The sequence below is a fragment of the Clostridium sp. BNL1100 genome, assembly GCF_000244875.1.
Classification (GTDB): Bacteria; Bacillota; Clostridia; order Acetivibrionales; family DSM-1351; genus Ruminiclostridium.
Map to the genome: position 1 here is coordinate 927501 of NC_016791.1, position 230686 is coordinate 1158186.

Sequence of the window (230686 nt, forward strand, 5' to 3'; positions counted from 1 at the left end):
CCTTATGTCTTGGGCTACACACGTACTACAATGGCTATAACAGAGGGAAGCTAAGCTGCAAAGTGGAGCAAATCCCCAAAAATAGTCCCAGTTCAGATTGTGGGCTGCAACCCGCCCACATGAAGTCGGAATTGCTAGTAATGGCAGGTCAGCATACTGCCGTGAATACGTTCCCGGGCCTTGTACACACCGCCCGTCACACCATGAGAGTCTGCAACACCCGAAGTCGATAGTCTAACCGCAAGGAGGACGTCGCCGAAGGTGGGGCCGATGATTGGGGTGAAGTCGTAACAAGGTAGCCGTATCGGAAGGTGCGGCTGGATCACCTCCTTTCTAAGGAGACATGATTCATGCAGAACTAGTTTCTAAGATGAATCAAATCTTTAGGTCGAAGATAAATGACAGGAAGGCTTGAGCTAAGCTCGCCGGATTGAAAATCATTATCTTAGAGTTTCTTTACAATCACTGTTTAGTTTTCAAAGCCCATGAAAATGGACTTTGAAAGAAGAAAATACCAGTTGACATAACAATGAAAGCTGGTATAATAGGAACTCCGCAGTCAGTGTGGCAACACAAACAACTGCGAGGTTTGTACCTTGAGAACTGAATAATGTTATTCAAAGAATGCGTTTCAAACGAAAGTTTGAAATACGTTTTAAGAAGATGAGAAGACATAGAAATATATATGAAAGTATGTATTTCCGTAAAAGTAATAAGGGTAACATGTGAAAAGGAGAAATCCTTTGAAACACGTAAAGCAGTTTACGTTGGAAACATGCAACTCTTAGGAAACTAACTCATTGATAGGTTAAGACAATCACTTTAAATCAATTACTATGTAATTGACATTGAGAATCTGATCAATCGAAGATATTCGATAAAAATTGATAGAAGCAAGCAGTACAAGGAAGGCGACCGACGAGAAGCGGAGTTTACGGTGGTAAATGAGCATCGCAGGAGGGAAGCCTGACACAGTAATGCGAAGCTTATAGCAATTTTAGAGGTCAAGCTACTAAGAGCATAGGGTGAATGCCTTGGCACCAGAAGGCGATGAAGGACGTGACAAGCTGCGAAAAGCTACGGAGAGGCGCAAATAGCCATCGACCCGTAGATATCCGAATGGGGAAACCCGGCCGAGTTAAACACTCGGTCATCGTAACATGAATACATAGTGTTACGAAGGCAGACGTTGGGAACTGAAACATCTAAGTACCAACAGGAGTAGAAATCAAAAAGAGATTCCGTAAGTAGTGGCGAGCGAAAGCGGAAGAGCCCAAACCAAAAGATAGCAATATCTTTCGGGGTTGTGGACTAGCATAATGATCCTCAAGACATAGCAGAATGAGCAGCTGGAAAGCTGAGACCATAGAGGGTAAAAGTCCCGTAAGCGAAATGTTAAGAGGCAGGCTAGTATCCAGAGTACCACGAGGCACGTGAAACCTCGTGGGAAGCAGGGTGGACCACCATCCAAGGCTAAATACTAACTGGTGACCGATAGTGAAGCAGTACCGTGAGGGAAAGGTGAAAAGAACCCCGGGAGGGGAGTGAAAGAGAACCTGAAACCCTATGTTTACAAGCAGTTGAAGAGCGTTAAAGCTCGACAGCGTACTTTTTGTAGAACGGTCCGGCGAGTTATTGTATGCAGCAAGGTTAAGTACTAAAGGTACGGAGCCGAAGGGAAACCGAGTGTTAAAAGCGCGTCAAGTTGCATGCTATAGACCCGAAACCGGGTGACCTACCCATGGACAGGTTGAAGCGGGAGTAAAATCTCGTGGAGGACCGAACCACATGACCGTTGAAAAGGTCTGGGATGAGCTGTGGGTGGCGGAGAAATTCCAATCGAACTCGGAGATAGCTGGTTCTCCCCGAAATAGCTTTAGGGCTAGCCTCAAGGGAAAATCAAACGGAGGTAGAGCACTGAATGGGCTAGGGGCCTTACCGGGTTACCGAACCCTATCAAACTCCGAATGCCGTAATGATGTTACTTGGGAGTCAGACTATGAGAGATAAGTCCCATGGTCAAAAGGGAAACAGCCCAGACCATCAGCTAAGGTCCCAAAATCACAGTTAAGTGGAAAAGGATGTGGGCTTGCTAAGACAACTAGGATGTTGGCTTAGAAGCAGCCACTCATTCAAAGAGTGCGTAATAGCTCACTAGTCGAGTGAGCCTGCGCCGAAAATTACCGGGGCTAAACTGTGTACCGAAGCTATGGATCAGCGTACATCCAATAGTATTGCTAAATAAATTAAGAAGCGATGAGGTAATTTCACGAAATGTAACATATCAAAAATGATTCAAAACATTTCGTCAAATTCCCACAGCTAAACTTGTGCCGTTAGCAGTAGTATTGGATGTACGAGGGTGGTAGGGGAGCTTACTGTTGTAGGTTGAAGCAAGATCGAAAGGACTTGTGGACGAAGCAGTAGTGAGAATGCCGGAATAAGTAGCGAGAGTAAAGTGAGAATCTTTACCGTCGAAAACCTAAGGTTTCCTGGGGAAGGTTCGTCCGCCCAGGGTAAGTCTGGACCTAAGCTGAGGCCGAAAGGCGTAAGTGATGGACAACAGGTTGAAATTCCTGTACTACCGTTAATCGATATGAGAGAGGTGGGGACGCAGGAGGATAAGTCAAGCGATCAGCTGGAAAAGATCGTGCAAGCGAGGTAGATAGTCCGGTAGGCAAATCCGCCGGATGTTTCGAAGACGTGATGCGGAGGGAAAACAAGTACCGAAGTGACAGATTCCACACTGACGAGAAAAACCACTATCCAGATTAAAGGTACCAGTACCGCAAACCGACACAGGTAGGTGAGGAGAGAATCCTAAGACGAGCGGGAGAAGCGTTGTTAAGGAACTCGGCAAATTGACCCCGTAAGTTAGCGAAAAGGGGTGCCTCAAGAGATTGAGGCCGCAGAGAATAGGCCCAAGCAACTGTTTATCAAAAACACAGGTCTCTGCTAAATCGAAAGATGAAGTATAGGGGCTGACGCCTGCCCGGTGCTGGAAGGTTACGGGAATTGCTTAGCGCAAGCGAAGGCATGAACTTAAGCCCCAGTAAACGGCGGCCGTAACTATAACGGTCCTAAGGTAGCGAAATTCCTTGTCAGGTAAGTTCTGACCCGCACGAATGGCGTAATGACTTGGGCACTGTCTCAACAACGTACCCGGCGAAATTGTAGTACTTGTGAAGATGCAAGTTACCCGCGACTAGACGGAAAGACCCCATGGAGCTTCACTGTAGCTTGATATTGGGTTTCGGTATTTTTTGTACAGGATAGGTGGGAGACTGAGAAGTGGTGGCGCCAGCCATCATGGAGTCGACGTTGGGATACCACTCTAAAAGTACTGGAACTCTAACCTGAGACCATAAGCTGGTCTAGGGACACTGTCAGGTGGGCAGTTTGACTGGGGCGGTCGCCTCCCAAAGAGTAACGGAGGCGTCCAAAGGTTACCTCAGCGCGGTTGGAAATCGCGCAACGAGTGCAAAGGCATAAGGTAGCCTGACTGCGAGAGAGACACCTCGAGCAGGTACGAAAGTAGGGCTTAGTGATCCGGTGGTATGAAAGTGGAATTGCCATCGCTCAACGGATAAAAGCTACCCTGGGGATAACAGGCTTATCTCCCCCAAGAGTCCACATCGACGGGGAGGTTTGGCACCTCGATGTCGGCTCATCGCATCCTGGAGCTGTAGCAGGTTCCAAGGGTTTGGCTGTTCGCCAATTAAAGCGGTACGCGAGCTGGGTTCAGAACGTCGTGAGACAGTTCGGTCCCTATCTGTCGCGGGCGCAGGATATTTGAGAGGATCTGTCCTTAGTACGAGAGGACCGGGATGGACGAACCTCTAGTGCACCAGTTGTCATACCAATGGCACAGCTGGGTAGCCAAGTTCGGCAGGGATAAACGCTGAAGGCATCTAAGCGTGAAACCCACCTCAAGATGAGATATCCCACTAGCAATAGGTAAGACCCCATGTAGACTACATGGTTGATAGGTCAGGAGTGTAAGCATAGTAATGTGTTAAGCTGACTGATACTAATAGGTCGAGGGTTTGACCCAAAGAAAACAGGTATTCAAAAGTAGAAGGTCTTAAAACTAGACAATGAGAGAGCTTCACATCTTCTTAAAAGGATAACATTAGTCAGTTCTGAAGGTACAAAAGTACCTAATAAATCTTCTGGTGGAAATGACGAGATGGCCACACCCGTTCCCATACCGAACACGGCAGTTAAGCATCTCAGTGCCGATAATACTTGGCTGGAAACGGCCCGGGAAAGTAGGTCTCTGCCAGATTTATATTCCTCAATAGCTCAGTCGGTAGAGCATGCGGCTGTTAACCGCAGGGTCGTAGGTTCAAGTCCTACTTGAGGAGCCAAAAATAGATCCTTTAGGGTCTATTTTTTTTTATGTTTTTTGGAATTTGGTTGTTAATCGTCGGTTAATTTTTATTATTATAGTGTAGCTAATAACTATAAACATGTTTACTATATCTAGTAAAATTGTCTGGGAAATGTATAATTTTTGACAAAATAAAAGGATTTTAAGTAACAATATGGAATATATACATTAAACCAGAAAAATATACATAAATAGATATAAGATTTTAAACTTTTGTTTGGATGTGATTGCTAATGCTCAACAAGACACGTAAGCGGCTTGGTGATTTGTTGCTGGAAGTCGAAATGATAACCCCAAATCAGCTTGAATCCGCTATTGAAGTGCAGAAAAAAACCGGTGAAAAACTTGGTTCTATACTAACAAAGTTAGGCTATGTTACTGAAGATGATATAATTCAAGTCCTTGAATTTCAGCTTGGTATTCCACATGTTAAACTTGAAAAATATAATATTGACAAGTCAGCTTATCTAGCAATACCTGAGAGTATTGCTAAGAGGTATGGGCTGATTCCTATTAAAAAGGAAAAAGGAACTTTGACTGTTGCAATGAGTGATCCGCTCAATGTGTTTGCAATAGATGACTTAAACATTTATTCAGGTATGGAGATACAGCCTGTTATTGCAAGCTTTGATGATATTTCCAAAGCAATAGACAAATATTACAGTGCTCAAAAAGCTATGAAGGCTGTTGAGGAATTTAAAAAAGAACAAGTCTCTACTATAAAGATAAATTCAGATACTTCAGAAGAACAGAATATTGAAGAAATTAATAATGCTCCTGCTGTAAAGGTTATTAATTCTATTATAGAACAAGCTGTAAGAAACAGAGCCAGCGATATACATATCGAGCCTTTTGAAGAATATATAAAAATAAGATTCAGAACAGACGGTCAGCTTTGTGAAATAATGAGGCCTGAAATTGACATAATGCCTGCAATTTCTGCACGTATAAAGATTATTGGTGGTATGAACATTGCGGAGAAAAGACTGCCACAGGACGGTAGGATAAGTATTGAGGTTGATGGCAGAGAATATGACCTAAGAGTTTCGATTTTACCAACAATTTTTGGAGAGAAGATTGTTATAAGGATTGCAGATAAAAAAGCTTTTGTTTTGAGTAGGAGTCAATTAGGATTTAATGAATATGAGGAACAGCAGTTTCACAAGATGCTGCTTAATCCCCACGGTATTATTCTGGTAACCGGGCCGACTGGAAGCGGAAAGACTACTACTCTGTACAGTGCAATTAGTGAAATTAACAGTCCGGATATGAATATTATAACGGTTGAGGACCCCGTTGAGTGCGTTATTGAAGGGGTTAATCATGTTCAGGTTAATACAAAAACAGGCATGACTTTTGCGGCGGGACTCAGGTCCATTCTCAGACAGGACCCTGATGTAATTATGATTGGAGAAATTCGTGACAGAGAAACTGCTGAAATAGCCGTAAGAGCTGCAATAACCGGACATCTGGTTCTTAGTACACTTCATACAAATGATGCGCCAAGCTCGGTTTTAAGGCTTATAGACATGGGAATTGAACCCTATATGGTTTCATCGTCTATTGTAGGTGTTATTGCTCAGCGATTATACAAAAAAATTTGTAATAATTGTAAAATGGAATATTCAGCAAATGATGATGAGAAGAGAATATTGGGCATTACCGATAAAGAGCCTGTTTTATACAAGGGTAGAGGTTGTCCCATGTGTAGCAATACCGGGTACAGAGGACGGCATGGAGTTTATGAGTTGATATCAATTACAAAAAAGCATAAGGAAATGATTAATAATAAATGTTCGGAAGAAGAATTCAGGAATTATTCCATACAAAACGGAATGGTTTCTTTAAGAGATAATTTAGTGAAAAAAGTGCTGGCAGGAGATACAACTATTGATGAATTAGTACGAATTGCATATTCAAATGATTAAATTCATAGATAATTAGAAAACTGATATCGGTTAGATTAGAAAGGCTTTGGAGATTATTATGCTTTCATTAGAGGATTTGCTAAAAAAAACTTTGGAATTTGGTGCTTCTGATTTACATTTAACAGTAGGGATTCCTCCAACTATCAGAAAAAACGGCAGACTTTCTACCATAGGTGAAGAAAAACTCATGCCTTCTGATACTGAAGCTTTTGTCAGAAGTATGCTCAATGAAGAACAGTGGAGAAAATATCAGGGGACCGGTGAACTTGATCTTTCATTTTCACTAAAAGGTATGGGAAGATTCAGAGTCAATGTCTACAAGCAAAGAGGCACCTGCTGTGCTGCTATCAGAATGGTAAACCTTGTTATTCCATCTGTTGAGGAACTTGGACTACCTAATATCGTTACGGACATGAGCAAGAAAACTAAGGGAATGATTTTAGTTACCGGCCCTACCGGAAGCGGAAAATCAACTACTTTGGCTTTAATTATTGATTTGATAAATAAAAACAGGGATTGCCATATACTTACATTGGAAGATCCAATTGAGTATCTTCACAAACACAATAAATCCATTGTAAATCAGAGGGAAATAGGAAATGATTCGCAATCCTATTCTGCTGCACTTAGAGCGGCTTTAAGAGAAGACCCCGATGTAATTCTGGTAGGAGAGATGCGAGATACCGAAACTATAGCCATAGCTGTTACTGCGGCGGAAACTGGACACTTGGTTTTGTCTACATTACATACTATCGGAGCTGCTAATACAATTGACAGAATAATAGATGTTTTCCCTCCATATCAGCAGCAGCAGATAAAAGTTCAGCTTTCAACGGTTATTCAGTCAGTTATTTCGCAGCAGCTTCTTCCAAGAAAAGATAAGCCAGGGAGAGTACCGGCTATTGAAATTATGGTAGCTACTCCTGCGGTAAGGAATTTAATCCGTGAGGGTAAAACATATCAGATTAATTCCCAGATTCAGACCGGTGCAAAATTCGGAATGCAAGCAATGGACTTGAGCCTGGCAAGCTTGTATAAAAAAGGTATCATAAGTCAGGAAGATGCAATGACTTATGCCATGGATCCAGACAATATTATCAGATACATGGGGTAAAGCTGGCAATATTTGTTGACTATTAACTACGATGTGATAATATTAAATGTATAAACATTTCCATAACAATACATTTGTGGTTTATACTTTAATAATTTAAAATTATATACTTTTCAGGTGATTTTTATTGGCTAACTATATTTATAATGCTAAAACCAAGTCAGGTGAAACAGTATCCGGCAATGTGGAGGCCTCCGATGTCAATATGGCAATAGCTTTTGTCAAAGACAGAGGATATTTTCCTATGGCAGTGTATGAAAATACCGGACCGGGTAAGGAAATTGAGTTTAAGGTACATAAAAAAGTAAAGGTTAAAGACCTGTCTATTTTGTGCCGTCAATTTCATACTATGCTTAATGCGGGAGTTTCTGTTATCGGATGTCTTGATTTACTGCGTAGCCAAACACAGAATCCCACCTTACGTGATGCAATGTCACAACTTTATGATGATGTACAGAAGGGAAAAACACTTTCTGAATCAATGAAATTACTTTCAAAGGTTTTTCCGGTACTTATGGTCAGTATGGTAGAAGTGGGTGAGGTAAGCGGAACTCTTGAACAAGTTCTGGAAAGACTATCTGTTCAGTTTGAAAAAGACACCAAAGTTAAGTCAAAGGTTTCAACTGCTATGATGTATCCTGCGGTTATAGGGTGTATTGCCTTGGTAATGGTTACGTTTATGATTGTCTTCATAGTACCTAAGTTTGTTAGTATGGTTAACAGTGTTGGAGGAACGCTTCCAATGCCTACCAGAATAATATTATTTATAAGCGGACTTTTTACCAACCCTTTATTTTTGCTGGGGTTTGCTCTGGTTATCGTAGCTGGGGTTTGGGGATTCAGAAGATTTAAAAGTACGGAACACGGTAAATTTTTGATTGACAGTCTTATTTTTAAAATGCCAATGGTTGGTGCAAATGTGCAGAAGATTTTGGCTTCACGTTTTACAAGAACCTTGAGTACGTTGTTGAGATCAGGTGTTTCCCTAATTCATGCACTTGAGGTTGTAGACGGTGTAGTAAACAACCAGATTGTTTCCAGAGGACTTTTAAAAGTTAAGGAAAGTGTTAAAATGGGTTCAAATTTGGCAGCACCACTTGAGAAAATGGGGATTTTCCCGCTGATGGTAACTCACATGATCAGCGTTGGAGAAGAAGCAGGTTCTCTTGATTCCATCATGGAAAAGGTGGCGGATTTCTATGATGAGGAAGTGGAAACATCTGTAAGCAAACTGGTTGCTATGATGGAACCGCTTCTGATGATGGTACTTGCGATTATAGTAGGCTTTATTGTTGTTGCAATGATATTGCCCATATTCAGCATGTATCAGGGTGTGGGCCAATAAAATAAATATATATATATAACTAATAAGGGGGAGTTCTAATGTTTAAATTCTTTAAGAAGGTAAAGAAAAATAAGAAGGGTTATACCCTGACAGAGTTGATTGTGGTTGTAGCAATTCTGGGTATACTGGCTGCGGTAGCAACACCTATGGTATTAAATCAGGTATCAAAGGCAAAAACAAGTGCGGATGCAGCTAACGAAAAAGCTATTGAAAATGCATATTTAGTCGGTATGGCTGATGCTTCTGATACAACCGTTCCGGCTGATTTTACAGGAGTAAAGAAAAAAATAGGGGATGCACTGGCATCCATTCCAAAGCCTCACGACAAATCAAAAGATTTTTATCTTAACCCGACTACAGGTGAAGCCACTGCTGCAAGTGCAACTCCAAGTCCAGTGGCAAGTTGGATAAAGTTAAAATAAATAAAATGCAAACATTACTCATAATTTACATATTAATATTCGGGCTTGTAATAGGCTGTTTTCTTAATGTATGTATTTCTCGCATACCTCAAAAACAGTCTATTATAAGACCTCCATCCCGTTGTACCAGTTGTGGGACAACACTCAGGCCCCTTGATCTTGTGCCTGTATTCAGTTTTGTATTTTTGAGAGGCAAATGCCGCTACTGTGGGGAAGAAGTATCCGCCGTGAATCCTATAGTAGAAATTATTACAACAACTGTTTTTGTTGCACTTTATTTAAAGTACTCTTTAACGGTTGAATTTGCAGCCATGGCATTGCTATCATGTATACTGATTTGCATAGCTTTTATAGATGCGGAGTACAGGATAATTCCAAACGGGTTTATCATTACAGGATTAATAAGTGGGTCGGCTTTATTTTTATATAATTTATTTTATCCGGTGGACATGTTCGGTGACAGAGTATGGTTTAACCCAATACTGGGTTTTACTGTGGGCACTAGTTTTCTTTTGATGGTTTCTCTTGTGGGGATGCTTGTTTACAAGAGTGATGATGCCATGGGAATTGGTGATATAAAGCTTTATGCGGTTATAGGACTTTTCCTTGGCTGGCGTATGACAATTATCAGCCTTATGCTTTCTGTTTTTTCAGCAGCTATCGGATGTGTTTTACTTATTATCTTAAAAAAGAATAACAGAAAGTCCACCATTGCATTTGGGCCATATATAGCAATCGGGACTTTTATAACAATTATATATGGCTGGAATTTACTTGAACAATATATGAACTTGCTTAAATAACTATATCAATGGAACTATAGAGGCGAAAGATATGATTGGGAAAAATCTTTTAGCGATGGATATCGGGAATGACACTATTAAAATTGTCAGCGGTTCGGCAAGTAAGAAAAATATATTTATCAATGAGTACGGTATTATTAATACACCCGTTGAGTGTATTAATGACGGTATGATAATTGATACCGCTACGGTATCTAAGGTTATTTGTGAAGCTATAAGAACTCATAAAATAGGTGGTGGAGCTCTTGTAATGACTGTTACAGGAACGGGAGTCATCACAAGAGATATAGTGCTGCCAAAATCAACGGAACAGGAAATTGAAAAGATGCTTGAATTTGAGGCTCAGCAGTACTTTCCCGTTGATTTAAAGGATTATACCGTTGATTTTAAGGTTATGGAGAACATAGGCGATCAGATTCGTGTGCTGGTTGTGGCTGCTCCCAATAAGCAAATTGAGACTTATATTACTCTGGCAAAGCTTTTGAAACAGCAATTAGCAGCTATTGATATTCCATCTAATTGTGTTCTGAAGCTTTTATCTTTTTCACCTCTGTATAGTGATGAAACCGTAGAAGAATACGCCGTTGTTGATATAGGAAGGGATACTTCCGGAGTGTGTTTTTTCAGAAATAACATTTTAAAATTCAGCAGGATTTTATTAAATGGTGTTTCAGAGGTTGATAGTATTATTGCCAATAAGTATAATCTGGAATTTAAAGTTGCTGAAGAACTCAAACGTTCTTTTAAAGGGCTTAATAGTCAGTCTGATTCAGAAGATAAATTTAGTGATTTAGGCGAGGTTATTAAAGGAGCACTTGACAGCATAGTATCCGATTTAAACAGGTTTATAGAATTCTATAATTCCAGAGATAATTCAAATAATGTTGAAAAGATTTATATTTATGGCGGTGGCAGCAAGCTAAAAGGCATTACAGAGTACTTTTCAAGTACTTTCAATATGCCGGTTTTACCCTTTCCTTTGTTAAAGGAAATTGTTTATAAGGGACATAAGGAGAGAGAAGCTTTTGAACATGACTACCCATTTTTGATTAATGCCATAGGCTGTTTGACAAGAGCATTTAAATAAGCCTTCTCGAATTAAGGTACATGGTGGGGAGGGTAATTATTGAATATTAAAAGTGAAAAGGGCGTTACCTTAACGGAGGTAATCGGGGCAGTAACGATCTTGCTTATGCTGATGGTACCACTAACATTTATTTTTACTACTACTTACGCTAAATGCGTGGCGGAGGCTGACAAAGCAGCTGCCCAGCAAGTTGCAAGAGAGGTTCTATATGGTGACGGAATTAATTTCAATGGTATTATTGGTGATTTGGCGAAGTCAAACGCCAAAATAGGCGCCAAAAGCAGTGAAGTAAATATACCCCTGAATGGATTTAGTATAAGTATTCCTGCTAACAATGGAATCAGGGAGTACCTGTATGATTCAAATGTCGGGGGAGGTGTGGTTTTATATAACGGTAAGAGGATTAATGAAAAATCTTCTTCCGGAAAAGATATTGAAATAGTAGGTTTTCATCTTCAAACAATATTGAAAAACGATTTTAATGACCATGACCAATTAAGGGTTCAAGTCAGGGTATCTTGCGGTAGAAGTGGAATTGTAGAGGTTGAAAGCAGCTACAGATTTCCCAATATAGAAGAGTAGCTAAAATATACATGCAAGGGTGGGATAGTATTTGAAAGACTTAAATCTTATTCCTAAAAGTTTGATTGTTGATAAAAAAAATAAGGCTAAAAAGACGTATCTCTCTATCCTTATAATTTGCATAGGCTTAATAGCTGTCACTGCGTATACGGCTCCTGCAATTTATGAAATTAATCTGCGTAACGATAAACAAGAACTTGAAAAGAAGGTAAATAGTACAACTAGTTATGTTGAAACCGTGAATGAGTTCAATTCTCTTAAAAAGGCAGTAGAAGTAAGGGAAGCTGAAGGTAAGAAACTATCCCTTAATCGGATTGTTGTTTTGGGTATTGTTAATGCAATTGAAAATGCATGTCCTGAAAAGCTGTTGATACAAAATTTTGTATCAACCGGGAATAATGAATCAGATACAAAAGTCGTTTTAAAGGGTGTTTCAACTGATGAGAATACTTTGGCATCTTTTTTAAGAAATTTAATGGAAGATGATTATTTTAACAATGTAGTTTTATCAAATATTTCAAATAAACAGGGAAATAACGGTACTACTTTTGAAGTTACCCTGAGTGGTATAAAGAAGAGTGACCTTATTATATATAACAACTGGAATAACGGGTTCAGGATTTGTTATGAGCCTGACTGGAGTAAAAAAGTAGATAAGGATGATAGTGTTTTGTTTACCGCAAATAAGAGATTGACCTCTACAGATGCTGATTCTCTTGAAATAAATGTCACATCTACTGAACTTACATCAAAGGAATTTACAGATAAAAGGATAAATACACTGAAAAATGAGTTGGAAGGATTTAAAGAAATATATACTACCAAGACTAAAAGCTCAGGGGAAGAAGCTTACAAGTTAATGTATCTGGGAGATGAAAAGGGAACCAGATATAAATATTTGGAGCTTTACACAGTCAAGGACAGCAAGGGTTATATAGTTAAATACAAAAGCGACCCCAATAGTTTTGAAGTTAAGGCAAGAACAATTGACCATATACTTAAATCTTTTACTGCTATAAAAAGTCCGTAAATAGTTTAATCAGCTGGAGTATTATTTTACATATATAGAAATGGAGATACATATGAAATTAACTCAGCGTGATAAAAAACTACTGATTGTTCTGGGAGTTGTGATATTTACTGTTGTTTTTCTGAAATTCTTACTGTTGCCAAAGTTAGGTTCTATCAGCCAACTTAAAACGGATATTGCAACATTAAGTGACTCCTATGCAGTGAATATGGCTTACAAGGCAAAGGTAAACAGAATTGACGGAGATATCAAGATTTTGTCTAAAAAACTTGGAGACTTGAGAGAAATTTACCCTCCAAGTATTGACAGTGATGAGCTTCTGGTGCTTATGAAGAATTTAACAAGTGAAGCCGGATTGGAAGTAAAGTCAATTTCTTTCGGTGCTATAGGTGGGATGGATGGAAATAAGGCGGATTATAAGGCAGAAAGTAAGAATACTGACACAAAAGAGGCCGGTACTCCTGATGCAAAGACTGATAATATTCCGGAAAATGGCGATGGAAGTAAATTGGGAAATGGAATATTATCTGATATCAGAAATTACTTTTACCTTTGGGGACTGAAAAGCAAAAAAAGCAGTGTGGTTGATGAAGCTGTCCCAGATGGCAAAAGTTATGGTGTATCTGTAAAACTTGAGGCTACCGGGAGCAACGAGGAAATAAAAGCCTACTTTGATAAGCTTTCAAAGCTTAAAAACAAGGCAATTTGTAAAGCAGTCAGTATTTCACCCGGCCAGAATAGTGTCCAGAATGATAAAGATAAGAAAAATTTGAAGCTGAGTGCGGAGATAGTATTTTATGGAATTATGGATAAAGGAGCAGGAGATTATTATATGCTGGAGGACGGCAAATGGGCTCCGATTCCTGCTAACGGAAAGAAAGACATTTTTAAGTACTATAATGGATTTAATCCTCTAGGGCAATCCGGGTATACACAAAATACGGATATTAGTAATAATGAAAACAGCGTTGAAAATAAAGATAAAAGCCAGTTGGATGAAGTTATTCCGAGTACATATGACTTTTCTGTAGTAGCATCACATTTCGGAGGCGGGCTGGCTCCAAGTGTATCAATTAACTGTAAAAACCCGGCGTTACCGGAAAATTCATATTCGGTAGTATATGGTGACAACAAGGGTACAGAAAATGCTGAAATATATATTGAGCAGAAGAACGGTAAATATTACTGCAAATTTAAAACAGAGCATGAGAGCTATCCTGATATGCAATACAGTAAGACTATGGAGTTTGTACCTGTTGGAGAGGATTTAAAGCTTGTTATTATTTCTTCCGAGAGACAAGATGAGAACGACAACGCAGGGGTAAAACTAAATATAATTAATAATTCGGATAAGCAGCTTGTTTATAAGATTTATATGGATGATCCAAGTCTGCCCAGAGTTGAAATAGGTAAAACAGTTGGAAAAGTAACTAAGCAATAGTAGCAGGTGATTTATATGACTAAGCTCAAAAAGCTACTTAAAAACGAAAACGGCGAAACTTTTATAGAAGTATTGGCTGCTGTAATATTGTTGGCGGTGATTGCAGGACCTTTGTTAAGCATGGCCATGTCTTCCTATTACTATAATAGGGATTCGGAGCAAAAGACTAAAGCGGCTGCCATTGCACAAATGGTGATGGATGAAGTAAAGTCTAAAAAGAACCTTGAAAGTACCGGGGACAGTTACTTACCGTTTAATATTGAACCCTTTAAAGAGGCAGTTAACACAAAGCTGCAACCCTACTACAAGATTGAAAACGTAGAGAAGGGTAAGTTAACACCTCCTACAAATGAATATATATATGATAACTCGGAAGCAGATAATCCTGACTTGGAGCTTATTATCGAACAGGGTACCAGCGGAGATAACAACATACCTATGATTGAGTTGAAAGTATTCAATCCAGTTACAGAACCAAGCCCAAGCAGTATAAAAATTGATTCAGAATTTGATTGCCGTAAAGATAAATTAATTATGGAGTTTGATAAAAACGGATATAATTTTAAGTGCGGTATAGGTAAAAGTTCACCAGTTAGTTTAAAAGAATTTGCACCTGTCAGTCAAAATTGTATAAAGCTTAAGATAAGCTGTAAAAATGACGATGGTAAGCCCAATTCCAATGAACAGCTGAAAGTATTTACTTATAGCAATCAAGAGGTTAATCTGAAGGCATATGTAACTGATGGTAAAGAGTTGGAGCCCGGAGTGTGCTTTGTTAATAAAAGCAGCAATATGGAATACGAAATAAACTACATGGAAACAAAGGCTTTTAATTATGGTCCGATAAATGAGCTTCTTAAAATAGTTGTTGAAGTCAGAAAAAAAGATGGCACGGTTATATATACTGCCTCATCCTATGTAAAGAAGTAGTAGGTGGTTATAATGAGTAAAATAAGGGATTTATTAAAAAAAAGAAATGGGTCTACTTTGGCTATGGTCCTTTTCTTAGTGTTTGTTTTATCTGCTACTGCTTTGGCTGTCATGGCACTTGCCGGCTCAGAACTTGTAATGAGTACTGTAACCTCTGACCGGAGCAAAGCTTTGTTTGCAGCACAGGCAGGTGCGGAAAAAGTTGCACAAAGGCTGGATACCGAGGTGGGAAGAATACAGGACAGTGCAAGGGTAACTTCCAGTGAAGTGATTAAAAAGGCTATAGATGACAAATTGCCTGTGTTCAACGAAATAATTGATACTACTGACCCCAATAATATAAAGGTATTGAAAGAGAAAGAACTGAACGACATTTATGAATCTGAGTACAAATATCAATTCTTTAAAATACTGTCTGAATGGCTTGGACAACAGACAGCAACCGGGGGAGAATGGGACAGTGCTGTACCCCACGGTGTCCAACATGTTGTTACTAAAGAAGGAAAAGATATTTCTATAAATGATGGCAGTTTTACCTATAGTGTTATACATCCAAACCGAACTGGGAAAACCTATTCGTCAATAGATGCTTCCTCCACACTTCAGGCTAATGAAATATCATCAATAACTGTAAAGGCAACGGGAGAATACAAGTCAGGTAAGCATAATTATAAAAGAAGTATTTCAGCAGAGTTCAGCTTTTTGACTGAATCTGTAAATAACAATGATGAAATACCCATTATTTACAGTAAACTTACGAAGGTTAAGGTAAATAAGGACAACAAACCTGAAATACTTAGGGATAAGGCAGTTGTAGCACGTAAAAACATTATTTCGGTTAATGGAAACGTAAACATTGGGAAGGGGAATGCCATTTGCTTCGGAACCATCCCAACCGTAAATGGTACTGATATAAATTATAATGCTGATGGCTATAAATATGGCGGTTTTATGGCCGGGATGACAAGGGATACTTGGAATGACATCAACTTAGGGCATAACAACAAGAGCCTTAAAGATAACATTATTGAGACTATACCGGGTATGTTTGCCGATTTCACGAATTTTCCGGGATCTTTTAATATTCAAGAAGGTAATGCAATTACTGCTGCATATATTCATACTCTTTATAGTAATAAAAACTCGCCATCAAAAATAAATGTTCAAAAAGGTGATGTTTATGCCAGAAGTGTAAAAGTAGAGAATAAGGCTCATTCAAGTGAGATTAACTTGAAAAACGTTTTCTTGACTGATGATTTAAGGATTGATTCAAATAATTCCACGGTTAACATTGGAGAGTGGGAAGGAGATAAAGCCGGGGAGGGTATGCTTGTGGGGCTAAATCCGGGTGATCCGGCTTCAGGGTATGATACTTCCAGTGCAGTTATAGTTTCGGGGGATTCAAACCTTAATATTAATGGGAGCATTTATATCGGAGGAACAACATATTTTAATGAATATAAAAATATAACCGATAATAAAATGTATTTTTCGGGAATATCTGTACTTAAATCAGGCAGCTTACCGGCAGAAGCATTCCGTATGTGGGATGACATTGAAATTCCGTCAAAGGAGGTATACCCCGGAAATGTTTTTTATCTTTATGATAAATACCGGGATACTAACGGGGTTCCTGATGCCGATGACTATATAAATGTCAATGACCCTATGGAACAACAAAAGCTCATTAGTGCCGGGTTTAACTATAAGTCCAAGAATGAAAGTCAGCCTGATGATTCGCCTCCGGTACAAATGATGATGGGCAGCCAGACAAAGCCACTGTTCGATATTCTGGATAGGGCTATGCACTTCAAATGGATATGGGATACCTTCTGGAAGGATGATGTAGGGTATTATTCCTACCTGAATTCAGGTGATATCAGAATAGAACATTATGAAAAAGCTGATGACGGTAATTATGTTAAAAATACCAATAAAGTCAAAGGCTGGTGTTTCGGGGCTGTTGCTGCCAACGATACGGTTTACGGGCCTTATGGTGGGTTTACGGAGGACAATGGGCAGTACTATATCGAAAAAGGTATGAGGTCTGTTTTATATAGAAATAACATGAGTTTATTCGTACAGGAGTTTGGTCAGGTAATGGATGCAAAGCCTGCTAAGAACCTTACGGATGACGGAAATACTAAGACAGCCGGTCTTATTAATAAATCGGTAAGGCGGAATGAAACTGTAGTATCCAAATCAGGGGTATTTTTTCTGAACAGCAGCGGTAATGTTGTTCTATCAAGCAGTCAGGTAAACAGTGTAGATATTCCAAAAGAGGATGGATATTTGCAAGGGATTATCTATTCTGCAGGAGATATATATGTTGAGGCAGGAACTAAATTTAAAGGGATACTTATTGCGGAGGGCAATATAGTATTTCTTGGGGGAGCAGACATATCTTACGATGAAAATACCGTAGATATACTTTTGAGTGAGGAACCCGATGCAGGGAGACTATTTAATTACAGTGCGTCGGAGATTGTTCTAAGTAATTCATCCATAAAAACAATAAAAAAACCAAATGTTAAAAATATAAAGATAACTTCATGGAAGGAAGAAAAATAAATTAGTTGCATGGAGGTTGATGCTAATGTTCAAGAAGGCACTTTGTGTCTTAATGGCTCTGATCATTATGATTGGGCTAATGATTCCTCAGACTGTTCAGGCTGAAAGTAATGCAGATATGGGAGAATCAAGTATACAGTCTGACAATCAAAGGCTGACTGTACAGCTTCAAAGGGTGGATTCAATACTTGTCTGGTTTGCAAATGTTATATTGAACCACGGATACGAAGACTGGTTTCCTGATAATAATTCCTGCAGTGATTACAACTATGATAATGGTATGTTCCAGTTTATCAAGGTAAAAATCACTAATACCAGCGATTCTGCTATTACACTTAACAGCAATAACCAACTGGTGCTAAGGTTTACAAACAAGTCGGGAAAAGAACTGGGTCTGAAAATCTATGAGTTTTCTGCCTACAAGAACATTGATAAGTCAAACAGGGAGTATACTTTCGGGTCCAGCTTACTATCCAACAGAACTATAAAAAGTCATGGGACGTGGGAAATCTACGGTTATGTAAAATGGATGAACTTTTCTGATTTGGGCTGTACTATAGTGAGACAGCCTGATGAGAATAAAATTCAGGTTAGACTTACTGAAAAAAGTTATCCAACTAATCCTTCCGAGTTTGCGTCGAAGGATAGGATTCATTCAGTGCTGAAGCTGTATAATGAGGGTAACAAGGACATAGATTTGGATAAAATAAGAATCCATTACTACTTTAATATGGATGGAGACTTAAACAAGGTTGCCCCAAAGACTGAAAAGGTAGAGGGAAAGATTTATAACTATCAGTCAGGCCGTTCAAATCCACAAGAAGATGTCATACAAACCCTTCCGTCAGTATTTATTAATATGGGTGAGTATTCCACACCTAAAGCTAACAGTTTTATTGAAATCGGGTTTCCGTCAAAAAGCAACGGTTCAGGTTACATGAATTGTTTGTATAAGTTTTTACGTTATTTCAGCAGTTTATGGAATGATAAATTTATTAAGCGTGATCTTAACTGGTTGGATGATATTCTTGAAAGGAGTACCAATTGTTCTTCAGATAAGGATAAACACAGATGGTGGTGGAACTGGAGTCAGGACTATACTATCAGTTCAAAGAATTATGAGCTTAGTGCGAAATCCGGTAACAATACTTCACACGCAGATATTGAACTTGAAATAGTCAAGGAATTTATTGCTCAAATGACAGGGGATACATCTAATCTGAGAAAATTTAACCAAGCTAATCACTACTCTTTTAATCCCGGAGAAGAAATGGATTGGGAAAGAGTAACAGTATATTATAATGGTGAACTTATATGGGGAAAAGAACCGGGACAAGAGCTTGCAGCACCTGAAACCCTTCAGGCAATTTCTAAAAGAGATGGCATACTGTTAAGATGGGATGAAGTAAACGGTGCGGAAGGTTATAAACTGTGGCGAAAAGGTCCGGGTGATTCTGATTTCGTCCAGCTTCCTCAGATATTATCTGACAGTTCGTTTACTGACAACAACGTAACACCGGGGGGAACCTATACATACAAGGTGCAGGCTGTTTCAGACAGTGGTGAGCAGTCGGGGCCATTTTCAAATGAGGCTTCTGCTACTGCATTGATTATGACTGGCAACGGACTGTACGCCGAATACTATAATTGGAAGCCTGTTGCCGGCAGTAGTTTGACAAACTACGGTTATGATTTAGGAAACAATTTTACAACTAATTATGTAATGGAAAATACGGAACTTGCCATGTCCAGAATTGACCCTAAAATTGATTTTACCAAAGATAATGCAGACACCTACTACAGATGGGGAGATAAAGCCCCTGATCCTAAGGTTAATGCAGATCACTATTCAGTGGTTTGGTCAGGGTATATTATGCCGGAATTTAATGAGGACTACACATTCTACACCAGAACGGATGACGGAGTGAAACTATGGATTGATTTAAACAGAAATGGAAGCTTTGATACAAATGAACTTTTGATTTCAAACTGGCAGAAGCATTCTGAGACAGAGAATAGTTCAAAGTCAGTGCAAATGGAAAAGGGTAAAAAATACAGAATAAGAATAGAATACTATGAAAACGAATACGATGCCGTTGCAAAGCTTTTATGGAGTAATCCGAAAAAAGCAAAGGAAGTAGTCCCAAACTCGCAGCTGTTTGTTGACGGAACCATTAATATCCCCAAGACTCCAACAAATCTTAAGGCAGATTTAAAAAATGACAGTAGTGTAGTCCTGACATGGGACAGTGTTCTTGAAGCACAGGGATATAAGATTTACCAAACAGACTGGGAGGGTATGACTACAATAATTAATGTAAAAGATAATTCATACACGGTGCCCAACCTGGCATCCGGGGAATACAAATTCAGTGTTAGTGCATGGAATGAGGCAGGCGAGAGTGCAAAATCTCAGTGGGTGAAGGTTGTAGTGGGGTTAGGTGCACCTCAGAATCTAGGGGGTACTGTAAATAAAAAGACAATTTACCTTTCATGGGATCCGGTGGATACTGCTTCGGGATACAGGCTGTACAGAGTATGCGATGGAATACAAACCACAGTTCTTTCGGTAGATAATACTTATACCGATAGTAAGGTTGAATACGGAAAGGTATACAAGTATTTTGTTTCGGCTATAAAAGAGGGATATGAGGGCGCAAAATCAAGAGAAATAACTATTGCCGTACCCCCGGACGCTCCGGCAAATCTAAAGGCAGCTCGTGAGGGAGCATCTGTTCAGCTGCGGTGGAGTCCTGCTCAGGGAGCCCAAACCTATAGTGTGTTAAGGTCTGATAGCTCCGATGGGACATACGAAATTATTAAAGAAGGAATAACCGGAACCTCCTTTAAGGACGGTTCCATTCCTGAAATAACAAACAACAGAGGAGTAAAGTACTATTATAAGGTAGTTGGCGTGGCGAACGGTGCAGTAGGCCCTTACTCAAACATTGCAGATGCAATAATGTATCCTTTTGTTGAAACCGAACTGGGTTTTGTAACGTATAATATAATAAATAATTCTAGAAACCCAAATCTTGAGTTTGTTCTGGGGTCATATGTACCTGTTTCTTTTGAACTACAACTTAAGAACAGAACTTCAAATCCGGGAATTGTAATGGATAAAGACATGGTAAATAAAATGAATATCAATGAAAACCCATTTTTCTTGGAGCTAGTCAGCAAAAACATAAAGGCTACTGTAAAGAAAAAAGATTCTACTGAGATTTTAAAGGTTAGTGATAGTAATATTACTAAAAAAGTGATTAAAGTAAATGATAAATATGTGATTAACATAGAAGTAAACGGAACTTATGATGCAGGAGATGTGGTGAAAATTGAGTTTGGCCCTAAAGTATCCACCTATAAGGATGATGATGTAGAGAATTACTACGGAAATATGTATCAGCTTAAATTAGGATTATACGTTGATGGTCATGGAAGCTATGAAAAGCCAATAGCAACAGATATTAATAAAAATATGCTTGCACCCCTTGAGGTAAAGATTGCCAATCCAAATAAACTCAATTAAAATCACATAACTTAAATAGTAACTTTTTTTAAAGACTTGATTTCCTTGATGGAGATTAAGTCTTTTTTATATATGGGCAATACAAGAAGTTATTGGGAAATATTACTAGTATATATATTCCAAATATGCTTTAAATAGGTTTGATTTTATTACCCGGATTTTGTATAATCTCAGTGTATCTGATTGAAAATTTCAATTCATGATTATACTACATAATGCCACGAAAAAATATCGGGAATGGGGTACTTCTAAATGAAAAACAGGAAAAATATTACGGTTTTATTCACATCTCTTTTTCTAAGTTTGACAGTTGCAGCAGGATCATTTTTCCTTACGGGATGTAATGAAAACGGGACAAAAGACCCTCAAAGCACAAGCACAAGTACAAGTGCAACTTCTTCATCTGCCGTAAGTACTGAAACAAAACCTTCAGATACTACAGCTGCAAATTCAACAGCGGCGGCTTCAGATTCCACAAAACAAGAGCAGGTACCTCAATCCGAAGGGTTGCAATTATCGCCAAGTATTGAAAAAGTAAAGGTTAAGGCTATATACCTTACAGGGCCTTCCGCAGGTTCGTCAGCAAGAGTTGACAAAATTATTAATATGGCCAAAAATACTGAATTGAATACTGTAGTTATTGATGTCAAGGAAGATGGTGCTGTAAACTATAGCACAAACCTTGACTTGGTTAAAAAATATGGTAAGCAGGTAAAATACTATAATCCTAAAGATGTTATAAAAAAATTCCATGACAATGGAATATATGTAATAGGTAGAATAGTTGTTTTCAAAGACCCTGTTCTGGCTAAGAACAGAGCAGACCTTGGTGTAAAGTCACCGAGCGGAAAGCTATGGCTGGAAAACGGTTCAACGCCTTGGACAAGCCCTTATATGGAAGAGGTTTGGGACTACAATATAGCAATAGCAAAGGAAGCTATTTCCTACGGCTTTGATGAAATCCAGTTTGATTATGTCAGATTCCCCACAGGAAGTAAAAAATCCTTTAATTTTGGTACAAATGTTCCCGAAAAGGCCGAAGCAATAAACGGGTTCCTTTCAAAATCAGAAAAAGAACTTCATCAGGAATTGGGAGTACCTGTTTCAGCAGACGTATTTGCAATAATTATTGAAAGCAAATTGGATGGAGAAAGTATTGGACAAAGGTTCCAAGAAGTAGGAAAAGATATATACTGCATAAGTCCAATGATTTACCCGTCACACTATGCAAACAACTCCCCAAAAGGAATAATGGGTAATGGTGTAGGTCAGAAGATTAATGGTGTTACTTATACAAAGCCGGATATGGATCCTTATGGCGTAGTCTACAATTCTTTGTTATCTGCAAAGAAAAAAATATCTGAAACTACGGGTTACAAGGCAAAATTAAGACCATATATACAGGCATTTACTGCCAGATATCTGCCAACGGGCTATTTCCAGACTTATGGCGCAGAGCAGGTCAAACAGCAAATCAAGGCTATTTATGATGCCGGATATGAAGAATGGATTCTTTGGGATCCAAGCAATAAATATCAGGAATCATATTTTGAAAAAGAAAAATAATTATTTCCGTAAAAAATGCCTTGCTTCATGTGAAATATGGGGCTGGGCGTTTTTTTTGAAAAAATCCGGCAATATTTAACTATATTGAACATATATAATTAAAGTGATACAATATGTAGTGTCTTTGAAATAATACAAATACAAAATATAGACTAATGAGAGGGGATTTATTCATGAAGTTATCGGAAAATGCCGTCAAAGTATTGGAGAAGAGATATCTGGAGAAGGACGAAAACGGAAATCTGCTTGAGGATTGCGAAGGAATGTTTCGTCGTGTTGCAAAGGCAATAGCATCTGCGGATGCCGCATATACTGATGAAAAAGGGTTGGCGGTAATTGAACAGGAATTTTATGATATGATGGCTAATCTTGAATTTTTACCTAATTCACCTACTTTGATGAATGCCGGAAGACCTTTGGGGCAGTTAAGTGCTTGTTTTGTTCTTCCTGTAGAAGATACGATGGAAGGCATTTTTGAATCCATAAAAAATGCTGCATTAATACATAAAAGCGGTGGGGGAACAGGTTTCAGCTTTTCCAGACTCCGTGCAAAAGGATCAACTGTAAATTCAACCGGTGGCGTTGCAAGCGGCCCTATAAGTTTTATGAAGGTTTTTAATGCCGCAACAGAAGCGGTAAAACAGGGGGGAACCAGACGTGGTGCCAACATGGGGATTCTCAGAATTGATCACCCTGATATTATGGAGTTCATTTCCTGCAAAAGTGATAATTCAGAAATAACTAATTTTAATCTAAGTGTTGGAATTACTGAAGATTTCATGAAAGCCGTTGAACACAATTTGGAATATGAACTTTTGGATCCTAAAACAAAGAAGCCTGTTGCTAAACTTAACGCTAAAGAGGTATTTGATATAATCGTGGAAATGGCTTGGAAAAACGGGGAGCCGGGTATAATTTTCCTGGACAGGCTTAACCGGGATAATGTAACTCCTAAGCTTGGTGAAATAGAAAGTACCAATCCCTGCGGTGAGCAGCCATTGTTGCCTTATGAGGCTTGTAATCTTGGTTCAATAAATTTATATAATATGATGGATGATTCACATAAAGGCCTTGATTTTGAGAAATTGGGAAACACAGTACGAAAAGCAGTACGTTTTCTGGATAATGTAATAGAGGTCAACAAATATCCTCTGCCAGAAATAGATAAAATGACAAGAGGTACCAGAAAAATAGGCCTTGGAGTTATGGGATGGGCAGACACACTCTGTGCTTTGGGTGTAGCATATAATTCTCAAGCTGCAATTGATTTAGCGGACAAGGTTATGTCCTTTATCAGTGATACTGCACTGAAAGCTTCACAGGATTTGGCCGAATTAAAGGGTGCTTTTCCATTTTATGAGGACAGCATATATGCTCAAAAAGGTATAAAGATGAGAAATGCTACTACTACCACCATTGCACCTACAGGTACATTGAGCTTGATAGCTGGTGTTTCAAGCGGAATTGAGCCGATTTTTGCAATTTCATATATTAGAAATGTTATGGACAACAGTGAACTGGTGGAGGTTAACCCTGTATTTAAAGGGGCCGCGCTTTCAGGGAACTTTTATTCAGACGAGCTTATGAAAAAAATCGCTCGGGTTGGAACTGTTAAAAATATGAATGAGGTACCAAAGAATGTTCAAGACATTTTTGTTACTGCACATGATGTCCTTCCAGAGTGGCATGTAAAAATGCAGGCGGCCTTCCAGCGGCATACAGACAATGCGGTTTCCAAGACAGTTAACCTGAGTCATGATGCGACTACGGATGATGTAAGAGAGGTATTCACTCTGGCCTATAAGACCCAGTGTAAGGGGGTTACAATTTACAGAGACGGAAGCCGTGACTTACAGGTTCTAAATATTGGAAAAGTTAAAGGTAAGGAAGGCAACGCTGACAAGGAGTTGCCAGCCGGAGAGAATATTTACTGCGATTCCTGTGCGATCAATAATATGCCCGGGAAAATAGAACCAAGGCCAAGACCCGACATTACAACAGGTTTTACGGAAAAAGTGGGAATAGGCTGCGGAAATCTTTATATTACTGTAAACTATGACGAAAACGGTATTTGCGAGGTCTTCACAAATACAGGACGTGCAGGAGGCTGTCCTTCTCAATCAGAAGCAACAAGCCGTCTTGTGTCGGTAGCATTACGTTCAGGTATGGATGTGAAGTCAATTGTTGAACAGCTAAAAGGCATAAGATGCCCGTCTACAATACGTCAGAAGGGCTTGAAGGTTTTGTCCTGCCCGGATGCAATAGGCAGGCTCATAGAAAAGGTTGCGAAAATCCAGAGCAGCAAAGACGAGGATGTGTCAGGAGAAATATGTGCAACAACTGAATACAGTCTCTTACAAAAGCCTTCTGCAAGAACTGCTGACGCTGAACAAAGTGAGTGCGACTCACAATGCGGCAGCTGTACAATGAAGGAAGTATGCTCAAATCCCGGTATTGAAGAGGACTTTGTAAGTGCGGAATGCCCGGAGTGTGGTAAAGCACTTGAGCATGAAGGCGGTTGTGTTATTTGCAGGAGTTGCGGGTATAGTAAGTGTGGGTGATTCCTTCCGATATTATAAATTCGGTAAGTGCTGATATAAGCGGGGTTTTAGTAGATGTATTCGGGAAATAAATTTTGTGATCTAGAAATAAAATGGACAATACTTAAAATTCTTGATAAAAAAGGCTTCCAAAGGGAGCCTTTTTTATATTTAAAATATATGTTACCTAATAAGTTTTTAATCGCCCATTAGATTATAGTTTCCTTAAAAATCAAATAATCTATCTGTAATTGCTAGGAAATCGTATATGTCAAATTAACTCTATATGTTGAAGGAATTTCAATATTTATGTCGAAAATACTATTACAGGTATAATTCAGGAAATATGGATATGGTATTATAATTGCTGTTCAGCATAGGTTACTACATTGAAGCTATTATTAAAGATTTATCTGAACGAGGCGAAGCGAATGAAATATTAAAGTATTGTTCTGACTTGGAACATAAATACAATGTCTGTAAAAAGTGTATTGAAGACCTCAATGTTTTGTAAAGTAAAAGTATACCCACCAATATCTATTATCAAGGTATTATAAATAGAGGAATAAGACATATTTTATGCAAAATCTCTGACAGGTGTCACAACATATCTACTATGGCTGGGGCTTTCAGTATTGGAAAAATGAAAAGCTATGTTGAAGAAACCGAGGATTATGTTCTTCCTCTTTGTAAATTTGCTAAAAATCATTATCCTCAATTTTCTGACCAGATATTCGCAATGAGGTATTTTGTAGAAAGCATAAATAAAGCTGTTAAAACCTTCGTCGGTATGATTGAGAATAAAAAAGAAACATCCAAGAATTTGGAGGTAACTTTATCGATAATAGTGGGGGTTCAAACCACCAACGAAGAACTATTGAAAAAACAGATAAGAGCAATGATGTAGAATTTGCAAAAGCTCAAGTCCAACATACAAAAAGATGTCGTGACTGCTTTAAGTGAATTAATCAACAAAGAGAAGAGATTTATATTAACATAATGAAATAACAGTATATTAAAGGAACAAGTGGAGCTAAAAATGACCGAACTTAGAAATTGTAGACAATGTGGAAAGCTTTATGGCAATGTAGGTGGTTCAAGTATCTGTCCTAAATGCCATGAGGCTGAAGAAGAAGTGTTCAGGACTGTAAAAGAATATGTGTATGATAACCCAAAAGCAACGATATCCCAGGTATCAACTGAATTGGACGTAAGTGTAGCAAAAATCAAGCGTTACCTTAGAGAGGGCAGACTTGAAATTGTAGGTGATTCCAACATGTTCTTAGAATGTTTAAGTTGCGGAAAAGCAATAAAAACAGGTAAGGTATGCAGTGAATGTGCACACGATATTGCAAATAGTTTTGAAGATACAGCTATTGAAATAGATAAGGCAATAGCAAAACAAAATGCGGAAAAAAAGATTGATATGAGATATCTCAAAGATAAGAAGCAGGGTGAATCCAAAGGAGGAGATTAGTATAAACCTTGTTAAGATAAGAAATTCCACATAAAACGATCAGTATTTTTAGCCAAAACTTAATCAATAGTGTTAATAATTACAAACCTGTACTTTTTCACTGAATACTGAGCAGTAACTTGTAAAAGGTATTGTTACAAATCCATAATATTCTCAACACATGGAGAAACATTACTTTGGTTAAGTAGATTTTATTGTTAGGATGTCCATAAATAAAATAAATATGATTATTATTACTATACAATGATGTCTAGGATTCTCTACTTTAGCAAATAGGAATGGTCTACATACCCACTTCAATTTCCAATATCGGAATTTTTGAGGGTAATATGGTCGTTTCCCAGTAGAATTTCTGATATTCGATTTTAGTAAGTGCAATATAAGAGAAAATTATGCATGAATGAGAGCTATTTATAACTTGATATAATTGTATTATGTGGAGAGCAAAGCCGATTAACCTGAGAGAAAGGTTAATCGGCTTCGCTTTAATGTAAAGTAAGCAGAGTAATACATAAATATAGAAATAAATGTTATGATTATACTTAATTATTACATAAAATGTTGGAATGTGGTAGAATGAACTAAATAATGAAATGGCTTTATTATATAAAAAAGCTAATTTAATAATGACAATAATATGACTAGATGTGAGGCTGAAAAGTTAATAAAAAAATAAGGGGCCGAAGGTTACCAAGTAAAATCCAATATTATACTAATATTTGCTCAAACTAAACTTTCGCATTGATATCAAATTCTAATATTACACGGGTAAATGGAATATATTAAATGGAGGTTGGAATAATGCAATCATATTATAAAGATGTTAAAAATATAAATGATAAAGTTTATAGAGATTTAGATAAAATTTTAAAGAACCTCAATAAGAAATTTCATTTGAAGTTATATGCAGTAGTCTCAAATAGTAAGGGAAAATATCAAACCTGTTTTAGAGTAAAAAAAACATTGATGATGAATTCCAAAGATGATTTTCAAATTAATCAAGATGAGCTACTTGAAATCGATAATATATTTACAGAATTGAGTATTCCTAACCGGTTTTTAGATAATGAAAGCGATTTTATAAAAAAAATCAAAGAATATTTAGATAAAAGGGAGTATCTCCAAACTGATAAGTTTGCTTTGGAAGAGATAGCTATAACAAGGGAAAATGGAACTGTTGGAATAGACGAAAATGAAAATGTATTGTCAAGAATTGACAACTCGACGTCACTTTACTCAAATAGATTTAAAATAGATGTTGATTCGGGTACACAAAAGGTTACATATATACTTACATATATTCTTGAAATACGAAATGTAGATGCTCAAACAATAAATGTGTTTTATAATAGGCCAGTATGTTCTTTTATTAGAATTATTTTAGATTATTTTTTCATAGAGCATTATTTATCTATTAATGATAAGTTGAGTTTAAATGAGGATGGAGAACTTCAAAAGAAAAATAATGAAAACAGCTTAAGTTTTACTAGAAGGATGTCACGAATATTCTATGGGAAAATTAGAAGTATATTGATGCAGAATCATTTAAAGAATGAGTCGTTAAAAGAATATGATAATATTGTTTGCAACGACTACTATATTAATAATATGATTGAGGAATTAGACGATATCTCCTCAAAAACTTATGAAGGTGCAAGTCCGTTTGGCAGTATATTGTTTTTGACTAAAGATTGTATTGATGAAAGCATTTCTAAAATAAAATATGCTATAAAATTTAGAGATAAGGATAAAATCCCATTAAATGACTCAAAGATGATACGTAAATTATTAGAAATGGCAAATGAAAGTGCTGGATTATATTTAATTGCGGATTATCAGCAAATTCTAGGATTAGGTGAAGTAAAGTGGAATCAACTTGGAAATTCTGTACTATTCAGAGTTGATTTTAAAGGACTTTCTAAATATAACCTTGTTTGTGTATTTACTGAAGAAAAACAGTATACGGAAGGTAAGGTTATTGTAGAAGATGATAAAAAAACTTATAAGTGTGCTAAAAACTTAGAAATAGTTGAAGATAATCTGGTAAGTATATTATTTAGAAATCCAAAAATAAAAGAAGAGGAGTATACTCCAGAAAAATTTAAGAAATTAGTAAAAACTATATTTTTTGGAGAGAACTCTCATATTGTTGTTGATGGGGCCATTGATGTAAATATAGAAAAATTGGAAAAGATAGTAAGGAAGGCAAAAGAACAGAAACATGGGACTATGGTAGTTATCACTGATACTGATACTGCAAGTAATGAGATGGAGGCCTTAAGAAAACAGTCTACACTTATAGAAAGAATGGATATTGATCCAAATCATATAAAATATTTAACTTCAATTGACGGTGCTATTTATTTTGATATTTATGGCAAATGTCATGCTTTAGGTGTAATTCTAGATGGTATAGCACATGAAGATACTGGAGATGCAAGTAGAGGAGCAAGGTATAATTCAGCACATAGGTATTTGAAGAAGCTTAACGTTCATGGAAAAAAGTGCGTTATTGTAATAATATCTGAAGATGGTATGATCGATATGCTACCAGAATTAGACAATCAAGAAAATATTTATAATCTAGCTCAAGAAATCGTTGATTTGATAAGCGAAAAGGAAATTGAAGAAAATATTAAATTAATGGAAAAGGAAGCTGAGTTGGGGCGTTTTCAAAGTGTTGACTGTGATATATATTTTTTGATAGCGGAAGGATTCTTTAAAAAAAGAGATTATGTAAAAGCAATAGAGTATTATAATAAGGGAATTGATTCAGCAGGTAATAATTTTGTTTCTCCTAACTATTTCAATAACAAAGGTAAATGCCACGACTATATAAAGGATGAAAACAATTATACGGAAGCAATTAAATGTTATGAATGTGCTATCAAAAATTGTAATGATCAAAATTCTATTTTGAAATATAATGAGAATATTGGAAGTTCTAGTATATCATTGGGCATGAAATTATTTAATAATAATAAGAGTAAAGAGGCAAGAGAGTATATTGAAAAAACAATTGAGTATATTGAAAGATGTTTTCGGATAGCGAGAGATAATAAAATTGAAATAGAGGCAGAAATTTTTAATTTAAGAGGATTAGGACATAATTATTTGGCAAAAATAGAGAAAAATAATGAATTGAAATTAGAATTACAAAAAAAAGCAATTGAAGACTATACTAATGCCCTAAAAATTAGTAAAAGCTACGCTTACTATTGGAATAGAGCATTTCCATATATGGGATTAATGATGTACGAAGAAGCAATAGATAATTATTTGAACGCAATTATTTTAAAGCCAGATGATAACGACTCTGTAAAGCAAATTCAAAATATATTAAAAAATAACGCTAGTCTAGGTATTAAAGCTCTAGATTCCTATAAGAAGAAATGTTTGGAATCTAGGGTTAAAGAAAATGAAGAATTACTAAAACTACTGAATGATAATATCGCAAAGATAAGCAAAGATAGCAATATATCACAATCAAACAAGTAACTCACATTATCTATAAAACTCTTTAGAATTCTGGTCTGCATACCCCTTCCATTTCCAATATCAGAACTTTTAAAGGGTAATATAGTCGTTTCCCAGTAGAACTTTGCAAATTACTTTCTCTGAAAGGTGCATGGTAGGAGGATTTTAATAATATTGCGTTAACCGCATAGAAATTGCAGCTGGTGCAAATAAACTAACATAAATGGCTTCAACGCACGATTTAGTGGCATTTTAATATTTTAAAATATACGAAGCAGGATAGTTTGAAAACACTATCCTGCTTTTTAAAATATCAGAAGTTGAAACTCTTCACATGATACAAAAAGGACAAGTTGGCAAATCAAATATAATTTAAGAAGTTATTTTGATAAACCACTTTTCTGTGTTGCAAAAAAAAATAGTTATTCAGAAAAACTCTATACTTTTATTGTTTTTACGCAGACTCAGAAAGTATAAAATTTGTATATATGGTATAATTTAGTTGAACTTCAATTTGTCCGGCGGGACGCTTTTATTAAGTTATAAAATTTGCAAGGAGGTTTTTATGAAAGAGCCAAAGATATTTAAAATGCACTTTTTTGTTAGTAAAACACTGTTTTTTGCGGTAATGATGTTTATAATAACTTTGCTTAGTATACCGGTATTTGCTGCAAGCTCGGAAATAGTACCAGTTAAACCGAGAGTTGATCTGACTCCTATTAGCATAAAATACGCAGATACTCTGACAACCGGAAAACTAATCGGATTTGACTGCTTGGTCAGAAATTTAGGCACTGCAAATTCCTCGGGTTTTACTGTTAAATGGTTTGTTGACGGCAAAGAAATATGCACAGGTCATCATATTGGAATTCCGGCAGGCAAGTCGATAATTGATCCAAGCGATGGAGGCACACTTTTTTACACATTTAGTTCAGCAGGAACATATACAATCACTATTCAGGTAGACAGTAATAATGAAGTGTCTGAACTTAATGAAAAAAATAACAGTTTATCTCTCACTGTTACAGTTGTATCACCTCAGGCAGATCTTGTTCCAACAACTATAACTGCTTCTGCCACAACAAATATAAAGCTTGGTCAGCACATAACATTTGACAGCGGTGTAAAGAATACGGGAGGTGCTGATGCTTCCGGCTTTGCGGTTAAGTGGCTGGTTAATAACATCCAATTTGGCTACGGCGGCCATGAGCCTGTTCCTGCAAATACTACAGTAATGAATGGGAACAGTCAGTTTGAATACACTTTTAATTCTCCGGGAACCTATACCATAACCTTTCAGGTTGATTCCGACAAAGATATAAATGAAGCAAATGAAAATAATAATGAAACATCGATTATCATCACGGTACCCAAAACAGATCTTGTTCCAACCGGTATTTCAGTTTCTGCTACCACAAATATCAAGGTTGGGCAGCTTATTACGTTTGAAAGCGGCATAATAAATAACGGAGGTGTCAATGCCTCGGGCTTTTACGTAAAATGGTTTATCAACGGTATTGAGGTTGCCTGCAATGGTTATGGGGAAGTCCCTGCCTACAGTACCGTATACCATCAAAACGGTAAGTTAAGCTATTCTTTCAATGCTCCCGGGACATATACAATAACCTTCCTGATTGACCCTGACAATAAGCTCAACGAATCATATACAGGGAACAATACAGCGTCTACCACCATTACAATACTTCCGGCAGACCTTGTTCCAACAATGATTACAACTACTCAGGTTACTTATGTTAATGTTGGAAAACCTGTAACCTTCACATGCGGGATCAGAAATGACGGAGGTGTGGGTACAAGTGCATTTAATGTCAAATGGTTTGTAGACGGTGTTGAAGTTGGAGCTCAAAGCTACTCTGGAGTTCCTGCACGCACTACTATAGCTGAAATTAGCCGCCTTGATTACACTTTTAACTCACCGGGAAATCATACGGTCTTATTTCGGGTAGATTCCAGTGATTTAATATATGAATACAATGAAATTGACAATGAAACGACTGCAATAATCACTGTTACAAATTAATCACGATAGTATCGGCAAGTTTTGACTTTATATATTTAATTTTCAAAATTTATATACCAATCAAAAAGATTATATTGAAATGTAAAACATTTACAGTTTATAATTAAATTAACGTTGACAAAAACGTCTCATTAAAGTTCTTAATCTTTACTGTAAGATAAGAACTGATCATAGGAGGAAAAACAATGTATAGTTTAAGAAAAAGACTGTTATCATTAATAATGGTGTTAAGCATTTGTCTGTGCGTAAGTTCAGTTTGTAATGCTAACCAGGCCACTTCACAAGACGTAACTGCGGCGGTATCAGGACTTATCGGAGATCTGAACGGAGATAGTGCCATCGATGCACTGGATTATTCGTTAATGAAGCAATTCCTACTTGGTACCGTTACAAATCTACCTGTTCAGGATGATCTATATGCTGCTGACCTTGACGGTGATGCAAAAATAACAGCATTGGATTTATCCTTATCAAAGCAATATCTTTTAGGACTCATTACAAAGTTTCCTAAAACTCCGCCTCAAAACGTTACTACTGTTGTAATGCCTTTGGGTGATTCAATAACTGACGGTTTAACTGTACCGGGAGGTTACCGAATCAAGCTATGGAATAATATAACAAATGCAGGGCTAAAAGTTGATTTTGTGGGCTCTATGTCAAACGGACCTACGGAACTTGGTGATAAGAATCATGAAGGCCACTCTGGCTGGCGTATTGATCAGATTGATGCTAATATTAATGCCTGGATGACCACATATAAACCCAAAATCGTTTTATTACATATCGGTACGAATGATATCTCACAAAAATATGATTTGGCTAATGCACCTACCAGATTAAGTGCATTAATTGACAAGATTTGTGCTAAATTACCGAGCGATGGCAAACTCTATGTTGCTAAAGTTATTCCTTTGAGCTATGCAGATGTCAGCAACTATAACACTCAAGTTGCTCAAGTAGTTCAAAACAAGGTTAATCAAGGTAAGCCCGTGTTTATTGTTGATATGTATACTGCAATTACTACTGCCGATTTAGCAGATGGAGTTCATTGTAATAGAACAGGTTATGATAAGATGGCGGATGTTTGGTATAATGCTATCAAAAATGATTTAGGTAAATAATTTACCTTGATGGGATGTAAATAAAGAAAAATCAATTGGATAAAGTGATTTTTGTATTTTCCATAAAAAGATTTTACTAAGTCACTTTATTTATTTTAAAGCAAACAATATAAAAGTATGTAATAAGAAAATCTTAAGAAGTTCATAAGATGGAATTCCAACTTAGCCCCTTATTCTGTGTTTAAATAATATCAACACAGAATAAGGGGTTGTTTATTTATGGTACGAAACCTGACCAAATTCTACGTTCCGGGGTCTGTACGAAGCAAATGCATCAATGGCAGGTTTCCAACCCGGCGAGCAGGTCAGAGCAATCGATCTGTTATACGGAGTAATACTGCCCAGTGGTGCGGAGTGCTGTATTGGACTTGCTAATAAGATTGCTGGATTTTTACTTCATCTCACCATTCCACACCACCTACGAATAAGCATACTGATGGGATAACCTTTAACAGTACCATGTTTGAAAAACTCAACAATAAAAACATTATTGGTGGTGAAATTCTAGGAGGAAAAACTGGATATACTGGTGCGGCTGGTCTATGTCTCGCAAGTCTCACCAAAGTGGATAATAAAGAATATGTTTTGTTTACAGCCGGTGCAAAAGGAGACAGCCACTCGGAGCAGTTTAATATTACCGATGCAATAGCTGTATACAGCAGCATAGGAAAATAAATAAAAAATGGAGGTATTATGAATAAACGAGAGAAAATCAAAACAGTCTTCTTATGTGGTGTTTTCATTTGTTACATACTTTTGTTAATTAAAATATTGTTCTTATCAAGAATTTCAATTTTGGAGCTATTTAATAGTCCAAGGACTTTATTTAGGTCAATTAATATCATTCCTTTTTATAGCATAACGGAATATATAACTGCCAGCTCTATAAATATTAAACAATTTGCTTTTAGTAATGTGGTTGGCAATATAGTTATTTTTATTCCTCTTGGTGTATATTTGCCGTTATTCAAAAAATCTAAAAAAGCAATACCCAACCTGTTGTTTATATTTATAGTAAGTTTATTTGTTGAAATCATTCAAGGGCTTTTAGGTATTGGAATATCAGACATTGATGATGTAATTCTAAATTGTCTGGGTGGATGGATTGGTATTTTAGGGTATAAATTTTCATTATTTATATTAGAAGACGAGAAAACAGTATATACTGCAATCACAATACTGTCTGCTGTCATAGGATTACCGGTTATATTATATTTATTATTCATGGTTAAAATGAGATTCTGAATACCCTACTCAAAAGGAACTCTACGATAGGAATATCTTTCTATATGTTTCTCTACATACTGTATAGAGCAATTACTCTTGGTGAATTGACATAATACTAATATGCAACATTTATGTGTATGGTTCATATAATGCTATTAAAGATAAAAAGGCCATGACTACAAGAAATTATGTTTTCTTGACTCCTTAATTTCTAGTAGAAATACGAGTGCAAGGGGCGAACAATTATGACATCAGAATTTGAATCTTGTGACAAAACGATTAAAGATCCATATGAAAGAATATTAAAAAGCTATAACAGGATGATATTTCCTGATGGTATACTTTCTAAATATAATTTAGATATTATTAACAAATTTTACAGAAATATACCCAGAAACAGGATGAATTATTATAAACATCATTCTAGAGAATTGAAGAAAACCATTAATACAAATAAATCTTACAGTGAAGGTAAGCAGGCTAGCATGGATATTATACCTGCCAGTGAGCGTGATATACATAACTATCTATCATGTTGTAGAATGGCAACTTTCCAGATTCAAGCCATAATGAAGCTCGACGGAAGGTTGGACTTTGACAGATTGAAGCGAGCGGTAAGACTGTCTGTTGACGCAGAACCCGTTTTGGCATCCCGGTTTGTTGAAGATGAAAAGCATTATTGGAAACGTTTGGATAACATTGATGGAATCAGTTTTTGTTCTTTGGAAGAGACAGATAATGCTGATGAAACTATTAAGCAGTTTTTACAGAGTCCTTTAGACATGGATAATGATCCACAGGTAAAAGTTAAAATAATGCGTTTGGAGCAATATGACATATTAGGGGTGAAGCTCAATTATGTATGTTGTGATGGAACAGCTGCAAAGGAATATATCCAACTATTATCACACATATACTCCCACATTGATCAAGGTAATAGCACCTACATACCTGAATCCCAAACAGGCAGCAGAAAGGATCAGGATGGATTATTTAAAGAATTAGGTATAAAATACCCGGAATTAAGCTGGAATCCACCCCGGGACACCCCCAAGACTAAGTGGGGATTCCCATGGATACAAAGGCGAGAGGATTCAATTCATTTTGAAGTATGTAGGATTCCAAAGGGTGATTTTGAGAAAGTATACCAATATGGAAAATCGACAGAAGCGACGATTAATGATTTAATTCTTACGGCATTTTATAGAACTATGTTTAAAATATCTAAGCCAAAACAAGGTGCTCCTATGGATATTACTTCAACTATCGATCTGCGACATTATCTTCCAGATCATAAGTCTCAGGTTATAAAAAATTTATTCGGAGGGCTTATAACAAGAATATCCAGAAAAATGAATGAAACCTTTGATGGCACTTTATCAAGGGTCATGAGTGCCACGACAAAAGTTAAAGAATTACATTCGGATGTAAATAACAATATGGATGAAGAAAATAATGAAAAAAATAATCTCGCATATTTTCGAGATTATTTTGACCACATGTCTCAGACTTTAGAGACTTCAACAAAAAGTCCTTCTTATATTGGTAATGAATGTTTCCCTGGACTTTGCAATTTAGGAAGTATCTCAAGATCCTTAATAGGCTTCGGACAAAATGTTGTTACAGATGCATACTTTATACCGCCTGTTATACGTGCACCCGGACTCCTACTGCTTGTAAGCTCCTATAATGATATATTAACTATGTCATTAGGCTATTGCAAAGCCTCAATTAACCAGAGGGATATGAAAGCACTTCTAAATTCAATTAAAGATGAACTTATCAAAGGATGCAAAGTGAAAACTGACTCTAATAATAATTAAGTATCACTTTTGTAGTAGATTTGAAGGGTTCTACTAAGGTACAGGCGGTAAGAATTACTTTTACTTTCACTAAGCTCTTCACACCTGAGAAAAGCCACAAGTGTCTTTTCATTAATATTTGTGTCGCCATAATAGTGGCGGAATGGAGATTATAATGATAACCAGAACTTCGTTTCCTGTCAGGTATTCTGAAATAGATAAAATGGGTATAGTACATCATTCTAATTACCCAAAGTGGTTTGAAATCGGCAGGAGAGATTATATGAACAAAGCAGGAATTCCTAATTTAAGTGTATATAGTCAGGGATTTTATCTTCCTCTTTGTGAGTTGGAATGTAAATTTAAAAGTCCTGCAAAATATGGTGATGAAATAGTAGTTATTACAGCTTTAACATTTGTATCCTGCGTAAGGGTAAGGTTTGAATACAAATTACTAAATAATAGGACAGAAAAGCTTATAGCGGTAGGAAATACTGTTCATGCATGGACAGATAAAAATATCAAACCACTCAATATAGAAAAGGCAGCACCACGTATATATACATCATTTAAGGCGCTAGTGGAAACAGGCGGAATTAACGAAGACAAGGACACTATGTATATCCATAAGCAATAAATCGAGGTTTTTACAGCCTGACAAAGAAGGAGTCATTTATGGAAAAAGGAAAATTGCTGGGCAAGGGTTTAACTGCCGAGGTATATGAATGGGGAAAGGATAAGGTTTTAAAGCTATATTTCAATAAGTTTAGTAACGATGACTGGGTAGATCATGAGGCGAAAGTTGGATATTTAGTTCATGAATCAGGTATAATATCGCCAGCTGTATTTGATAAGGTTGAAATTAATGGACGTAGAGGAATAATCTTTGAAAGAATATTTGGTAAATCAATTCTGGAGCATCTCGTAACAGAACCTTGGGAATTATATAATTATATGCGGCAGTTGGCACTCTTGCAACATAATATTCATAAATTTTCGACAAATGGGTTACCAACCCAGAAGGAAAAATTCACATATAAAATAAGGGCCTCATCTAGTATACTCCGAGGAAGGCTAAAAAAAATATTAGACTATATGGAAAGTTTACCGGATGGTGAAAGTATTTGCCATGGCGACCTCCATTTTAATAATATCATAGTTTCAGGTAACAAATTGGTGCCGATTGACTGGAATGGCGCCTATATGGGGAACCCGTTAGGGGACGTTGCACGGACATGCATGATTATCCGTCCACCGACTCTTTCCAGAGTACCTGATGCAGTGAATATGCTGACCTATTACCCTCGATTGCTGGCATACCAGGTTTATATAAATGAGTATATGAAGCTTGCCAAGGCAAAGTATGAGGATATTGATGTATGGATGCTTCCAGTAGCTGCTTCAAGGCTCAAAGACCGTATACCTGGAGAGAAAAAGTGGCTATTGGACATGATCGATAAACGCTTGGAACAATTAAGATAAGAGCTACACAATTACTTAGAAAGTATTGACTTAAATATAAAGTAAGATTAAGCAGAAATTCTGATTTATTGGAGTGAATTTAATATGAGGGATATATATAAATATAATAAGAATAATATCAGCAAAATGATGCAAAGTGCAACACGCTATTATAAAGACTATGCTAAAATATTAGAAAAAAGTATGGTGGGTCTGCAAAATCAATATAATATGGAAGATAGAACAGGCACTTTTCCGGTTAACGGGCATGATATTTACAATTATGTAGCACGATACAATATGGCAAATCTCCAGATTCAAGCCATAATGAAGCTGGATGGAAGATTGGACTTCGATAAATTAAAACGGGCCGTAAGATTGTCAATTGATGAAGAGCCTGTTCTGGGATGCCGGTTCATTGAGGATAGGAAGCCTTATTGGAAACCATTGGATAACATTGAAATAATCAATTTCTGCGCTTTAGAAGAGACTGAAGATATTGATCAAGCTATTCATAATTTTATACGAGGTACTATAGACCTTGATAATGACCCAATGGTGAATGTAAGGCTCATACGCTCAAGCCGAAGTGATGTTTTAGCTATAAAAATGAATCATGCTTGTTGTGATGGAATAGGAACACAGGAATATGTACAGCTTCTGGCAGACATATATACCAAGCTTGATCAGAAGAGTGATACCTTTATACCTGAACCCAGAATAGCTGGGAGAAGGGATCAGGATAGGTTGTTTGCAGAATTGGGAATAACAAACCAAGATGCAATATTTGTACCCGGGTCGGATATTTTTATGCCTACATGGCCATTTCCCTGGGAGCAAAGCGGGTCTAATACAGCCCTTATGTCAGTTTCCAGAATTCCTTCCGGGCATTTGGAGGAAATAAGTAAATATGCCAAAAGCCTGGGCGCTACAGTTAATGATTATATCCTTACTGCTTTTTATAGAGCAATGATCCAAATGGGGCAGCCTATATATGGTGTGCCTATGGAAATTCCAGTTACAGTTGATTTACGTCGTTATCTTCCTGATCATAAAACCCTGGCAATAAGAAACTTTTCAGGTTCGGTAAACACCAGGCTTATAATGCTCATAAATGAACCCTTTAATAGAACTTTGAGAAGAGTTTCAAATATGATGAAAAAAATAAAAAAGGGGTATCCTGGTTTACAAAGTGCTATTGGACTGGAACGTTTAGAAAAAATAAGCTTTATAGAAACACTTGCCTATTATCAGGCTGATGCTAAGAAGACACAATTGACTTGTCCCTTATATTTCGGTGATAAGTGCGTACCTACTTTATCCAATTTAGGCATTTTGTCAAAATCTTTAATAAAGTTTGGTAATAACACTGTTATTGACGCTTTTATTTTACCTCCCGTTGTGCGTGCACCAGGCCTTTTACTAATGACAAGCACCTACAACTCCGTTTTAACACTTGCAGCCGGTTATTACAAGAGTACAGTCAGCAAGGAGAATATAGATAGGCTTCTTAGTATAATTAAAAATGAGCTTATTCAAGGATATAAAAATTAAGATAAGAATTTTTAGAACAAAATGCTTCGCAAAATGTTCTACTTGGGAACCCTAGGCTCACTTTGACGAAACACAAAGTGTTTTAAGTGCACCTTCCTAAAACCGGCGAGGGGAACTCCACCTCTGCACACCCCTATATTAAAAACTATTTTGAAGCTTGCATTTAGCATATTTCTACTAAACAATAAATACCATAATTTCCCTAATATTAAGAAAAGCGCCCCGTGTCGGGCGCTTTTTAAATTGAGTCTAGTGAGCCAAATAGCCACCATCAACTATAATAGATGTGCCGGTAATAAACTTAGATGCATCGCTTAATAGGAATGCGGCTGCGGAAGCGACATCCTCAGGTTTTCCAAGCCCCATGATTTGCCGCTTTTTTAGATCGGTTTCAAAATCCTTATTATTGACAAGCTCAATCAAACCATCATATATTTGGGATTTAATCATTCCTGGTGCAATAGAGTTTATTCTAATGTTTTTTGCTGCCAGCTCCAATGCCATTGGTCTAATTGCACTGTCAAGGGCTCCTTTGCTTGCACAGTATGCAGCTAAGCCTCTGGCACCCAATTTACTAGAAATAGACGATATTGCTACGATACTACCTCCATTGTCATTGTACTTCCTTTTGGAAAAATGTTTTACAAGTTCCATAAAGGAATAAAAATTTATAGACATAATACTTTTTAAATTATCCATTTTTAAGTATTGTATAGGAATTGTACGAGATATACCGGCTGAATGTACAATACCGTTAAGCTTTCTATCATCACTACATATATCATCTATCATACCTTCTATTTCATCCAGATTGTTTAAATCAATCAGGTAATAGGAGTGGTTGCCGGGTTCCAACTCATTGTATGTTTCTTTCAGCTTTTCTTCATTTCTGGCAGCCATAATGATGTTTGCACCAATTTTACTTAGATATATGGCAATGCCTTTTCCAATTCCTGAGGAAGCTCCGGTAACCAATATATTTTTTCCACTCAAATCCATCGGATGTATCACTTTTTATCAACCCCATCAAAATAATAATCAGTATATATCATAGGAATACAAGCGGACTTTTTCATTTCCAGGTAAATTGCTCCATATGATAAGCCCACACCAAACCCGCACATTAGCAGTTTTATTGTATCATCCGATTGTTCTGAACCCAATGTATCAACCAAAGTCAGAGGAATAGATTCACCGCTTGTGTTTCCATATTTCTCAATTGATAAAGGAACCTTTTCCATGGGGATACCCAGTCTCATCGCCAAATGCTTGAGAATAAATAGATTCGCTTGATGAAACACATACATATCTACATCATTTTTATCAATAGAGAAATCTGATATAAAGTCGGCCAAAGACTTCCGTACATCAGTGATAGTAAAATTAAAAACATCAGCTCCATTCATGGACAATTCACACTCAGATTTATCCATTATGGTTTGGCTTCTATTTCTTGCATGGCCTGCAGGTACCATAATGCACTTATAGCCGCTGCCTTTGGTTTTCAAAAAGTATGTAATATCTTTACCTTCTGTTTTTTCCAAAGCAGTTGCTGTTCCACCATCACCAAATATCATTGCGGTTGCACTGTCATTTGGATTTATTCCGAAATTACTGGTATCTCCAACAAGCAGAAGAACCCTGTTTATATTCTGTGTAGAGATCATTGTAGCGGCTTGCCACAGCCCATAGACATAAGCAGAACATCCGAGGTTTATGTCAAAGGCTATACAGTCTTGACTTAGCCCAAGTCTATATTGAAGAACACATGCGGTTGCTGGTACTGCATAATCAGGTGTCTGGGAAATGAAAATCAAAGCATCAATAGTAGAAGCCTCCCAGTTCAACTTCTCCATGAGGGTTTTTGCAGCAACATAGCATAAATCAGAAGCACATTGCTCGTCAATAGCTACATGCCTCGTTTTAACACCTGTCATATTTATAAACTTTTGTACGCTTTCCTCTCCGAATACCCCAAAAAATTCTTTGTTATCCACTATACGCTCAGGTACTGCACACGCTATACCTTTAATCTCTACATTTTTCAATATACCTTTAGCCAATTAACCGCACCTCACTCCATTTTATCAATAATATCTTTTACGGTTTTAAATTTCTTTATTTCATCTGATTTGATGTCCATGTTATAAACGCTATCAAACATAGCGATTGTCGATATTACAGCCATGGAATCCCATTCACTGATACTATCCAGTTCTGTAGCTTCATCCAGAGTATCTTTCTCCAGTAGCAGCAATTCTTCCAGAAGATTAAGCTTTTCTTTATGAGTCATAACAAATTATCCTTTCCGCTAGATGCAAAGTAATGTTTACCGTAATAAGATATGCAGCTTCAAGGCGATGTGTGAAATGTTTTTTAAACGCCTATTCTTACGGTACTACTTGCACCCTTCCACCAGTTCATCTTTGATTTTATTAAGAAGCCTTTCCATAGCAGTCTTCCGTACCGAAGGTTTGTAATAACCTACTGCCAACGTAATTATACCGTTATATGAACTGGCTACAAGGAGTATTCCAGGAGCACGTACAACGGGTGGGATGATATATGCGTCAGTTACAACATTCTTACCGAATCTAATTAAAGACTTTGATATTAAGCCCATATTCGATAATACAGGAGAGCATACATCGACAATAGAAAAAGGACTTAGTGACTCTAATTCATTAACTTGAGATAAAGACTTGAAGTATGAGCAAATTTGACGGAAACTCATCTTTTCAATATAGTCTGCCATTCTAGTGCTTTCTACGCTTGGATGTTTGTTTTTAAAGTATTTCGTCAAGGACATTATTCTTGATAAGGTTCCTTCAAAGGGTTCATGTGGTTTCCTGCCTATTTTTATTACAACTCCGCCTGAGAGATTTCTTATTGCTTGAGCTTTATGATCCGGGAGGTACTTTCGTAAATCAATAGTAATAGGTATATCCATTGGTACACCGTATGGGGGTTTGGAAATTTGAAACATAGCCCTAAAAATTGCGGTTAAAATCAAATCATTTATTGTTGCATTTCTGGTTTTAGCATAATTTTTTAGTATATCCAAATGTCCGTAAGGGAGTTTGCATACCACAAAACGAGTAGCACCCATTCGTCTATTCTTCCAGTGAAACCTCCATGTAGGTAGTGCTACTTGCTCCTTGAGCTTCCAAGATGTATCCAGACTTTCCTTGCCAAGTGCATATAATAGGTTCTCATGATCCTCCCTGTTGCGTACACTCGGGTTTGGAGTATATCCCATATCTCCATCATCAATACGTGAATAAATATCCGAAAGAAGTTGTATATATTCTTTTGCACCAGCACCATCGCTGCATACATGGTTGATTTTCACACCCAAAGTATCATGTGTCCCGGAACGTATGAGTTTTACCATAAACATGGGGGAATTATCCATATACAGAGGACTTTCCAGGAAGTGTTGAACAGCTTCGTCCGTATTATCTGTCTCAACCATGGAGCAAAAATTTATATTATCAATATCATCAAAACGTTTCCAATAGGGTGAACATTTCTTAATAAATCCACATCCCAGGACTGGTTCTGCATCAACCGATAATCTTACTGCTCTTACAAGCTTGTCAAAGTCTAATCTTCCATCTAGTTTCATAATAGCCTGGATTTGGAAATTTGCTGCTCTATACTTTGCAACATAATTACATATATCATATGCGTTGACCGGTATAATTTCCGAACTGTCTACTTTATTTCTGCAGTTTTTTCTATTAATACCGGAGTATTTGGCTAATGCCTTATTAAGTTTTCTAAGATAACTTCCTGCCGTTGGAGGCAATTTGGACATGTTAATTTTATTGTTACCAGGCTTCAATTTAAATTTCATATTTTACTCTCTCCATATAAATCGGATTTTTAAATGCAATATTACCTTAGTTCAACGATATTTACATAACTCAGTAATTTGTTTAATATAATCCCGCAATGTTATATTATGTATTGCTTTATACAACTGTTACATTATATGGGTACGTTAATTACCAAAAATAAACAGTTATTATTTATTTTAAACAAGTTGGTACATTTAGCTGGTTATGTAAATATATTAAAATTAAGAATATTAATATCGATATACCTATTAAAAAATAAAGTCATAAAGTAACTGACGGCTGATTTGTGGAACGGTTAATATATAAATCTTAAAAGCTATTTCAGTAGATGTAGTGGGCTTGTCGAAATAATTTTGGAGGTAAAAGAATGCAATACTGGAACTCAACATACGAGTGCATGTCACGGGATAAAATGACCGAAGTTCAAACAAAAAGACTTATAGACACGGTTAAGAAGGTTTACCACAATGTACCCTTTTACCGCAGCAAAATGCAAAAAGCCGGTATTGAACCCGGAGACATAAAATCATTAGAGGACTTGAAAAAACTGCCGTTTACAAAAAAGCAGGATTTAAGGGATACTTATCCGTACGGGATGTTTGCCGTACCGATGAGTGAGATTGTAAGAATACATGCATCCTCCGGAACAACAGGGAAGCAGACGGTTGTGGGTTATACACGGGGGGATTTGGATACCTGGGCTGAGGTGGTTGCGAGGTCACTGTATAGTGCAGGCGCCAATAAGGAATCTATAGTTCAAGTAGCATATGGTTACGGTTTGTTTACCGGAGGGCTTGGAATCCATTACGGTGTTGAGAAAATAGGTGCCTCGGTTATACCTGCCTCAGGAGGCAATACTAAACGCCAGTTACAAATAATGAAGGACTTCGGAACTACTATTCTGGCATGTACTCCATCATATGCACTTTATCTGGCAGAAGAAATGGAGGAAATGGGAATAGACCGCAGTGAATTAAGACTCAAGGCCGGTATTTTCGGAGCGGAGCCCTGGTCAAGTAACATGAGAAAGAAAATAGAGGCGAACTTGGGAATCACGGCAATGGACATATATGGGCTTAGTGAAATAATAGGGCCTGGCGTGTCGATTGACTGCCCCTGTAAGTGCGGTTTACATGTACAGGAAGACCATTTCATACCCGAAATTATAAATCCGGATACAGAGGAAATTCTTCCACCGGGAACAAATGGAGAGCTTGTTTTCACAACCATTACAAAAGAAGGACTCCCATTGGTCAGATACAGGACACATGATATATCCTCATTGAATTATGAAAAATGCCAGTGTGGGAGAACACTTGTCAGAATGAGCAAGGTTACAGGAAGAAGCGACGACATGCTTATAATAAGGGGTGTAAATGTGTTCCCGTCGCAGATAGAGCACGTACTTTTAGAGGTAGGCGAAACGGCACCATATTATATATTGATAGTGGATAGGGTTGATAATCTGGATATACTTGAGATATGTGTTGAAATGTCACAGAATATGTTTTCGCATGAAATTAAGAAAGTTGAGGACCTTGAAAAGAAAATAAAAAAAGAAGTAGAAAGTACATTGGGAATCAATGCAAATGTCAGGCTGGTAGAGCCTAAGACAATAGAAAGAAGCGAAGGTAAGGCAAATAGGGTGATAGATAAGCGGAAAATTCAGTAAATATTCAAAAAAGGGGAGAGGAGCCTATGTATAGGCTTTTCTTATTTAGTGATGGAAAAAGAAAATATTTACAAGAAATGTTGAGCTGTCACACATTCCATTTGCAGGTAGGCCATTGGCACTTTTAAATGATAGCACTACCAATGAATTACATCAGAAAAACGGTGTTAAGAAAAACATTCTTCATATTGCTGATATAAGTCGCACCATTGCTTTTTACCGGTACACCGGCTGTCTGCCAGGCAGTAATGATGGCAGAAGAACAATCATAATCACCATACTCTCCCCACCTATATCTTTGATCGTAACGGTGGGCGTTATCATTTACCAAGTCAATCATCCATTGTGTTGCAATTTCCTATAGTAACCCTCCTTAAATGAATAATAATGAAAAAATAATTTAATGGGATAGCAGCAGTATGCAAGATTTTATCCCTTAATCCTCTGCGATTAAATTCAATTAATTTCTCACTATATTAAGTGTATAAAATAGTTGTTTGAATTTTATTACATTTATAGTATAATATACAATAAATTACAGCTTTCGTGATTTATAGCAAAAAGGAGGGCAAAATGAGCTTAAAGGAAAAAATTTCTGAAATTAATTTTTCAAATGAAGTCGGAAATACTCAAATGGTTAAAATATCTAATCTCTTAAAAAACTCTAGTAGTAATATTTATGCAAAATGCGAATATCTAAATCCATCCGGAAGTCATAAAGATAGAACCTTTAACTATATTATAGAACAACTTGAAAAAAGAGGAGAAATATCCCCGGGTATGACATTGGTTGATTGCTCCACAGGCAATGGAGGCGGTGCTTTAGCTCGATGCGGTAAATTAAAGGGTTATAAGATTATTGTATTTATGCCTGAGGGAATGACAGAAGAACGTATTAGTCAGATTAAAAGTTTTGGTGCTGAAATTATTGAAACCCCCAGAGAAAAGTTTTTAAACGGTTCGGTTGAAGCTGCTGAAGAATATGCGAGAAAACACGAAAATTGTTATTTTCTCGATCAAGCATCTAACCCGCTTAATCGTGAGGCGTGGGATAATTGTGGTAAAGAGATAAATAAATTCTTTGGTTCTTTAGGACAAAAAGTTGATTATTTTATTTGTGCTATTGGAACGGGAGGAACATTCTCAGGTATAGCCAAACAATTAAAAATTAACTATCCGGATATTATTACTGTTGGGATTGAAGTTGACAAATCAGCCCCACTTTTCTCCAAGCGACATAATAAAGAATTTATACATAAACATCATAACATGATGGGCTTGGGAGCCGGAGTGCTTTCTTCGAATACTGATGAAAATTTAGTTGATATCATTGAGACAGTATCTGGTGAAGATTCTTGGACAATGATGAAAAAAGTAATTCAAGATGAGAATTTACAAGTAGGCCCTACTTCTGGTGCTAATATTCTTATGAGCTTAAAATATGCAAAGGAATATGATAATAAAAATATAGTAACAGTATTGTTTGACTCTGCTTGGAAGTATTTTAGCCGTTGGGATGGGGTCTATCCTGAATATCAAAATTTAAATTTATAAAGGAGATAAGACTATGCTACTAAAAGAAATATATGAAAATGCCAAAGTTGTTTCTTCAGGAAAACATTTTACTACTGTAAATGAATTTACAGATCAAATACCTGCCTTGAGGCCTCGGGTATTATGGGAAGCAGCACTTAAAATTTCTCAGGTTTGTGATTTTAATGCCGATAAAATAGTGACTGAAGAAGATAAGGGTACACCGCTCGCAACTGTTGTATCATTAATATCCGGATTACCGATGGCAATAGCTCGTTGGTATAATTATTCCTTGGAAGAAGATTCTCAAATCGCTGTGAATATTGATTCTGAATATTATAACGGAAAATTATTTTTAAATGGGGTAAATAAAAAAGACAAAGTAATAATTATTGATGATACGCTTAGTACCGGAGGTACGATAGTATCTTTAGTAAATGCTATTAGAGAATCCGGCGCTGAAGTTGTGGATGTAGTTTGTGTTATTGAAAAAGAAGGATATGGAGGAAGGGAACGAGTTCTAAAAAGTACAGGGATTGAGGTAAAGACAATACATAAGATTCTTGTGAATCAAAACGGAGTTAAAGTGATTACTTAAAAATAACGTCCCTTACTATAAAAATTTATCATACTTTTACATCTGGGAGTGATAACTTGGATCAGGAATTAATTCTAAATCAATATAAACTAATTGTACAAAATATTCAGAAAACTGCGGAAAAGGCAAAAAGAGATGCTAAAAACATTAATTTACTGGCAGTTTCTAAATTTCAGGAAGTTAATAAGATTATACCATTATTAGAGAATGGTCATTGTCATTTTGGAGAGAGCAGAGTCCAAGAAGCAAAAAGTAAATGGATAGATTTGAAAAAAATATATCCACAGGCAGTATTGCATTTAATCGGGCCATTACAAACAAATAAAGTTAAGGATGCTATTCAGTTATTTGATATCATAGAGACTTTAGATCGCGAAAAACTTGCTGAAAAAATAGCAGACGAACTAAGAAAAACAGGAAAAAATCCAACAATATTTATCCAAGTAAATATTGGTAAGGAAATACAAAAATCAGGTATAGCCCCTGAGGATCTGGAAATGTTCTTAAACAAATGCCGTAATGACTATGCCTTAGATATAAAAGGCTTAATGTGTATACCGCCCGCTGGAGAAGATTCAGTAAAATATTTTTTGGATTTATATAATTTAGCCCAAAAAAATGGGTTAGAGGAAATTAGTATGGGTATGAGTAACGATTATCAGGAGGCTATCCTTTCAGGAGCTACACAAGTTCGTGTAGGAAGCTTACTTTTTGGTAAAAGGAATTATACCTAAATTAGCTTTTTGGTAAATTGATTCAAAGTACGGAATTATATTTGTGAGTAATTACTATATTAGTGGGGTTTTTGTAATGAATAATAAACACTTTACCGGAGTATTTTACATTTTACTTTTCTGCATTTTAAGTGCTTTTCTCGATGTTTATGTGGGTAATATCAGTCAAAACATTGATCCGATTTTACTTTTGTTTTGTAACTTCCTTATTTTAACTACTTTTTTTGCAATTACTCATAAAAGAACTGAAATACCATTAATAAAAGAAACAATCAATAGTTGGAAACTTATTTTAATGTTAAATATAGCAGCAGCGGCATCTTGGATTGGGTTGTTTTATTCTCTCAAATATTTAGAGCCGGCTGTTGTTGGAATTGTTTCAGCAGCGGTAGGTCCGGTAATAACTATTGTTTTAAACCCTTTTTTAGGTTCGGGGAACAGGATAACAAAATTAGAGAAGACTATTGCTACATGTATTATAATTGTCATTTCGGTGCTGCTTTATTTTACTTATGGAGGAATTAGTGGAATAGGTGAAGTATCAAGTTTTAATTTTATTTTTGGGTCTATTTGTGTAATAATGTGTGGAATAGGGATGGCTGCTACTACTCTCGTTACTAAAAAGCTAATGGATGAGAAGTGGCATCCGTCACGTATTTTAGCATCAAGAAGTTATATCATGTTAATCATTTCACTATTTATTATTTTAACAAAAATAAATCAATTGCAATTTTCTGTTTCTCTGGTACCGGCTGTTTTGTTGATTGCTTTTATCGGTAATATTATTCCTTTGTATATCTATCAATTGGGGGTTCAACGGGTAGAACCTTTTAAGACATCTATCATGCTTCTGTTTCTACCGATTTTTACTTTTATTCTTCAATTATTTGATCAACGTTTAGGATTTTCGTTTCCCACATTGGTTTGTATTATTATAACAATTGGGTTTATTTTGCTTGAATTATTTATTAAACCAAAAAGAACGGAGTTGAAGACAGTGCCTTCTAGAAATTGTGCTATTGTTGACGCATATTCATCAGGAAGATATTTAGCTGCTGAATTTAGAAAACTAGGTTATAAAGTGTTTCATATACAAAGCGTTAAAAATACACCAGCATTTTTTAAATCAAGTTTTATAGAAGAAGATTTTTTTGACAACATAATTATTGATAATGATCTTGACAAAAAAATAGAACAAATTAAACAATTAAATCCCGAATTTATTTTGGCCGGTTGTGAATCAGGAGTTTTGACATCCGATATGATTAATAACAAATTAAACTTGGCGATGTGTAATGATTACAGGCTAAGTAAACATAGAAGAAATAAGTTTATGATGATTGACATGTTACACAGAAATGGGATTTCAGCTCCAAAACAGCTAAAATCCTCTGATTTGAACAAGATTAAAGAATGGATTAATGAACATAATGTATGGCCGGTTGTATTGAAACCTTTAGAAAGTGCCGGTTCAGATAATATCTGGTTTTGCTATGATTTTGATATGGTCGACAAAGCATTTGAAAAGATTATTAATAATTTAAACAAAATGGGTATAAAAAATGAAGCAGTTTTAGTTCAGGAGTTTTTAGATGGAACGGAATATGTTGTAAACACTGTTAGTTCAAATGGGGAGCATGTTATTTCAGAGATTGTTAAATACAAAAAAGTGAAGACGGAAGATAATGGTATATTATATGATATTGATGAGTTACAGTCATCTGATTCTGAAATATATTCAATTATGTCCAATTACATTACTGGCGTTTTGAATGTATTAGGAGTAAAATATGGTCCTTGTCATGCAGAAGTTATGCTAACAGAAGATAAAATTCCCAAATTAGTTGAAATTGGTTCTAGAACAGATGGTATCTTACGTCCGGATGTCTCAAGCGAAACTACCGGGTTGGGACAAATAAAATTAACGGCATTGGCATATGGTGATACCGAAGAATTTAAAAAATATCTAAAATGTCCTTATTTGATTAAAAATAACACTATTAATGTTGCGCTTATATCTCATGTGGAGGGTACTTTACAGTCATTGCCGCATATTGAGTTTATTAAGAGTTTACCTTCTTTTTTTCTTATAAATTTAAGTGTAGCTGTAGGTGAAAAAATCGATAAGACTAAAGATGTCTTTTCTCAGCCGGGAACAATATATTTGGTTCATGAAAGTATGGATGTTATTATGCAAGATTATTATAAAATCAGATATTACGAAAAAAATGGTCTTTATGAAGTTTTATCAGCTTAAGTATTATAAAAAAGTCTTATTTACCGAGGAACGGTAAATAAGACTTTTTTGCCTATAACAATGCTTTTGTAAAAATTAGTATTTCAGTAATGCCGATTTTAGAAGGGTATTGTCACCTCAGTGAACACTTACTTTTTTTACTTTCAAGAGTAAAATAAGCAATATTCCCACGCCTGCGCAGATAGCCGCGATTATAAATGCCGGAAACATCAAGGATATATCAGTAGCGGCAATATTTTTATAATATCCGGCCACATATGAGGATACGACCGCTCCAATACCAAATCCCAGCAACACCATACCATAATTTGTTGCCATGTGACGAGCTCCGAACAAATCAGCGGTAAGAGCTGGGAAATTACTTAAGAAACCGCCATAGAAAAAGCCTATAAAGGCGATAACGACATAAATCCAGTAACCGTTTGCGGCATTGACAAATAAGGACATAACTCCCGAGCCTGCAAGAAGGATAATAAGAGTAGACTTGCGTCCTATCTTATCCGAAATTATACCCCACAGGAGTCGACCAAACGAGTTGCATATAGATATTATCAGAACTCCCACTACCGCAGTTGACTCAAGTCCTTTAGCAACTGCAATAGGTTTGGCAAATCCAATCATCATAAGGCCACCCATGCAGGCGAGAGCCATTGCAAGTGTAACAAAATAGTAAGAAGGCGTTGCAAGGACTTGCTTTGGTGAAAGATCAGCACCTATAGGTGCTGGGGATTCGTGTACTGCCGCTCCACTCGGCTCTTGTTTCTTATTTTCGAAGTCATCGGGTGGGTTTTTGATCATAAGTCCACCAATTGTACAAATGACAAGAAAAAGTCCGCTGAGAACCATAAAGGTTTTCTGTTCGCCCACCTGCTGCCCACCGAATTGTTTGATGAGAGCTTCTATAATCGGCGTAAATACAACTCCACCGAAGCCGAGCGCAGAAACGATAACCCCAGTGACAAGCCCTTTTTTGTGAGGAAACCACTTTTGTGCAGAAGATATAGTCGTCGAATAAGTGAATCCCATACCGACGCCACCCATGACTCCGTAAGTCAGCCAAAGCAGCCACGGTACAGAAGCGGTGACAAATGAAGCAAAGAAAAATCCGAGAGATAGAATTACTCCACCGATGATGACTACAGTGCGGATTGAGTATTTTGCAGCAAGCTTTCCGCCTAAAATGCTTCCGAATGTGAGGGTAGCAAGAAGTAGCGAGAATGTAAGGCTTGCAGCTGCGTTGTCACCATCAAAGATGCTTTTTGCGATACCTGTCTGAAAAAGGCTCCAGAGATATGCAACACCGAGGCAGAGTTGAATCGCAATTGAAGCGATAATTGAATATACAGGTTTGTAATTTTTCATTTCAAACCTCCCTTATATAATAATTGTTAAACATTATATGTTATCGTAAATAAATATGCTACTCAATTTCTGCTCACTTTTCCTTAAAAATACAATGAATCTTGCTGCTTTTTAAAGAAGAAAGTCATTTTAAGTAAATAATTGTTAGGTAAATATATCACTGGATTAATCTCCTACTGGTGGATAAAGCCATCCTTTTAAGTCCAATCATCAACCTTTACATGGGTTTTATTACATTCCAACTAAAATTTATAACAAGAAGTCAGCTTTCATATATAATAGACAAGCAAGCATATTATGGTAAAATTAGTATTGAAATTCAATTTGTGCGTTGATTTTCAAAATTCATAATAATTTGTGGGAGGTCTTAATGAAGAAATTTATGAAAAAGTTTGCGGTATTATTAATAGCTGCAGCACTCATTTTATCGGTCATAAATACTCAATATGTGTCTGCAGCAGGTTTTAAAGATGTAAAGTCTACTGATTGGTATTATTCGTCAGTTAACCGGCTTGTAGATTCGGGGATAACATCAGGAGTCGGAAATAATAGGTTTGGGCCTGAGAATATAGTAACACGTTCAGAAATGGTAACATTCCTGTGTAAGGCTATAGGTTTATCACCATCTGATGGAGATACATTTATGGATATAACAAAACATTGGGCAAAGAAATGGATTGCAGCAGCGGTTTCAGCAAATATAATAGACGAGGGAGTAATATTTCACCCGGACGAGGCTATTACAAGACAGGAAGCTACAGAGATGCTGTGCAGGTCACTGGATTTATCAGCCGAAACTTTAAATGAAAATCCTTTTTGTGACATAACCACAGATATAGGATATTCTACGAGAGCCTTTGAAGAATACCTTATGCTTGGCTCGGTTAAGGATAATGAAAGATATTTCTATCCCTTTAGTTTGCTCAAAAGAAGTGAAGTAGCTGCTATAATAGTAAATCTTCTAGATTATAAGTTAGATAAAGACAGCTTTAAAGCACAAAAGAAGGCTGTATTGGATAAGCAGGAAAAAGAAACGCCTACTACTAAAAAAATACAGCAGATAGAAGTTACTGTTAGTACGGCGGACGAATTGATTAAGCAAATAGGGTCTAACAAGAGAATTTTGTTAAAACCCGGTATATATAATTTGTCTTCAATTAAGCAACTTGACAGTAAGGATAAAACAGTTACCTGGAGACAGGTTGATGATGGTAAAGAATTAAACCTTAGTGGCATACATAATTTGACAATTGAAGGTATAAATAATCAAACAGCTGAAATAAAAGTAAATCCCAGATATGCTGAAATTATTTATTTTAATAACTGTAAAAATATTAATTTGAAGAACTTAAAGGTGGGGCATACACCCAGCGAATATACCTGTAATGCAGGAGTGTTGTCTTTTTTGAATTGTAGTGATATTGAAATAAATAACTCAGAACTTTATGGCTGTGGAAGTGTAGGTATTTCGGCTTATAGTACAAAACGCTTAAATTGTGTAGACACGATAATTGACCATTGCTCACTAAGGGCAATTGAATTACAAAAATCAGAAAAAATTAATTTTATTGGGTGCAAGCTATTAAATCATGAGGCATATAGCAATATTGTAGATGCTTTTAATTCAAAGGAAGTTACGTTTGAAAAGTGTGAATTCACTGACAATAACAATTTTGAATGGAGCTTCTTTGAAGTGTGGGGGAATACAGAGCTATTAATAGATAAGTGCAAGATAATGAATAATTCACAACCTAGAGATGGTACATGGGATGCCAGTGCATATTTCTTTAAAACGCAGGAATATGACGGAGGCAGTACAAGCAAAATTATAGTTAAAGATACTGAAATCACAAATAACAGATGTGATTATTTTTGTGATGATAAATATTCAGTTACCTTTGAAAACTGTAAAATAAGTGATAATGAATGGGAAGAATGATTCCGCTTATTTAGTAGAATTATATAATGGGGGAAAATATGGCACAATTAGGGAGCATACTTTTTTACTTAGTTCTTGCAATGGTTTTGTTTTTAGCTGTATTTGCAATAATTCGAGGATATAAAGGTCTTAAGACAGGAAAAAACTTTGAAACATCAGACAAAAAAATAAGATTCGTTTATGCGCTGCTTTCGGTTATACATATGTCGACGGGCATTTTAATAACTTTGTGTTATTTGATTGCAGGAGTATTGATTATAATAAGTTTGTAAAGGTGTGGTTTAATGGGTTTCCTTATTTTTATGCCGTTTATTGCAGCTATAATTGGAATTATAATTATTTTCTTCTTTTTCATAGGAATATGCTTAATAATTATGGGCAGTACAGGCGTAGCAATGAATAAAATATACTTAAAGCAGACAAAAGTTAAATATAGTGCAATAAATTCTTCATATAATATAATATCAATAATTTTAGGGATAATAATTTTACTGTTCCCTCTGGGATGTGTTCTGTTTGGAATTATATCCAGTTAAAAGTAATTTGGTATTAGCCAAGTGATTTAAACAATAAAGTGTCTAATACCCGGAGTATAAATAAATGGTTATAAAAGATATTATTAAAAAATTATTAATTAATCTAGTTATATTTACATTGTTTTTCGTAGTTTATAACATGTTTATTCGTAGAAGAATATATACAGAGATTGATTGGTTGGACTATGTAGTATACTTATTTATCATTACCATACCTGTTGTTTTGGGGCAGTTAGCTAAAGAAAAATTGAAAAAACAAAGGAAATAATAAGTGTCCATAACAGTGGCGCTGTAAATACAAAAGGCTTCCCTTAAAAAGGAAGTCTTTTTGTTTACTGCTTAACAACATTACAATTTATGGTAAATTACATTCAGGAGTCTTTCTGTTAACTCAGTCTCTTTCTGCTCAATTTCGGAAAGGCAATCTACCAATTGAGACAGACAACTTTTTTTACCTCCTATAATGTATTTAAGATGTTGGTTTCTCATTTTAAACATTTCTTGTTCAATGTATTTATAGCCATCATATATGTATGAGTTGTCGCTTATATAATTATTTTTGTACATGTATTCCAATCTCATAAGCATACATTTCTTGTGTTCATACAGGATGTGCAAAAAGCGTATATCAGAATCAAAATTTTCACACATCAGTAACTTAAAATATTCTTTAAAATATTTATAAACATCTAAGCCAAAAACCCTGTTCTCTAATAAACATCCATTCATTCTCACTCTTTCGGAACTGTTTCTGCTGTTATAATAGTCATCAAGCATTTCATACACCAGTCTCAAATCAAAATCATATTTAACGTTATCCCGCTTTGAGAGAAGATGAATAAATCCTGTTTTGGCGCTTTCTGAAAAAAAGGCTTTTTCAAATTGTAAAAAGCTTATTTTAGAAGAAACATAGTTCCGATTTTCATCAAAACCCATTAAGTAGTACTCCATTTTGCGGGAGTCATAGCCATAAATCATAAAATCGTGATTAAAATGAGCTTTATTGAAGAAAAATCTGTTAGGAACATAGAATTCATCAAACGTTGAGTAGAAATAATCATTATTATTTATACGATCCATTATAAAATTATGGATGTTTATGTGATTGTTTTGGATAATTTCCTTAACAATTACGTGGCATCCCAGCAAAGGGTTTGTAGAAAACGAATTGGGGTAAAAAGTCATGGGAATATTGAAATCTTTGCTTAGTACAAGTTGTATATAATTACTGTAAAACCAAGGCATACAATCTTCATAATTTAAAAGAATATTGAGAGGGTATGCTAAATAATGTAGACCTATTATAGGTGATTCAGCTATTGGTAATTGAACAACACTCATAGCATTGTGCCTTTCATAACAAAATTTTAAAGTTCTCATGAGAAGGTATTTCTGAAATCCTTTAGTGTAATTGTAGGAAAACGTTAATGTAATGTCAATAGTTAACAAAATTAATTCTAATCTATAAATAATAGGATTATAAGAGTTTACTATAATTTTAAGGGTATTTACATTATGTAAATGACAAAAAATAATAATATATTACAAAAAGCGACAAAATAATATATAAGTACATAAAATAGCATAAAAAAGCACACTTGGGTAGCATTGACAATAAAAAAGTGATGGTTTAATATATATTACATAGATTGCTAAATAAGTACATTTAAAGTATTATTTAGCGAATATTGACAAGAATACTTGAAAAACAGACATAACAAATTCTGAAATATGCTAATCGTCGCACAGTCGCGTTAACTTATGATGATGAAATAATTAGCTTCGCCTTGTAGCACTGAATTAGGTGTGATTGGGCGAAGCTATGTTTTAATATAAGAAAAAATATTAATAGAATAATCATAGAAGGCTTGAAAGGAAAATATATGGATATACGTTTAAATTTTAAACCATTTAATTTGTTTTGGATGGACTGTCAGTTTAATACACTTTTTTCAATATTGACTTCTATGGATAAGAGCTATAGAGTAGCTGCTTTACTAAACGATTATTCTTATGTTATTGAACAAGAATATACACCCAATAATACCTGGTATAATGAGGTGTTTGTGGTGAACACAGTTAATAATGGGGACGTTTTTAGGAATAAGTTCTTTCCTCAACAAACTTCTCTGAATTTTAAACATGATGAAAATTATATAGAGTTAATCAAGAATTATATAAAAAATAATGACGTTGTTATGGTTGGAGTAGATTTATTTTATTGGATTCCCAATAGTGTTTGCTGGAATAAGTATCACTGGGAACATTATGCATATATTAATGGGTTCAATGATGAAAAAGGAGTCTTTTACGTTTTTGATGAGAACTTTTATGGATTTGGAGAGTTCGAAGTTCCTCAGGACAGAATGATGAAGGCAATTGAAAGTTCTCCTCTTGAACCACATGCAATTGTATACAAATTATGTAATGCTATAGACAAATATGAGCTATCAGTTTCTGAAGTTAAATCTAATGCCAAAAGGATAATAGAAGAGATTACTAATATCATATCTATAGACTTTTGGATTCTAAGTGAAAAAGATTTCACCGAAGGCCATATGTGTGACCTTATTTCTACGCAAATTTTTCAAATCATAAACAGGCATATTGCAAACCAATTGCTGATCAATGAATTAGAAGCTGAAATAGGCAATTTACAATTCAAGAATGAACTTGAGAAATACTGTATTGAGTTACAGGATGGATGGAATCAGGTTAAGACTAAATTAGTAAAAATCTATTATTCAAATAATAGAGAAGTACTGATTCATAACCTAAATAAAAAATGTAAAGATCTATTTTTAAAAGAAATTGAAATGTGGGATGCGTTCCTTAGATACACTAATTGAAATTAGGGCTTATACCCGAAAATGTATAGAGCCTTTTCAGATTACTAATGTATGAGAGGATTTTTTAGTTATGAGTAATGTTGATTATAGTAGTGATAGCATTTTATACCCATTAACTCATCCCCAAAAGAGGATTTGGTATACGGAAAAGATATATCCCGGAACATCTTTGCATAATATCGGTGGCCCGGTAAGAATAAAAGGCAATATCGATTTCAACTTACTTGAAGAGTCAATAAACATATTTATTAAGAATAATGATGGAGCAAGACTAAGGTTTGTTGAAGAAAGTGGAGAAGTAAGGCAGTATGTGAGTTGTCATAAAAAACTTAAATTTGACTTTGTTGATTTCTCAATATATAAAAATCCTGAGGAAGAATTCAATAAGTGGGTTCGAAAACAAGCAGGAAAGCCGTTTGTTATAGAAAACGAAAGGCTTTTTTATTTTGCATTATTTAGAATATCGGATAATGATAACGGTTATTTTGTGAAATTTCATCATCTTGTTTCTGACGGTTGGTCAATTAACATAATGACCGAGCATATATGTGATTCATACATGAAACTATTAAACGGAGAAGAAGTCCAAGATAATTCAGGTTTTTCATATATAGAATATATAGACAATGAAAAAAAGTATCTTTCCTCAGACAGATTTTTAAAAAACAAGCATTTCTGGAATGATAAATTTAAAGATTTTCACGATATATTTTTAAGTAAAAGTTCAGATGTAATTGATGGAAAAAGAAAATCATTTACCCTTGGGGCGGAGCTATCATCTGCAATAAAGCAGTTTGCAGCAGATAACAGAGTTTCATTGAATACATTTTTTGTAACCCTATATCTAATATATCTTTATAAAACTACTCTTTACGAGGATATTATTATAGGAACTCCTGTGCTTAACAGGTCAGGTAAAAAGGAAAAAAACATATTTGGCATGTTTACAAGTACAATGCCATTTAGGTTTGTCATAGATGATAATTTAAAGGCAATTGATTGTATGGGAAAAGTCAATGAACAGATGATGGAGTGCTACTTTAATCAGAAATATCCTTACGATCTTCTGGTAAATGACTTAGAACTTAAGAAAAAAGAATATGAAGGCTTATTTAATACATGTGTCAACTATTATAATACCAGACTGAACTCGGAGCTTAATGGCTTCCCTATTGAAAATGTTGAATTTTATAATGGTAGCCAGATATATTCATTACAAATAATTGTTAAAGACTGGTGTGACTCTGGAAGCTTAATACTGGATTTTGACTATAAGGTTAATGATTATACTGATGAACAAATTGAAGATACATACGTCCGGCTTTTGAGCTTAGCAAACCAAATGATAAAAGACTCAACTGAAAAAGTAAGAAATTTAAGTATAATGACTAATACTGAGATAAAACGTCTGTTATATGATTTTAACGCTACTGAGACAGAATACCCCAGAGAAAGAACAATTTATCAATTGTTTGAAGAACAAGTAGTAAGGACTCCAGATAAGGTAGCCGTACGATTCAATAGTAGTGTACTTACTTATAGACAATTAAACGAAAAAGCCAACCAACTTGCCCGATATCTAACTCAAAAAGGCATTCAGAAAGAAGATATTGTTGGGTTACTAACTACTCATTCCATAGAGACTATTATTGGAATAATTGGGGTTTTAAAAGCGGGTGGTGCATATTTGCCAATAGACTCCGGTTATCCGGAGGATAGAATATGCTATATGCTTGAAAATTCAAATGCCGGAACATTGCTTATAAATGTAGAATTATCTAAAAGTATCAGCTTTAAGGGAGAGATTATCAATCTAAATAATCTGAACCTATATTGTGGCGATTCTTCAAATCTGGAGTGTGCCAGTAATCCAAGTAATCTGGCCTATGTTATTTACACCTCAGGTTCTACCGGGAAACCAAAAGGCACTATGATAGAGCATCGGGGCCTAACAAATTACATCTGGTGGGCAAAAAAGATGTATGTAAAAAACGATAATGAGGTGTTTCCTTTATACTCTTCTTTAGCGTTTGATTTAACTGTTACATCAATTTTTACTCCTTTAATCTGCGGATGTGAAATTATAGTATATGATGAAAAAAGTGAAGATATATATGTACTTTACAGGATATTGAAAGATAATAAGTCAACGGTTATTAAGCTTACTCCAGCTCAGCTTTCCCTGATAAAGGACATGGATAATAAAAATTCTTCTATAAAAAGATTCATTGTAGGTGGGGAAGATTTAAAGGTGAGCCTCGCCAAAGATATTCATAACAGTTTTAACGGGAATATTGAGATATTTAATGAATATGGCCCAACAGAAACAGTAGTAGGTTGCATGATCCATCAGTATGATTACGAAAGAGATAACAGAATATCAGTCCCAATAGGAATTCCTGCTGATAATGTACAGGTTTATATTCTGGATAAGAACCTTAACTCTGTAAGCACAAACACAGTGGGGGAAATGTACATATCCGGTGACGGAGTAGCAAGGGGCTACTTAAACAGACCGGATCTGACAGAAGAAAGATTTATTGCTAACCCTTTTATCAGTAAAAAAATAATGTATAAAACTGGTGATTTGGCACGGTTCTTAAGTAATGGCAAAATCGAGTACGTAGGAAGAACTGATCATCAGGTTAAAATACGCGGGTATCGTGTTGAACTGGGTGAGATTGAAAAACATATATTAAGCCATAAAGCTGTTAAGGACGCAATTGTTATAGATTTGAAGATTAAGAATAACGATAAATATCTTTGTGCATATTTTGTCAGTAAAGGCAATGTTGCCGTTGATGAATTAAAACGTTATCTACAAAAACACATACCCGATTATATGATTCCGGTGTTTTTTATAGAGCTTGAAAAAATTCCTTTGACCATAAATGGCAAGGTTGATATGAAGATGTTGCCTGAACCGGAATTTGAGACAATTAAGAATGAAGGGTTCATTTCATACCGAAATGAAAAAGAAAAAAAGCTTGTAAATGCTATATGCGAAGTTTTGAATCTTGAGGCAGTAAGTCTCAGACAGAATTTTATCTATCTCGGGGGAGATTCAATCAAAGCAATACAGGTTGCTTCAAAACTAAATAGTAACGGCTTGATTATAAAGGTCAAGGACATACTGTCACACCCGATAATTGAAGAAATGGTGACATATATTGAGGAAAACAAAGAATTACCTGATAACAATGGTACTTGTGAAGGAACAATTCAATTAACTCCTATTGTAGCTTGGTTTCTTGAACAGAATTTTTCCAATCCGGATTACTATAATCAAAGTGTACTTTTAGATATAAGGCAGGACATTGAGATTAACCTACTTGAAATAATTTTTAATGAACTTATAAGGCAGCATGACTCCTTTAGAATTAACTTTAATTCGGTGTCTGGCGAGCTGTACTATAACAATAAACTTTTGGAAGAATTTTATTATATCAAGGAGTACGACTTGAGTGGTTTATCAGCAGCGAAGCAAGTTAATAAAATGACACTGATAGCAGAGGATTTAAAATCAAGCTTCAATATTGAAAATGGTATTTTGATTAAGGCATGTGTTTTTAATTTAGGTGAAGATGTAAAAAGAATGCTTATAGCTGCCCACCATTTAGGAGTTGACGGTGTTTCGTGGAGAATAATATTGGAAGACATTAATACAATGGCGAAGCAAATAAGTAATGGGCAGAGAATTATATTGGGGTCAAAAACAAATTCATATCAGGGATGGGCCAAGGCGTTGACAGCCTATTCGAATAATGAAGTAGAAAAAGAAAAGAATTATTGGAAACAGATATTAACTAAGAATTTTGCTTTTCCTGAAGAATTTAATCTGGGAGAAGAAACCGTTGAAAGTAGTGCTTGCATACAATTGCAGTTGAATCAGTGGTTGACTGAGAGCCTGCTTACAAAAACTAATATTGCATACAATACTGAGCCAAAAGATTTGATGATTTTATCTCTATTAAGAACAATAAAAGAGTTTACCGGAATTCAAGACATAATCATTGAGCTGGAAGGACATGGCAGAGAGGATATTTTTAAAGGTACCGATATTTCTAGGACAACCGGGTGGTTTACAAGTTTATATCCTTTTTACATACATATGTCAGAAGATAATTTATCAGATCAGATAAAAAAGATAAAAGAAGAAATACGGATGATTCCTAACAAGGGGATTGGATTCGGTATACTAAAGTACATTTCAAAGGATTTAAATGAAAGTTTTAAAGGAAGTGTAAGGTTCAACTTCCTGGGAGATTTTAATTCAGGAGATAGGAATAATCATTTTGAATTGTTAAAGGACCAACTGGGGAATGATTTTGATAAAGAGAATAAACTATCCTCTAGCATCGAAATGAATTGTTTCGTAGTAGATGGGAAATTGAATGTCCTTTTGACATATAGTAAAAATAAGTTTTCTGAAAACACCATGGAGAAATTTTTAAAAAATTATATGGGAGATTTGGAAACCATAATTAACTACTGCTGTGACAAAGAATCAGTAATCTTTACGCCTTCCGATTTTGATACGGTAGATATATCTCAGGATGAGCTGGATAAACTGTTTAGTTAATAAAAGTTGAATAACACGTGTGAGGTTTAATAATGAAAAAATCATTTATTGTATTTGTAGTATTACTTATTTCTATTTTTTCATTCTCAAATTCAGTAATTGGTGAAACAGGCAGCTTAACAGCTCAGGATTCCAACCCAAATAGCCTGTCTCAAGACAAAATAAGTCAAATTGAATCATGGGTAAGAAAAAATATGAAGGACGGAAAGATTCCAGGTGCATCAATTGTAATAGTTGAGGGAGATAAAACTGTTTACAGTAAAGGCTTTGGGTATTCAGATATTAGGACAAAAAAATCCGTAACACAGGATACTCTATTTGAACTTGGGTCTACAAGTAAAGCATATACCGCACTTGGAATACTTAAATTGGAAAAAGAGGGCCTGATTAATTTAAATGATCCGGTAAATAAATATATTCCATGGTTAAAAATGAAGTATTCAGGTAACTATCGAGGTAAAAAAATTGATAGTTATGTAAATATTACTTTAAGCCAGTTATTGCATCATACAAGCGGAATCCCATTCAAATCAATAGGTGATATTCCTGTTTCAGAAGCGGATGATGCATTGGAGAAGACCGTTAGGACACAAGTCGGTATAAAATTGGATTTTTATCCTGGCGAGAAATTTCTTTATTCAACTATAAACTACGATATCCTTGGACTTGTTATCAAAAATGTGTCAGGTGAAAGCTATGAACAATATGTGAAAAGTAATGTTTTACAGCCGCTAGGTCTTAATAATACTTACCTTTTTAGAAATGAAGTTCCCCAAGAGAATATGTCTTCGGGTTATAAGGTTAAATTTTTAAGGCCTGTAAAATATATTGCACCTATGTACAGAGGAAATACTCCGGCAGGGTATTACATTTCAAATGCAGTGGATATTGCAAAGTGGCTTAAAATTCAAATGAATACCATAGAACCGGGAACCTTTGATAAAAGCCTTATTGATATATCTCATATACCTGACAGAACGGTAGCACCAAACAGTGACGGATCTTCTTATGCTTATGGGTGGTCCGTGTTCCAGAGCGGTGGAGGTGTGATATCACATGGAGGAAGTAATCCCAATTACTCATCATTTTTCTTATTCAGGCCTCAGGAACAGGTCGGTGTAGGTATTCTTGCTAATTTAAACTCCTCATTTACAGAAGTAACTGCCTATGGCATCGATAATATAATTCGAGGGGAAAAGCCGGTCAATTATTTATCAGACCAGTATCTTGCAATTGATAATGCTTCAACAACCATTACACTGATAGCTTTACCGGTAGCACTCGTAACTATTTTTTTGATATTGATTCTGATAATTCAGATTATAAAAAGAAAAAGAATATATGTCGGCAAAGTGAAAAGGGTTCTCCTTAGCACCCTTTTCCTATCAATTTTCATATCTGGTCTGGGATACTGTATGTACAAAATTCCTGATGCACTCTATGAGGGACTTCCATGGAGTTTTATTAAAGTCTGGGCACCACAGAGTCTTATGGTTGGAATTTCATTACTGATAGCATGTGTAACAATATTTTGTATTTATTTTTTACTGACATCATTATTTATAAAAAAAAAGGATAAATCCTGGTTTGTAATTGCTGTTTTAAGTATTGTAAGCGGGTTTGGAAATGCAATAGTTATTTTTATTATAAATGAGGCATTAAACAGAACTAATGGTTTTCAAACCGGATTATTACTGTTTTTTGTATTGGGAATTGCTTTATATGTATACGGTCAACGTTTAGTAAGGGTCAGACTTTTAAAGCTTACAAATGAATTAGTATATAATACTCGGATGAATCTGATTGATGGAATTTTAAGAGCGTCTTATGAAAAAATAGAACAATTGGAAAATGGAAAGATTCATGCAGGGCTTAATAATGATTCAGAAACATTAAGCAATTTTGCAAACGTACTTATTTCGGCTATAACCAGCCTTGTAACACTTTTTTGCTGTTTTATTTATTTAGGAATAATAAATATTTACGGTTTACTTGTTTCAATTTTTGTTATATTCATAGCGGCAGGTTTATATTTTGTCGTAGGCAGACACGCCAACAAGCTGTGGGAAGAGACAAGGGATATTCAGAACATCTTTTTTAAATTTATCAATAGTCTGGTAAATGGTTTCAAAGAGCTTAAATTGCATAATAAAAGACAGATTGAATTTAGAGATGATATGAAGGAGAGTTGTAAAGAATACAAGGATAAGCGTATCAGGGGAGATTTGGGTTTTGCTAATGCATTTGTTATAGGAGAACTTCTTTTCACATTAGTAATCGGAGTTGTGGCCTTTGCTTTTCCTGTTCTTTTTAAAGATATACAAACCAGTTCTTTAAGAAACTACATATTTGTATTTTTATATATGACCGGGCCGGTAAATGGGGCTCTAAATTCAATACCACAAATTATAGGCGTTAGAATCAGCTATAAAAGATTGAATGATTTAAAGAAAGAGTTGGAATGTGAAGATAAAAAAACAAATAAAACTGAATCTGATAACAAACTGCTGAGTAATAAATTTGAGTTAGAACTGAAAAACGTTGAATACAGCTATAAAAACAGCCACGGTGAGCTTTTTAAAGTAGGACCAATCAATTGTTCTTTCAAATCAGGCGAGGTTACATTTATTACAGGAGGTAACGGTAGCGGGAAGTCAACTCTTGCAAAACTTGTGACGGGGCTTTACAAGCCTGACAGCGGGGAAGCACTTGTAAATAATAATGTGACCGAGTTTGAAGATTTGAGTCAGAATTATTCAACGGTTTTTAGTGATTACTTTCTCTTTGACAAATTATACGGCATTGACTATAAGGATAAATCAGAAAGAATGCTGGAATTGTTAAAAATATTGCATATTGATGATAAGTTGAGTATAGACAATGGAGTGTTTAGTACGACTAAATTGTCAAGTGGGCAAAGAAAGAGATTGGCACTGCTGGTTAGTTATCTGGAAGACAGAGAAATATACATATTTGATGAGTGGGCTGCAGATCAGGATCCTGAATTCAGAAAGTACTTTTATGAATACTTGCTGTCAGATTTAAAAGCCAGAGGGAAATGTGTTATTGCTGTGACCCATGATGATAGGTATTTTAATAAAGCAGATAAAATAATAAAAATGGAAATGGGTAAGATTGGGCAATAAACAAGTCAATTGAAAAAATAAACATATAACAAATAAATAGGGGGTGATGAAATGGGGGAGTTTGTTAAAGAAATAAAGTGTGTTGTCTGGGATTTGGATAATACACTTTGGGATGGAATACTTCTTGAAGATAAAGATGTTATTTTAAAGCCTGGTATATGTGACATTATAAAAGAGCTTGATTCAAGAGGAGTGCTTAATTCAATAGCGAGCAAGAATAACTATGAAGATGCTGTGAAAAAGCTTGAGAAAGCAGGTATCAGGGAGTATTTTCTATACCCGGAAATAACTTGGGATGCAAAGTCCAAATCGATAGATAGGATTATAAAAAATCTGAATATCGGGCAGGACACAATTCTTTTTATTGATGACCAGCAGTTTGAACTAGATGAGGTTAAATATGAACTTCCGCAAGTAACGTGTATTAATTCCTGTGAATACATGAACCTGCTGGAATATCCGAGATTAAGGCAAAGATTTAACACAGAAGATTCAAAAAGAAGACGGTTAATGTACCTTGAAGATATTGAAAGAAAAAAAGATGAAGATAGCTATAACGGACCCACGGAGAAATTTCTTATGTCTCTGAATATGAGGGTTACAATTACAGAGGCGGAGGAAAGTGATCTGCAAAGAGCTGAAGAGTTGACAGTAAGAACCAATCAGTTAAATGCCACAGGGATAACCTACAGTTACAGCGAACTTGACGAATACCGTAAAAGTGCTAATTACAAATTGTTTATCTGTGAGCTGGTTGATAAATATGGTTCTTACGGAAAGATTGGACTGGCTTTAGTGGAAATTAAGGAGTATTGGCATTTGAAGATGCTCTTAATGTCTTGCAGAGTTATGTCTAGAGGTATAGGAACTGTATTGCTGAGTTTTATTATGAGACAAGCAAAGGATAAAGGCGGGAAACTCTATGGGGACTTTAAAATGACGGATAGAAACCGCCAAATGTATATCACATACAAGTTTGCTAATTTTAAGGAAGTACATATTGCTGATACTGATGGAGTAATTCTTATGCAGAATGATCTTTCAATGATACAAGAGTATCCGCCTTTTGTTGAAGTAAGTATTATGTAACGAAGAGAGGAAAAGTTTATGGATAGTGTTAAGATAATCAGAAATTTTATTAATGAAAACCTTATAACCTTTAATGAGGATGCAGCTTTTACCGATGAAGACGACATATTTAAATTGGGCTTTGTAAATTCCCTTTTTGCTATGAAGCTTCTTACATTTATCGAAAATGAGTTCAACATAAAAGTTGAAAATGAAGAAATGGAATTATCAAATTTTAATTCGGTATCAAACATTGTAGGTTTTATTGACCGGAAAATAAAAAATAATTGAATTATATATAAGTCGGATATAGCAAGATAAATTAATATTGGAGGGCTTAATATGCAATTTAGTAATATCGGTATAATAGGTGCAGGTACAATGGGAATTGGGATGTGTATAGACCTTGCATTCCATGGTAAGAGTAGTGTACTTGTGGATATTTCTGATGATACTCTGGAAAGTGCAAAAGCAGAGATTACAAAAATAGTCAGGTTTGCACCCTTACTGGATAAAACTCTCCCGAAGATGGACGCGGACGTCGTCTTGAGCAAAATTAAATTTACAACAGACATTGAAGACGTAGCAGAATGTGAATTTATTGTAGAGAATGTAACGGAAAATTGGGAAATCAAGGAGACAGTCTATAAGCAATTGAGCAAGATTTGCAATGCCGATGCCTGCTTTGCCGTGAATACGTCATGTATATCTATTACAAAAGTCGGAAGTGTAACTGACAGACCTGATAAGGTTATAGGAATCCATTTTATGAATCCGGTGTATTTGAAAAAAAGTGTGGAAGTAATAAAAGGTTTTCATACATCTGAGGAAACCATAGATACAACACAGAGTTTTTTAAAACAGCTGAATAAGGAAGCTATTATTGTTAATGATCTGCCCGGTTTCGTTTCAAACAGAATATCACATTTGCTTATGAATGAAGCTGCTTTTGTTGTTCAAGACGGAGTGGCAAAACCTTCACAGGTGGATGAGATTTTCAAAAAATGCTTTAATCATAAAATGGGTCCTCTTGAAACTGCAGATTTGATTGGATTGGATACTGTAGTTAATTCGCTGGACATCCTTTATGAAAGTTATCAGGACCCAAAATTTCGTTGTTGTCCCTTACTGAGAAAAATGGTGGATGCGAAATTATTGGGTAAAAAATCCGGCAAGGGATTTTATACATATTAATTAATGTAATGTTCATAAAAAAAGCAGCGATTTAGTGTCGCTGCTATACTTAAGCAAAATGAAGGGAGGGTAATACTAATGGAGAGTAATGTGTATGCTGAAAAAATAAGTGAGTATATAATGATGAATACTAACTTAAATAGTATTGACTACAATTTGGACATATTTGAGGAAGGACTAGTAAGTTCTTTATTTGCTATAGAGCTGATGACTTTTTTAGAAAAAAACTTTGAAGTAAAAGTAACAATGGATGATTTAGATATGGAGAATTTTAAATGTGTAAATAACATAGTTAAGTTTGTTGAAAACAAACGAAATGGAGGCAATGTATGATTGAATTACTTTTAGATGAACAGAAGGATAAATATAATGAGTTTTGTAGTTTTGTGGAAAGTAATGTTCAACCATATGCAAGTGATTGGGAAAGAGAAGAGCGAATTTCCAAGGACATAGTTAATAAATGTATAGAACAAGGATATTTGGGATGTACCATACCTGAAGAATTCAATGGTAACGGATGGGATAGTATTACATATGGTATTTTTACAGAAGCAATAGCTCGTTCAAGTACTTCATTGGCCGGATTATTCAATGTACATACTATGGTAATGCAAACTCTCTTGAAGTGGGGAACTGAGGAACAAAAAAACAAATGGTTATACAGGATGTGTAAAGGTGAAATACTGGGTGCTTTTGCATTAACAGAGCCAGATGCCGGAAGTGATATCAGAGGGATTAAAACCAGATTTACTCCCAAAGGTGATAAAATTATACTAAACGGAAAGAAGAGATGGATTACCTTTGGCGGTTTAGCAGATATATTTGTTGTCTTTGGAATGATGGATGATGAAAGCGGAAAACCTGTGGCATGTATTGTTGAGAAGAATACACCGGGGTTTGAAATAATACCAATTACAAATATGCTGGGATTCAAGGCAAGCTATTTGGCAGTACTTGAGTTTAATGATTGTGAGGTCGATAAGGAGAATATTATAGCAAAACCGGGTTTTGCATTTTCTCACATTGCTCCTTATGCCTTGGATTACGGGAGGGTCAGTGTGTCTTTCACAGCCCTTGGTATTATAGGCGGGTGTCTGAATTACTGTTGTAATCATGTTTTACGGAGAAAAACTTTTAATTCAAGACTTATTGACCAAAGTACTATTAAAGAAATGATAACCAAAATGGGTGTGGATTACGAAGCTGCGGGTCATTTATGCGTTAATTCCTGCAGGGCAAAAGATTTGAATAACCCTAACTATGCAGAAAAAGTCATGATTGCAAAATATTTTACAACAAGAGCTGCACACAGACATGCTGATAACGCCGTTCAAATCATGGGTGCCACCGGTTGTAATGAAAATCATGCGACAGCAAGATACTATAGGGATTCTAAAGTATTGGAAATAATTGAAGGAAGTAATCAAATACATGAAATGATATTAGGTAACAGCTTCACTAAGAAATATAGAAAAATAGAAAAAAAATAAGCGAAAAAAGTACCAGACCCTTAAAGGTTCAAGGAGATTATTCATATGACAGATATGGGTAACACATGTGATATCGAGATTTTATACCAGCATATTAATGATACAAAAGCAGTTTATCCAAAGGATAAAACGGTTATAAAACTGTTTCAGGAGCAGGTAAAAAAGAATCCGGAAGCTAAAGCAGTAATTTTCGGTGAGAAAAGTCTTACGTATGGAGAACTGGATAAGAAATCAAGTCAGGTCGCCTATTTATTACATACAAAGGGAATTTCCACAGGAAACATAATAGGGATAATGCTGGAGCGCTCTCTTGAGATGATTATTGGGATATTTGGAATAATAAAAAGCGGAGCTGCTTACCTTCCGATTTCACCGGAGCTTCCTGTAAAAAGAATTGAGTATATTATTTCGGATAGTAACAGTGAATATTTGCTTACCACTACCAGGTTCTTAGACAAACTTCAGGGGATAAACACTAAAATTATAGATTTAGAACAAGAGTCCATTTATTCTTTGCCTGAATATACCAACGACTCAATAGAGCCATCTGATTTAATTTATGTAATATATACTTCAGGTTCCACAGGGAACCCTAAGGGGGTAATGGTAGAACATTATTCTGTGGTCAACAGACTTAACTGGATGAAAAATAAATATCCCCTCACTCAGAGTGACACTATTTTACACAAAACACCTTTTGTATTTGATGTTTCTGTATGGGAGTTGTTCTTGTGGGCTATTACAGGTGCCAAGGTGGCACTACTGGGCCCCGGATATGAAAAATTTCCACAGGGGATAATTGAGGAAGTGGAAAAGAGCCAGGTTACAATAATCCATTTCGTACCTTCCATGTTTAATTCGTTTTTAAATTACCTTAAAGATACTGAATACGTAAAAAAACTATCAAGCTTGAAGCAGGTGTTTTGCAGTGGTGAAGCTCTGCTGCCCATACATGTTAAAAAGTTTAATGAAACAATCGGTAAAAGCGGCAATGCATTTCTGACTAATTTATATGGGCCAACCGAGGCAACCGTTGACGTAACTTATTTTGATTGTAATGATGTGAATAATGATATAGTACCTATCGGAAAACCCATCGATAATATAAGGATTTATATTATCAATGGGTCTGATTTGCAGCCGGTAGGGAGCAGCGGTGAATTATGTATTGCAGGTGATGGGCTGGCAAGGGGATACCTGAACCAACCCAAATTGACAGAAGAAAAATTCACAGGTATTGCCATAAATAGTGAAGAAAGAATTTATAGGACAGGAGATCTTGCACGTCTTTTACCTGACGGAAATATCGAATTTCTTGGCAGAATGGACAACCAAGTCAAAATTAGAGGATTGCGGATTGAATTGGGAGAAATTGAGTCTAAGATTGGTGAATATGAATATGTTGAACAATGTGTTGTAGTATTAAAGAATCAGGAGCAGATCAATCCTGTTTTGACTGCATATATACTTACTGACAGGGAGGAATTAACTGCAAAAGAAATCAAGCAGTTTTTAAAGACTCAATTACCTGAGTATATGATCCCGAATCAGTATATTATGTTAAATAAATTACCATTAACACAAAATGGAAAAATAGACAGAAAAGCGTTGTTGCTTCATAATTGATGTTAAGATAAGTAAACACTTATTGGGAGATTTAAAATGGACAATGTTTTGCCAAAGATTGCATTAGTTTTTCCGGGCGTTGGTTCACAGCATACAATGATGGTTAAAAGCTTCTACGAAAACTCCGAAGCTGTCAGAAGTACTTTTGAGGAAGCAAGTGAGATACTGAAAATAAATCTAAAAGAAATTTGTTTTTCAACTGATTTGAAAGATGAGTTGAATAAGATTGAGATCTCACAAGTTGCATTGTTGGTTGCCAGTTTAGCGGTATACAGGACATTTGAGTCAGAATTCGGTTTTTTGCCGGATTATTGTTTAGGACATAGCCTTGGAGAATATTCAGCCCTATGTGCCAGCGGAATAATAAATTTCTCTGATGCAGTGGAAATAGTAAAACAGCGGGGGCGCATTATCAAAGAAGCAATTTCCTCATGCGATGGAACAATGATGTGGGTAATAAATTTAGACAGTAATATCGTTGAGGAAACCTGTATGGAAATTTCGGGAGATAATGATAGAGTATATATCTCGGCATACGATACACCTACCCAATGTTCAATATCAGGGAACAATGGAAGCATGATGAAAGTTGCACAAGAGTTAGAGAAGAAAGGTGCCATTGTCTTTCCACTTAAAATGTCGGGCCCTTTTCACAGTCCTTTAATGCATAAGGCAGCCGAAGAGATGAAATCAGTGCTCAGACAGTTTAAATTTAATCCCCCTAAAATTCCCGTAATTTCAAATTACAGTGCTCTCCCATATACCGACGAGAACAGTGTGGTTGAAAATTTGACTAGGCAGTTGGAATCACCTATAAGGTGGACTCAATCAGTTTCGTATCTTGTTGATGCTGGAGTAAGAGTAGCTATTGAAATTGGCCCTAAGGATGTATTAAAATTTTTGATTAAAAAGAATACGTCACTTATTGAAGCATTCTCCTTTAATGAATTCACCCAAATAGACCAAATAAGAGACAGCGTTGTTATTGGAAGAGAGCAGGCATTGGCGCTAATAGCCAGATGCCTTAAAATAGCCATAAGTACAAAAAACTGTAATAATGATACAAATACATACCAAAAGGATGTAGTGACACCTTACAAAGAGATTGAAGCGCTATATTTGGAATTGAGAGAAAAAAAGCTGTACCCTGAAAAAGAGCAGGTTTTTAAGGCGGTTCAAATGGTTGTTTCAGTATTAGACGCCAAGAAAACGCCTATTGATTTAAGAAGAAAAAAGTTGGACCAAATTTTTCAAAATAAAATATTATCAATTTAGATAATTAAAAAATAAGGAGGCATTTCATGCTTAAATTAGAATTGGACAAATATGTAAAAGTGAGACCTCTATTCAAAACACTGGAATACAATCTTGGAATTGAAGCAATACTGAGTGGTAAGGTTCAAGGGGATGTATATGTAGATGATTTGGAAAATCCTCGTACTGCATGTATGTTTGACGGAGTCCACCATTTTTATATGGGAGGCAACGAGAAAAATCAGAATTTTAATTCGAGTTTATCAGAACTGATAATTAACGATATATTTCCCAAGATAAAAAATGAAGGTAAAGAAGTAGATTACTTTTTCTTTTATGATGATTCATCGGAATGGGAAAAGGAATTGGAAATTGCATTAAAAGAAATATATCCGGGGAAAACGTATAGAAGGTATTATAACTTTTATGCCGGAGATCCAGTTTTGAGCCTTGATATGCTGGAGGGTTTCAAACTCAGGAAAATTGACAGTGAATTGATGGAAAGCACTGACCTGAATAATGTTGAAGAAATTCAGCAATGGGCTTTTACCGAGAGCTGGTTGGGGAAAGAGGATTTTCTTAAGAATGGATTCGGATTTTGCATTATAAAGGATAAGGATATTGTAAGTTGGTGTATGGCTGATCATGTTTTCGACGGTAACTGTGAGATTGGTGTTGAAACAGACGAAGACTTCAGAGAAAAAGGACTGGCAACCAGAGTAGTTTCAGCCTGTGTAGAATATTGCCTGAGTGAAAGTATGGATAGAATAGGATGGAGCTGCTTCGACTCCAATGAGGCTTCATATGCTCTTGCGGAAAAAGTTGGGTTCAAAATGTACAAGAAATATCCTGTTCTATTCGGTTGGTATAACAGCTATGACAATTTATTTGTACAGGGAGATGTAAGTACCAAAGAAGGTAATTTTGAAAAAGGTGCACAGCTATTAGAAAAAGCAATACTATTGGCTGAGACTGATGATGATGATTTTAAACGTTCAAGGATAAGCAACAGGGATAGTGTTTGCTGGGCATATTTTCTGGCAGCCAAAGCACACGCTTTATCAGGCAATGCGGAAAAGTGTATTAACAGACTTAAAAAAGGCTTTGAGCTTGGATTACCCAATAAAGATATGTTAAACGATTCAGCTTTTGATACTTTAAGGGATAATGAGGTGTTTAAACAATTGTAAGTCGGGTAGAAATAGAGCTTTACAACATTAATTGGGATGCCTTTAAGGCATCCTTTATTTAATGTTAAATTCTGTATTTAAACAGATAATTGTTCCTATTAAAATAGTTAAGAAGGGAAAATAATATGGACGTACTTCCAAAAACAATTGATAAAAATAATATTGAGAATATTCTTTCTTTGTCACCTGTACAGGAGGGAATCCTATTTCATTATCTGCTTAATCAGAAAAGTAGCTATTATTTAGAACAATTGAGATTAAGAATTGAAGGTGAAGTAAACACTAAAGTATTTCAAAGGGCATGGGATTTGGTTGTAAATGCAAACGAAATGCTGAGAACTGTTTTTAGATGGAATAATCTTACGAACCCGGTTCAGATAATTCTTAAAAAAAATGAAACCCGAATAAGCTTTTTTGATTTGGCCGAGTATAGGGACAAGGAAGAAAGACTTGATAAGATTATTGATGAAGACAGAAATGATTTTTTTGATTTAACTGAGGTTCCCTTTAGAGTGACTTTATGCAAGTTAACTGAAAAATCCTATAACATAATTATAACTCACCATCATATTCTGTATGACGGTTGGAGTACGGGTATAGTATTAAGAGATTTTTTTAATGCCTATAAATGTTTAGCACATAATAAGGAAATCTGGTTAAATAATAAGCAAAAGTATCATGAGTACATAAAATGGCTTAGAGCAGATAATAAAAAAATGCAGCAAGATTTCTGGAGTGAATATCTCAGAAATTATTCTTCAAAATCAATTTTAGACCGTAAAGCAATTAACGATAATGCAAGTGAAAAAAAAGTAACAGGTCACTTATTCTCCATTCCAGAAGAGCTTACAAAAAAAATATATGATTTTGCAAGATTTAATAATATAACAGCAGCATCGTTATTATACAGTGCTTGGGGTGTCTTACTATTTAATTATTGTAACGAGGAGGATATAACCTTTGGAACCACCACAGCTGTTAGACCGGCTGATATAAAAAATATTGAAAATACTGTAGGAATGTTTATTAATACAATTCCTTTAAGGATTAAAGCATCTTCGGAGGAAAACGTATTAAGCTACATTAAAAATGTAAGTTGTAGCCTTCAGGAAAGAAAAGAATATGAAGCTACACCACTAGTTGACATAAAGAAATATAGCGGGACTCATAGAGAAGAGGAACTATTTCAATCAATATTTGTAATCGAAAATTACCCAATTGACCAATCACTCACGAGCGATGATAATCCTTTACGGATTAAAGAGTACTCCAGTTTTGAAAAAACCAATTATGATATGACAATAATAGTGAACCTGTCCGAATCGACTATGGAAATTAAATTACTATATAACTGTGAATTATATAGTACAAAAACGATTCAAAATCTGGTTGGACATTATGAAGTGATATTAAGGGAATTGATAGAAAAAAGCGATAGCACCTTAGGTTCTTTGAACATTTTGACTCAGGGTGAAAAAGAAGACATTTTACATTTATTCAACGATACAAATAGCATATATAATGATGGGCTTTTGATTCATGAGATTTTTGAAAAGCGTGTTGAGGAAAGCCCTGACTGTATTGCGGTTAAATATGGAAATAACAGGATTACATATCTTGAACTGAACAGAAGGGTAAATCAATTAGCAAGGCTGATTAATAAAAAAGTAAATACTGTTCCAGATTCAAAAATAGGCATATTGCTATATCCTTCATTAGAAATGATGATAGGTGTTTTGGCCATATTGAAAACTGGCAGTGCATACGTTCCTATTGATCCGGATAATCCAATTGACAGAAACAAGTTTATAATAAATGACTCAAAAATATGTGCACTAATAAGTACTTTTGAGCATTGCCCAAAAATAGATTTTGGCGGACATTTGATTTTTATTGATAAAGAGTCTACCGACGGGGAAAACAGCGACAATCCCGAAAGAAAACCTGATTCAGGCAATCTTGCATATGTAATATATACATCAGGTTCTACCGGTAATCCCAAAGGGGTAATGGTCGAACATAGAAGTGTCGTAAATATATTGCTAGATTTGGAAAATAGATATCCCCTTAAGGAAACAGATACATATTTACTCAAAACAACATTTACCTTTGATGTATCTGTAACTGAGCTTTTTGGATGGTTTATAGGTAAGGGCAAACTGGTCATATTAAATAAAGGCGAAGAAAAGAATCCCTATAAGATTATTGATGCAGTAGAAGCTTTTGGTGTAACCCACTTGAACCTTGTACCATCAATGTTCAGATATATTCTAGAAAGCTTGTCCCAAACAAAAGAAAATATTCGTAAGTTAAAGAGTTTAAAATATATTTTTGCGGCAGGAGAAGCACTGAAACCTGATCTTGTGAAGCAATTTAAAGAGTTGGGTACTGGTATAAGACTGGAGAATATATATGGGCCCACCGAATGCACAATTTATGCTACCAAATACTCTTTAAAAGATCATCAAAATGAATCTATGGTGCCCATAGGGAACCCTTTATCCAATATCCGGTGCTATATTGTTGATAAACATAACAGACTCCAGCCCGTGGGTGTACCGGGAGAACTATGTTTAAGTGGTGTTGGTCTGGCAAGAGGATATTTAAACAGAGATGAACTTAACAAAGAAAAATTCGTATCTAATCCTTTTATAACAGAAGCTGAAAGTAGCAACAGGTATTCAGCTACATTTCAGAAGATGTACAAAACAGGAGATTTGGCCCGGTGGCTTCCTGATGGAAACATAGAGTGCCTTGGAAGGAATGACTTTCAGGTGAAAATAAGAGGCTTCAGAATAGAGTTAGAAGAAATTGAAAATAAACTATTAAAATACGAAAAGATTATGGAAGCTGTAGTAATTCCAAAGTCAGATAGAGAAGGCAATGTACATTTGTGTGCATACTTTACATCAGGTGAGGAAGTTACAGATTCTGAAATAAACAATTTCTTATCCGGGGAACTTCCATATTATATGCTTCCTTCATTTTTTATTAGGCTTGATAAGATGCCTCTGACACAAAACGGCAAAATAGACAGAAAGTTGTTGCCTGAATGGAACAATGTGCGTCCAAATATTGAGACAAAATATATTGAACCCCAGACGGAAATCCAAAGAGAAATCATCGAGATATGGAAAGAAGTACTTGGTATAGATAAGATAGGAATAAATGATAATTTTTTTGATATAGGAGGCAATTCCTTAAATCTGATTAGGCTTAATAATAAGCTAAACACTCATTTTAATAAAGAATTGCCTATTACAACAATTTTCCAGTTTCCTACAGTACGTGGCTTAGCTCTCAGCCTAGCTGATAATACTGAAAAGAAGCTAGCTTCCATGGAAACCCCGGGGCAAACACAAGAAAACACACAGAAAACAGATGAAGCCCCTGAAACAAACGATATTGCAATAATAGGAATGTCTGTAAGACTGCCAAACATATCAGATATTTATGAATATTGGAATCGTTTGGTGAACAGTACCGAATGTATCAGCTTCTTTACGGAAGAAGAAATAATAAAAGCAGGGGTTAGCCCCAAACTTGCTCGGGATAGTAATTACGTAAAAGCACAGGGAGTTATGAATGGAATTGAGAATTTTGATGCGGATTTCTTTTCATATTCTCCTCGTGAGGCTGAAGTCATGGACCCGCAGGTTCGGGTTTTCCATGAGATTATTTGGGAAGCACTTGAAGACAGTGGATACTGCCCTTGGAATTACGAAGGTTCAATAGGCTTGTTCGGAAGTGCATCACCAAATTTATTTTGGGAATCTCTGGTTGTTGGCTCCGGCAAAACTAAAATACTGGGGGATTTTGCTTCAGAACAGCTTTTCAATAAAGATTATATGAGCACCAGAGTAGCATACAAATTAAATTTAACAGGCCCTGTTGTGTCTACTTATACAGCTTGTTCAACATCCTTAGTTTCAGTAGCACTGGCATGTCAGTCCTTGATACGAAAAGAATGTGATATTTCTATTGCCGGTTCGGCTACTATAAGTCCGTTACCCGATAAAACAGGGTATCTGTATCAGGATGGTATGGTCAAATCACCTGATGGGCATTGCAGAGCTTTTGACATAGACGGAAAAGGTTTTGTAGGAGGAACCGGGGCGGCTGCAGTTGTGTTAAAAAGGTTAGATGATGCAATTAAAAGTAAGGACAATATTATCGCCGTAATCAAAGCGGCTGAAATAAATAATGATGGTATTAATAAAGCGGGATATACTGCCCCAAGTATTGAGGGACAAAAAAAGGTAATACAGGCAGCTTTAAAGAGAACTGGTATTAGTCCAGAATCCATTAGCTATATTGAAGCTCATGGAACTGCTACTCCACTTGGAGACAGTGTTGAGATAGAAGCTCTGAAACAGGCATTCAATACATCAATGAAAAATTACTGCGGTATTGGGTCGGTTAAGTCAAATATAGGGCATCTGGATTGTACGGCTGGGATTGCAGGGCTGATTAAAACAGCATTGGCATTAAAAAATAAGATTATACCTTCAACTTTAAATATTACAGCTGCAAATCCAAAATTAAATTTAATAGACAGTCCATTTTATCTTGTAACGGAGCCCACGGAATGGAAAAGTGAAAAATATCCTCTAAGGGCCGGAGTAAGCTCCTTGGGGCTTGGAGGAACTAATGCCCACGTGATTATAGAGGAAGCACCTGAAATTAAAAAAGAACAAAGTCCATTAACACCTGAGTTGCTAATGTTCTCGGGAAAAACAAAAACTGCTTTAGATAATCAGATTTCAAGGGTAAGGAAGCATTTACAGGAAAATCCTAATCTGGATTTGAATGATGTTGGGTATACCCTCCAAACCGGAAGGTATCACTTTAACCATAGAAAGGCATTTGTTTGTAAAGATATTAGCGATGCAATTAAAAATCTTGGGAACGATTGCGACCTTTCCGGTTATGTTGAAGGTGAGAAAACACTTATTACCTTTAATTTTCATTCAACGGAAATAATAAAAATTATCAGATATATTGAATTATATGAATCAGAGCCGGTATTCAAAGAGGCATTAGATCAGGTTATTAAAAGGCTGGGTTTGAATTTGCCTTCTTGGTTCACAGATTTGGTTAAGAATCCGGCTCAACGCAATTACGATACAGAGTATCTGAATACAAATAGTGTTTTCGTTGTTTTCGTGATGCAGTATGCTTTGGCAAAGCTTCTTATTTATTGGGGAATAGTACCGGATATTGTAAGGGGGGACGGTGCGGGAGGATTAATCTCATTGCTACTTTCAGAAGCGGCCCCGGAGGACAGACTGTTCCCTCTGATCGAATTAAGACTGAGTATAATTGATAACATGGATAAAGGGATTGAGTGTTCCGGTACTTTTCATGATAAATTTAAAGAACTTCTTTGGGATATAGAATTTTCCGAGCCTGTTATTCAATGCTTCGACATACAATACGGAAGATTTATTAATAGGGAAGACTTTGAAAATTTAACTTTCTGGACAAGAAATAATCAGACAAACACTAAATCAAATAGTTCTGAAATAGAAACAGACGGTAAACATGTTTTAATAGATTTTGGAGAATCCATTGAAAATGCTCTAAATAATAAACCTGATGAAGGTGTTGTAAAGCTTGCAATGTGCTGTAACAAGGATGTTGAACTTCACAGCCATGTTTTATGGTTGATAGGACAGGCGTGGCTTAATGGCATAAATTTAAAATGGAACAGATTTTATCATCAGAAGGAAAGGAAGAGGGTTTCCCTGCCTACCTATCCCTTTGAACACCAAAAGTACTGGATAGAAGGAAATCCTTTTACTATGGGACTTCAAAAGCAGGATACTGAAATAACGAAGAAAACAGATATATCAGATTGGTTTTATTTACCCCTTTGGAAGCAGTCAGCTCCAAGTATTTTAAATAGTACGGATAATAATAAATCTACCTGGCTGGTATTCACAAATAATATTAGCTTTAATAGTAAATTACTTGAAGCACTTAAAGAGAAAACAGAGGATGTTATTAAAGTTACTAAAGGTTCAGACTTTAACAAGGTAGATGATTCAGAATACACTATAAATGTAAATCGTGAGGAGGATTATAATAATCTACTTAACGAGCTGCAAAAGAACGGAGAGCTTCCAAGCAATATTCTATTTTTGTGGGGTATTGATGAAGATGAAAGAATTAATACACTGGAATTAGATTCCATAAATGAGAAACTGGATACAGGTTTTTTCAGTTTGGTTTATATCTTAAAGGCATTATTAAAACAAAGTGTCACGGATAAAGTCAGGATTGTTGTAGCTACTAATAATCTGCACAATATAAATGGTGCTGAGAAGGTAAATCCGGCTAAATCTGCAGTACTAGGCCCGTGCAAGGTAATACCTCAGGAAGCCCCGTTCATCGAATGCAAAAACATTGATATTTGTATTCCAAAAGATGAGGTAACTGAGAAAAAGCTAATAAAAAAAGTATTAGCTGACATTTTCGATGAAAAAACAGAAACCGTTGTAGCATATAGAAATTGCATACGATATACACCAAGTTATTCCCCGATGAGATTAACGCAAGATGCCAACAGAGAAAATTCAAGCTTTAAAAATAATGGAGTATATCTGATTACCGGCGGTCTGGGGAACATTGGTCTGAAGCTGGCAGAGTATCTTGCAGAGAAGTATTCCGCAAAACTTATATTAACCGGAAAATCTGAATTCCCAAGAAGGGATAAATGGGAGCAATGGCTGGAAAGCCACCGTGAAGATGAACAGATTTCAATGAAAATCCAGAGTTTATTATATCTTGAGAAACAAGGTGCAAAAATTCTGACATATACTTGTGACGTTGCTGACCAAGAGAGTATGGAGACAATAGTTGATGAGGCGGAAAGACATTTCGGACATATAGATGGTGTAATACACGCAGCAGCGACAATGAGAGATTCTTTATTTAGAACGGTGGAACAGTTGAATAAAGAGGATTGCATAGAACAGTTTAATCCTAAAATACACGGTCTTCTTACATTGTATAAAGTATTTAAGGACAGGGAATTGGATTTCCTCACAGTGACATCATCCACGTCGGCACTACTTGGAGGATTGGGCTTTTGTGCATATTCTGCCGCAAATATATTTATGGATTCTTTTGTTAATGAATTTAACAGAGTTGCTTCGAAAGAATGGTTGACTGTGAACTGGGAGGGGTGGCGGTTTAACTCAGATAAAACTCAGTTCAGCTTCAGTACTTCCCTGGATGAATTGCTGATGGAACCGGAGCAAGGTGTTGAAGCCTTTGAACGTATAATGAACAATCCGGGTATTGGACAGGTAATAATTTCATCAGGTGACCTTAACAAAAGAGTGGATAAATGGATAAAGCTTGACAGCATTAATTCTACGGAAAGCTTAAAAGATAGCGGTAACAGTAAAAAACAGCGTCCAAATCTAAAAAACTCTTATGTAATGCCTGCAAACAAACTGGAAGAAACAATAGCCAAGGTATTTGCAGATTTCTTCGGTTATGATGAAATTGGTATCGATGATAATTTTTTTGATTTAGGTGCTTCATCACTGGATATGATTCAGATTACAAATAATTTAAGAAGACAGCTTAATACTAACATACCGATCTTGAAGTTATTTACATTTTCTACTATTCGTACATTGGCTGCTAATTTACAAAATTCCAATGAAGATAATGATACTCAAGAGGTAAATCAACAACGAGAAAACCAAGTAGTAAAAGGAAAAAACAGTATACAGGCGAGATACAATCTTAGAAAACAGCTTAAAAAGAAAGACATAGCTGATGATGAGGAAGATTAATCTGACGAAAACACAACTATATCATAAGGGTGGAGATTCATAAATGGATCAGGAAAATCAAATGAGGTCAGGCTTAGAAATAGCCATAATTGGAATAACAGCACGTTTTCCCGGCGCTGACAATACAGAAGAATTTTTCGAAAATCTTAAAAATGGTATTGAGTCCATTGAAATACTAACAGATAAAGAATTAGAGGAGTTAAAAGTAAGTCAGGAGCTTATAAATGACCCAAACTATGTAAAAGTACGAGCTAGTATGAGAAAACCTGAATACTTTGACTCAGAATTCTTTGGATATACACCTGAAGAAGCAAAAATTATGGATCCTCAAATGCGTCTTCTGCACGAATGTGCGTGGGATTCGTTGGAGAATGCAGGCTATAACCCTGAGCAGTATAATGGCACCATTGGACTTTTTGTAGGAGGTACACCAAATCCTCTTTGGGAATCCCACACAATATTAGCAGGCGAACAAGGAATATGGAATGATTTTAATTCAGGGAAATCCTTGGATGCCTTCTCAAAGACACTTTTACATGATAAGGACTTAATGAGTACAAGAATTGCTTATAAGTTAAACCTTAAAGGGCCTGTAATCACTGTGTTTACATCATGTTCAACTTCACTTGTTTCTGTTCATCTGGCGGCACAGTCAATCCTGGGAGGAGAATGTGATATAGCAATAGCCGGTGGGGTTTCAGTGTATTTCCCCAAAAGAAAGGGCTACCTTTATCAGGACGGGATGATAGTATCACCGGATGGTCACTGCCGTTCATTTTCAGGAGAAGCCGGTGGGGCGGTATTTGGTGACGGTATTGGCTTAGTAATCCTTAAAAGACTTGAAAATGCTATTGAGGATGGAGATACCATTCACGCAATAATTAAAGGTTCTGCTATAAATAATGATGGTAATGACAAGATTGGGTATACCGCCCCCGGTATTGAAGGACAGTCGCTTGTAATACAACTTGCCCAGCAGATGGCAGAAGTTGAGCCTGAAAGCATAGGATACATAGAGGGTCACGGAAGTGCCACAAAGCTTGGTGATTCTATTGAAATAGAAGCAATGAAAAATGCATTTAAAAATATTGATAAGAGAAACAGAATAGCTATCGGTTCTGTTAAGACTAATATAGGACATTTAAACAGTGCTTCAGGTATAGCAGGACTCATTAAAACTGTACTCTCATTGAAGCACAAAATGTTGTTCCCGTCGTTACACACGGGTGAACCAAATCCTGATCTGGAGAACAGTCCATTTTATATAAATGACAAGCTCAAAGGTTTTGAAAGAGGTGATTACCCATTAAGGGCCGGAGTAAGCTCCTTTGGAGTAGGTGGTACCAATTTACACATTATTCTTGAAGAACCTCCTGAAGAGGTATTTGAAAGCTTCGAGTCCGATATGCCACAATTATTGGTATTATCAGCAAAAACCGAGTCTGCACTTCAAACTCAAACCCGTAATCTGTTAGACTTTATCAGGGATAATCCGGATGAAAATCTGTCAGACATAGCCTATACTCTAAAGGTTGGACGAAAACCCTTTCAAAATAGAAAAATGCTTATTTGCTCAGATTTGAAAGATGCAATTAATGTTCTTGAAGGGGATGTTTCCGGAGAAAGCCATATAAATATTGTAAAGGCTAACGACAGGAGCATTAATATTGTTTTCATGTTTTCTGGTCAGGGTGCTCAATACATTAATATGGGAATAGAACTTTATAGATATAATTCCTTCTTTAGACAACAAATAGACAAGTGCTTCGATATACTGAAATTGCAAAGTGGAAGCGATTTGAAAGAAATATTGTATCCCCGCGATAATATTTTATCTGCAGTGAATAAGCTGCATGAAACTGAATTTTTACAACCGGTACTGTTTATTTTTGAGTATGCTTTGGCGAGGCTTTTAATAAGTTGGGGGATAAAGCCCAGTATGTTGATTGGCTATAGTTTGGGAGAAATTACGGCAGCATGTATAGCAAAGGTATTTACACTTGAAGATGCGATAAAGTTGGTTACGTTAAGGGGTAAACTCATTAGCAAAACGTGTAAAGGCATGATGCTGAGTGTTCCTTTACCAAAAGAAGAGATTTTGCCTTTTATGGATTCAGAGCTGTCATTGGCTATAGATAATGGCCTTTCCTGTGTTATTTCCGGCAAAACTGAAAAAATCGAGGCCCTCAGTAAAGAATTGGCAAACAGACGCATAATCTGTATGCCGTTAAAGAGCACACATGCGGCACATTCACATCTGTTGGATTGCATATTGGATGAATATATGGAAGGGCTTAAGGAGATTGTTTTCTCGCCTCCGGTATACCCTTTAATTTCAAATGTGACAGGCAGATTGGTTGAAAATAATGAGGTATTGGAACCGGCGTACTGGGTAAGACAAATAAGAGAGACTGTAAATTTTTCGGATGGAATCAAGGAGATATTAAAAGAGCAAAACTGTGTATTCATGGAAATCGGCCCCGGACGTGATTTAGCCTTATTGGTTCATTCTCTTATTACAAACGGCAAAAAAGAAATTAACGGAGTTACAGTTACTGATATTATTAAAACCGAAAATAGTGAAATATCAGATATTTTCTTTGTTTTAAACAGGATTGGCAGACTATGGCTCAGGGGTATTAATATTAACTGGAATAACTTTTACAGGGACGAAAAGAGAAGGCGTATACCTTTGCCGACATATCCCTTCGAAAGCCAACCGTATTGGCCTGATAATGAGTATAAACAGGTTTCAAACAGTGAAATAGCAGGCGCTACGGATATATATAAAGAGCCTTCATTGAACGATTGGTTCTATGTACCTTCATGGAAAAATGTACCTCTAATCGAGAATGACAGGAGTAATAAGAACGAACCTGTCGTTTTATTATTTCATACTTCCAAGTACAGTCTGGAGTCAAGAATTTCGGAAGTGTTCCATGAGAAGAATTGTAAAGTAATAGAGGTTACACTTGGCGAAGTTTATAAAAAAATTGACCCTTGCTCTTATATACTGAATCCTTTTGATTCTGACAGCTACGATTGTCTGTTCAGAGAACTAAAGGAGGACAAAATAAACCCGGACACAATTATACATATGTGGTCTTTGGAAAGTAACACAACACATGAAGAGGACTTAAAGAAGAGGTTTGACAGTGCGCAGAGAACCGGGTTATACAGTTTGCTGAATATTGTAAAAGGGGCAGACAAATATAACCGAAGCAACAAAACCAACATATATATAATTACCTCCAACCTTCATGAAATCACCGGATTGGAGAGTATAGAACCGGAAAATTCAACACTTATTTCTACAGCAAAAGTTATTTCTCAGGAATATTTGAACATTGGCTGTGCATGTATAGACGTTGAGTATGAAAGCTTAAATAACAAATCAACAGATTTTATTGCAAAGCAGTTAGTAAATGAAATAAATGCTCCCATAGGAGAAAGAGTAATAGCATACAGAGGAAAACGCCGATGGGTACAATATTTTGAACAGCTGAATTTAAAGGAATACAGCGGAATAAACAAATATTTGAAATCTAAAGGAGTTTACCTTATAACAGGAGGACTTGGTGATCTTGGATTTAATCTGGCAAAATATCTGATTACCTCTTATAATGCGAAGGTTGCCATAATAGGCAAAACTCTGATTCCTGAAAGAGATGAATGGGACAAATATATTGTTGAGAGTAATGAATTGGCTGGTAAAATAAAAAAATTAAAGGTACTTGAAGATTTTGGAGGTACGATACTTTATTATTCACAGGACATTTCAGATTACGATAAGGTACTGGAAATAGTAAAGGATATTGAGAAAAAAACCGGTGAGATTAACGGTGTAATCCATACAGCAGGTGTTGTAGGGAAAAATGCAAAGGCTGCAAAAGAAATGGAAGAAGAGGATTTTGAAACCCAGTTCAGAAGCAAAGTCTATGGACTCATGGTAATAGATAAAATTTTTAGAAATAAAAATCTGGATTTATGCCTTTTAACTTCATCACTTTCCAGTATATTGGGAGGTCTTGGTGATACGGCTTATGCAGCAGCAAATATTTATATGGATTATTTTGCTCAGATGCATAGAAGTATGGGAAAACTCAATTGGATAAGTGTCAACTGGGAGACCTGGCTATTTGAAAAGGAAGAGAAGGCTAGTACTACAAACCTTGGTATTAATAGAATAGCATATGCAATGAACCTTGAAGAAGGGATAGCCTCTTTTGAAAAGCTTATGTCTTTGCAATGTGCCAACCAAATAATAATTTCATCAGGCAGTATCCAGAAGAGAAGCAGTAAATGGCTTCATTTGGATACAATACCTGAGGTTATTGACGACAGTGTACAGAATAAAATTATAAAATCCCGGCCTGACTTGCTATCGGATTATGTAGAACCACGGAATCAAAAGGAAAGATTGTTAGCCCAAAGTTGGCAGGATTTCTTCGGTATAGATAAAATCGGGGTCAGGGATGATTTCTTTGAACTTGGAGGGGATTCACTAAAAGCTATTAGCATGATTGCAAAAACCCGAAAAGAAACCGGTACACAAATTTCAATAGGGGAGTTCTTCCACAAACCGACCATTGAGGCAATGGCAAAGTTGATTGAAGATACAAGCCACGGTTATGAGCCGGTTATAAAAGCTGCACCCGTAAACGATTATTATAAAACATCCTCAGCACAAAAGAGAATTTATATATTAAATCAACTGAATCTTAATTCAACAGCATACAATGAGCCAATAATAGCTGTGCTGGAAGGTTCACTGGATAAGGAAAAATTAGAGGGAGTATTTAAAAAGTTAATATTAAAAAATGAAACACTGAGAACCGGTTTTGTTTTTAGAGAAGGAGAATTATATCAAAAAGTATTTGAAGATTCAAAAATAGGAATTAGTTATTTCAATTCCCTTGAAGGGGATATTGAAAAAATAATATCGGAGTTTATACAACCCTTTGATTTGAGTAAACCACCCTTATTAAGAATAGGATTAATAGAAATAAACAGCAATAAACATATTTTGATTATAGACATTCATCATATAATCACAGACGGTGTATCAGAAGGTATTCTCATAAATCAAATAATGGATTTATACGCAGACAGAGTAGTTAAGGATTTGCAGATTCAATACAAGGATTACTCTGAATGGCAAAGTCAGCTTCAGGGAAAAGAAGAATTATTGAATCAGGAGAAATACTGGCTGGAAACGTTTAAAAAAGAAGCTCCTGTACTAAATCTCCCGGTTGATTTTCAAAGGCCTTATTTGAAAAAATATGAAGGCGATGTACACAGTTTTACAATTACGAGACAAGAGATAGATGGATTGGCTGAGCTGTGCAGAAATGAAAATGCTACATTATATATGTTTTTTATGTCTGCATTCATTATTCTTATGAACAAATTAAGCGGCAGCACTGATATTGTTGTAGGTACCGCTGTTTCAGGCAGAAAATATGACGAACTGAAAGATATTATCGGGATGTTTGTAAATACTCTTCCTGTCAGAAATTTCCCTGAGAAAGAAAAGAAATATAATGATTTCCTGAAAGAGGTCAGGGAGAATATAATAAATACTTTTAACAATCAGGATTATCAATTTGAAGACCTTATTGATAAATTGGCAATTACAAGGGATAAGAGCAGGAACCCTCTCTTTGACATAATGTTTGTATGGCAGAATTATTCAATATCTGAGACAAGTATTCCGGGATTGGTCTTTAAACCATACACATTTAAAAAGCCAGTCTCCAAATTTGATTTAAGCCTTATAGGATTTGAAAAAGATAACGGAGACATAACATTCAATATAGAATATTCCACAAACCTTTTTAAGGCTGATACAATCAAGCGGTTCAGTGACGGTTTCAGAAAAATTATAAAAACCATATTACAAAAGCCGGACACACACATAAAAAATATAGACATACTTTCAGATAATGAAAGACAAAAAGTGCTTGAAAAGTTTAACGATACATACACAGAGTATGATTTCAGCAAATCTCTAAGCTTTTACCTTGAGAAAAATGCACTTGCCAAGGAAAATAGGGCGGCAATTTTATGTGATGATTGTCAGATGTCCTATAAAGAATTTAATGAAAAGGTCAATCAATTAGCAAATCTATTGATACAAAAAGGTGTCAGTGCAAACGATATGGTTGGCGTAATAATTAAACGCAGTATTGATATGCTGATAGCAATCTGGGGAGTTATAAAGGCCGGTGGAGCTTATTTGCCCATTGATCCAAAATCTCCTGTAGACAGAATAACCTTTATGCTTAATGATTGCAGTTCAAAAATTGTTATTACAAACATAGAAAATATAATCGGTTCCGGTTACGATGGAGAGATTATTAATATTAATAACCCGGAATTAAAGGAAATAAGTACAAAGAATCCATATACTGAAATTAAGCCGGAAGATGCGGCATATGTCATATACACTTCAGGTTCTACCGGATTGCCAAAAGGTGTGGTAATCCGGCATGTAAGTCTTTTGAACAGACTTTTATGGATGAAAGATATCTGTAATATAACTGAACAAGATACCATATTGCAAAAAACCACGTACACCTTTGATGTATCTGTTTGGGAGATTATTCTGCCTTTTGTACTTGGTGCAAAAATATATCTGGCAAAACCGGGTGGAGAAAAAGAGCCTGATTACCTTCTTAATCTTATTAACAATAAAGGGATTACAGTTACACACTTTGTTCCGTCTATGCTTTCAGCTTTCCTTTCAGTGGTTCCTGAAGGCATGGTAATAAGTAAATTACGTAAATGTATTTGCAGCGGAGAGGCGCTGACCCTAAATCATAAAGACCTGTTCTACAGAAAATTTAATGATGAAACTGAATTGATTAATTTATACGGGCCTACAGAAGCAGCAATTGATGTAACTTACTGCAAAATATCAAAGGAAAGTGAAAAAATCCCCATAGGGAAACCTGTTCCCAACACTAAAATATATATTTTAGATGAAGACAAAAAGCCTGCTCCTGTTGGTGTGAACGGAGAAATATACATTTCAGGTAATCAGGTAGGAAAAGGATACATCAACAATCCTGAGCTTACGGCAAGATGCTTCCTCGACGACCCGTTTAACATCGGTCTGAGAATGTATAAAACAGGAGATATAGGAAGGTGGCTGGAGGACGGAAATATAGAATATATAGGTCGTAATGACGATCAGATAAAAATCAGGGGATTCCGTATAGAACTTGGAGAAATAGAAAGCAGGCTTATAAGACATCCGAATATAAATGAAGCCGTTGTTATAGTAAACCGGAATAATGAAAATGCAAACCTGACTGCTTATGTTAAATATAATGAGCTTGTAAAAAGTGAGGAACTCAAGAGCTTTTTACTTAAAAGCTTACCGGATTATATGATTCCTGCAAAGTTTTACAGTGTTGATGAATTTCCGCTAACCTCCAGCGGTAAAATAGACAAAAAAGTCCTCCATAACTATGGCCGGGAATTAGAGGGCAAAACCAGTTGCATAGCACCTGAAAGTGAAATGGAAATGCGTATAATGCAGATATGGGAAGATATGCTTTGTGTAAAAAATATTAGTACGGATGCTAATTTCTTTGATGTGGGAGGCAATTCACTAAGCTTAATCCAATTGGGAATAAAGATTAAAGAAGAGCTGAACATCGAAATACCGGTAGAAGTTCTTTTCCAGTATACTACGGTTCAAAGTTTAGCTCGTTATCTGACTGATGAAAAGCCGGTAATTACTAACCCGATAGAGGATAAGGAATTAATTAATTCTATTGAAAAAGGCAAAAGAAGAATGAGGGATAAAAAGAACAAACTGAAAGATGAATTTGAGAATAACTCAGACTGTTAGGAATATTAGGAGATAGAATATGAACAAGGTTGAATATTCAGGAAATGAAATAGCTGTTATAGGTATGAGTGGAAGATTTCCGAGAGCCGGTAATATATCTGAATTATGGGATAATTTAAAGGCCGGAAAAGAATGTATAACTTTTTTCAGCCAAGAAGAATTATTATCAGCGGGAATAGATATTCACGAAATAGAAAACCCAAATTATATCAAAGCCCATGGACATCTGGAAGAAGCAGAAAAGTTCGATAATGATTTTTTTGGTTACAGCAATATTGAAGCTTTAGTGATGGATCCACAAATTCGAATACTGCATGAGGTTGTGTGGGAAGCTCTTGAAGACGCAGGCTATAACCCGGAAACCTATAAAAAACCCATAGGGTTGTATGTGGGGGCCTCTGATAATTTGTACTGGCAGATTGTTTCGTCATTTTCAAAGGATGACAGCGTTTCAGAAGGGTTCGGGACTTTTTTGCTGAATAATAAGGATTTCATAGCCACTCAAATTGCCTATAAACTAAACTTGAAAGGCCCGGTAATAGATTTATCAACGGCTTGTTCAACTTCTCTTGTAGGAATACATATGGCTTGTCAGGCCCTTTTGAGCGGTGAATGTGATATCGCTCTGGCAGGAGGAGTTACAATATCACTTCCCCTAAAAAAAGGCTATATGTACGAAAAGGATATGGTGCTGTCTTCTGATGGACATTGCAGGGCTTTTGATGAAGGAGGCTCCGGATTTGTGGAGGGTAGCGGAGTAGGTGTTGTTGCTCTGAAACTTCTGGAAGATGCTCTTAATGACGGGGACGATATATATGCGGTTATAAAGGGTTCTGCTATAAATAATGATGGAAACAGAAAAGTCGGGTATACGGCACCAAGCATAGAAGGTCAGGCAGAGGTCATAAGATTAGCCCACAGGGTTGCCGAGGTGGAGCCTTCAACCATATCATACATTGAAACCCATGGAACTGGTACCAGACTGGGAGATGTGGTTGAAATAGAGGCATTGAGACAGGCTTTTGGAAAACAGGAGAAAAATTACTGTGCTTTAGGTACTATCAAAAGCAGTGTAGGGCATCTTGATTTTGCAGCTGGTGTTGCAGGTTTTATTAAAACCGCTTTAATGTTAAAGCATAAGCTTATTCCGCCTGTTGTTAATTTTAACACACCTAATTCACAACTGAATTTAGAAAACAGTCCCTTTTATATTAATAAGGAATTGATTGATTGGAAAAAGGAAGATACACAGTTAAGGGCGGGAGTCAGTTCTTTCGGTATCGGCGGAACAAATGCCCATATCGTGCTGGAGGAGGCTCCAAAAGCGTTAAACGAGCCTCAGCAGGAGGGACAGTGGAATGTGCTGGCACTTTCCGCCAGAAGTCTTCAGGCACTAGACAGGATGACTGACAATCTGGCACATTATTTAGAGGCAAACCCGGATGTAAATCCTGCCGATGTAGCCTATACCTTACATACCGGCCGTAAACTGTTTAAATATCGCAGAACTCTTGTGTTCAGTGGAATAAATGATGCAATTGACGCTCTGAAAGCAAAAGACAATAGAAATATTAAGGCTTTCTTTTCAGAAAAGGACAAAAAATCTGTCATTTTCATGTTTGCCGGGCAAGGTTCTCAATACGTTAATATGGGCTTAGAATTGTATGAAAAAGAACCTGTATTCAGAATGGCATTTGACAATTGTAGGGTAATTTTAAAAGGTCTTGTTAATTTTGATATAAAGGATGTTTTATACCCAGTTAAAGAAAAAGAACAGGAAGCACAACAGAAAATAAACCAAACGGAATTAACTCAGCTTGTAATTTTTGTATTTGAATATTCCCTTACCAAACTTTTAATTCATTGGGGTATAAAGCCTGATGCAATGATTGGTTACAGCTTTGGTGAATATACCGCAGCTTTGATTTCAGGGGTATTTTCTCTAGAAGATGCTCTGGAATTAATTGTGGCACGCGGAAAGCTCATGAAATCACTTAATACGGGAGCTATGTTAAGTGTACCCCTTACTGAAACAGAATTAGTGCCCTTGATAAATGAGTTCAATTTAATTAATAACAGCACTGCAGATTCTGATACATTAAGGGTTTCTATTGCAATAATTAACGGTTTTTCCTGTATTGTATCAGGTTCTGCAGAATCAATAGACACATTTGATAAATATATGAAACAAAAAAGATATTTGTGCATGAAAGTACCTGTATCATATGCAATGCATTCCCAGGAATTAGCTCCAATAGTGGAAGAATTCAAAATAAAAGTTCAAAGTATAACCTTAAATAAACACTCAATTCCTTATATATCCGGCTTGACCGGAACTTGGATAACCGGGGAGCAGGCTACAGACCCGGAGTACTGGACAAGACATTTGATTCAACCAATCAGGTTTTCAGACGGTATGGAAAAACTTCTTGAAGACTCTGATACTGTATTTGTTGAAGTAGGCCCCGGCCGGGATTTAAGTGTTCTGATGAACAGATTTATTGAGAACGAACCGGAAAGGATTCTGAATACGGTACATGTTCAACATGACGGTAAATCTGACATTTATTTTCTGCTAAACAAGATAGCACAATTATGGAGATGTGGTATAAAAATCAATTGGAAGAACTTCTATGGCGCAGAGAAAAGGCAGCATATAAATTTACCTACATATCCTTTTGAAGGTAAGAGATTCTGGATAGACAGTAATCCAAAAGATGTTTTCAGAAACGAAAAAACAATCTCATTATATAAAAAGGAAAACATTGCAGAATGGTTCTATGTACCTCAATGGGTTCGTTCCACACCCGGATACAACTGTAAGTCAAATAGCTCACAGTGGCTAATATTTAGGGATACTCTTGGAATTTCTGATGAAATAATTAAATACTTTACAAAAAATGGGATTAATGTTGTTACAGTGACCATGGGAAAATCCTATGAAAGAGTTGATAAAAAAAGGTTCATAATCGACCCTACACAAAGCGGTGATTATGAAAGACTTTTTAATGAAATTACATCTACCGGAATAACAATCGGGAAAATAGCACATTTTTGGGGAGTAGACAGTATTGCCATAGAGGAATGCCAAATGGGAAGTTTTGACTGTGCCCAAGATGCAGGCTTGTACAGTATTCTAAAAATTGCAAAAGCATTGGCAAAATTGGAAATACATAAAGAGATAAGACTTGATGTAATAACAAATAACGTTCATGTTGTCACAGGTGAGGAACCAACATGTCCTGAAAAGGCTACGGCATTAGCCGCAAGTATAGTAATACCACAGGAATACTCCTACATAAAAAGCAGATGTATAGACATAGTTGTACCTGAAGGACACAAAAAGGGTAGAAGCAATCTTGTACACCAATTGGGGGCAGAATTGCTGTCTGAATCACCCGATAGGGTAATTGCATATAGAAGTGGATTCCGCTGGGTTATGATATATGAACAGGTCAAATTGGAACAACAGGTAAATACGGAGATTCCATTGAAGAGCCAAGGAGTATACCTTATTACAGGAGGACTCGGGGGAGTGGGATATGCCCTTGCGGAGCATATCGTTAAAGAGTATAAAGCAAAGGTTATTTTAACGGGCCGAACTGTTCTCCCGGAAAGGGAAAAATGGGATTGGTGGTTGGAGACCTACCCTCAGGAAGATAAAATCAGTAATAAGATAAGAAAAATACTTGCTCTTGAAAACTATGGAACAGACATATTGTTATTTGACGCTTCTGATGCCTCTGATGAGGATAAAATGAAGTATATAGTTGACAGGGCAGAAGAAGAGTTCGGAGCTATAACAGGTGTAATTCATAGCGCAGGAGTATTGGACGGCAGTTCTTTCAGTCTGATTAACGATTTAGATTTAGCTGAATGTAAAACTCAGTTTAATTCAAAAGTGTATGGTTTATTGGTTCTGGAGAGGATTTTCAGAGACAAAGAAACGGACTTTTGTGTATTAATGTCTTCAATTGCGTCAGTACTTGGTGGTTTGGGTCATGTTGCATATTCAGCTGCTAACCTTTTTATGGATTATTATGTTCAAAAAATAAACAGCTTTAACAATAAAAACTGGAAAAGTGTTTGCTGGAGTGAATGGCAAAAAGATAAGGGAAGTAATGAAAAAATCACAATAGGAGCAACAATTGCTGAACTTTCAATGTCACCTGATGAAGCAATCGATGCATTTGAAAGAATTTTGTCTTTTGAAGGTCAGGGACAGATTGTTTGCTCCCCCGGAGACTTGCAGCAAAGATTGAATCAATGGGTTAAACCCAATCACACTGATTCAGGGGAATCGGAAAAAAGTGAAAATATACCCAAAACTTATTACACAAGACCTGTATTATCCAACAGATATGTTGAACCACAGAGTCAAATTGAAAAAGAACTTGCAGAAATCTGGAAAGACTTGTTCAGAATCAGTGAGGTGGGAATATTTGATGATTTCTTTGAATTGGGTGGGGACTCATTAAAGGCAATTACGGTTATAAATAATATATATAAAAAATTCGAAGTGGAATTACCTTTGACGGACTTTTTCAAATTTTCAACAATAGAGAAGCTGGGAGCATATTTAACAGCTTCTGATAAAAAAGCGTATATCCCAATAAACAAAGTTGAAGAAAATGAACATTATCTATTATCTTCTGCACAAAAAAGACTATACTTTATTAATCAATATGACCCCTCACTGACAACATATAACATGTCAGGGATTTTTGTATTAGAAGGCGATATCGACAAAATCCACTTTGAAAAGGTATTCAATTGCCTTATAGAAAGACATGACTCACTTCGTACCTCTTTTGTTATGAAGGATAGTGAACCGGTTCAGATTATACATAACCAGATTGATTTTAAGATAATGTTCCATGAGTGTAATGAGAATCAGGTTGATAATATAATTGACGATTTTATTAAGCCGTTTGATTTAAGCAAAGCTCCGTTGATACGTGTTGCACTTATCAGTCTTACTGATGGTAAATATATTTTTATTTATGATATGCACCATATTATCTCTGACGGTGTCTCAATGAACATTCTGATAAATGACTTTATAAGTCTGTACAATGGTGAACAGCTAAAGCCATTAAAAATGCAATATAGAGATTTTTCAGAATGGCAGAACAACCTGTATAAAGAAAATATTGATAATGTACAGGAAAAGTATTGGCTTAACCGCTTTTCAGGCGAAATACCCGTATTAAATATGCCTACGGATTATAACCGTCCTGCCGTACAAAGCTACGAAGGCGCACATACATACTTTGTATTAGACAAGTCTCGAACCGGTAAGCTTAACGATTTGGCTGCAGAAAAGGGTGTTACGCTTTTCATGGTTCTTCTTGCGGCATACAATGTATTATTGAACCGATACACGGGGCAGGAGGAAATAATTGTGGGAACGCCTGTAGCTGGGCGACAACATGCTGATTTACAGGATATCATCGGAGTATTTGTTAACACGCTACCTCTTTTAAACCACCCAAAAGGTAGTAAAAGTTTTGTACAATTTCTTGAAGAGGTAAAGCAAAGCACTCTTGAGGCATTTGATAATCAAAGTTACCAGTTCGAACAACTGGTGGATAAGTTGAACATTCCCAAAGATATCAGCCGAAATCCGCTGTTTGATACCATGCTTGTTCTACAAAATACCGGTAACATGCTGGATACATTAAATGCTTCGGGAAAACTTCGTTTTTCTGAATATAGTCACAAGAACAACATGTCAAAATTTGATATTATGCTGACTGCTTTTGAAGATAAGGGTGAAATAACCTTTGAATTTGAATATAGCACAATGTTGTTTAAAGAAGATACAATTAATAATCTGTCCAAGCACTTTATAAATATTTTAGAGGATATTTGTGAAGCTCCCCATAAGGAATTAAGGGAGATAAAAATACTCTCCCAAGAAGAACAAGATATTATAACAAATACTTTTAATGCTACAGCATGTGATTACATAAAAGATAAAAATGTAATTGATCTGTTTGAGGAAAATGTGGCTCTGATACCTCAAAACATTGCAGTAATATATAACAATAAGTATTGGACATATGCAGAATTAAATGAACGTTCTAATCAATTGGCACATTACTTGAGAGGTCTGGGTATAGGAAATGACACAATTGTTGGCCTTATGGTAAGGCGATCCTTTGAAATGATGGTGGGAATATATGCGATATTGAAGGCCGGGGGTGCATATTTACCTATAGACCCCGAGTATCCCCAAACACGCATAAATTATATGATTAATGACAGCGGAATTGAGTTTATACTGACCGATAGGAATACTGTTACTTCATCCGATATTAAAGGCAAAATTGTTTATCTGGATGACGATTATTCAAAGGAAAGTAAAACAAATCCAAATAATATAACCCAGCCAAACAGTTTAGCATATGTTATCTATACTTCAGGGTCAACTGGAAATCCCAAGGGTGCAATGATTGAGCATACGTCTTTAATGAACAGATTGATATGGATGCAAAAAAATACGCCCATAAATCAAGGAGATGTTGTTCTTCAGAAAACCACATTTTCTTTTGATGTATCAGTTTGGGAGATACTCTGGTGGGGTATGCAGGGAGCGGTAGTATGTCTTTTGGAAAACGAAGGGGAGAAAAATCCTCAGTCCATAGTTGAAGCCATTTATAACAATAAGGTGACTACACTTCACTTTGTTCCATCAATGTTTAATGCATTTTTGAGTTATTTGGATACATGTTCCGAAGCGTACAAGCTTAATAGCTTAAAGTATATAATTACAAGTGGTGAAGCACTGACACTTGATATGGTAAATAGATTTAATTACATACTCAGAAATAATACCGGAGTATGTTTGGTAAATCTTTACGGACCCACAGAGGCGACCATAGACGTATCCTATTTTAACTGTCCCCGTAATACAACAGGTATACAGTCTATTCCAATCGGAAAACCAATAGATAATATAAGACTGTATATTACAAATGAGGACGGTCGCCTTCAACCTATTGGTGTGCCGGGTGAGCTATGTATCGGTGGTGTAGGCCTGGCAAGAGGATATCTCAATAAAGAGGTTCTGACAAAGGAGAAGTTTATTTTTAATCCATTTGTTAACGGAGAGCGCCTATATAAAACCGGAGATCTGGCAAAGTGGAATGAAGACGGGAATATAGAGTATCTGGGAAGAATAGATAATCAGGTTAAGATAAGAGGATTCAGAATTGAACTTGGGGAAATTGAAGGTGCATTAAGGAAGATTGACGGAATAACTGATTCTGTTGTAATTGATGTTGATGATGAGACGGGTAAAAGTTTGTGTGCATACATTGTCACTGATAAGGAGATTTCTCCAAACAATTTGAGAACTGCTCTTGGAGGTGTTTTACCTGACTATATGGTTCCATCATATTATGTGACAATAGAAAAAATCCCTTTGACAGCCAATGGAAAATTGAATAGAAAGGCTTTGCCAAAGCCAAACAAAGTTTTAGTGAGAAAGACTTATGTTCCACCTGAGAATAATACTCAAATGGTGCTTTGCCAAATTTGGGGTGATGTTTTAGGCATTGAACGTGTTGGAACTTTAGATAATTTCTTTGAAATTGGCGGAGATTCAATTAAAGCGCTGCAAATATTAGCCCGTCTTTATCAGCATGGATTACAATTTACAATAAAGAATCTTTTTAAATATCCTACTGTAAAAGAGTTGTCCTCACATGTTAAATCAGTTGTGTACGAAACAGGTAAAGAGTTTGAAGCTGGGGAATTACCTTTGACTCCTATTCAGAAATTATTCTTTAAAAAGAGTAGTGAAGACAATCACCATTTTAATCAATCAGTTATGATTTTCAATAAAGATGAATTCTCCGTTAAGGCTTTAAAAAATGCTCTTAACGGGATTATAAGGCATCATGATGCAATCAGAATGGTATATAAGATGCAGGGTAATGAAATTATTCAGTACAATAATGATGAATCTGCAAATCTGTATGACTTTTATGAATATACACTTACAGACTGCGAATATATAAAAACGATTGAGGAGCAATGTGAATTACTTCAAAGCAGTATTAACCTAAGTACAGGTCCTCTGGTGAAAATCGGACTATTTCACACATCTGCAGGAGAATATCTGGCTATAATAATTCATCACCTTGTTGTAGACGGGGTATCCTGGAGAATACTCCTTGAAGACCTTAAGCTTGCATATGACCAGTCCTTGAAGGAAAACAAGATAGTGCTTCCTTCAAAAACAGCTTCATTTCAACAGTGGGCAAAGGAATTGAAGGAACATGCCAATTCCGATTCAGTATACAAAAATGTTCAATATTGGAGAGATATATTGAATGTACCTGTACCAAGATTACCAAGGGATTTTCAAGCCTCTGATATAAGAAGAAACAAATACAAGGAAGCAGTTTCAATAACCTTTACAAGTGATGAAACAAACGATCTGTTAAAGAATATACACAATACATATCATACTAAAATAGAAGACATTCTACTGGCAGGACTTGGAATGGCGTTGAAATCCTGGAGTGGAAATGATAAGGCACTTATTGCACTTGAGGGACATGGACGTGAGGAGCTGTTTCAGGATTTACCCATAGCTCGTACAGTTGGATGGTTTACGTCATTATCTCCGGTGCTACTGGATATGGGCAGTGTAAATAAATTATCATATTATCTCCGGATGATAAAAGAAAACCTTCGTAAGATACCCCATGGTGGTATAGAATTCGGATTATATCAATATATCAGAAACAGAGGGGAAGAGGAAAAGTCATTTGAAAGCCTTGAACCCGAGATTATGTTTAATTATATGGGACAGTTTGATAAAGAGTTGGTTTCAGATTATTTTGAAGTTGCTCAGCAATCCTGCGGGAAGGAAGTAAGTCCCGAAGGCACTCCGTGGTATGCTTTGGATATTAATTGCATTACTATAGACGGATGTTTGAAAGTAACAGCTTCCTTTGATAAAAATGAATTTAAAAGTGAAACAATCAGTAATTTGATGGAGATTTACAAATCCAGTCTCCAAGAAATAATACTGCATTGCAAAACTCGGAAGCCGGAACTTGGATCACCTGCTGATTTTAAACTGGACATGCCCTTGGAAAGCTTCGATAAGCTGACTGAGAGTTTATATACAAATATTAAATGGAATAATGAAAAGGAACGAATAATACAGGACATATACAAGCTCTCTCCCATGCAGGAAGGAATATTGTTTCATGCTGTTTCAAGCAACTCAGAGACATATTTCCAACAGTGTGCCTTTGATATATCCGGAAAACTCGAAATTGATTTATTGGAAAAAGGCCTTAATGAAATAGTTAAGAGATATGATATTTTACGTACGGTGTTTGTTTATGAGGGACTTTCCAATCCTCTCCAAGTTGTATTGAAGGAAAGAAGGATATCAGTTCTCTATGAGGATATTTCCGGCATGGATGACCATAAAAAGCATGAATATTATAAGGCATTTAAGAAACTGGAACGTGAAACCGGTTTTAATGTAACAAGAGACAGTCTTATAAAAATGTCTGTACTTTATTGGGGAGACGGACAATACAAGCTTATATGGAGTTTTCATCATATACTGATGGACGGATGGTGCCTAAGTATACTATTTGGTGAACTCCTGAAACGATATACCTGTTTTTACGGAAAAAATAAATTAGAGTTTCCTCAGGTAACTTCCTACAGGAATTATATCGAATGGCTTGAAAAGAATGATGAAAATTCAGCATTACAATATTGGGGCAAGTATTTACAGGGTTATAATACTCAGGCATTATTGCCCCAAAGGAATAAAAGGGAAGACCAGAGTTACAAACAAAAGCAGTTCAGTATGAACCTTGATGAAGAGTGTGTCAGAAAGATTGAGGACATAAGTAAGAAGTATCACGTAACACAGAATACAGTTATTCAGAGTGTTTGGGGGATTCTTTTACAAAAATACACCGGTAATGAGGATGTGGTGTTCGGTGCTGTTGTATCAGGGCGCCCTGCAGAAATAGAAAATATCGAAAATATGCTTGGATTATTTATTAATACGATTCCGGTACGCTTTAGCACTGAATCATGGACTAAGTTCAGTGAGTTGGTAATGGCTCGGCAGGATGAAGCACTTGAATCTGAGCAATATAGCTTTATATCTCTTTCAAAAGTACAGGCTGCATCAGAACTAAAACAAGGACTATTTGACCACATTATTATTTATGAAAACTATCCCCTGGGACAAAATGCCTCAGAAGCTGCCGGATACGAAAGTACAGGCTTTATAGTTGAGGGGGTTGAAGCATTTGAGCAGACAAACTACGATTTGAATATTATTGTAAACTCTGCAAATGGAATTGAAATAGATTTTAGTTATAATGCTAATGTTTACGAGGAATGGTTGATAGAACAGATAGCAAGACACTTGGGGACAATAATAAAACAGGTTTCCGATAATTTTGAAATAACTATAGAGGATATAGACCTTCTCCAGGAAGAAGAACGTCAACAATTGCTATACGAATTTAATGATACCTATTGTGATTATTCCAGAGGAGATACCATTATTGATTTATTTGAAAAGCAGGTGGGATTAACACCTGAGGCTACTGCTTTGATATATCACAATGAAATACTTACGTATAGAGAATTAAATGAACGCTCAAACAGATTGGCACATTATTTAAGAAGACAGGGTTTCAAACCGAATATGGTTGCAGGAATTATGTTAAAGCGTTCCTTTGATATGATGATAGCCATTGTAGGTATCCTAAAAGCAGGGGGAGCATACCTGCCTATTGATCCGGAACTTCCGGAAGAACGTATTTCATATATGCTGGAAGACTGTGACGGCAAGTTCTTGCTTGTGGATAAGCAAAAATCTATTTCCTGGGATTTTAAAGGGCAAGTAATAAACATTATTGAATCTGAGAAAGAACCGTATTACAATCCTGAAAAAGTGAATATACCTTCAGATCTCGCCTATGTCATATATACCTCAGGCTCTACCGGAAAACCTAAAGGAGTAATGATTGAACATCGAGCAGTAAATAACTTTATAACAGGTATGAGCAGAAAAATAGACTTTTCAGCCGGAAAAACTATTTTAGCCCTTACCACAATTTCGTTTGATATTTTTGTACTTGAAACAATATTGGCACTTACAAAGGGCTTAAAAGTTGTAATTGCCGATGAACAAAGTCAAAAAGATATTGGTATGGTTTGTGAACTGATCCGTAAAAATAATATTGATATGGTTCAAATGACACCTTCAAGGGCACAACTGTTCCTGAGTGACAAGAAATGGTCAAAGTACCTTACCTGCTTAAAGGAAATTATCATAGGAGGGGAGCCTTTCACGGAGAACCTTCTGGGATATCTTGAAGGTCTTGAGGGCTTAAAGGTGTATAACGTATATGGACCAACTGAAACCACAGTCTGGTCTACTATCAAAGAACTAACAGGACAAAAACAAGTAAATATAGGTAACCCAATTGCAAACACACAAATTTATATACTAAATAGCAAAAAACAGCTCATACCAAAAGGGGTAAAAGGTGAACTATACATTGGCGGAGATGGGCTCGCCAGAGGCTATATATCAAATAATAAATTAACAGAAGAAAAATTCATACAAAATCCTTTTATTCCAAATGAGAGAATATATAAAACCGGAGATATTTCAAAATGGCTATATAACGGAGAAATTCAGTGTTATGGCAGGATGGACCATCAGATAAAAATCATGGGTTACAGAATTGAACTGGGAGAAATAGAACACCTGATATCCAAGCATGAACTTGTATCTGATGTAGTTGTATCAAAAATAACTACCTTGTCCAATACTGATTCCTTGGTTTCCTTTATTGTTGTTAAAGATGAGGGACAGAAAGAAGAACTGATTAATTCACTGAATGAATTTCTATCCCACAGTTTACCGGCTTATATGATTCCTTCAAAAAACATAGTCATTGATAGTATACCAAGATTAATAAACGGAAAAACCGACTATAGAGCTTTGAACGAAATAGCTAATGATTTTAAGGATGTAGACAAAAAAAAGCTACCCGGAGATGAATTTGAGCAAAAAATATATGAGATCTGGTCGGGTATTCTTGGTACGAACCAATTTGATATTGAAACAAGTTTCTTTTATCTTGGCGGTAACTCTCTAAACCTCATGAAACTGGTTTCTGATTTAAATACTGCATTTAATGTAAGTATACCGCTGGGGACTCTGTTTACAAACAACACAATTGAAATGCAATCGGCGATTATCAAAAAGTGGTCAACCGATGGTTCAGATAACATAATATTGCCTGCTGAAAACAGAGAATATTACCCTTTATCCTTTGCACAAAAAGGGTTGTATATTCTAGATTTACTGTATAAAGACAATACAATGTACAATATTTCAGAGATTGTAGAATTGGAGGGTGATTTAGATATCTCCTTGATTCAAAGTATTTTTGACAATCTGATTGTAAGACATGAGAGCTTAAGAACCGCTTTTATCAGTGTAGATGGGGTACCGGTACAAAAAATAATGGACAAGGTGGATTTTCAAATTGAATTCATTGAAAAAGGGTCCGAAAACATTGAAAGTACGGTACAAAAATTAATCAGGCCATTTAATCTGAGTAAACCACCTCTGCTTAGAGTGGGAATTGTCAAATTGGAAAATAAAAGACATCTGTTAGTTATAGACATGCATCACATAATTACTGATGCAATTTCTATTGGAATTATAATCAAGGATTTTTTGAGCATATACCAGCAAAAGGAATTGCCTAAATTGAAGCTGCAATATAAAGACTATGCCGTATGGCAAGATAGTTCAAGATATCAGGATAAATTAAAAAAACAGGAAGTATACTGGTTATCCCGTTTTAATGGGGTTATTCCACAACTGAATCTTCCGATTGATTTTGAAAGACCGCCGGTTCAGACTTATGGAGGAGCCAGTGTGGCTTTTGAACTGGATAAGGAAGAGGTCTCCTTGTTGAGAAAGCTCTGTGTTGACTTGGATTCCACATTATACACAGTATTATTGACTGTATTTAATATTTTTCTTTATAAGATAACCGGACAGACGGATATAATTCTGGGAACCCCGGTTTCAGGTCGTACTATGGGAGACGTTGAACATTTAGTGGGAATGTTTGTAAACACAGTCATCCTCAGAAATAAACTGGAACGTACCCAATCATTTGAGGAAGTATTTTCTCAAATAAAATTGAATACCGTGACAGCATTCAGCAACCAAGATTATCCTTTTAATGAGCTAGTCAAAAGGGTATGTTCAAAAAGGGATTTAAGTAGAAATCCTATTTTTAATGTAATGTTCCAGCTGCAGGATTTTGAAGTCCCAAGGGTAAGCTTAGATGGTTTGAAGATAAACCCATTTGAAAGAAGCATAAATTCAAATTTTGATATGACTTTTTCCGTAACAGATACGGGTGAAACCATTAAAGTTAATATTATTTATAATATCAGTTTGTTCAAAAATGAGACGGTGGAAAAGTGGAAGACATATTTTATTGCAACTCTTAACCGGATTCTAGCTGATAGAACTGTTAAATTAACGGATATACAGGATTTTAAAGATGATTATGAGTACAAAGAATTAAAATCCATTGAAAGTGACTTGGAAGTACCATTTGCGGTTGATATTGATTTTGATTTTGATAATTAAAAAATTCAGTGAGCTATTGGGCAAGGTAGAGGAATTTTTTCTTGTTCTGATAAGAAAGGGAGGGGGATTATATTTTATGATTAAGTATTTTAGTATGCCCGCAGATTTTAAAAACGAAACAATAGATGGTTATCATAAACTTAATCAACAGTATGACCATGCTAAGGTAGTTGAGACGTATGGGAGTTTAACAAAAGGCAAAATCGTTGGTTCGGGAAGACTGGTGGAACAAATGCTCGAAACGGATTTTGTGGATTTATATAACTATATCAAGTATTCAAAACAGCACAATATTGACTTTAATTATACTTTGAATGCCACACACATGCACAATATGGAATTTAGTGAGGATGGGATACTTGAACTGAAAACATTTCTATGGAATTTATATGATACAGGTGTAAGAAAATTAACCATTGCCCTTCCTCCTTTGATTGAAATAATAAAATCCATGAAATTGGATTTTGAAATTAAAGCGTCCTGCCTTTGTCAGATTACAAACGTAAATAAGGCTATGTACTATAAAAGACTGGGTGTAAATAAAATTGTTCCTGATGAATCAATTAACAGGAAGTTTCATGTACTGGAAAGGATCAGCAAGTCCTTTGGGGAGAATGTTGAGGTTATAGCAAACCAGATATGTGCAATAAACTGCGTATACCGTATGTTTCATTATAATATGGTATCTGAAAATCCCTTTGGGAATGTAAGTAATACCAGCATAAACTATTACGAACACAGGTGTATTCGTCAGAGATATGAGGATATAAGCAACCTTCTCAAGCTTTCATGGATTAGACCTGAGGACCTCAATTTGTATACCGACATAGGGATAAACAGATTTAAAATACAGGGAAGACATACCTTTATGAAGGGTGGAGATCCTGTTAGAACAGTTTCATATTATTTCAAAGAGGATTATGACGGTAATTTAATGGATTTGCTAAATATGTTTTCAACACTTAACAATTTTAATGCGTATTTGGATAATAAGAAACTGGATGGCTTTATAAAACCATTTTACGAAAAAGAAGAGTTCTGCAAAAATGACTGCCAGGAGTGCAATTATTGCGGGGCATACATAAAGAAAGCTGTTGACATGGAAAAGACAACTGCCATGAAAGATTTATACGATAAATTTTATAACGAATATGACCAATTCAACAGGTGTGTAAACAGTGTCAATGTGAAGGAATTCGGTGGTAACAATGATGTTGATATAGAATTTGATTTTATGTGAGGTAAAATACTGTGAATGATAATAGGATTTTTGAAACAACTGAATTTGAAAATGCAAAAGAATACTGGATGAAGAAACTGGAAGGATTATCCGTGGAAACGGAAATAATCGCAGAATCTCTAAGGTCTGCACGTTATGAGAGCTGCACCAGTAATTTTGATTTAAGTGGCAAAGTATATGAAAAATTACTCCAGATATCAAAAGGCAATGATTTATCAATGTTTGTTATACTTCTGGAATGTTTTAAAATCTTATTTTATAAAACTTCAGGTATAAGTGATATCTCTATTGCAGTTCCGGTTTATAAAAAAGCAGATTGCAGGTTCAATAAATATGTTGTCATACGGGATTTCATTGAAGGCGGCTTATCAGTGAAGGATTTACTCTTATCCGTAAAACAAACAGTCTCGGAAGCATATAAGTATCAATATTATCCTGTAGACAGAATCATAAATGAAATTGATCATGAAAAAACCGATTGTATAACCAGATATTTGTTTATGATGGAAGATATACATGACTTGGAGCTTTTAAATGACATAAAGAGAAACGGTATACATAATGACATTACCGTTGCAGTTAAAAGGGATATAGAAAAACTGTCGGTTTCTATTGTTTACAATTCAATCATTTATACGGACGGAACAATTTCAGCTATCTTTAGTTCCTTTGGTAATATATTGAGCCAGATGCTGGATAATCTTAATATGTACATAAAAGATATTGAGTTGGTTAACGAGACTGAAAAAAATAATATTCTGGAATGTCTGAGCGGAAATGTGAGACAAAACCAAAAAGACCTTACCTTGATTGACCTTGTGGAAGAACAGGTTATAAGAACTCCTGATAAAACTGCACTGAAGTTTGTCAGCTTTTCCGGTGATAAAGAAAGAAGCATTACTTACAAGTCGTTGTCCGGTAAATCTAACCATATAGCTGATGAACTGAACTCAAAGGGATATGGTACTGGTCACATAATAGGAATAATAGGCGATAGAACAATTGAAACCGTCATAAGCATGCTTGCGGTTCTAAAAGCAGGTGGATGTTTTCTTGTTCTAAACCCCAATCTTCCAAAAGACAGGTTGGAGTACATTATAAAAGACAGTGATATTCAAGTTCTTTTAATTACAACTCAGCAAAATACAGGAATTGATTTCAAAGGTACTGTTATTGAATTATCCGATTATGAATATATTCCTGAAATTAGTTCAGAAACAAAAAACGAGGTAAAACCCGTTGATTTAGCTTATATAATATATACCTCAGGCTCTACCGGTAATCCCAAGGGTGTTCTAATAGAACACCAATCAATAGTAAATACAATAACATGGAGAAGAAATTGTTATAGCTTTGACCAGCAGGATGTAATCCTCCAAATACCTTCATTTTCATTTGACAGCTCTATAGAAGATTTATTTACTCCTTTATCATCAGGGTCATCCATTATTCTTATTGAAGAGGAGCATAAACTGAATATTGAGCATTTGAAAAGAGTACTATTAAATAACCCGGTTACCCATTTCCTTATAACCCCAAGCTATTATAAGCTATTTTTAAGTCAGCTAAAGGATTATTTGACATCTTTACGAGTAGTAACGGTAGCAGGTGAAAGCTTTTCAACAGATCTGGTCAGCGAGCATTTTAAGGCTTTTGTAAATGTCAGGCTATTCAATGAGTACGGCCCCACGGAAAACAGTGTTTGCAGCACTTTCTTTGAGCTGAAGGAAGGATGTCAGAAAGTATTGATAGGTAAACCTATCGACAATGTCAAGTGCCTGATATTAAATCACGAAGGAAAACTGAATCCTATTGCAATACCTGGAGAACTCTGTCTGGCAGGAATTGGTCTTGCCAGAGGGTATATGAATAATTCTTCCTTGACAGAAGAGCGTTTTGTAAACAGTTCATACATAGATGGGAAGAGGATTTACCGTACAGGGGACATCGCTGTTAGTGAAGACGATGGGAATATAAGATTTCTGGGAAGAATTGACCATCAGATAAAAATACGGGGTTTCAGAATTGAATTAGGTGAAATTGAGGCTCAAATAAGGAATTTCCAAGGTATAAAGGATGTAGTAGCCGTAGTTAAGGAAGACAGTAATCAAGAAAAAATATTAACTGCTTTTATTACTTCAGACATCAGGATATACACAAATAAACTAAAGGAGTTTTTGTCAGGTTTCCTGCCTTATTATATGGTTCCGGAACAAATTACTCAAATAGAAGAAATCCCTCTTACACAGCATGGAAAAATTGACAGAAAGGCTCTACTGAAAATAAACCATAATGACCGAAGAGAAGTGATTATGCCTGAGAACTCTCTGGAAATGAAACTTGTAGATTTATGGGCAGAGGTACTTGGCAGGGACAAATCTGAGCTGAGCGTAGCGGATAGTTTTTTTGAACTAGGGGGTCATTCACTAAGTGCGGTTATTTTAATTGAGAGGTTGAAGAAGGAATTCAATCAGGATATACAATTGCTGGATTTTATCCAGAAATCCTCCATAAGAGATACTGCAACATATATTATGGACTCAAAGCAAGAAGATTATATAAAAATTTTACCGGCACAACCTAAAGAGTATTACCCTCTTTCATCCGCACAGAAGAGATTTTATCTGTTGCAAAGCATTGAGCCTGATAGTACTGCTCACAATATGCCAATAGTTGTTGAAATGGAAGGAGAAGTCCATCGTAACAAACTTGAAGATACCTTTATAAAGATGATTGAAAGGCATGAAGTGCTCAGGACTTCTTTTAAAGTCGTAGGACAAAGCCCAATGCAGAAGGTACACGATAACTTTAATTTCTCTATGGAATATTATGAGGTAAGCGAAGAAGGGTTAAATGAAATTGTAACCAATTTTGTTAAGCCATTTCGGTTGGATTGCGCACCTTTGATAAGGGCATGTCTTATAAAAATAAAAGCTAAAAAGTATATTTTTTGCATAGATATGCATCACATAGTGTCCGATGGTGTTTCTACAGAAATTTTTATTAATGAATTTTCAGAAATATATTCAGATAAGGATTTGGAGCCTTTAAAAGTTACTTATAAGGATTATGTGGAATGGCAGCAGAGCATTGAATATAAAAATCGTATAAAAAATCAGGAAGAGTACTGGCATGGGAAATTCGACGGGGAAATTCCAGCAGTAAACCTTCCATATGATTTTATAAGGCCGGGCAAACAGAGTTTTGAAGGAGCCAGTTTAAGCTTTGAAATTGATTCTCATGCTACAGATGGGCTTAAAAATCTTGCACTAAGTGAAAATGCAACATTATTTGTGGTACTGCTATCTATTTATGAGGTGTTTATTTACAAAATCACTAATCAGGATGATATTGTTGTAGGTACTGCGACAGCCGGAAGAAACCATACTGATTTACAAAATATTATAGGTAACTTTGTAAATATCCTGGCGTTGAGAAATAGAATCAATAGTGATATGTCTTTCAGGGAATTTCTTGGGTTGGTTAAAAAGGAGACCTTTGAAGCATTTCAAAATCAAGATTATCAATTTGATGATCTTGTAGACATGCTTTCAGTAAAGAGGGACAGCAGCAGAAATCCAATATTTGATATTATGTTTATTCTTCATAATATGAAAAGGGGAGATGCCGAAAATCCCGAATTCGATATCAGAGCATATAATTTTATTCATAAAAAGGCTCAGGTTGATTTGAAGTTACAGGGGACTGAGGATAATAACAGTCTTAAAATGGAATTTGAATATTGTACCATGCTTTTTAAAGAAACTACTATTCAAAGATTTATTGATATTTATATATATGTTTTAAGCCAGGCTTTACAAAACCCTGAGTTAAAATTAAAAGATTTTGAAATAGTCCCGGAACAGGAAAAGTACAAGATGCTTTCTGAAATTAATCAAACTTCCATAAGTTTTCCTCCATACAGGGCATTTACCGAAATATTTAATGAGCAGGCTGAAAAATACCAGGATAAAATTGCGATAATATGTAAAAATAAAGAAATTACATATGGAGAGTTAAATAGCAAGGCGAATTCTTTGGCATCCTATTTGCAGTCAAGGGGTCTGAAAAAAGAAGAAACCTGCTGTATCCTTGTGGATCGTTCCGTTGAAATGATGATAGCCATTTTAGCAGTGTTAAAAGCCGGAGGAGCGTATGTGCCTATAGACACAAGGTATCCTCAGGACAGGATATCCCGCATAATAAGCCAAAGCAAAGCCAAACTGTTAATTACAGAGGACAAGGTTTCTGATAGGTTTGATTTTTCAGAGGCAAATTTAGAAATAATTAATATTTTTGATAACAAGTACTTTACCGGAGAGCAAATATACATAGATACGGATATCGAAAGAAATAATCTGGCATATCTGATATTTACCTCAGGGTCCACAGGTAATCCGAAAGGTGTATATATTGAGCATGGAAATTTAATAAACTTTGTTCAGGCTATGAAAGAAAGAATAGAATTTTCCAGTGAGAACAGATTCTTGGCCCTTGCATCCGTCTCTTTTGATTTATCGGTATCAGAATTGTTACTACCACTGGCGCATGGAGCTTCCATTGTTATAGCCACAAACGAGGAACAGCAGGACCCTAGTAAATTGATTTCCATAATCATCGAAAAGAATGTAGACTTACTTCATTTGACACCTTCAAGATTGAAAATGTTGCTGGATTTTGAGGGCAGTTCTCTTATTTGGGACAGGGTAAAACTCTTGGCAGTGGGAGGAGAAGCTTTGCCGGGAAACCTTTTGATTAGCTTAAAGCAGAGATATAAAAATAAGGTCTATAACATGTACGGACCGACAGAAGCGACTGTGTGGGCTACCTCAAAGGATTTAACCTGTGACGACGTTGTAACTATAGGTAAGCCTCTCCCCAATATTGAAGTTTTTGTTGTAAATCAATTTAAACAGTTATTGCCTGTAGGCGTACCCGGAGAACTTGCCATAGGGGGAAAAAATACAGGAAGAGGTTACACGGATATAGTCGAGACAGAAAGAAAGTTCTCCCGAAATAAGTTTAATCTAAATGCCGATGACAGAATCTATTATACAGGTGACATGGCCAGAATACTTGAAAATGGAGAAATAGAATATTTAGGCAGGGGAGACAATCAAGTAAAGCTAAGAGGTTATAGGATTGAACTGGAGGAAATTGAAAACCAACTTCTGAACCATAGCCTTATAAATCAGGCAGTAGTTATTCCATGGGAAGGGAAAAATGATAATAGGTACCTGTGTGCATACGTAGTTGGAGAGAAAGCCATTAAAATACAGGAACTGAAGGACTTTTTGGCTAAAAAGTTACCTGAGTATATGATTCCTTCCTACATTGTGCAATTAGATAAAATTCCCCTCTCTCAGAATGGGAAACTTGACAGGAAGTCATTACCTGAACCCAGCGGAGATATCCTTATACAGACAGAATATGTTGCTCCAAAGAATGAGACAGAAGACAGGTTGGTCAATATATGGCATGAAGTTCTTGGAACTGAAAGGATTGGTGTTGAAGATAACTTTTTTGAAATAGGAGGTAATTCCATGCTTCTTATTCAAGTTCATTCAATGATAAACAGTGTTTACCCGTCGAAAGTAAGCGTGGCTGACTTGTTTACATACCCCACGATTTCGAAATTGACTGAGTTAATATTGAAAAAACCAGCCGATAAAAAGAAAATCCATATAAAGACCGTTAAATTTCCAGAGGATTATTTTAGAGCAGATGATAGCCCGGTAGAACATTCAACTTTTGTATTCAAGATCCCCGAAGCTTTAAGGGAAAAATTAATTTCCTTGGCCGATTTAAAAAATATTGAAGTACAATACATACTTTTAACCGCATATATGTATCTCTTGCATGAAATATCAGAAGAGGACGAAATCTCTACTAATATTCTTGGTGATACAAAGGGCATGGACGGTGCTCGTGGATTGGACATTGATATGTCAGAGATTTCAAGCATAGAAAACCTCCTGCTGACAGTTTATGAAAAATGTACAGGTGCTGAAGCTTCATACACGTACTACTTGGATGATAGAGATATATTTGAACTGAGTAGGGACAATTATTCCATTGCATCATTTTTTTCCTATGCAGACTATAAATTAGAGAACATTTCGGACATATATGATGTCATCCTAAAAGTGAACGATTCAGATCAGGAAATAGATTTTATATGTATTTATAATCACCATAGGTTGAAACAGGAAAAGGTGATGGAAATGATAAAAACATATATCAGCGTAATTGAAGCACTAACAGAAAATATCAATTAGAAGGAGAATACATATGAACAAAATTGCTTTTTTATTTCCGGGACAAGGATCCCAATATACTGGGATGGGGAAAAATCTCTGTGATGCCTACTCTATAGCAAGAGAAACTTTTGAAGAGGCAAATGATACTTTAGGATTTGACCTTCAAAAGTTGTGTTTTGAAGGAGACCCCGAAGAACTGGCAAAAACTGAAAACACACAGCCTGCTATTTTAACATTAAGTGTTGCACAATTCCGGGTATACAAGCAAGAATTGTGCATAGAGCCTGATTATTGTGCCGGACACAGCCTTGGAGAACTATCAGCTTTGACATGTGCAGGGGCTATTGAATTCTCGGATGCTGTAAAAATTGTAAGACAACGCGGCAGGTTTATGCAAAAGGCAGTACCTGTTGGTATAGGTGCTATGGCAGCAGTTACAGGCATAAGCAGAAGAGAGATTGAAGAAGAGTACGGAATAAATTCCGGTGAATCAAGAGTAGTAGTTATAGCGAACTATAATTCACCTGAACAGATTGTTATCTCAGGCCATATGGATGCGGTGAACCTCACTGCGGAGAACCTCAAGGCAAAAGGCGCAAAAATAATACCGTTAAAAGTAAGTGCACCTTTCCACAGCCCTTTAATGAATCCTGCGGCAGAGGAGATGAGGGAAGAATTAAAAAAGTATAAATTCGGTGAACTAAAGTATCCTGTTATATCAAACGTATCCGCAAGACCGTATATTTCAAAGGAGAGCATACCTGAGAACCTGAAATCGCAAATAATAAGTCCTGTAAGGTGGCAGGAATCCATGGAGTTCCTGCAAAGATGCGGAGTTGAGGTTGTTGTTGAAATGGGGCCTAAAACAGTACTAAAGAATCTGGCAAAAAGGAATACACCAGACATATTGGCATATGCCTATGACAACAATGAAGATGTTTCCTCTTTGACAGATAAGCTTAGACCCCAAAATTGTGATAATAAAGACTCAAGATTAAAACTTATAGTCAGGTGTCTTGCAATAGCAGTATGTACCAAAAACAGGAATTGGGACAACGATGAATATGCAGCAGGTGTTGTTGAGCCATACCGGAAAGTACAGGAATTACTGGCGAAACTGGAAGGCAACAATATGGAACCCTCCCTTGAACAATTGACAGAAGCACTAAGGATGCTAAAAACAGTGCTTATTACAAAGAAGACTGATATTAAGGAACAAGAAGAAAGATTTAAGCAAATATTTGACGAAACCGGTCTGGGATATCTTTTCGGGGACGCTGATTTTCAGTAGGATTAACTATTTATGAATAATTATTCACAATATGGAGGATATAATGGTTAAAAAACTTTTAGATTTGGATAAAACTAAATCTTATGATGCCTTTAGCGAAGAAGATAATTTAATAAAAGCCATTTCAAACAGAGATATAGCTATTATCGGAATAGCTTGTGAGTTCCCTAAAGCATCCGATGTTGACCAGTATTGGGAAGTATTACGCAATGGCGTTAACTGTATGAGTGAGTTTACAGGACAAAGAAAGCTGGATACCGATAATTATCTTGTCATGGAAGGAATGTCCCCGGATGAAATTCAGTACTCAAAATATGCTTATATTAAAGAAATTGATAAATTTGACTACGAATTTTTTCATATATCCCCAAAGGAAGCTCAATTAATGGACCCAAAGCAGAGAATGTTTCTTGAAACTGCCTGGAAAGCTATTGAAGATGCTGGTTATGGTGGTAAGAAGATTGTTGGTACCAGAACAGGTGTGTACTTAGGCTATTGTGTTGAATTTGACTATGAATACAAACAGTTTATTGAAGCAGTTGATCCCTCACAACGTTATCTTTCTATCCCGGGAAATATAAAGGCTATCGTAGCAAGCAGAATTTCTTACATACTAAATCTAAAAGGCCCAAGTATGACTGTAGATACAACCTGTTCTTCATCTCTGGTAGCAACCCATCTGGCATGTCAGGCAATACGGAACGAAGAATGTGAAATGGCGATTTCAGGTGCCATAAAAATCAGATATCTTCCGGAAGACCCAAAGGATGCGGTAAATTTAGGGATAAATTCTTCCGACGGAATAACTAGAACTTTTGACGATTATTCAGATGGAGTAGGTTCAGGAGAAGGTGTTGGAGCTGTACTGTTAAAACCATTGAATAAAGCTATTGAAGATGGGGATCACATCTATGCAGTAATAAAGGGAACTGCCATAAATCAAGATGGAACAACTAATGGGATTACCGCCCCGAACCCTGCTGCCCAAGAAGAGGTTATAATCAGGGCATGGAAAGATGGTAAGATAGATCCTGAGACAATTTCCTATATTGAGGCTCACGGTACAGGAACAAAGCTAGGAGACCCAATTGAGATAGAGGGGATAACCAGGGCGTTTAATAATTTTACTCAGAGAAAGCAGTTTTGCGCAGTTGGATCAGTTAAATCAAATTTAGGCCATTTGGATGATGCAGCAGGGATAGCGGGTCTGATAAAAACCGCACTGGTTCTGGATAAAAAAGAAATCCCGCCTTTGCTCAATTTCAGCAGACCAAACCGTGCAATTGATTTTACAAACTCACCGGTTTACATAAATGACAGAATTGTCTCCCTCCAAACAACAGGCACAAAGGCCAGATGTGGAATCAGTGCGTTTGGATTCAGTGGGACAAACTGTCATATGGTTTTGGAGGAGGCTCCTCAGATAGAGAAGAGATCTCAAAAAAATACTGAACCGGTAAATATCCTTACAATTTCAGCAAAATCAAAAGAAGCACTTATAAGGTATGTGGAGTTGTACAAAGATTATTTTAGTGAAATGACTGTAGAGGATTTAAACAATATTTGCTTTACTGTAAATACAGGAAGAGATCATTTAAATTATAGAATAGCCATAGTGTTGGATCATGACCGGAGTATAAAAGAGAAACTAGATAAAATAGATTCACACAGAATCAGGACTAATAAAAGTGAAGGTATTTTTTATGGAGAACACAAGATTGCATCCCTCTTTAATAAGTCAAGACAAAAAGATGAAATAAGTGAAGAGCAAAGAAATGAACTTAGTGATATTGCAAATAAAAACATGGATCAGTTCTTAAGTAGTAACCAACTCAATACGGAACTTGTTAATGACATATGTGAGAAATATGTACAGGGTGCTAATGTTGAGTGGGAAAAATTATATGGAAAAGGAAGAAATAAAAGAGTCAGGATACCTACATATCCATTTCTTAAGAACAGGTGCTGGTTGGATGTTGAAAACGCAAATCCGACCAATGAGACAAATCGAAATGGAGTTAAAAACGGACGCAATAACATTGATAACCGAAATGTCAAAAAAGTTAATTTATCCGGCCGTGACAACGGAATATATACCGATACTGAAACTAGCATTGCTGAAGTCTGGGCTTATGTTTTGGGACTAAAGGAAATTAATATTTTCAGCAGTTTTTTTGAATTAGGCGGAGATTCGTTGTTAGCTATTCAACTAAAAATTCAGTTGGGAAAAACATTTAACAAGGAAATAACCCTGCAGAGCTTCTTTATGAATCCTACCATAACGGAATTAGCCGAAATAATTAATAAAGATAATTCATACGCTGATGAAGAATATGAAGAATTTGAATTTTAAGTCTCATCTACAGGAGGGATAATATGAGTGAGTTTACAAATAACTTTAACAATAATGGCAAATCAATAAAAGATATAATAGCTAATCTCGAAAAAAAGGATATAAAGTTGTGGGTGGAAGGTGAAGCCTTGCGCTGTAAAGCTCCAAAGGGAGTAATGAATCAGGATATTTCGGACATGATTAAAAGCCGAAAAGAAGAGATTATTGAATATTACAGGTTAAAAGAAATACAGAACAGTTTATACCAACCAATACAGAGAGCCGAGGAAAAAGAGTATTACCCTTTATCGGAAGCGCAAAAAAGGATGTATTTCATCAGTCAGCTTGATAATTCTAATTTAAGCTATAATATGTCCAATGCTTTATGTATTGAAGGAAACATTGATATTAAACGTTTGGAAGAAGCATTCCATTCTCTTATCATGAGACATGAAGGGCTTAGAACCTCATTCAAAAACTTAGACGGCGAGCCTGTTCAATATATAAATTCAGAATTTGATTTTAATATTCAATACTTTAAGTCGGAAAAAGAAACAGATGATTTGCTCGTTGATTTCAGGCAACCTTATGATTTGGCCAAAGCTCCTCTTTTTAGAGTAGGGTTGGTTGAACAGGCTCAGGACAAGTATATTTTATTAATGGATATGCATCATATAATATCCGATGGAATATCAAGAGATATCCTGTCAAATGACCTGATTAGAATTTATAACAATGAGATTCTGCCAGAACTTAAAATTCAGTATAAAGACTTTGCCCAATGGTATAACAATATTTTAAACTCAGAAGTGATTAAAAACCAGGAACAATACTGGCTTAATATGTTTAAGGGAGAAATCGACACACCTGACCTTCCAATTGATTATTCCAGAACTCAGCAAGCGAATTACACAGGCAGACAATTTAGTTTTACTACAGGAAAAGAATTGGGTAATAGGTTAAAACAAATTGCAAAACAAGAAAATACAACTTTATTTTGTTTGTTATTGGCTGCTTATAAAATTATTTTATCTAAATCATCGGGAAGCGAAGACATTACAGTTGGAATACCTGTCTCAGGCAGAAATCACATAGATGTGGAAAATACTGTGGGAATGTTCATAAATACTCTGGCTGTAAGAAGTTATCCTGCAGGTGGCAAAACAATAAGAGAATATTTAGGTGAAGTAAGTAAAAATTTATTCGAGGCTATTGATAATCAGGACTACCAGTTGGATATGCTTCTCCAAAAATTAGCCATAAAAAGGAATTTAAGTAGAAATCCATTATTTGATACTATTTTTAACTCTCAGAATTACAGTGCTTCCGGCAACAATGCAAGTTCCTTCACTGTAGACAATGTAACTTTTTCACAATGCGAATGCGAAGGTACTACTGCAACATTTGATATAACCTTATATTTCGAAGAACATGAAGGCGATATTAAACTTTATGGTACCTACCGGACAAGCCTGTTCAAACATTTCACAATAGAATACCTTATGGGTGAATGTTTGAGGTTGCTCGAAGAGATAGCAAATACCCCGGAGAAACTTATAAAAGAATGTGAAGTGTTCAGTAAAGGAAGATTGGCTAAAATAGAAGATAGCGTTACTATAGATATACCTTTTGAAGAATTTAAAATAAATGAGCACTTGCAATCCATACCGGAATATTTTGAGCAACAGGTATGCAAATACAAACATAAAACTGCCATTAAGAACGGAAAATCCGAAATTAGTTACGAGGAGTTAAATTTTCAAGCAAACATGACAGCACACTACATTGACTGCTGTGAAAATGCCGAAAACAGACCTGTGGCATTGTTATTCGAGCATGGAGCCGACATGATCACCGCAATACTAAGTGTATTGAAGGCTGGAAGGATTTTTGTGCCCCTAGAGCTATCCAATCCTGAGGAAAGACTTGTATATATGCTTAAAGATTCAGGTGCAGCTGTCCTATTATGCAACGGCAATACAGAGAAACTTGCCAGAAGGTTAGTAGATTTAGGGGGTATTTCAGTTCAGATAATAAATATTGAACTTATTGATATAAATAATTCAGATGAAAATCTTGATATAAATATCTCACCCTTACAGGAAGCCTATATTTTATATACCTCAGGTTCAACAGGTAAGCCAAAAGGAGTAGTACAAAACCATAGTAACATTCTGAGATTCATGGGTACTTACATAAACAAATTACATATTAATAGCGAGGATAAACTTGTTTTACTTACCTCATACAGTCATGCAGTGGGTATAATAGATATTTTCAGTACATTACTGAGCGGAGGGACTCTCTGTATATTTGATTTAAAATCCAAAGGAAATATGAGGGATCTTGCACATCTCATAAAAAATGAGGAAATTACTATATTTCACTCAGTACCTATGGTCTATAGATATTTTACTGAAGAGCTAAGTGAAGAGAAAATGCTGAATAAAGTGCGACTGATAATATTGGGAGGAGAGGCTGTTAATAAAAGTGATGTTGAGCTTTACAGAAAGTACTTTTCTGACAGCTGTAGATTTGTTAATTTCCTTGGTGCTTCAGAAGTACTTGTTGCAACGTTTAAATTTATTGATAAAGATACCGTTATCCCAAGGGAAACAGTGTCGGCAGGCTATCCGGTTAATGAAGTGGAAGTGCTAATAATTAATGAGCATAATGAGGAAGCCAGAGTATATGAAGTTGGCGAAATTGTATATCAAAGCGAATGCCTTGCATTAAGATATTGGAATATGCCGGAATTGACAGATTCCGTATTCATTGCAAATCCACTCACCGGAGATGGCAGAGTATATAAAAGCGGAGACCTGGGACGAATCTTGCCTGATGGTAGTTTGGAATACATAGGTAGAAATGATAATCAGGTGAAAATAAGAGGACTACGGGTTGAATTAAATGAAATAGAAGCCATAATGGATACATTTGACGGCATAGAAAAAAGCATTGTTAACGCATATAAAAAATCTGATGGCGACAGCTATCTGGCAGCTTATTTTATAACACGGGAAGGTGTAAATTTAGATGGGAGGGAGATAAGGGAATTATTAAAAAGAAAATTACCTGAGTACATGATTCCTTCGTACTATATAAAACTTGAAAAATTACCGGTTACTGTAACCGGCAAGATAGATAGAAAGGTATTGCCTGAACCCAATGACGCTGTACCTGCAACAGAGGAATATTCAGCTCCTACCAATTCAATAGAAGAAGAGCTGATAGCTATTTGGGAGGACGAACTGGGGAAAAAAGGTATCGGTATAAATCACAATTTCTTTGAGAGTGGCGGAACGTCTTTAAAAATTTTAAGGGTACATTCCAAATTGGACAAAATATACCCCGGAGCCACAACTGTAACAGATTTATTCTCATATCCTACTATTTCGAAATTGGCTTCCTATATTCATAGTAGCCAGAATATTATAACAAAATATGAGAAGGAAAAGACTGAGATTAGTTATGAAAAGGAAGTAAGTAATATTTTCAGCCAGCTCAAAGATGGTTCGATTAATCTTGATGAGGCAGTCAAATCACTGTTTAGAGAGGAATAAGATTTATGGAAAGGATACAAAAGTTAATAGTACAGAATGTACTATCGGGAAGTATTAGTGAAGAACAAGCATATGAAATGATTAAGGTATTAAGACAAAAAAATACAAAATCAGAAGAGCCAATAGCTGTTATAGGAATGGCGGTTAATTTACCTCAGGCAAAAGATATAAATCAATACTGGGATATTATAAGTAATAAAATCAATTGTGTATGTTCATTTCCCGAAAATAGGCGCAGAGACATAGATGATTTTCTGGAGTACCAAAAAATTGACCCATCGGACATAAAGTACAGACAAATGGCTTTTCTGGGCCAAATTGACAAATTTGATTGTGAATTTTTCAAGATTTCACCCAGAGAGGCAGGACTAATGGACCCAAATCAGAGATTATTCCTCCAAACAGCATGGAACTCAATTGAAGATGCAGGATACGGCGGAGATAGACTCAAGGGAACGAAGACAGGAGTATATGTGGGATTCCGTGGTGATTCAGAATATAAAAGATTAATATTGGATACCCAGCCTGAAGCATTTTCTATTGCCGAAGCAGGAAACCTTACCTCCGTCATTGCAAGCCGCATATCTTACATATTGGATTTAAAAGGGCCAAGTATTGTAGTAAACACCGCATGTTCTTCATCACTGGTAGCCATACATTATGCATGTCAGGGAATAAGGTCAGGTGAATGTGATATGGCAATAGCCGGGGCTGTAAAAATAATACTGGCCCCTTTTGAGTATGAAAATAAACTTGGAATTGAGTCTTCTGATTCGAGAACCAAGTCATTCGATAATAGCTCTGACGGTACCGGAGAAGGTGAAGGTGTAGCTTCCGTATTATTGAAACCTTTATCAAAGGCCTTGAAGGACGGTGATCCGATTTATGCCGTTATAAAAGGTTCTGCCATAAATCAGGACGGCAGTTCAAACGGAATAACCGCCCCCAACCCAAAAGCTCAGGCTGATGTTATAAAAATGGCCTGGAAGGATGCAAAGGTTGAACCCGAAACAATAGCTTACATAGAAGCTCACGGGACTGGTACCAAAATCGGTGATCCAATAGAAATAGACGGAATTACCAGTGCATTCAGAAGCTATACAAATAGAAACAGTTTTTGTGCCGTAAGCTCTGTAAAGACAAATTTGGGACATCTTGACACTGCTGCCGGGGTTGCAGGTTTCGTAAAGGCGGTATTGGCTTTAAAAAACAGAAAACTACCTCCCTTGGCTTCCTTTAATAGTCCTAACAAGGCATTAAACCTGATAGAATCTCCGGTTTATATTGCAGATAAACTCATGGATTGGGATACGGAAGGCTCCCCAAGAAGGTGTGGAGTCAGCTCTTATGGATTAAGTGGCACAAACTGCCACATGGTTTTGGAGGAAGCTCCTTCGACTAAAGTCAATGATGTGACAGGCTTTCTGAATGTGCTTACTGTTTCTGCAAAATCAAAAGAATCCCTTCGAAGTCTATTTGATACATATATAGAATTTTTCAGAAAGGCAACAAAAGAAGATTTCAGAAATATATGTTATACCTCAAACACAGGAAGAGGTCACTACAAGTATAGAATTGCTGTTTTTCTGGAACCGGAAGAAAGCCTACAGGACATTATCGGCAAGCTTGAATCCATAAAATTGGATGAGCACAATGCAGAGGGCATTTTCTATGGAGAACCGAAAAATAATCATCCCCACAATAGAGATAGCAAGACAAGGGAAACTATTGAAGCCGATATACTAAAAAGAGCATTGACGAAAATTGATGATTTTGTTTGCACCGGTAAAGTGGATAGGAGATTGTTATTTGACATATGTACTCTATATATTCAAGGTGCCGAATTTGACTGGAAGGATTTATATAAAGACGAAGATAACACTAAAGTCAATATCCCCGTCTATCCCTTTACACAAAAAAGATGTTGGCTACAAATTGACAATGAAAATAAAAATGAAGCTTTTAATACTAAAGAATACTACAAGGAGATTGATCATCCCCTCCTTGACAGATGTTTAGTTAAGACAATTAATGAAATTATATTCGCAACAGATTTTAATATAGACAGACATTGGGTGTTAAGTGAGCATTCAATTGGCGGTATCAGTGCAGTCCCGGGAACAACTTACCTTGAAATTGCCGTACAAGCAGCAAAATACTGCTACAAAAAGGAGGTTGCCTGCATTGAGGATGTTCAATTCTATACTCCTTTGATAGTAAGAGAAGATGAAACAATAAGTGCACATACTTGCATAAGAGAACAAAATGGAGAAGTGTATTTTTCAGTAGCCAGCTGTGAGAAAGCTGATGAAACGGATAGTCAGGATAAATGGAATCTCCATGCTACCGGAAAACTGTCATTGAGTAAGCTTGAAAGTCCGGAAAACATCAACATGAAGGAATTATTTTCAAGACTTGGCAGTGAAGAAACCTTCCAGTTTGACTATAACCAAAAGATGCAATTTGGTTCAAGATGGCAATGTATGAAAAGTATCAGAAGCGGAGATGACGAAGGTCTTGTATATATTGAACCTTTAAAACATCTTGTTGACGAAGTTGATAAATATATGCTGCATCCTGCAATTTTGGACAATGCTACTGCTTTAGGCATAAGTAGTGAGTTTTTCTATTTACCGTTTTCATATAAAAAGATAGAGATATTTAAACCTATACCTGCAAATAGTTATGTGTACATAAACCAACTTCCTGAAAGGGATGGAAGTAAAGAAATTGTAAAACACAACTTATCCATAATTAATCCTGCAGGAGAAATCGTTGTAAAAATTCATGATTTTACAATGAAAAAGGTAAAGGATATAAGTCATACGATAGGGAAAAACAAAGCTATAGACAACTTGTTCTTTAGGTTGCGATGGGAAGAGGAGAAGAATTTCTATGAAGATATTGAAGAAGACGGCAAAACCATATTAGTTATTAAAGATGATAGCGTAAATGCGGAAAGTATAATATCTGAATTAAAACAAAGACAGAATAGTGTCATAGAAGCGGATATAGGGACGAGCTATCACAGAGTTAGCGAGTACCGGTATACTGTTGGCATAGGAGAAGAGGATTTTGCAAAATTACTAAGAGATACTATGGGGTATGGAATAACTCAGATTTTATATTTATCAAAACTAACCAGTGATTGCGGTGAAAAAATAAATCAAACAGTCGGGAATCCATCCCAATCCATATACACGATGTTTTACCTTACCAGAGCCTTAGTAAACAGCAAGCTGAAGGGAGCCCTTGATGTTGTACTCATTTCTGGATATGCCAATAAGGTAACAGGAAAAGAAGAAGCAATAATCCCCCAAAATACTGCACTTTTTGGATATGGGAAGGTTGTAGGCCAGGAATACCCGGATTTAAAAGTTAGATGTATAGATATCGATGACAATATGATTGCAAAAGAACTGATTTCAGAAATCGGCAGGGAGAATAAGAACTTTTTAGTATCATATCGTAACGGAAAGAGATATGTTGAGGTATTCGAATCCGTAATAGCATCCGAAATACCACAAAATGATCTTGTTTTAAATAAAAAGGGCGTTTATATCATTACAGGAGGAATTGGCGGTATCGGACTTGAAATTGCCAAATACCTTGCATCAAAGGAAAACATTAACCTTGCGTTGCTTTCCAGAACTGAGCTTCCTGAGCGGGATAAATGGGATGAGTTTATCAAAGATGATAAAAATGAAAAGCTCGGTAAAAAGATAAAATCATTATTAGAGATAGAGAGTACCGGTTCAAATATTGCATATTGCCGGGCAGATGTTACTAACTACGAGGAAGTTTCTGCAGTTATTAATCAATTGAGGACTCAATACACAAAAATCAACGGAATAATCCACAGTGCCGGAGTGCCGGGAGCCGGGCTGATTATAACAAAAAATGAAGATCAAATTACAAAAGTACTGGCTTCAAAAATAATCGGTACATATAACCTTGACCGTGCAACAGAAAGTGATGAATTGGAATTCTTCGTTCTCTTTTCATCAATAAAAAGTTTATTAGGTGGTGAGGGACAAAGCGATTATGCAGCGGCAAATGCATATTTAGATGCATACACTCACTATAGAAACAGACTTGGAAAAAGAACCTTGACCATAAACTGGCCTGCATGGAAGGAAACCGGAATGGCCGCAGACTATGGAGTAAACAAGGACAATGTTTTCAAAGCCATAAGTACTCAGGATGGAATAGAGGCATTTGGAAAAGCCTTACTGAGTGATATGGAAAGAGTTATAATCGGAGAATTGGATTACAGTGATCCAATTCTATCTTCTGAGCAGAATTTTATAAGAATGTCCCAGAGTCTGAAACTAAAAATTGAGCAGGAATTAAAGAAATCAGTATCCGGAAGAAATAACAGGGCAAAGGAACAAATTCACTCTTTTGTTTTAAAAGGGAAAGAGGGGGAGACATACACTGAGATTGAAAAAACAGTAGGAAAAATATGGACTGAAGCCTTGGGATTGCACGAAATAAATATATATGATGATTTTTATGGTATGGGAGGAGATTCAATACTTGCAATAAATATAGTAAGCGGTATTAAGAATCTTATGAATCTCGACATAAATATAAGTGATTTTTTTGATAATCCTTCAGTTTATGATTTTGCAAGGTTTATTGAGACAACTCAAGCCTGTGAAAGTACTACTTCAAATGAATTAAAATATAATAAAAAAACTCTGATCCCGGCGGCTGAGGCAAAAGAATACTATCATGTATCCTCAGGCCAGAGAAGAATGTATATAATGAGTCAGGTGGACGGGGAAACAACAAACTACAATATTCCCGGTGTAAATACTATTGAAGGGGAACTGGATAGAAAACATTTTGAAGAAGTATTCGAAGTATTAATACAAAGACATGAAGCATTCAGAACCTCATTCAAGGTGGTAGATGATGAGCCTGTGCAGGTAATTCACAAAGATATCGACTTTACTATTGAGTACATAGACGCACAGGAATCACAGGTAAGGGATATTATCGATGGGTTCATACGTCCTTTTAACTTGAAAATGGCACCCCTTATAAGGGTTGGTCTTATCTCCTTGTCAAAAACCAAGCATATATTGATACATGATATTCATCATATTGTTTTTGATGGAAGTTCTATGCGAATTTTGATGAAGGAATTTTTCACTCTGTATAATAGGCAGAAATTGACAGAAATGCTTCTCCAGTACAAAGATTTCTGCGAATGGGAAAATAATCTAATAAAATCAGGAAGTATGAGCAAACAGGAGGAATACTGGCTGAATACTTTCTCAGGCCGGATACCTCAACTTATAATGCCACTTGATTACAAAAGGGCAAGGGTTCAGACCTTTAATGGAGACACAATTAACTTTAATATCTCAAGTGATATAAAAGATAAAGTATACGGGCTGGTAAAAGAACAGAATATCACCTTGAATATATTGTTTTTTTCCATGTTTGCCTTACTCATAAACAAATATTCCTCACAAAAGGATATAGTAGTAGGTTCTTCTGTTGCAGGAAGGCCCTATGAAGAGTTGAACGATATTATCGGAATGTTTGTAAATTCGATTGCCATCAGGATAAATATTGATACTGAAAGTAAAATTCAGGAGTTTTTAAAGTATTCAAGGGATATAATAGTTGCGGCATATGATAATCAAAGTTATCCCTTTGACAAGCTGGTAGAAAAGCTGTCATCAAAAATAGACCGTTCTAGAAATCCGTTGTTTGATGCAATGTTGATTTACCATAATGAGTTTGACACAAATACGGAGGATGAACCGGAGGACATAAGGTTTTCCAATTATGAATTCAGCAGAAAAACATCAACACTGGATTTTAAAATGGATGTATACCCTCAGAAAGAAGGAGGGTTTAGCTGTGTACTTGAATATAATGTGGACCTGTATAAAAAGGAAACAATGGATACCTTCATAAAGCATTTCATTATGCTTTTAGAGGATGTCGTAAATAACCCGACTCAGGTCGTATCGGAAATCGATGTGTTTACCAATGAAGAAAGGCTACTGATAGAGCAGAAGAGGAAGAACAACGGTTCAGAAGGAAGCAACTCCTTGAAGTTAGCTGTAAGCTCCACGTTTACAGCCGAACCTATCTTGGACTATATCGCATGGTGGTGTAAAGAGTTCAAGGAGCCTGTGGAGATTGAATTTGCTCCGTACAATCAGGTATTTCAGGAACTTTTAAACGAATCCAGTTTGATATCCGGAAATACAGGACTGAACTTACTGCTTGTACGTTTTGAGGACTGGATCAGGGATGATATGTCAGAAGACGGGTCAAAGATTGAAAAGCTTGAAAGGAACTTTAGGGAACTGGTACAGCTCCTTGAAAACAAGAAAAAATCAATCCCGTACTTTGTTGGTATATTCCCGGTTTCAACCCATCTTTCCCTTGGTACTGAACTGGTGAATCACCTTGAAGAAATGAACAGAAGATGGAAGGAAAGCTTAAAGAATATCAAAGAGGTTTATACGGTAGACTTTAGCTTGGCAGAAGAATTATATGATGTCGGAGAGATTTTTGATAAATCCAAAGATAAAGCCGGGCACATACCATTTACCGACGAATACTTCTCTGTAATAGGGACTATGGCAGCACGAAAAATATGTGCATGGAAAAAACAAACCTTCAAGGTGATAGTACTTGACTGTGACAATACTCTTTGGAGTGGCATATGCGGTGAAGGAACTGCCTGTGAAGTAGATGTGGCTGAACCATATCGTGCACTTCAAAGCTTCATGCTGCAAAAACGCAATGAAGGAATGCTTCTTGCTTTATGCAGTAAGAACAATGAAAAGGATGTATGGGAAGTCTTTGATAACAACAAACAAATGATGTTGAAGAAAGAACATTTTGCAGCATATCGGATTAACTGGAACAACAAGTCTCAGAACATAGCGGAGATGGCAGCTGAGTTAAATCTGGGAATAGACAGCTGTATATTCATTGATGATAATCCGGCAGAGTGTGCCGAAGTAATGACAAACTGTCCGCAAGTATTGACCCTGCAATTGCCTGAGGATCAAAATCAGATAGAAATGTATCTAAGGCATGTTTGGGCCTTTGACAAATTGAAGGTAACAAAAGAGGACAGGACAAGAGCTCAAATGTATACTGCTGAAAAGAAAAGGCAGGAGTCACAAAAGGAACTATCCTCACTGGACGATTTCCTTAAAGGACTGGAAATCAAAATGAGTATGAACATAATGGAGGAACAGGAGACCGACAGGGTTTCTCAATTAACACAAAGAACAAACCAATTCAATCTCAGCACAATACGCAGAACCGAAAAAGAAATAAATGAAATAACCCTGCTACCCGATAAAAAATGCCATGTAATAAAAGTATCCGACAGATTTGGGGACTACGGACTTGTAGGTGTGGTAATAACGGAAGAAAAAGGGAATAGCCTGTTTGTTGAAACACTGCTGTTAAGCTGCAGGGTACTGGGAAAAGAAATAGAGGATTCAATTCTGGTAGGCCTTGCAAAGCAATGCAGAGAGCAAGGTATTGACATTATGGAAACGGAATATCTGCTTACGGAAAAGAATAAGCCTGTACTGGAATTCCTTGAGAGAACGGGATGGGAAAGAGTAGGTACAACAGAAAAAGGTATAAAATTCAAAATTGCCGTTGATAAGGTACCTGCAAGGGCCAAATATGTTGATTGCTACTTCAATTCCAGCTATCCTGACTCCAGAGCGGCAGTAGAAGAGAAGGAAGTGTCAAAGGCGCCAAGCCATGAGGATAATGAGGCTCAGGTAGAAACAGTAGCAGCAACAAAGCCGGGTGACCTAAAATGGGAAGTACATATAGTAAACGAGGAGAAGCTTTTACACAGAGAATACATGTCCCCATTAATGAAGTGCACAGTTAAGGAGCTTCTGGAGATACCCAAATTTGAAAGGGTAAGCAGCAACCCGGCTAAAACTGAGTATGTACCACCAAGAAACCAAGTAGAAGAGGAAATCTGCAAAATATGGCAGATAGTATTGAATGTAGAGACTGTAGGCATAGACGATTCATTTTTTGAATTGGGCGGAAACTCACTAAAGGCTGTATCTGTTATATCTAAAATTCACAACAGGTTCAGCGTTGAAATGTTTTTAAGAGATATATTTAGTGCACCGACTGTAAGAGAAATGGCAGAACTAATCGGGAATCTGGATAAGAGCTTATATACAAATATTCAACCGGTTGAAGAAAAGGAATACTACTCTCTTTCCTCTGCTCAAAGAAGAATGTACATAATAAATAAAATGGAAGGGGCTACAACAAACTATAATAATCCGGGTGTAAATGTTATTGCGGGTGAACTGGACAAGGTGAGACTGGAAGAAGTGTTTAAAGCATTAATACAAAGACATGAAGCATTCAGAACCTCATTTAAGGTGGTAGATGGCGAACCTGTTCAGATAATTCATAAAGAAGCAGACTTTAAAATAGAACATATTATGGCAGAGGAATCAGACGTGGACAGAGTTATTGAGGAGTTTATACGTCCGTTTGAGTTGGAAAGAGCACCATTGTTGCGGGTAGGTCTGGTTGAATTATCAAGCCAAAAGCATATATTAATATGTGATATGCACCATATTATATCTGACGGAGTCTCAGTAAATATTTTAGTAAATGAGTTCATACAACTGCTTAATGGAAAAAGTTTACCTAAGACTTTGTTACACTACAAGGATTACTCCGAATGGCAAAATAAGCTAATAAAATCAGGGAGTATGAGCAAGCAGGAGGAATACTGGCTGAATACCTTCTCAGGACAGATACCTGAACTTGCAATGCCTCTTGATTACAAAAGGACAAGGGTTCAGACCTTTAATGGAGACACAATTAACTTTAGTATTTTAAGTGACATAAAAGATAAAATACATGAACTGGTAAAAGAACAGAATATCACCTTGAATATACTGTTTTTCTCCATGTTTGCCTTACTCATAAACAAATATTCCTCACAAAAGGATATAGTAGTAGGTTCTTCTGTTGCAGGAAGGCCCTATGAAGAGTTGAACGATATTATCGGAATGTTTGTAAATTCGATTGCCATCAGGATAAATATTGATACTGAAAGTAAAATTCAGGAGTTTTTAAAGTATTCAAGGGATATAATAGTTGCGGCATATGATAATCAAAGTTATCCCTTTGACAAGCTGGTAGAAAAGCTGTCATCAAAAATAGACCGTTCTAGAAATCCGTTGTTTGATGCAATGTTGATTTACCATAATGAGTTTGACACAAATACGGAGGATGAACCGGAGGACATAAGGTTTTCCAATTATGAATTCAGCAGAAAAACATCAACACTGGATTTTAAAATGGATGTATACCCTCAGAAAGAAGGAGGGTTTAGCTGTGTACTTGAATATAATGTGGACCTGTATAAAAAGGAAACAATGGATACCTTCATAAAGCATTTCATTATGCTTTTAGAGGATGTCGTAAATAACCCGACTCAGGTCGTATCGGAAATCGATGTGTTTACCAATGAAGAAAGGCTACTGATAGAGCAGAAGAGGAAGAACAACGGTTCAGAAGGAAGCAACTCCTTGAAGTTAGCTGTAAGCTCCACGTTTACAGCCGAACCTATCTTGGACTATATCGCATGGTGGTGTAAAGAGTTCAAGGAGCCTGTGGAGATTGAATTTGCTCCGTACAATCAGGTATTTCAGGAACTTTTAAACGAATCCAGTTTGATATCCGGAAATACAGGACTGAACTTACTGCTTGTACGTTTTGAGGACTGGATCAGGGATGATATGTCAGAAGACGGGTCAAAGATTGAAAAGCTTGAAAGGAACTTTAGGGAACTGGTACAGCTCCTTGAAAACAAGAAAAAATCAATCCCGTACTTTGTTGGTATATTCCCGGTTTCAACCCATCTTTCCCTTGGTACTGAACTAGTGAATCACCTTGAAGAAATGAACAGAAGATGGAAGGAAAGCTTAAAGAATATCAAAGAGGTTTATACGGTAGACTTTAGCTTGGCAGAAGAATTATATGATGTCGGAGAGATTTTTGATAAATCCAAAGATAAAGCCGGGCACATACCATTTACCGACGAATACTTCTCTGTAATAGGGACTATGGCAGCACGAAAAATATGTGCATGGAAAAAACAAACCTTCAAGGTGATAGTACTTGACTGTGACAATACTCTTTGGAGTGGCATATGCGGTGAGGGAACTGAGAGTGAAGTAGATGTGGCTGAACCATATCGTGCACTTCAAAGCTTCATGCTGCAAAAACGCAATGAAGGAATGCTTCTTGCTTTATGCAGTAAGAACAATGAAAAGGATGTATGGGAAGTCTTTGATAACAACAAACAAATGATGTTGAAGAAAGAACATTTTGCAGCATATCGGATTAACTGGAACAACAAGTCTCAGAACATAGCGGAGATGGCAGCTGAGTTAAATCTGGGAATAGACAGCTGTATATTCATTGATGATAATCCGGCAGAGTGTGCCGAAGTAATGACAAACTGTCCGCAAGTATTGACCCTGCAACTGCCTGAGGATCAAAATCAGATAGAAATGTATCTAAGGCATGTTTGGGCCTTTGACAAATTGAAGGTAACAAAAGAGGACAGGACAAGAGCCCAAATGTACACTGCTGAAAAGAAAAGGCAGAAGTCACAAAAGGAACTATCCTCACTGGATGATTTCCTTAAAGGACTGGAAATCAAAATGAGTATGAACATAATGGAGGAACAGGAGACCGACAGGGTTTCTCAATTAACACAAAGAACAAACCAATTCAATCTCAGCACAATACGCAGAACCGAAAAAGAAATAAATGAAATAACCCTGCTACCCGATAAAAAATGCCATGTAATAAAAGTATCCGACAGATTTGGGGACTACGGACTTGTAGGTGTGGTAATAACGGAAGAAAAAGGGAATAGCCTGTTTGTTGAAACACTGCTGTTAAGCTGCAGGGTACTGGGAAAAGAAATAGAGGATTCAATTCTGGTAGGCCTTGCAAAGCAATGCAGAGAGCAAGGTATTGACATTATGGAAACGGAATATCTGCTTACGGAAAAGAATAAGCCTGTACTGGAATTCCTTGAGAGAACGGGATGGGAAAGAGTAGGTACAACAGAAAAAGGTATAAAATTCAAAATTGCCGTTGATAAGGTACCTGCAAGGGCCAAATATGTTGATTGCTACTTCAATTCCAGCTATCCTGACTCCAGAGCGGCAGTAGAAGAGAAGGAAGTGTCAAAGGCGCCAAGCCATGAGGATAATGAGGCTCAGGTAGAAACAGTAGCAGCAACAAAGCCGGGTGACCTAAAATGGGAAGTACATATAGTAAACGAGGAGAAGCTTTTACACAGAGAATACATGTCCCCATTAATGAAGTGCACAGTTAAGGAGCTTCTGGAGATACCCAAATTTGAAAGGGTAAGCAGCAACCCAGCTAAAACTGAGTATGTACCCCCGAGAAACAAAGTAGAAGAGGAAATCTGCAAAATATGGCAGATAGTATTGAATGTAGAAACTGTAGGCATAGACGATACGTTTTTTGATTTGGGCGGAAACTCACTTTTGGCAATAAAGTTGGAAGTTGAGATGGAAAAAGCGGGCTTAAAGATAGCCAGCTACGATGTATTTAAACTCAAAACGGTAAGGCAGCTTGCATCAGTATTCACCTCCGGTAACGTTGACGAGACAATGATAAAAGAGGAAGACAACATAAGTATTACCTTGCCGACAGTTTCTGAAGTTGCTTCAGAAGAGATTTCCTCCAATAGAGTTTTGATAGAAGGAATCAAGCCGTTTAATGAAATATATTATAAAAACTGTTTCTATAATTCTGCTTTTCCGGTTATAGAGCTATATGGAAGAAGTATAAATACATTCCTGATTAACGATGTTCCGGTATTTTCATATGACGAAGATTCAACAGAAATGAAGTTAGACGTGGAATATGTCCAAGTAAAACATATAGAGAAGTTGTTGGAAGAAGAAGGCATAATGGTTGATACAAAAAATTCCAGTGAAAATATTGTTAAGGATATAATCAATTCCATAAATAAGAAAAGACCGGTTGTAATTTGGATTGATTGTTTTTACGAATCCATTAGGCCGGAGATGTATCAAAAGAGTCATTGGCCGCATACTTTGCTTGTTTATGGATATGACGAAAGTGCAAAAGTATTTAATATAATAGAACATGAACATCGTGACAATTTATCCTATAAGCCCTGTACCATTGGTTTTGAGGATATTATAAATTCATACAATGGGTACCTTTCCAATTTTAGAACAAATGATGCTACATATTATGAATTTTATTATAATTCCGCAATGGCTCAAAAGAAAACTGACAAGGATAATAGATATTTATTTTTGTCATATGTAAACGCAAACAAAGATTTAATACAAGAACATCTGGATTACTTAAACAAATTCACCTTGGATCTGGAAAAAATAGTTATGGATAAATCTATTCTGGATGATAGTATTCAATGGCTGTTGAATGGAATTAACAATATTGTAAATATAAAACAGGTAGAGAAATATTTAATAACAAACCTATACGGCTCTGAATCAGAATGTTGCACTACTTTTGAAGAGATATTCAGTAACTGGATATTTACAAGAGGAGCCCTCGCAAAATATATGTATTCAGGTGTTTATAGGCAGGAAGCCTTTAGGAGCTTAATACAGAGTGTTTCAAAATTTTATGAACTGGAATCAAAATACTATACTGTATTGTTTCAAATGGGAAAAGAGCTTTAATAAAATAAATGTTAAAATGGGGGCCAAATGATGAAAGACAGTATAAAAATAGGTATTGCAGGTTGTGGATGGATTGCACAAAATGCACATATTCCTGCTTTTCAAACAATTAAAGGAGTGGATATCATATCGGTTTTTGATAACGATATCCACAAAACAAACAGTGTCACAAAAAAATTTAACATTAATAAAGCATATGATAATTATGAGGATTTTCTGGAATCAGAAATCGATGCAGTAGTAATTTCAACTCCTAATTATACACATGGGGATTTTTCTATAAAAGCACTTCAAAAAGGCAAGCATGTCTTGTGTGAAAAGCCCATCACAATTCATAGCAAAGATGCGGCAGATATTATACGGGTTGCTCGGGAAAACAAAAGAGTTTTCATGCCTGGTTTTGTGAATAGGTTCCGCGAAGATATAAAAAAGATGGCCGACATTATCTCAAAAGGAGAAATAGGAGAAATAAAAAAAATAAAAGCAGGCTGGATTAGAAAATCAGGGGTTCCAAGGCCCGGAACCTGGTTCACAAACAAAGAACTCTCAGGTGGAGGTGTTTTAATAGACTTAGGCCCACATATACTTGATTTGTGTCTGATGCTGTTAAAAGAAAATCGTGTAAAAGATATTAGGTTCAAAGCCTCTCGTAATTACAATTCGGATAAAGATAAAGGTGCGTCGTGGTTTGACACGGGAGAGTTTCAGAATTCTGTCATTGATGTGGAAGATGCAATAACCTCCAATATAATATTTGAAGACGATACGGTTATAGATTTGAATTTATGCTGGATGTCACCTGTAAAAGGTGACCATACATATTTTGATGTTCAAGGGTCAAAAGGTACTCTTGAACTTAAAACACTTTTTGGTTTTAGCAATGATAGGCTATGGGACAAGGATTCAATAGCCGTTAGCAGGTTGGATGGTTTTAGAAATGAAGTAGTATTTGATAAAAGTACAAATAATGCACTCACAGCTTTTGATGGGCTTACACGTTACTTTATAAGTACAATTAGGGGTGAATTGTCATCCTATTTAACCCCGGAAGACGGATATAATACTGTAAACTTGATAGAAAGGTTGTATATGACCGAAAATATTTAATATAAGAAATTTCTGGAATATGAATATTATGGTAAAATTTTTTGTAGAAGAATCTGTCAGTCAAATATATACCATAGGAGAAAAATGATGAAAAGAATTATTGGTGTGATAAACGGACCTAACATAAATATGCTGGGGATAAGAGAACCCGGGTACTATGGAAAAGAAACCTGGGGGGATATTGAAGCACGCTTGGTAAAGCTTTCAGTAGATTTGAATTTTGAGCTTATTTTCTTTCAGTCAAATCATGAAGGGGATATCGTAGATTTCATTCAGCAAAATATTGAAAAAGTTGAGGGCTTTATTATTAATCCTGCAGCATATACAAAAGGCGGATATGCTATTCTTGATGCGTTAACTGCAATTGATAAGCCCTTTGTTGAAGTGCATTTATCAAATATTTACTCCAGAGGAGGATGGCATTCGGAATCAATTTTTGCTGAAAAGGCTGTCGGTCAAATATCAGGTTTTCAAGGCTACGGTTATGAACTTGGGCTAAGGGCGCTGACCAATCATTTAAAAGTTGTTTAATCAGATTAGAGCTTATAGGGGGTTTTCATGAATTTAGACAGATTGGGATGGGACAGCTTTTTTGAGAAGTCTTTTGCCGAATATGGCAATAAGGAATTGATTCCCGCAAGAATTTTGTCCCAACAGAAAAACAATTATACGGTATGCTTGGAGAATAAGTCTTTTAATGCGAAGCTGTCAGGAAAATTTATTTATACGGCAAGTAAAAAGAAACACTTTCCTGCGGTTGGAGATTGGACCTTAATAAAACTAACCGAAAATAATAGTCAAGCAATAATTCATCACGTTTTACCAAGAAAAACTGCCTTTGTTCGAAAGTTACCCATATCGGGAGGCAGAAAAGTTAAAAACGGGTGTATCGTAGGGGGAACTACGGAGGAACAGATTATTGCAGCAAATGTAGATACAGTATTTATTGTATGTGGTCTGGATGGAAATTTTAATCTTCAAAGAATCGAAAGGTATATAACACTTGCCTACAACAGCGGTGCTACTCCTGTTATCATCTTAAATAAAGTTGATTGCTGTGAATCCATTGAAGATCATGTGGTTAAAGTGAGAAAAATTGCAGCAGGCTTGGACATTTACCCCATTAGTGTATTAAAAAATATCGGTATGGACATTTTTGATAAATACCTGCTCCAAGGTAAAACAATAGTTTTTCTAGGTTCTTCGGGAGTTGGAAAATCATCGATAATCAATTATTTAATTGGGGAGGAAAAACAAAGAACTAATTTAATAAGTGATTTCAATGGAAAAGGAAAACATACAACAACAAGCGCTCAACTGGTATTTCATAATTCAGGATGTATGATAATTGATACTCCGGGTTTAAGGGAATTGCAACTGTGGGGAGAAGAGGATGCTCTGAATCAAAATTTTGATGATATCATCAGTATAGCAAAGAAATGTAAATATAGGGACTGCCAGCATGATAAAGAGCCCGGATGTGCGGTCAAGCTGTCCATTGAGGAAGGGCTGATAAGCCTTGAAAGGCTTGAAAACTATAGAAAGCAACATTATGAACTGGTAATGCTGGATGGGAGAATAAAGCAAAATGAAGCGTATTTAAGCAAAGGTGCAAAGCTTCATGCAAAAGTGCAACAGGATAAGCGAAAAGGTAATTTTCAACGTAATAAGAATATTTTTAAATCATTTTAAGAAGGCAAATTTAAAATACAGATTTGATTTATAAATTTGTTCACAACAGAGAAACATTGATGTAAATACGATAACATTAAATTAAAAGTAGGTGAGTAGTTTGAGAAAAGCAGTAATTTTTGATTTTGACGGAGTTGTTATAAATTCTACTGAAGTACAGAGGCAGGCTTTTTTCGAAAGCTATAAGATTGCAGTTGGTGATGGTGGTATACCATCTTTTGAGGAGTTTCTAAGGCATAGCGGAGATTCACTACCGAATATATTTAAAAAAATGAATCTGCCATTAGAGATGGTGGAGCCATACAGAGAAATAAGCCGTAGAAAGATAACAGAAATAAAAGTGTATGACGGTATGAGGGAGCTATTGGCTGATTTAAAGGAAAATAAATATATGTGTGGTCTATGTACGGGAAAAGACAGGGCCAGAACAATAGAAATACTTGATAATGCGGATTTATTCAACTATTTTGATACTTTGGTTTGCTCGGATGATGTCTGTAACCCAAAGCCTCACCCGGAGAGTTTAGTGTTCTGTCTGGAAAAGTTAGGTGTTTCAAGAGAAGATTCCGTAATGGTTGGGGATGCCAGAAACGATATTCTGTGTGCAAAATCCGCAGGAGTAAAAAATATTGCTGTTACTTGGGGTGATACGGATATAGAGGATCTTAAAAAAGAACGTCCTGATTATATAGTAAGAAGTATTGTGGAATTAAAAGGTTGCCTCTTTAATTTATATAACCCAAGTAATAAAAATGGCATGTTTAAGACCATGAATATTAACAATGTTATGGTAAATACACTAAATGGCAGGTAAAAAATGAAAGAAGTAAGGGTAATTGTATAAAAAAGGGGAGAAAAATATGATACAATCAGGTGATTCATTAATACAGCAAAAAATAAAAAAGATAATTTTAGATAATATTGCTACAGCAACCATAAATAATGAGACAGATATAGACTCAAGTTTGATAGATGTTGGCATTAATTCCCTTGAGTTTGTTAAAATTATTGTTGCTATAGAGAGTGAATTTGATTTTGAATTTGGTGATGAAGTCTTAGATTATAGGAAATTCCCCACTCTGAGATCTTTGTTTGATTATGTGGAACGTATCTGCAGCAGTAGCATATGACTGTGACTAGAACGGTAACATCTGGGTTTCAAAATAAATAAGAACCATCCGGCAAAAAATCCAGATGGTTCTCAATAAAAGCTATTAATACTATTTTACTTTTTTCAATCTTATAACATTCCAGGAAAGATTCTTTAAGGAAGCCTTGATACTTCCGTCTTCTACAATTGCATTTCCATTATTGTTCGGAATAACGTTATTTGGATTTTCTTTTGTATTAGTAGCTTTTACATCATTATGTTCAAGAACTATATGTTCAACAACCTCAAATTGTCCGAAGCCATTTAGTTCAACATCAAGAGTCATACTATTTTCCATATGCCTGTTTACTGCAAAAATGGTAATTTCATCATTGTTGTCATTAATAACTGCTGTTGCATCTATGGCTGAAACGTCAGTAAAATCCTTAGTGTCAAACTTAGGTGCTTTCATAATAGTATTTAAAACAGTACCTCTTCCAAACACTGAAGTATGGAGGTATGGATAGTAAATGGTCTGCTTCCATGCACTTCCGCCGTTCTCTGTCATTATTGGTGCAATAACATTCACAAGCTGTGCAAGACAAGCCATCTTTACTCTGTCGGCATTCTTTAACAGAGTTATCATCATACTTCCAACCAATAGTGCATCCTCGAAATTGTAAACATCTTCAAGCTGAGGTGGTGCGATAGACCATCTGTCAATTTTTTTATCGGCTTCGTTGGAGTGGAACCATACGTTCCATTCATCAAAGGAGAGGTTTATTTTTTTCTTACTGCGTTTTTTTGCCTTTACATAATCACAGGTTGCAACAACAGATTTGATAAAGGCATCCATATCCATAGTTTTTGCCAGAAAGTTAGCAGTATCTCCGTCTTGGTTTCCATAATACGTATGAAGTGAAATATAATCAACATGTTCATATGTGTGCTCAAGCACTGTAGCTTCCCACTGGGCAAATGTAGGCATACCGCTTCCTGAACTTCCGCACGCTACCAATTCTATTGTAGGATCTACCATTCTCATAATCTTTGCTGTTTCACAGGCAAGCCTTCCATATTCCTCCGCAGTCTTTGTACCTATCTGCCAAGGGCCATCCATTTCATTTCCAAGACACCAGGTCTTTATGTTGTGAGGCTGACTGTAACCGTGAGACTTTCTCAAATCACTCCAGTATGTTCCTTGAGTAAGGTTACAGTATTCAATAAGATTTCTGGCTGCATCAACCCCTCTTGTTCCCAGATTAACTGCCATCATAACTTCTGTCCCTACCTCTTTAGCCCATGTTGCAAACTCATTGGTTCCAATTTCGTTGGTTTCAATTGTAGCCCAAGCTAATTCTGTGCGTCGGGGCCTCTTATCTACAGGGCCTACACCATCCTCCCAATTATAGCCTGAAACAAAATTTCCGCCGGGATATCTTACTATCGGCACTTGTAATTCTCTTATCATTTCTGAAACATCTTGCCTAAACCCGAATTTGTCAGCTGTAGGGTGTCCCGGCTCATAGATTCCACCGTAAACCGCCCTTCCCAAATGTTCAATAAATGAGCCGTAAATTCTTTTATCAACTGGCCCCACAATATAGTCTTTGTTAAGTATCATTTTTGCGTTATCCATGCTGACCTCCAATAAAATAATTAATTAAATGCAAGTAATTAATAAAAAAATTAATCACTTAATACTTACCTTAATAACTATATACTATATTCCATTTTTCTATATGTCAATACAAATAATAGACTTAATATTTACAAATTATGATAGGTAATTTATACTTGTATTAATTTGAATCGAGGAGAAAAATATAAATGAAGATAGATATATCTGAAAAGTGGCTGCCTGTGTATGAAGCTTTAAGCAGCAGCGTACGAATAAAAATAATTAACTTACTCGCAATGGATGCTTTAAATATAAAACAGCTGGCCCAAGAACTTAGTTTGAGCAGTGCGATAGTAACAATGCATGTTAAAAAGCTTGAGAAAGCTGGCATTGTTCATTCCGAACGAAAAAGTATTAACGGGGCAGTGCAAAAACTCTGCTTTCTTGACGTAGACTCCTTGGATATCCAATTTCCAAGCAGACAGGTAAAAACAAGAAATTACCACAAATTCTCAATGCCCATAGGTCATTACTCGAATTTTACAGTTACCCCCACTTGCGGAATAGCAACACCTGAAAAGGTTATAGGTGAGTTTGATGATCCAAGGTATTTTTTGGAGCCGGACAGAGTTAATGCCGGAATACTTTGGTTTACGGAAGGTTTTGTAGAATACAAGATTCCCAATTTTCTGCTTTCCGTGCAGCAGCCCGAAGAATTGGAAATATCAATGGAGCTTGGTTCTGAAGCTCCGGGGATAAACAGCAATTGGCCGTCGGATATAACTTTTTTTCTTAATGAAAAAAAAGTCGGTCAATGGACCAGTCCCGGTGATTATGGAAACAGCAGGGGCAGATATACTCCTGATTGGTGGAGTCTGCAGGTTGGTCAATACGGGTTATATAAATCCATACGTATAACACAGGATGGATCTTATATAGACGGAATAAAGGTTTCCGATACATCTCTTTCATCTTTGGATATTCGTCAGAAATATTGGACTTTCAGAATAGCAGTACTTCCTGACTCACAGAATGTCGGCGGTGTAACAATATTTGGGAAAGGTTTTGGCAATTATAGTCGAGATATATTGTTTAAATTATTTTATAAATAATTTAGGTTTAACAAATTATTCAACATAATTAATAAAAAAATCAACTTTTCAATATCGTTATTTGAATTAAAACTTTACTTAATAAATTATTATAAAAAACTCTTAATATATTCTGTTTAGATAAATAAACAGCTTTGCTAAAATAGTCTTGTCGGTGGGAAAAGCCGACAGTAAAGTTTATTATAGGAGGAATATTTAATGAAAAAAAGGTTAATTGCATTGCTAATGTGCTTTTCATTGATAATGGCAGCAGGTTGCGGAGCAACCGGTTCGGATTCAAAGGATTCTGAATCGTCTCAGGCTGCCCAATCGTCTACAGCTGCTAATGATTCAGACAGCAATAAGTTGATAACTATAGGTTTTTCACAGGTTGGCGCTGAAAGCGACTGGCGTGTAGCTAACACTGCATCCATGAAATCTGCATTATCAGAAAAAAACGGCTTTAAATTAATTTTTGCAGATGCACAGCAAAAGCAGGAAAATCAAATTAAAGCGGTAAGAGATTTTATATCACAGGATGTTGATGTTATTGCAATAGCACCTGTTACAGAAACCGGATGGGAAACTGTATTGGGTGAAGCAAAGGATGCAGGAATACCTGTAATAATTTGTGATAGAATGATAAAGGTTTCAGATGACTCACTCTTTAGCTGTTGGGTTGGTTCAGACTTCCAGAAGGAAGGCGTTAATGCAGCTGAATGGTTGGCTAACTACATAAAAGAAAAAGGCAAGACCGATACACAAAATGTTGTAGTTCTTCAGGGAACAATCGGATCTTCTGCTGAAATAGGCCGTACAAAAGGTTTCGGTGAAACAATAAAGAAATACGACAACTTTAAGATATTGGCACAACAGACCGGAGAATTCACACAGGCAAAAGGACAGGAAGTTATGGAGTCCTTTCTCAAACAATATAATGACATAGATGTAGTTGTAGCACAGAACGATAATATGGCATTTGGAGCAATTGATGCTTTAAAAGCTGCAGGAAAGGTTCCGGGAAAAGATGTAACAATTGTATCCTTTGATGCGGTTAAAGCGGCATTCAAGTCCATGATAGCCGGAGATATGAACGTATCAGTAGAATGTAATCCGTTACATGGACCAAGAGTAGCTGAACTGGCTAAAAAACTTATGAATGAGGAAAAAGTTGAAAAGATCCAGTATGTTGATGAAAAAGTGTACCCTGCTGAAATAGCTGAAAAAGAGCTTCCAAATCGTCAATACTAATTTAAATCCTTATGTTGTAATTAAATAAAAAAACAGGTGTGAAATAGAATACTGTTTCACACCTGTTTTTTTAAAAGATTAACTGCAGCAAGTCATTGGGAAAGGATGGAGAAGATGCGTGGGGAATGAAGGTTATGAAGTTCTTAAAATGAGAAACATTTGTAAGACTTTTCCCGGAGTAACAGCGCTGTCCGATGTAAATTTTACATTGAGGACCGGTGAGATTCATGCTCTTATGGGCGAAAATGGTGCGGGAAAAAGTACGTTGATTAAAGTTTTGACAGGTGTTGAAGAATTTGAATCAGGTCAAATACTTATAGACGGTTTAAATCATCCGGCTATTAATAAATCTCCCCAGGAAGCACAAGCAAACGGAATCAGTACTGTATACCAGGAGATAAATTTATGCCCGAACCTTTCGGTAGCAGAAAACATTTTTATAGGGAGAGAGCTGAAAAAGGCGGGGCGTATTGATTGGAAAGCAATAAATAAAAGAGCAAAAGAGATTTTACTAAATTTCAATATTGATATTGATGTTACAAAATCTCTGGACAATTATTCGGTAGCTATGCAACAGATGGTCGCTATTGCCAGAGCAGTTGACATTACCTCAAAAGTGCTTATATTGGATGAACCTACATCAAGTTTGGATGAATATGAGGTTGAAAAACTTTTTGAGGTAATGAGAAAATTAAAAGCCCAGGGAACAGGTATCATATTTGTAACACACTTTCTAGAACAGGTATATGCAGTATGTGACAGGATTACGGTGCTACGAAATGGCAGTCTGGTAGGCGAATATGAGGTTGACAAACTGCCCAGAGTTCAGCTGGTTGCAAAAATGATGGGTAAGGAATTTGACGATCTGGCGCTGATAAAAAAAGCAGCAAAGGAACAGGAAATTAAAGCAACGAAGGAGAACTTTATCTCTGCAAAAGAATTGGGTCACACCGGAACTATCAAACCTTTTAGCCTGGAAATCAAAAAAGGTGAAGTAATAGGTCTAGCAGGCCTTTTAGGGTCTGGTCGTTCCGAATTGGCAAGAGTAATATATGGTGCAGATAAGTCAGATTGCGGAGAGCTGGAAGTCAGTGGGGAAAAATGCAGTTTTAAGGCACCGATAGATTCAATGAAAGCGGGAATGGCTTTTTGTCCTGAAAACAGAAAAGAAGAAGGAATCATAGCAGATTTATCTGTAAGAGAAAATATGATACTTGCTCTGCAAGCTAAGAGAGGTATGTTTAAACTTATAAGTAAAAAGGAGCAGGAGGAGCTTACAGATAAGTTTATCAATATGCTTCAGATAAAAACTGCAAGCCGTGAAACCCCTATAAAACAGCTCAGCGGCGGTAATCAACAAAAAGTTATACTGGGTAGATGGCTTATGACGGAGCCAGACTTTTTAATTCTTGATGAACCCACCAGAGGTATTGATGTTGGCACAAAAACGGAGATACAGAAGCTCGTTGTTGATTTTGCGAGTAAAGGAATGACGGTAATGTTTATTTCTTCCGAAATAGAAGAAATGCTTCGTACCGTTAACAGAATGGCTGTTCTGCGAGACGGCAGAAAAGTGGGGGAACTTGACGAAAGTGAATTGTCTCAGGAACTGGTTATGAAGGTTATCGCAGGGGGTGATGCTAATGAATAGTCAAATAATTAAAAAGATAACAAAATACAGGCTATTCTGGCCATTAGTATGCCTCTTTGCAGTATTGGTTGTGAATCTTATCAGAACTCCTGACTTTTTTAATATTTCCATTAACAGCAAAGGGGTACTTTACGGGTATCTCATTGATATAATAAACCGTTCAAGCGAATTAATCATCCTTGCAGCAGGTATGACAGTATGTGTGGCATCCTCTGCAGGAACGGATATTTCAGTGGGGTCGGTAATGGCAGTAACAGGTGCGGTGACATGTTTCTTATTGGGAACTGGGGATGCTTATAATATACCTTATGTCCTTGCAGTATTAGCTGGGATTCTGGCTGCAACTGCTTGCGGTGCCTGGAACGGATTCCTTGTGGCAAAACTGAAAATCCAACCAATGGTAGCAACGTTGATTCTTTTTACTGCCGGTCGTGGTATTGCACAGCTCATTACAGGAGGAAACATACTTTACATAAAAGTTAAAAACTTTAAGTATCTGGGCTCTGTACTGCCGGGGGTACCATTGCCGACACCTATTTTTGTAGCAGCAGCAGTAGTAATACTGACTTCAGTTCTTCTACGAAAATCGGCACTTGGAATGTATATTCAAAGTGTGGGTATAAATGCAAAAGCCAGTAGATTAATCGGCTTGAATTCAACATTAATTATATTTTTAACTTACGCATTCTGTGGCTTGTGTTCAGGAATAGCAGGTACAATAGCCACCTCCAGAATTTATTCAATTGACGCAAATAATGTGGGACTTAATATGGAAATGGACGCAATTCTTGCAGTTGCACTGGGTGGTAACAGTCTGGCAGGAGGAAAATTCTCGTTGGCAGGCAGTGTTATAGGTGCTATTACCATACAGGCATTGTCTACTTCACTTTATTCAATGGGAGTATCGGCAGACCAGCTGCCTGTTTATAAAGCAATAGTTGTAATTATAATTGTATCCTTGCAATCAAAACAATTAAAAAAGTTCTTCAAAAATTTCAGTCAAAAGCAAAAAATCAGTAAGGCTGGAGAGAAGGTGACACAATGATAAAGAGTTTACGGAGCAAAATAAGCGGCAATAACTTTTTGCTGTTTGTAACTATTGTATTATTTTTTGTGTTATACATTTCCGGCATGGTGATATTCCAAGACAAAGGTTTTGGAAAGCCGCAGGTTTTTTTAAACCTGTTTATAAGTAACGCCGGACTGATTATTGCAGCTGTGGGTATGACAATAGTATTGATTACAGCGGGTATAGACATATCAATCGGCTCGGTAATAGCAATGACATGTATGCTCCTTGCCTGGATGATGGAGAAAAAAGGCATGGATGCCTGGGTAAGCATTGTAATTGTTCTGTTTGTCGGTGTTGTGTTTGGTCTTGTACAGGGGTTCCTGGTGTCATATCTGAACATTCAGCCCTTTATTGTAACACTTGCAGGTCTGTTTTTTGCAAGAGGAATGACAGCAATAATCAGTGACGAAATGATAACCATTACAAATAAAGCGTTCCTTGGTATTGCAAACGCCAAGATATATATACCATTTATTTCAACAGTAACAAAGAAGGGAAAAGTAATCCATCCCTATATTTACCCCAGTGTAATTCTTGCGATTGCTGTTTTAATAATTGCTTTCGTTATTTTAAAATACACAAAGTTTGGCCGATCAATCTACGCCGTTGGTGGAAATGAGCAGTCTGCATTACTGATGGGATTGAACGTCAGAAGAATAAAGCTGAAAGTATATGCTCTTAATGGTTTTCTTGCAGCTTTAGCAGGTTTTGCCTTTGCTCTTAATTCCTGCGGGGGCTTTGTTGAACAGGCAAGAGGCTTCGAAATGGATGCCATTGCTTCGGCTGTAATCGGAGGAACACTTCTCACAGGTGGTGTAGGTAATGTCATAGGCAGTTTGTTCGGCGTAATGATAAAGGGTACAATAGAGTCAATTATAACTTTTCAGGGTACGCTGTCTTCATGGTGGACAAAGATTGCAATTGCAGCACTCCTGTGTATATTTATTATATTGCAGAGCATATTTGCATCAATAAAAAGAAAGAGTAAATAGCATTTAAAAAAGTAAATAGAAAGAGACAGTCTTTTATAAAAGTAAGACTGTCTCTTTTGGTGCATTCAAGCTTGGGATACAAATAAGAGGAGAAATGATTATGAAAATTAAAAAATATTTGGGCATTTCATTAAAAACAAAGATGAGAGCTTTGATGTTTATTGCCATTATTCCGCTTTTGGCATTTGTTTCTTATCTTATTTTCCAAGTGGGCACATATTCGGATTACTACAATGCAATATATAAAAGCATATCCGTTGCCAATGATTTCTCCCAGAAATTTAAATATGATTATGATTACAGTATGTATCAGATTGTAATAGGGTCAAGCAATTTCAAAAAGGAGGATATCTCAGGAAAACTGGAAGATGCATATAACAAAGTAAAATACTTAAGAAAATCCGCTTTAATGCCTGAAAACAAAAGTACTACCAAATATATGAAAGATTATATTGATAGTCTTAAACGCAGTACTGAAATTATTAAAGAAAACATGGAAACAGATGGGCCCAAATACGATAAGAATTTAATGATTCTTGATAATGATATCAGAACTACCACAACGATGATTACGGATGCCATACAAAAATACGTATATATTGAAACCTTTCAAATGAACAAGGTACATAACAAAATTGAAGCGGAAAGAAAAAGAAATGTTACATTTACAGGTATAATATTTGCCGTACTATTGCTAGTAACTCTTATTTTGGTAGAATTTATTTCTCACAGTATTACAAAGCCCATAAAAAACCTCTGTATATCAACAAAGTTGGTTGGAAATGGTGACTTTACCACACGTGTCCCGGATTCTGAAAGTGATGAAATAGCTATGTTAGCAACAAGTTTTAACACAATGATTGAAAAAATAGGCAGTTTAGTGGAGGACGTGAAGCTGGAACAGATAAATTTAAGAAAGACCGAATTAAAGCTTATGCAGGCCCAAATAAACCCTCATTTCCTTTATAATACATTGGATACCATTATCTGGCTGGCTGAAGGTAATAAAACCAAGGATGTTGTACAGATGGTAAGTGCATTGTCCAGATTTTTCAGGATTGCCTTAAGTAAGGGGTATGATTATATAAGTATTAAGGAAGAAGAGATGCTTATAAGAAGCTATCTCCAGATTCAACAGTACCGATATCAGGACATTCTGGAATATGAAATAAATATTTCAGAACAGCTGGAAAACTGCAGTATTCTAAAGCTTACACTTCAGCCTATAGTTGAAAACGCACTTTATCACGGAATAAAAAACAAGCGGGGAATGGGAAAAATAATTATAGAGGGCTACTGTCAAGGTGATATTGTCTTGTTAAAGGTAAAGGATAACGGAATCGGAATGAATCATGAACAAATTGAAAAAATAAAAAAGCTCTTTATAATGCCCAAAGAAGATGAGGCCCTGGAGCAAAAGGGCTTTGGATTATTTAATGTAAATGAAAGAATTAAGCTGAATTTTGGGGTTGAATATGGATTGGATGTAAAAAGTGAATACGGTGTCGGAAGTGAATTTACTATTTGTATCCCAAAAATCACCCAAAACCGTCATTATAATATTTAAACTATAAAAAGAAGGTATTGTAAATCTTAAAATGGAATATTGAACTTAGAACGGTTAGAGGGGTGATACAGGTGTATAAAATATTTCTTGTGGATGATGAAGTTATAGTTCGTCATGGTATCAGGGATTGCATTAAATGGGAACAAACTGATTTTGTATTTTCAGGCGAAGCACCTGACGGTGAATTTGCACTGCCGCTTATTATGGAAATAAAGCCGGATATATTAATTACTGATATAAAAATGCCGTTTATGGACGGTTTGGAGTTAAGTCAGGTTGTCAGGAAAAATATGCCTTGGGTTAAGATTATTATTTTGAGCGGCCATGACGAGTTTGGTTTTGCAAGGGAGGCAATGCGAATAGGGGTAACAGAATACTTGCTTAAGCCTGTGACTGCTCACGACCTCCTTGAATCACTGGAAAAAGTAAAAGATTTAATAATATACGAAAAACGAGAAAGAGAAAGTGCTGAGAAAATTAAAAAGCAACTTGCAGAAAATGCTCCCTTATTCAGGGATAAATTTTTAAGCGAGCTTTTATTAGGTATGGTTCCCCCGGTTGAAGTTATAGATAATTGTGAAAGCTTAAATATAAATATAATTTCGAAGTTTTATATTGTAGAAATTTTAGAGTTGGAAATGCCCAAAAAAGATGTTTCCGGAGGCGAATTTACTGAAGTATTACAGGCAGAGACTCTGATAGACAACATTGTCAGTAAAAACAGTGAAATTATTAAGTTCAGAAGGATGCTTGGAGAAATAATAGTAATAATAAAAGGTGATAATTCCCAGAGTATGGAAGAAACTGCTTACAGTCTGGCACAATCCCTAAAATATGAAGTGGAAAGGAAAACATCCTGTATTCTGGGAATCAGTATCGGTGGTGCAAGAGAAAGAATACAGGGAATTACGCAATCGTATAAGGAAGCCGATGAAATAAAAAACTACCGCTATATATACGGGAAACGTAAGATTATCGGTATAAACGATATAAAGTCTGATATGGGTAGTAAAAAGGATTTTATTAAGATTGACATGAATAATACTTACGAATTTTTTAAGTGCGGACTGAAATCTGATGTTGGATGTTTTGTCCATAAGTTCATTGATAACCTGAATGAAATTGAGATGAAGTCACCCATGTATATTCATTATCTATTCATGGATGTGGTAATAAGTGCGTCTAGGTTTATTGACGAACTTGGAGGCGAAATTGAAACTCTGCTACCATGGGTAACAAATTTAGAAAGCTTTGTTGCAAGTATAGATTCTATACAAAAATTCGGAGAATTAACAGAAAATACTTTAAAAATAATATTGGAATTCAGGGATACAAGGGTAGAGAGAAAGTATGACAGCATTATAAAAAAAGCAAAGGATTATATACACAACAATTTTGCTAATTCCAATATTTCTCTCATTTCAGTTGCGTCATATGTTAATGTGAGTCCCAGTCATTTTAGTACCATTTTTAGTCAGGAGGCAGGAGAAAATTTTATTGAATACCTGACAAAAGTAAGAGTAAAAAAGGCAATGGAGCTTTTAAAAACTACTTCTCTCAAATCGTCTGAAATTGCTTATAATGTCGGGTATAACGATCCTCATTATTTCTGCTATATTTTTAAGAAAGCCATAGGAGTTACTCCTAAGGAGTACCGAAGTGAAACGTAGTAAGAAAAAATTTATTATAACAAAGTTAAAAAAAAATATACAAATGCATAGAGCTAAATAATCAATTTACTATTTTTTCATCATATGGTAAAATAATTACAAAATTTTATACCAATAACAAAAAGATTTATATTGAGATGGAAACCGTTTACATTCTATAATAAATTAACATAGTTAATATGTACTAATCGTTCTTTTTCATTTTACTCCTATTCTTACATTAGCCAAAGAAAGTCAATACCTTATACACAATATTGGACGGAGAACCTTATTTAGTTATTGGTATTGGCTTATCTTTTGGCCAAGTGCTAAAAGATAATAATTAGACAACAATTAAGAAGGGGGGGCTCAAATATTCAATAAAGAATAGTCTATTTTTCCTATCAATCGTAAAAACTTTAAGTAGTTGATTCTAACCCAACTTGTATGCAGGAGCATACATCGTTAATTCGTATTAATATACACTTTTCAAAAGCATTTTAGCAGGTTATCTTATGCTGCCGGAATGACAACCTTGGCTTATCTTGAAGATTTAATACTTCAGTAAAAACACTATATTTGCATTGTTTAATGAGATCATTACCAAATTTTCAGTACATGATGGGATGGTTGCGGCTTATGCTGTTCATTTGAACAGTACTTTATGCTGCCGGTTACCGGGGGTAACCAGATTGGTTCAAATAAAATTTAAACGGAGGTAAATAAGAATGATTAACAAAAGTAAAAACCGTAAGTTCAGAATTTTCAGTATTCTGTTTTCAGCACTTTTGTGTACTTGCATTATCAACAGTAGTTTACCACTGACAGCAGATGCTGCAATGGCCACAGGAAAGGCTAAATTTGTTGGAAACATATGGTATGACGGTAATCCACCAAGTAAGTTTGGAGACTATTGGAACCAGATTACACCTGAAAATGCTACCAAGTGGGGTTCATGCGAATCACAGCAGGGTGTATACAATTTTAGTCAGGCTAAAGCAATGTACAATTACTGTAAAACAAACAAAATTCCTTTTAAGTTCCATACACTTATATGGGGTTCACAGTATCCAAACTGGCTAGGCAATCTTTCCGGTTCAGCAAGAAAAACAGCCATCGAAAACTGGTATAAAGCTGCTGCACAGAATTTTCCGGATGCAGAATACATTGATGTTGTAAATGAAGCAATGCCTGGACATGCTCCATTCCCATACAAAAATGATATCGGTGGCGACAATGGCCTCTATGGCACAGGATGGGATTGGATTGTATGGTCCTTTGAAATGGCTCGTAAGTATTTCCCAAATTCAAAGCTGTTGATTAATGACTATAATGTTTTGAATGAGTGGTCTTGTCTTGATCAATACATACCGGTTGTAAAAATATTAAAGGCCAGAAACCTCATTGATGGTGTTGGCTGTCAATCACACAGCCTTGAAAATACAAGTGCTGCAAATCTAAAGTCAAGACTGGACAAACTTGCTGCAACAGGTGTACCTATTTACATTTCTGAATTGGATTTAAATATTGCAGATGACAATACACAGAAAAACAAGATGCAGGAACTTTTCCCTGTTATGTATGAACATTCTGCAGTAAAAGGTATTACTATCTGGGGTTACTTACAAGGACATACCTGGATTTCAAATTCTCACCTTATACGCAGTGATGGATCTGAAAGACCTGCAATGACTTGGTTAAAACAATATATGGCAAGTGTTCCGGGTGACAACACACCGGTAGAACCAAGAAGTGCATTTACAAAACTTGAAGCAGAGAGCTATAACGATCAATCCGGAATACAGAACGTTACATGTGACGAAGGAACAGAGGCTGTCGGATATACCGAAAACGGTGATTACACTGTTTACAAAAGCATAGACTTCGGAAGTGGTGCTACAAGCTTCCAAGTCAGAGTATCAAGTGCAACAAGCGGAGGTAATATTGAAATCAGGTTAGATAGTGCTACCGGAACCTTGGTAGGGACTTGTCCGGTTGCCGGAACAAGCGGTTGGCAGGTATTTACCGATGCCAAGTGCAGCGTTAGCGGTGTAAGCGGAAAGCATGACCTGTATCTGAAATTCACAGGAGGAAGCGGTTACTTATTTAATCTAAATTGGTTCATGTTTGGAAATACTCCTGCTTCTACAGACAAAATAGGTGATTTGAATTCCGATGGACAAATAGATGCACTGGACTTCCAAGTCTTGAAAAAGTGTATTTTAGGCACAGGAACAGTTGAAAATACAAAACTTGCCGATTTAGATGCCAGCGGCACAATTGATGCACTTGACTTTGTTCTTATGAAACAATATCTACTTGGGCAAATAACAATATTTCCAGCTGACAAATAATTATTAAAAGGGGTATTTAATACCCCTTTTCTAAATAAAAATGATTTAAAAAAGAGGTAAAAAAATGAAAAAAGTATGCAAAATTGCAGCTCTCTTGTCAGCAATTACATTATTTATTCCAACAGTAAGCTATGCAGACAATCCAATAGTGCAGACTTTATATACTGCCGATCCGGCACCTATGGTATATAACGATACTTGCTACGTTTACACAGGACATGATGAGGATACATTGGTTAATAATTTCTTTACTATGAATGACTGGAGATGCTACTCCTCAACTGATATGGCAAACTGGACAGATAATGGTTCGCCACTGTCATACTCTTCGTTCAGTTGGGCAAAAGGGGATGCATGGGCAGGCCAATGTATTCAAAAAAACGGAAAGTTTTATTATTATGTTCCTTTGACTCCGAAAACCGGAGGGACGGCAATAGGTGTTGCAGTATCGGATAGCCCTACGGGCCCGTTTAAAGATCCTCTTGGGAAACCATTGGTTAGCACCGGCAGCGGCGACATTGACCCAACAGTATATATCGATGATGACGGACAGGCTTATCTGTACTGGGGTAATCCAAACCTTTACTATGTAAAGTTGAACCAGGATATGGTCTCGTACTCAGGGAGTATTGTAAAAGTACCTTTGACTACTGCGAGTTTCGGAACAAGAAGTAAAACCGACAGACCAACTACATACGAAGAGGGACCATGGTTTTACAAGCGTAATAGTTTATATTATATGGTATTTGCGGGGGGCCCAATATCAGAGCATATAGGTTATTCCACCAGTACCGGGCCTACAGGGCCTTGGACTTATCGTGAGAAAATCATGCCTACCCAGGGCAGTAGTTTCACCAATCATCCTGGGATAGTTGATTTTAAGGGTAATTCCTATTTTTTCTATCACAATGGTGCTTTGCCGGATGGAGGAGGGTATCACCGTTCTGTGTGCGTTGAACAATTTAAGTACAATACCGACGGTACTTTCCCAACAATAAATATGACTGCAACCGGCCCTGCCCAAGTCGGCAATCTTAATCCATATGTTAAAACCGAGGCTGAAACAATCTGCTGGGAATCAGGTATTGAAACGGAAATCTGCAGTGAAGGCGGAATGGATGTAGGCTTTATTGAAAACGGGGACTTCATAAAGGTAAAAGGTGTTGATTTTGGCACAGGTGCAGCATCATTTGTTGCCAGAGTTTCTTCGGCTACCAGCGGTGGAAATATAGAACTACGACTTGACAGTCCTACAGGTAAACTGGTAGGAACTTGTGCGGTTAACGAAACAGGCGGCTGGCAGACTTGGGTCGATAAGACCTGTACTGTAAGCGGTGCAGAAGGCATACATGACTTGTACCTGAAATTTACGGGTGGAAGCGGTTATCTGTTCAATTTTAACTGGTGGAAGTTCACCAAAGCGGGGAACACCTCTGTTATTGGAGACCTCAACGGAGATAACAGCGTGGATGCAGCAGATTATGCCATGATGAAGAAATATCTTCTGGGATTAATTGAAGATTTTCCGGCACAAAACGATATTGAAGCCGGAGACTTAAATAAAGACAGCGTTATTGATGCACTTGATTTTGCAGTTTTTAAAAAATATCTGCTTGGTACAATTCCAAGTTTACCATGAATCAATGTTTTAAAAGAAAGGGGTTAAATAAATGAAAAAAAATATATTAACTAAAAAAACAATTTGGGGAATGGTGGCATTTGTTTTTGCTTTCACTTTGATTTTTACAGTGCCTGATTCCAAGGTGCAGGCTGCAACGCTGCCGACCACACCACCGTCAGGATATGACCAGGTTCAGAACAATATTCCACATGGACAGGTGAGCTACATCAATTATCAGTCAGCAGCAACAAACAGTCAGAGGAGAGCAAGAATTTACCTTCCTCCAAACTACTCAGCCGACAAAAAATACAGTGTAATGTATTTACTGCATGGTATCGGTGGTAATGAAGACGAGTGGTACACTAACGGTGCGCCTAATGTAATTCTTGACAATCTTATAGCCGCAGGTAAAATTCAACCATTTATTGTCGTATTACCAAATGGTAATGCAACAGCAACCGGTGTATCTGACGGTTGGACCAATTTTACAAAAGATTTAATCGGAAGTCTTATGCCGTACGTAGAATCACATTATTCAGTTTACACTGACCGTGCTCACAGGACTGTTGCAGGCCTCTCAATGGGTGGCGGACAAGCATTTAATATCGGACTTCTGAATCTGAACTTGTTCCCCTATGTAGGAGCTTTTTCAGCGGCACCTGATACGCTACCTAATTCCCAACTTTTCCCTGATAACGGAACTTCAGCTCAGCAGTTGTTGAAATTTTTGTTTATTTCCTACGGAACCACTGACAATCTGATTAGTTTTGGTACAGCTGTACATGATTTCTGCGATTCTCATAGTATCCCAAATACCTACTTCCTTATCCAGGGTGCAGGTCATGATTGGAATGTATGGAAGCAGAGCCTGTGGAACTATTCTCAAATGATATGTGAAAAAGGGTTTACAGACTATACTCCTGCTGCACCTGTATCAGCCTTTACACAAATCGAGGCAGAGAGCTTCAGCAGTCAGTCCGGAGTTCAAACCGAAACCTGTACTGAAGGAGGTCTTAATGTAGGGTATATCGAGAATGGTGATTATGTTGTTTATAACAATGTAGACTTTGGAAGTGGTGCAACAAGTTTTCAGGCAAGAGTAGCAAGTGCCGCAAACGGAGGTAATATCGAAATCAGGTTGGATAGCATAACAGGCACGCTGGTAGGAACTTGTGCAGTTAAAGGTACAGGTGATTGGCAGACTTGGACTGATGCAAAGTGTACTGTAAGCGGCGTAACCGGAAAACATAACTTGTATCTTAAATTTACAGGTGGAAGCAACTATCTAATGAATTTTAACTGGTTCAAATTCGGTAATACGACTCAGACTCTTACAGGTGATCTCAACGGAGATGCCAGCGTTGATGCAACAGACTATGCATTGCTGAAAAAGTATCTTCTTGGTCAAATTAATGACTTCCCTGTTGAGGATGATATCAATGCCGGAGATATGAATAAAGACGGTGTAATCGATGCTCTCGACTTTGCCGTTTTCAAAAAAATTCTTCTGGGCACAATCTAATCTAGGTTAGCAGGTAAGTTTTTTAAATTTACCTGCTCTCTTTTAAAATAACTAAAAGGAGGGACCATGTGATGCTGTTTAAAAAAGCCTTCAGTATTATATTGCTGGTATGTCTATTGGCTGCACAGACGACTTTTGTCGGTGCTTGGCAGTCTGATAATAACAACGGTACCTACACAAACCCGATTTTGAATGCCGATTATCCTGATATTTCAGCTATCAGGGTTGGAAGTGATTACTATATGGTAAGTTCCACTTTCGTATCATTTCCGTCAATACCTATCCTTCATTCAAAGGATTTAATCAACTGGGAGATTATAGGATACGTTACTTCAGACCTTAATGGTACAGGGAAATCTTATGATCTGACAAATACATTTAATGATTACGGACATGGCTGTTGGGCACCTACCATTGCCTACCGTAACGGGACGTATTATGTGGGAATCTATCAGGCACAGGGGAAGTTCATCATGTGCACTGCCACAAATCCGGCCGGCCCGTATACAAAAACAGTTTACAATCAGGGCTTCCACGATCCGGGACTCTTTATTGATGACGACGGTACGGGATACATTATCTCTGAGGCAAACGACGTAAAGGTTACTAAACTAAGCGCTGATTATAAGTCGGTAGTGAATAGTCAGGTGACAACCCGTATCGAAGGTGCAACCGGAAATTATCTGGTTGAAGGCACACATGTTATGAAAAAGAACGGATATTATTATATATTCCGTAACTCCACTCCTCCGGAATCGTATACATATTGCCTCAGGTCTAAAAACATATATGGGCCTTACGAAATGAGGATACTGTTAAACGGTCCAAGTATTCCCGGCGGAAGCCAAATCCACCAGGGGGGACCTATAGATACTACAACAGGTGAATGGTGGTTCTATGTATTTCAGGATGGTCAGGGTCTGGGCCGCAGGGACATTTTGATACCTATGCAGTGGCAGAATGATTGGCCGGTACTTGGAGACCCTTCCACAGTAAAAAATGTAACCATAGCAGGAAAAACCTATCCTATTGGTTCCGTTCCTGTTACATATAAAAAGCCGGACGTAGGTGAAACATATCCAATCCTTACAATTCCCAATTCTGATGAATTCAGTTCAACAAAAATGGGAGTACAGTGGCAGTGGAATCATTATCCGGACAATACAAAGTGGTCTTTAAGCGAGCGACCGGGCTATCTCAGACTTCATGCAAAAAATGCAAATAATCTATGGAGGGCTACCAATACCCTTACCCAAAGGGTGGAGGGTCCTGATTGCCAAGGCACTATAGAGCTTGACACCACCAATATGGTAGACGGTGATAATGCAGGACTATGTCTTCTTAATATTCCGTATGGAACCATCGGCGTAAGCAAATCAGGCGGAGTGAAAAAAATAGTGGCAAATATCAACGCTAGCAAGGATACGGCAGGAACCATTACAAACGGTCCTACACTTACCGGAAATACTGTCTATTTAAGGGCGAAAGCGGACCTTAACAGTAATAAGGCTACTTTTTACTATAGCACTGATAATATAAACTTTACTCAACTTGGGGGAACATTAAATATGCCTTTTGACCTTGGATTTTTCCAAGGTGACAAGTTCGGTATATACAATTATACAACTGCTTCCTCGGGAGGTTATGCCGATATTAACTGGTTCCGTTATTATACTTCTGCCGGACCCAATACCCCGATTCCTGATGTTCCGCTATCAGCTTTTGAAAAAATAGAAGCCGAAAACTTCAGTTCACAATCAGGAATCCAGAATGTGGATTGTGATGAGGGCGGTCAGGCTGTAGGCTATACAGAAAACGGAGATTACACCGTGTATAAAAATATAGATTTCGGAAGCGGAGCAAATGGTTTTAAGGCCAGAGCATCCAGCGCAACCAACGGAGGTACCATTGAAATAAGGCTTGACAGCGCAACCGGCACTTTGATCGGTTCTTGCCAAGTTGCAGGAACAGGAGGCTGGCAAGTCTTTACAGATACAATTTGTGCTATAAGCGGTGTTAGCGGAAAACATGACTTGTATTTGAAATTTAAAGGGGAAAGCGGATATCTTATTAACCTTAACTGGGTTCAATTCAGTGAAGCCGGCAGTTCTGTCATACTGGGAGATGTTAATTCTGATGGACAGATTGATGCCATTGACTTACAGCTCATGAGAAAACATATTCTGGGTCTGGGAGAAATTGAAAACGCAAAGTCCGCTGATCTGGATGGAAACGGCGACGTTAATGCACTAGATTTTTCTTTAATGAAAAAGTTCTTATTGGGGCTTATTACCGAGTTTCCGGGGTGAAACTCGGTATAAACCACAGTCTCCATAAAATAAAATTTAACTTAAGTTTATAACGAAAGGAAGATAAAAGTATGAGCAAATTAATTAAAAAAGGTTTTGCAATGTGTTTAGGCTTGTTCATGATGGTATCAACATTGGGCACAGTGGTCAATGCTGCGGCCAACCCTAATCCATCATGGAACGTTGACGAAAGGGTTATTTTTCACAACCAGTGTAGCCCATATGATTACTATGCAGCTAAAGACCCTACTATCGTTTATTATAACGGTAAATACCTTGTTTATTACACAGGTGCAAATAAAAGCGGCGGCTGGCAAATGTGTTTTACATCTGCAAGTACAATTGCAGGACTGAAAACAGCTCCACGTACCTATATGAGTAAAATAGGGGAAAGCTATTTCTGTGCGCCGGAATTGTTCTACTATGAACCACAGAAATTATGGTACCTTGTTTACCAGGATGGTACATATGGGGCAGCTTACGCCACAACAACTACTCCTGATGATCCGAATTCATGGTCAGGGCCGAAATCCTTTGGCATATCCGGCAACATGGGTTGGGATTATTACATAATTTGCGACGATCAGTACGCATATATGTACAATACACCAAGTGACGGGTCAGGAAAACTGTATATGAGAAAAACCGCTCTGGCAAACTTCCCTAATAAGGGCTGGAGCACACCAACTGTTTCATGCTCAAATGTTTTTGAAGCAGCAGCGGTTTACAAAAGTCTTGCCGACAATCAATACTATCTCCTTGTTGAAGCCATGATAGACGGCAGAAGCTACGAGCTGTTCACATCATCAAGTGCAGGAGGACCCTGGACTCTGGTCAACAATAAATGGGCAACAAGAAGCAATCTTACAAAATACAATTCGGACAAATGGACAACTAACGTATCGCATGGTGAACTTATACGTGCAGGATATAATCAGAAACTGGAAATAAACGATATAAACAAGGTAGATTTTCTTATTCAGGGTACTACCGATATGAGCCCTGAATATCAGCAAATCATCTGGGATCTCGGTCTAATCAGAAACTACACCGGAAGCCCTGATACTCCGGTTACCCCAAGATCAGCATTTGAAAAAATAGAGGCAGAGAGCTGGAATGACCAGTCCGGAATTCAGAATGTAACCTGTGATGAAGGAACCGAGGCTGTAGGATACACTGAAAACGCTGATTACAGCGTATACAAGAGCATAGATTTCGGAAGTGGTGCTACCGGCTTCCAAGCAAGAGTATCAAGTGCCACCAGCGGAGGCAAGATTGAAATAAGACTTGACAGTGCGACCGGAACTTTGGTTGGAACTTGCGCAGTTAGCGGGACAGGCGGATGGCAGGTCTTTACAGATGTAAACTGTGCTGTCAGCGGTGTAAGCGGTAAACATGATTTATACCTTAAATATGTTGGAGATAGCGGATATTTAATCAACCTTAATTGGTTTAAATTCAGTAATACACCTGTTATTACAGGTAAATTAGGTGATATAAACTCCGACGGACAAATAGATGCTATAGACTTACAAGTATTAAAAAAATATCTTCTGGGATCAGGAACAATAGAAGACACAAAGCTTGCGGATTTGGATGCTAACGGTGATGTTAACGCACTTGATTTTTCTCTTATGAAACAATACCTTCTGGGGACAATTACTACTTTTCCGGGCTCAGGTGCAGTATAGACTGAAAATTATGTTTTAACATATTTTCAAAAATTAAAATAAGGAAAGAGGTATTTTTATGAAAAAAGTTTGCAAGATATTTGGGCTTTTACTTATTTTTACTACTCTTTTTTCATTCGTATGTTATGCGGATAACCCGATTGTGCAGACATACTATACTGCTGATCCGGCATCGATGATTTATAACGACACCTGTTATCTGTACGTTACACATGATGAGGATACGACAGTAAATGACTTTTATACCATGAACGAATGGAGATGCTATTCAACAACTGATATGGTAAATTGGACAGATTGCGGATCACCACTGTCTTACAAAACCTTCAGCTGGGCAAAGGGAGATGCATGGGCAGCACAGTGTATACCTAGAAATGGAAAGTTCTATTTATATGTTACACTAACTAACCAATATGGTGCGAGAACAGTAGGTGTTGCAGTGTCGGACAATCCTAAAGGGCCTTTTAAAGATGCTCTTGGAAAGCCTTTAATTGCAAATAACGGGGCACAGGATATTGATCCCACCGTGTTTATTGACAGTGACGGGCAAGCCTACTTGTATTGGGGAAATTCTAATGCATACTATGTGAAATTAAACCAGGATATGATTTCCTACTCCGGAAGCATAACTCAGGTATCTCCAAAGCCGTCAGGGTATATAGAGGGTCCATGGCTCTGTAAACGAAACAATTTATACTATTTGGTGTATGCAGGCATGGGATCATCAGGAGAAAATATTCAATATGCTACAAGCAATAGTCCTACAGGTCCATGGACTTCAAAGGGCGCTATTATGAACTCACAAAACAGTTTTACAATTCATCCTGCCATAACCGACTTTAAGGGAAACTCATACTTCTTCTACCATACAGGTGATTTGGCAGGAGGAGGAAGCTACCACCGTTCTGTTTGTGTAGAACAATTTAAATACAATTCTGACGGTACGATACCAACTATACCTATTACTAAAACCGGGCCTGCTCAGGTTCAATACCTTAATCCATTTGTACAAAACGAGGCTGAAACAATTTGCTGGGAGTCCGGAATTGAAACAGAAACATGCAGTGAAGGCGGAATGGATGTAGGCTTTATCGAAAATGGTGATTATATAAAGGTTAAAGGTGTAGATTTTGGTACGGGAGCAGCATCCTTTGTTGCCAGAGTTGCGTCAGCAACAAGCGGCGGCAATATAGAACTAAGACTCGACAGCCCTACAGGTAAACTTGTGGGAACTTGCGCAGTTAGCGAAACAGGCGGTTGGCAGACCTATATTGATAAGTCCTGTACCGTAAGCGGTGCAGAGGGGGTTCATGACCTATACCTGAAGTTCACAGGGGGAAGCGGTTATCTGTTTAATTTCAATTGGTGGAAATTCGAAAAAAGCGGAACACCTACAGTTGTTGGAGATCTCAATGGAGATGACAGCGTAGATGCAGCAGATTATGCATTAATGAAGAAATATATACTGGGATTAATTAATGATTTCCCGGTAGATAACGACATTGAAGCAGGAGATTTAAATAAGGACGGAACTATTGATGCACTAGATTGTGCTGTCTTCAAAAAACTTCTGTTGGGTATTGTTTAGAAACTAACCGATTGGCACTATGATGATTTGGGATTATGACTGGTTGTCAAATTGTTATATCTGGATTTGTAAAATGATCAAGGAGGCAAATATGTTTAAAACTAAGAGGATACTTCTACCATGCTTATTGATATTTTCACTCATATTCAGTGTACAAATACCTTTATCAGTTTCAGCAGCGAGCGTTGAAGCCTTAAAGCAATTCGACATGGAACAGGTAAAAATCACAGATGCTTATTATGTAAATGCATTTAATAAAGAGGTTGCTTACCTACGGGCAATTGATCCAAACCGTTTGTTGGTAGGTTTCAAGAAAGCAGCAGGCTTATCAACAACTTATAGCTATTATGGAGGGTGGGAAAACAATACCCTGATTCAAGGCCATACCATGGGGCATTATATGTCAGCACTTGCCCAGGCTTATAAAAACACCAAGTCCGATGCTACAGTAAATGCAGATCTGAAAAGCCGTATAGATTTGATTATATCCGAGTTACAGGCTTGCCAGAACAAAAACGGAAATGGATATTTGTTTGCAACTCCGGTTACCCAATTTGATGTTGTTGAAGGAAAGGCTTCCGGTTCAAGCTGGGTACCGTGGTATACCATGCACAAAATCATGTCAGGTCTTCTCGACGTTTACAAATTTGAAGGCAACCAAACCGCATTGACAATAGCAACAAATCTGGGGAATTGGATTTACAAAAGAGTAAACGCTTGGGATTCTGCAACGCAGTCGAAGGTGTTGGGTGTTGAGTATGGAGGTATGAATGATTGTCTCTATGAATTGTATAAGCTTACAGGGAACAGCAACCATTTGACAGCAGCACATAAATTCGACGAAACCTCACTATTTAACACAATCGCTGCCGGTACAAACGTTTTACCCGGAAAACATGCCAATACAACTATTCCCAAATTTATCGGTGCCCTGAACCGCTATCGCACGCTGGGAACCACAGAATCGTCATACTTAACAGCGGCACAACAGTTTTGGAATATAGTATTGAAAGACCATACATATGTAACAGGCGGTAACAGTGAAGATGAGCATTTCAGGGCCGCAGGCAAACTGGACGCATACAGGGATAATGTAAATAATGAAACCTGTAATGTCAATAATATGCTGAAGTTGACCCGAGAGTTGTTCAAGGTAACGGGTGACGTTAAATATGCAGATTACTATGAGAATGCATTGATAAACGAGATCATGGCTTCTCAAAATCCGGAAACCGGAATGGCTACATACTTCAAGGCGATGGGAACCGGATATTTCAAGGTATTCAGTTCCCAATTCGACCATTTCTGGTGCTGTACGGGAACAGGGATGGAGAATTTCACAAAGTTGAATGACAGTTTGTATTATAATAATGGCTCAGACCTGTATGTAAACATGTATCTGAGCTCTATCCTGAACTGGAGCGAAAAGGGTCTCTCACTGACACAACAGGCCAATCTACCATTATCAGATAAAGTAACCTTTACTATCAACAGTGCTCCTTCATCAGAAGTAAAAATTAAATTCAGGTCACCATCATGGATTGCAGCAGGACAAACCGCTACAGTTAAGGTTAACGGCACTTCAATTAATATTGCCAAGGTAAATGGTTATCTTGATGTCAGCAGAGTGTGGCAGGCAGGAGATACAGTTGAGCTAACCCTGCCCACTGAAGTAAGAGTTTCCAGACTGACTGACAATCCCAATGCGGTGGCCTTTACGTATGGCCCCGTAGTATTGAGCGCAGGTCTTGGAATTGAAAGCATGACAACTCAATCACATGGGGTTCAGGTTTTAAAAGCAACTAAAAATGTGACTATAAAAGATACTATTAATATCAATACCGCTGCCAGTCCCAGCATTGATAATTGGATTGCCAATATAAAGAATAATTTGAATCAAACGCCCGGGAAGCTGGAATTTACACTGAGAAATACCGACGAGGATAACCATTTGGTATTTACACCCCATTATCAAAGATACAAGGATAGGTACGGTATCTATTTCAAGCTGGGAACGTATGCGGGCACGCAACCTTCGGACAATTTGCTTGCCAATTCGGATATGGAGTCAGGAAATACCACAGGCTGGACTGTAAATGGTGCGGGTACAATTGCCTCATCAACAGTGCAAAAGCACTCGGGGAGCTATAGCCTGCTGCATTCAGGCAGGACAGGAGCCTGGAACGGGCCTATTCAGAATATTACAACAAAAGTTCAAAATGGTAACACGTATACTTGTTCCGGTTGGGTGAGACTGGACAACACTGATAGTGCCCCGATAATAATGACTATCAGAAAAACTGATGACAGCGGAACTTCCTATACCAATATTGCCACCGTTACTGGAAGCAACAGCTCCTGGGTCCAATTGTCAGGTAACTATACGTTAAATGTTACAGGTACACTGACTGATTTGAGCATATATTTCGAAGGGCCTGACAGCGGAACCAATTTATATGTGGATGATGCATCAGTAAAGGTTTATGGGAAAACAACCTTCTATCAGGATACTGCTTTTGGCGGTACTGCGGTGTCGCTGAACCCAGGCAGCTATACAACTGCCCAGCTCACTGCTGCAGGTATTTCTGACAACTGGACATCATCTATAAAAGTACCTGAAGGCTATACGGTTGAGATTTATGATGATGACAATTTCACCGGTACAAAATGGTCCTTTTCTGCAGATAATTCAAACTTTATAGAAGCCGGATGCAATGACAGGATGTCTTCCGTGAAAATTTTCCCCACCATTAGTCAGGTGAAGTATGGGGATGTAAATAGGGACGGCACTATAGATACAATTGACTTTGCACTATTAAAGAAGTTTCTGCTGGGTGATGAGGTTGCAATTGATTCGGTAGCAGCCGATTTGGACGGCGATGAAGCCGTGACGGCAATGGATTTTGCAGTCTTGAAGCAGTATCTGCTGGGACAAATAACAGAGCTTTAAAACAAAAATAATTAGGGGGGATATAATACTATGAAAAAAGTTCGTGCGGTTATTTCACTTGTCCTTTTAGGGCTTACATTTACTATAATAATGGCCCTGAATACCGGGGCATGGGATAACAATCTTGCCAAAACGCCACCGATGGGGTGGAACAGTTGGAATATCTTCCATGGAGATATTAATGAAACTAAGATTAAACAGATTGCCGATACAATGGTAAGTTCAGGAATGAAGGATGTAGGCTATGTGTACCTGAATCTGGATGATAACTGGATGGCAAATCCGGCACGTGATTCCAACGGAAACCTGCGAGCCGACCCTACACGTTTTCCAAACGGGATTAAGGCTTTAGCGGATTATGTACATGCAAAGGGCCTTAAACTCGGAATATATGGATGCCGTGGAACCATGACCTGTATGAATGTTCCTCAAAGCGGAAGCAAAGGCTATGAGGACAGAGATGCAAAGACATTTGCTTCATGGGGCATTGATTACCTTAAATATGATAACTGCAATATACCAAACGGTAGTGACATGAAAACCGATTACCAGAAAATGCAGACCGCTCTTGCAAATTGCGGAAGGCCAATCGTATTCAGCATATGTGCATGGGGATATCAGAGTTGGATGCCTGCAACGGGTAATTTATGGCGTACTACCGGTGATATCGCTGATAAGTGGGATAACGGAACCGAATGGTTCAAAGGTATTATTAATGCAATTGATGGTAATGCCCAATACGCAAGTTCAGCTGTTCCCGGAGCATGGAATGATCCTGATATGCTTGAAATCGGAAACGGTGGATGTACAACAGAGGAATACCGTACACAGATGAGCATGTGGAGTATGATGGCATCTCCCCTAATTGCAGGAAATGATATAAGGACCATGTCACAGACCACAAAGGATATTTTAATGAATAAGGAAGTAATAGCAATAGACCAGGACCCTGCAGGAGTTCAGGGGAAAAGGGTTAAAAGTGCAAATGGTCTGGAGATTTGGGTAAAACCACTGGGTACAAATGGGACAACTAAGGCAGTTGCTTTATTGAACAGGAATTCGGCAACATCCAATATTACAGTTAATTGGTCAGACATAGGTGTAAGTGGAAGTGTTACGGTGAGAGATTTGTGGGCTAAAGCTGACAAAGGCAGTTTTACTGGCTCATATACAGCATCTGTTCCTTCACATGGAACAGTTTTGCTTAAGATTTCCACTGAACCACCGGCACCTGTTGATGCTACAAAGCAAATAGAAGCAGAGAGTTACAGCAATCAGTCAGGAATCCAGACAGAAACCTGTTCGGAAGGTGGAGAGGATGTAGGATATATTGAAAACGGGGACTATACTGTATACAACAATGTAGATTTCGGTAATGGTGTCGGAGGCTTCCAAGCAAGAGTAGCAAGTGCAACCAGTGGAGGCAACATTGAAATACGGCTTGACAGTGCTACAGGCACTCTGATAGGAACATGTCCTATTGCTGCAAACGGAAATTGGCAGACTTATACTGATGCAAAATGCGTAGTCAGCGGGGTAACAGGAAAACATGATGTATACCTTGTATTTACAGGAGGCAGCGGATATTTATTCAACCTTAATTGGTTTACATTTACTCCAGGCAGTGTCAATACGGGAACATTGGGTGATTTAAATTCTGACGGACAAGTAGACGCAATAGACTTACAGTTATTGAAAAAGTATCTTCTGGGATTAGGAGAAATTGAAGATACAAAGCTGGCCGATTTGGATGCCAACGGGGATATTAATGCAATAGATTTTTCACTTCTGAAACAATTTATATTGGGCACGATAACCAGTTTTCCGGGAGAAAAAGTATAAAGGTATTGCCGTTTAAGTATGTGTGAGAAACTCAAATTTTAATATGAGGAGGCTTTTTCGGTATGTGGAGAAAGAAAATTCTATGTATATTTCTTGTGACTGTATTAATGCTGACAATGATACCAATACCTCAACAGACGGTAATGGCTGATACAGCAGGACTTAAGGAACTTAAAGGAACTGATATCTGCAACGGATTAAGAGGACAGAGTTTTAATGAAGGTTGGAAATTTAACAAAGGAGATGTAACCAATGGCCAGAGTATCAGCTTCAATGACGGTGGCTGGTCGGGGGTTACACTGCCACACGATTGGAGCATATATAATACGTTTAATCAATCTTCTGCTGCTGGTGGCGGAGGTGGATATCTGGACGGAGGAATCGGATGGTACAGGAAAACCTTTACAATACCATCGGATTATACCGGTAAGAAGGTATTCATTGAGTTCGACGGAGCATATATGAACAGCCAGGTATGGATTAACGGTACCTTGCTGGGAACCCGTCCGTATGGGTATTCCTCCTTTGAATATGATTTAACTCCATACCTCAATATAGGAGGCAGCAACGTTATTGCAGTCAGGCTCAATAACAACCAGCCTACCAGCCGTTGGTACTCCGGAAGCGGTATTTACCGGAATGTTTGGTTGACAGTATTGGACCCAGTCCATGTGGGCTACTGCGGAATGTTTGTAACAACACCTGCAGTTAGCAGTAGTTCAGCAACTGCAAACGTAAGCACAAAGATATTGAATCAGGGAAGTACTGCAAAATCGGTATCATTAAAAACTACAATTACGGATGCAGAGGGTAATGCCGTAGCCTCAAATACATCATCAGCAAGTAGTATCACTGGTGGTAGCAGCAATACCTTCAGTCAGAATCTGACAGTAACAAATCCCCATTTATGGTCTCCTGCTTCACCATATCTATATACAGTTCAGACCCAAGTTATTGTAGACGGCAATGTATCAGATACATATAGTTCTACATTGGGAATCAGATATTTCAACTTTAGCTCCACTTCAGGTTTTTCACTTAACGGTGTAAATATGAAGATAAACGGGGTGTGCCTACATCATGATTTAGGTGCTCTTGGTGCAGCTGTAAACTATCGTGCCATTGAAAGAGAGCTCCAGATTATGAAGGATATGGGCTGTAATGCAATTCGTACTTCACACAACCCGCCTGATCCTCAGATGCTTGAAATTTGTGACCGATTAGGGTTAATGGTTATGGATGAGGCATTTGACTGCTGGGAAACAGGGAAAACCACCAATGACTATCATCTGTACTTTAACAATTGGGCCCAGACTGATCTTCAAGCAATGGTTACAAGGGACCGCAATCATCCTTCAATTATTATGTACGGTATAGGCAATGAGATTCCTTCACCAACTGTGGCTACAGCCACAAAACTTAAAAATTGGGTAAAGGATATTGATAGCACAAGGCCTGTGACATGGGGCTGTTTCGCCGCTGACATGGGAGATGCAACACATCAGTCGGTTGCCAGTGCTCTTGATTTGGTTGGCTACAACTATTTTCCATATACGTATGATAGTGGACATAACAGCCATCCGGAGTGGAAGATGTTTGGAAGTGAAACAAGTTCTGCGGTCAGAAGCCGTGGGGTTTATAAAACACCTACCAATAAAAACATTTTAACCGACACCGATAACCAGTGTTCTTCTTATGATAACAGTGTGGTCAGCTGGGGTAACAGTGCGGAATCATCATATAATGAAATCAATAAACGAAATTACATGGCAGGTGAATTTGTATGGACAGGGTTTGACTATATCGGCGAACCTACACCTTACGGATGGCCTGCAAAAAGTTCATATTTTGGAATAGTGGATACATGCGGGTTCCCAAAAGATATCTACTATTTTTATCAAAGCAAGTGGAGTACCAAGCCGATGGTTCACATATTGCCCCACTGGAACTGGTCTGCAGGTACTAATGTTGAGGTATGGGCGTACAGCAATTGCGATACGGTAGAATTATTCCTTAATGGAACATCACTGGGCTCAAAAACCGTTGGAACAGCGGGACATCTTTCATGGAGTGTTCCATGGTCTTCAGGGACATTGCGGGCAAAAGGCACAAAAGGCGGTACTGTGGTATACGATGAAGTCGTCACGGCAGGTGCTCCTTCAAAAGTCCTGTTAAAGCCCGACAGAACTTCTGTTAAAGCAGACGGTAAAGATTTGATATATATCGAAACAGACATTGCAGACAGCAAAAATGTGACCGTTCCCACAGCTGACAATGCAGTGAATTTCTCTATATCAGGCCCCGGGGTAATTGTGGGAGTTGATAATGGAAATTCAATAAGTACGGAATCATATAAAGGCAACAGTCGTAAGGCTTTCAGTGGTAAGTGCCTTGTAATTGTACAGCCTACCAAAGTCAATGGAACAATTGTGGTAACGGCAAGCTCCAACGGACTAGCGTCTGCAAGCGTATCAATTAATTCAACAGGAGGAGCGGAAGCACCTATTTTATCTGCATATAAACAGATTGAGGCTGAAAGCTATGATAACCAATCCGGAATCCAAACTGAATCCTGTTCTGAAGGCGGACAGGATGTAGGATATATAGAAAATGGAGACTACACTGTTTATAACAATGTGGATTTCGGCAGCGGTGCCGAAGGTTTCGTGGCAAGAGTCGCAAGTGCCACCAGTGGAGGTAATATTGAGATTAGACTAGACAGTCCAAACGGAACTTTAGTGGGGACCTGTCCCGTTGCCGGTAATGGCGATTGGCAGACATACACTGATGTAAAGTGCAGTGTCAGCGGGGTAAGCGGAAAACATGACTTGTATTTGAAATTCACCGGGGATAGCGGATATTTATTTAACCTTAATTGGTTCACATTTACTGCAAAGAGCTCAGCAAAATTGGGAGATTTGAATTCAGATGATCAAATAGATGCAATAGATTTCCAGTTGATGAAAAAATACCTTTTAGGACAGGGAAATATTGAGAATACAAAATTAGCTGATTTGGATGCAAGTGGTACTATTGATGTTTTAGATTTGATGCTGCTGAAACAGTACTTACTAGGCACTATAACTTCTTTTCCGGGGCAGGGTGCCTAATTGCCCGGAAAGCATGAAATATATAGAACATAAAAATTAATCCGTAAGAGAGGAAAAAAGATGAAACATTTATTTAAAAAAGGTTTTTCCATTATTTTTTGCTTGTTTCTAATATTGACAAGTGTTTCGGCGGTTAATGCTGCGGCCAACCCTAATCCCTCATGGAACGTTGACGAAAGGGTTATTTTTCACAACCAGTGTAGCCCATATGATTACTATGCAGCTAAAGACCCTACTATCGTTTATTATAACGGTAAATACCTTGTTTATTACACAGGTGCAAATAAAAGCGGCGGCTGGCAAATGTGCTTCACATCAGCAAGTACAATTGCAGGATTGAAAACAGCTCCACGTACCTATATGAGTAAAATAGGAGAAAGCTATTTCTGTGCGCCGGAATTGTTCTACTATGAACCACAGAAATTATGGTACCTTGTTTACCAGGATGGTACATATGGGGCAGCTTACGCCACAACAACTACTCCTGATGATCCGAATTCATGGTCAGGGCCGAAATCCTTTGGCATATCCGGCAACATGGGTTGGGATTATTACATAATTTGCGACGATCAGTACGCATATATGTACAATACACCAAGTGACGGGTCAGGAAAACTGTATATGAGAAAAACCGCTCTGGCAAACTTCCCTAATAAGGGCTGGAGCACACCAACTGTTTCATGCTCAAATGTTTTTGAAGCAGCAGCGGTTTACAAAAGTCTTGCCGACAATCAATACTATCTCCTTGTTGAAGCCATGATAGACGGCAGAAGCTACGAGCTGTTCACATCATCAAGTGCAGGAGGACCCTGGACTCTGGTCAACAATAAATGGGCAACAAGAAGCAATCTTACAAAATACAATTCGGACAAATGGACAACTAACGTATCGCATGGTGAACTTATACGTGCAGGATATAATCAGAAACTGGAAATAAACGATATCAACAAGGTGGATTTCCTTATTCAGGGTACTACCGATATGAGCCCTGAATATCAGCAAATCATCTGGAATCTCGGTCTAATCAGAAACTACACCGGAAGCCCTGATACTCCGGTTACCCCAAGATCAGCATTTGAAAAAATAGAGGCAGAGAGCTGGAATGACCAGTCCGGAATTCAGAATGTAACCTGTGATGAAGGAACCGAGGCTGTAGGATACACTGAAAACGCTGATTACAGCGTATACAAGAGCATAGATTTCGGAAGTGGTGCTACCGGCTTCCAAGCAAGAGTATCAAGTGCCACCAGCGGAGGAAAGATTGAAATAAGACTTGACAGTGCTACCGGAACTTTGGTTGGAACTTGCGCAGTTAGCGGGACAGGCGGATGGCAGGTCTTTACAGATGTAAACTGTGCTGTCAGCGGTGTAAGCGGTAAACATGATTTATACCTTAAATATGTTGGAGATAGCGGATATTTAATCAACCTTAATTGGTTTAAATTCAGTAATACACCTGTTATTACAGGTAAATTAGGTGATATAAACTCCGACGGACAAATAGATGCTATAGACTTACAAGTATTAAAAAAATATCTTCTGGGATTAGGAACAATAGAAGACACAAAGCTTGCGGATGTTGATGCTAACGGAGAAGTTAACGCAATTGACTTCTCACTGATGAAGCAATACTTACTGGGTATTATAATTGAATTCCCAGGTGAAGGCACTAAAGAACCTAATACTCCTAAATTCCATTGTTTCTTATTGCTAGGTCAGTCCAATATGGTCGGATATGCTGCATCACAGGCCTCCGATAAGGTGGAAGACCCTCGTGTACTTGTACTGGGCTTTGATAATAACGCTGCACTGGGCAGGGTAACAGACCAATGGGATGTGGCATGTCCTCCTCTTCATGCCTCTTGGCTGGATGCCATCGGACCTGGTGATTGGTTCGGAAAGACTATGATACAAAAGGTTCCCTCCGGTGACACCATCGGACTTATACCATGTGCTATAAGCGGTGAAAAGATTGAGACTTTTATGAAGTCAGGAGGAACCAAATATAGTTGGATTATAAATCGTGCAAAACTTGCTCAGCAAAAAGGCGGAGTAATTGAAGGAATTATTTTCCACCAGGGCGAATCAAATAGTGGTGACACCAGCTGGCCGGGAAAGGTAAAAACACTGGTTAATGACCTTAGAACAGATTTGAATCTGGGGAATGTCCCCTTTATTGCAGGTGAACTGCTTTACAGTGGCCCATGTGCAGGTCACAATACACGGGTAAATCAACTACCTTCCCTGATTACAAATAGCTATGTAGTTTCTGCCGACGGATTGGTTGTAGATCCTGCAGATACACAATACCGTCTCCACTTCGGGCATGATTCATCAGTTACTTTGGGCAAACGCTATGCAGAAAAAATGATTCAGGCACTGAAATGGTAACGGGTAGGGAACTTGGGTATAGGGTGACAAGTACCAGCCGACACCTAAATTATAAAAATAACCCGGAATAGATTCTAAAATATAAGCATAGGCCGGGACACTTTAAAAACCGGCCTGTGTTTTTTTATTAAGGGGGGAATTTCATGAAGATAAATAAGAAATTTATCAGGAGATTCGGTGCTACTATCTTGGCAGGGGTATTGATTACAAGTGGAAATTTACCGTTTAGCGGTTACAAATCAATGGCTGCTTCTCAAGACGCCGTTGAAACTGAGGAGGTTTTTACTCAGGATAATGACTTGAAATTATTGTACAACACCATGGCGGGGAGTAATTTTTCAGGCGACCCGTACGATATTAACGAATCATTTTACAAGGCATTACCCCTTGGAAACGGTCGTATTGGTGCAATGGTTTACGGGAACTATCCTGATGAAAGGATAGATTTGAACGAAGCTACCTTTTGGAGCAGCGGTCCCGGCAACAATAATAGAGCCGGAGCTGCAAACTCTTTGAAAACTGCTCAGGATCAATTGTTTGCCGGCCAATACAAAACGGGTAGCACCACCATTGCTAATAGTATGATTGGCGGCGGGGAAGCAAAGTACCAATCAATCGGAGACTTAAAACTCTTATTTGGACACAGTTCGGTATCAAATTACTCCAGACAGCTTGATATGAATACCGGAGTTGTTTCAAGTGATTATACATATAACGGAAAACAATATCACCGTGAATCTTTTGTAAGCTATCCTGACCAGATAATGGTAACAAAAATTACATGTAGTTCACCGGGTTCAATATCACTTACTGCCGGGTACGAATCTTCACTTACCGGTCAGTATACCGTTTCTACCTCGGGTAATGACACCTTAGTAATGAATGGACACGGGGATTCCGACAATGGTATTTCATATGCGGTTTGGTTTTCAACACGTTCAAAAATTATTAATTCAAATGGTTCAGTTTCAGCTAACAACAACCAAATATCTGTTTCAAATGCAGATTCGGTGGTTATCCTGACCTCTATCCGAACAAATTTTGTAAATTATAAAACCTGTAATGGAGATGAAAAGGGAAAAGCCACTACGGATATTACAAACGCTTCGGCAAAATCATATGATACCTTATACAACAACCATGTTGCAGACTATCAGAACTTATTCAAGAGGGTGGACGTTGATCTGGGGGGCAGCGGAAGCGAAAATAACAAACCTATGGGACAACGTATATCTGAATTTGGCACAACAAATGACCCGAAGTTGGCAAAAGTGCTTTTCCAATACGGAAGATATTTAATGATTAGTGCTTCCCGTGATTCTCAGTCCATGAACCTTCAGGGAATCTGGAATAAATTCCGCAACCCTGCATGGGGGTGTAAAATGACCACTAATATAAACTATGAAATGAATTACTGGCCTGCCTTCACTACAAATCTGGCCGAGTGCTTTGAGCCATTTGTAAAAAAGGCAAAAGAACTTCAGGCTCCCGGTAATGAAACTGCCCGTGCTCATTACAACATATCAAACGGATGGGTATTACACCATAACACCGACTTATGGAACAGAACAGCTCCTATTGACGGTGAATGGGGCTTATGGCCAACCGGTGCCGGTTGGGTTTCCAACATGCTGTATGATGCATACAACTTTAATCAGGACACAGCATATTTGAACGAAATCTATCCGGTAATAAAGGGAGCGGCGGATTTTTTACAAACCCTGATGCAGTCAAAAAGCATAAACGGACAAAATTATCAGGTTATCTGTCCTAGTACTTCACCTGAACTTACACCACCCGGTACCAGCGGAGGACAGGGGGCATACAACAGCTACGGTGTAACGATGGACAACGGAATCAGCCGGGAACTTTTCAAAGATGTAATTCAGGCTGCTGGGATACTCAATGTTGATCCTGCATTCCGTTCTACCCTCCAATCAAAGGTTTCACAGATTAAACCTAATACAATAGGCAGTTGGGGACAATTGCAGGAATGGGCTTATGACTGGGACAGCCAGTCAGAAAGAAACCGTCATATTTCCTTTGCTTATGACCTATTCCCGGGGTTGGAGATAAACAAACGGAATACACCTTCTATTGCCAATGCAGTAATTAAATCCTTGAATACACGAGGAGATGCCGGAACGGGTTGGTCAGAAGCTTGGAAATTAAATTGCTGGGCAAGACTGGAGGACGGAGCTCATGCATACAATCTTGTCAAACTGCTTATTTCACCTGTTAATAAAGACGGACGACTCTATGATAACTTATGGGATGCACATCCTCCGTTCCAGATAGACGGTAACTTCGGATTTACCTCAGGAATAGCAGAAATGCTTTTGCAAAGTCATAATAATGAAATTCAACTTTTACCGGCCTTGCCAAGCCAATGGTCAACCGGACATGCCGATGGTCTTTGTGCTCGTGGAAATTTCACTATTACAAAAATGAATTGGGCAAATGGTGTTTTAACCGGTGCTACTATTAAGTCAAACTCCGGCAATGTTTGTAATGTCCGTTACGGCAACAAAACCATAAGCTTTCCCACAAAGAAAGGATACACCTATCAGTTGGATGGTTCTTTACAGTTGGTAGAACCCGGTACAGTTCTGACAAATGTGGCCTTGAATAAGACTGCCATTGCTTCAGGGTCAAATTCCGGTGAAGAGGGCGGAAAAGCTGTCGATGGTTCAACTACTTCCAAATGGTGTCATGATAACGGCATGAGTGGAGAATGGCTGCAAGTCGATCTTGGCGCAAAGTATGATATCAGTCGCTGGGTTGTGAAACATGCCGGCGTTGCTGAAGCAATTAGATTCAATACCAGGGATTTCACCCTGCAAAAGAGTGATGACGGAACTACATGGACTGATGTAGATGCAGTTTACGGAAACCAGCAGAATATTACCGACAGAAATGTTCCGACCTTTAATACAAGATATGTGCGTCTGTATATCAATACAGCCACTCAGGATAACTCCGGGGGTGCCAGAATTACTGAACTAGAACTCTGGGGCAAACCCAGCATTGATATTCCGAAATCTGCGTTTTCACAGATAGAAGCCGAAGAGTTCAGCAGCCAATACGGAGTACAAGCTGAAACCTGTAGCGAAGGTGGGCAGGATGTCGCATTTGTTGAAAATGAAGATTTTACTGTTTATAGCAATATTGATTTCGGACAAGGTGCCCAAAGCTTTCAGGCTAGGGTATCAAGTGCTACCAGTGGAGGAAACATTGAAATCAGGCTTGACAGTATTGACGGCCCCTTGGTAGGAACTTGCCCCGTTACGGGAACAGGTGATTGGCAGACTTGGGCTGATGTAACCTGTAATGTCAACGGAGCAAGCGGTAAACATGATTTATACCTGAAATTTACCGGAGGCAGCGGATACTTGTTTAACCTTAACTGGTTCAAATTCTCTAATGCACCCATTGTAACAGGAAAACCGGGTGATATAAATAACGACGGACAAATAGATTCAATAGATTTACTGCTGTTAAAAAAATATCTATTGGGATTAGAGACAATAGAAAATACGGAATTGGCTGATCTGGATGCGAATGGTGAGGTAAATGCAATTGATTTCTCACTGCTGAAGAAATATCTGCTTGGGACAATATAGCCATTTTAGCCAAGAATCAAATGGGTTAACTGTTAAAATTTATAAGGAGGATAAAAGTATGAAACCATATTTTAAAAAAATATTAAGTGTACTTTTGATTTGTTTAATTGTTTTTTCGCTTGTATTCACAGTACAGATAACAGAGGTTTTAGCAGCAAGTGATGTAACTGTTAATCTGTCAGCGGAAAAGCAGGAAATGCGTGGCTTTGGTGGAATGGTTCACACTGGTTGGCAGTCGGATTTAACTGCCGCTCAAAGAGAAACAGCTTTTGGTAATGGAGATGGGCAGCTGGGTTTTACTATTTTAAGAATCCATGTTGACGAAAACAGTAGTAACTGGTCAAGAGAAGTAGCAACTGCTAAAAGTGCTATAGCACACGGCGGTATTGTTTTTGCCTCCCCTTGGAATCCTCCGACAGCAATGCAGGAAAAATTCACTCGTAATGGCACTGCTAATCAGACACGTTTGAAATACGACCAATATGATGAATATGCACAGCACCTGAATAATTTTGTAAAATATATGAAAGACAACGGAGCACCACTTTATGCCATATCTGTTCAGAACGAGCCTGATTACGCACATACATGGACATGGTGGACACCGCAGGAAATGCTTAATTTCATGAAAAACAATGCAGGCTCAATTACCGGTGCAAAGGTAATAGCTCCTGAATCCTTCCAATACTTAAAGAACATGTCAGACCCAATATTGAACGATTCTACAGCTCTTGCAAATATGGATATTCTAGGTGCGCATTTCTATGGTACAAGTGTCAGCAACATGCCGTATCCCCTTTTCCAACAAAAAGGAGCGGGAAAAGAGCTTTGGATGACAGAAGTATATGTTCCAAACAGTGACGCCGACTCGGCAGACCGCTTTCCTGAAGCGTTGGATGTTGCGTATAACATGCACAATGGTATAGTTGAAGGTAATTTCCAGGCATATGTATGGTGGTACATACGCAGGTCATATGGCCCTATGAAAGAGGACGGGACCATGAGTAAACGTGGTGCCATGATGGCTCAGTACTCCAAATTTGTTCGTCCGGGATACGTAAGAGTTGATGCAACAAAGAACCCGGATACAAACGTATTTATATCCGCTTATAAAGGCGATGGCAAGGCCGTAATTGTTGCCATTAACAAAGGAACTTCCGCAGTAAGCCAGAAGATTAATTTGCAGGGAGCGTCAGCAGTATCTAAAGTATCTTCCTGGGTAACCGACGGCAGTAAAAATGTTGCAGCATCAACTTCATACACCGGAGCATCTTTTACAGCTCAACTTCCGGCTCAGAGTGTTACAACCTTTGTAGCAGACCTTGGAACCATAACTCCTGTAGAAAAAGATGCTTTTTCGCAATTGGAAGGAGAAGCTTATGATGACCAGTCCGGAACTCAGAACGGAAGCTGCAACGAAGGAGGGGAATGCCTCGGATATATAGAAAACGGTGATTATGCAGTTTATAAGAATGTTAATTTCGGAGAAGGTGCACAAAGCTTTAAGGCAAGAGTATCAAGTGCCACCAGCGGAGGAAACATTGAAATCAGGCTTGACAGCCCTACCGGTACTTTAGTAGGTACCTGTCCGGTTATCGGAACAGGAGCCTGGCAGAATTGGGCTGATGTAATCTGTAATGTCAGCGGAGTAACGGGGAAACATGACTTATACCTGAAATTTACCGGGGACAGCGGATATTTGTTCAACATCAACTGGTTCAAGTTCAGTAATGCACCGATTGTAACTGAAAAACCGGGTGACATAAATAATGACGGGCAAATAGATGCGTTAGATTTACTGTTGTTGAAAAAATATATTTTGGGATTAGAGACAATAGAAAATACAAACTTGGCTGATTTGGATGCAAACGGTGAGGTGAACGCAATTGATTTCTCACTACTCAAGCAATATCTGTTGGGACTAATAACTGTTTTACCTACACAGGGAGCAGTATAACCACTAAAACTAACCAAAATAATAAGAAAGGAAGAAAAGAGATGATAAAAAAGTTAACTATTACTATCACATTGTGCATGATAATGATTTTAAGCTCTACTATGCCTTTGTTTGCAGGTCAAAACAGAACTATTACAGCTGATCCACCGTCAGGTTACCGTGATTACAGGGCTAATATACCACACGGAAGCTATAGTGCAGTCACATACTACTCAAATTCAGAAAAAAAGAACCGCACTATGGGAGTTTATCTGCCACCGAACTATTCTCAAAGTAAATCATACAACACAATTTACTTTTTGCATGGAGGCGGTGGTACATATAAGGAAGGTTATGACTATTGCAGACCTGACATTATGATGGACAATCTATTAGCTGATGGGAAAATAGACCCTGTGATTGTTGTAATGCCGGATTATAATAGCCCTGCACTTGCAAATGGTTTTGAACAGGAAATGATAAATTCAATTATTCCTTATATGGAAAGTAAATATTCAGTAGTAAAGAACAAGGATGGCAGAGCACTTTGTGGCTATTCAATGGGAGGCATACATACTGTTGACATTGGTTCAAAGCATTATGACACATTCTCTTACCTTGGTTGTTTTTCAGGTGCTACAGATACAACATCAGACGGACCCCAGTTCTCAGCCATATATAACAAACCTACTGCTACAAATGAACAGATTAAAACATTGATGCTTAGTTGCGGTATAGAAGACTTCTATGGCATTTATGCAAAAACTGTTGCGGTTCATAATGGATTGACTCAGAGGGGAATAAACCATCTTTATCATTATTGCAGTGGCAACCATGATGCTACTTTCTGGTCAAAAACCCTCTACCATTTTTCAATCAACATCTTCGGAAGAATAGATGGAAATAGTAACGCAACCCCAGTCGAAAGAGATGCTTTTACAAAATTGGAAGCTGAGAGTTACAACGACCAATCAGGAGTCCAAACTGAAACCTGCAATGAAGGCGGAAGTGCTATTGGTTATATCGAAAACGGGGATTATGCTGTTTATAGCAATGTCAATTTTGGTACCGGTGCAACAAGCTTTAAAGCAAGAGTATCAAGTGCCACCAGCGGAGGCAAGATTGAAATAAGACTTGACAGTCCAACCGGAACCTTGGTTGGGACATGCCCTGTTGCAGGAACCGGTGATTGGCAGACCTTTAGTGATGTAGAGTGTAATATAAGCGGGGTAAGTGGAAAACATGACTTATATCTTAAATTTACTGGAGAAAGCGGATACTTATTCAACCTTAACTGGTTCACATTTACTAAAGAGAATAATACAGTGAAAATAGGTGATTTAAATGGGGACGGGCAGATAGATGCAATTGATTTTCAAATAATGAAAAAGCACCTGTTGGGCCTGGGTACAATTGAAAACACAAAAGTTGCTGATTTGGATGCCAACAGCACAGTGGATGCACTGGATCTTTTACTGCTAAAACAGTACTTACTGGGTACTATAACTGTTTTCCCCGGACAAGGTGCAGTATAATGCAATAGTTATCTACCGGGATAGCTAAAGTAATATTCCAGTCAGGTAAATTAGCTTAACAAAGACCGTTACCTGATTGGAATCCACTAATAAAGTACATTTAAATAGGTGGTGGTAGAGTGTGAAAAAACATGTTATTCCTGCGGCGCTTGCTATAGTTGTTCTGATAGTAATTTTAACAGCCTCCTGCTCGGACCGCCGTAAAAGTTTGGAGCTTTTGTCAGGTGATGCAATTCCCTCAAATGCTAAACTATTCAGTGTTTCCGGTGAATCATATAAAATAAGCGATGTAAAAAATAAATATAAAGTAGTGTTTTACCTTGACAGTACAAATGAAGATTGTATGAAAAGGCTGGCCTGCATTTCAAAAACAATTAGTCTTCTCAGCTGCAAAGATATCAGGTATTTATTAGTTTGGGAAGACATGATACCTGTAGAGGATATACAAAAAGCAGGAATTGATGAAAGTTATAATTATTCTCTAAAACAAAAGGTAAGTCTCAGTGAATCAAAGCCAAATGCTTTTCTTGTGGATGAAAACAACAAAATTGTAACGGTAACGGGTTACAGCTACATATCTTTAATAAACGAATTGATTAATTTGAGCGGGAAAACAGATTTAAGTGTTAAGGCAGGAGAAATGATTGTAAATAATGTATCCAAGTCAGGTAATTTCCCCGGTAATCACAACGGAAAGACCCTTCTTATGTTTATGTCATCAGGCTGCAAGATATGTAGAGTCAGTGAAGATATTGTGAGTAAAAATATTGATTCCATGGGTAAAAAAATAAATGTAATAACTGTACGTCCGGATTTTGATACAAGACATTCTTATGATAAGAATTTTGAAATTGACCCCCAACAGATATATTTTAATATATTCAGCCATAAACAGGGTATCCAAGCTTCAAACCGAAAATACCCAATGTTTTTAATAATAAATAAAGACTTTTCTGTTGAAAAGCTATTTACAGATGCCAATGAGGCAGTTAAATACATATTGGGGTTATAAACTGGCAGATGGGGAGTATACAATGAGAAAGTTTACGCTTTTCCTTTTAGTATTGTTATTATTGGCACATGGAAGTGTTTTCAGGTCTTGGGCTGAAAGTGAAAATAAAGTCATGTCAGTATACTTTTACAGCCCTACATGTGCCTCCTGCAGTAGTATGTCGGACTTCCTTGAAAATTTTAGTGAAAGCCATAAAAACCTTGATTTAAGGAAGTATGATATATCTGATTTGAGAAACAAAAGTCTGCTGGACAAGTATAGTGAAGTATACAATGTTTCCCCGGAAGATGAGGGGATTGTTCCGGTTGTATTCATCAGGGACAAATATTACACAGATGAAGAGTTCATTAAAACTAATCTTGAAAAAGTGTTAAATACCCCCGGGGCCAAAACACTAGAGATTAATAAGCTGGTAGAAACCCATGAAAAAGATATTAGGAGGTTTAAAGGCTTTACGACTCCAAGCGTATTCCTGGCAGGTGTTATTAATGGTTTAAATCCCTGTTCCTTGTCCATGCTGCTGTTTTTTTTGTCCCTACTAACTGTAAAAAAAGAAAAAATACTGAAAATAGGAATGTCTTTTATTTCGGGCAAGTTTCTTGCATATGTACTGCTGGGAACAATTCTGTTCCGGTTTTTGTCAATGTTTGATTTCAGGCTATTTAATACATTTTTTAAGATAATTTTCGCAGTTGTGCTTCTAGTCCTGATTGTTATGTGCATACAGGATTATTTTGCAGCCAAAGCTGAAAGATATGATAAAATACGTCTGCAACTTCCCGAAGTACTTAGAAGGTTCAACCATGGGGTAATAAAAAAAGTATCGGGATTTGCAAATCTGAAAATAATATTGTTATTTGGCTTCCTGCTTGGAATGATTATATCCTTGGGGGAGTTTCTGTGTACAGGGCAAATCTATCTTGCTACTATTATTACAATTTTTCAGACAAATTCCCAGTTAAGCCTTCATGCATTGACTTCCCTCCTTGTATATAATTCGGGAGTCATTTTGCCTCTTGTCATATTATTATTTCTGGTGTACAAGGGCAAAGAAATTTTTGAGGTGTCAGAGGCAATAAGGGAACGACTTCATATTATTAAGATGATAAATGCACTAATTTTAGCTTTATTCGTTATAATAATTCTTTTGTTCTTTTAAGCCTTAATTGGAGGTGTAAAACCACATGCATCCTAAAAAAATAATGTTTATAGATGAAAAAGACAGCATCAAATATGAATTTAATTTAAATTCACTGCCTTTAAATGACATTAAAATCATTGAAAAAAGTGTAGAATTATTTAATGATCGTGAGCCATGTATTATTCACAAATCATTTGTAATAAAAAAGCTCATGCTTGAAATAAATGAATATTTCGACGAAGTGCTCCCCTTAGGAAAGGGACAAATTGTATTAGAGGAGATACCAAAAAGCATTAGAGGGCTTTTGAACATAAGTTATGATATTGTAAAAATTCAACTTAATTCGTAAGGAGGTATTGGAAAATGAAAAAAAGTATAAAAACTCAAATTCCAAAGGCATTATACATAACAATGCTAGTTTCGGTTTTTTCTTTAATTTTATTATTTCCCAAACACGCATTTGCTTCAACCCCTGATTGGAGCAGTGTATTTAAAAATTCAGACTCATGGTTTGGCAGTTCAGAAGGAATTGCACTTGCAGACAGTATAGTTCAGTACCAGCTTGCAGACGGAGGCTGGAGGAAGGACATGACAACAAGCACCAGCGGGTCATGGGGCAAATCTACAATAGACAATGATACTACCACTTCTCAGATAAAAGTTTTAGCAAAGACTTACAATCAGACCAAAAACACTAAATATCTGACTGCTTGTCAAAAAGGTATTGACCTTTTACTGAGCGGACAGTATTCCAACGGTGGATGGCCCCAAGTATTCAACGATGCGGGAACATATCATGCACACATTACCTACAATGATAATGCTATGATTCATGTTATGAACTTATTAACCGATGTATCAAAAAAGTCAGGGGATTATACCTTTATAGACTCCACCAGAGCATCAAGAGCAAGCAGTGCTATTCAAAAAGGTATTCAATGCATATTAAATACACAAATAATTGTCAATGGTGTAAAAACCGCATGGTGTCAGCAACACGACGAAGTGACTCTGAAGCCTACAAGTGCAAGGGCCTATGAATTGCCCTCAATTTGTACCAGCGAGAGTGTAGGTATAGTAAATTATCTCAAAGGAATCAGCAACCCGGGTACAGAAATAACAAATGCTATTAACTCTGCCGTTAACTGGTTTGCAAAGGTTAAAATACTGGGGATTAAAGTAGTTGACACAGGAGATGACAGAATAGTTGTCAGCGATCCTTCGGCACCGCCTATATGGGCACGCTTTTATGAAATCGGTACCAATAAGGCAATGTTTGTTGACCGTGACGGCTCAATCCATTATCAGTTATCAGAAATAAGTCAGGAAAGAAGAGACGGGTATGCTTGGTACGGCGATTGGCCCAAAACCCTTGTTAAAGATATCGTTATACCCACACCTGAACCTATTCCCGATGGTCAATATATCAAATCTCTAATTGTAAGGGATACGGATAATGCCACAGATTGGTCTATTCAGACAAATTTACAGGTGGGAGATACAATATATGGAGACAGGGCTTTCAAATTTGTTCAAATTCCCCAAAGCCTTACAGGTGCTGAATGGGTAAGAACAGCATGTGATTCGAAACTATACACATCAGATGAAGCTACCTTTACTGCAAAATCAAATATAACTGTCTATGTGGCTTTGGACACAAGAGTTACCAGCATACCTGCCTGGTTTGGCAGCTGGACCAAAACCGGCGAATCATTAAGTACAGATAATGCCGTAACATACAATATTTACAAAAAGGATTTTACTGTCGGTTCAAGTGTGGTACTTGGAACTAACGGGGCATCTTCCAGTGTAGTGAATTATACCGTGATCGTAAAACCTATATCAGCAATTCTGAATGGAGACGTAAACGGAGATGGAACAATAGATGCACTGGATTTTGCACTGATAAAAAGGTATTTACTGACCGGAGTAACTGACGGCATGAATTTACAGGCAGCAGATGTAAATAATGATAATTCTGTAAATGCAATTGATCTGGCACTCATCAAAAGTTATATTTTGTACTAATACATTTATATAAGGAGGGCGACCGATGAAAAGAGATAGATTTTTTCAGTTAGTTTTGATTCTTATTTTTGTGCTTCAAACTATGGTTAGCTCATTTTTAATGTGTAAAGTGGGAGCAGTGTCCTATGATATGGTTGTAGCAAAGGACGGAAGCGGTAATTATACTACGGTACAGGCAGCTATAAATAGTGTACCGTCCAATAGCCAAACCAGAACAACCATATACATTAAAAACGGTACATATAAAGAAAGAATCAATATTCCGTCATCTAAAATTAATGTTTCATTAATTGGACAAAGTAGAACAGGCACGATTTTAACTTACAACGATGCAGCCAGTACCAAAACTTCTTCCGGCGGAACATTAGGTACGACGGGAAGTGCCAGCGTTACTATTGCAGGAGCAGGTTTTCAGGCTGAGAACATAACTTTTGAAAATTTATATGATGAGGCAGCCAACGGCAGCAGTCAGGCTGTGGCTGTGCTTGCTAAAGCAGACAAGATGATATTCAGAGGATGTTCCTTCAAAGGTAATCAGGACACCCTGTATGCAAACGGGGATGCTTGCAGGCAGTATTACTACAACTGTTATATTGAGGGCGATGTGGATTTCATATTTGGCTCGGCAAATGCGGTATTTGACAGCTGTGAAATTTTTTCCCTCAACAGAAGTGGAGGATGTGTTACGGCACCCAGCACCAAGGCAAGTCAGAAGGGATATCTTATATACAAATGTAAGCTGACAAGCAGTGCGAGTCCCAAAACCATTTATCTCGGAAGACCTTGGATACCCAGTTCTGACACTGTTCAGACAACCCCAAAGGTATTGTACCGGGAATGCGAATTAGGCTCACATATTGCTGATGCAGGATGGACTGTCATGTCAGGCAATAATCCTGCAAACTTTGAAATGTGGGAGTATCAGAATACCGGTGCAGGTGCAAATACATCCAGAAAGCAGCTGCCTTCCTCAAAGGCAGCAGAGTATACAATGGAGAAATTCCTTTCAGGGTCGGACGGTTGGAATCCCAATTTAAACGAAAATATACCTGTGCCGATTCCGGACGGACAATACATAAAATCACTGGTTGTAAACGATACCCTAAATGCCCCAAACTGGTCTGTTCAGTCAAATTTGCAGGTGGGAGACGTAATATACGGTGACAGGGTATATAAATTTACACAGATTCCACAAAGTCTTATGGGGTGTGAATGGATTAGGACAGCATGTGATTCAAAAATGTATTCGTCAGATGAAGCCTCCTTTTTAGCAAAATCAGATATAACGGTTTATGTTGGCTTGGATACCAGAGTAACAAGTATTCCCGTATGGCTAAGCAGTTGGACTGCGACGGTTGAGACCTTGGTAAGTGATAATAATGCGGTTGCTTACAAGCTGTACAAAAAGGATTTACCAGCAAATTCATTTGTGGCACTGGGAACTAACGGAGCGTCCTCAAGTACCGTAAATTATGCGGTTATTGTAAAGTCTCAAACAGCTGATGTCCTTGTAGGTGATGTAAATGATGATGGAACAGTAAGTGCCTTGGATTTTGCGCTACTGAGGAAGTACATATTGACCGGGATATCTGACGGTATAAATTTAACAGCTGCAGATGTGAATGCCGACGGTACTGTAAATGCTTTGGATTATGCACTGTTGAAGAGCTATTTATTAAATGGTAATTAAAACAAAAATAAATTTATAAGGGGGAGTTAAATATGTTAAGAAAGGTGTTTCTAGGCTTTTTAATTAGTGTAATGCTGTTAACTTGTTGTAGTTTTCAACAAGCAGCATTGGCTGCAACGGCACGCCAAATGGAAAATTTGGATAGGGGTGTAGTGGCGGTTAAAGTCAGCAATGGTGTTTTTGTAAGTTGGCGCGTGTTGGGAACCGAAACAGCTGATGTAACCTATAATCTTTACCGGGACTCAGTGAAGTTGACCAACATATCCGGGGCAAGCAACTATATTGACAAGTCAGGGACTGCAAGCTCAAAGTACTCTGTAAGTGCCGTAGTAAATAGCAGTGAACAGCAGATATCACCATCGGTAAGTGTATGGGGAAGTAATTATCTGCAGATTCCTCTCCAGATTCCGGAGGGAGGAACCACACCTGACGGAGTGGCCTATACATATAGTGCCAATGACTGCAGTGTTGGGGATCTGGATGGTGACGGACAATATGAAATTATTTTAAAATGGGATCCGTCAAATGCCAAGGACAACTCCCAAAGCGGCTATACCGGGAATGTATACATTGATGCCTATAAATTGAACGGTAAACGTCTATGGAGGATTGATCTGGGAAAAAATATCCGTGCAGGTGCCCATTATACACAATTCATGGTATACGATCTGAATGGCGACGGTAAAGCTGAGATGGCATGTAAAACGTCAGACGGTACAAAAGACGGTATTGGGAATGTAATAGGCAATGCCGGAGCAGACTATCGTAATTCATCAGGATATGTACTTTCAGGATCTGAGTACCTGACCATATTCGATGGAAATACGGGTAAGGCTCTTTACACAGGGGACTATGAACCCGGCAGAGGTACTGTTTCCAGTTGGGGAGATTCTTACGGTAACCGTGTAGACCGTTTTCTGGCATGCATTGCTTATTTGGATGGTATGCACCCCAGTCTTGTTATGTGCCGGGGATATTATACAAGGGCAGTATTAGTTGCATACGACTGGAATGGTTCAACCTTAACTAAACGCTGGACATTTGACAGTAATAGCAGCGGTAATTCCGGTTATGCCGGACAAGGTAACCACAATCTTAGTGTAGCTGATGTGGATGATGATGGAAAGGACGAGATAATCTACGGTTCCTGTACCGTTGACGATTCCGGAAAGGGACTGTACACTACAGGTTTGAGGCACGGGGATTCAATGCATCTGGGTGATCTTAATCCCAATAGGCCCGGCCTTGAAGTCTGGTCCTGCCATGAGGACGTAGCCGGTAATGGAGGAGTCGGTGCATCCTTCCGTGATGCAAAGACTGGAAACGTGATTTTTAAGTTTGAGGCGTCCGACGATGTTGGAAGGGCGTGTTCGGCCGATTTGACCGCACAATATCCGGGTGAGGAGGTATGGGCAGCAGGCTCACCGTTGTATAGCTGTACAGGCCAGAATATCGGTTCTGCACCTTCCCAGAAGAATTTCGCAATATGGTGGGACGGTGATGAACTCCGTGAGCTTTTAGACGGTACAAGCATCACTAAATATGGCGGAGGAACTTTGCTTTCTGCAGGAGGCTGTTCTTCAAACAACGGCACAAAATCCACTCCCTGCCTTCAGGCGGACATTCTGGGAGACTGGAGAGAAGAGGCTGTATGGAGAACCTCCGATAACAAATATTTAAATATTTATACTACCACAGATTTGACAAGCAGACGTATTTATACATTAATGCACGACCCTGTATACAGACTGGGAATAGCCTGGCAAAACGTAGCATACAACCAGCCTCCACATACCGGCTTTTTCCTGGGAAGTGGCATGACAGCACCACCGCAGCCTTCCATATATTTAGCAGGAGGTAATCCGATTACTGTTGATGGTAAACTGATAAAGGCTTTAACAGTAAATGATACCGAAAATTCCGGTGACTGGTCAATCCAACCAAATCTGCAGATTGGCGACTTGGTATATGGCGATAGGACATTCAAATTCACACAAATTCCACAAAGTCTTATTGGTTCAGAATGGATAAGGACTGCATGTGATTCAAAAATGTATACGTCAGATGAAGCCTCTTTTACCGCAAAATCCGATATTTCAGTTTATGTAGGTTTGGATACAAGAGCTACAAGTATTCCAGCATGGCTAAACGGCTGGAATGCAACAGGGGAAATCTTGGTAAGCGATAATAATTCTGTTGAATACAATATTTATAAAAAGGATTATGCAGCAAATTCTCTTGTAACCCTTGGCACAAACGGTGCTTCCGCAAGCATAGTAAATTATGTTGTTATTGTAAAGCCACAGACAACTGATTTCCTTTTAGGTGATGCAAATGGTGATGGGGAAGTAAATTCTCTTGATTATGCTACCCTCAAGTCATATCTACTGGGAAAGATAAGTTTATCACAGGAAGCCATGAAGGCGGTAGATTTTAATAATGATAATACAATAGATGCTATTGATTTGGCTTTGTTCAGAAAGAATTTGTTAGGCGGGCCTATATACACTATAAATTAGTAATTACTATTTAATAATAAACCAAATATAGAGCCGGGAAGAAAATCTTCCCGGCTTTTTTATATATTTAACCCTTATTATGTGGTGTTAAATACCGTTATAATCAAATATTTACATCACAGTTTTTATTTGCTATATTATATTTTATATGCCTTAGATTGTTTTTATCACTTAATATATGACTTTTATAATAGTTGTTTATTAATTCTTGTTAGGGGGATTTATTTGGAGAAGAAACCAAAAGAGGTGTCAAATTTAACTTCAATAAAGAATAACATCTTTGCTTTGAAAATAGCATGGAGTATTACTAAAAGCAATGTAATCCATGCATTGATACTAAATATTTTAGGATATTTTGAATGGGTGTTTTTCAGCACAATTTTTATGAGGTACATAATTAATGCATTTGAAAAGAAAATGAGCTTTCACAGTATTTCGGTATTTATATTAATTTGCGGGGCGGCATTTGCATTAATCGGGTTGTACAGGAGCTATGTAAACAACGTTGCATTTCCACTAAACATGACTAAAACATACGAAGGACTGTATCTGAGACTGTATCAAAAGGCTGGAAATGTTGAACTAAGCTGCTTCGAAGATGCGGAATTCTATAATAAATACACCATGGCAGTTGACGGTGCCGGGGATAAAATTGCAAGCGTTGTGAGAAATGTATGGGGTATATTAATAGGTATATTTGCAACTGTCGCAGTATTTCTTTCCATGTATGACATTGACAAGGTGGCTGTACTGTTCGTGATTTTCCCTATAATAGGAAACTTTGTTTTCGGTGGAATTATGAATAAACTGGAATTGAAAAGATATAAGGAAGGCATACCTAGTGAGAGAGTTTTCCAGTATGTAAACAGGGTTATGTATCTGGCTGAATATGCCAAGGAAATGAGATTATCCAATGTTTACAGCCTGATAAAGGAAAAATATAACGAAGCCATTAAAAAAACTATCAGTATAGCAGATAAATATGCACCTAAATTAATCCCAATGGAAGTACTTAAAGTTGTATTTACATTTTCGGTAATTTTTGAGGGTGTCCTGCTTTATGGTGCTTACAGGGCGATTGTTGTAAAGAGTATTTCTCTTTCGGAACTTGCAGTGCTTTCAAGTACAATGGTGTCTGCCACATGGATTTTAATCGGGCTGTTTAACAATATAGTGGAGGCTATGAAGAACGGGCTATTCGTCAATAACCTTCGTACTTTTATCGAATACAAGGAAGTTATTCCAGAAGATTGGGACGGGGACATGCCTGAGCCGATTATTTCATCTATTGAATTCCGTAATGTCAGCTTTTCTTACAAAGACGACAAATATGCATTAAAAAATTTAAATTTTTGCATATCAGGAAACAGTGTTGTAGCTGTTGTAGGACATAACGGAGCAGGAAAATCCACTATCATCAAGCTGTTGTTCCGTCTTTATGATCCTACTTCCGGCGAAATTCTTGTAAACGGTAGAAACATAAAAGAATATAATCTTAGGGCTTACCGGCAATTGTTTGCCGCAGCCTTTCAGGATTATAAGGTACTTGCTCTCTCTGTAAAAGATAATGTTTTGATGGGACATAAAGTTGAAAATGAGGATGAAGCCGTTATAGAAGCTTTGAAGAAAGCAGGTGTCTATGAAAAGGTGGAGACTCTGCCAAAAGGAATTAATACGATTTTAACCAAGGAATTTGATGAGGACGGAGCGGTGCTTTCAGGGGGCCAGTATCAGAAAATAGTGGTTGCAAGAGCCTTTGTTCAAAATACTCCCATAAAGGTTTTTGACGAACCTTCATCAGCTCTGGACCCAATTGCCGAATATGATTTATATAAAAGCATAATGCGTGAGAGTAAAGATAAAACTATGATATTTATCTCCCATCGCCTTTCATCAGTACGAAATGCAGACAGGGTATTCATGTTTGAACATGGAGAACTTATTGAGCAGGGTACTCATGACGAGTTGATGAAACTGGATGGCTCCTATGCGGATATGTATACAAAACAGGCTATGAACTATCTGGCAGTGGATAAAATAGAAGAGGGGGTTGCACTATGAGTGATATAAATAAGAAACAGCCCTTTAAACAGGTCTGGGACAATAATTTGTTCATATTGAAGATCTGTTTTTCAGCTTCACCATTATATATTCTTGCATTTATATTTGACATATTAAGAAACCAGATTTTAATTTTCCTTGAGCATACCTATGGTATCGGGTATGTACTTGAATCAGTTGAATTTGGACGACCCTTTTATAAAGTAGCAGTATTTATAGTAATCCTGTTTATATTGATAGGCTTGGGTATGGTGTATGGTGCTTTTGTGAATCAGCTCATATCAAAAAAGGCATTGCCCAAGATGAAACAAAAGTTTAAGTTTATGCTTTATGAAAAGGCCCAGGAGCTGGACTTGGAATGTTACGATAATCCTGAATACTATAATGAGTTTGTTCTGGCTGTTTCTGAAGCAGACAATCAGGTAGACAGACTGCTGGAATTTCTCAACAAGATATTTACTGGACTTACAGTGTTTGTTACTACAGGAACGTATTTTCTTGTAAAAGACTGGTTTTCCATAACATTCGTTCTGGTCTCCTTTATATTGTCCTTTATGCTCATGCAGGTTTTCAACAAGATTAATTTTAAAATACGTTTGCAAAAAAATCCTGAGGAACGAAAAAGAGCTTATGTCAATCGTGTTTTTTATCTTAATGATTATGCCAAGGAACTCAGGCTTAACCCGGATGTGTCAGGAAAGCTCTTTGGTAAGTTTAAAGAAGCAAATAAGGCTATCTATAACATAGACAAGTCAAATGCAAAAAAGAAATTTATTATAAGTTTCCTTAGAGATTATGTATCCAATGACTTTATCAGTGACGTGCTTTACATAACTTATCTGGTATATAAGGCCACTGTTTTAAGTGCAATTTCCTATAGCAGTGTTGTTATTTTATTTAACTCTTTCAGCAGACTGAAACAGAGCCTCAGGACTATAACGGAAATTTACCCTTATGCCAGTGAAACAAGCTTATACATTGATAAAATCCGCAGCTTCTTAAATTATAAGCCTAAAATTGTAAGTCACAAAAAGCTTGATGTGCCTAAGACACCAAAATCTTTTAACCTGGATAATGTATCTTTTGCATATAAAGAGGGAGAAAAAAGAGTAATAAATAATATAAATATGACCATTAATCCTTATGAAAAAATCGCACTTGTAGGCTACAATGGTGCAGGAAAAACTACGTTAATCAAGCTGCTTATGCGCCTATACGACGTACAGGAAGGTACAATTTCTCTGGATGGCATTAATATTAAGGATTACGAAGTTGCCCGGTACCATGACCATGTAGGAACGGTCTTTCAGGACTATATGCTTTATGCCGCTACAGTCAAGGAAAATGTATTGATGGATAATGCGGAAGGAGTCCCGGAGAAGCCGATAATGAAGGCCCTGGAACAAAGTGGATTTGCGCAAAGGCTTCAAAGCTTTAAGCATGGGCTTGAAACTCCACTTACGGCAGAATTTGAGGAGGACGGAGTGAACCTGTCCGGTGGAGAAGCACAAAAAATTGCAATATCCAGAGCTTTTTACAAAGACTCCAGTCTGATAATACTGGATGAACCCTCTTCTGCACTTGATCCTATTGCCGAATATCAGCTGAACCAATCAATGCTGGAGGCTGCTGCAAATAAAACAGTGGTGTTTATCTCTCACAGGCTTTCAACTACAAGACTGGCAGATAAAATATTTATGCTTGAAAATGGAAGGATCATTGAGGAGGGGAGCCACGATGAATTGCTCCGGCTCAATGGAAAGTATGCGGAGATGTGGCGTGTACAGGCCGGTCAATATATACAGGTATAGTTACATGGGGTTGTTGCAAGATTAATTTTATTTATCTTAACCAGTACGTAAGTATAAATTGTATCAATGGAAGCTTGGTTAAAGATATTTGCAGATGTTTATAGGCGAACATGGATATTTTCCCGGAAAACCTACATGGTGATATGCTCCCTGTCAAGTAGACAGGGAAAAAATAAATTCTTAAGGACGTCAATCATTTAATTATGGTCGGCGTCCTCTTTATGTAAGTTTTCCATAAGATGTTGCCTGTACTCTATTGGAGTCATACCGTCAAGACTCTTCTGGTAGCGGTGGTTATTGTAATAATCTATGTATTCACTAACTGCTGCTTCGAGTTCATCGTATGTGTTAAATTTTTTTAGATAATACATTTCGGATTTAAGCATTCCCCAAAATGCTTCCATTGGCCCATTATCAATACAACGGGAAATTCTTGACATGCTCTGTATCATGCCTGCCTCATCAAGTTTTTTCTTAAATATCCTTGGTGTATATTGGAATCCTCTATCACTGTGGAAAATTGGTTTTGCTTTAGAATATTTATTGTGTGCAAAGTCAAATGTATTAAATACCAGTTCATTGTTGTTTGAATGACCAAGTACAAAAGATACAATACTTTTATCTCCTAAATCCAGTATAGCACTAAGATAAGCTTTGCTATTTAGACCATACTTCATTTCTGTTATATCAGTAAGCCACTTCTTGCCAAATCCATCCGTGTAAAATTCTCTATTAAGTACATTTTCTGCAGCAATTTCGGGAGTTGATTTGATATAGATCTTTTTCTTTTTACGGCACACAGATTTTAAGTTAAGTATTCTCATAAGTCTGTATATTCTCTTATTGTTTACATGGAAATCGTGCTCACGATTTAACTTGACTGTCATCTGACGATATCCAAGAATACCATTTCTCTCTTCATATACATCTTTTATAATATGAAGTAGTTTTTTATTGAATTGTTCATTGTTACTTTCTTTTCTATTAAGCCATTTGTAATATGAAGAGCGTTGAATTCCTGCAATATTACATAATTCTGTGATTGGATATGCTATGATATCGTGAAGCTCTTGTATTGCCAGATAAATAGTTTCATATCTTACCTGACTTAGAACCGCCTCCTTTCTACCTCGTCGAGTTTTTTTAGAAAATCTATCTCCATTTTTTGTCTGCGGTTCTCAGCTCTCAGTTTTTCTAGCTCAGACCATTCACCCTTATTCTTTTTCTTTCCACGATTGTCCTGCAAGGCATCTATACCTCCAGATTCATATTTGTGTGTCCAAGAATAAACCTGATGATAAGATACATTAAACTTTTGGGCTGTTTCAGAATAATTTTTCTGGTGTTCAATACAATACCTAACTATTTCAAATTTTTCGTAATAAGTGACTTCATGGGCATCAGTCATTAAAGATGTTCCTCCTGCTATTGAATCTTCCATATGACTATTATACTTCAAAATCCAATTACGTAATGTACTTTTAGCAAGTATACTGTATTTTAAGCAGAGAGATTCCTGAGAACCAATACCATTAAGATAGTCTTTAACAGCTGTTTCTTTTAGCTCATCGGAATAAATAGGCCTCTTATGAGTGGTGCTTAGAGCGGCGATTCCTAATACTTTGTAATTTCTAATCCATTCCTTCAATGTAATATGATTGACTCCTATCAAATTTGCAACGTGACGAACCGGCTCTTTTCCCTCAATGCACCTGAAAACGCATCTTAATTTCTCATCTGATGTAAATTTACGTATTCTTTTCACAAAAACATGCTCCTCCTTTTGATAAACAGTTTTAATTATTTTATCTGTCTACCACAAGGGGAGCATATCATCGTATAGGTTTTAGCGACACAATGAATCATGGACGATGAATGTGAGCGACGGTAAAATATCCAAAGATGAGCCGCTAGAAACTCTTGCAAATATCTTGGAAGCAATTATTGATATAATTTTACGTGAGTACCGGTGTCAAAACAGAAAAACGACATACTGCCTTTGCGACTTATCAGTTGTATAATTATTGCAACAGATGTATAATTATGGCAGTGACATTTGAATACAGTAATTACAACAATTCAACATTTCTCAATTCGTTATCGGTTCCGATTCAATCATCATATAAAATTTTTAATACCATTTGTCATATCACATTGAAAAGTAAATATGGTGCTCAGGGCATGGGACAAACAGCTTATGCTCCGAACATACACACCTCGAAAACCTTTGTTATTTCGGGGAATTTATTAATTTCAAGGAGGTAAAAAAATGAAAAAGGTAAGTGTACTGGTTCTGCTTGCTGTTTTACTGGTAAGCATTATTCCACCTGCGGTTTCAGCTGAGGAAAACAACTTTAACTATGTTGATGCATTTGCCAAGTCAATTCTTTTCTATGAGGCAAATTGGTGCGGTCCTGATGCAGGAAATAACAGGATTAAATGGCGCGGCCCTTGCCATTGTGATGACGGAAAGGATGTAGGACTGGACTTGACGGGAGGATTCCATGATTGCGGAGACCATGTAAAGTTCGGCTTGCCGCAATGTGCTTCTGCTTCAACCCTTGCATGGGCTTACTATGAATTCAAGGATACTTTTATTGCCAAGGGACAGGATGGCTACATGCTTAACATTTTGAAGCATTTTTGCGATTACTTTATTAAATGCTTCCCGAACAAAACTACATTTTACTATCAGGTTGGCGACGGTGATGTAGATCACCAATATTGGGGGCCGCCTGAACTACAGACATATGACAGGCCTGCTTATTATGTTGCAACACCGTCTAACCCCGGTTCTGATGTAGCGGGTGATGCAGCGGCTGCACTGGCGCTTATGTATCTGAACTACAAGGATAAGGATTCAACTTATGCAGAAAAATGTCTTACTTATGCAAAAGACCTTTATGACTTCGGCATGACTTACAGGGGAAACAGTAAAGGCCAAAGCTATTATCTGCCTAGAACTTATCTGGATGAACTTATGTGGGGATCAATCTGGCTTTATGTTGCTACAAATGATAATAAATATATGGATAATGTAGAAAAGCTAATGGTTGAGAAAGGAATCACCGGAGGCAACTCCTTTAATGACAACTGGACCCAGTGCTGGGATTATGTATTAACAGGAGTTTTTACAAAGCTTGCAACACTTTCGACTAATCCTTTATACAAGTCAATTGCCGATGACCATATTGATTACTGGCAGAATAGATTAAAAACTACTCCTGCAGGATTGAAATACCTTGATAGCTGGGGTGTTTGCAAATACCCCGCAGCAGAGAGTATGGTTCAGCTTGTTTATTATAAATATTTTGGTAATGAGAAATGTCTGGACTTTGCAAAAAGTCAGATAGATTACATACTGGGGGATAATCCCAATAATATGTCCTACGAAGTAGGCTTCGGTGATAACTATCCTAAATATCCTCATCACCGAGCTGCAAGTGGTGTACTTGAAGGCCCTCCTGCTGATGAAAAGAAGGAACTACCCGAAAGGCATATCCTATACGGTGCTCTTGTAGGGGGAGCAGACATGAATGATGAATATCATGATAATGTTAATGAATACGTTTATTCAGAAACCGGGTTGGACTATAATGCAGGCTTTGTAGGCGCACTGGCAGGTATGTCCAAATATCTTGGAGGAAGCCAGCTCCCCGGACCTACTCCGGGTATCGAGGGCGAACCGACACAATACTATACCGATGCTAAAATATACAAAAAAAGTTCCGAGGGTGTTACCATAGACCTGAATTTGTACAATATCGTTACTGCACCTCCACAATATGAGAGCGGTTTATCCTACAAGTACTTTATGGATTTATCGGAATATGCCTCAGCTGGAATAAATCCGGCAAAATTTGATACAAAAGTTTACTATTCTCCTGCAGGGGCCAAAATATCCGGAATTCAGCCTTGGGACAAGGATAAAAATATCTATTATGTAGAGGTAACCTTCCCTGATAGTAAGCTATATGCAAGAACCTATGTACAGTTTGCTATTTACAATTATGAAACCAAACTTTGGGATTCTTCAAATGACTATTCAGCCAAAGGTTTGACCGATACTGCTTATACAAAAATGGTTAATATTCCAATATATAAAAACAATGTCCTTGTTGCCGGAAGCGACCCTTCGGGAGGCGTAACCGTTTTGTACGGAGATTTGAACAATGATAAAGAGGTTAACGCAATTGACTTCGCTTTATTAAAAAAATATCTTCTGGACGGAAATTCAGGGGGAATCAATATAACTAATGCTGACATGAATAAGGACGGAGCTGTAAACGCTCTGGATTTTGCAAGCCTGAAACTGTATTTGTTAGGTAAATAATAACAACTGAATAAAATACTAAAGAGCCGTATCCCATAGTAATTACATATTACATGAGTACGGTTCTTTTTTTTCTTGTTATATTTTTTCGGTATATGTTACTATATCGGTAAAGAATTTTAATTGACTTTATATTAAGTTTATGTAAACAATATTTATATATCCAGTGAAACCACACATTTTAAATTGAAATAGAGAGGAAGTAAAATAAAATGGTCAAGCTAAAAATCAGAAACAGTATTTTCAGCCGTCTTGTAATAACCTTTCTAATAATAATAATTCCTCTTTATGGTTTAGGGATTTATATTTACAACAGCGGATTGCGTACCATAAAAAGCGAAATATCAAAATCAACTATTGCTCAGGCATCATTCTATCTTGAAAGTCTTGAAAAAGAGATAGAGAGGATAAAAATACTCCAATACGATTGCTTGAATGATGAACAGTTAAACAAGCTTGCAATAAGATGGGAGATTATGAATGAATATGAAATATCCCAAACACTGCTTCAACTAAAACAAAGACTTGTTGCAATAAAAAACAGTAGTATATATGTAAATGATGTAAATGTGCACATTCTCCCAATTGAGAAGACAGTTTCTTCAAATAGCGGAGTAGATGATATTCATATAAATGAATACAATGAAATATTTGTTCCGGCAGGATTAAAGGGAGCACAAATCATTAATTATAACGGTGAGTTATATCTGAGCACTTTTCAGAAATACAGCGGTGCAAACAAGCCTTTATTTACTATTGATATTGAATTGAATCAGAATGCATTAAAACAAGCCCTTGCACAATTCAATACCTATACGGGAAGCGGTTCGATACTTATAACACCTACAAATATTATTGCGAATAAGTCGGAAGAGGATAATACTCAATTTATTCAGAGTATTTTATCGAGTATGAATGAAAAAGAGAGAGATGGAACGATTTTTACAAAAATTAGGAATGAAAAGTACTATGTAGTTCATGCAAATTCTTCATATTTAAATATGATTTTATTAAGGTATTTTCCACAGGAATTTATACTAAAGCCTATAGTAAATTTTAAAATTTGGGCATGGGTATTTTCAATCGCTGCAATTTTAATAATAATTATATACTCATTATCGACATATAAATTTATGCATCAGCCTTTAAATGAACTGGTAAAATCTTTTCGTAAAGTGGAAAACGGAGATTTAAAGGTATCTATTAACCATGATTCAAATAATGAGTTCGGATACCTTTATAAATGCTTTAATGACATGGTCAAAAATCTTAATATGCTAATAGACCAGGTATATAACCAGAAAATATTAATGCAGAAAGCTGAATTGAAGCACTTGCAGTCTCAGATTAACCCCCATTTTTTGTATAACAGTTTTTTTATGATTAATACTATGGCAAGAATAGGTGATGAGAATTTAGTACCTTTTACAAAACACCTTGGAGAGTACTTCCGTTTTGTGACAAGGAACTCCATGGATAATATACCTCTGGAGGAAGAAATCAATCATGCCAAGGTATACACGGAAATTCAGCTTATGAGATTTTCAAAAAGACTTCAGATTCATTTTGGAGAATGTCCTGATATGTATAAGGATTTAAAAGTACCGAGACTTATATTACAGCCCATTATTGAGAATGCATTTGAACACGGACTTGAAAAGAAAAAAAATAGTGGATTGTTGCTTGTTAATTTTGAAGGAAATGAAAGAGAATTAAGAATAATTGTTGAAGATAATGGTTGTGATATAACAGATAGCGAGCTTGAAAAGTTGCAGGATTTACTGGAGAATAACGAGCAGGAAATCGAAACAACGGGAACATTAAATATACACAGGAGGATAAGGCTGGTTTTTGGCGAAGAGAGTGGTCTGATTATTTCAAGAAGCGTAATCGGAGGGCTGAAGGCAGTATTGAAAATAGTTTTACAAAAAGGAGTAGAAAAATGTATAGGCTACTAATTGTAGATGATGAGGAAATTATTGTAAACGGATTATACGAAATATTCCGAAGCATGAAGAATCTTGATTTGGATGTATACAGGGCATATTCCGGCGAAGAAGCAGTTGAGTGGTTAAGCAGAACACGGATGGATATTGTTCTGACAGATATCAGGATGCCGGAAATGGATGGTTTGCAGTTACTGGATGTCATATATAGAAGATGGCCTCAATGTAAAGTAATATTCCTTACCGGGTATAACGAATTTGAATATGTGTATAAAGCAATTCAGCACCAGGGCGTAAGCTATATACTGAAAACAGAGGATAATGACAAGGTAATTAGCGTTGTTGAGAATGCCATAGAGGAAATTAAAAAAGAGGTTAAAACAGAAGACTTGATTCATAAGGCCAAAGAACAGATTGAACTTGCTTTGGGACTCTTTCAGAAGGATTACTTTATTCATCTGCTGCACGAGGGGACATCACTTGAATTAAATAAATCGCAGTTTGAACAGCTGTCAATACCGATGCATCCCGATCATCCTGTAATTCTGTTACTTGGGCATATTGATAACATTCCCGGAAATTTGTCCTACTGGGATAAAATACAATATATAAATTCCATAAAGGTAATAATAACCCAAAACCTTAATGCAAATATCAGATTTATAAGCGTTTTGGATGACAGATACAGGTTTATATTCTTTATACAGCCCAATGAGCTGATGACCAGCAGTTACGGTAAGGCTGAAGAAAAGGCATTTTATTCAAAGACCATTTCGTTTATTAAGGGTACACTTGAAGTAATACAGACTGCCAGCAGAGAATCTTTGAATGCATCTATCAGCTTTGCCCTTGGGGGAGAACCCTGCAGCTGGGAGGAAGTATCGAAAAAGTACTTTTCCCTTAATCAACTTCTGAATTATAGAATAGGTACAGGAATAGAAATGCTGTTGATTGATAATGAACTGAAAAATAACAATATTTTAACTTCAGGTTCTGCAACAGAAGTACCGGAACTGGATACAAATGATGAGCCGTTGGAAATTCTTTTAAGAAAGAGAAATATGGATTTGATTCAGCAATATCTGGAATCAGGACAGAAAGAGAAATACTTTGAGGTTTTAGATGAATTATTAAGTCCTATAAAATTAATCAAGAGTAAAAACAGCAACTTAGCCATTGAAGCATATTCCATGGTATCGCTAAGTATTCTTTCATATATTAATCGCTGGAATATAACCGAAAAGCTGGCCTTCCATATAGGTCTTAACAGTCTTATGCGGATTGATAAACACGAGACATGGTCTGATGCAGTACAATATCCGATAAATATATCTGATGTAATTTTTCAGATTCAGACCGAGGAACAAAAGAAAAGGGCAGACAATGCCGTTGATTTCGTTCAAAATTTTATAGACGAGCATTTAAGTGAGGATCTTTCTTTAGTGAGGCTGGCAGAACAGGTTTACTTAAATCCATCATATTTGTCTCGCCTCTATAAACAGGTTACAAATCAAAACCTTTCTGATTTTATTGACAATGCTCGTATAGAGAGGGCAAAGGAGTTACTGAAAAAGGAAAAGATAAAGATAAATGAAGTAGCAAAGGCTGTAGGTTATGAGACAGCGGCATCCTTTACAAGATTTTTCAGAAAATTGATGTCATGTTCTCCACAAGAATACCACGATATGATTGTCTCAGGTAAATAGATGACAACAAAGTAAAAAAAAGATTCAAAACAATGAATAATTTTTTTAAAAACAAGTAAACAAAAGACAACAAAAGTAAAAACATGTGAATGGTGTTGTAGGTAAGCTCACTTTATAATATAGATGAGGCCTCAAATAAATAAATATCAGGAGGAAACAAATGAGATTCAATTACTTAAAAAGAGCTGTATCATTAGCAATGGCTTTATCTATAACCGCATCAATTGTTACGGCTTGCGGCAGTCAAAGCAATACATCCGACAGCACAGCATCATCATCTCAAAGTACTACTTCTTCAGTGGCAAATAAGGATCCTTTCGGAAAATATAGTCCTGAGATTGATATTTCTTTTGTTCGTGGAATAGATGATGACCTTGCAGCAAACATATTACCAAAGACACCAGGGGAAACTCTAGAAGATAACCGTTGGACAAAGTTATACAAAGAAGAATTAGGTATAAATGTAAAATATGATTGGACAGTAAAAGGAAATGAACAATCAGATGCATATACACAGAAAATCAATGTAACATTGGCATCTGGAGAACTTCCTGATGTAGTTCTTGTAAACCCTTCACAGCTTAAGCAACTCGTTGATTCAGATATGGTTGAGGATATGACTCAATACTACAAAGACTATGCTTCTGAGGATTTCAAGAATATTATGACAGAAGAAGGAACCGGTAATATTGATTCAGTTATGTTTGACGGTAAAATGATGGCTATTCCGGAACCTGTTTCAACTAATGAAAGTGCACACTATCTATGGATTAGAAATGACTGGCTGAAAAAATTAAACTTGCAGGCACCTAAGACCATGGATGATGTTTTAAAAATATCAGAAGCCTTTACAACCAAGGATCCTGACGGAAACGGAAAGAACGATACTATCGGACTTCCAATCACAAAGGATTTATATAGCGGGTGTATGGGAGCAGAAGGTTTCTTTGCTGGATATCACGCATATCCGAATATGTGGATAGAGGACAGTTCAGGTAAAATAGCATGGGGTAGTACATTACCTGAAACAAAGGTAGCACTTGAGAAATTAGCTAACATGTACAAAAATGGCCAGCTTGACAAAGAATTTGGTGTAAAGGATGCTGGAAAGGTTGCTGAGACTATAGCAGCAGGTAAAGTTGGTATGGACTATGGTGCACAGTGGAACCCGATGTATCCGCTCATAAGCAATTTTAACAATGATAATAATGCAGATTGGACATCATATCCTATTGTTTCAAATGACGATAAAAAGGCTATGGTACCATTAAAGTTCAATCAGACAAGAATATTTGCAGTTAGAAAAGGATATGAACATCCTGAAGCACTTGTAAAACTTTTCAATGAACATGTTGAGAAGAACTGGGGTAAAACAGCAGACTTCAACAAGTACTACATGCCTGTTGAGAACGGCGGCGTAGGTGTTTGGAAATTCTCTCCTGTATGCCCTGCTCCTGTATTCAAGAACCTTGAAGCCTTCGTAGCAATAGATGAAGCAAGAAAGAATAATGACTTCAGCAAATTGACCGGTGAGCCTAAAATTATCCAAGGTAATGTAGAGGCTTATGCAAAAGGTGATAAATCACAATGGGGTTGGGAAAAGATTTACGGTAAAGACGGTGCATTCCGTAATATGGTTGAATACAAGAAGAATAATCAGCTGCTAAACGAAAAGTTTGTTGGAGCTCCAACTACAACAATGGCTGAAAAGAAAACTACACTCGAAAAAATGGAAAAAGAAGTATTTATAAAAATTATAATGGGTGCAGCTCCTATCAGTGATTTCGATAAGTTTGTAAGCGATTGGAACAAACTAGGCGGTTCTGATATGACAAAAGAAGTTAACGAATGGTATGATTCCGTTAAATCCAAGTAATATTAACTAGTTAACAGAGAAGGAAAGGATACAGCCGTTTCATATCCTTTCCTTCTCGTTTACTAAGCAAGTTTTTTAATAGTTAGTTTCTATTATGTATACCTATACACCTATAAGGGGAGGAATAAGCTTGAAAAATCTAAATATAAAGAAACAACTACCCTTGCACCTAATGATCCTTCCGGGTTTTATAACTTTGTTGATATTCAGTTACCTGCCAATGGCGGGTGTTGTAATTGCGTTTCAAAAATTTATTCCCGCAAAGGGACTGTTCGGTCATCAAAAATGGGTAGGCCTTAAGAACTTTGAATATGTTCTGGATATGCCTAATTTTAATAATATAATGTGGAATACCATATCCATAGCCGTAATGAAAATCGCTCTTGGACTTATTGTTCCAATAATATTTGCTATTTTAATTAATGAAGTAACAAATAATGCTTTAAAAAGAGGTATTCAGACACTAATATATCTTCCTCACTTTTTATCATGGGTTGTACTTGGAGGAATATTGATTGATATACTTTCTCCGTCCGGCGGAATTTTAAATTCCCTAATAAAATCACTTGGTTTTGAACCTATATTTTTTCTGGGAGACAACAAGTGGTTTCCTTCCACAATGGTATTAACGGAGACCTGGAAAGAATTTGGCTATGGTACCATAATCTATCTGGCTGCAATAACCGGAATCGATCCCAGTCTGTACGAAGCTGCTCATATGGATGGAGCCAACAGATGGAAACAAACACTACACATAACTCTTCCTGGAATGAAGATGGTTATTGTACTTCTGATGGTATTAAGTCTCGGTAATGTTTTAAATGCCGGGTTCGACCAAATCTTCAATTTATATAGTCCCCCTGTTTATCAAAGCGGAGACATTATTGACACCTTTGTTTACAGAATAGGCCTGCTGGAAGCCCAATACGGAGTTGCCACAGCGGTAGGACTATTTAAATCAGTAGTCTCGTTTACGCTTATTTCAGTATCTTACTTCTTTGCTTATAAATTTGCAGATTACAGAATTTTCTAAAGGGGGTTAATTAAATGAAACGTAGAAAACTGAAAAAAGTCAGTGCATTTACAATTGTAAATAACTGTTTTCTGGTGTTAGCGGCATTACTATGTATCATACCGCTAATTCACATATTAGCCGTATCATTCAGCTCCAGTTCGGCTGCCGCAGCCGGCAAGGTTGTATTCTGGCCGGTTGAGTTTTCATTAAATTCATATGCGTACGTTGCAAAAAGAGCTGCATTCTGGCACTCCATGTTAATTTCAGTTGAAAGAATCGCACTGGGTGGATTTGTTAACCTGGTACTTACTATATTATGTGCATATCCGTTATCAAAGGAAAAGAAGGAGTTTCGTTTCCGTACATTTTACGCATGGGCGTTTTTTATAACTATGTTGTTTAACGGAGGCTTGATTCCGTGGTATATTGTAATTAAACAAGCGGGACTGCTTGATAAGATATGGGCATTGGTTCTTCCCGGTGCAGTTCCGGTTTTCAGTGTAATATTATTATTAAATTTCTTCAGGGAAATACCAAAGGAATTGAATGAAGCTGCTTTTATTGACGGAGCGGGACACTGGACCACACTGTGGAGAGTAATAGTACCTGTGTCAACCCCGGCCTTGGCAACAATAACCCTTTTCTCACTGGTAGGCCACTGGAATAACTGGTTTGATGGTATGATACTTATGAATAAGGCAGAAAATTATCCGCTTCAGAGTTATATTCAGACTATTGTTGTGCAGAGATCATACAGTATGCTTTCCAGACAGGAAATTTCCGAATTGGCAACTATATCAGACAGAACATTAAGGGCATCTCAGATTTTCCTTGGAACATTGCCTATAGTTTTGGTATATCCTTTCCTTCAAAAGTATTTTGTAAAGGGCATAGTTCTTGGGGGAGTAAAGGGATAAATCAACACGGTATAGATCTTCTTAATCCTAGGAACCGGACAAAAGGAAACTATCCGGCTAACCGGCAGGAGTGTACCAGGAGAGTTCGGACTCGGGCATAATTCATATGTTACGGATGATGAAGGAGTAGTTTGGAATGCACCAATAAGCTCCGACCTGCGTCGTGTTCATTTTGATATAGACTGATATCCTGTACTCGACCTTACCGAAGAAAGAGATTTAAAATCTGGTTTAAGCAAGTTAAAAAAACTAATTTAATGGTAAAATAATACTTATTATAAATGTTTCGGTTTGAGGAGAGTGAGTTATTAAATGGTAAAAATGGTATTAAATGCTGACGTAAAAAAAGGCAGAATAAATAAAAACATATACGGACATTTTTCAGAGCATCTCGGAAGATGTATATACGAGGGATTGTGGGTTGGCAAGGACTCTGAAATACCCAACATAAACGGATTCCGTACAGATGTTGTCGAAGCACTTAAAAAAATGAAGATACCTGTTCTGAGATGGCCGGGAGGATGCTTTGCAGATGAATATCACTGGGTGGACGGAATAGGGCCTAAAGAAAACAGACCTTGCATGGTAAACACCCATTGGGGTGGTGTTGTAGAAAATAACCATTTTGGAACCCATGAATTTCTGGAACTTTGTGAAATGCTGGCCGCAGAACCGTATATATGCGGTAATGTGGGAAGTGGCACAGTACATGAAATGCAGCAGTGGGTCGAATACATGACCTTTGACGGAAAATCTCCCATGGCTGATTTAAGAAGGGCAAACGGTAAGGATGAGCCATGGAGGGTTAAGTTTTTCGGTGTTGGCAATGAAAACTGGGGCTGCGGCGGAAACATGACCGCTGAGTTTTATGCAGATCAATATAAAAGGTATGCAACATATGTAAGAAACTTTGGTGAAAATACAATTTACAAAATAGCCGGTGGTGCTTCGGTAGATGACTATCATTGGACCGAGGTACTTATGAGAGAAGCTGGAAAGCAAATGGATGGTCTAAGCATCCACTATTATACAAGAATCTCCAAGGATTGGTCTGAGCAGGGCTCAGCAACTGAATTTGATGAAAATCACTGGTTTTCAGTAATGCAGAATGCTTTGTTTACGGAAGAATTGGTGGTACGTCATTCAAACATTATGGATAAGTATGATCCTGAGAAAAAAGTAGGCATGATTGTTGATGAATGGGGTACATGGTTTGCTGTTGAACCCGGAACAAATCCGGGATTCCTGTACCAGCAGAATACAATGAGGGATGCCCTTGTTGCAGGAATTCATCTGAATATTTTCAATAACCACTGCGACAGGGTTCAGATGGCAAACATAGCACAAATGGTAAACGTCCTTCAGGCAGTAATTCTAACTGAAGGTAAAAAAATGCTTCTGACACCTACTTACCATGTATTTGATATGTACAAGGTTCATCAGGATGCAGAGCTGCTTTCACTTGATTTTGAAAGTCCTGAATACACCTATAACGGAGAAAAGGTACCTCAGCTGAGTGCTTCTTCTTCCATAGACTCAGAAGGTAAGATTCATGTAACCATTTGCAACCTTAACCCGTCAGCAGATATCGATGTTGATATTGATTTGCGAGGTATAACTGCAAAGAGCAGTACAGGTCAAATAATTACTTCCAATGCTATGAATGCAAAAAATACATTTGAAGAAACAAATAATGTAACTATTAAGAAATTTGAAGGTATACACCTTGAAAATAACCATATATCAGGTATAATACCTTCAAAAGCAGTTGTAATGTTAGAAATAGTATAAACAAAAATTAGTTACAATAGAATATATAATCAGACTGAAATGTCCCGGCAGAATATAATTAATGCCGGGATATTTAGCAGTTAAAGGAGAGTGGCGGTGAAGGATAATTGCATAAAATGTCAAAGAAATATCTTTATTACTGATAATGATATTGAAATCGAAGTAAATAGAGTTATTGAATCGGGAGTACCGTTGCCTAGCAATGAACAATATGAAAAGAGATTGGAAGCCTGTAAAAACTGTAAGCATTTAACTGATGGAATCACTTGTATGATTTGCGGGTGCATTGTAAAGGCAAGGGCTATGAATGCTTTGCGTATTTGTCCCAACCCTTCCGGAAGTAAATGGTAATGTCTTAAGCAAGAAATCAAAATTATGTAATCAGTTGAGGAAAAGCCGGGATAAAGAGAGGAAATTGACATGAAAATTCAGAACCCTATTATATGGGCAGATATGCCGGACCCGGACGTTATACGTGTAGGTAACACTTATTATATGGTATCTACAACCATGTTTGTAATGCCTGGGGCTCCGATTTTAAAATCAAAGGATTTATGTCATTGGGAGTTAGTATCCTATGTTTTCAATACTATTGAAGATAATGACATATATCAGCTGAAAAATGGCAAAAACGCATATGGTAAAGGGCAATGGGCAACCAGTCTGAAATTTTACAACGGTCTGTACTATGCATGCTTTGTGTGCCATGATATGCAAAAGACCTATATCTATTATACGGACAATATAGAAAAAAGCGGTTGGAATCGTTATGTAATTAATGATGTTTTCCATGATATGTCTTTTTTATTTGATAACGGCAGGTCGTATTTGGTATATGGCAATGGAGATATTTGTATAGTCGAATTAAAAGAGGATTTATCGGGAGTAAAAGATGGAGGGCTTAAACAACGCCTGTTTAGTACCCCGTCTGAAAATATAATGCTCCGTTGTGAGGGCTGCAGAGCCTATAAAATTTATGGCTATTATTATTTACTTTTCATTGAATGGCCCAATGACGGTAATTGCCGGAGACGTGTTGTGTGTTACAGATCAAAAGAGTTGGTTGGAGAATACGAGAGAAAAATACTTCTTGATGATGATATGGGGTACCAGAATCAGGGAATTGCTCAGGGGGCTTTAATTGATACACCTGAAGGAGAATGGTATTCTATTTTGTTTCAGGATCATGGAGCGGTAGGCAGAATTCCATATTTACTTCCTGTTACGTGGGAAGCCGGTTGGCCCAAATTAGGGGTTAATGGTAAGGTACCGGAAGAGTTTGAGATTCCTTTAAAAGAGTATGATGCCAAACCATTAATAATAAGTGATAGCTTTTACCATAATGAAAACAAGCTGGATTCAAGATGGGAATGGAATCACAATCCTGAGGAGAATTGTTGGTCATTCACTGAAAATCCGGGCTATTTGAGATTACGCACTCAATCTTTGGCAAAAAACCTTTTAACTGCCAGAAATACATTAACCCAAAGGACAAGTGGCCCTAAATGTGCATTTTCAGTAGAGCTTAATACAGAGGGAATGAAAGCAGGAGACTATTCCGGGCTTATGGCGTTACAGGGAGATTATGGGGCTATAGGAATAACAGCCGATGAGAATAATTTGAAAAGAATTATTGTTTCTAAAAAAGCTGATGACGGAAGACAGAAAGAGGAAGAATATAGGCTGTTTACAGACAATAGGATATTTTTGAAAATCCAGTTTGATTTTCAAAATAGTAGGGATATTGCAGAATTTTATTATTCCCAAGACAATATTAACTGGACAAAATTGGGGAATGGTTTGCATATGACATTTACCCTTGACCTTTTTATAGGTTATCGAGTGGGTATATTCTATTATTCACAGAAAGCAGCAGGAGGGTTTGCTGATTTCAGAAATTTTATATATGAATCACTATAATTATAAAGGTGTTCTAATCGGTACAGTTTTAGGCTGAACATTTATAAAAGTATTTTGAAATATATAGAATCTTATAATAAAATAATACAAAAGAGGAATTTTTATATTTTAGTACATAAATTAAAGGAGGATTATATGAGCAAAATAACGATCTCAGATAAGGTGACAGGGGCTTTCAGGGATAACTGGAATTTCTGTGTAGGCACAGAGCGTATGGGAATCGCTCTTCAAAAGGAATATCAGGATACTCTTGAATATGTTCAGAAGGCAATAAATTTCAAATACATAAGAGGACATGGTCTGTTCCATGATGATACTGCCATCTATAGGGAAAATGAAATAGACGGAGAAATGAAACCTTTCTATAACTTTACATATATAGATAAGATATTTGATTCATTTCTTGAAAAGGGTCTCAAACCTTTTGTTGAGCTGGGCTTTATGCCATCACAGCTGGCATCGGGAGAGCAGAAAGTTTTTTATTGGAAAGGAAATGTCACTCCTCCTAAGGATTATAGTAAATGGAAGGATCTTATACAGGCTCTAATAAAACACTTCATAAGCAGATATGGAATAGAAGAGGTTTTACAATGGCCTTTTGAAGTCTGGAACGAGCCAAATTTGAAGGTATTTTGGAAAGATGCCGATGAGACAGAATACTTTAAGCTTTATAAGGTATCTGCTATGGCAATTAAGGAAATTAATAAGGATTTACAGGTGGGTGGCCCTGCTATATGCGGAGGAGCCGATTACTGGATAAAAGATTTTCTTGAGTTCTGTAAAAAGGAAAATGCTCCCGTTGACTTTGTCTCCCGTCATTTATATTCAGCACATTTGCCGAAAGTTCAGACACATGAATTTTGCTATCAGGATCTCAAGGAACCTGAAGAAATGCTTAAAGAATTGCAGACAGTAAGGCAAATGATTGATAATTCACCATTTCCGTATCTGTCATTTCATATAACAGAATACAATACTTCATATAATCCTTTGAATCCTGTTCATGATACATGTCTCAATGCTGCCTATCTTGCCCGGATTATAAGTGAGGCCGGAGATATTGTGGATTCATTTTCATACTGGACCTTCAGCGATATATTTGAGGAAGCGGATGTTCCAAGAGCTCAGTTCCACGGAGGGTTTGGTCTTGTTGCTCTTAACAATATTCCAAAGCCTACTTTCCATATGTTCAGTTTTTTTGAACAAATGGGAAAGGATATCTTGTACAGAGATGAAAATATGCTGGCAACGAGAAAAACTGACGGTACGGTGACAATAACCGTATGGAATCCGGTAATGGAGAAGGGTGAACATTTTGATAAGGATTTCTCACTGGAGCTGAATTTACCAAAAGGAGAATACTTTATTAATCGAACTATTGTAAATGAGAAATATGGTAACCCATGGAAAACGTGGATACAAATGGGACGCCCTCGATTCACAAGTAAGAAACAGGTTGAAATACTGAGAAATGCAGCACGTCCTATGGTAATATCCGATAGGGTAAGCTGCGCTGAGAATATGCTGCTTCTTGAGTTTTCTCTAAGCAAAAACGAAGTATCTTTTTTTGAAATCATTCCTGTAGCAGATGAGACTGACACCTACTATAAACTTGATGACAGTATGATTCCGGGGTATTAAAATATTTTAAGTATTTAATACAAATTTTAAAAAGGAGAATTATTATGGCAATTTTTCAAGTTAACTTTTTCGCTAAAACAATGAAAAGACCTGTATGTTTTAATGCTTTGATACCAAATGATAAATATGAGGCACCGGGACAGGAATCTCAAATACCAAGAGGACCTTTAAAGTCCATTTACCTCTTGCACGGCTATTCAGGTAACCATATGGATTGGTTGACATTCACAAAAATACAGGAGGTTTCTCTGAAATATAATATTGCGGTGTTTATGCCATCCGGTGAAAATTACTTTTATTTGGATGACGAAGAAGTTGGAGCATACTATGGAGAGCTAATCGGAAATGAACTGGTTGACTATACACGTAAGACATTCCATTTATCAGATAAAAGAGAGGACACATTCATTGGAGGATTATCCATGGGTGGTTACGGTGCAATAAGAAACGGTTTGAAATACTCTGAAAGGTTCGGCAGGATAATTGCACTGTCTTCAGCACTTATTACCAATCAGATTGCCGGGATTACTCCCGATTTCAAAGGACCTGTTGCAGACTATCCTTATTACAGAAGAGTGTTTGGGGATCTTGACCGGCTTCTGGGAAGTGACAAAGACCCAGAGGCACTAATCCGTGGTCTTAAGGAAAGAAAAGCAGATATACCCAAGATATACATGGCTTGCGGAACAGAAGATTTTCTTATAAAGGAAAACAGAGGCTTGCATGAATTCCTTGTTTCAGAAAACGTAGATCATACCTATATAGAAGACGTTGGTGTTCACGATTGGAAGTTCTGGAATGAGTATATAGACAAGGGGCTGGCATGGGCTACTGAAGAATGACCAAATGACTAAACCGAAATATACATAAATACCAAGGGGGAGATTACCATGAAGCTGGTATGCGGTGAATACACACTAATATTTAAAGATGGAGGTCTGGAGGTTCAAAAAAACCATAAGACCATATATTTCAACAAACGCCCCATGTTTGTTACTGTTAAGACAGCAATGGCTATCAATGAATTTTATGACAAGGCTTACACCGAGGTAGATGTTTTTGGTAATAGTATAATTGCAAAGGGTACAATAACTGTAAACTCCGGTTCTGAGTTTTCCTTCTCAGATGTATATGAAGCGGGAGGTTCGGGATTCAAGGTAAGCAGAAATGTCAAGGTGTTAAAGGCAGGGGATGACCTTGGCTTTTCAACTAAAATATCTTTTGCAATGACTGAATCAAAGGATACACATGATTATAATTGTTTTGCACCGGGTGTATGGTACAGACAGAACCAATTTGCACCTGATTTTGCATTTGGAAAGGATTTGGATTGCGAATATTTCTGGCAAATGGAAACTCACTATGCTTTGCCTTTATTCGCCATGCAGAATATAGAATCCGGAGAAACAGCGGCTATATCCCGCTGGGCCTCAGATGTAACTATGCGGTCTTTGGATATTATGCAATCGGAAAATAATATCGATCCCAAATTTACAATTGGCTCAATAGGTATGAGCAGACCGCAAAATAAGACCATGAACTATATGTATTATGGCTTTGAGGTACGAAAGGAAATCGAAACAAAAACCGACGGTCTTTCAATTGATTATGTTTATCCCGGCTGTGACGGACAAATGCCCGGAGTAAACCACTATGGTGGACTTGACTACAACGGTAAGGTAAAAACCTTTCAACGTATTAATCACCCTGTAGAACCGGGCTTTCAGCAGAATTATTCCGTTGCAGTGAATTTCGGAAACTATGACAGCTATCAGCTTATGATGAGAGATATCTGGAGAGTGACTTATGAACGGTTGAGAGACAAATTATTCGATGTGGACAATGAACTCTTTTTCCATAACTGTATGAAGATACTTGACAGGTATACACGGCAGTATGGTGACTCTTTCGGACTCCCATTTGCCTGCCAGCTTCCCTATATGGATATAAATTGTGTATCCTTTCAATTCGGTTTTGTAGGACAGCAGCCGGGGATCGGCTATCAGCTTTTGAGATACGGTGACAAAGAAAACATGCCCGAAACCTTTAAAAAAGGTGTGAACCTGATTGATTTCTGGGTCAGGACTACCATGACGGAATCAGGCTTACCCAATATGTGCTATAATCCGGGTATAAGTGCCTTTGAACCGTACCCCCATTATATAAGAATGCTTGCAGACGGTATTGAGGCAATTTTAGATGCATACCTCTATATGAAAAAGAAAGGGGACGAGCGGTCTTCATGGAGACAGTTCTGCCAAAAAACAGCTGATTGGCTTATTAATATTCAAAATGAAGACGGTAGCTTTTATCGTGCATACAATACCGATAGTTCTGTAAGGATGAAATCCAAGTCAAATACCCCAAGTGTAATACGTTTTCTGGTTGAGTTTTACCTTGTGACAGGTGACGAAAAGTATAAAAATGCAGCCATAAAGGCCGGAGACTGGTCTTATGAAAATGCTTACCTTAACATGGAGTACAGAGGGGGTACATGCGACAACACCGATATACAGGACAAAGAAGCAGGCATCTACGCAATGTTTGGCTTTCTTGCTCTGTACGATCTTACAGGAGAAAATAAATGGCTTGAAGGTGCCGTAGGTGCTGCTGACTACACTGAGACCTGGACCTATGCTTGGAAATTCCCCGTACGTGCACCAATGGAGAAGCATCCCTTCAACAGGTATTCCATCAGTGGGCAGAGTATTATAACAATCGGAGGCGGGGCAGATGTATATATGGCTGCTTGCTCCTACACTTACTACAGATTGTACGTTATAACCGGGGATGAGCATTATCTTGATTTTGCCCAGTTTATTCATAAAAATACCAGACAATCCAGCGATATAGACGGAAGTATAGGTTATATAATGCCGGGGTTGGGCCATGAAAGCGGAAACTTTACGGGACAGATGCTGCAAAGCCAGTACCATTGGCTTCCATGGTGTACTTTTGTGGAAGTTGACCCTTCATCAAGACTTTATGATACTTTCGGAGGCTACGAGATTACAGACGCTCAAAAACTCAGTCCAGAAGAACGTACCCGAAGAAACCGCATATACGAGAATTTTTGTTGATAGTATAAAATAAAGTAAATAATAATGTATTGAAAGTAGGAATTATATTGGATTATATTCGTTCTAAAATAAGATTGCCTCGGATTATCAGCGACGGCATGGTGCTACAGAGAAACACAGACGTAAAGGTTTGGGGATGGGCGTCACCGGGAGAAACTGTTACTGTCCGCTTTATGGGCAAAGTTTACTATGCTTCCACAAATGAAAGTGGAGAGTGGTTTGTTAAACTTGAATCCGCAGAAGCAGGTGGGCCGTATGATATGGTTATTGAGTCGGAAGAGTCTACTGAAAAGATAACTGTCAAGAATATTCTTCTGGGCGATGTGTGGCTTTGTTCAGGACAATCAAATATGGAAATGAAAATGGATTCGTTGAAGGATACATACACTGAAGAAATTGCCCGTTGCAACAATAATTATATAAGGCATTTTTGTATTCCTGTGAAATTCGACTTCGAAAAACCTCAAACTGATATGGAAGCAGGAAGTTGGGAGGCGGCCAACCCTGAAAGCGTTTTGGATTTTACTGCTACGGGCTATTTCTTTGCCTTAAAGCTGTTTGAAAAGTACCATATTCCAATAGGCTTGATTAATGCAAGTTTGGGAGGCTCACCTGCAGAGGCATGGCTCAGTGAAAATGCATTAAAGGAGTTCCCGGAATATTATGAATCAGCAAAACAACTCAGCAACCGGGATTATCTGGATAAAGTGTTAAGAGAGGATCAGACTTCCACCGAAGCATGGTACTCTGCGTTAAACCAAAACGATAAGGGAATAGAAACTAATACCGCCTCCTGGCAGAATATAAAAGTACCTTCATATTGGGAAGACGAGGGTTTGGGCAACTTCAACGGTGTCGTCTGGTTCAGAAAGGAAATCCATATTCCCTGCACTCTTGCAGATAAACCTGCAAGACTTGTACTTGGGAACATTGTTGATGAAGATACTGTATATATTAACGGCATAGAGGCAGGAACAACATCAAATCAGTATATTCCGAGGAAATACAGTATTCAGGAGGGATTACTCAAAGAAGGTAAAAATACAATCCTACTCAGAGTAGTAAATACGTCCGGTAAAGGGGGATTTTACAAAGAAAAGCCCTACCAACTTGAAATCGGAGATAGTATTATTGATTTAATCGGCGAATGGCAGTATGTGATTGGTGCAAAAAGTAGTCCCATGCCTGAACCGGCCTTTGTTCAGTGGCGGCCCGTAGGTTTGTACAACGGGATGATTGTTCCTGTTACAAATTATGCAATCAAAGGTTTTGTATGGTATCAAGGTGAATCCAATACCAAGAATCCCGGAGAATATGAAAATCTCCTAAAGGCATTGATTTCAGACTGGAGACAGAAGTGGAAAATGGGAAATCTGCCGTTTTTGTATGTTCAGTTGCCGAACTTCATGGAGGCCTCTGAGATACCTACGGAAAGCAACTGGGCGGAGTTGAGGGAAGCCCAGCGAAGGACACTTTCTGTACCGGGTACTGCAATGGCTGTTGCAATTGACCTTGGGGAATGGAATGATATTCACCCGGTAAATAAAAGGGATGTGGGATTTCGCTTGGCACTTGCAGCCATGAAAGCTGTTTATGGGGACAAAACCATTGTTGCATATGGGCCAATGTATCAGTCATACAGAATAGACAAAAACAAAATAATATTATCCTTCACTGATACAGGAAGTGGGTTGGCTGTTAAAAAGGGAGAACGGCCGGGAGCTTTTGCTATAGCAGGAGCAGACAGAATATTTACCCGTGCTGATGCGGAACTTACAGGTAATGATGTGGCAGTCTGGAGTGAAAAGGTTCCCCATCCGGTTTACGTAAGGTACGCATGGGCTGATAATCCAATAGATGCCAACCTATATAACCGTGAGGGTTTACCTGCCTCGCCTTTTACAACGGAATAGCTGGCTATTGCTGTTGGAAGCTGTTAGAATATGTAGTAAAAGGGTAATTGACGTTATAATTTTAATGGTATATAATGTAAATAATTTAATAATTAATAATACTGGTTTGCTCAAAATTATGAGTAACTAAGAGGGAATCAGGTGAAAATCCTGAACAGTCCTGCTGCCGTAAGATGGAGCGGTTCTCAAAAGCAAGAATTTTTCTGCTTATGTATACCACTGGGTGTCAGTCCCGGGAAGGCGAGAACTTTGCAACGATGTCTGAGTCGGAAGACCTGCCAGTATTTCTGCAGATGCCAAATATGCAGATTACTATGACTTCACAGTGTATGAAGTGTGTAGTTTGTCAAAAGAGAAAAACGGTATAAAACTATATATTCTTTTTTACAAATAAAACCTTTATTGCTAAAAATATGAAGGTTTTATTTTTTTGGCAAGTATTATTAATTCGGAGGTTCATTATATATGAAAAATGTAAAGGTTAAAAACTTTATTGTTTGTCTTTCAATTGTAGCGTGTGTCATTTTTTCTTTCCCATCAAAAGCATCTGCAATGCATATTACGGAAGGATACCTGGCACCCGGCTGGTGTATTAGCTGGGGAATGCTTTGCATGCCATTTCTCGTCATGGGATTCTTCTCAATAAAAAAGAAAATAGAGATATCCTCAAAAAACCTGACCCTGCTGGCAATGTGCGGTGCTTTTGCCTTTGTACTTTCCGCACTCAAGATGCCGTCAGTTACCGGAAGCTGTTCACATCCCACAGGAGTGGGACTGGGTGCTGTTTTGTTCGGGCCAACCGCTATGTCTGTTATAGGAGCTATAATTTTATTGTTTCAGGCTATTTTACTGGCACATGGAGGTATTACAACCCTAGGAGCTAATATATTTTCAATGGCTATAGCAGGGCCTTTGATTTCTTTCGGAGTGTTCAAGCTATCTAAAAGATTGGGTGCAAAAGCTGGGCTCGCAGTATTTTTTGCAGCATTTTTCGGAGATTTGATAACATATGTGACAACTTCTGTGGAGCTTGCCATGGCCCATCCTGATGTTACGGGTGGATTTATAGTCTCTCTTGGGAAGTTTATAAGTATTTTTGCTTTCACCCAAGTTCCTCTTGCTGTTTGCGAAGGACTGCTTACAGTGGTCATTTACAATGTTCTTGCAAAATACAGTGCCAAAGAGCTAAAGGCACTGTCGGCAATTTATTAAAGGAGAGAATACCATGATATTATGGAAAAAGAATTTAATTCTGATTGTAACGGTAATTATAATTCTTGCTACACCGCCCATTTTGATAAAGAATGCTGAATTTTCCGGCTCAGATGGTCTGGCAGAAGAACAGATAGCTAAAATAGACCCGGACTACAAGCCATGGTTTGAATCCCTGCTTGTACCTAAAAGCGGCGAAATAGAGTCACTGCTTTTTGCATTGCAAGCTGCAATCGGTGCAGGAGTAGTGGGTTTTATACTTGGAAGAATGACTTCCGTTAAAGTAAAATCTGGAGCAGATACATGATATTGATAGATAAATATGCATATGCTTCTAAACTTGCTTGTATCAGTCCGAAAGCAAAATTAGTATATACAATGTTACCTTTATTATTGTGCATATCCCTTAACTCATTTGTCGTAAGTTTGGTAACCATAATTGTCATGGCAGTGACTACGGTAGGTGCCGGAAAAATTAAGCTTTCAGTATATTTAAAATTGCTTTTTATTCCCTTTGGCTTCTTAATGGTTGGAACAATAACAATACTGATAAACCGTTTTGATTTAAATCATATTTATTTACTGGGGGTTAAAATCGGTAAATATGCTTACGGTATTGACTGGGGAACTCTTACAAATAGTTTAAAACTAGTACTCAAAGCACTGGGGGGAGTAAGCTGTATGTATTGCCTGTCTTTGAGTACTCCAATGACTGACTTGTTTCAGGTTCTGAGACGAACAAAAATCCCGGCTGTTATTGTTACACTTATGGAGCTGATATACAGATATATATTTGTGTTGTTGGATGAAGTAGGGAGAATGAACATAGCAAAAAATTCAAGGTTGGGTAACTGTAATTTCAGAACTTCTTTAAGATCAACGAGTGAATTGATAAGTATGCTGTTCATACGTGCATACAACCGTTCCGACAGGGTTTATGCAGCTCTTGAATCCAGAGGCTACAGCGGACAATTTGTTACGCTGGATGAAGAATACATACACGGTAAAAAGATGTATATGCTTGCAATCCTGTTATGTCTGTTGCTTTTAAGTGCAGGACTTGCAGAAAGGTTTTTATTGTAGGGGGTAGTTCTATTGTACATAATTGAAACTAATAATCTGAGTTATTCATATGACGGCGAACACCAAGCTCTGGAGAACGTCAGTATATCAATAAAAAAGGGCAAAACTACAGCATTTTTGGGGGGCAATGGTGCAGGAAAGTCAACACTGTTTTTGAACCTTAACGGTGTTTTAACACCTGACAGCGGAAAAGTTTTTTTTGAGGGCAAAGAAGTGGAATACAACAAAAAAGGTATAACTGAAATGAGAAAAAGGGTTGGTATCGTGTTTCAGGACCCAAATGATCAATTGTTTTCTTCAAGTGTTAAAAAGGATATTTCCTTTGGGGCTATAAATCTTGGACTAGGTGTTGAGGAAGTCAGGGAAAGGGTTGAAAAGGCGGTTGTTCAAACCGGGATTGGAGAATATGTAGACAAACCTACACATGCATTAAGCTTCGGACAGAAAAAAAGAGTTGCCATAGCTGGGGTTTTAGCTATGGAGCCTGATGTGATTATTCTGGATGAACCAACTGCGGGGCTTGACTCAAAAGGGGCAAGCGAAATTCTCAATCTGTTGACAAAGATAAAAGAAGAAACGGGAGTATCGGTTATATTGGCAACACATGAAATGGATATCGTTCCTATATATTGCGATGATGTATATATCATGGACCATGGGAAAGTGGTATTGGGAGGAAATGTGAGAGAAGTACTTTCAAAGCCCGGCATTCTAAGGGAACACTCATTAAGGCTTCCGAGAATGGCACACCTGATGGAAATATTAAGCCAACGGGACAAGCTGGATGTTGACAGGACAGCAGCTACAATATCTGAAGCAAGGGCATCAATTTTAAGTCTGATGAACGGTGCAGGGTAAACGTATGGGTGAATTTATCGTAAAAAACGGGAAGAGGCTGAAGTGCGGATACACAACCGGAAGCTGTGCAGCAGCAGCAGTAAAGGCATGTACGTTAATGCTTTTAGGAAATACAACAATTGATGAGGTTATAATTACTGCTCCAAAGGGTATCCGATTAACTTTGCAAATCGGTGATATTTTAAAACAGAAGGAATGGGTCAGTTGTTCCGTAAAAAAAGATGCAGGGGACGATCCAGATGTTACAAATGGTATCAAAATTTTTGCAAAGGTTAAAAAACTGGAAAAAGAAATATTGATTGAAGGTGGCAGTGGTATTGGACGGGTTACAAAAGCAGGACTGCAATGCGCAGTTGGTGAGGCAGCCATAAATCCCGTACCCAGGCAGATGATACATGAGGTGTTAAGAGAGGTATCCGATACATTCGGGTATAAAGGAGGCTTTTCCGTTGTAATTTCAGCAGAAGACGGAGAAGAAATTGCAAAAAAAACCTTTAACCCACGTCTTGGAATAACAGGTGGAATATCAATACTGGGGACTACCGGGATAGTTGAGCCTATGAGCGAAAAGGCTTTAATAGAAACTATTCATAAGGAGATAGATGTAAGAACTGCTCAAAACATCGAATATTTTCTTGTAACCTCCGGTAACTTTGGAAGGGATTTTGCACTGAAAAGATTCGGATTGGACATAGACAGTGGTTTAAAGTGCTCCAATTATATAGGCGAAACTATTGATTATGCAGTTTATAAAAATATCAAAAATATTTTACTTATAGGACATGCAGGTAAACTGTGCAAAATTGCCGGCGGTATTATGAATACTCATTCAAGGACTGCAGATTGCAGATGTGAAATATTTGCTGCCCATTCAGCACTTTCTGGAGCTTCCAAAGAGTGTATAAGAAAAATAATGCAGGCTATGACTACGGATGAAATAAACGGCATACTACGAGAGGAAGGCCTTGAGGAAGTTGTTAATATGAGTATTCTTGAAAAAATAAAATTTCACCTTAATCATAGGGCAAACTTTAAATCCGGTATAGAGGTTGTAATGTTTACCGATTTGAACAGACAACTGAAAGACAGAGTCTTTTATCAGACCTCAGGTGCTAAAGACATTATTAAAGAACTGTGTAAGGAATCAGATAAGGGGTAAATATATGAGCGGAGTTTTATACGGAGTTGGTGTAGGGCCGGGAGATCCCAAAATGTTGACGCTTCAGGCGGTTGAAGTTCTGCAAATGGCAGATGTAATAGCTGTACCCGATACAAAAGGTGAAAAAACTGCTATGAAAGTTGTTGGGGAATACATAAAGGACAAGGAGGTGGTTTATTGTCCTATGCCCATGACAAGAGATACGGATTTACTTGAAAAAAGTCATGGCATAAGCTGCAGGTTGATAGAGCAAGAATTGCTAAAAGGTAATAATGTAGCCTTCATTACATTAGGTGATCCCACAATTTATTCTACCTATATGAACATTCAGCGGATTATGGATAATAAGGGTTATATTACCCGGACAATACCCGGGGTTACCTCCTTTTGTGCGTCTGCGGGTGCACTGAATATTTCTTTGTGTGACAGGGGGGAGGCTCTGCACATTATACCTGCATCCTACGGGGAGACTGAAGAACTTCTGGAATTAAAGGGTACAAAAATACTGATGAAAAGCGGAAAAAGTCTAACTGATATAAAGGCTGTTTTGAAGAGGAAGGGGCTGTATCAGTATTCCCGGATGGTAGAATGCTGCGGTATGGAAAGTCAGAGAGTTTACAAAAGTCTTGATGAGGTATCTGATGATTCAAGCTACTTTTCAATTATAATAGTAAAGGATAAATAAGTATGGTGACATTTATTGGAGCAGGGCCCGGAGCCATTGACCTGATTACGGTGAGGGGAAAAACGCTGCTGGAGACAGCTGATATTGTTATTTATGCAGGCTCACTGGTGAATCCGGGCTTGCTTGATTACACAAAAAAAACATGTGAAATATTTAATAGTGCGGAAATGACATTGGAACAAGTGATAGCTGTTATGGAACGTGGAGAAAGAGAGAAAAAAAATACCGTAAGACTGCATACCGGCGATCCCAGTATATATGGTGCAATTCGTGAGCAGATGGATATGCTTACAGAACGGGGGATTGAATATACCGTAGTTCCGGGAGTCAGCTCCTTTTGCGGTGCGGCGGCTGCATTAAAAGCAGAATACACACTGCCTGATGTAAGCCAGACTTTGATACTCACCAGAATGGAGGGACGCACCCCTGTTCCGGAAAGAGAAGAAATATCAAATCTTGCCACACATAAATCATCAATGGCACTGTTCCTGAGTTCCTCATTATTGGAGGAATTGAGCCGTAGGCTTATAGCCGGAGGGTATGAAGCTAATACACCGGCAGCCATTGTATATAAGGCAACCTGGCCCGACGAAAAAATTGTACGGACATGCGTAGGAGAGCTTTATACAGCAGCAAAAGAAAATAACATCAACAAGACTGCTTTGATACTTGTAGGAGATTTCCTTGGCGCCGGGTATTCAAGGTCAAAGCTATATGACCCTGCCTTTTCTCACGAATTCAGAGAGGCAGTCAAGTAATATGAAGATAACTTTAGCTGCATTTACAAAACAGGGCGGTATGCTTTGCCTAAATCTGCAACAAAAACTCAACAGGCAGGGATATGATGTTGAGGGATACAGTAAGTATCAGATTAACGGAGCCGGAGCTTTGGAAGACAGCTTGGATGAGTTTACCCGGAAAGCGTTTGGCGTAAGTGACGCTATAGTTTTTATAGGGGCTGCCGGGATTGCTGTCAGGGCAATTGCCCCGTTTATAAGCTCCAAGGACTGTGACCCTGCAGTACTGGTTATTGATGAAAGAGGCAAGTATGTTATTCCCATTCTGTCAGGTCATATAGGTGGGGCAAACGAATTAGCAAAGATTATTGCAAAATTAATGGACGCACAAGCGGTGATTACAACGGCAACAGATATAAATGGGAAGTTTGCAGTTGATTCATGGGCAGTAAATTCAGGCTGCAATATAATGAATATTGATATGATTAAAAAGGTGTCAGCTGAAATATTAAACGGGGAACAGGTCGGAGTTCATTCCGATTATCCGGTTGAAGGCAGTCTGCCTGATAATGTGATTATATCAGACAGTACAAAAGTAGGAATTTGCATATCAGACAGCTTCAAGCCGATTTTTTCACAGACATTGCATCTTATGCCCCGACAATATGCTTTGGGCATTGGCTGCAGAAAAAATACAGGGTATGCTGAACTTTTGAATTTTGTAAATTTCGTTCTTGATATAAACGGGATTTCACCCCATGCAATAGAGGCTATAGCTTCTATTGATTTAAAAAGTGATGAAAATGCAATACGTTCTTTGAGTGCTGATTGGAAAATTCCTTTTCATACATATTCTGCAAATGAGCTTGCAGAGCTCCCCGGGGATTTTTCAAAATCGGATTTTGTAAAAGAGATTACCGGGGTTGACAATGTTTGTGAACGGGCGGCAGTTAAGGCCAACAATGGAAGGCTTGTAGTTCCAAAATGCAGTTGGGACGGAATAACAGCGGCATTATCAAAAAAAGATTGGAGATGCAGATTTTGACTATTATATCAGCAATTTTGGACTATAAAACAGCTGCTATTGATGTCCGGGAAAGATTCAGCTATACATCCACAAGAATCAGAGAAATACTTGGAAGGATAAAAGCAACGGAAGGTGTTTCAGGAGCCGTACTCCTGTGTACCTGCAACAGAACCGAACTTTATATTTCGGGGGAGAACATTGAGAATCTGAATCCTGCCCTGCTTTTGTGCCAGTTGTCCGGGGTGGAAGAGCATAAATTGTTAATGCCTTTATTTAATATAAGATATGATTCAGAGTCAATATTCCATCTGATGGAAGTAGCTTGCGGACTTCAGTCAATGGTGCTTTTCGAGGATCAGATAATTACTCAGGTGAAAAATGCGGCTACTGTAGCCCGGGAGGAGAAAACCATTGATTCAACCTTGGAGACCATGTTCAGGCTCAGTATTACAGCGGCAAAGAAAGCTAAAACGGAAATTAAAATAAAGGCAGTTCCTACTTCGGCGGCAGAAAGGGCAATAACAGAATTGTCAAAAAAATACTGTTTCGCTGACAAAAGGGTTCTTGTAATCGGTAATGGTGAAATAGGGCGGTTATGCTGTAAAAAGCTTATTGAACTGGGGTCAAATGTAACAATCACACTCAGAAAGTATAAACACGGAGACATAATTGTTCCTATTGGCTGCCGCACAATTTCATACGATGAAAGGGACGGATTTCTTTCCAACTCTGATGTAGTTATAAGTGCAACTACAAGTCCTCACTTCACCATAAATTATGATATGGTTGAAAAACTTGAAAGAAGGCCTGAGCTATTTGTTGATTTGGCACTGCCCAGGGATATTGAGCCGGGCATTTCACAAATTCCCGGAGTTGCAAGCTATAATCTGGACAGGTTCTACACCGATTTTTCAGTACTTAATCAAAAGGAAGTAAGTGAAATAAAGGAGATAATACACCACTATTTTTTACAGTTTGAAAAGTGGCAAAATTACCATAGGGAAGCAAGACTGGTAAACAACATGAACAGGATAAATGTAAATTATTAGAAGTTGAAGGAGGTTAACTTGAAACTATACGTTGTGGGCATAGGGCCGGGAGAGGATTGCCAACTTACGGGAAAGGCAATCAGGGCTATTGAGGAAAGTCAGCTGGTGGTGGGATATGACGTTTATATTGATTTAATAAGGCATCTGTTATCTGAAAAGGAGATATTAACGACTCCAATGAAAAGAGAGGTTGACAGATGTAAATTTGCTGTAGAAGCCGCTATGGCAGGAAAAAAAGTGGCGGTGATATCCTCGGGGGATGCAGGAATTTACGGTATGGCAGGTCTGATATATGAGGTGCTGGCGGAATATGAAACAACTACTATACAGGTTGAAGTTATACCGGGTATCACGGCGGCTTCGTCTGCTGCAGCAGTACTTGGAGCTCCGTTGACACATGATTTTGCTGTCATATCCTTAAGTGATCTTCTGACGCCCTGGGAGGTTATTGAAAACAGGTTGAGACTTGCGGCTGAAGCGGGCTTTACAATCTGTATATACAACCCATCCAGTAAAAAGCGTAGTGATTATCTCAAAAAGGCTTGCGAGATAATTTTGTCGGTGGCAGATAAGGATACTCCCTGCGGATATGTACGCAATATAGGACGTGAGGGGCAGACATCAAAAATATTGACTCTGGGGGAATTAGCCCAAGAGCAGGTGGACATGTTTACAACAGTTATTATTGGAAACAAAAATACCCGGGTAATAAATAACCGACTTGTAACTTCAAGAGGCTACAAAGGTATATGAAATCATTGAAAGGCGGAAAACAGTTTACATATGAAGGTGCTTGTTTTTTCAGGAACAACTGAAGGCAGAGAAATATCACAATTCCTTGCAGATAAAGGAGTATCCGTTACTGCCTGCGTTGCAACCGAATACGGAAATATGGTTATGCCAGCTAACAGTCGGATAGAGGTAAGAACAGGAAGGCTATCGGAAGAACAGATAGCCCAAATGGTTGCAGATTATTCATTTGTGATTGATGCGACCCATCCATATGCAGAACTCGTAACTAAAAATATTAAGTCTGCATGCAACAGCGCAGGCGTAGAATATATACGGCTGCTGAGACCGTCAATAGCAGCCGGCAAAGTAATAGAAGTAAATAACACTCACGAAGCAGTAAAGTATTTGAATACAGTAGGATGCAATATTCTTCTTACTACAGGCAGCAAGGAACTGGATGTCTTTACAGGTGTTTCAGACTATGGTACCAGAATATTTGCAAGGGTACTTCCTACCACTGAGGTTGTAGATAAGTGCACAAAGCTGGGCTTTAAAGGTAAAAACCTTATATGTATGCAGGGGCCTTTTTCATATGAAATGAATATTGCCACTTTAAAGCAGACAAAGGCAAAATACCTTGTAACCAAGGACACAGGCTCAGCAGGAGGCTTCCAAGAAAAAATATCTGCGGCTGAAGCCCTTGGAGTGACAGTAGTTCTTATATCCCGTAAAGCTGAAAGTGACGGAATTACAATATCTCATTTAAAAACAGTAATTATGAATAGACTTGGTTTATATAACCAGCCTCAATATGGAAGATTTCCTCTGTTTATTGAATTGACGGGGAAAAAGGTTCTTGTTGCGGGAGGTGGAGAGATTGCAGCCCGAAGAGTAAAAACACTCCTTAATTTCGGAGCAGATATTTATCTGGTATCTCCAAAGCTTACCCCGGAGCTTCAAGAAATGTTAAATCGTAAGCTGTTTAATTACAGAGAAGGATATTATGAACAACTGGACATTCAAAATAAGTTTCTGGCTGTTGCCGCTACAGATGACAGAGAGACTAACCATAAGGTATATCTGGATGCCAAGGAACAGGGTATCCAAATGAGTATAGCGGATTGCAGAGAAGAGTGCAGCTTTTACTTTCCTGCAATATTCGAATTTGATGGTATAGTTGGGGGGCTGGTTTCGAAGAACGGAGATAATCACAGCCTTGTAAGAACGGTAGCTGAAAGGATACGACAAATAGGACAAGCTATGTATTGAGGATTTCATCGTTTAAAGGAAAGGCAATGGTATTTGATATGAAAAAAATCAGAATAGGCAGCAGGGACAGCAAGCTTGCAATTATACAATCAGAGCTGGTAATGGCTGCAATCAGAGAATATGACCCTGATATAGAGCTGGAATTGATTACAATGAAAACTACCGGAGACAGGATTCTGGACAAGACTCTTGATAAAGTGGGAGGAAAGGGCCTTTTCGTCAAGGAATTGGATAATGCACTGTACAATAATGAGGTGGATATCACCGTACACAGTTATAAGGATATGCCTCTGGAAGATAACCCGGAACTGCCTGTGGTAGCCCTGTCAAAGCGTGAAGACCCCAGAGATGCCTTTATTTTGCCTCAAAATGGTGAAAATGAAGAACCTATAGGAAGTTCAAGTCTGAGAAGGCAACTCCAGCTGAAAGAATTGTTTCCGGGTTGTAAAACAGCCCCAATCCGAGGAAATGTGCAAACCCGGCTTAAAAAACTTGACAGCGGTGAGTTTTCAGCCATAGTACTTGCTGCTGCCGGCATTAAGAGACTTGGTCTTGAAAGTCGTATCAGCAGATATTTTTCAATTGATGAAATTCTTCCTGCGGCAAGTCAGGGCATTATAGCAGTACAGGGCAGAGCCGGAGAGAACTTTGATTTTCTGAAGCTGTTCCATAGTGAGGAATCCCTTTGTATTTCACTGGCAGAAAGAACCTTCGTACGAGAAATGAACGGAGGCTGCAGCACCCCAATAGCGGCTTATGCAACCATAAAGGGAAGTGAAATTATTCTAAAGGGCTTGTACTGCAATGAAACTACCGGAGAGTCAAGGAAGGAATTTGTTTCGGGAAGCAGGCATCTTCCTGTGGAATTAGGCTATGAACTGGTAAAAAAGATGGAAAGCTGCAGGATGATTTAAGCGTGGAGGTAAAGGTTATGAAACATGGATTTGTGGCCTTAGTTGGTGCAGGACCGGGAGATAAGGGGCTTATTACATTAAGGGGAGCGGAACTTCTCTCCCAGGCTGATGTGGTAGTGTATGACCGACTGGTATCGGAAGAAATTATTAAAATGATTCCATCTAAGGCAGAAAAGATAGATGTGGGAAAAGAGAATAAATTCCACCCTGTTAAACAGGAAGAAATTAACCAGATACTCCTAAAAAAGTCACTGGAAGGAAATGACGTTATAAGGCTTAAAGGAGGAGATCCTTTCGTATTTGGCAGGGGAGGAGAAGAACTTGAACTCCTGTATGAAAATAATATTCCCTTTGAGGTTGTTCCAGGAGTAACTTCGGCAGTGGCAGCACTGTGCTACGGAGGGATACCGGCTACCCACAGAGATTTTTGTTCTTCGTTGCATATTATTACCGGGCATGCCAGAGAGGGAGGTCAGCTTTCTATTCCATTTAGTGAATTAAAGGAATTAAATGGAACTCTGGTTTTTCTCATGGGATTATCCTCACTATCATATCTGATGAAGGGACTTATTAATGCGGGTATGGATAAGGACATGCCTGCTGCCATAGTAGAGAACGGAACAAGGCCAAACCAGAGAAAACTGGTAGCTACTGTTGGTACATTAGAACAACAGGCTATGGAGTTGGGAATAAAATCTCCTGCCATTATTGCTGTAGGAAAGGTTTGCACTCTTTCTGATAAATTCAATTGGTTTATGAAGAGACCCCTCTTCGGTGCAAAAATACTTGTTACAAGACCTAAGGCATCTTCGGGTACACTTGTGGAAAAGCTTCGTCAACTGGGTGCGGAGCCTGTAGAGTATCCTTGTATAGAGGTGGTACCTATACCACATAATGAAAAACTTTACCGTACTTGTGAAAATCTCAATGAATACGGCTGGATTTTATTTACCAGTAAAAACGGTATACAGATATTTTTTGATTACTTAAATTCAAAAGGACTTGATGCAAGAGTTCTTGCAAATATTAAAATTGGTACGGTTGGAAGTCAGACAGCTAAAGCTTTAAAGGAAGTAGGGCTGATTTCTGATTTTACTCCTGAAATCTTTGACGGTAGTCATCTTGCACTGGGAATTGCAAAGCTTGTTGGAGAAAATGAAAAGGTTCTGATTTGTGATGCAGCAATAGCAAGCGACGACATTGTTAACATTTTTAAAAGCAATAATATCAAATTTGACAGGGTTCCCTTGTACTATACAAATTATATAAATGAAAACAGTGATGAGGTCAGGAAACTGATAGTGGATGGTGAACTTAAATACATAACTTTTACAAGTGCATCAACAGTAGAGGGATTTATAGCATCTATGAAAGATATCTCTTTGGAAAGTCTGACAGCTGTTTGCATCGGAAATCAGACGGCGGAAGCGGCTAAAAAGTATAAACTGAGATATGTAGTAGCTGAAAAATCAACAATTGACTCAATGATAGATAAGCTATTGGAAATAGGAGGCGGCATTATTTATGACTAACAGACCAAGAAGATTGAGAACCAATGAAGTGCTACGAAAAACAGTCAGGGAAACCAGACTGTCAACTGATTCACTCATTCAGCCTCTTTTTATAATAGAGGGTAAAAATATAAAGAAGGAAATCAGCTCTCTGCCCGGACAGTATCATTATAGCCCCGATATGGTAGGGGAAGCAATTGAAAATGCGCTAAAAGCAGATGTTAAATCAGTACTGCTTTTTGGACTCCCGGAGCAAAAGGATGAAAAAGGCTCTGAAGCATACAATGAAAACGGAGTATTGCAGCAGGGGATACGTGAAATAAAGCAGAGGTATCCCCAGATGCAGGTAATAACGGATATTTGCATGTGTGAATACACATCTCACGGTCACTGCGGAATTTTGGAGGGCGAGAGGGTCGATAATGATAGAACACTACCCTATCTTGAAAAGATAGCTTTGTCCCATGCAAGGGCAGGAGCGGACATGGTAGCTCCGTCGGATATGATGGACGGCAGGATATATGCACTTAGAACGGCTCTGGACAAGAACGGATTTACAGACATTCCTGTCATGTCATATGCCGTAAAATATGCCTCGTCATTTTACGGGCCATTCCGTGAGGCTGCAGGCTCGGCGCCTGCATTCGGAGACCGCAAAAGCTATCAGATGGATTATCATAACAGACGTGAAGCTATAAAGGAAGCACTTCTTGATGTTGAAGAAGGTGCGGATATATTGATGGTTAAGCCTGCACTATCGTATCTGGATGTTATAAAGGAAGTCAGGGAAAAAACTCAGTTGCCTCTGGCAGCCTACAGTGTAAGCGGTGAATATGCCATGATTAAGGCTGCCGCTGCTCAAGGACTGATTGATGAATACGGTGTAATGTGTGAAAGTACAGTCAGCATTTTCAGGGCCGGTGCAGATATACTTATAACCTATTTTGCCGGAGAAATTTCCCAAGCAATTAAGAAAGGGGATATAGGATGAAATCAAGTTCAGATTTATTTGAAAGAGCAAAGAAAGTAATTCCGGGTGGTGTTAACAGCCCGGTAAGAGCATTTCGTGCCGTGGACTCAAACCCTTTATTCATAAGCCGTGCAAAAGGTTCAAAGATTTATGATGTGGAGGAAAGAGAGTATATCGACTACGTCTGTTCATGGGGGCCTATGATTTTAGGCCATAGCAATGAACTTATACTGAAAAATGTTGAAAAGGTAATGTATAACGGACTTAGCTTTGGAGCACCTGTTGAAGCCGAGGTACAAATAGCAGAGATGATAGTTTCCATGGTGCCCGGAGTTGAAATGGTCAGAATGGTGAACAGCGGAACAGAAGCGGTTATGAGTGCTATTCGGCTGGCAAGGGGCTTTACAAAGAGGGACAAGATTATTAAGTTTGAGGGCTGCTACCACGGACACAGTGACAGTATGCTTGTAAAGGCAGGCTCAGGTGTACTGACTGCCGGAGTCCCTGACAGTCTGGGAGTACCACGGAACGTAGCGGGAGATACATTAACTGCTGTTTACAATAATATTTCCAGTGTTGAACGGTTATTCGAAGAAAATAAGAATCAAATAGCAGCTGTAATTATAGAGCCTGTTGCAGCAAATATGGGAGTTATTCCTCCGCAAGAAGGTTTTTTGAAAGAGTTGGCATGTATTTGCCGTCAAAACTCAGCATTGCTTATTTTTGACGAGGTTATTACAGGCTTTCGCCTTGGGGCAGGAGGAGCGCAGGAGTATTTGGGAGTTGATGCGGATATTGTGACCTTCGGAAAAATAATAGGCGGTGGTATGCCGGTGGGTGCTTACGCAGGAAGAAAAGAAATAATGGAACATGTGGCACCCTGCGGAGGTGTTTATCAGGCGGGAACACTTTCCGGGAATCCGGTTGCAATGGCAGCAGGACTTTCACAGCTTGAGATTTTGAAAAGCAAGCCTGAAATATATGAGGACATAAATAAAAAGGCTGAAGTTTTAGGAAATGGACTGGAAAAAATAATACAGAAATATAAGGTGCCAGTTACATTGAACAGAGTTGGCTCTTTGCTTTGTATGTTTTTCTCTCAAAACCCGGTTACCAACTATCAGGAGGCTAAACAAAGCAATACCAAGCATTATGCTGCCATTTTTAAGAGTATGCTAAGCAAAGGAATTTATCTGGCACCATCGCAGTTTGAGGCAATGTTCGTAAGTACCGTACATTCTTATGAGGATATTGATACTACCTTAAAAGCTGCTGAAGAAAGCTTAGTTGAAAATATAGCTTTAACGGAGGAACTATTATGAAGGCAATACTGATTCTTGCTCATGGAAGCCGTGAAAAGGAAACTCTGGAAACTTTGCATAAGGTAACAGATATGACAAAAGTGCAGCTCCCAGAAGTTTTGATTGAGACCGCATATATGGAATTCTGTGACATAAATCTGGAAAAGGGACTTGATATGCTTATTGAAAAGGGTGCTGATGATATAACAGTAGTACCGTATTTTCTTTTTGAAGGAATACATATCAGAGAGGATATACCCGGAGAGATAAAGGAATACCTTGAAAAACATCCCGGGATTAAAGTGACTTTAGGAAATACCCTGGGAGCTGACCCAAGACTTGCAGATGTTCTGGCAGACCGAATCAGAGAGGCATTATGAAAAAGAAATTGTATATAATCGGTGCAGGAACAGGCTCGGAGGATTTTCTGACTCAGAGAGCCTTGAAACTGATGGAAAGCTGTGATGTCATATACAGTACTGCGTACAGATTTTTATCGGATACCCGAAGGAAGGTTATAGAGTGTCCTGTAACAGAAATACCAAAGTTGATTGAGGCTTCTGAAGGTCAGAATATAGTATTGCTGGTTTCAGGAGATACCGGGTTTTTTAGTATTGCAGGAAGCTTGTCAGAAAAACTGGAGGATAAATTTGATATTGAAGTGGTATGTGGTATAAGTAGCCTTCAATATTTTTGTTCAAAAACTGGAAACAGTTATGAAAAAATAAAGGTTGTCAGCCTCCACGGACGGGACGAAAACGTACTGGGGCCAATATCATACAATTCAAAGGTGTTCGTGCTTACCGGAGGGGAAAATAAAGCACATACAATATGCAAAAGTCTGTCAGACAATGGTTTGGCAGAAATAAAAGCAATCGTCGGAGAAAATTTGTCAATGCCGGAGGAACGGATAGTAAGTGGAACGGTGAAAGAATTAGCCGGGTATACCTTTGATAATCTAGCAGTTATGCTGCTGGAAAATCCAAATTATGTTAACTACCATATTCCACTCAGCGACGAAGATTTTGAACGTGGAAAGGTTCCAATGACAAAGGAAGAAGTACGTGCCATCACTCTTGCAAAGCTGGCAGTTGAACCCTGTGATATTGTGTTTGATATTGGAGCAGGAACCGGCTCGGTTGCAGTTGAAATGGCAAGAAGGGCCTTTGACGGCAGTGTTTATGCCATAGAAAAGAATCCTGAGGCTCTGGAGCTAATATGCAAAAATAGAGTGAAGCTTGGTGCATATAATGTCAAGGTAGTTTCAGGAACTGCACCGGATATATTTGCAGAACTTCCAGTACCTGACAGAGCATTTATAGGTGGGAGCAGTGGCAATATGGCTGAAATAGTCGGTGGGCTCATGGCGATAAATCCCAGGATACATATTGTAGCCAATACAATTACAATCGAAAGTCTCAATGGTGCCATTAATTCATTCGAAGAAAATGGCTTTGAAACAGAAGTGGTATGTATTAATTCGTCTGTTTCCAAAAAGGTTGGCAGATACCATATGATGAATGCAAATAACCCGGTATATATTATTACAGGCAAAAAAGCACATAAAGAGGATAAAATCCTTTAGGGGGGTGGTTACAATCATGACGTGCAAAACTGCCAGAATTATGATAGCAGGAACAGGAAGCGGATGCGGTAAAACTACGGTTACCTGCGGAATACTAAATGCATTGGTCAACAGGGGGATTAGAACCTCTGCTTTCAAGTGCGGGCCTGATTACATCGACCCAATGTTTCACACTGAAATAACAGGTATCAAGTCCCGGAATCTGGACACATTTCTCTTGGGAGAAAATAACCTGAAGTATCTTCTGGACAAAAATTCTTTTGGAAATGATATTTCTGTTATAGAAGGGGTTATGGGATTTTATGATGGACTGGGAAATGATGGTAGTCATTCGTCTTATTCCATTAGCTGCCTTACAAGGACACCTGTAGTATTGGTGGTTGACCCCAAGGGAATGGCTCTTTCCATATCGGCAGTAATAAACGGATTCAGGGATTTTATGACTGAAAATAATATTAAGGGTGTTATTATAAATTCCGTTTCACCCGGACTTTATCAGATGTACAAGCCAATGATAGAGGAAAAGACCGGAATCAGGGTACTGGGTTTTTTACCGTCTATGCCGGAGGCTGTCATTGAAAGCAGACATCTGGGACTTGTCACAGCGGATGAAATAAAAGATATCCGAAAAAAGCTGAATATAATGGCAAAAAATGCAGAGGAGTTCATTGATATTGATGGGCTTGTGAGGTTGGCACAAACAGCCGGAACTATGGAATATGACCCTGTTTCCGTTGAGGAAAAATATAGCTGTAATATTGCCGTGGCAAAGGACAGGGCATTTTGCTTCTACTATGAGGACAGCCTTGAGCTGCTGAGGGAAATGGGAGCGGAGCTTACATATTTTTCACCCCTTGAAGATAAAAGATTACCTGACAATATACACGGACTAATATTGGGAGGCGGCTATCCCGAATTGTATGCAGAAAAATTAAGTGGGAATAAAACCATGCTAAAGAGCATAAAGGAGACCGTTTCAAAGGGGTTGCCGACATATGCGGAGTGCGGAGGCTTTATGTATCTTCAGCAATCAATCTCAGATAAGCTAAACAACAAATATTCCATGACCGGGCTTCTTGACGGAAACAGCATAATGAGTGAGAGGCTGTCCCGATTCGGTTATGCAACTCTTATAGCGAAAGAGGACAATCTGTTCTGTAAGAAAGGTGAGAGTATTAACGCTCACGAATTTCATTACAGTGACAGTGACAACAACGGGAACAGCTTTGAGTCAGTAAAGCCGGATGGCAAAAGAAAATGGGAGTGCATTTTTGCATCAGATACACTGTTTGCAGGCTATCCTCACATACATTTCTATGGAAATACGAAGTTTGCGGAAGGGTTTTTGCAAAAATGCTGTAATTTTAGTAAACACACTTAGGAGATGATTTCTATGGCAAAACCAATTATGATTCAGGGAACAATGTCAAATGCGGGCAAGAGCTTGCTGACAGCCGGATTGTGCCGTATATTTGCACAGGATGGCTATAGAGTGGCACCTTTTAAATCACAGAACATGGCCCTGAACTCATATATTACGGCTGACGGCTCAGAAATGGGGCGGGCTCAGGTAGTACAGGCCGAAGCGGCAGGAAAGGCTCCTGACGTAAGAATGAATCCCATTTTACTAAAGCCTACAAGTGAAAAGGGTTCACAGGTGATTTTGGGGGGACAACCAATAGGAAACATGACTGCAACAGAGTATTATGCATACAAGCATAATCTGCTGCCCCATATAAAAAGGGCTTATGAAAGCCTTTCAGAGGAAAATGATATTATAGTTATTGAAGGTGCAGGCAGTCCTGCAGAGATAAATTTAAAGCGGGATGATTTTGTAAACATGGGACTGGCAAAGATGTTGAAAGCTCCTGTACTAATTGCAGGGGATATAGACAGGGGAGGTGTTTTTGCATCTTTGTACGGAACAGTTATGCTGTTTGATGAAGATGAGAGGAAACATGTCAAGGGAACAATAATCAATAAATTCAGAGGAGATGTAGAAATTTTAAAACCGGGCCTTGATATGCTTTGTGATATTATACATGTTCCGGTTGTTGGTGTTGTACCATATCTTCAGGTTGATATAGACGATGAAGACAGCCTCTCTGAAAGATTTTCCAAACAGGGGTCGTTAGGACTTATAGATATTGCCGTAATCAAACTTCCCAGGATTTCCAATTTTACTGACTTTAATGCACTTGAGCATATTGAATGTACAAGCGTAAGATATGTATCAGGTGTCAATGAGTTGGGAAACCCTGATTTGATAATTATTCCGGGCAGTAAGAATACCATGGGCGATTTGAAATGGATGAGAGAAAACGGACTGGAAGTGTGTATTCACAAGCACGCAGCAAAAAATAAGCCTGTATTCGGAATATGCGGAGGTTACCAGATGTTGTGTGAAAATCTCAGTGACCCGTATGGTGTTGAACATGGTGGGGAAATGAAGGGTATGGGTCTGTTAAAATCCAGCACTGTATTTGAAAAAGAAAAAACACGTACAAGAGTTACAGGTGTTTTTGATGAAGTGGGAGGGATATTTAAGGGCCTTAGGGGAAAAACATTTGAAGGCTATGAAATACATATGGGTTATACTGCTTCTGAGGCAGGAAACGAAGGTGATTCATCTCTTAGCAATCTGACTGAAATCAATGGAAATGAAAAGCCTGACGGTATGCAAAACGGGAATATTTACGGCACATATGTCCACGGAGTTTTTGACAGTGATGAAATACTTTCAGAGATTGCAGCGGCATTGATGAAGGAAAAAGGTCTTGAATATGAGAAACATACTTCCTTTAATTTTAAGGAATATAAGGAAAAGCAGTATGACCTGTTGGCTGACGCTTTAAGAGAATCTCTTGATATGAAATATATTTACAAAGTTATTGAGGAAGGAATCTGATATGGAAGTAATGAGACCAATGGAAATAGAAAATAAGAGCTTTGAGATTATCGGCCGTGAGCTGGGAGACCGGGTACTTGACAAGTATTGTGAGCCTGTAATAAAGAGAGTCATTCACACCACTGCTGATTTTGAATACGCAGACAATCTGGTGTTTTCAGAGGGTGTCATTGAAAAATCTGTGGAAATCTTAAAAGCAGGTGCTTGTATTGTCACAGATACTCAAATGGCCATGGCAGGAATAAATAAGGCTGCTGCTGCACGCTGCGCCTGTGAGGTCATGTGCTTTATGTCCCATACGGATGTGGCGGAGAAGGCTTTGGCAGAGGGAACAACCAGAGCCGCCATATCCATGAGAAAGGCTGCCGAGATAGAAAAACCTCTTGTTATAGTAGTTGGAAATGCACCTACCGCATTAATTGAGCTTAATAGCCTGATAAATGAAGGTAAGGTTGAGCCTAAACTCATAATTGGTGTTCCAGTAGGTTTTGTAAACGTTGTTGAATCAAAGGAATTGATAATGAAGCAAAATATTCCTTTTATAGTAGCCAGAGGCCGTAAGGGTGGAAGTAACGTGGCAGCTGCAATAGTTAATGCCTTGCTGTATATGGCTTCTCCGAGAGATATAAATCAATAGGAGGCTATATGAAAATAATAATTGAAGTTGCCATTGGCTTTATACTGGATCTGATTTTTGGTGACCCCCCATGGCTGCCTCATCCCATAAGACAGATGGGGTGGTTTATTTCAAAGGGTGAGAATCTGCTAAGAAAGGTATTTCCAAAATCACAAAAAGGTGAGTTTATGGCAGGAGCCGTTCTTGCCATAATAATTACGGTGTTTTCATTCATTATACCGTTTTTGCTATTGTATTTTCTAAGCAGGTTAAGTACATATGTTGAAGTGGCTGTTGCATCCCTGTTCTGTTATCAGATTCTTGCAACAAAAAGCTTGAAGACCGAGAGTATGAGGGTTTATTATCATCTCAAAAACCATGACCTGACAAACGCAAGGAAGTATTTATCATGGATAGTAGGACGTGATACTCAAAACCTGACTGACGAGGGGATAACCAAAGCTGCGGTTGAAACGGTTGCTGAAAATACATCCGATGGAGTAATTGCACCTTTAATATTTCTGGTGATTGGCGGTGCACCTCTCGGCTTTTTATACAAGGCTTTTAATACAATGGATTCAATGATAGGTTACAAGAATGACAGGTACCTTTATTTTGGCAGGTTTGCAGCAAGGTTTGACGATGTTTTGAATTTTATCCCTGCCGTTCTATCTGCATATATGATGATAGCGGCTAGTTTTGTCTGTGGATTGGACTATAAAAATGCACTCAGGATATACAAGAGGGATAAAAGGAATCATTCCAGTCCCAACAGTGCAAAGACAGAAGCTGTATGTGCAGGAGCACTGAATGTACAGTTGGCCGGAGATGCGTATTACTTTGGAAAGCTTGTAAAGAAAAAAACCATTGGCGATAGTAACAGAAATATAAAAACAGATGATATAAAAACAACCAATAAGCTCATGTACACAACCGCATTTATAGCATTTGTTATTCTATGCGGATTCAGGTTAATTATTTTATTTATATGATTTTTATCAGGAGGGATTAATGAAAAAGCTTGTTCATGGGGGAGATATTTATAGTAAAAGAAATTTACCGGAAAATTTAAAGCTGATTGATTTTTCTGCCAATATTAATCCTTTAGGGTTACCGGATGGTGTAAAAAAGGCCATCGTCAATGGCATCGATGATTTTTGTAACTATCCTGATCCCTTATGCAGAGAATTGAAAAAGGAAATCTCTGCTTATGTAAAGGTACCTGAAGAGTATATATTCTGTGGCAACGGAGCAGCTGATGTAGTATATAGAATTGCTTCTGCTATAAGGCCGGAGAAAGTACTTCTTACCGCACCTACATTTTCCGAGTATGAGGAGGCGGTAAAACTACTTGGCAGCGATGTTAAGTATTATTATCTGCTGAAGGAAAAGAATTTTAAGATTGATATTGATATACTTGATAAAATAACTTCTGATATCAGTCTTATGTTTTTATGCAACCCCAATAATCCCACAGGTGTTTTAGCAGATAAGGAAACGGTTCTGAAAATCGCTGATAAATGTAAGTCAACAAAGACCATTCTGGTAGTTGACGAATGTTTTATGGATTTTTTGGATATTCCACAGGATTATAGTGTTATGGACAGTCTTGACACTTATAAAAATATAATTGTCCTGAAAGCATTTACAAAAATATATGCAATGGCTGGAATCCGCTTAGGATACGGAATATGTTCAGATGCAAATGTCATAGAAGGGTTGCACAGGGCAGGTCAGCCTTGGAATGTGTCTGTAGCTGCTCAGAAGTGTGGGGTTGCTGCACTTAAAGAAATAGATTATGTTAACCGAACAAGAGAACTAATTAAATATAACAGAATATTTTTGGAAAATAGCCTTATAAAGCTTGGATTTGAAGTTGTAAATTCACAAGCAAATTATATTTTATTCAGAACAGAGATAAAATCACTTCCCAATGAACTCGAAAAATTTGGCATATTGATACGCTCCTGTGGCAATTATAAAGGACTGGATGAAACATATTTCAGGATTGCCGTAAAATCAAAAGAAGATAATGAATATCTTGTAAATTGCATAAAGAAAATGTTGTCGCCTTTACACTAATTATCAGAATGTGGTAAAATTTAGTAAAGGCATTACTTTATCTTACTTTTTTCAAAAGGAGAAAATTACATATGTCGAAATTTGATAAGTATTTTTTAATGAGTCCATCGGATGCAGCTGATTATGCAGCGGAAAAGCTCAGTATATTTTGCTGCGATTCGGAACTTGACAGCAAAGAAATAGGTGATGGAAATCTGAATTATGTATTTCGGGTATGGGACAAAAAATCTAATAAATCAGTGATAATAAAACAAGCGGGTTATACTGCAAGAATTTCTGACGATTTCAAGCTTTCCCCTGATCGTAACAGAATTGAGGCAGAAACGCTTAGATTTCAGGGCGATTTAGCACCGGGCCTTGTACCGGTAGTATATAAATATGACGATATTATGAGCTGCTGTTCTATGGAGGACCTGTCCGAGTATACAATCATGAGACAAGCACTTCTTCAACATAAGATTTTTCCCAATTTTGCGGAACATATCACAACATTTATGGTCAATACTTTACTCTTAACATCAGATGTCTTTTTAAACCATCAGGAAAAAAAATCACTTGTTAAAAGCTATACAAACCCGGAACTTTGCGAAATAACAGAGGATTTGGTGTACACCGAGCCATTTAATGATTATAAGCATCGTAATGATGTATTTCCACCAAACCTTGCTTGGGTAAAAAAAGAGCTTTATAGCGATAATGAGCTAAAACTAGAGGTTGCAAAATTAAAGTTTGAATTTCTTACAAACGCACAAGCTTTAATTCACGGTGACTTGCACACCGGTTCTATATTTGTAAATGAAAATTCAACAAAGGTAATAGATCCTGAATTTGCATTTTATGGGCCTATGGGTTATGACATTGGTAACATAATCGCAAATATGATATTTGCCTGGATAAATGCAGATGCTACTATGGAAAATGAGGAGAAGTGTATTAACTTCAAGAATTGGGTTGAGAATACCATTTGTGAAATTATTGATAAATTCAAAGCAAAATTCCTGAAAGTATGGAAGGAAGAAGCCAAAGAAATTCTGGCAAAAACCCCTGGCTTTGCCGAGTGGTATTTAAGTCAGGTAATACATGACACTGCAGCAGTAGCAGGGCTTGAACTATGCAGGCGTATCGTAGGTATGGCACATGTTAAGGACATTACTTCCATAGAAAATGAAAGTGCAAGATTACGTGCAGAACGTTTTTGTATAACTGTTGCAAAACGATACATAAAGAACAATAAAAGCTATATATTTGGAGAACAGTTTGTAAATACCCTAAAAGAGGTGGAAAACGAATTTCCGGGATAGGAGAGGTTACAAAATGACAAATACCACAAAAAATGTTTACGATATGGAAACTGTTTTGCTGGATGATGCCAACAGTGAATTGATAATCATAGATCAGACTTTGCTTCCCACTGAAACTGTTTTTTTAAAATTAAAAACTCAGGAAGAAATGTGGGAAGCCATATATAAGTTAAGGGTAAGAGGTGCTCCTGCAATCGGGGTTGCGGCGGCATACGGGATTTACCTTGGAGCCAAGGCCTTAAAAGCTCAAGAGTATGATGGATTTTATTCCGAATTCATAAGGCTCAAGAAATATCTTGCATCCTCCAGACCCACGGCTGTTAATCTGTTCTGGGCACTTGACAGAATGGATGAATGTGTAAAAAGAAGTAAGGAAAAAACAGTAGATGATATAAAGGTTGAGCTGCTGAAGGAGTCTCATAAAATAAAGGAAGAGGATACATGGGTGTGCAGAAGTATAGGCGAATATGGTCTTGCACTACTAAAGCCGGGTATGGGGATTCTCACCCATTGCAATGCGGGACAGCTTGCAACATCCAAATACGGAACCGCATTGGCACCAATATATGTAGGTCAGGAAAAGGGATATAACCTGAAGGTTTTTGCCGATGAAACCAGACCGCTTCTTCAGGGAGCCAGATTAACCGCTTATGAATTAAATAAGGCTGGTGTGGATGTAACACTTATTTGTGATAATATGGCTTCAGCAGTTATGAAGAACGGATGGGTTCAAGCAATATTTGTGGGGTGCGACAGAGTTGCGGCCAACGGTGATACTGCAAATAAGATAGGGACTTCGGGAGTAGCCATATTGGCAAAAAACTATAATATTCCTTTCTACGTTTGTGCGCCAACGTCAACAATTGACATG

Annotated in this window: 132 protein-coding genes, 1 tRNA gene, 3 rRNA genes, 2 pseudogenes and 1 riboswitch (2 of these 139 only partly in view); of the genes and pseudogenes, 128 read left to right on the top strand and 10 right to left on the bottom strand. The window is 37.4% G+C overall.

Annotated elements, in window-relative coordinates; all coding sequences use genetic code 11:
* The 29 genes and pseudogenes from CLO1100_RS04035 to CLO1100_RS04175 form a co-directional block, all read left to right on the top strand.
* Positions 1–333: ribosomal RNA gene (locus CLO1100_RS04035) — 16S ribosomal RNA — on the top strand; it begins 1189 nt to the left of the window's first position.
* A gap of 669 nt (positions 334–1002) precedes the next feature.
* Positions 1003–4054, top strand: a 23S ribosomal RNA gene (locus CLO1100_RS04040).
* Positions 4055–4171: 117 nt separating this feature from the next.
* Positions 4172–4288: ribosomal RNA gene (rrf, locus tag CLO1100_RS04045) — 5S ribosomal RNA — on the top strand.
* Together the 16S, 23S and 5S rRNA genes with 1 tRNA gene alongside form the textbook arrangement of a ribosomal RNA operon.
* A gap of 6 nt (positions 4289–4294) precedes the next feature.
* Positions 4295–4370 (top strand) — tRNA-Asn (locus CLO1100_RS04050).
* A 256-nt stretch (positions 4371–4626) separates the two neighbouring features.
* Positions 4627–6321, top strand: a complete 1695-nt coding sequence (locus CLO1100_RS04055; protein ID WP_014312479.1) for a GspE/PulE family protein — start codon at positions 4627–4629, stop codon at positions 6319–6321.
* A gap of 58 nt (positions 6322–6379) precedes the next feature.
* The gene (locus CLO1100_RS04060; RefSeq protein WP_014312480.1) at positions 6380–7435 is read left to right on the top strand and encodes a type IV pilus twitching motility protein PilT; all 1056 of its coding nucleotides are present in this window, start codon (positions 6380–6382) and stop codon (positions 7433–7435) included.
* A 127-nt stretch (positions 7436–7562) separates the two neighbouring features.
* Positions 7563–8780: a type II secretion system F family protein gene (locus CLO1100_RS04065; RefSeq protein WP_014312481.1), complete on the top strand. Its 1218-nt coding sequence runs from the start codon at positions 7563–7565 to the stop codon at positions 8778–8780.
* A 38-nt stretch (positions 8781–8818) separates the two neighbouring features.
* A complete protein-coding gene (locus CLO1100_RS04070; protein ID WP_014312482.1) occupies positions 8819–9202 on the top strand; it encodes a prepilin-type N-terminal cleavage/methylation domain-containing protein in 384 nt (127 codons plus the stop codon).
* Between the two features lie 5 nt (positions 9203–9207).
* Positions 9208–10005 carry an A24 family peptidase gene (locus CLO1100_RS04075; RefSeq protein ID WP_014312483.1) on the top strand — a complete coding sequence of 266 codons (798 nt, stop codon included), beginning with the start codon at positions 9208–9210 and terminating at the stop codon, positions 10003–10005.
* Positions 10006–10036: 31 nt separating this feature from the next.
* The gene (pilM, locus tag CLO1100_RS04080) at positions 10037–11092 is read left to right on the top strand and encodes a type IV pilus assembly protein PilM (protein WP_014312484.1); all 1056 of its coding nucleotides are present in this window, start codon (positions 10037–10039) and stop codon (positions 11090–11092) included.
* 39 nt (positions 11093–11131) lie between these two features.
* Positions 11132–11674, top strand: coding sequence for a hypothetical protein (locus CLO1100_RS04085; RefSeq protein ID WP_014312485.1), 543 nt, complete (start codon positions 11132–11134; stop codon positions 11672–11674).
* Positions 11675–11705: 31 nt separating this feature from the next.
* The gene (locus CLO1100_RS04090) at positions 11706–12704 is read left to right on the top strand and encodes a PilN domain-containing protein (RefSeq protein WP_014312486.1); all 999 of its coding nucleotides are present in this window, start codon (positions 11706–11708) and stop codon (positions 12702–12704) included.
* Between the two features lie 52 nt (positions 12705–12756).
* A complete protein-coding gene (locus tag CLO1100_RS04095) occupies positions 12757–14145 on the top strand; it encodes a hypothetical protein (protein WP_014312487.1) in 1389 nt (462 codons plus the stop codon).
* A 15-nt stretch (positions 14146–14160) separates the two neighbouring features.
* On the top strand, positions 14161–15075 hold the full coding sequence (locus CLO1100_RS04100) for a hypothetical protein (RefSeq protein ID WP_014312488.1): 915 nt from the start codon (positions 14161–14163) through the stop codon (positions 15073–15075).
* A gap of 12 nt (positions 15076–15087) precedes the next feature.
* Positions 15088–17646: a pilus assembly PilX N-terminal domain-containing protein gene (locus tag CLO1100_RS04105; protein ID WP_014312489.1), complete on the top strand. Its 2559-nt coding sequence runs from the start codon at positions 15088–15090 to the stop codon at positions 17644–17646.
* Positions 17647–17671: 25 nt separating this feature from the next.
* Positions 17672–21175 carry a PA14 domain-containing protein gene (locus tag CLO1100_RS04110; protein ID WP_014312490.1) on the top strand — a complete coding sequence of 1168 codons (3504 nt, stop codon included), beginning with the start codon at positions 17672–17674 and terminating at the stop codon, positions 21173–21175.
* A gap of 252 nt (positions 21176–21427) precedes the next feature.
* Positions 21428–22741, top strand: a complete 1314-nt coding sequence (locus CLO1100_RS04115; RefSeq protein ID WP_014312491.1) for a putative glycoside hydrolase — start codon at positions 21428–21430, stop codon at positions 22739–22741.
* Between the two features lie 173 nt (positions 22742–22914).
* On the top strand, positions 22915–25302 hold the full coding sequence (locus tag CLO1100_RS04120; protein ID WP_014312492.1) for a vitamin B12-dependent ribonucleotide reductase: 2388 nt from the start codon (positions 22915–22917) through the stop codon (positions 25300–25302).
* Positions 25303–25924: 622 nt separating this feature from the next.
* Complete coding sequence (locus CLO1100_RS04125) at positions 25925–26188, top strand: hypothetical protein (RefSeq protein WP_148265057.1); 264 nt, start codon at positions 25925–25927, stop codon at positions 26186–26188.
* Between the two features lie 132 nt (positions 26189–26320).
* Positions 26321–26758: a MerR family transcriptional regulator gene (locus tag CLO1100_RS04130; protein ID WP_014312493.1), complete on the top strand. Its 438-nt coding sequence runs from the start codon at positions 26321–26323 to the stop codon at positions 26756–26758.
* Between the two features lie 801 nt (positions 26759–27559).
* Complete coding sequence (locus CLO1100_RS19930; protein ID WP_014312494.1) at positions 27560–30256, top strand: diadenylate cyclase; 2697 nt, start codon at positions 27560–27562, stop codon at positions 30254–30256.
* 544 nt (positions 30257–30800) lie between these two features.
* Entirely contained in the window at positions 30801–32276 is a 1476-nt protein-coding gene (locus tag CLO1100_RS04140; protein ID WP_014312495.1) for a CARDB domain-containing protein, read from the top strand.
* 185 nt (positions 32277–32461) lie between these two features.
* Complete coding sequence (locus CLO1100_RS04145) at positions 32462–33397, top strand: GDSL-type esterase/lipase family protein (protein WP_014312496.1); 936 nt, start codon at positions 32462–32464, stop codon at positions 33395–33397.
* Between the two features lie 238 nt (positions 33398–33635).
* Positions 33636–34072 (top strand): annotated as a pseudogene (locus CLO1100_RS20180) (D-alanyl-D-alanine carboxypeptidase); the annotation flags it as partial.
* Positions 34073–34090: 18 nt separating this feature from the next.
* The gene (locus CLO1100_RS04155; protein WP_014312497.1) at positions 34091–34642 is read left to right on the top strand and encodes a VanZ family protein; all 552 of its coding nucleotides are present in this window, start codon (positions 34091–34093) and stop codon (positions 34640–34642) included.
* A 227-nt stretch (positions 34643–34869) separates the two neighbouring features.
* Positions 34870–36447: a condensation domain-containing protein gene (locus tag CLO1100_RS04160; protein ID WP_014312498.1), complete on the top strand. Its 1578-nt coding sequence runs from the start codon at positions 34870–34872 to the stop codon at positions 36445–36447.
* Between the two features lie 154 nt (positions 36448–36601).
* Positions 36602–37063: an acyl-CoA thioesterase gene (locus tag CLO1100_RS04165; protein WP_014312499.1), complete on the top strand. Its 462-nt coding sequence runs from the start codon at positions 36602–36604 to the stop codon at positions 37061–37063.
* Between the two features lie 38 nt (positions 37064–37101).
* Positions 37102–37908 carry an aminoglycoside phosphotransferase family protein gene (locus CLO1100_RS04170; protein WP_014312500.1) on the top strand — a complete coding sequence of 269 codons (807 nt, stop codon included), beginning with the start codon at positions 37102–37104 and terminating at the stop codon, positions 37906–37908.
* Between the two features lie 84 nt (positions 37909–37992).
* The gene (locus tag CLO1100_RS04175; RefSeq protein ID WP_014312501.1) at positions 37993–39441 is read left to right on the top strand and encodes a condensation domain-containing protein; all 1449 of its coding nucleotides are present in this window, start codon (positions 37993–37995) and stop codon (positions 39439–39441) included.
* A gap of 249 nt (positions 39442–39690) precedes the next feature.
* On the opposite strand, the gene CLO1100_RS04180 is transcribed toward CLO1100_RS04175, so the two are convergent.
* The 4 genes from CLO1100_RS04180 to CLO1100_RS04195 form a co-directional block, all read right to left on the bottom strand.
* A complete protein-coding gene (locus CLO1100_RS04180; RefSeq protein ID WP_014312502.1) occupies positions 39691–40452 on the bottom strand; it encodes an SDR family oxidoreductase in 762 nt (253 codons plus the stop codon).
* Entirely contained in the window at positions 40449–41504 is a 1056-nt protein-coding gene (locus CLO1100_RS04185; RefSeq protein WP_014312503.1) for a ketoacyl-ACP synthase III, read from the bottom strand. The genes CLO1100_RS04180 and CLO1100_RS04185 overlap by 4 nt, the downstream gene beginning before the upstream one ends.
* Before the next feature lie 11 nt (positions 41505–41515).
* Entirely contained in the window at positions 41516–41734 is a 219-nt protein-coding gene (locus CLO1100_RS04190; protein ID WP_014312504.1) for a phosphopantetheine-containing protein, read from the bottom strand.
* A gap of 105 nt (positions 41735–41839) precedes the next feature.
* Positions 41840–43300: a condensation domain-containing protein gene (locus tag CLO1100_RS04195; RefSeq protein ID WP_014312505.1), complete on the bottom strand. Its 1461-nt coding sequence runs from the start codon at positions 43298–43300 to the stop codon at positions 41840–41842.
* 371 nt (positions 43301–43671) lie between these two features.
* On the opposite strand from CLO1100_RS04195, the gene CLO1100_RS04200 reads away from it, so the two are divergent.
* Entirely contained in the window at positions 43672–44976 is a 1305-nt protein-coding gene (locus tag CLO1100_RS04200; protein WP_014312506.1) for a phenylacetate--CoA ligase, read from the top strand.
* Positions 44977–45124: 148 nt separating this feature from the next.
* Here CLO1100_RS04200 and CLO1100_RS04205 read toward each other — a convergent pair whose 3' ends face one another.
* Positions 45125–45307 (bottom strand): hypothetical protein, encoded by a 183-nt coding sequence (locus CLO1100_RS04205; protein WP_242836673.1) that lies wholly within the window; start codon positions 45305–45307, stop codon positions 45125–45127.
* A 242-nt stretch (positions 45308–45549) separates the two neighbouring features.
* Here CLO1100_RS04205 and CLO1100_RS04210 point away from each other — a divergent pair, with 242 nt between their 5' ends.
* The 4 genes from CLO1100_RS04210 (at position 45550) to CLO1100_RS19940 (ending at position 50098) form a co-directional block, all read left to right on the top strand.
* Complete coding sequence (locus CLO1100_RS04210; protein WP_014312507.1) at positions 45550–46530, top strand: cysteine synthase family protein; 981 nt, start codon at positions 45550–45552, stop codon at positions 46528–46530.
* A gap of 13 nt (positions 46531–46543) precedes the next feature.
* Positions 46544–47107, top strand: coding sequence for a phosphoribosyltransferase family protein (locus tag CLO1100_RS04215; protein ID WP_014312508.1), 564 nt, complete (start codon positions 46544–46546; stop codon positions 47105–47107).
* 56 nt (positions 47108–47163) lie between these two features.
* Positions 47164–47841 carry a YggS family pyridoxal phosphate-dependent enzyme gene (locus CLO1100_RS04220; protein ID WP_014312509.1) on the top strand — a complete coding sequence of 226 codons (678 nt, stop codon included), beginning with the start codon at positions 47164–47166 and terminating at the stop codon, positions 47839–47841.
* A 76-nt stretch (positions 47842–47917) separates the two neighbouring features.
* Positions 47918–50098, top strand: coding sequence for an EamA family transporter (locus CLO1100_RS19940; protein WP_050814135.1), 2181 nt, complete (start codon positions 47918–47920; stop codon positions 50096–50098).
* A 117-nt stretch (positions 50099–50215) separates the two neighbouring features.
* Here CLO1100_RS19940 and CLO1100_RS04230 read toward each other — a convergent pair whose 3' ends face one another.
* The gene (locus CLO1100_RS04230; RefSeq protein ID WP_014312511.1) at positions 50216–51460 is read right to left on the bottom strand and encodes an OFA family MFS transporter; all 1245 of its coding nucleotides are present in this window, start codon (positions 51458–51460) and stop codon (positions 50216–50218) included.
* A gap of 370 nt (positions 51461–51830) precedes the next feature.
* Between CLO1100_RS04230 and CLO1100_RS04235 the strand changes: the two genes are divergently transcribed.
* The 3 genes from CLO1100_RS04235 (at position 51831) to CLO1100_RS04250 (ending at position 54203) form a co-directional block, all read left to right on the top strand.
* Complete coding sequence (locus tag CLO1100_RS04235) at positions 51831–53399, top strand: S-layer homology domain-containing protein (RefSeq protein ID WP_014312512.1); 1569 nt, start codon at positions 51831–51833, stop codon at positions 53397–53399.
* A gap of 38 nt (positions 53400–53437) precedes the next feature.
* Entirely contained in the window at positions 53438–53671 is a 234-nt protein-coding gene (locus CLO1100_RS04240; RefSeq protein WP_014312513.1) for a hypothetical protein, read from the top strand.
* A 328-nt stretch (positions 53672–53999) separates the two neighbouring features.
* Positions 54000–54203 (top strand): hypothetical protein, encoded by a 204-nt coding sequence (locus CLO1100_RS04250; protein ID WP_014312515.1) that lies wholly within the window; start codon positions 54000–54002, stop codon positions 54201–54203.
* Positions 54204–54283: 80 nt separating this feature from the next.
* On the opposite strand, the gene CLO1100_RS04255 is transcribed toward CLO1100_RS04250, so the two are convergent.
* Entirely contained in the window at positions 54284–54871 is a 588-nt protein-coding gene (locus CLO1100_RS04255) for a hypothetical protein (RefSeq protein WP_242836675.1), read from the bottom strand.
* 1133 nt (positions 54872–56004) lie between these two features.
* Between CLO1100_RS04255 and CLO1100_RS04260 the strand changes: the two genes are divergently transcribed.
* The 25 genes from CLO1100_RS04260 to CLO1100_RS04380 all read left to right on the top strand — a co-directional run bounded on the left by CLO1100_RS04260 (position 56005) and on the right by CLO1100_RS04380 (position 133090).
* Positions 56005–56784, top strand: a complete 780-nt coding sequence (locus CLO1100_RS04260) for a hypothetical protein (protein ID WP_242836677.1) — start codon at positions 56005–56007, stop codon at positions 56782–56784.
* 70 nt (positions 56785–56854) lie between these two features.
* Entirely contained in the window at positions 56855–61366 is a 4512-nt protein-coding gene (locus CLO1100_RS04265; RefSeq protein ID WP_014312518.1) for a non-ribosomal peptide synthetase, read from the top strand.
* 32 nt (positions 61367–61398) lie between these two features.
* Positions 61399–64512, top strand: a complete 3114-nt coding sequence (locus CLO1100_RS04270) for a cyclic peptide export ABC transporter (RefSeq protein ID WP_014312519.1) — start codon at positions 61399–61401, stop codon at positions 64510–64512.
* 51 nt (positions 64513–64563) lie between these two features.
* The gene (locus CLO1100_RS04275) at positions 64564–65601 is read left to right on the top strand and encodes an HAD-IIIC family phosphatase (protein ID WP_014312520.1); all 1038 of its coding nucleotides are present in this window, start codon (positions 64564–64566) and stop codon (positions 65599–65601) included.
* Between the two features lie 18 nt (positions 65602–65619).
* Complete coding sequence (locus CLO1100_RS04280) at positions 65620–65871, top strand: phosphopantetheine-binding protein (RefSeq protein ID WP_014312521.1); 252 nt, start codon at positions 65620–65622, stop codon at positions 65869–65871.
* Positions 65872–65922: 51 nt separating this feature from the next.
* Complete coding sequence (locus CLO1100_RS04285) at positions 65923–66774, top strand: 3-hydroxyacyl-CoA dehydrogenase NAD-binding domain-containing protein (RefSeq protein ID WP_014312522.1); 852 nt, start codon at positions 65923–65925, stop codon at positions 66772–66774.
* 78 nt (positions 66775–66852) lie between these two features.
* Positions 66853–67107, top strand: coding sequence for a phosphopantetheine-binding protein (locus CLO1100_RS04290; protein ID WP_014312523.1), 255 nt, complete (start codon positions 66853–66855; stop codon positions 67105–67107).
* Positions 67104–68264, top strand: coding sequence for an acyl-CoA dehydrogenase family protein (locus CLO1100_RS04295; RefSeq protein ID WP_014312524.1), 1161 nt, complete (start codon positions 67104–67106; stop codon positions 68262–68264). Before CLO1100_RS04290 ends, CLO1100_RS04295 begins: the two co-directional genes overlap by 4 nt.
* Positions 68265–68309: 45 nt before the next feature.
* Positions 68310–69890 (top strand): amino acid adenylation domain-containing protein, encoded by a 1581-nt coding sequence (locus CLO1100_RS04300; protein ID WP_014312525.1) that lies wholly within the window; start codon positions 68310–68312, stop codon positions 69888–69890.
* A 36-nt stretch (positions 69891–69926) separates the two neighbouring features.
* Entirely contained in the window at positions 69927–71165 is a 1239-nt protein-coding gene (gene fabD, locus CLO1100_RS04305; protein WP_014312526.1) for an ACP S-malonyltransferase, read from the top strand.
* A gap of 26 nt (positions 71166–71191) precedes the next feature.
* The gene (locus CLO1100_RS04310) at positions 71192–72334 is read left to right on the top strand and encodes a GNAT family N-acetyltransferase (RefSeq protein ID WP_014312527.1); all 1143 of its coding nucleotides are present in this window, start codon (positions 71192–71194) and stop codon (positions 72332–72334) included.
* A 125-nt stretch (positions 72335–72459) separates the two neighbouring features.
* Positions 72460–80145 carry a non-ribosomal peptide synthetase gene (locus CLO1100_RS04315; protein WP_014312528.1) on the top strand — a complete coding sequence of 2562 codons (7686 nt, stop codon included), beginning with the start codon at positions 72460–72462 and terminating at the stop codon, positions 80143–80145.
* Positions 80146–80188: 43 nt separating this feature from the next.
* Positions 80189–88006, top strand: a complete 7818-nt coding sequence (locus CLO1100_RS04320) for a hybrid non-ribosomal peptide synthetase/type I polyketide synthase (RefSeq protein ID WP_014312529.1) — start codon at positions 80189–80191, stop codon at positions 88004–88006.
* Positions 88007–88025: 19 nt separating this feature from the next.
* The gene (locus CLO1100_RS04325) at positions 88026–101699 is read left to right on the top strand and encodes a hybrid non-ribosomal peptide synthetase/type I polyketide synthase (RefSeq protein ID WP_014312530.1); all 13674 of its coding nucleotides are present in this window, start codon (positions 88026–88028) and stop codon (positions 101697–101699) included.
* A gap of 76 nt (positions 101700–101775) precedes the next feature.
* Positions 101776–102939, top strand: coding sequence for a U32 family peptidase (locus tag CLO1100_RS04330; RefSeq protein ID WP_041700370.1), 1164 nt, complete (start codon positions 101776–101778; stop codon positions 102937–102939).
* A gap of 11 nt (positions 102940–102950) precedes the next feature.
* Positions 102951–109217, top strand: coding sequence for a non-ribosomal peptide synthetase (locus CLO1100_RS04335; RefSeq protein WP_014312532.1), 6267 nt, complete (start codon positions 102951–102953; stop codon positions 109215–109217).
* Positions 109218–109230: 13 nt separating this feature from the next.
* Positions 109231–110490, top strand: coding sequence for an ACP S-malonyltransferase (gene fabD, locus CLO1100_RS04340; protein WP_014312533.1), 1260 nt, complete (start codon positions 109231–109233; stop codon positions 110488–110490).
* A gap of 43 nt (positions 110491–110533) precedes the next feature.
* Complete coding sequence (locus tag CLO1100_RS04345; protein WP_014312534.1) at positions 110534–112843, top strand: polyketide synthase; 2310 nt, start codon at positions 110534–110536, stop codon at positions 112841–112843.
* 23 nt (positions 112844–112866) lie between these two features.
* The gene (locus CLO1100_RS04350; RefSeq protein ID WP_014312535.1) at positions 112867–116385 is read left to right on the top strand and encodes a non-ribosomal peptide synthetase; all 3519 of its coding nucleotides are present in this window, start codon (positions 112867–112869) and stop codon (positions 116383–116385) included.
* A gap of 5 nt (positions 116386–116390) precedes the next feature.
* On the top strand, positions 116391–129161 hold the full coding sequence (locus CLO1100_RS04355) for an HAD-IIIC family phosphatase (RefSeq protein ID WP_014312536.1): 12771 nt from the start codon (positions 116391–116393) through the stop codon (positions 129159–129161).
* A gap of 27 nt (positions 129162–129188) precedes the next feature.
* Positions 129189–130268, top strand: coding sequence for a Gfo/Idh/MocA family oxidoreductase (locus CLO1100_RS04360; RefSeq protein ID WP_242836680.1), 1080 nt, complete (start codon positions 129189–129191; stop codon positions 130266–130268).
* 87 nt (positions 130269–130355) lie between these two features.
* Complete coding sequence (locus tag CLO1100_RS04365; RefSeq protein WP_014312538.1) at positions 130356–130799, top strand: type II 3-dehydroquinate dehydratase; 444 nt, start codon at positions 130356–130358, stop codon at positions 130797–130799.
* 27 nt (positions 130800–130826) lie between these two features.
* Entirely contained in the window at positions 130827–131960 is a 1134-nt protein-coding gene (rsgA, locus tag CLO1100_RS04370) for a ribosome small subunit-dependent GTPase A (RefSeq protein WP_014312539.1), read from the top strand.
* A 100-nt stretch (positions 131961–132060) separates the two neighbouring features.
* On the top strand, positions 132061–132774 hold the full coding sequence (locus CLO1100_RS04375) for an HAD-IA family hydrolase (RefSeq protein WP_014312540.1): 714 nt from the start codon (positions 132061–132063) through the stop codon (positions 132772–132774).
* A gap of 46 nt (positions 132775–132820) precedes the next feature.
* A complete protein-coding gene (locus CLO1100_RS04380) occupies positions 132821–133090 on the top strand; it encodes an acyl carrier protein (protein WP_014312541.1) in 270 nt (89 codons plus the stop codon).
* A gap of 90 nt (positions 133091–133180) precedes the next feature.
* Here the strand turns inward: CLO1100_RS04380 and CLO1100_RS04385 are convergent, their stop codons facing one another.
* A complete protein-coding gene (locus tag CLO1100_RS04385; RefSeq protein ID WP_014312542.1) occupies positions 133181–134689 on the bottom strand; it encodes an alpha-N-arabinofuranosidase in 1509 nt (502 codons plus the stop codon).
* 191 nt (positions 134690–134880) lie between these two features.
* Here CLO1100_RS04385 and CLO1100_RS04390 point away from each other — a divergent pair, with 191 nt between their 5' ends.
* The 28 genes from CLO1100_RS04390 (at position 134881) to CLO1100_RS04525 (ending at position 184678) form a co-directional block, all read left to right on the top strand.
* Positions 134881–135783, top strand: coding sequence for an ArsR family transcriptional regulator (locus CLO1100_RS04390; RefSeq protein WP_014312543.1), 903 nt, complete (start codon positions 134881–134883; stop codon positions 135781–135783).
* Between the two features lie 198 nt (positions 135784–135981).
* Positions 135982–137013, top strand: coding sequence for an ABC transporter substrate-binding protein (locus CLO1100_RS04395; protein ID WP_014312544.1), 1032 nt, complete (start codon positions 135982–135984; stop codon positions 137011–137013).
* A 118-nt stretch (positions 137014–137131) separates the two neighbouring features.
* The gene (locus tag CLO1100_RS04400) at positions 137132–138664 is read left to right on the top strand and encodes a sugar ABC transporter ATP-binding protein (RefSeq protein WP_014312545.1); all 1533 of its coding nucleotides are present in this window, start codon (positions 137132–137134) and stop codon (positions 138662–138664) included.
* A complete protein-coding gene (locus CLO1100_RS04405; RefSeq protein WP_014312546.1) occupies positions 138657–139709 on the top strand; it encodes an ABC transporter permease in 1053 nt (350 codons plus the stop codon). Before CLO1100_RS04400 ends, CLO1100_RS04405 begins: the two co-directional genes overlap by 8 nt.
* The gene (locus CLO1100_RS04410) at positions 139706–140728 is read left to right on the top strand and encodes an ABC transporter permease (RefSeq protein ID WP_014312547.1); all 1023 of its coding nucleotides are present in this window, start codon (positions 139706–139708) and stop codon (positions 140726–140728) included. Before CLO1100_RS04405 ends, CLO1100_RS04410 begins: the two co-directional genes overlap by 4 nt.
* Before the next feature lie 100 nt (positions 140729–140828).
* Positions 140829–142295, top strand: a complete 1467-nt coding sequence (locus CLO1100_RS04415) for a sensor histidine kinase (RefSeq protein WP_014312548.1) — start codon at positions 140829–140831, stop codon at positions 142293–142295.
* Positions 142296–142366: 71 nt separating this feature from the next.
* Positions 142367–143965 (top strand): response regulator, encoded by a 1599-nt coding sequence (locus tag CLO1100_RS04420; RefSeq protein WP_014312549.1) that lies wholly within the window; start codon positions 142367–142369, stop codon positions 143963–143965.
* Positions 143966–144672: 707 nt separating this feature from the next.
* A complete protein-coding gene (locus CLO1100_RS04425) occupies positions 144673–146298 on the top strand; it encodes an endo-1,4-beta-xylanase (RefSeq protein ID WP_014312550.1) in 1626 nt (541 codons plus the stop codon).
* 64 nt (positions 146299–146362) lie between these two features.
* The gene (locus CLO1100_RS04430; RefSeq protein ID WP_014312551.1) at positions 146363–147937 is read left to right on the top strand and encodes a family 43 glycosylhydrolase; all 1575 of its coding nucleotides are present in this window, start codon (positions 146363–146365) and stop codon (positions 147935–147937) included.
* 31 nt (positions 147938–147968) lie between these two features.
* On the top strand, positions 147969–149441 hold the full coding sequence (locus tag CLO1100_RS04435; protein ID WP_014312552.1) for a carbohydrate-binding protein: 1473 nt from the start codon (positions 147969–147971) through the stop codon (positions 149439–149441).
* A gap of 71 nt (positions 149442–149512) precedes the next feature.
* Positions 149513–151750: a family 43 glycosylhydrolase gene (locus CLO1100_RS04440; RefSeq protein ID WP_014312553.1), complete on the top strand. Its 2238-nt coding sequence runs from the start codon at positions 149513–149515 to the stop codon at positions 151748–151750.
* Between the two features lie 71 nt (positions 151751–151821).
* Positions 151822–153441: a non-reducing end alpha-L-arabinofuranosidase family hydrolase gene (locus CLO1100_RS04445; RefSeq protein WP_014312554.1), complete on the top strand. Its 1620-nt coding sequence runs from the start codon at positions 151822–151824 to the stop codon at positions 153439–153441.
* A 58-nt stretch (positions 153442–153499) separates the two neighbouring features.
* Positions 153500–155029: a family 43 glycosylhydrolase gene (locus CLO1100_RS04450; protein ID WP_014312555.1), complete on the top strand. Its 1530-nt coding sequence runs from the start codon at positions 153500–153502 to the stop codon at positions 155027–155029.
* A gap of 91 nt (positions 155030–155120) precedes the next feature.
* Positions 155121–157979, top strand: a complete 2859-nt coding sequence (locus CLO1100_RS04455; protein WP_014312556.1) for a beta-L-arabinofuranosidase domain-containing protein — start codon at positions 155121–155123, stop codon at positions 157977–157979.
* Positions 157980–158009: 30 nt separating this feature from the next.
* On the top strand, positions 158010–159821 hold the full coding sequence (locus CLO1100_RS04460; protein WP_014312557.1) for a carbohydrate-binding protein: 1812 nt from the start codon (positions 158010–158012) through the stop codon (positions 159819–159821).
* 62 nt (positions 159822–159883) lie between these two features.
* A complete protein-coding gene (locus CLO1100_RS04465) occupies positions 159884–162931 on the top strand; it encodes a carbohydrate-binding protein (RefSeq protein WP_014312558.1) in 3048 nt (1015 codons plus the stop codon).
* A gap of 60 nt (positions 162932–162991) precedes the next feature.
* Complete coding sequence (locus CLO1100_RS04470; RefSeq protein ID WP_014312559.1) at positions 162992–165322, top strand: non-reducing end alpha-L-arabinofuranosidase family hydrolase; 2331 nt, start codon at positions 162992–162994, stop codon at positions 165320–165322.
* A 143-nt stretch (positions 165323–165465) separates the two neighbouring features.
* Entirely contained in the window at positions 165466–168945 is a 3480-nt protein-coding gene (locus CLO1100_RS04475; protein ID WP_014312560.1) for a glycoside hydrolase N-terminal domain-containing protein, read from the top strand.
* Between the two features lie 58 nt (positions 168946–169003).
* On the top strand, positions 169004–170902 hold the full coding sequence (locus CLO1100_RS04480; protein ID WP_014312561.1) for a carbohydrate-binding protein: 1899 nt from the start codon (positions 169004–169006) through the stop codon (positions 170900–170902).
* 41 nt (positions 170903–170943) lie between these two features.
* Positions 170944–172416 (top strand): carbohydrate-binding protein, encoded by a 1473-nt coding sequence (locus tag CLO1100_RS04485; RefSeq protein WP_014312562.1) that lies wholly within the window; start codon positions 170944–170946, stop codon positions 172414–172416.
* A gap of 121 nt (positions 172417–172537) precedes the next feature.
* Positions 172538–173428 (top strand): hypothetical protein, encoded by an 891-nt coding sequence (locus tag CLO1100_RS04490; RefSeq protein WP_014312563.1) that lies wholly within the window; start codon positions 172538–172540, stop codon positions 173426–173428.
* 22 nt (positions 173429–173450) lie between these two features.
* Positions 173451–174587, top strand: a complete 1137-nt coding sequence (locus CLO1100_RS04495; RefSeq protein WP_014312564.1) for a glutaredoxin — start codon at positions 173451–173453, stop codon at positions 174585–174587.
* Between the two features lie 25 nt (positions 174588–174612).
* Positions 174613–174918, top strand: coding sequence for a hypothetical protein (locus CLO1100_RS04500; protein ID WP_014312565.1), 306 nt, complete (start codon positions 174613–174615; stop codon positions 174916–174918).
* A gap of 14 nt (positions 174919–174932) precedes the next feature.
* Positions 174933–176597 (top strand): pectate lyase, encoded by a 1665-nt coding sequence (gene pelA, locus CLO1100_RS04505; RefSeq protein WP_014312566.1) that lies wholly within the window; start codon positions 174933–174935, stop codon positions 176595–176597.
* Positions 176598–176622: 25 nt separating this feature from the next.
* Positions 176623–178287 (top strand): pectinesterase family protein, encoded by a 1665-nt coding sequence (locus CLO1100_RS04510; protein ID WP_014312567.1) that lies wholly within the window; start codon positions 176623–176625, stop codon positions 178285–178287.
* Positions 178288–178319: 32 nt separating this feature from the next.
* A complete protein-coding gene (locus CLO1100_RS04515) occupies positions 178320–180806 on the top strand; it encodes a dockerin type I domain-containing protein (protein ID WP_014312568.1) in 2487 nt (828 codons plus the stop codon).
* A gap of 225 nt (positions 180807–181031) precedes the next feature.
* On the top strand, positions 181032–182867 hold the full coding sequence (locus CLO1100_RS04520; protein ID WP_014312569.1) for an ABC transporter ATP-binding protein: 1836 nt from the start codon (positions 181032–181034) through the stop codon (positions 182865–182867).
* Complete coding sequence (locus tag CLO1100_RS04525) at positions 182864–184678, top strand: ABC transporter ATP-binding protein (protein WP_014312570.1); 1815 nt, start codon at positions 182864–182866, stop codon at positions 184676–184678. The genes CLO1100_RS04520 and CLO1100_RS04525 overlap by 4 nt, the downstream gene beginning before the upstream one ends.
* 197 nt (positions 184679–184875) lie before the next feature.
* Here the strand turns inward: CLO1100_RS04525 and CLO1100_RS04530 are convergent.
* Both CLO1100_RS04530 and CLO1100_RS04535 read right to left on the bottom strand, forming a co-directional pair.
* Positions 184876–185769: pseudogene (locus tag CLO1100_RS04530) on the bottom strand (IS3 family transposase); the annotation flags it as partial.
* Between the two features lie 17 nt (positions 185770–185786).
* Positions 185787–186443: a helix-turn-helix domain-containing protein gene (locus CLO1100_RS04535; RefSeq protein ID WP_050814136.1), complete on the bottom strand. Its 657-nt coding sequence runs from the start codon at positions 186441–186443 to the stop codon at positions 185787–185789.
* 112 nt (positions 186444–186555) lie between these two features.
* On the opposite strand from CLO1100_RS04535, the gene CLO1100_RS20630 reads away from it, so the two are divergent.
* The 38 genes from CLO1100_RS20630 to mtnA all read left to right on the top strand — a co-directional run.
* The gene (locus CLO1100_RS20630; RefSeq protein WP_187288906.1) at positions 186556–186699 is read left to right on the top strand and encodes a hypothetical protein; all 144 of its coding nucleotides are present in this window, start codon (positions 186556–186558) and stop codon (positions 186697–186699) included.
* Between the two features lie 248 nt (positions 186700–186947).
* The gene (locus tag CLO1100_RS04540) at positions 186948–189011 is read left to right on the top strand and encodes a glycoside hydrolase family 9 protein (RefSeq protein ID WP_014312572.1); all 2064 of its coding nucleotides are present in this window, start codon (positions 186948–186950) and stop codon (positions 189009–189011) included.
* 212 nt (positions 189012–189223) lie between these two features.
* Positions 189224–190969, top strand: coding sequence for a histidine kinase (locus CLO1100_RS04545; RefSeq protein WP_014312573.1), 1746 nt, complete (start codon positions 189224–189226; stop codon positions 190967–190969).
* Entirely contained in the window at positions 190954–192663 is a 1710-nt protein-coding gene (locus CLO1100_RS04550; RefSeq protein WP_014312574.1) for a response regulator, read from the top strand. Before CLO1100_RS04545 ends, CLO1100_RS04550 begins: the two co-directional genes overlap by 16 nt.
* Before the next feature lie 160 nt (positions 192664–192823).
* A complete protein-coding gene (locus CLO1100_RS04555; protein ID WP_014312575.1) occupies positions 192824–194539 on the top strand; it encodes an extracellular solute-binding protein in 1716 nt (571 codons plus the stop codon).
* A gap of 130 nt (positions 194540–194669) precedes the next feature.
* Entirely contained in the window at positions 194670–195572 is a 903-nt protein-coding gene (locus CLO1100_RS04560) for an ABC transporter permease subunit (RefSeq protein WP_014312576.1), read from the top strand.
* A 14-nt stretch (positions 195573–195586) separates the two neighbouring features.
* Positions 195587–196471, top strand: a complete 885-nt coding sequence (locus tag CLO1100_RS04565) for a carbohydrate ABC transporter permease (RefSeq protein WP_014312577.1) — start codon at positions 195587–195589, stop codon at positions 196469–196471.
* 312 nt (positions 196472–196783) lie between these two features.
* A complete protein-coding gene (locus CLO1100_RS04570; RefSeq protein WP_014312578.1) occupies positions 196784–198262 on the top strand; it encodes an alpha-N-arabinofuranosidase in 1479 nt (492 codons plus the stop codon).
* Positions 198263–198358: 96 nt separating this feature from the next.
* On the top strand, positions 198359–198613 hold the full coding sequence (locus tag CLO1100_RS04575; protein WP_014312579.1) for a DUF6171 family protein: 255 nt from the start codon (positions 198359–198361) through the stop codon (positions 198611–198613).
* 69 nt (positions 198614–198682) lie between these two features.
* Entirely contained in the window at positions 198683–200182 is a 1500-nt protein-coding gene (locus CLO1100_RS04580; protein WP_014312580.1) for a glycoside hydrolase 43 family protein, read from the top strand.
* A 135-nt stretch (positions 200183–200317) separates the two neighbouring features.
* A complete protein-coding gene (locus tag CLO1100_RS04585; protein WP_014312581.1) occupies positions 200318–201823 on the top strand; it encodes a glycosyl hydrolase in 1506 nt (501 codons plus the stop codon).
* Between the two features lie 44 nt (positions 201824–201867).
* Positions 201868–202665, top strand: a complete 798-nt coding sequence (locus CLO1100_RS04590; protein WP_014312582.1) for an alpha/beta hydrolase family protein — start codon at positions 201868–201870, stop codon at positions 202663–202665.
* A gap of 48 nt (positions 202666–202713) precedes the next feature.
* Positions 202714–204903, top strand: a complete 2190-nt coding sequence (locus CLO1100_RS04595; RefSeq protein WP_014312583.1) for a hypothetical protein — start codon at positions 202714–202716, stop codon at positions 204901–204903.
* 47 nt (positions 204904–204950) lie between these two features.
* A complete protein-coding gene (locus CLO1100_RS04600) occupies positions 204951–206816 on the top strand; it encodes a sialate O-acetylesterase (protein WP_014312584.1) in 1866 nt (621 codons plus the stop codon).
* Positions 206817–206901: 85 nt separating this feature from the next.
* Positions 206902–207114: riboswitch (cobalamin riboswitch) on the top strand.
* Positions 207115–207281: 167 nt separating this feature from the next.
* The gene (locus tag CLO1100_RS04605) at positions 207282–208028 is read left to right on the top strand and encodes an energy-coupling factor ABC transporter permease (RefSeq protein ID WP_014312585.1); all 747 of its coding nucleotides are present in this window, start codon (positions 207282–207284) and stop codon (positions 208026–208028) included.
* A gap of 13 nt (positions 208029–208041) precedes the next feature.
* Entirely contained in the window at positions 208042–208335 is a 294-nt protein-coding gene (locus CLO1100_RS04610; RefSeq protein WP_014312586.1) for an energy-coupling factor ABC transporter substrate-binding protein, read from the top strand.
* Positions 208332–209111, top strand: a complete 780-nt coding sequence (cbiQ, locus tag CLO1100_RS04615; RefSeq protein ID WP_014312587.1) for a cobalt ECF transporter T component CbiQ — start codon at positions 208332–208334, stop codon at positions 209109–209111. The genes CLO1100_RS04610 and cbiQ overlap by 4 nt, the downstream gene beginning before the upstream one ends.
* Positions 209112–209123: 12 nt before the next feature.
* Positions 209124–209969: an ATP-binding cassette domain-containing protein gene (locus CLO1100_RS04620; RefSeq protein WP_014312588.1), complete on the top strand. Its 846-nt coding sequence runs from the start codon at positions 209124–209126 to the stop codon at positions 209967–209969.
* A gap of 4 nt (positions 209970–209973) precedes the next feature.
* Positions 209974–211128: a cobalt-precorrin-5B (C(1))-methyltransferase CbiD gene (gene cbiD / locus CLO1100_RS04625; RefSeq protein ID WP_014312589.1), complete on the top strand. Its 1155-nt coding sequence runs from the start codon at positions 209974–209976 to the stop codon at positions 211126–211128.
* A 4-nt stretch (positions 211129–211132) separates the two neighbouring features.
* Complete coding sequence (gene cobI / locus CLO1100_RS04630) at positions 211133–211813, top strand: precorrin-2 C(20)-methyltransferase (protein WP_014312590.1); 681 nt, start codon at positions 211133–211135, stop codon at positions 211811–211813.
* A 2-nt stretch (positions 211814–211815) separates the two neighbouring features.
* Positions 211816–212571, top strand: a complete 756-nt coding sequence (gene cobM, locus CLO1100_RS04635; protein ID WP_014312591.1) for a precorrin-4 C(11)-methyltransferase — start codon at positions 211816–211818, stop codon at positions 212569–212571.
* Between the two features lies 1 nt (position 212572).
* A complete protein-coding gene (locus CLO1100_RS04640) occupies positions 212573–213595 on the top strand; it encodes a cobalt-precorrin 5A hydrolase (protein ID WP_014312592.1) in 1023 nt (340 codons plus the stop codon).
* Entirely contained in the window at positions 213583–214626 is a 1044-nt protein-coding gene (gene hemA / locus CLO1100_RS04645; protein WP_242836723.1) for a glutamyl-tRNA reductase, read from the top strand. The genes CLO1100_RS04640 and hemA overlap by 13 nt, the downstream gene beginning before the upstream one ends.
* Before the next feature lie 18 nt (positions 214627–214644).
* Positions 214645–215379 (top strand): precorrin-3B C(17)-methyltransferase, encoded by a 735-nt coding sequence (cobJ, locus tag CLO1100_RS04650; protein WP_014312594.1) that lies wholly within the window; start codon positions 214645–214647, stop codon positions 215377–215379.
* 30 nt (positions 215380–215409) lie between these two features.
* On the top strand, positions 215410–216627 hold the full coding sequence (cobK, locus tag CLO1100_RS04655) for a precorrin-6A reductase (RefSeq protein ID WP_014312595.1): 1218 nt from the start codon (positions 215410–215412) through the stop codon (positions 216625–216627).
* A 38-nt stretch (positions 216628–216665) separates the two neighbouring features.
* Complete coding sequence (gene hemC, locus CLO1100_RS04660; RefSeq protein ID WP_041700373.1) at positions 216666–217541, top strand: hydroxymethylbilane synthase; 876 nt, start codon at positions 216666–216668, stop codon at positions 217539–217541.
* 17 nt (positions 217542–217558) lie between these two features.
* Positions 217559–219073, top strand: coding sequence for a uroporphyrinogen-III C-methyltransferase (gene cobA, locus CLO1100_RS04665; RefSeq protein WP_014312597.1), 1515 nt, complete (start codon positions 217559–217561; stop codon positions 219071–219073).
* The gene (gene hemB, locus CLO1100_RS04670) at positions 219066–220043 is read left to right on the top strand and encodes a porphobilinogen synthase (protein WP_014312598.1); all 978 of its coding nucleotides are present in this window, start codon (positions 219066–219068) and stop codon (positions 220041–220043) included. Before cobA ends, hemB begins: the two co-directional genes overlap by 8 nt.
* Positions 220040–221344: a glutamate-1-semialdehyde 2,1-aminomutase gene (gene hemL, locus CLO1100_RS04675; protein WP_014312599.1), complete on the top strand. Its 1305-nt coding sequence runs from the start codon at positions 220040–220042 to the stop codon at positions 221342–221344. Before hemB ends, hemL begins: the two co-directional genes overlap by 4 nt.
* A complete protein-coding gene (locus CLO1100_RS04680; protein ID WP_014312600.1) occupies positions 221341–221703 on the top strand; it encodes a CbiX/SirB N-terminal domain-containing protein in 363 nt (120 codons plus the stop codon). Before hemL ends, CLO1100_RS04680 begins: the two co-directional genes overlap by 4 nt.
* Positions 221700–222908 carry a bifunctional cobalt-precorrin-7 (C(5))-methyltransferase/cobalt-precorrin-6B (C(15))-methyltransferase gene (locus CLO1100_RS04685; protein WP_014312601.1) on the top strand — a complete coding sequence of 403 codons (1209 nt, stop codon included), beginning with the start codon at positions 221700–221702 and terminating at the stop codon, positions 222906–222908. Before CLO1100_RS04680 ends, CLO1100_RS04685 begins: the two co-directional genes overlap by 4 nt.
* Positions 222909–222924: 16 nt before the next feature.
* On the top strand, positions 222925–224289 hold the full coding sequence (locus tag CLO1100_RS04690; protein WP_014312602.1) for a cobyrinate a,c-diamide synthase: 1365 nt from the start codon (positions 222925–222927) through the stop codon (positions 224287–224289).
* A 12-nt stretch (positions 224290–224301) separates the two neighbouring features.
* On the top strand, positions 224302–225816 hold the full coding sequence (locus CLO1100_RS04695; RefSeq protein WP_014312603.1) for a cobyric acid synthase: 1515 nt from the start codon (positions 224302–224304) through the stop codon (positions 225814–225816).
* Position 225817: 1 nt separating this feature from the next.
* A complete protein-coding gene (locus tag CLO1100_RS04700; protein WP_014312604.1) occupies positions 225818–226453 on the top strand; it encodes a precorrin-8X methylmutase in 636 nt (211 codons plus the stop codon).
* Positions 226454–226461: 8 nt separating this feature from the next.
* Positions 226462–227424, top strand: a complete 963-nt coding sequence (cbiB, locus tag CLO1100_RS04705) for an adenosylcobinamide-phosphate synthase CbiB (protein ID WP_014312605.1) — start codon at positions 226462–226464, stop codon at positions 227422–227424.
* A 19-nt stretch (positions 227425–227443) separates the two neighbouring features.
* A complete protein-coding gene (locus tag CLO1100_RS04710) occupies positions 227444–228514 on the top strand; it encodes a histidinol-phosphate transaminase (RefSeq protein ID WP_014312606.1) in 1071 nt (356 codons plus the stop codon).
* A gap of 71 nt (positions 228515–228585) precedes the next feature.
* The gene (gene mtnK / locus CLO1100_RS04715; RefSeq protein WP_014312607.1) at positions 228586–229815 is read left to right on the top strand and encodes an S-methyl-5-thioribose kinase; all 1230 of its coding nucleotides are present in this window, start codon (positions 228586–228588) and stop codon (positions 229813–229815) included.
* 13 nt (positions 229816–229828) lie between these two features.
* Positions 229829–230686, top strand: partial view of an S-methyl-5-thioribose-1-phosphate isomerase gene (mtnA, locus tag CLO1100_RS04720; protein ID WP_014312608.1) — the 5' portion only. Its footprint extends 231 nt past the window's final position; 858 of the gene's 1089 nt are visible here — the first part of the coding sequence; the start codon lies at positions 229829–229831; the stop codon falls past the right edge of the window.

Bases quoted from the DNA above. Each gene is read 5' to 3' on its own strand.
- CLO1100_RS04055 (WP_014312479.1), top strand. From the start codon at position 4,627: ATGCTCAACAAGACACGTAAGCGGCTTGGTGATTTGTTGCTGGAAGTC.
- CLO1100_RS04060 (WP_014312480.1), top strand. From the start codon at position 6,380: ATGCTTTCATTAGAGGATTTGCTAAAAAAAACTTTGGAATTTGGTGCT.
- CLO1100_RS04070 (WP_014312482.1), top strand. From the start codon at position 8,819: ATGTTTAAATTCTTTAAGAAGGTAAAGAAAAATAAGAAGGGTTATACC.
- CLO1100_RS04075 (WP_014312483.1), top strand. From the start codon at position 9,208: ATGCAAACATTACTCATAATTTACATATTAATATTCGGGCTTGTAATA.
- pilM (WP_014312484.1), top strand. From the start codon at position 10,037: ATGATTGGGAAAAATCTTTTAGCGATGGATATCGGGAATGACACTATT.
- CLO1100_RS04095 (WP_014312487.1), top strand. From the start codon at position 12,757: ATGAAATTAACTCAGCGTGATAAAAAACTACTGATTGTTCTGGGAGTT.
- CLO1100_RS04100 (WP_014312488.1), top strand. From the start codon at position 14,161: ATGACTAAGCTCAAAAAGCTACTTAAAAACGAAAACGGCGAAACTTTT.
- CLO1100_RS04105 (WP_014312489.1), top strand. From the start codon at position 15,088: ATGAGTAAAATAAGGGATTTATTAAAAAAAAGAAATGGGTCTACTTTG.
- CLO1100_RS04110 (WP_014312490.1), top strand. From the start codon at position 17,672: ATGTTCAAGAAGGCACTTTGTGTCTTAATGGCTCTGATCATTATGATT.
- CLO1100_RS04115 (WP_014312491.1), top strand. From the start codon at position 21,428: ATGAAAAACAGGAAAAATATTACGGTTTTATTCACATCTCTTTTTCTA.
- CLO1100_RS04120 (WP_014312492.1), top strand. From the start codon at position 22,915: ATGAAGTTATCGGAAAATGCCGTCAAAGTATTGGAGAAGAGATATCTG.
- CLO1100_RS04125 (WP_148265057.1), top strand. From the start codon at position 25,925: ATGAAAAGCTATGTTGAAGAAACCGAGGATTATGTTCTTCCTCTTTGT.
- CLO1100_RS04130 (WP_014312493.1), top strand. From the start codon at position 26,321: ATGACCGAACTTAGAAATTGTAGACAATGTGGAAAGCTTTATGGCAAT.
- CLO1100_RS19930 (WP_014312494.1), top strand. From the start codon at position 27,560: ATGCAATCATATTATAAAGATGTTAAAAATATAAATGATAAAGTTTAT.
- CLO1100_RS04140 (WP_014312495.1), top strand. From the start codon at position 30,801: ATGAAAGAGCCAAAGATATTTAAAATGCACTTTTTTGTTAGTAAAACA.
- CLO1100_RS04145 (WP_014312496.1), top strand. From the start codon at position 32,462: ATGTATAGTTTAAGAAAAAGACTGTTATCATTAATAATGGTGTTAAGC.
- CLO1100_RS04155 (WP_014312497.1), top strand. From the start codon at position 34,091: ATGAATAAACGAGAGAAAATCAAAACAGTCTTCTTATGTGGTGTTTTC.
- CLO1100_RS04160 (WP_014312498.1), top strand. From the start codon at position 34,870: ATGACATCAGAATTTGAATCTTGTGACAAAACGATTAAAGATCCATAT.
- CLO1100_RS04165 (WP_014312499.1), top strand. From the start codon at position 36,602: ATGATAACCAGAACTTCGTTTCCTGTCAGGTATTCTGAAATAGATAAA.
- CLO1100_RS04170 (WP_014312500.1), top strand. From the start codon at position 37,102: ATGGAAAAAGGAAAATTGCTGGGCAAGGGTTTAACTGCCGAGGTATAT.
- CLO1100_RS04175 (WP_014312501.1), top strand. From the start codon at position 37,993: ATGAGGGATATATATAAATATAATAAGAATAATATCAGCAAAATGATG.
- CLO1100_RS04190 (WP_014312504.1), bottom strand. From the start codon at position 41,734: ATGACTCATAAAGAAAAGCTTAATCTTCTGGAAGAATTGCTGCTACTG.
- CLO1100_RS04195 (WP_014312505.1), bottom strand. From the start codon at position 43,300: ATGAAATTTAAATTGAAGCCTGGTAACAATAAAATTAACATGTCCAAA.
- CLO1100_RS04200 (WP_014312506.1), top strand. From the start codon at position 43,672: ATGCAATACTGGAACTCAACATACGAGTGCATGTCACGGGATAAAATG.
- CLO1100_RS04210 (WP_014312507.1), top strand. From the start codon at position 45,550: ATGAGCTTAAAGGAAAAAATTTCTGAAATTAATTTTTCAAATGAAGTC.
- CLO1100_RS04215 (WP_014312508.1), top strand. From the start codon at position 46,544: ATGCTACTAAAAGAAATATATGAAAATGCCAAAGTTGTTTCTTCAGGA.
- CLO1100_RS19940 (WP_050814135.1), top strand. From the start codon at position 47,918: ATGAATAATAAACACTTTACCGGAGTATTTTACATTTTACTTTTCTGC.
- CLO1100_RS04230 (WP_014312511.1), bottom strand. From the start codon at position 51,460: ATGAAAAATTACAAACCTGTATATTCAATTATCGCTTCAATTGCGATT.
- CLO1100_RS04235 (WP_014312512.1), top strand. From the start codon at position 51,831: ATGAAGAAATTTATGAAAAAGTTTGCGGTATTATTAATAGCTGCAGCA.
- CLO1100_RS04240 (WP_014312513.1), top strand. From the start codon at position 53,438: ATGGCACAATTAGGGAGCATACTTTTTTACTTAGTTCTTGCAATGGTT.
- CLO1100_RS04250 (WP_014312515.1), top strand. From the start codon at position 54,000: ATGGTTATAAAAGATATTATTAAAAAATTATTAATTAATCTAGTTATA.
- CLO1100_RS04255 (WP_242836675.1), bottom strand. From the start codon at position 54,871: ATGGGTTTTGATGAAAATCGGAACTATGTTTCTTCTAAAATAAGCTTT.
- CLO1100_RS04265 (WP_014312518.1), top strand. From the start codon at position 56,855: ATGAGTAATGTTGATTATAGTAGTGATAGCATTTTATACCCATTAACT.
- CLO1100_RS04270 (WP_014312519.1), top strand. From the start codon at position 61,399: ATGAAAAAATCATTTATTGTATTTGTAGTATTACTTATTTCTATTTTT.
- CLO1100_RS04275 (WP_014312520.1), top strand. From the start codon at position 64,564: ATGGGGGAGTTTGTTAAAGAAATAAAGTGTGTTGTCTGGGATTTGGAT.
- CLO1100_RS04280 (WP_014312521.1), top strand. From the start codon at position 65,620: ATGGATAGTGTTAAGATAATCAGAAATTTTATTAATGAAAACCTTATA.
- CLO1100_RS04285 (WP_014312522.1), top strand. From the start codon at position 65,923: ATGCAATTTAGTAATATCGGTATAATAGGTGCAGGTACAATGGGAATT.
- CLO1100_RS04290 (WP_014312523.1), top strand. From the start codon at position 66,853: ATGGAGAGTAATGTGTATGCTGAAAAAATAAGTGAGTATATAATGATG.
- CLO1100_RS04295 (WP_014312524.1), top strand. From the start codon at position 67,104: ATGATTGAATTACTTTTAGATGAACAGAAGGATAAATATAATGAGTTT.
- CLO1100_RS04300 (WP_014312525.1), top strand. From the start codon at position 68,310: ATGACAGATATGGGTAACACATGTGATATCGAGATTTTATACCAGCAT.
- fabD (WP_014312526.1), top strand. From the start codon at position 69,927: ATGGACAATGTTTTGCCAAAGATTGCATTAGTTTTTCCGGGCGTTGGT.
- CLO1100_RS04310 (WP_014312527.1), top strand. From the start codon at position 71,192: ATGCTTAAATTAGAATTGGACAAATATGTAAAAGTGAGACCTCTATTC.
- CLO1100_RS04315 (WP_014312528.1), top strand. From the start codon at position 72,460: ATGGACGTACTTCCAAAAACAATTGATAAAAATAATATTGAGAATATT.
- CLO1100_RS04320 (WP_014312529.1), top strand. From the start codon at position 80,189: ATGGATCAGGAAAATCAAATGAGGTCAGGCTTAGAAATAGCCATAATT.
- CLO1100_RS04325 (WP_014312530.1), top strand. From the start codon at position 88,026: ATGAACAAGGTTGAATATTCAGGAAATGAAATAGCTGTTATAGGTATG.
- CLO1100_RS04330 (WP_041700370.1), top strand. From the start codon at position 101,776: ATGATTAAGTATTTTAGTATGCCCGCAGATTTTAAAAACGAAACAATA.
- fabD (WP_014312533.1), top strand. From the start codon at position 109,231: ATGAACAAAATTGCTTTTTTATTTCCGGGACAAGGATCCCAATATACT.
- CLO1100_RS04345 (WP_014312534.1), top strand. From the start codon at position 110,534: ATGGTTAAAAAACTTTTAGATTTGGATAAAACTAAATCTTATGATGCC.
- CLO1100_RS04350 (WP_014312535.1), top strand. From the start codon at position 112,867: ATGAGTGAGTTTACAAATAACTTTAACAATAATGGCAAATCAATAAAA.
- CLO1100_RS04355 (WP_014312536.1), top strand. From the start codon at position 116,391: ATGGAAAGGATACAAAAGTTAATAGTACAGAATGTACTATCGGGAAGT.
- CLO1100_RS04360 (WP_242836680.1), top strand. From the start codon at position 129,189: ATGATGAAAGACAGTATAAAAATAGGTATTGCAGGTTGTGGATGGATT.
- CLO1100_RS04365 (WP_014312538.1), top strand. From the start codon at position 130,356: ATGAAAAGAATTATTGGTGTGATAAACGGACCTAACATAAATATGCTG.
- rsgA (WP_014312539.1), top strand. From the start codon at position 130,827: ATGAATTTAGACAGATTGGGATGGGACAGCTTTTTTGAGAAGTCTTTT.
- CLO1100_RS04380 (WP_014312541.1), top strand. From the start codon at position 132,821: ATGATACAATCAGGTGATTCATTAATACAGCAAAAAATAAAAAAGATA.
- CLO1100_RS04385 (WP_014312542.1), bottom strand. From the start codon at position 134,689: ATGGATAACGCAAAAATGATACTTAACAAAGACTATATTGTGGGGCCA.
- CLO1100_RS04390 (WP_014312543.1), top strand. From the start codon at position 134,881: ATGAAGATAGATATATCTGAAAAGTGGCTGCCTGTGTATGAAGCTTTA.
- CLO1100_RS04395 (WP_014312544.1), top strand. From the start codon at position 135,982: ATGAAAAAAAGGTTAATTGCATTGCTAATGTGCTTTTCATTGATAATG.
- CLO1100_RS04405 (WP_014312546.1), top strand. From the start codon at position 138,657: ATGAATAGTCAAATAATTAAAAAGATAACAAAATACAGGCTATTCTGG.
- CLO1100_RS04410 (WP_014312547.1), top strand. From the start codon at position 139,706: ATGATAAAGAGTTTACGGAGCAAAATAAGCGGCAATAACTTTTTGCTG.
- CLO1100_RS04415 (WP_014312548.1), top strand. From the start codon at position 140,829: ATGAAAATTAAAAAATATTTGGGCATTTCATTAAAAACAAAGATGAGA.
- CLO1100_RS04425 (WP_014312550.1), top strand. From the start codon at position 144,673: ATGATTAACAAAAGTAAAAACCGTAAGTTCAGAATTTTCAGTATTCTG.
- CLO1100_RS04430 (WP_014312551.1), top strand. From the start codon at position 146,363: ATGAAAAAAGTATGCAAAATTGCAGCTCTCTTGTCAGCAATTACATTA.
- CLO1100_RS04435 (WP_014312552.1), top strand. From the start codon at position 147,969: ATGAAAAAAAATATATTAACTAAAAAAACAATTTGGGGAATGGTGGCA.
- CLO1100_RS04440 (WP_014312553.1), top strand. From the start codon at position 149,513: ATGCTGTTTAAAAAAGCCTTCAGTATTATATTGCTGGTATGTCTATTG.
- CLO1100_RS04445 (WP_014312554.1), top strand. From the start codon at position 151,822: ATGAGCAAATTAATTAAAAAAGGTTTTGCAATGTGTTTAGGCTTGTTC.
- CLO1100_RS04450 (WP_014312555.1), top strand. From the start codon at position 153,500: ATGAAAAAAGTTTGCAAGATATTTGGGCTTTTACTTATTTTTACTACT.
- CLO1100_RS04455 (WP_014312556.1), top strand. From the start codon at position 155,121: ATGTTTAAAACTAAGAGGATACTTCTACCATGCTTATTGATATTTTCA.
- CLO1100_RS04460 (WP_014312557.1), top strand. From the start codon at position 158,010: ATGAAAAAAGTTCGTGCGGTTATTTCACTTGTCCTTTTAGGGCTTACA.
- CLO1100_RS04465 (WP_014312558.1), top strand. From the start codon at position 159,884: ATGTGGAGAAAGAAAATTCTATGTATATTTCTTGTGACTGTATTAATG.
- CLO1100_RS04470 (WP_014312559.1), top strand. From the start codon at position 162,992: ATGAAACATTTATTTAAAAAAGGTTTTTCCATTATTTTTTGCTTGTTT.
- CLO1100_RS04475 (WP_014312560.1), top strand. From the start codon at position 165,466: ATGAAGATAAATAAGAAATTTATCAGGAGATTCGGTGCTACTATCTTG.
- CLO1100_RS04480 (WP_014312561.1), top strand. From the start codon at position 169,004: ATGAAACCATATTTTAAAAAAATATTAAGTGTACTTTTGATTTGTTTA.
- CLO1100_RS04485 (WP_014312562.1), top strand. From the start codon at position 170,944: ATGATAAAAAAGTTAACTATTACTATCACATTGTGCATGATAATGATT.
- CLO1100_RS04495 (WP_014312564.1), top strand. From the start codon at position 173,451: ATGAGAAAGTTTACGCTTTTCCTTTTAGTATTGTTATTATTGGCACAT.
- CLO1100_RS04500 (WP_014312565.1), top strand. From the start codon at position 174,613: ATGCATCCTAAAAAAATAATGTTTATAGATGAAAAAGACAGCATCAAA.
- pelA (WP_014312566.1), top strand. From the start codon at position 174,933: ATGAAAAAAAGTATAAAAACTCAAATTCCAAAGGCATTATACATAACA.
- CLO1100_RS04510 (WP_014312567.1), top strand. From the start codon at position 176,623: ATGAAAAGAGATAGATTTTTTCAGTTAGTTTTGATTCTTATTTTTGTG.
- CLO1100_RS04515 (WP_014312568.1), top strand. From the start codon at position 178,320: ATGTTAAGAAAGGTGTTTCTAGGCTTTTTAATTAGTGTAATGCTGTTA.
- CLO1100_RS04525 (WP_014312570.1), top strand. From the start codon at position 182,864: ATGAGTGATATAAATAAGAAACAGCCCTTTAAACAGGTCTGGGACAAT.
- CLO1100_RS04540 (WP_014312572.1), top strand. From the start codon at position 186,948: ATGAAAAAGGTAAGTGTACTGGTTCTGCTTGCTGTTTTACTGGTAAGC.
- CLO1100_RS04545 (WP_014312573.1), top strand. From the start codon at position 189,224: ATGGTCAAGCTAAAAATCAGAAACAGTATTTTCAGCCGTCTTGTAATA.
- CLO1100_RS04550 (WP_014312574.1), top strand. From the start codon at position 190,954: ATGTATAGGCTACTAATTGTAGATGATGAGGAAATTATTGTAAACGGA.
- CLO1100_RS04555 (WP_014312575.1), top strand. From the start codon at position 192,824: ATGAGATTCAATTACTTAAAAAGAGCTGTATCATTAGCAATGGCTTTA.
- CLO1100_RS04565 (WP_014312577.1), top strand. From the start codon at position 195,587: ATGAAACGTAGAAAACTGAAAAAAGTCAGTGCATTTACAATTGTAAAT.
- CLO1100_RS04570 (WP_014312578.1), top strand. From the start codon at position 196,784: ATGGTAAAAATGGTATTAAATGCTGACGTAAAAAAAGGCAGAATAAAT.
- CLO1100_RS04580 (WP_014312580.1), top strand. From the start codon at position 198,683: ATGAAAATTCAGAACCCTATTATATGGGCAGATATGCCGGACCCGGAC.
- CLO1100_RS04585 (WP_014312581.1), top strand. From the start codon at position 200,318: ATGAGCAAAATAACGATCTCAGATAAGGTGACAGGGGCTTTCAGGGAT.
- CLO1100_RS04590 (WP_014312582.1), top strand. From the start codon at position 201,868: ATGGCAATTTTTCAAGTTAACTTTTTCGCTAAAACAATGAAAAGACCT.
- CLO1100_RS04595 (WP_014312583.1), top strand. From the start codon at position 202,714: ATGAAGCTGGTATGCGGTGAATACACACTAATATTTAAAGATGGAGGT.
- CLO1100_RS04605 (WP_014312585.1), top strand. From the start codon at position 207,282: ATGAAAAATGTAAAGGTTAAAAACTTTATTGTTTGTCTTTCAATTGTA.
- CLO1100_RS04610 (WP_014312586.1), top strand. From the start codon at position 208,042: ATGATATTATGGAAAAAGAATTTAATTCTGATTGTAACGGTAATTATA.
- cbiQ (WP_014312587.1), top strand. From the start codon at position 208,332: ATGATATTGATAGATAAATATGCATATGCTTCTAAACTTGCTTGTATC.
- cbiD (WP_014312589.1), top strand. From the start codon at position 209,974: ATGGGTGAATTTATCGTAAAAAACGGGAAGAGGCTGAAGTGCGGATAC.
- cobI (WP_014312590.1), top strand. From the start codon at position 211,133: ATGAGCGGAGTTTTATACGGAGTTGGTGTAGGGCCGGGAGATCCCAAA.
- cobM (WP_014312591.1), top strand. From the start codon at position 211,816: ATGGTGACATTTATTGGAGCAGGGCCCGGAGCCATTGACCTGATTACG.
- CLO1100_RS04640 (WP_014312592.1), top strand. From the start codon at position 212,573: ATGAAGATAACTTTAGCTGCATTTACAAAACAGGGCGGTATGCTTTGC.
- hemA (WP_242836723.1), top strand. From the start codon at position 213,583: ATGCAGATTTTGACTATTATATCAGCAATTTTGGACTATAAAACAGCT.
- cobK (WP_014312595.1), top strand. From the start codon at position 215,410: ATGAAGGTGCTTGTTTTTTCAGGAACAACTGAAGGCAGAGAAATATCA.
- hemC (WP_041700373.1), top strand. From the start codon at position 216,666: ATGAAAAAAATCAGAATAGGCAGCAGGGACAGCAAGCTTGCAATTATA.
- cobA (WP_014312597.1), top strand. From the start codon at position 217,559: ATGAAACATGGATTTGTGGCCTTAGTTGGTGCAGGACCGGGAGATAAG.
- hemB (WP_014312598.1), top strand. From the start codon at position 219,066: ATGACTAACAGACCAAGAAGATTGAGAACCAATGAAGTGCTACGAAAA.
- hemL (WP_014312599.1), top strand. From the start codon at position 220,040: ATGAAATCAAGTTCAGATTTATTTGAAAGAGCAAAGAAAGTAATTCCG.
- CLO1100_RS04680 (WP_014312600.1), top strand. From the start codon at position 221,341: ATGAAGGCAATACTGATTCTTGCTCATGGAAGCCGTGAAAAGGAAACT.
- CLO1100_RS04685 (WP_014312601.1), top strand. From the start codon at position 221,700: ATGAAAAAGAAATTGTATATAATCGGTGCAGGAACAGGCTCGGAGGAT.
- CLO1100_RS04690 (WP_014312602.1), top strand. From the start codon at position 222,925: ATGACGTGCAAAACTGCCAGAATTATGATAGCAGGAACAGGAAGCGGA.
- CLO1100_RS04695 (WP_014312603.1), top strand. From the start codon at position 224,302: ATGGCAAAACCAATTATGATTCAGGGAACAATGTCAAATGCGGGCAAG.
- CLO1100_RS04700 (WP_014312604.1), top strand. From the start codon at position 225,818: ATGGAAGTAATGAGACCAATGGAAATAGAAAATAAGAGCTTTGAGATT.
- cbiB (WP_014312605.1), top strand. From the start codon at position 226,462: ATGAAAATAATAATTGAAGTTGCCATTGGCTTTATACTGGATCTGATT.
- CLO1100_RS04710 (WP_014312606.1), top strand. From the start codon at position 227,444: ATGAAAAAGCTTGTTCATGGGGGAGATATTTATAGTAAAAGAAATTTA.
- mtnK (WP_014312607.1), top strand. From the start codon at position 228,586: ATGTCGAAATTTGATAAGTATTTTTTAATGAGTCCATCGGATGCAGCT.